The 223892-nt window shown below is 66.2% G+C and carries 207 protein-coding genes, 2 tRNA genes, 1 rRNA gene and 2 pseudogenes (1 of these 212 running past the window's edge); 119 read left to right on the top strand and 93 right to left on the bottom strand.

The window, feature by feature from the left end:
• Positions 1-168 precede the first annotated feature (168 nt).
• Positions 169-281: ribosomal RNA gene (gene rrf / locus ACYVD7_RS02585) — 5S ribosomal RNA — on the top strand.
• Between the two features lie 580 nt (positions 282-861).
• On the opposite strand, the gene ACYVD7_RS02590 is transcribed toward rrf, so the two are convergent.
• The 3 genes from ACYVD7_RS02590 to ACYVD7_RS02600 form a co-directional block, all read right to left on the bottom strand.
• Positions 862-1260 (bottom strand): MAPEG family protein, encoded by a 399-nt coding sequence (locus ACYVD7_RS02590; protein ID WP_460758762.1) that lies wholly within the window; start codon positions 1258-1260, stop codon positions 862-864.
• Between the two features lie 90 nt (positions 1261-1350).
• The gene (locus tag ACYVD7_RS02595; RefSeq protein WP_460758764.1) at positions 1351-3093 is read right to left on the bottom strand and encodes a M28 family metallopeptidase; all 1743 of its coding nucleotides are present in this window, start codon (positions 3091-3093) and stop codon (positions 1351-1353) included.
• 135 nt (positions 3094-3228) lie between these two features.
• A complete protein-coding gene (locus ACYVD7_RS02600) occupies positions 3229-3921 on the bottom strand; it encodes a DUF4097 family beta strand repeat-containing protein (protein WP_460758765.1) in 693 nt (230 codons plus the stop codon).
• Between the two features lie 171 nt (positions 3922-4092).
• Between ACYVD7_RS02600 and gpmI the strand changes: the two genes are divergently transcribed.
• From gpmI to ACYVD7_RS02615, 3 genes and pseudogenes are all read left to right on the top strand, one after another.
• Positions 4093-5646, top strand: coding sequence for a 2,3-bisphosphoglycerate-independent phosphoglycerate mutase (gpmI, locus tag ACYVD7_RS02605; protein WP_460758767.1), 1554 nt, complete (start codon positions 4093-4095; stop codon positions 5644-5646).
• A 129-nt stretch (positions 5647-5775) separates the two neighbouring features.
• The gene (locus tag ACYVD7_RS02610) at positions 5776-7134 is read left to right on the top strand and encodes a murein hydrolase activator EnvC family protein (protein ID WP_460758769.1); all 1359 of its coding nucleotides are present in this window, start codon (positions 5776-5778) and stop codon (positions 7132-7134) included.
• Between the two features lie 288 nt (positions 7135-7422).
• Positions 7423-8739 (top strand): annotated as a pseudogene (locus ACYVD7_RS02615) (S41 family peptidase); the annotation flags it as partial.
• A gap of 188 nt (positions 8740-8927) precedes the next feature.
• Here ACYVD7_RS02615 and ACYVD7_RS02620 read toward each other — a convergent pair.
• Positions 8928-9245 (bottom strand): DUF1820 family protein, encoded by a 318-nt coding sequence (locus ACYVD7_RS02620; RefSeq protein WP_460758771.1) that lies wholly within the window; start codon positions 9243-9245, stop codon positions 8928-8930.
• Positions 9246-9378: 133 nt separating this feature from the next.
• Positions 9379-10071: a rhomboid family intramembrane serine protease gene (locus ACYVD7_RS02625; protein WP_460759769.1), complete on the bottom strand. Its 693-nt coding sequence runs from the start codon at positions 10069-10071 to the stop codon at positions 9379-9381.
• 223 nt (positions 10072-10294) lie between these two features.
• Here ACYVD7_RS02625 and ACYVD7_RS02630 point away from each other — a divergent pair, with 223 nt between their 5' ends.
• A complete protein-coding gene (locus ACYVD7_RS02630; RefSeq protein WP_460758773.1) occupies positions 10295-11659 on the top strand; it encodes an OmpP1/FadL family transporter in 1365 nt (454 codons plus the stop codon).
• A 150-nt stretch (positions 11660-11809) separates the two neighbouring features.
• Here ACYVD7_RS02630 and putA read toward each other — a convergent pair whose 3' ends face one another.
• Positions 11810-15016 carry a bifunctional proline dehydrogenase/L-glutamate gamma-semialdehyde dehydrogenase PutA gene (gene putA, locus ACYVD7_RS02635; protein WP_460758775.1) on the bottom strand — a complete coding sequence of 1069 codons (3207 nt, stop codon included), beginning with the start codon at positions 15014-15016 and terminating at the stop codon, positions 11810-11812.
• A 406-nt stretch (positions 15017-15422) separates the two neighbouring features.
• On the opposite strand from putA, the gene coxB reads away from it, so the two are divergent.
• From coxB to ACYVD7_RS02660, 5 genes are read left to right on the top strand one after another with little or no spacing between them, the layout of a single operon-like run.
• The gene (gene coxB, locus ACYVD7_RS02640) at positions 15423-16406 is read left to right on the top strand and encodes a cytochrome c oxidase subunit II (RefSeq protein ID WP_460759771.1); all 984 of its coding nucleotides are present in this window, start codon (positions 15423-15425) and stop codon (positions 16404-16406) included.
• Between the two features lie 26 nt (positions 16407-16432).
• Positions 16433-18049: a cytochrome c oxidase subunit I gene (gene ctaD, locus ACYVD7_RS02645; RefSeq protein ID WP_460758776.1), complete on the top strand. Its 1617-nt coding sequence runs from the start codon at positions 16433-16435 to the stop codon at positions 18047-18049.
• Between the two features lie 28 nt (positions 18050-18077).
• The gene (locus ACYVD7_RS02650) at positions 18078-18215 is read left to right on the top strand and encodes a hypothetical protein (RefSeq protein WP_460758778.1); all 138 of its coding nucleotides are present in this window, start codon (positions 18078-18080) and stop codon (positions 18213-18215) included.
• Positions 18212-18781, top strand: a complete 570-nt coding sequence (locus ACYVD7_RS02655) for a cytochrome c oxidase assembly protein (protein ID WP_460758779.1) — start codon at positions 18212-18214, stop codon at positions 18779-18781. The genes ACYVD7_RS02650 and ACYVD7_RS02655 overlap by 4 nt, the downstream gene beginning before the upstream one ends.
• Before the next feature lie 53 nt (positions 18782-18834).
• Positions 18835-19713, top strand: a complete 879-nt coding sequence (locus ACYVD7_RS02660; RefSeq protein ID WP_460758781.1) for a cytochrome c oxidase subunit 3 — start codon at positions 18835-18837, stop codon at positions 19711-19713.
• A gap of 186 nt (positions 19714-19899) precedes the next feature.
• Here ACYVD7_RS02660 and ACYVD7_RS02665 read toward each other — a convergent pair whose 3' ends face one another.
• On the bottom strand, positions 19900-20112 hold the full coding sequence (locus ACYVD7_RS02665) for a twin transmembrane helix small protein (RefSeq protein WP_460758782.1): 213 nt from the start codon (positions 20110-20112) through the stop codon (positions 19900-19902).
• A gap of 30 nt (positions 20113-20142) precedes the next feature.
• On the opposite strand from ACYVD7_RS02665, the gene ACYVD7_RS02670 reads away from it, so the two are divergent.
• The 6 genes from ACYVD7_RS02670 (at position 20143) to ACYVD7_RS02695 (ending at position 28330) form a co-directional block, all read left to right on the top strand.
• Positions 20143-20931 (top strand): SURF1 family protein, encoded by a 789-nt coding sequence (locus tag ACYVD7_RS02670; protein ID WP_460758783.1) that lies wholly within the window; start codon positions 20143-20145, stop codon positions 20929-20931.
• The gene (locus ACYVD7_RS02675) at positions 20918-21511 is read left to right on the top strand and encodes a hypothetical protein (protein WP_460758785.1); all 594 of its coding nucleotides are present in this window, start codon (positions 20918-20920) and stop codon (positions 21509-21511) included. Before ACYVD7_RS02670 ends, ACYVD7_RS02675 begins: the two co-directional genes overlap by 14 nt.
• 12 nt (positions 21512-21523) lie before the next feature.
• On the top strand, positions 21524-22681 hold the full coding sequence (locus ACYVD7_RS02680; protein ID WP_460758787.1) for a COX15/CtaA family protein: 1158 nt from the start codon (positions 21524-21526) through the stop codon (positions 22679-22681).
• A gap of 122 nt (positions 22682-22803) precedes the next feature.
• Entirely contained in the window at positions 22804-23733 is a 930-nt protein-coding gene (cyoE, locus tag ACYVD7_RS02685; RefSeq protein ID WP_460758788.1) for a heme o synthase, read from the top strand.
• Positions 23734-23976: 243 nt separating this feature from the next.
• Positions 23977-25248 (top strand): Xaa-Pro dipeptidase, encoded by a 1272-nt coding sequence (locus ACYVD7_RS02690; protein WP_460758790.1) that lies wholly within the window; start codon positions 23977-23979, stop codon positions 25246-25248.
• 190 nt (positions 25249-25438) lie between these two features.
• Positions 25439-28330, top strand: coding sequence for an NHL domain-containing protein (locus ACYVD7_RS02695; RefSeq protein WP_460758792.1), 2892 nt, complete (start codon positions 25439-25441; stop codon positions 28328-28330).
• A gap of 246 nt (positions 28331-28576) precedes the next feature.
• On the opposite strand, the gene dnaG is transcribed toward ACYVD7_RS02695, so the two are convergent.
• From dnaG to rpsU, 6 genes are all read right to left on the bottom strand, one after another.
• Positions 28577-30349, bottom strand: coding sequence for a DNA primase (gene dnaG, locus ACYVD7_RS02700; protein ID WP_460758794.1), 1773 nt, complete (start codon positions 30347-30349; stop codon positions 28577-28579).
• A 1-nt stretch (position 30350) separates the two neighbouring features.
• Positions 30351-30500 carry a hypothetical protein gene (locus ACYVD7_RS02705; RefSeq protein ID WP_460758796.1) on the bottom strand — a complete coding sequence of 50 codons (150 nt, stop codon included), beginning with the start codon at positions 30498-30500 and terminating at the stop codon, positions 30351-30353.
• 21 nt (positions 30501-30521) lie between these two features.
• On the bottom strand, positions 30522-31040 hold the full coding sequence (locus tag ACYVD7_RS02710; protein ID WP_460758797.1) for a GNAT family N-acetyltransferase: 519 nt from the start codon (positions 31038-31040) through the stop codon (positions 30522-30524).
• A gap of 264 nt (positions 31041-31304) precedes the next feature.
• Positions 31305-31871 (bottom strand): hypothetical protein, encoded by a 567-nt coding sequence (locus tag ACYVD7_RS02715; RefSeq protein WP_460758799.1) that lies wholly within the window; start codon positions 31869-31871, stop codon positions 31305-31307.
• Between the two features lie 4 nt (positions 31872-31875).
• The gene (locus tag ACYVD7_RS02720) at positions 31876-32322 is read right to left on the bottom strand and encodes a GatB/YqeY domain-containing protein (RefSeq protein ID WP_460758801.1); all 447 of its coding nucleotides are present in this window, start codon (positions 32320-32322) and stop codon (positions 31876-31878) included.
• Positions 32323-32567: 245 nt separating this feature from the next.
• The gene (gene rpsU / locus ACYVD7_RS02725) at positions 32568-32783 is read right to left on the bottom strand and encodes a 30S ribosomal protein S21 (RefSeq protein ID WP_056134345.1); all 216 of its coding nucleotides are present in this window, start codon (positions 32781-32783) and stop codon (positions 32568-32570) included.
• 395 nt (positions 32784-33178) lie between these two features.
• On the opposite strand from rpsU, the gene tsaD reads away from it, so the two are divergent.
• A complete protein-coding gene (gene tsaD, locus ACYVD7_RS02730; protein ID WP_460758802.1) occupies positions 33179-34210 on the top strand; it encodes a tRNA (adenosine(37)-N6)-threonylcarbamoyltransferase complex transferase subunit TsaD in 1032 nt (343 codons plus the stop codon).
• A gap of 9 nt (positions 34211-34219) precedes the next feature.
• Here tsaD and ACYVD7_RS02735 read toward each other — a convergent pair whose 3' ends face one another.
• Positions 34220-34354, bottom strand: a complete 135-nt coding sequence (locus ACYVD7_RS02735) for a hypothetical protein (protein WP_460758804.1) — start codon at positions 34352-34354, stop codon at positions 34220-34222.
• Here ACYVD7_RS02735 and folB point away from each other — a divergent pair.
• Positions 34338-34685, top strand: a pseudogene (gene folB / locus ACYVD7_RS02740) (dihydroneopterin aldolase); the annotation flags it as partial. The gene ACYVD7_RS02735 and the pseudogene folB sit on opposite strands and share 17 nt — an antisense overlap.
• A 702-nt stretch (positions 34686-35387) precedes the next feature.
• Positions 35388-35861 (top strand): 2-amino-4-hydroxy-6-hydroxymethyldihydropteridine diphosphokinase, encoded by a 474-nt coding sequence (gene folK / locus ACYVD7_RS02745; RefSeq protein WP_460759774.1) that lies wholly within the window; start codon positions 35388-35390, stop codon positions 35859-35861.
• Positions 35862-36148: 287 nt separating this feature from the next.
• Here folK and ACYVD7_RS02750 read toward each other — a convergent pair whose 3' ends face one another.
• Complete coding sequence (locus ACYVD7_RS02750; RefSeq protein WP_460758805.1) at positions 36149-36898, bottom strand: pteridine reductase; 750 nt, start codon at positions 36896-36898, stop codon at positions 36149-36151.
• A 207-nt stretch (positions 36899-37105) separates the two neighbouring features.
• On the opposite strand from ACYVD7_RS02750, the gene ACYVD7_RS02755 reads away from it, so the two are divergent.
• The 3 genes from ACYVD7_RS02755 (at position 37106) to ACYVD7_RS02765 (ending at position 41464) form a co-directional block, all read left to right on the top strand.
• Positions 37106-38284 (top strand): class I SAM-dependent methyltransferase, encoded by a 1179-nt coding sequence (locus ACYVD7_RS02755; RefSeq protein ID WP_460758807.1) that lies wholly within the window; start codon positions 37106-37108, stop codon positions 38282-38284.
• Positions 38281-38685, top strand: a complete 405-nt coding sequence (locus ACYVD7_RS02760) for a VanZ family protein (protein ID WP_460758809.1) — start codon at positions 38281-38283, stop codon at positions 38683-38685. The genes ACYVD7_RS02755 and ACYVD7_RS02760 overlap by 4 nt, the downstream gene beginning before the upstream one ends.
• Positions 38686-38863: 178 nt before the next feature.
• Complete coding sequence (locus ACYVD7_RS02765; protein WP_460758810.1) at positions 38864-41464, top strand: TonB-dependent receptor plug domain-containing protein; 2601 nt, start codon at positions 38864-38866, stop codon at positions 41462-41464.
• Between the two features lie 258 nt (positions 41465-41722).
• On the opposite strand, the gene ACYVD7_RS02770 is transcribed toward ACYVD7_RS02765, so the two are convergent.
• From ACYVD7_RS02770 to ACYVD7_RS02780, 3 genes are all read right to left on the bottom strand, one after another.
• Complete coding sequence (locus ACYVD7_RS02770; protein ID WP_460758812.1) at positions 41723-42946, bottom strand: multifunctional CCA addition/repair protein; 1224 nt, start codon at positions 42944-42946, stop codon at positions 41723-41725.
• A 122-nt stretch (positions 42947-43068) separates the two neighbouring features.
• Positions 43069-43440 (bottom strand): PH domain-containing protein, encoded by a 372-nt coding sequence (locus ACYVD7_RS02775; RefSeq protein WP_460758814.1) that lies wholly within the window; start codon positions 43438-43440, stop codon positions 43069-43071.
• A 115-nt stretch (positions 43441-43555) separates the two neighbouring features.
• Positions 43556-45655, bottom strand: coding sequence for a lytic transglycosylase domain-containing protein (locus ACYVD7_RS02780; RefSeq protein WP_460758815.1), 2100 nt, complete (start codon positions 45653-45655; stop codon positions 43556-43558).
• Positions 45656-45918: 263 nt separating this feature from the next.
• On the opposite strand from ACYVD7_RS02780, the gene ACYVD7_RS02785 reads away from it, so the two are divergent.
• Together ACYVD7_RS02785 and ACYVD7_RS02790 are read left to right on the top strand one after the other, a co-directional pair.
• On the top strand, positions 45919-46743 hold the full coding sequence (locus ACYVD7_RS02785; protein WP_460758817.1) for a sulfite exporter TauE/SafE family protein: 825 nt from the start codon (positions 45919-45921) through the stop codon (positions 46741-46743).
• 174 nt (positions 46744-46917) lie between these two features.
• A complete protein-coding gene (locus tag ACYVD7_RS02790) occupies positions 46918-49782 on the top strand; it encodes a TonB-dependent receptor (RefSeq protein ID WP_460758818.1) in 2865 nt (954 codons plus the stop codon).
• A gap of 418 nt (positions 49783-50200) precedes the next feature.
• On the opposite strand, the gene ACYVD7_RS02795 is transcribed toward ACYVD7_RS02790, so the two are convergent.
• The 4 genes from ACYVD7_RS02795 to ACYVD7_RS02810 all read right to left on the bottom strand — a co-directional run bounded on the left by ACYVD7_RS02795 (position 50201) and on the right by ACYVD7_RS02810 (position 53652).
• Positions 50201-50938: an endonuclease/exonuclease/phosphatase family protein gene (locus ACYVD7_RS02795; protein ID WP_460759776.1), complete on the bottom strand. Its 738-nt coding sequence runs from the start codon at positions 50936-50938 to the stop codon at positions 50201-50203.
• A 51-nt stretch (positions 50939-50989) separates the two neighbouring features.
• A complete protein-coding gene (locus ACYVD7_RS02800; RefSeq protein WP_460758819.1) occupies positions 50990-51817 on the bottom strand; it encodes a thiol:disulfide interchange protein DsbA/DsbL in 828 nt (275 codons plus the stop codon).
• Positions 51818-52093: 276 nt separating this feature from the next.
• Positions 52094-52726: a thiol:disulfide interchange protein DsbA/DsbL gene (locus ACYVD7_RS02805; RefSeq protein WP_460758821.1), complete on the bottom strand. Its 633-nt coding sequence runs from the start codon at positions 52724-52726 to the stop codon at positions 52094-52096.
• A gap of 137 nt (positions 52727-52863) precedes the next feature.
• Positions 52864-53652 (bottom strand): c-type cytochrome, encoded by a 789-nt coding sequence (locus tag ACYVD7_RS02810; protein WP_460758822.1) that lies wholly within the window; start codon positions 53650-53652, stop codon positions 52864-52866.
• A 276-nt stretch (positions 53653-53928) separates the two neighbouring features.
• Between ACYVD7_RS02810 and yihA the strand changes: the two genes are divergently transcribed.
• The gene (yihA, locus tag ACYVD7_RS02815) at positions 53929-54546 is read left to right on the top strand and encodes a ribosome biogenesis GTP-binding protein YihA/YsxC (protein WP_460758824.1); all 618 of its coding nucleotides are present in this window, start codon (positions 53929-53931) and stop codon (positions 54544-54546) included.
• A 35-nt stretch (positions 54547-54581) separates the two neighbouring features.
• Here the strand turns inward: yihA and ACYVD7_RS02820 are convergent, their stop codons facing one another.
• A complete protein-coding gene (locus ACYVD7_RS02820; RefSeq protein WP_460758826.1) occupies positions 54582-55514 on the bottom strand; it encodes an ABC transporter permease subunit in 933 nt (310 codons plus the stop codon).
• Positions 55511-57091 carry a peptide ABC transporter substrate-binding protein gene (locus tag ACYVD7_RS02825; RefSeq protein WP_460758827.1) on the bottom strand — a complete coding sequence of 527 codons (1581 nt, stop codon included), beginning with the start codon at positions 57089-57091 and terminating at the stop codon, positions 55511-55513. The genes ACYVD7_RS02820 and ACYVD7_RS02825 overlap by 4 nt, the downstream gene beginning before the upstream one ends.
• A 182-nt stretch (positions 57092-57273) precedes the next feature.
• On the opposite strand from ACYVD7_RS02825, the gene ACYVD7_RS02830 reads away from it, so the two are divergent.
• Both ACYVD7_RS02830 and ppc read left to right on the top strand, forming a co-directional pair.
• Positions 57274-58638 carry a glutamate--cysteine ligase gene (locus tag ACYVD7_RS02830; protein ID WP_460758829.1) on the top strand — a complete coding sequence of 455 codons (1365 nt, stop codon included), beginning with the start codon at positions 57274-57276 and terminating at the stop codon, positions 58636-58638.
• Positions 58639-58914: 276 nt separating this feature from the next.
• Positions 58915-61692, top strand: coding sequence for a phosphoenolpyruvate carboxylase (gene ppc, locus ACYVD7_RS02835; protein ID WP_460758830.1), 2778 nt, complete (start codon positions 58915-58917; stop codon positions 61690-61692).
• 149 nt (positions 61693-61841) lie between these two features.
• On the opposite strand, the gene ACYVD7_RS02840 is transcribed toward ppc, so the two are convergent.
• Complete coding sequence (locus tag ACYVD7_RS02840) at positions 61842-62600, bottom strand: tetratricopeptide repeat protein (protein WP_460758832.1); 759 nt, start codon at positions 62598-62600, stop codon at positions 61842-61844.
• Between the two features lie 257 nt (positions 62601-62857).
• Between ACYVD7_RS02840 and ACYVD7_RS02845 the strand changes: the two genes are divergently transcribed.
• Positions 62858-63319 (top strand): hypothetical protein, encoded by a 462-nt coding sequence (locus tag ACYVD7_RS02845; protein WP_460758833.1) that lies wholly within the window; start codon positions 62858-62860, stop codon positions 63317-63319.
• A gap of 594 nt (positions 63320-63913) precedes the next feature.
• Positions 63914-65635, top strand: coding sequence for an NEW3 domain-containing protein (locus ACYVD7_RS02850; protein WP_460758835.1), 1722 nt, complete (start codon positions 63914-63916; stop codon positions 65633-65635).
• A 230-nt stretch (positions 65636-65865) separates the two neighbouring features.
• On the opposite strand, the gene ACYVD7_RS02855 is transcribed toward ACYVD7_RS02850, so the two are convergent.
• Positions 65866-67746: a hypothetical protein gene (locus ACYVD7_RS02855; RefSeq protein ID WP_460758837.1), complete on the bottom strand. Its 1881-nt coding sequence runs from the start codon at positions 67744-67746 to the stop codon at positions 65866-65868.
• A gap of 208 nt (positions 67747-67954) precedes the next feature.
• Between ACYVD7_RS02855 and ACYVD7_RS02860 the strand changes: the two genes are divergently transcribed.
• Positions 67955-68602 carry a LuxR C-terminal-related transcriptional regulator gene (locus tag ACYVD7_RS02860; RefSeq protein WP_460758838.1) on the top strand — a complete coding sequence of 216 codons (648 nt, stop codon included), beginning with the start codon at positions 67955-67957 and terminating at the stop codon, positions 68600-68602.
• A gap of 176 nt (positions 68603-68778) precedes the next feature.
• Here ACYVD7_RS02860 and ACYVD7_RS02865 read toward each other — a convergent pair whose 3' ends face one another.
• From ACYVD7_RS02865 to ACYVD7_RS02880, 4 genes are all read right to left on the bottom strand, one after another.
• Entirely contained in the window at positions 68779-69123 is a 345-nt protein-coding gene (locus ACYVD7_RS02865; protein ID WP_460758840.1) for a hypothetical protein, read from the bottom strand.
• Positions 69124-69261: 138 nt separating this feature from the next.
• Entirely contained in the window at positions 69262-70209 is a 948-nt protein-coding gene (locus ACYVD7_RS02870) for a DegV family protein (protein ID WP_460758842.1), read from the bottom strand.
• 82 nt (positions 70210-70291) lie between these two features.
• Entirely contained in the window at positions 70292-70909 is a 618-nt protein-coding gene (locus ACYVD7_RS02875; protein WP_460758844.1) for a DsbA family protein, read from the bottom strand.
• A gap of 16 nt (positions 70910-70925) precedes the next feature.
• The gene (locus tag ACYVD7_RS02880; RefSeq protein WP_460758845.1) at positions 70926-71318 is read right to left on the bottom strand and encodes a DUF1761 domain-containing protein; all 393 of its coding nucleotides are present in this window, start codon (positions 71316-71318) and stop codon (positions 70926-70928) included.
• Between the two features lie 103 nt (positions 71319-71421).
• Here ACYVD7_RS02880 and ACYVD7_RS02885 point away from each other — a divergent pair, with 103 nt between their 5' ends.
• Positions 71422-73110, top strand: coding sequence for a sensor domain-containing diguanylate cyclase (locus ACYVD7_RS02885; RefSeq protein WP_460758847.1), 1689 nt, complete (start codon positions 71422-71424; stop codon positions 73108-73110).
• Between the two features lie 168 nt (positions 73111-73278).
• Here ACYVD7_RS02885 and ACYVD7_RS02890 read toward each other — a convergent pair whose 3' ends face one another.
• Together ACYVD7_RS02890 and ACYVD7_RS02895 are read right to left on the bottom strand one after the other, a co-directional pair.
• Positions 73279-74616 (bottom strand): amidohydrolase family protein, encoded by a 1338-nt coding sequence (locus tag ACYVD7_RS02890; protein ID WP_460758848.1) that lies wholly within the window; start codon positions 74614-74616, stop codon positions 73279-73281.
• Positions 74613-76034 (bottom strand): amidohydrolase, encoded by a 1422-nt coding sequence (locus ACYVD7_RS02895; protein WP_460759778.1) that lies wholly within the window; start codon positions 76032-76034, stop codon positions 74613-74615. The genes ACYVD7_RS02890 and ACYVD7_RS02895 overlap by 4 nt, the downstream gene beginning before the upstream one ends.
• A gap of 270 nt (positions 76035-76304) precedes the next feature.
• On the opposite strand from ACYVD7_RS02895, the gene ACYVD7_RS02900 reads away from it, so the two are divergent.
• The 4 genes from ACYVD7_RS02900 to ACYVD7_RS02915 all read left to right on the top strand — a co-directional run bounded on the left by ACYVD7_RS02900 (position 76305) and on the right by ACYVD7_RS02915 (position 78964).
• Entirely contained in the window at positions 76305-77081 is a 777-nt protein-coding gene (locus tag ACYVD7_RS02900; RefSeq protein ID WP_460758850.1) for an AMP nucleosidase, read from the top strand.
• A 101-nt stretch (positions 77082-77182) separates the two neighbouring features.
• Complete coding sequence (locus ACYVD7_RS02905; protein ID WP_460758851.1) at positions 77183-77590, top strand: GFA family protein; 408 nt, start codon at positions 77183-77185, stop codon at positions 77588-77590.
• Positions 77591-77740: 150 nt separating this feature from the next.
• Positions 77741-78334, top strand: coding sequence for a lysozyme inhibitor LprI family protein (locus tag ACYVD7_RS02910; RefSeq protein ID WP_460758853.1), 594 nt, complete (start codon positions 77741-77743; stop codon positions 78332-78334).
• 90 nt (positions 78335-78424) lie between these two features.
• Entirely contained in the window at positions 78425-78964 is a 540-nt protein-coding gene (locus ACYVD7_RS02915; RefSeq protein WP_460758855.1) for a DUF924 family protein, read from the top strand.
• A gap of 112 nt (positions 78965-79076) precedes the next feature.
• Here the strand turns inward: ACYVD7_RS02915 and ACYVD7_RS02920 are convergent, their stop codons facing one another.
• Positions 79077-80786: an alpha/beta hydrolase family protein gene (locus ACYVD7_RS02920; protein ID WP_460758856.1), complete on the bottom strand. Its 1710-nt coding sequence runs from the start codon at positions 80784-80786 to the stop codon at positions 79077-79079.
• Between the two features lie 88 nt (positions 80787-80874).
• The gene (gene grxD, locus ACYVD7_RS02925; RefSeq protein ID WP_460758858.1) at positions 80875-81804 is read right to left on the bottom strand and encodes a Grx4 family monothiol glutaredoxin; all 930 of its coding nucleotides are present in this window, start codon (positions 81802-81804) and stop codon (positions 80875-80877) included.
• Positions 81805-81916: 112 nt separating this feature from the next.
• Between grxD and ACYVD7_RS02930 the strand changes: the two genes are divergently transcribed.
• Positions 81917-82750, top strand: coding sequence for a polysaccharide deacetylase family protein (locus ACYVD7_RS02930; protein ID WP_460758860.1), 834 nt, complete (start codon positions 81917-81919; stop codon positions 82748-82750).
• A gap of 191 nt (positions 82751-82941) precedes the next feature.
• On the opposite strand, the gene ACYVD7_RS02935 is transcribed toward ACYVD7_RS02930, so the two are convergent.
• The 4 genes from ACYVD7_RS02935 to ACYVD7_RS02950 form a co-directional block, all read right to left on the bottom strand.
• A complete protein-coding gene (locus tag ACYVD7_RS02935; RefSeq protein WP_460759781.1) occupies positions 82942-83610 on the bottom strand; it encodes a methyltransferase domain-containing protein in 669 nt (222 codons plus the stop codon).
• Between the two features lie 44 nt (positions 83611-83654).
• Positions 83655-84287, bottom strand: coding sequence for an SGNH/GDSL hydrolase family protein (locus ACYVD7_RS02940; protein WP_460758862.1), 633 nt, complete (start codon positions 84285-84287; stop codon positions 83655-83657).
• 165 nt (positions 84288-84452) lie between these two features.
• Positions 84453-84830, bottom strand: a complete 378-nt coding sequence (locus ACYVD7_RS02945; protein ID WP_460758864.1) for a VOC family protein — start codon at positions 84828-84830, stop codon at positions 84453-84455.
• A 103-nt stretch (positions 84831-84933) separates the two neighbouring features.
• The gene (locus tag ACYVD7_RS02950; protein WP_460758865.1) at positions 84934-86184 is read right to left on the bottom strand and encodes an aminotransferase class I/II-fold pyridoxal phosphate-dependent enzyme; all 1251 of its coding nucleotides are present in this window, start codon (positions 86182-86184) and stop codon (positions 84934-84936) included.
• Between the two features lie 210 nt (positions 86185-86394).
• Between ACYVD7_RS02950 and rsgA the strand changes: the two genes are divergently transcribed.
• The 9 genes from rsgA to ACYVD7_RS02995 all read left to right on the top strand — a co-directional run bounded on the left by rsgA (position 86395) and on the right by ACYVD7_RS02995 (position 96458).
• Positions 86395-87567 (top strand): ribosome small subunit-dependent GTPase A, encoded by a 1173-nt coding sequence (rsgA, locus tag ACYVD7_RS02955; RefSeq protein WP_460758866.1) that lies wholly within the window; start codon positions 86395-86397, stop codon positions 87565-87567.
• Between the two features lie 267 nt (positions 87568-87834).
• Complete coding sequence (locus ACYVD7_RS02960) at positions 87835-89097, top strand: flavohemoglobin expression-modulating QEGLA motif protein (protein WP_460758868.1); 1263 nt, start codon at positions 87835-87837, stop codon at positions 89095-89097.
• 99 nt (positions 89098-89196) lie between these two features.
• Positions 89197-89976, top strand: a complete 780-nt coding sequence (locus ACYVD7_RS02965) for a response regulator transcription factor (RefSeq protein ID WP_460758869.1) — start codon at positions 89197-89199, stop codon at positions 89974-89976.
• Positions 89973-91829 carry a sensor histidine kinase gene (locus ACYVD7_RS02970; protein ID WP_460758871.1) on the top strand — a complete coding sequence of 619 codons (1857 nt, stop codon included), beginning with the start codon at positions 89973-89975 and terminating at the stop codon, positions 91827-91829. Before ACYVD7_RS02965 ends, ACYVD7_RS02970 begins: the two co-directional genes overlap by 4 nt.
• Before the next feature lie 65 nt (positions 91830-91894).
• Positions 91895-92689, top strand: a complete 795-nt coding sequence (locus ACYVD7_RS02975; protein WP_460758872.1) for a hypothetical protein — start codon at positions 91895-91897, stop codon at positions 92687-92689.
• Positions 92686-92949, top strand: a complete 264-nt coding sequence (locus tag ACYVD7_RS02980; protein ID WP_460758873.1) for a hypothetical protein — start codon at positions 92686-92688, stop codon at positions 92947-92949. The genes ACYVD7_RS02975 and ACYVD7_RS02980 overlap by 4 nt, the downstream gene beginning before the upstream one ends.
• Before the next feature lies 1 nt (position 92950).
• Entirely contained in the window at positions 92951-93703 is a 753-nt protein-coding gene (locus ACYVD7_RS02985) for a hypothetical protein (protein ID WP_460758874.1), read from the top strand.
• A 67-nt stretch (positions 93704-93770) separates the two neighbouring features.
• Positions 93771-94040, top strand: a complete 270-nt coding sequence (locus ACYVD7_RS02990) for a hypothetical protein (protein ID WP_460758876.1) — start codon at positions 93771-93773, stop codon at positions 94038-94040.
• Positions 94041-94172: 132 nt separating this feature from the next.
• Complete coding sequence (locus ACYVD7_RS02995) at positions 94173-96458, top strand: NADP-dependent malic enzyme (protein WP_460758877.1); 2286 nt, start codon at positions 94173-94175, stop codon at positions 96456-96458.
• A 170-nt stretch (positions 96459-96628) separates the two neighbouring features.
• Here ACYVD7_RS02995 and ACYVD7_RS03000 read toward each other — a convergent pair whose 3' ends face one another.
• Both ACYVD7_RS03000 and ACYVD7_RS03005 read right to left on the bottom strand, forming a co-directional pair.
• Positions 96629-97870, bottom strand: a complete 1242-nt coding sequence (locus ACYVD7_RS03000; protein ID WP_460758878.1) for a glycosyltransferase family 4 protein — start codon at positions 97868-97870, stop codon at positions 96629-96631.
• A complete protein-coding gene (locus tag ACYVD7_RS03005) occupies positions 97867-98865 on the bottom strand; it encodes a glycosyltransferase family 2 protein (protein WP_460758880.1) in 999 nt (332 codons plus the stop codon). The genes ACYVD7_RS03000 and ACYVD7_RS03005 overlap by 4 nt, the downstream gene beginning before the upstream one ends.
• Before the next feature lie 243 nt (positions 98866-99108).
• On the opposite strand from ACYVD7_RS03005, the gene aceE reads away from it, so the two are divergent.
• The 3 genes from aceE (at position 99109) to ACYVD7_RS03020 (ending at position 104744) form a co-directional block, all read left to right on the top strand.
• Entirely contained in the window at positions 99109-101799 is a 2691-nt protein-coding gene (gene aceE / locus ACYVD7_RS03010; RefSeq protein WP_460758882.1) for a pyruvate dehydrogenase (acetyl-transferring), homodimeric type, read from the top strand.
• Between the two features lie 90 nt (positions 101800-101889).
• Positions 101890-103494: an AAA family ATPase gene (locus ACYVD7_RS03015; RefSeq protein WP_460758883.1), complete on the top strand. Its 1605-nt coding sequence runs from the start codon at positions 101890-101892 to the stop codon at positions 103492-103494.
• A 548-nt stretch (positions 103495-104042) separates the two neighbouring features.
• The gene (locus ACYVD7_RS03020) at positions 104043-104744 is read left to right on the top strand and encodes an AlbA family DNA-binding domain-containing protein (protein WP_460758885.1); all 702 of its coding nucleotides are present in this window, start codon (positions 104043-104045) and stop codon (positions 104742-104744) included.
• Between the two features lie 87 nt (positions 104745-104831).
• Here the strand turns inward: ACYVD7_RS03020 and ACYVD7_RS03025 are convergent, their stop codons facing one another.
• The 4 genes from ACYVD7_RS03025 to ACYVD7_RS03040 form a co-directional block, all read right to left on the bottom strand.
• Complete coding sequence (locus tag ACYVD7_RS03025; protein WP_460758887.1) at positions 104832-105734, bottom strand: nuclease-related domain-containing protein; 903 nt, start codon at positions 105732-105734, stop codon at positions 104832-104834.
• A 16-nt stretch (positions 105735-105750) separates the two neighbouring features.
• Complete coding sequence (locus ACYVD7_RS03030) at positions 105751-107778, bottom strand: DUF2075 domain-containing protein (protein WP_460758889.1); 2028 nt, start codon at positions 107776-107778, stop codon at positions 105751-105753.
• Between the two features lie 499 nt (positions 107779-108277).
• A complete protein-coding gene (locus ACYVD7_RS03035; RefSeq protein WP_460758891.1) occupies positions 108278-108463 on the bottom strand; it encodes a hypothetical protein in 186 nt (61 codons plus the stop codon).
• 581 nt (positions 108464-109044) lie between these two features.
• On the bottom strand, positions 109045-109509 hold the full coding sequence (locus ACYVD7_RS03040) for a hypothetical protein (RefSeq protein WP_460758893.1): 465 nt from the start codon (positions 109507-109509) through the stop codon (positions 109045-109047).
• 209 nt (positions 109510-109718) lie between these two features.
• Between ACYVD7_RS03040 and ACYVD7_RS03045 the strand changes: the two genes are divergently transcribed.
• From ACYVD7_RS03045 to ACYVD7_RS03060, 4 genes are all read left to right on the top strand, one after another.
• A complete protein-coding gene (locus ACYVD7_RS03045) occupies positions 109719-110120 on the top strand; it encodes a hypothetical protein (protein ID WP_460758895.1) in 402 nt (133 codons plus the stop codon).
• A 32-nt stretch (positions 110121-110152) separates the two neighbouring features.
• Entirely contained in the window at positions 110153-111532 is a 1380-nt protein-coding gene (locus ACYVD7_RS03050) for an XVIPCD domain-containing protein (RefSeq protein ID WP_460758896.1), read from the top strand.
• Between the two features lie 292 nt (positions 111533-111824).
• The gene (locus ACYVD7_RS03055) at positions 111825-112808 is read left to right on the top strand and encodes an N-acetylmuramoyl-L-alanine amidase (RefSeq protein ID WP_460758898.1); all 984 of its coding nucleotides are present in this window, start codon (positions 111825-111827) and stop codon (positions 112806-112808) included.
• Between the two features lie 13 nt (positions 112809-112821).
• Complete coding sequence (locus ACYVD7_RS03060; protein WP_460758899.1) at positions 112822-113175, top strand: hypothetical protein; 354 nt, start codon at positions 112822-112824, stop codon at positions 113173-113175.
• 111 nt (positions 113176-113286) lie between these two features.
• Here ACYVD7_RS03060 and ACYVD7_RS03065 read toward each other — a convergent pair whose 3' ends face one another.
• Positions 113287-113625, bottom strand: coding sequence for an RcnB family protein (locus tag ACYVD7_RS03065; RefSeq protein ID WP_460758901.1), 339 nt, complete (start codon positions 113623-113625; stop codon positions 113287-113289).
• Between the two features lie 224 nt (positions 113626-113849).
• On the opposite strand from ACYVD7_RS03065, the gene ACYVD7_RS03070 reads away from it, so the two are divergent.
• Together ACYVD7_RS03070 and ACYVD7_RS03075 are read left to right on the top strand one after the other, a co-directional pair.
• A complete protein-coding gene (locus ACYVD7_RS03070; RefSeq protein ID WP_460758902.1) occupies positions 113850-114542 on the top strand; it encodes a PIN domain-containing protein in 693 nt (230 codons plus the stop codon).
• A 319-nt stretch (positions 114543-114861) separates the two neighbouring features.
• Positions 114862-116055, top strand: coding sequence for an RCC1 domain-containing protein (locus ACYVD7_RS03075; protein ID WP_460758903.1), 1194 nt, complete (start codon positions 114862-114864; stop codon positions 116053-116055).
• Positions 116056-116184: 129 nt separating this feature from the next.
• On the opposite strand, the gene ACYVD7_RS03080 is transcribed toward ACYVD7_RS03075, so the two are convergent.
• The 3 genes from ACYVD7_RS03080 to ACYVD7_RS03090 form a co-directional block, all read right to left on the bottom strand.
• The gene (locus ACYVD7_RS03080) at positions 116185-117225 is read right to left on the bottom strand and encodes a saccharopine dehydrogenase family protein (protein WP_460758905.1); all 1041 of its coding nucleotides are present in this window, start codon (positions 117223-117225) and stop codon (positions 116185-116187) included.
• Positions 117226-117239: 14 nt separating this feature from the next.
• Positions 117240-118166 (bottom strand): NAD-dependent epimerase/dehydratase family protein, encoded by a 927-nt coding sequence (locus tag ACYVD7_RS03085; RefSeq protein WP_460758907.1) that lies wholly within the window; start codon positions 118164-118166, stop codon positions 117240-117242.
• Between the two features lie 67 nt (positions 118167-118233).
• The gene (locus ACYVD7_RS03090) at positions 118234-119067 is read right to left on the bottom strand and encodes an alpha/beta fold hydrolase (RefSeq protein ID WP_460759783.1); all 834 of its coding nucleotides are present in this window, start codon (positions 119065-119067) and stop codon (positions 118234-118236) included.
• A gap of 312 nt (positions 119068-119379) precedes the next feature.
• On the opposite strand from ACYVD7_RS03090, the gene ACYVD7_RS03095 reads away from it, so the two are divergent.
• From ACYVD7_RS03095 to ACYVD7_RS03110, 4 genes are all read left to right on the top strand, one after another.
• Complete coding sequence (locus ACYVD7_RS03095) at positions 119380-119823, top strand: MerR family transcriptional regulator (protein WP_166054639.1); 444 nt, start codon at positions 119380-119382, stop codon at positions 119821-119823.
• 56 nt (positions 119824-119879) lie between these two features.
• Positions 119880-120806, top strand: a complete 927-nt coding sequence (locus ACYVD7_RS03100; RefSeq protein WP_460758909.1) for an acetoacetate decarboxylase family protein — start codon at positions 119880-119882, stop codon at positions 120804-120806.
• 25 nt (positions 120807-120831) lie between these two features.
• Positions 120832-121515: a type 1 glutamine amidotransferase domain-containing protein gene (locus ACYVD7_RS03105; RefSeq protein WP_460758910.1), complete on the top strand. Its 684-nt coding sequence runs from the start codon at positions 120832-120834 to the stop codon at positions 121513-121515.
• Positions 121516-121590: 75 nt separating this feature from the next.
• Positions 121591-122214 (top strand): tyrosine-type recombinase/integrase, encoded by a 624-nt coding sequence (locus tag ACYVD7_RS03110; RefSeq protein ID WP_460758912.1) that lies wholly within the window; start codon positions 121591-121593, stop codon positions 122212-122214.
• A gap of 165 nt (positions 122215-122379) precedes the next feature.
• Here ACYVD7_RS03110 and ACYVD7_RS03115 read toward each other — a convergent pair whose 3' ends face one another.
• On the bottom strand, positions 122380-123285 hold the full coding sequence (locus ACYVD7_RS03115; protein ID WP_460758914.1) for an enoyl-CoA hydratase/isomerase family protein: 906 nt from the start codon (positions 123283-123285) through the stop codon (positions 122380-122382).
• 41 nt (positions 123286-123326) lie between these two features.
• A complete protein-coding gene (acuI, locus tag ACYVD7_RS03120) occupies positions 123327-124307 on the bottom strand; it encodes an acrylyl-CoA reductase (NADPH) (protein WP_460759786.1) in 981 nt (326 codons plus the stop codon).
• 97 nt (positions 124308-124404) lie between these two features.
• On the opposite strand from acuI, the gene ACYVD7_RS03125 reads away from it, so the two are divergent.
• Positions 124405-124797 carry a winged helix-turn-helix transcriptional regulator gene (locus tag ACYVD7_RS03125; protein WP_460758916.1) on the top strand — a complete coding sequence of 131 codons (393 nt, stop codon included), beginning with the start codon at positions 124405-124407 and terminating at the stop codon, positions 124795-124797.
• Positions 124798-125020: 223 nt separating this feature from the next.
• On the opposite strand, the gene ACYVD7_RS03130 is transcribed toward ACYVD7_RS03125, so the two are convergent.
• Positions 125021-126205, bottom strand: a complete 1185-nt coding sequence (locus ACYVD7_RS03130; protein WP_460758918.1) for an FAD-binding domain — start codon at positions 126203-126205, stop codon at positions 125021-125023.
• A 480-nt stretch (positions 126206-126685) separates the two neighbouring features.
• Here ACYVD7_RS03130 and ACYVD7_RS03135 point away from each other — a divergent pair, with 480 nt between their 5' ends.
• On the top strand, positions 126686-126919 hold the full coding sequence (locus tag ACYVD7_RS03135) for a hypothetical protein (RefSeq protein ID WP_460758921.1): 234 nt from the start codon (positions 126686-126688) through the stop codon (positions 126917-126919).
• A gap of 92 nt (positions 126920-127011) precedes the next feature.
• On the opposite strand, the gene ACYVD7_RS03140 is transcribed toward ACYVD7_RS03135, so the two are convergent.
• Positions 127012-127392 (bottom strand): YajD family HNH nuclease, encoded by a 381-nt coding sequence (locus ACYVD7_RS03140; RefSeq protein WP_460758924.1) that lies wholly within the window; start codon positions 127390-127392, stop codon positions 127012-127014.
• A gap of 135 nt (positions 127393-127527) precedes the next feature.
• The gene (locus ACYVD7_RS03145) at positions 127528-128664 is read right to left on the bottom strand and encodes a dipeptidase (protein WP_460758926.1); all 1137 of its coding nucleotides are present in this window, start codon (positions 128662-128664) and stop codon (positions 127528-127530) included.
• Positions 128665-129055: 391 nt separating this feature from the next.
• On the opposite strand from ACYVD7_RS03145, the gene ACYVD7_RS03150 reads away from it, so the two are divergent.
• From ACYVD7_RS03150 to ACYVD7_RS03160, 3 genes are all read left to right on the top strand, one after another.
• Complete coding sequence (locus ACYVD7_RS03150; RefSeq protein ID WP_460758929.1) at positions 129056-130039, top strand: quinone oxidoreductase family protein; 984 nt, start codon at positions 129056-129058, stop codon at positions 130037-130039.
• A gap of 151 nt (positions 130040-130190) precedes the next feature.
• Positions 130191-131387, top strand: coding sequence for a GNAT family N-acetyltransferase (locus ACYVD7_RS03155; RefSeq protein ID WP_460758932.1), 1197 nt, complete (start codon positions 130191-130193; stop codon positions 131385-131387).
• 233 nt (positions 131388-131620) lie between these two features.
• Complete coding sequence (locus tag ACYVD7_RS03160; protein ID WP_460758935.1) at positions 131621-132847, top strand: S1 family peptidase; 1227 nt, start codon at positions 131621-131623, stop codon at positions 132845-132847.
• Between the two features lie 69 nt (positions 132848-132916).
• Here the strand turns inward: ACYVD7_RS03160 and ACYVD7_RS03165 are convergent, their stop codons facing one another.
• Positions 132917-134002, bottom strand: a complete 1086-nt coding sequence (locus ACYVD7_RS03165) for a serine hydrolase domain-containing protein (RefSeq protein WP_460758938.1) — start codon at positions 134000-134002, stop codon at positions 132917-132919.
• Positions 134003-134091: 89 nt separating this feature from the next.
• Here ACYVD7_RS03165 and ACYVD7_RS03170 point away from each other — a divergent pair, with 89 nt between their 5' ends.
• The 7 genes from ACYVD7_RS03170 (at position 134092) to ACYVD7_RS03200 (ending at position 141609) form a co-directional block, all read left to right on the top strand.
• Positions 134092-134946 (top strand): glycosyltransferase family A protein, encoded by an 855-nt coding sequence (locus ACYVD7_RS03170; RefSeq protein WP_460758940.1) that lies wholly within the window; start codon positions 134092-134094, stop codon positions 134944-134946.
• Positions 134931-135908: a glycosyltransferase family 4 protein gene (locus ACYVD7_RS03175; protein ID WP_460758943.1), complete on the top strand. Its 978-nt coding sequence runs from the start codon at positions 134931-134933 to the stop codon at positions 135906-135908. Before ACYVD7_RS03170 ends, ACYVD7_RS03175 begins: the two co-directional genes overlap by 16 nt.
• 190 nt (positions 135909-136098) lie before the next feature.
• Positions 136099-137769 carry a DUF885 domain-containing protein gene (locus ACYVD7_RS03180; RefSeq protein WP_460758946.1) on the top strand — a complete coding sequence of 557 codons (1671 nt, stop codon included), beginning with the start codon at positions 136099-136101 and terminating at the stop codon, positions 137767-137769.
• 174 nt (positions 137770-137943) lie between these two features.
• Positions 137944-138966, top strand: a complete 1023-nt coding sequence (locus ACYVD7_RS03185; protein WP_460758948.1) for a methyltransferase — start codon at positions 137944-137946, stop codon at positions 138964-138966.
• A gap of 82 nt (positions 138967-139048) precedes the next feature.
• Complete coding sequence (locus ACYVD7_RS03190; RefSeq protein ID WP_460758950.1) at positions 139049-139732, top strand: hypothetical protein; 684 nt, start codon at positions 139049-139051, stop codon at positions 139730-139732.
• A gap of 27 nt (positions 139733-139759) precedes the next feature.
• Positions 139760-141091, top strand: a complete 1332-nt coding sequence (locus tag ACYVD7_RS03195) for an XVIPCD domain-containing protein (RefSeq protein WP_460758953.1) — start codon at positions 139760-139762, stop codon at positions 141089-141091.
• A gap of 227 nt (positions 141092-141318) precedes the next feature.
• Positions 141319-141609 carry a hypothetical protein gene (locus tag ACYVD7_RS03200; protein ID WP_460758955.1) on the top strand — a complete coding sequence of 97 codons (291 nt, stop codon included), beginning with the start codon at positions 141319-141321 and terminating at the stop codon, positions 141607-141609.
• Positions 141610-141660: 51 nt separating this feature from the next.
• On the opposite strand, the gene ACYVD7_RS03205 is transcribed toward ACYVD7_RS03200, so the two are convergent.
• Positions 141661-142059 carry a hypothetical protein gene (locus ACYVD7_RS03205; protein WP_460758958.1) on the bottom strand — a complete coding sequence of 133 codons (399 nt, stop codon included), beginning with the start codon at positions 142057-142059 and terminating at the stop codon, positions 141661-141663.
• Positions 142060-142152: 93 nt separating this feature from the next.
• Here ACYVD7_RS03205 and ACYVD7_RS03210 point away from each other — a divergent pair, with 93 nt between their 5' ends.
• The 9 genes from ACYVD7_RS03210 (at position 142153) to ACYVD7_RS03250 (ending at position 149940) form a co-directional block, all read left to right on the top strand.
• Positions 142153-143328, top strand: coding sequence for a hypothetical protein (locus ACYVD7_RS03210; RefSeq protein ID WP_460758960.1), 1176 nt, complete (start codon positions 142153-142155; stop codon positions 143326-143328).
• A 103-nt stretch (positions 143329-143431) separates the two neighbouring features.
• A complete protein-coding gene (locus tag ACYVD7_RS03215) occupies positions 143432-144385 on the top strand; it encodes a hypothetical protein (RefSeq protein WP_460758962.1) in 954 nt (317 codons plus the stop codon).
• Positions 144386-144631: 246 nt separating this feature from the next.
• On the top strand, positions 144632-144934 hold the full coding sequence (locus ACYVD7_RS03220) for a PilZ domain-containing protein (protein ID WP_460758964.1): 303 nt from the start codon (positions 144632-144634) through the stop codon (positions 144932-144934).
• Between the two features lie 225 nt (positions 144935-145159).
• Positions 145160-145531 carry a cupin domain-containing protein gene (locus tag ACYVD7_RS03225; RefSeq protein WP_460758967.1) on the top strand — a complete coding sequence of 124 codons (372 nt, stop codon included), beginning with the start codon at positions 145160-145162 and terminating at the stop codon, positions 145529-145531.
• A gap of 235 nt (positions 145532-145766) precedes the next feature.
• Positions 145767-146324: a YaeQ family protein gene (locus ACYVD7_RS03230; protein ID WP_460758970.1), complete on the top strand. Its 558-nt coding sequence runs from the start codon at positions 145767-145769 to the stop codon at positions 146322-146324.
• 343 nt (positions 146325-146667) lie between these two features.
• Positions 146668-147618 carry a hypothetical protein gene (locus tag ACYVD7_RS03235; protein WP_460758972.1) on the top strand — a complete coding sequence of 317 codons (951 nt, stop codon included), beginning with the start codon at positions 146668-146670 and terminating at the stop codon, positions 147616-147618.
• 172 nt (positions 147619-147790) lie between these two features.
• Positions 147791-148111 carry a YaeQ family protein gene (locus tag ACYVD7_RS03240; protein ID WP_460758975.1) on the top strand — a complete coding sequence of 107 codons (321 nt, stop codon included), beginning with the start codon at positions 147791-147793 and terminating at the stop codon, positions 148109-148111.
• 208 nt (positions 148112-148319) lie between these two features.
• On the top strand, positions 148320-149204 hold the full coding sequence (locus tag ACYVD7_RS03245) for a lysostaphin resistance A-like protein (protein WP_460758977.1): 885 nt from the start codon (positions 148320-148322) through the stop codon (positions 149202-149204).
• A 286-nt stretch (positions 149205-149490) separates the two neighbouring features.
• Positions 149491-149940 (top strand): hypothetical protein, encoded by a 450-nt coding sequence (locus ACYVD7_RS03250; protein WP_460758980.1) that lies wholly within the window; start codon positions 149491-149493, stop codon positions 149938-149940.
• A gap of 101 nt (positions 149941-150041) precedes the next feature.
• Here the strand turns inward: ACYVD7_RS03250 and ACYVD7_RS03255 are convergent, their stop codons facing one another.
• From ACYVD7_RS03255 to ACYVD7_RS03265, 3 genes are all read right to left on the bottom strand, one after another.
• The gene (locus ACYVD7_RS03255; RefSeq protein WP_460758983.1) at positions 150042-150470 is read right to left on the bottom strand and encodes a response regulator; all 429 of its coding nucleotides are present in this window, start codon (positions 150468-150470) and stop codon (positions 150042-150044) included.
• A 155-nt stretch (positions 150471-150625) separates the two neighbouring features.
• The gene (locus tag ACYVD7_RS03260; protein ID WP_460758985.1) at positions 150626-150895 is read right to left on the bottom strand and encodes a hypothetical protein; all 270 of its coding nucleotides are present in this window, start codon (positions 150893-150895) and stop codon (positions 150626-150628) included.
• A gap of 162 nt (positions 150896-151057) precedes the next feature.
• Positions 151058-151756 carry a glycosyltransferase gene (locus ACYVD7_RS03265; protein WP_460758988.1) on the bottom strand — a complete coding sequence of 233 codons (699 nt, stop codon included), beginning with the start codon at positions 151754-151756 and terminating at the stop codon, positions 151058-151060.
• A 175-nt stretch (positions 151757-151931) separates the two neighbouring features.
• On the opposite strand from ACYVD7_RS03265, the gene ACYVD7_RS03270 reads away from it, so the two are divergent.
• The 4 genes from ACYVD7_RS03270 to ACYVD7_RS03285 all read left to right on the top strand — a co-directional run bounded on the left by ACYVD7_RS03270 (position 151932) and on the right by ACYVD7_RS03285 (position 156146).
• On the top strand, positions 151932-152939 hold the full coding sequence (locus ACYVD7_RS03270) for a hypothetical protein (protein WP_460758990.1): 1008 nt from the start codon (positions 151932-151934) through the stop codon (positions 152937-152939).
• Positions 152940-153196: 257 nt separating this feature from the next.
• Positions 153197-154537 (top strand): methyltransferase domain-containing protein, encoded by a 1341-nt coding sequence (locus ACYVD7_RS03275; RefSeq protein WP_460758993.1) that lies wholly within the window; start codon positions 153197-153199, stop codon positions 154535-154537.
• Positions 154534-155448 carry a glycosyltransferase family 2 protein gene (locus ACYVD7_RS03280; protein WP_460758996.1) on the top strand — a complete coding sequence of 305 codons (915 nt, stop codon included), beginning with the start codon at positions 154534-154536 and terminating at the stop codon, positions 155446-155448. The genes ACYVD7_RS03275 and ACYVD7_RS03280 overlap by 4 nt, the downstream gene beginning before the upstream one ends.
• A gap of 29 nt (positions 155449-155477) precedes the next feature.
• Positions 155478-156146, top strand: coding sequence for a CmcI family methyltransferase (locus tag ACYVD7_RS03285; RefSeq protein WP_460758998.1), 669 nt, complete (start codon positions 155478-155480; stop codon positions 156144-156146).
• Between the two features lie 203 nt (positions 156147-156349).
• On the opposite strand, the gene ACYVD7_RS03290 is transcribed toward ACYVD7_RS03285, so the two are convergent.
• The 6 genes from ACYVD7_RS03290 to ACYVD7_RS03315 form a co-directional block, all read right to left on the bottom strand.
• Positions 156350-157282, bottom strand: a complete 933-nt coding sequence (locus ACYVD7_RS03290) for a class I SAM-dependent methyltransferase (RefSeq protein WP_460759001.1) — start codon at positions 157280-157282, stop codon at positions 156350-156352.
• Positions 157283-157599: 317 nt separating this feature from the next.
• The gene (locus ACYVD7_RS03295; protein ID WP_460759004.1) at positions 157600-158064 is read right to left on the bottom strand and encodes a hypothetical protein; all 465 of its coding nucleotides are present in this window, start codon (positions 158062-158064) and stop codon (positions 157600-157602) included.
• 133 nt (positions 158065-158197) lie between these two features.
• Positions 158198-158884, bottom strand: coding sequence for a hypothetical protein (locus tag ACYVD7_RS03300; protein WP_460759006.1), 687 nt, complete (start codon positions 158882-158884; stop codon positions 158198-158200).
• Between the two features lie 223 nt (positions 158885-159107).
• A complete protein-coding gene (locus ACYVD7_RS03305) occupies positions 159108-160379 on the bottom strand; it encodes a GGDEF domain-containing protein (protein WP_460759009.1) in 1272 nt (423 codons plus the stop codon).
• Positions 160380-160405: 26 nt separating this feature from the next.
• Positions 160406-161290: a substrate-binding periplasmic protein gene (locus tag ACYVD7_RS03310; protein ID WP_460759011.1), complete on the bottom strand. Its 885-nt coding sequence runs from the start codon at positions 161288-161290 to the stop codon at positions 160406-160408.
• Positions 161291-161443: 153 nt separating this feature from the next.
• Complete coding sequence (locus ACYVD7_RS03315; protein WP_460759014.1) at positions 161444-161983, bottom strand: DUF6630 family protein; 540 nt, start codon at positions 161981-161983, stop codon at positions 161444-161446.
• A gap of 396 nt (positions 161984-162379) precedes the next feature.
• Here ACYVD7_RS03315 and ACYVD7_RS03320 point away from each other — a divergent pair, with 396 nt between their 5' ends.
• A complete protein-coding gene (locus tag ACYVD7_RS03320; RefSeq protein ID WP_460759017.1) occupies positions 162380-163510 on the top strand; it encodes a diguanylate cyclase in 1131 nt (376 codons plus the stop codon).
• Between the two features lie 163 nt (positions 163511-163673).
• Positions 163674-164690 carry a low-specificity L-threonine aldolase gene (gene ltaE, locus ACYVD7_RS03325; RefSeq protein WP_460759020.1) on the top strand — a complete coding sequence of 339 codons (1017 nt, stop codon included), beginning with the start codon at positions 163674-163676 and terminating at the stop codon, positions 164688-164690.
• Positions 164691-164808: 118 nt separating this feature from the next.
• Here ltaE and ACYVD7_RS03330 read toward each other — a convergent pair whose 3' ends face one another.
• The 3 genes from ACYVD7_RS03330 to ACYVD7_RS03340 all read right to left on the bottom strand — a co-directional run bounded on the left by ACYVD7_RS03330 (position 164809) and on the right by ACYVD7_RS03340 (position 167934).
• Positions 164809-165279 carry a hypothetical protein gene (locus ACYVD7_RS03330; RefSeq protein ID WP_460759023.1) on the bottom strand — a complete coding sequence of 157 codons (471 nt, stop codon included), beginning with the start codon at positions 165277-165279 and terminating at the stop codon, positions 164809-164811.
• 178 nt (positions 165280-165457) lie between these two features.
• Positions 165458-166996 carry a tetratricopeptide repeat protein gene (locus ACYVD7_RS03335; protein WP_460759025.1) on the bottom strand — a complete coding sequence of 513 codons (1539 nt, stop codon included), beginning with the start codon at positions 166994-166996 and terminating at the stop codon, positions 165458-165460.
• Positions 166997-167040: 44 nt separating this feature from the next.
• Positions 167041-167934 carry a hypothetical protein gene (locus ACYVD7_RS03340; protein ID WP_460759028.1) on the bottom strand — a complete coding sequence of 298 codons (894 nt, stop codon included), beginning with the start codon at positions 167932-167934 and terminating at the stop codon, positions 167041-167043.
• Between the two features lie 215 nt (positions 167935-168149).
• Here ACYVD7_RS03340 and ACYVD7_RS03345 point away from each other — a divergent pair, with 215 nt between their 5' ends.
• The 4 genes from ACYVD7_RS03345 to ACYVD7_RS03360 all read left to right on the top strand — a co-directional run bounded on the left by ACYVD7_RS03345 (position 168150) and on the right by ACYVD7_RS03360 (position 171589).
• Complete coding sequence (locus ACYVD7_RS03345) at positions 168150-169832, top strand: M28 family metallopeptidase (protein ID WP_460759031.1); 1683 nt, start codon at positions 168150-168152, stop codon at positions 169830-169832.
• Positions 169833-170182: 350 nt separating this feature from the next.
• Entirely contained in the window at positions 170183-170392 is a 210-nt protein-coding gene (locus ACYVD7_RS03350) for a cold-shock protein (RefSeq protein ID WP_460759034.1), read from the top strand.
• 223 nt (positions 170393-170615) lie between these two features.
• Positions 170616-170996, top strand: a complete 381-nt coding sequence (locus ACYVD7_RS03355; RefSeq protein ID WP_460759037.1) for a hypothetical protein — start codon at positions 170616-170618, stop codon at positions 170994-170996.
• Positions 170997-171148: 152 nt separating this feature from the next.
• The gene (locus ACYVD7_RS03360) at positions 171149-171589 is read left to right on the top strand and encodes a hypothetical protein (protein ID WP_460759039.1); all 441 of its coding nucleotides are present in this window, start codon (positions 171149-171151) and stop codon (positions 171587-171589) included.
• A gap of 249 nt (positions 171590-171838) precedes the next feature.
• Here ACYVD7_RS03360 and ACYVD7_RS03365 read toward each other — a convergent pair whose 3' ends face one another.
• Positions 171839-172183 carry an RcnB family protein gene (locus tag ACYVD7_RS03365; protein WP_460759042.1) on the bottom strand — a complete coding sequence of 115 codons (345 nt, stop codon included), beginning with the start codon at positions 172181-172183 and terminating at the stop codon, positions 171839-171841.
• 263 nt (positions 172184-172446) lie between these two features.
• Here ACYVD7_RS03365 and ACYVD7_RS03370 point away from each other — a divergent pair, with 263 nt between their 5' ends.
• The 3 genes from ACYVD7_RS03370 to ACYVD7_RS03380 all read left to right on the top strand — a co-directional run bounded on the left by ACYVD7_RS03370 (position 172447) and on the right by ACYVD7_RS03380 (position 174511).
• Positions 172447-172713, top strand: a complete 267-nt coding sequence (locus tag ACYVD7_RS03370) for a DUF2798 domain-containing protein (protein ID WP_460759044.1) — start codon at positions 172447-172449, stop codon at positions 172711-172713.
• A 62-nt stretch (positions 172714-172775) separates the two neighbouring features.
• Positions 172776-173753, top strand: coding sequence for an ABC transporter ATP-binding protein (locus tag ACYVD7_RS03375; RefSeq protein ID WP_460759788.1), 978 nt, complete (start codon positions 172776-172778; stop codon positions 173751-173753).
• Positions 173750-174511, top strand: a complete 762-nt coding sequence (locus ACYVD7_RS03380; protein WP_460759047.1) for an ABC transporter permease — start codon at positions 173750-173752, stop codon at positions 174509-174511. The genes ACYVD7_RS03375 and ACYVD7_RS03380 overlap by 4 nt, the downstream gene beginning before the upstream one ends.
• Before the next feature lie 106 nt (positions 174512-174617).
• Here the strand turns inward: ACYVD7_RS03380 and ACYVD7_RS03385 are convergent, their stop codons facing one another.
• Positions 174618-174875 carry a DUF3297 family protein gene (locus ACYVD7_RS03385; RefSeq protein WP_460759049.1) on the bottom strand — a complete coding sequence of 86 codons (258 nt, stop codon included), beginning with the start codon at positions 174873-174875 and terminating at the stop codon, positions 174618-174620.
• A gap of 96 nt (positions 174876-174971) precedes the next feature.
• On the bottom strand, positions 174972-175256 hold the full coding sequence (locus tag ACYVD7_RS03390) for a DUF4031 domain-containing protein (RefSeq protein ID WP_460759051.1): 285 nt from the start codon (positions 175254-175256) through the stop codon (positions 174972-174974).
• A 61-nt stretch (positions 175257-175317) separates the two neighbouring features.
• On the opposite strand from ACYVD7_RS03390, the gene ACYVD7_RS03395 reads away from it, so the two are divergent.
• Positions 175318-176103 carry an NRDE family protein gene (locus tag ACYVD7_RS03395; protein WP_460759053.1) on the top strand — a complete coding sequence of 262 codons (786 nt, stop codon included), beginning with the start codon at positions 175318-175320 and terminating at the stop codon, positions 176101-176103.
• A 164-nt stretch (positions 176104-176267) separates the two neighbouring features.
• On the opposite strand, the gene ACYVD7_RS03400 is transcribed toward ACYVD7_RS03395, so the two are convergent.
• The 6 genes from ACYVD7_RS03400 to ACYVD7_RS03425 form a co-directional block, all read right to left on the bottom strand.
• The gene (locus ACYVD7_RS03400) at positions 176268-177509 is read right to left on the bottom strand and encodes an RtcB family protein (RefSeq protein ID WP_460759056.1); all 1242 of its coding nucleotides are present in this window, start codon (positions 177507-177509) and stop codon (positions 176268-176270) included.
• A 61-nt stretch (positions 177510-177570) separates the two neighbouring features.
• Positions 177571-178707 (bottom strand): slipin family protein, encoded by a 1137-nt coding sequence (locus ACYVD7_RS03405; protein WP_460759058.1) that lies wholly within the window; start codon positions 178705-178707, stop codon positions 177571-177573.
• A 466-nt stretch (positions 178708-179173) separates the two neighbouring features.
• Positions 179174-179239 (bottom strand) — tRNA-Asn (locus ACYVD7_RS03410).
• A 2-nt stretch (positions 179240-179241) separates the two neighbouring features.
• Positions 179242-179311, bottom strand: a tRNA-OTHER gene (locus ACYVD7_RS03415).
• Positions 179312-179691: 380 nt separating this feature from the next.
• Positions 179692-179886 (bottom strand): hypothetical protein, encoded by a 195-nt coding sequence (locus tag ACYVD7_RS03420; protein WP_460759061.1) that lies wholly within the window; start codon positions 179884-179886, stop codon positions 179692-179694.
• A 138-nt stretch (positions 179887-180024) separates the two neighbouring features.
• The gene (locus ACYVD7_RS03425) at positions 180025-180288 is read right to left on the bottom strand and encodes a hypothetical protein (RefSeq protein WP_460759064.1); all 264 of its coding nucleotides are present in this window, start codon (positions 180286-180288) and stop codon (positions 180025-180027) included.
• Positions 180289-180429: 141 nt separating this feature from the next.
• Here ACYVD7_RS03425 and ACYVD7_RS03430 point away from each other — a divergent pair, with 141 nt between their 5' ends.
• The 4 genes from ACYVD7_RS03430 (at position 180430) to ACYVD7_RS03445 (ending at position 184222) form a co-directional block, all read left to right on the top strand.
• On the top strand, positions 180430-181506 hold the full coding sequence (locus ACYVD7_RS03430; RefSeq protein ID WP_460759067.1) for a class I SAM-dependent methyltransferase: 1077 nt from the start codon (positions 180430-180432) through the stop codon (positions 181504-181506).
• 91 nt (positions 181507-181597) lie between these two features.
• Positions 181598-182302: a pseudouridine synthase gene (locus tag ACYVD7_RS03435; protein WP_460759069.1), complete on the top strand. Its 705-nt coding sequence runs from the start codon at positions 181598-181600 to the stop codon at positions 182300-182302.
• Between the two features lie 172 nt (positions 182303-182474).
• A complete protein-coding gene (locus ACYVD7_RS03440; protein ID WP_460759071.1) occupies positions 182475-183344 on the top strand; it encodes a hypothetical protein in 870 nt (289 codons plus the stop codon).
• 80 nt (positions 183345-183424) lie between these two features.
• Positions 183425-184222 (top strand): transporter, encoded by a 798-nt coding sequence (locus ACYVD7_RS03445; RefSeq protein WP_460759074.1) that lies wholly within the window; start codon positions 183425-183427, stop codon positions 184220-184222.
• A gap of 107 nt (positions 184223-184329) precedes the next feature.
• Here ACYVD7_RS03445 and ACYVD7_RS03450 read toward each other — a convergent pair whose 3' ends face one another.
• From ACYVD7_RS03450 to ACYVD7_RS03460, 3 genes are read right to left on the bottom strand one after another with little or no spacing between them, the layout of a single operon-like run.
• A complete protein-coding gene (locus tag ACYVD7_RS03450) occupies positions 184330-184866 on the bottom strand; it encodes a DUF1415 domain-containing protein (RefSeq protein ID WP_460759077.1) in 537 nt (178 codons plus the stop codon).
• Positions 184863-185252 (bottom strand): VOC family protein, encoded by a 390-nt coding sequence (locus ACYVD7_RS03455; protein WP_460759080.1) that lies wholly within the window; start codon positions 185250-185252, stop codon positions 184863-184865. The genes ACYVD7_RS03450 and ACYVD7_RS03455 overlap by 4 nt, the downstream gene beginning before the upstream one ends.
• A gap of 40 nt (positions 185253-185292) precedes the next feature.
• Positions 185293-185775, bottom strand: coding sequence for a YajQ family cyclic di-GMP-binding protein (locus ACYVD7_RS03460; RefSeq protein ID WP_460759082.1), 483 nt, complete (start codon positions 185773-185775; stop codon positions 185293-185295).
• Positions 185776-185868: 93 nt separating this feature from the next.
• Here ACYVD7_RS03460 and ACYVD7_RS03465 point away from each other — a divergent pair, with 93 nt between their 5' ends.
• Both ACYVD7_RS03465 and ACYVD7_RS03470 read left to right on the top strand, forming a co-directional pair.
• A complete protein-coding gene (locus ACYVD7_RS03465; protein ID WP_460759085.1) occupies positions 185869-186930 on the top strand; it encodes an NAD(P)-dependent alcohol dehydrogenase in 1062 nt (353 codons plus the stop codon).
• Between the two features lie 80 nt (positions 186931-187010).
• Positions 187011-187853 (top strand): DMT family transporter, encoded by an 843-nt coding sequence (locus ACYVD7_RS03470; protein ID WP_460759791.1) that lies wholly within the window; start codon positions 187011-187013, stop codon positions 187851-187853.
• A 137-nt stretch (positions 187854-187990) separates the two neighbouring features.
• On the opposite strand, the gene ACYVD7_RS03475 is transcribed toward ACYVD7_RS03470, so the two are convergent.
• Positions 187991-188170 carry a hypothetical protein gene (locus tag ACYVD7_RS03475; protein WP_460759088.1) on the bottom strand — a complete coding sequence of 60 codons (180 nt, stop codon included), beginning with the start codon at positions 188168-188170 and terminating at the stop codon, positions 187991-187993.
• Between the two features lie 240 nt (positions 188171-188410).
• On the opposite strand from ACYVD7_RS03475, the gene ACYVD7_RS03480 reads away from it, so the two are divergent.
• From ACYVD7_RS03480 to ACYVD7_RS03540, 13 genes are all read left to right on the top strand, one after another.
• On the top strand, positions 188411-189826 hold the full coding sequence (locus ACYVD7_RS03480) for a dihydrolipoyllysine-residue acetyltransferase (RefSeq protein WP_460759090.1): 1416 nt from the start codon (positions 188411-188413) through the stop codon (positions 189824-189826).
• Positions 189826-190527, top strand: a complete 702-nt coding sequence (locus tag ACYVD7_RS03485) for a hypothetical protein (protein WP_460759093.1) — start codon at positions 189826-189828, stop codon at positions 190525-190527. The genes ACYVD7_RS03480 and ACYVD7_RS03485 overlap by 1 nt, the downstream gene beginning before the upstream one ends.
• Positions 190528-190708: 181 nt before the next feature.
• Positions 190709-192538: a dihydrolipoyl dehydrogenase gene (lpdA, locus tag ACYVD7_RS03490; RefSeq protein ID WP_460759095.1), complete on the top strand. Its 1830-nt coding sequence runs from the start codon at positions 190709-190711 to the stop codon at positions 192536-192538.
• Between the two features lie 90 nt (positions 192539-192628).
• A complete protein-coding gene (locus ACYVD7_RS03495; RefSeq protein ID WP_460759098.1) occupies positions 192629-193342 on the top strand; it encodes an aspartate/glutamate racemase family protein in 714 nt (237 codons plus the stop codon).
• 335 nt (positions 193343-193677) lie between these two features.
• Positions 193678-194052 carry a hypothetical protein gene (locus ACYVD7_RS03500; RefSeq protein ID WP_460759100.1) on the top strand — a complete coding sequence of 125 codons (375 nt, stop codon included), beginning with the start codon at positions 193678-193680 and terminating at the stop codon, positions 194050-194052.
• Between the two features lie 33 nt (positions 194053-194085).
• A complete protein-coding gene (atpB, locus tag ACYVD7_RS03505; protein WP_460759103.1) occupies positions 194086-194913 on the top strand; it encodes a F0F1 ATP synthase subunit A in 828 nt (275 codons plus the stop codon).
• A gap of 70 nt (positions 194914-194983) precedes the next feature.
• Positions 194984-195262 carry a F0F1 ATP synthase subunit C gene (gene atpE, locus ACYVD7_RS03510; RefSeq protein WP_460759106.1) on the top strand — a complete coding sequence of 93 codons (279 nt, stop codon included), beginning with the start codon at positions 194984-194986 and terminating at the stop codon, positions 195260-195262.
• Positions 195263-195357: 95 nt separating this feature from the next.
• Entirely contained in the window at positions 195358-195828 is a 471-nt protein-coding gene (locus tag ACYVD7_RS03515; RefSeq protein ID WP_460759108.1) for a F0F1 ATP synthase subunit B, read from the top strand.
• A gap of 5 nt (positions 195829-195833) precedes the next feature.
• A complete protein-coding gene (locus tag ACYVD7_RS03520; RefSeq protein WP_460759111.1) occupies positions 195834-196373 on the top strand; it encodes a F0F1 ATP synthase subunit delta in 540 nt (179 codons plus the stop codon).
• Between the two features lie 48 nt (positions 196374-196421).
• Positions 196422-197972 (top strand): F0F1 ATP synthase subunit alpha, encoded by a 1551-nt coding sequence (gene atpA, locus ACYVD7_RS03525; protein ID WP_460759114.1) that lies wholly within the window; start codon positions 196422-196424, stop codon positions 197970-197972.
• An 81-nt stretch (positions 197973-198053) separates the two neighbouring features.
• Positions 198054-198917 carry a F0F1 ATP synthase subunit gamma gene (gene atpG, locus ACYVD7_RS03530; RefSeq protein ID WP_460759117.1) on the top strand — a complete coding sequence of 288 codons (864 nt, stop codon included), beginning with the start codon at positions 198054-198056 and terminating at the stop codon, positions 198915-198917.
• A gap of 67 nt (positions 198918-198984) precedes the next feature.
• A complete protein-coding gene (gene atpD, locus ACYVD7_RS03535) occupies positions 198985-200385 on the top strand; it encodes a F0F1 ATP synthase subunit beta (protein WP_460759120.1) in 1401 nt (466 codons plus the stop codon).
• A 92-nt stretch (positions 200386-200477) separates the two neighbouring features.
• Positions 200478-200903 carry a F0F1 ATP synthase subunit epsilon gene (locus tag ACYVD7_RS03540; RefSeq protein ID WP_460759122.1) on the top strand — a complete coding sequence of 142 codons (426 nt, stop codon included), beginning with the start codon at positions 200478-200480 and terminating at the stop codon, positions 200901-200903.
• Between the two features lie 185 nt (positions 200904-201088).
• On the opposite strand, the gene ACYVD7_RS03545 is transcribed toward ACYVD7_RS03540, so the two are convergent.
• On the bottom strand, positions 201089-201472 hold the full coding sequence (locus ACYVD7_RS03545; RefSeq protein ID WP_460759124.1) for a GtrA family protein: 384 nt from the start codon (positions 201470-201472) through the stop codon (positions 201089-201091).
• Positions 201469-203487 carry a hypothetical protein gene (locus tag ACYVD7_RS03550; protein WP_460759127.1) on the bottom strand — a complete coding sequence of 673 codons (2019 nt, stop codon included), beginning with the start codon at positions 203485-203487 and terminating at the stop codon, positions 201469-201471. The genes ACYVD7_RS03545 and ACYVD7_RS03550 overlap by 4 nt, the downstream gene beginning before the upstream one ends.
• An 88-nt stretch (positions 203488-203575) precedes the next feature.
• Here ACYVD7_RS03550 and glmU point away from each other — a divergent pair, with 88 nt between their 5' ends.
• Complete coding sequence (glmU, locus tag ACYVD7_RS03555; protein WP_460759130.1) at positions 203576-204946, top strand: bifunctional UDP-N-acetylglucosamine diphosphorylase/glucosamine-1-phosphate N-acetyltransferase GlmU; 1371 nt, start codon at positions 203576-203578, stop codon at positions 204944-204946.
• The gene (locus ACYVD7_RS03560; protein WP_460759132.1) at positions 204943-205590 is read left to right on the top strand and encodes a hypothetical protein; all 648 of its coding nucleotides are present in this window, start codon (positions 204943-204945) and stop codon (positions 205588-205590) included. The genes glmU and ACYVD7_RS03560 overlap by 4 nt, the downstream gene beginning before the upstream one ends.
• Positions 205591-205628: 38 nt before the next feature.
• Here the strand turns inward: ACYVD7_RS03560 and ACYVD7_RS03565 are convergent, their stop codons facing one another.
• The 7 genes from ACYVD7_RS03565 to ACYVD7_RS03595 all read right to left on the bottom strand — a co-directional run bounded on the left by ACYVD7_RS03565 (position 205629) and on the right by ACYVD7_RS03595 (position 213336).
• Positions 205629-206885: a sensor histidine kinase gene (locus ACYVD7_RS03565; protein ID WP_460759794.1), complete on the bottom strand. Its 1257-nt coding sequence runs from the start codon at positions 206883-206885 to the stop codon at positions 205629-205631.
• Positions 206886-207008: 123 nt separating this feature from the next.
• On the bottom strand, positions 207009-208370 hold the full coding sequence (locus tag ACYVD7_RS03570) for a sigma-54-dependent transcriptional regulator (protein ID WP_460759135.1): 1362 nt from the start codon (positions 208368-208370) through the stop codon (positions 207009-207011).
• 23 nt (positions 208371-208393) lie between these two features.
• Positions 208394-209617, bottom strand: coding sequence for an ABC transporter permease (locus ACYVD7_RS03575; protein ID WP_460759138.1), 1224 nt, complete (start codon positions 209615-209617; stop codon positions 208394-208396).
• 11 nt (positions 209618-209628) lie between these two features.
• A complete protein-coding gene (locus tag ACYVD7_RS03580; RefSeq protein ID WP_460759141.1) occupies positions 209629-210942 on the bottom strand; it encodes an ABC transporter permease in 1314 nt (437 codons plus the stop codon).
• Between the two features lie 55 nt (positions 210943-210997).
• Positions 210998-211729: an ABC transporter ATP-binding protein gene (locus ACYVD7_RS03585; RefSeq protein WP_460759144.1), complete on the bottom strand. Its 732-nt coding sequence runs from the start codon at positions 211727-211729 to the stop codon at positions 210998-211000.
• A 66-nt stretch (positions 211730-211795) separates the two neighbouring features.
• Positions 211796-212038, bottom strand: a complete 243-nt coding sequence (locus tag ACYVD7_RS03590) for a hypothetical protein (protein ID WP_460759147.1) — start codon at positions 212036-212038, stop codon at positions 211796-211798.
• Positions 212039-212040: 2 nt separating this feature from the next.
• The gene (locus ACYVD7_RS03595) at positions 212041-213336 is read right to left on the bottom strand and encodes an efflux RND transporter periplasmic adaptor subunit (protein ID WP_460759149.1); all 1296 of its coding nucleotides are present in this window, start codon (positions 213334-213336) and stop codon (positions 212041-212043) included.
• Positions 213337-213595: 259 nt separating this feature from the next.
• Between ACYVD7_RS03595 and glmS the strand changes: the two genes are divergently transcribed.
• Positions 213596-215437, top strand: coding sequence for a glutamine--fructose-6-phosphate transaminase (isomerizing) (glmS, locus tag ACYVD7_RS03600; protein ID WP_460759151.1), 1842 nt, complete (start codon positions 213596-213598; stop codon positions 215435-215437).
• 70 nt (positions 215438-215507) lie between these two features.
• On the opposite strand, the gene ACYVD7_RS03605 is transcribed toward glmS, so the two are convergent.
• Complete coding sequence (locus ACYVD7_RS03605) at positions 215508-215927, bottom strand: TfoX/Sxy family protein (RefSeq protein ID WP_460759154.1); 420 nt, start codon at positions 215925-215927, stop codon at positions 215508-215510.
• Positions 215924-216409, bottom strand: coding sequence for a GAF domain-containing protein (locus tag ACYVD7_RS03610; protein WP_460759156.1), 486 nt, complete (start codon positions 216407-216409; stop codon positions 215924-215926). The genes ACYVD7_RS03605 and ACYVD7_RS03610 overlap by 4 nt, the downstream gene beginning before the upstream one ends.
• Before the next feature lie 99 nt (positions 216410-216508).
• Between ACYVD7_RS03610 and bioD the strand changes: the two genes are divergently transcribed.
• From bioD to ACYVD7_RS03625, 3 genes are all read left to right on the top strand, one after another.
• Positions 216509-217177 carry a dethiobiotin synthase gene (gene bioD / locus ACYVD7_RS03615; RefSeq protein WP_460759159.1) on the top strand — a complete coding sequence of 223 codons (669 nt, stop codon included), beginning with the start codon at positions 216509-216511 and terminating at the stop codon, positions 217175-217177.
• A 177-nt stretch (positions 217178-217354) separates the two neighbouring features.
• Positions 217355-218521: an efflux RND transporter periplasmic adaptor subunit gene (locus tag ACYVD7_RS03620; RefSeq protein ID WP_460759162.1), complete on the top strand. Its 1167-nt coding sequence runs from the start codon at positions 217355-217357 to the stop codon at positions 218519-218521.
• Positions 218522-218679: 158 nt separating this feature from the next.
• Positions 218680-221772, top strand: a complete 3093-nt coding sequence (locus ACYVD7_RS03625) for an efflux RND transporter permease subunit (protein WP_460759165.1) — start codon at positions 218680-218682, stop codon at positions 221770-221772.
• A 136-nt stretch (positions 221773-221908) separates the two neighbouring features.
• Here the strand turns inward: ACYVD7_RS03625 and ACYVD7_RS03630 are convergent, their stop codons facing one another.
• Both ACYVD7_RS03630 and queD read right to left on the bottom strand, forming a co-directional pair.
• Positions 221909-222310: a phasin family protein gene (locus ACYVD7_RS03630; protein ID WP_460759168.1), complete on the bottom strand. Its 402-nt coding sequence runs from the start codon at positions 222308-222310 to the stop codon at positions 221909-221911.
• 595 nt (positions 222311-222905) lie between these two features.
• A complete protein-coding gene (queD, locus tag ACYVD7_RS03635; protein WP_460759171.1) occupies positions 222906-223259 on the bottom strand; it encodes a 6-carboxytetrahydropterin synthase QueD in 354 nt (117 codons plus the stop codon).
• Between the two features lie 272 nt (positions 223260-223531).
• Here queD and ACYVD7_RS03640 point away from each other — a divergent pair, with 272 nt between their 5' ends.
• On the top strand, positions 223532-223892 hold the beginning of the coding sequence (locus tag ACYVD7_RS03640) for a Tex family protein (RefSeq protein WP_460759174.1). It continues 2048 nt past the right edge of the window; only the first 361 of its 2409 coding nucleotides appear in the window; it begins with the start codon at positions 223532-223534; the stop codon falls past the right edge of the window.

The following is a 223892-nucleotide window of genomic DNA, read 5'->3' on the forward strand; positions in this document are numbered from 1 at the left end:
TGATCCGTGTGGCTTGACCATATAACCTCAAGTGGCCTTAGGCTTACGACGACGTCGTGACCTTCCAGGACCAACTTGCTACAATTCCCACATTCTTACGCCCGAACGGGAAAATCCCGATCGTGCAAAAGACGCAAGCAGGCGCGACAGCGCCGCTTCACCAGCTTGCTCAGTGACAATAGCGTTGTGGCACCACCCGTTCCCATCCCGAACACGGAAGTGAAACGCAACCGCGCCGATGGTAGTGTGCATCCGCATGCAAGAGTAGGTCATCGCTGAGCATTTACCCCGAAGCCCCGGTCCAAAAGACCGGGGCTTCTTTTTGTGCCGAAGAAAAACCCACAAACACCGCCCGCCGCCGACTGACTTAATCCTTTGTCAATCCATGACTTACTCATTGGGTCAATGCTGGCGCACGCCCGGACAAGTCATGGCAGATCGCGCTGGCGCGAGACGCATCGCCGGACGACTTACTCGCGGAATCCCCGCAGGAGCTTCACCAGCTCACGCTCTCCGGACGTCACGCGGAACCGCCATTGCGATTGCCTCTGTCTGGAAAGGTCACGTGCGAATCGGACGCAGGGCGTGAGTTCAAGCGACTCGAGAGCCAACAGTGCTCCGATGGATCCGCAGCACCAGATCCGCCCCGCGACTGCACTGGGTCAGTTGATTGGCAGATCGCACCCGCGATCCGAACGAATCCGCGTGGTCATAGCCGCTTGCGCGTTGGAAACTCCCACAAGCTCTTTGCGAGGCAAGGCAAGGCAAGGCAAGGCGAAGCGCGGCGCTGCATTGCTCGGCCGTCCATGGCTACTTCGTTGCTGCAATCAGCAATCCCGAAGCGCGACTAAGCTCCCGTGATCAGCCAACCAGCATCGCAGCCTGCGCAAACAGAACAACCACGCACGCGAACGCGCCGAACCAGACCAGGCTGCGCAGGGAATGCTGCCATCCGGCGATGTAGACCAGTCCATGGAGCACGCGGAACACAACGAACAGCACCGCCAGCAACGCGATCCGGTCTGCCGGTACGCCCGCCAGCTGGGCGAGGATCACACCCGCGGCGAACGGCGCAAACGCCTCGTAACTGTTGAGCTGTGCTGCGTTGGCGCGATGTACGCGCGGGTTGGTTTGTCGCGCTGCCCAACCGCGCGGATCACGATTGTCGTAGCGCTCGCCGCTGCCCTTGGAAACGGCGACCCAGACGTACGGCAGGAATGCTGCGATCAGCACGCACCAGTAAGCAGTAGCCAGCGTCATTTCCTTCCCCTCGGGTTGTTGGACGCTGGCAGCCTACCCCACAAGCATTGACGGCGCCCGGAGGCGCCGCCAAAGCAAACACAATCCTGGTTACTGGGCGGCCGTCGACCGCAGCTTCTGCTGCGCGGCGCGGAAGGCATTGCCCTCATACCAGGTCGGCCACTGCTGGCTGCCCGCGAGATCCTTGCCCACGGCGTAGAGCGCCTGCAGATCCTCGACCACGCCGTCGACTTTCCACGATGCGGAGTACTCATCGGCGGGCTTGTGGTAGCGGTTGTCGCGATAGTCCACCTGCGCTGCCTGGCCCGCCGCCGTGCCGCCTTCGATCAGATCGTCGCCGCCCTTCGCGTACAGCGCGGGGACGCCCGCTTTTGCGAAGTTGAAATGGTCGGAGCGGAAATAGAAACCATCCTCTGGTGTCGCTTCCGCGTGCAGCACGCGTCCCTGCTTGCCGGCTTCCACCTTGAGCAGGTCCTCGAGCTGCGAGCTGCCAAAACCAACCACCGTCATGTCCTTCGCCCGGCCGATCACCGGCATCGCATCCAGGTTCACCACTGCGACAGTCTTGTCGAGCGGAATGGCTGGATGGGCGACGTAGTACTTGGATCCCAATAGTCCGGACTCCTCCAGCGTCACCGAGAGGAAGACCAGCGAGCGCTCCGGCGCCGGCTGCTGGTGGACGAAGGCCTCGGCAATTTCGAGGATCCCTGCCACGCCGGTCGCGTTGTCGACGGCGCCGTTGTAGATCCGGTCGTCGCCATTGACGCTATCGCCGTGTCCACCGGCATCCCCGTGCGCGTCGCTGCCGTGGGCACCCAGGTGGTCCCAGTGCGCCATGTAGACGATGGCCTCGTCAGGATGCGTGGCGCCATCGAGTCGCGCGATCACGTTGCGTGAGGCCTTCTCGCTGATCGCGCTCTTCAGCGTCACCGACGCCTTCGCCTTCAGCGCGAAAGACTTGAAGCCGCGCTTCCCCGCGGCCTTGTACAAACTGTCCAGGTCCTGTCCCAGCGACGCCATCAACGATCGCGCCGCGTCCCCGCTGAGCCAGCCCTGCAGCGGCAGACGGGGGGCGGGATCGTCGGTGACGCGCAGGTCGAACTGCGCGCCGCTCCAGCTGTTGCGCACCACGTCCCAGCCGTAGGCCGCGCCTTCGGTGTCGTGGATGATCAGCGCAGCGGCGGCGCCTTGGCGCGCGGCTTCCTCGAACTTGTACATCCAGCGCCCGTAGTAGGTCATCCGCTTGCCTTCGAACAGCGACGGATCCTGCTGGTGAAAGCCCGGGTCGTTGACGAACATCACCACGGTCTTGCCCTTGACGTCGATGCCTGCGTAATCGTTCCACTGCTGCTCGGGCGCGTTGACGCCATAGCCGACGAACACCAGGTCGCTGTCCTTCAGCACCACTTCCGGCTTGCCGGTACGCGTGCCGATCACCATGTCCGTGCCGAACTTCAGGTCGCGCGGCTTGCCGTCGACATCCAGGTGCAGCGTCACGCTTTCGTCCGCGGTGGTCTCCACCATCGGCACGGTCTGGAAGTAGCTGTCGCCATTGCCCGGCTTGAGGCCCAGGCGCTTGAACTGCGACTCGATGTAGGCGACGGAGCGATCCTCGCCTACGCTGCCGGGCGCGCGGCCCTCGAATTCATCCGAAGCCAGCGTGCGGACGCGTTCGACGAAGTCATCGCCGTCGATCGCCGCCTTGAACGCGTGCGCCGTCGACGAAGCGGGTGTGGTTGGCGCGGTGGCCACCGGCGCCGAGGCGTCGCGCTGGCCGCAGGCCGACAACGCCAGCGTCGCCAGCAGTGCGCTCGAGGTGAACAACGTTTTCATGGGGCCTCCGGCCGCGATGCAGGCCCCCATTCTAGCCAGCGGCCCGTAGGCCGCCGTGCCCATCCACCTTGCCGCATCCATGCAGATTGCAGGCCAATCGTGTCGCCTCCGAAAAGGCGGCACGCGGCGCACGTGTTACTCCGCCGGCGGCGTCGGGGTCTCGAAACGGATCGCCTTGGCACCGGTGATCGCGCCAGTCTTCGCGGTGGAATGCACGTAGAGCGTCACGTTGCGCTCGAACACCAGCGGTCCGTCGACCACGGCATTGGGGCCGATCACCACGCGCGGATCCTTGCGCTTGCCGAAGCTGATCCACTGCTGCGTCGGCTTTTCGTAGTGGATGCCGCCGCGTACGTGCGAGTCGATGCCGACGGTGACATCGCCATTCACGGTCTCCAGGCCGCCGGAGACGTCGGTGTCGACCAGGCCGATCGCGCCGTTGACGGTTTCCACGTCGCCATCGACATTGCCGCCGCGCCCGACGAACACGCTGCCGTTGACCGTGCTCAGTCCGCCGCTGCTGGTGAGGTGGTCCTCGGCGCGGATGCTGCCATTGACGGTTTCCAGCGTGCCTGTATGCGCACCGGAGGCGACGTTGATGCTGCCGTTGACGGTTTCCGCGCTCTCGACCCGGGCACCGGCGCCGATGCGGATGCTGCCATTGACCGTGTCCAGGCTGCCGCGGGTCTGGTTGTCGCCGACGGAAATGCTGCCGTTGACCTTGGAAACGTCGTGGTCGTCGTCGTCTTCGTGGGCCATTGCGGCGGCGCTGGGCAGCGCCAGGGCGAGGGTCAGGGAGAGGGCGACGGCAAGGCGGGACATCTGCATGGCAAGGGTTCCTGTCGTTCCGGATGGGCGTGCCGGGTTGGATGCGCCGGCAAGCGGATGGGTTTAGTGCCTGTTACATGACCTGTCCGGATGGCGCTGACAGGTTCTGGGTAAGTCAAATACCGCGCTCCGCTACAATTTGCCCCTGCCCCAAGTCACTGGAATGCCCTCGTGTCGTCGATTTCGCGCCCCAAACCCGTCGTGTTGCTGATCCTGGACGGCTGGGGCCATCGCGATGACCCGACCGACAACGCCCTGGCCCAGGCCAAGCTGCCCAACTGGCACGCGCTGCTGGCCGCCAACCCGCACACGCTGATCCACACCGAAGGCCGTTTCGTCGGCCTGCCCGATGGCCAGATGGGCAATTCCGAAGTCGGGCACATGAACCTGGGCGCGGGCCGCATCGTCTACCAGGACCTGACCCGGATCGATGCCGCGATCGAGGACGGCAGCTTCTTCGCCAACGCCGAACTGCGCGCCGCCTGCGCCGCCGCCAATGCGAACCACAACACCCTGCACCTGCTGGGCCTGCTGTCACCCGGCGGCGTGCACAGCCACGAGAGCCACATCTTCGCGATGATCGAACTCGCGCGTCGTGAAGGCGTGGCGAAAGTTGCCGTGCATGCCTTCCTCGACGGTCGCGACATGCCGCCGCAGTCGGCGCAGCCCAGCCTTGAGAAACTTGAAGCCGTGTGCGCGCAGGCTGGAAGCGAGCCTGGTAGAAGCGTCCGCATCGCCAGCGTCAGCGGCCGCTATTACGCGATGGATCGCGACAAGCGCTGGGACCGCCAGCGCCGCGCCTGGGACGCGATCGTCGAAGCGCGTGCCGATCACGTCGCCGCGGACGCGCTCGCCGCGCTGCGCGACGCCTACGCCCGTGGCGAGAACGACGAATTCGTCGTACCCACCGTGATCGGCGACGGCGCGCGGGTAGCTGATGGCGACGCCATCGTGTTCATGAATTTCCGTGCCGACCGAGCGCGCCAGCTCACTTCGGCGTTCGTGGCGCCGGCGTTCGATGGGTTCGACCAAGGCGTGCGCCGTCCGAAACTGTCGCGCTTCGTCTGCCTCACCGAATACGACGCGAAGCTTCCGGCCCCGGTCGCCTTCGCCCCCGACGACCTGCGCAATACGCTGGGTGAAGTGCTGGCGGCAAACGGACTGACGCAACTGCGCATCGCCGAGACCGAGAAGTACGCCCACGTCACGTTCTTCTTCAGCGGCGGCCGTGAAGACCCCTATGCAGGCGAGTCGCGCGTGCTGGTGCCCAGCCCGAAGGTCGCAACCTACGACCTGCAACCGGAAATGAGCTGCCCCGAAGTCACCGAAAAGCTCACCGCGGCGATCCGCTCCGGCACCATCGACGTTGCGATCTGCAACATCGCCAACCCCGACATGGTCGGCCACAGCGGCATCCTGGCCGCGGCGATCCAGGCGACCGAAGCCGTCGACGTGGCCATCGGTGCCATCGCCAAAGCCGTGCACGACGTCGGCGGCGCGCTGCTGGTCACCGCCGACCACGGAAACGTCGAGATGATGCGCGATCCGGACACGGGTCAGCCGCACACCTCGCACACGGTTGGACCGGTGCCGTTCGTGTACATGGGGCCGAAGGCGGCGACGCTGCGCGATGGCGGTGCACTGCGCGACGTGGCGCCGACCATCCTCGACCTGCTCGGCCTGGACAAGCCTGCGGAAATGAGCGGCCAGAGCCTGCTGGCCTGAACCTGCTGGTCTGGGCATCGGCCGCCGCGCCACACGACCAGTGCACCGGTTATCTTGGGCGCGGAATTCCGTAGCAAGCCCGATCACAGCAAGCCCAGCGCAATCACGCCAGCGGAGCACGCCCGACGCATGAGTCCAGTGCCGACCCTTTCCAGCGCCGCGCGATTCGTCCGCGCGACGACAGCGAAGATGGTCCCGCCGTTGCGTCGCGATTGCGGCGGCATGCGGTTGCGATGGCATGGCATCCGAGCGGTCGCCAGCGCCTTCGTGATCGCTTTCGCGTTGGCAGCGGCGTTGCCGGTCGCCGCGCAGGACAGTCGCGACGCGCAGCGCAAGCTGGAAAGCGTCAAACGCGAGCTGCAACAGGTCGCCGCGGAGCGACGCCGGATCGAAGACCAGCGCGGTGACGCTTCGCGCAGCCTGCGTGCTGCCGACGAGAAAGTCGGCAAGTCCAATCGCGCCCTGCACGACACCGAAGCGCGACTGCTCAGCGACCGCGCCGCCCTCGTCCAGTTGCGCGCACAACGCGCGGCGATGGAGTCCACGATGGCGGCGCGGCGCGAGGAACTCGCCCGCCTGCTGCGTGCCAGCTACGCCCAGGGTGAAGCCGCGCCGCTCAAGGCACTGCTGGCGCGGGACCGCGTCGCCGACGCCACCCGCGTGCTCACCTACCAGCGCTACGTGCAGAACGACCGCGCCGCCCGCATCGCGCAGCTGCGCGCGCAACTGCAGGAACTGGACGCGGTGGAGACGTCGATCGTCGCGCGCCAGACCGATCTCGACCGTGCGCGGACAGCGCAGCGCCAGCAACTGGACCAGCTCGAGCTCGATCGCCGCAGCCGCGCCGTGCTGGTGGCGCAACTGGACGAGAGATACCAGGACCGCCGCACGCGCGAACAGGCGTTGGGGCGTGATGCCCAGGGCCTGGAAAGCCTGTTGAAGCAGCTGCGCGCCGCGGCGGCACGTGCGGAAGCGCAGCGTCGCGCGGCCGCTGCGAAGGCCGAGCGGGAGGCGCGACGTCGGGCGGCGTCGGGCACGCGCGATCCGGCACGGAATGCAGGAAACAGCACGTCGCGCACCCCGGTGATCGCAAGCGCGCCGCCACCGCAGGTCGGTGGACTGGGCTGGCCCTTGTCGGGTGCGCTGCTGGCGGGCTTCGGCGGCACCATGCCCGACGGTCGCGCCAGTTCCGGATTGCTGATCGCCGCCAACGCCGGTGCCCCGGTCAAGGCCGTTGCCGATGGCACGGTCGTCTACGCGCAGTGGATGACCGGCTATGGCCTGTTGCTGATCGTCGACCACGGCAACGGCTACATGAGCCTGTACGCACACAACGACGCGCTGCTCAGGAACGCGGGCGATGCCGTCCACCGCGGCGATGCCGTCGCCACGGTCGGTTCGTCCGGCGGCCATGGTCGCCCGGCGCTGTACTTCGAGCTGCGCCGCAACGGCCAGCCGGTGAATCCCAATACCTGGCTGCGGCGCTGAAATCACGTGATCAACCCCCGGCCCTGCGGGGGATATGGCCACGGGTGACTGGCGTGCCCGTGCTCCTGGTCGCCAGTGGATGCAGTCGGCGGAGCGGTGCGCATGGAATCAATGACGTCGAATCGATGGCATCAATCGACGCGACACCCCGCGGCCCGTATCGGCCGCCACAACGTGAACCCCAGCCGGATACCGGGCTTCCATCCGCCACGCCAGCGCCTATATTGGGGCGAACCCGCGTCGATTCGCGCGGTCCAAACGTTGTTCGTTCTCTCCGGAGTGTTCCGCATGCGTCCGCGCCACCCGCTTTCCAGCGTCCTCGCCCTCGCCCTTGCCGTCGCCATCCTGCCCGTCCACGCGCAGCAGGCGCCGCCCGCGGACGAGCCCGCATCGACTCCTGCGCCGATCGAGTCGCCCGACGCCGAGGACACCAGCGCTTCGAAAGTGCCGCTGGATGAGATCAAGCGTTACGTGCTGGTCTACAACGCCATCCGCGAGGCCTACGTCGAACCCATCGACGACAGGAAGCTGATGCAGTCGGCGATCCGTGGCCTGCTGTTCGACCTGGATCCGCACAGCACGTACATGGAAAAAGCGGTTGCCGAGGAATTCGACGAATCCTCGCGCGGCTCCTACGGCGGCATCGGCGTGGAACTGCAGCGCCAGGACGACGGCACGTTGCGCGTGATCGCGCCGATCGACGACACGCCGGCCGCACGCGCGGGCATCAAGTCGGGCGACGTGATCACCGCGATCGACGGCAAGTCGTTCAAGCCGGACGAGGGCGACAGTTCCGGCCCGCTGCGTGGCGAGCCCGGCAGCAAGGTGGTGCTGACCATCGCGCGCGAAGGCACGCCCAAGCAGTTCGACGTCACCCTGCAGCGCGAAATCATCCGCATCGCCAGCGTAAAATCGCGGATGCTCGAACCCGGTTACGGCTACCTGCGCATCGCCTCGTTCCAGGCCGATACCGCGGCCGATTTCGAACGCCAGCTCGACAAGTTGAAGGCCCAGGCCGGCGGCAAGTTCGCGGGCCTGGTGATCGACCTGCGCAGCAATCCCGGCGGCCTGCTCACCTCCGCCGTGCAGATCGCCGACAGCCTGCTCGACAAGGGCGCCATCGTCAGCACGCGCGGCCGGGTGAAGATTTCCGACGCCCAGTTCAACGCCACGCCCGGCGATCGCAGCGGCGGCGCACCGGTGGTGCTGCTGGTCGATGCGGGCTCGGCAAGCGCTTCCGAAGTACTCGCCGGTGCGCTGCACGACAACGGCCGCGCGCGCATCGTCGGCAGCCGCACGTTCGGCAAGGGTTCGGTGCAGACGGTGATGCCACTGCCCAACGGCGACTCGGTCAAGCTGACGACCGCGCGTTACTTCACCCCCAGCGGCAAGTCGATCCAGGCGCTCGGCATCGTCCCCGACGTGATCGTGCACCCGGCCAACGGCGCCAGCGGCAAGCCCGATTACACCGAGGCCAGCCTGCGCGGCCACCTGGCCAGCGAAGGCGACGAACCCGGCGACAACGCCGGCGAAGTGCTCGAAGGCGATGCGCCGATCGCAGCGGCATTGAGTGAGTTGAAGAAGCCGGTGGTGGCACGGAAGGCGGCGCCACCGAAGGGCTGATTGCGGGTCGCGGCATGCAGTGTCGCGACCACGTGACTGACCGGGCGCGGTTATCCTGGCGATGACCTGCCTGTTTGCCCGTGTTCCTTGACGTCATCCTCGATCCGAAGGCCAGGGACTTGTCTTTCATGCCGGGCCGCGAACCTCGCGTTGTCCGGCACTACACTTGATCAGCGCGGCTTTGCCGGCAGCGGGAATGGCGTGACGACCTTCTCGCCGGTCGTCGCATCGCGGATCGCCGACTGTCCTTTCTTCTCAACTTCCTCGATGCGCACGATGCTCTGCATCGGCAGGTGCAATACGCGGGTGTTGCCGAACTCGTCGCGCAGCCGTTCTTCGGTGGGATCGATCACCACGCCGTCGTGCAGGTCGAACACCAACTCGGTGATCTCGGTGAAACCCCACAGCGTGCCCGCGCTGACCTTGCGCGCGTACAGCTCGTAGATCCTGCCGGCGTTGAGGAAGGTGATCTTGTAGAGCGGTTTCATGGCGTAGGGTCTTCGGGAAGTTGGCATCGCATCAGCGTGTGCATGCAGGATGGGGCCGGGTGGCGGCTTCCCAAGTCCGGCTCTCCGATCCGTCCTGATCCCGAACCCCTCGATCGCGCCTCAGGGCCCGCCTTCAAAACCCGCGCTTGCGCCGCATCCGTCGTGCAATGCCGGCTTTCGCGATCAGCGCGAACACGCCCCCGAACGCAAACCCGGCCAGGTGCGCCGACCAGGCCACCGCGCCGAACGCCGGGCCGACGAAGGTGAACACCAGTTGCAGCAGGGCCCACACGCCGATGAGCAGCGCCGCCGGCACCTTCACGAATTGCAGGAACAGCCCCAGCGGCACGACGACGCCCAGCTTCGCGCCGGGAAACAGCGCCAGGTAGGCGCCGATCAGTGCCGACACCGCGCCACTGGCGCCGATGATCAGCCGGTCCGGGGTGCCGATGGCGATCACCGCGGCCAGGTTGGCGACCGCGCCGCCCAGCAGGAACAGCGCCAGCAACCGCCAGGGTCCCATCGCGCGCTCGGCCGACAGCCCGAAAATCAGCAGGAACACCAGGTTGCCCAGCAGGTGGGCCCAGGACACATGCAGGAACAGCGCGGTGAACAGACGCAGGATGCGACCGTCGCGCAGCGAATCCAGCCAGTCGCCGGGCGAGCCCAGTCCGCCTGAGAGCGCGCCCCAGTCGAGCAGGAGCCGCTTCTGGGCGGGGTCGGGGAGCACGGTCGAACTGAAGAAGCACAGCCACAACAGCACGAACAGGACCGGTACGGCCCAGCGCAGCGGAGCCTTCTGCCGGGAAGGGATGGAGACGAACATGCTCACGGCGCAACACCGTTTTGCTGCGTCGCAACACGTAAAAGAAAGAGGTTTCGGCAACCGGCAAGGCTTGTTAGCATCCGGTTAAGACCCACGCTATAGTGCATACGGTGTCGTACGTCGGGAGGGGTCTCGGCGCGCGTCGGGGGCGGCCTGGCCGAGCACCGCGCAGACGACCTGGGAACAAGAAAGAAAATTTCAGAGTCCATTGGAGAGTACACGCATGAACCATGCAAATCGTTACACCTTCAGCGCGCTGGCACTGGGTATCGCCGGCGTGCTGGCTTTCGGCCAGGCACAGGCCAGCGGTTTCCAGCTGCGCGAGCAGAGCGTCAGGAATCTCGGTCGCGCAAATGCCGGCAGCGCCGTGTTCAATGACGACGCCACCGTTGTTTCGCTCAACCCGGCCGCAATGTCGAGCTTCGACAAGAACGCCATGCGCGCCGACGTCACCGTGATTGACCTGACCGCCAACTTCGATGGCGGCGGCCGCGCTGCTGCTGCATTCGGTCCGGCTGCTCCGGCCCTGACGGGCGGCGACGGCGGCGACCCGGGCGACCCGACCGCGGTCCCGAACATCGCAGCGGTGTTCCCGATGCACGGCGCGCTGGAAGGCCTGACCCTCGGTGCCAGCATCGGCGCTCCGTTCGGCCTGAAGACCGAATACGACAACGGTTGGGTCGGCCGCTATGAAGCGCTGCACTCGGAAGTGAAGACCGTCGACCTGACCCTGTCGGCCTCGGTCAAGTTGCATGATCGTTTCTCCCTCGGCGTCGGCCTGATCTATGAGCGCGCCGAAGCCAAGCTGACCAAGGCGGTCGATTTCGGTACCGCCCTGTGCGCGGGCTCCGGCAATCCGCTGAACTGCCTCAACCCGGCCTTCCCGTTCCACCCGCAGGGTGCCGACGGCGTGCTGAGCGTCGATGGCGATGACACCGGTATCGGCTGGCTGTTTGGCGCGCAATGGCAGCCGACCGACAAGTGGACCATCGGCTATTCGCACCGCTCCGAGATCGACCAGGACCTGACCGGCAAGATCGACTTCACCACGCCGGCCGCGGTGTCGGCCGTCCTGGGGCCGCGCGTGGCTGACAGCGACGGCGGCGCCAAGCTGACCACCCCGAGCATCGACACCCTCAGCGTCCGCTACAACGTCACCGACGGCGCCCGCCTGCTCTTCGATTACCAGAAGACCGACTGGTCGTCGCTGCGCTCGGTGGTGGTCACCCGTGCCAATGGCACGGTGGTTGGCGCCGAAGATTTCGCCTGGAATGACACCGACTTCTACTCGGTGGGTGCAGAGTTCGACCTGAACGATGCCATCACCCTGCGCGTGGGCGTTGCCACGGACGATTCCCCGACCCACACCGACACGCGCACCCCGCGCCTGCCTGACAACGACCGCAAGCTGTTCTCGGTCGGCGCCACCTGGAACGTGTCCCAGGCCATCAGCGTCGACGCGGCGTTCCAGCGCATCAGCATCGACGACCCGAAGATCAACCACACCTCGTCCAGCGGCTCCTCGCTGCAGGGCGAGTTCACTGGTTACGCGAACCTGTTCGGCATCGCCGCTCAGTTCAAGTTCTGATCCGCACCACGGTTGCAAAGAAAAGCCCCGCTTCGGCGGGGCTTTTTCTTTGGATCGTCGATGCGAAGGTTCGCAGCCACGGCAGGGCGGGTATTGACCCGCCATCGCAGGATTTATCCCCGCGGGTCGATACCTGCCCCAAGCGCCCGATCAGTCGCCCAGCGTCAGCAGCGATGCATTGCCACCCGCTGCGGTGGTGTTGACGGTGATGGTTTTCTCGGTGGTGAAGCGCGGCAGGTAGTGCGGGCCGCCGGCCTTGGGGCCGGTGCCGGAGAGGTTCTGGCCGCCGAACGGCTGCACGCCGACCACCGCACCGATCTGGTTGCGGTTGACGTAGCAGTTGCCGACCTTCACCTTCGAGGCGATCTTCTCGATGGTCTCGTCGATGCGCGAATGGATGCCGAGCGTTAGGCCATAGCCGGTGCCGTTGATCGCATCGATCACCGCGTCGAGCTGGTCCGACTTCCAGCGCACCACGTGCAGCACCGGGCCGAAGATTTCCTTGTGCAGGATGTCGATCGACGGGATCGCGTACGCGCGCGGAGCGAAGAAGCTGCCGTGCGCCGCGTCCGCATCAAGCGCGACTTCGCCGATCTTTTTCGCTTCGGCATCCATGCGCGCGGCATGGTCCTTGAGCATCTTCAGCGCATCCTCGTCGATCACCGGGCCGACGTCGGTCGAGAGCAGGCCCGGGTTGCCCACTTTCAGCTCGTTCATCGCGCCGGCCAGCATGGTGCTGACCTTGTCGGCGATGTCGTCCTGCACGAACAGCACGCGCGCGGCCGAACAGCGCTGACCGGCGGAGGTGAACGCGGAGGAGATCGCATCCTTCACCACCTGTTCCGGCAGGGAGGACGAATCGGCGATCAGCGCGTTCTGTCCGCCGGTTTCGGCGATCAGCACACCGATCGCGGCATCGCGTGCGGCGAGCGCACGGTTGATCGCGCGCGCGGTGTCGGTCGAACCGGTGAAGGCGACGCCGGCGACGCGCGGGTCGCGGGTGAGCGCGGCACCGACGGTGGCGCCGTCGCCTGGCAGGAACTGCAGCACTGATTCCGGAACGCCGGCTTCGTGCAGCAGCTTCACTGCGTAGTAACCGATCAGGTTGGTCTGCTCGGCCGGCTTGGCGATGACGCTGTTACCGGCGGCGAGCGCGGCGGAAATCTGCCCGGCGAAGATCGCCAGCGGGAAGTTCCACGGCGAGATGCACACGAATACGCCGCGGCCGCTCATCTGCAGCGTGTTGGATTCGCCGGTCGGGCCCGGCAGCGCTTCGGGCTTGAACAGCGCGCGCGCCTGCGCGGCGTAGTAGCGCAGGAAGTCCACGGCTTCACGCACTTCGGCGACGCCATCGGGGATGGTCTTGCCCGCTTCCTTGGTGCACAGCGCGATGTACTGCGGCATGCGCTGTTCGAGCAGGTTCGCGGCGTGTTCCAGGATCGCGGCGCGCGACGCGGCGGGCGTCGTGTTCCAGGTCTCGTGCGCGGCGACGGCATTCTTCAGTGCGAGCTCGACGGTGGCGCTGTCGGCGGCCTGCCACTGGCCGACGGTTTCGCGACGGTCGGCGGGGTTGGTCACTGCAATGTCGGGTCCCGCGACCGAAGCGCCCGGCACGAGCGGAATAGCACGCCAGCTGTCCTTGGCGGCGGCATTGACCTGCTCGGCAAGCGTGCGCAGTTGATCGTCGTTGGCGAGGTTCACGCCCATGGAATTGCTCCTCTCAATGCCGTAGCTGCGATAGAGATCGACAGGCTGCGGGATGCGCGGATGCGCGATGGATTCGAATGCGGAAACGGTTTCGACCGGATCGCGGATGAGGTCGTCGATGGCGACGGTCTCGTCGGTGATGCGGTTGACGAAGCTGGAATTGGCGCCGTTTTCGAGCAGGCGACGCACCAGGTACGGCAGCAGGTCCTCGTGCGAACCGACCGGCGCGTACACGCGGCACGGCACGTCCAGGCGCTCGGCCGGAATGACTTCGGCGTAGAGGTCGTCGCCCATGCCGTGCAGCTTCTGGAACTCGAAGTGCTTGGCGCGGCCCATCGACTTCGCGCGCTGGTGGATCGTGGCGATCGTCTGCGCGTTGTGGGTGGCGAACATCGGGTAGATCGCGTCGCCCGCCTCGAGCATCCTGCGTGCGTTGGCGAGATAGCTGACGTCGGTGTTGGGCTTGCGGGTGAACACCGGATAGCCCAGCTGGCCATCGACCTGCGCGCGCTTCACTTCGCTGTCCCAGTACGCGCCTTTCACCAGGCGCACCGGAATGCGGCGGCCGTGCTTGCGGGCGAGATCGGCGATGAAGTCGATCGCCTCCGGTGCGCGCTTCTGGTACGCCTGGATGGCGAGGCCGTAACCTTCCCAGCCGTCGAGCGAAGAATCCGCGAACGCCGCGGCGATCACGTCGAGCGAGAGTTCGAGGCGATCGGATTCCTCGGCGTCGATGGTGAAACCGATGCCGTACGACTTCGCCAGCTGCGCCAGCTCCAGCACGCGCGGCACCAGCTCGGCGAACACGCGTTCGCGCTTGGCGTGCTCGTAACGCGGATGCAGCGCGGACAGCTTCACCGAGATCGACGGCACGCCGAAGACTTCGCGCTTCGTGTAGTCGCCACTCTTGCCGATCGCGTGGATCGCATCGCGATACGCCTGCAGGTAACGCAGCGCGTCCTTGGTGGTGAGCGCGCCTTCGCCGAGCATGTCGAACGAATAGCGGTAGCTGGCGTTGTCGCCCTTCTGCGAGCGTGCCAGCGCTTCAGCGATGGTGCGGCCCATGACGAACTGGTGGCCCATGATCTTCATCGCCTGGCGCACGGCGAGGCGGATGACGGGCTCGCCGACGCGGCCGAGCAGGCGGCTGAATGCGCCGTGCACGTCGCGCTTGGTGTCGTCGGCCAGGTTCACCAGGTGGCCGGTCAGCATCAAACCCCAGGTCGAGGCGTTGACCAGCACCGAGTCGGACTGGCCCATGTGCTTCTTCCAGTCCGCGTCGCCCAGCTTGTCGCGGATCAGCTTGTCGGCGGTGTCCTGGTCGGGGATGCGCAGCAGCGCTTCGGCCACGCACATCAGCAGGACGCCCTCCTCGCTGCCCAGGTCGTACTGGCGCATGAAGGCTTCGATCGCGCCCTGGTCCTTGGCGCGGGCGCGTACGCGCAGGACCAGGTCGGCCGCGGTGTCCTGCGCCTTGAGGCGGTCGTCCTCGGGCAGGCGGGCCTGCTCCAGCAGCTGGCGGACGTGGGCGGACTCGTCGCGCACCCAGCCCGCCGTGATCGCGGCGCGAGGGCCGGAGGGCGGGGGTGGGAGCTCTGGGCGGATCAGCGCGCCCGGCAGGGCCGGGGCGGGGGAGGCTTGGTCGGTCATCGGGCCCGCGTCAGGCGGTGGAAAGCCGCATAGTCTAGAGCTTCGGCCGCGCCCCGGCGGCGCCCGCGGCTGGGGGATGCTGGCCATTCCCGGGCGCACGGCGAACCGGTTTGGCGGGTCCAATCACGTCGCGCGGGTTGCCCCGAGGGGGCCCGGTCGCTACCATTTCGCGGTTATTCCGCAGCGCTCGTGGGGTTGGTGTCCGTGAAGGGCATGCCTCCGGCGTGACGGGGCCGGACCTGTGGTCATCCAGACAAGCCTGGATGGCGTACTTGGGCCGGTACCTGCCAGCCACCTCCTTCCGCGCGGCTCCCCCGCCGGAGCCGGCGTCGCCCTGCGGGGCCGCGCAGCCGAGGCAGCTGCGGTTCGACACATGAATCAACTGATCTTTTCGGGGCTCGAACTGATGAAAGCCGGTCGTAGCAAGCTTCGGACCGCGGGACGCTGGGTAATGGGCATGGCCGCGATGGCCACTCCACTGCTCGCCTTCGCGCAGGCCGCCAGCGACACGTGGACCAACGCACCGCACCGCTGGCAGCTCAACATGAGCGAAGGCGTGACGGCGCAATCTGCCAACGCGTATTCGGCACACATGCTGGCGCTGTGGATCTGCGTCGTCATCGGCGTGCTGGTGTTCGGCGCGATGTTCTACGCGATGTTCAAGTTCCGTCACTCCAAGGGCGCGGTCGCGGACAAGGACTTCACCCACAGCACCAAGCTGGAAATCATCTGGACCGTGGTCCCGGTGGCGCTGTTGGTGCTGATGGCGTTCCCCGCGACGAGCAAGCTCATCCGGATGTACGACACCCGCGAGTCGCAGATGACCGTCAAGGTCACCGGCTACCAGTGGATGTGGAAGTACGAGTACCTGGGCGAAGGCGTGAGCTTCACCAGCCGTCTCGATCGCCAGAGCGACTCGATCCGCCAGAGCCACGTCGACGCGCGCACGGCGAACCACCCGAACTACCTGCTCGACGTCGACAACGCCCTGGTGCTGCCGGCCGACACGAAGGTCCGCTTCGTGATCACCGCCGACGACGTCATCCACGCCTGGTGGGTGCCGGCGCTGGGCTGGAAGCAGGACGCGATCCCGGGCATCGTCAACGAAGCCTGGACCAGCGTGAGCAAGCCGGGCGTGTACCGCGGCCAGTGCGCCGAGCTGTGCGGCAAGGACCACGGCTTCATGCCGATCGTCGTGCGCGTGCTGCCCAAGGCCGAATACACCGCGTGGCTGGCCGAGCAGAAGGCGAAGAACACGCCGGCTCAGGCTCCGGCCGCGCCTGCTGCGGCACCTGCCGAGGCCGCGCCGGCTGGCGCAGCACCGGCCGAAGCGGCTCCCGCCGCAACCCCGAACACCGAAGCTCCGGCCGCTCCCGCGGCCGCGGCCTGATCGTCAAAGCATTCCTGAGGTAGGCCATGGCCGTTTACGCTGACCATCACCACGACGATCACGCCCACGATCACAAGCAGGGCTTCATCGAGCGTTGGTTCTTCTCGACCAACCACAAAGACATCGGCACGCTGTACCTGATCTTCAGCTTCGTCATGTTCCTCATCGGCGCAGCGATGTCTGTCGTGATTCGCGCCGAACTGATGAAGCCGGGCCTGCAGTTCGTCAATCCCGAATTCTTCAACCAGATGACCACGATGCACGCGTTGGTCATGATCTTCGGCGGCGTGATGCCGGCCTTCGTCGGCCTGGCCAACTGGATGGTGCCGCTGCAGATCGGCGCGCCGGACATGGCGCTGCCGCGCATGAACAACTGGTCGTTCTGGATCCTGCCGTTCGCCTTCTCCCTGCTGCTGCTGACCCTGTTCATTCCGGGTGGCGCGCCGGCCGGCGGCTGGACCTTGTATCCGCCGCTGTCGCTGCAGGGCGGCAACAACACCGCGTTCGCGATCTTCGCGATCCACATGATGGGTATCAGCTCGATCATGGGCGCGATCAACATCATCGCCACCATCCTCAACATGCGCGCCCCGGGCGTGGACCTGCTGAAGATGCCGATCTTCTGCTGGACCTGGCTGATCACGGCGTTCCTGCTGATCGCGGTGATGCCGGTGCTGGCGGGCGCGGTGACGATGCTGCTGACCGACAAGTTCGCGCACACCTCGTTCTTCAACGCCGCCGGCGGCGGTGACCCGGTGATGTTCCAGCACATCTTCTGGTTCTTCGGCCACCCCGAGGTCTACATCATGATCCTGCCCGCCTTCGGCGTGGCGTCCGAGATCATCCCGACCTTCAGCCGCAAGCCGCTGTTCGGTTACCAGGCGATGGTGTACGCGACCGCTTCGATCGCGTTCCTCTCGTTCATCGTGTGGGCGCACCACATGTTCACCGTCGGCATGCCGCTCGGTGGCGAGATCTACTTCATGTTCGCCACGATGCTGATCGCGGTGCCGACCGGTGTGAAGGTGTTCAACTGGGTCACGACGATGTGGCGCGGCTCGATCTCGTTCGAGACGCCGATGCTGTGGGCGATCGCCTTCGTGATCCTGTTCACCATCGGCGGCTTCTCGGGCCTGATGCTCGCGATCGTGCCGGCGGACTTCCAGTACCACGACACTTACTTCGTCGTCGCGCACTTCCACTACGTGCTCGTCACCGGCGCGCTGTTCGGCATCATCGCCGGCGTGTACTACTGGTGGCCGAAGTGGACCGGCCGCATGGTCAACGAGTCCCTGGGCAAGTTCCACTTCTGGTGGACCATGGTGTTCGTCAACCTGCTGTTCTTCCCGCAGCACTTCCTGGGCCTGGCCGGCATGCCGCGCCGCATCCCCGACTACAACGTCGTGTTCGCGGACTGGAACATGGTCAGCTCGATCGGCGCGTTCGGCATGTTCCTGACCCCGTTCATGATGGCCTTCATCCTGTGGCGCTCGAAGGTCGCCGGTGAGCTGGCCAAGCCGCGTGCGTGGGAATCGGCCCGTGGCCTGGAGTGGACCGTGCCGAGCCCGGCGCCGCACCACACGTTCACGGTGCCGCCGGTGATCCGCGACGGTGACCTGGCCCACGGCGACATCACGCACTGATCGCGCACTGACACGCCTGCATACCGCGATGAACCCGCAAGCACAGCTGCCACAGGACCAGGCCGACGCGCGCCGCAAGCGCGCGCGTCGCACCGCGCTGTGGATCGCCGTGGCCGCGGTGGTGGTCTACGTCGGTTTCATCGCGCTGGTGGGGCTGTCGAAGTGAACGCGCCGAAGCAGACCCGTGGCATCGGCCGGATGGCGCTCGTCGCCGTGGCGGCGTTTGCCTTCAGCTTCAGCCTGATCCCGCTGTACCGGGTGGCCTGCGAGAAAGTGTTCGGCATCCGCCTGGAGCGTACTGCCGCTGAAGGCAAGGCCGCGGTTGCACCGTCGACGCAGCGCGAAGTGCTGGTGCAGTTCGATGGAGGCGTCAATTCGCGCCTGCCGTGGCAATTCGCGCCACTTCAACAGTCGATGAAGGTCCGCGTGGGCGAGCCGTACGACGCCAGGTACACGGCGACCAACACCAGCGCGCGCGCCATCGTCGGCAGCGCGGCGCCATCGGTCGCACCGGCGCGCGCCTCGGGTTACTTCAGCAAGACCGAATGCTTCTGCTTCACCGCGCAGACCCTGCAGGCCGGGGAAACCCGCGAGCTGCCGCTGCGCTTCATTGTCGATCCGAACCTTCCGGCCGACGTGCAGACCATCACGCTGTCCTACACCTTCTTCAAGAACGAAGCGTTGACCGCGAAGCTGGCCGGCTCCACGCCTGCTTCGCGCGCAGCGCCCTAGTTCAGATCTGATCCAAACCTCACTTTCGCAGCACTCCAAACGGAACGACAGCCATGGGCCAAGCTCACGCCCCCGACGCCAACCACTATTACGTGCCGCATTCCAGCCGCTGGCCGTTCCTCGGCTCGATCGCGCTGTTCACCACCATGGTCGGTCTGGCCAGCTGGTTCAACGAAGTCAGCTGGGGCCACAACGTGTTCTTCGTTGGCATCGCGCTGATGGCGGCAGTGCTGTTCTGCTGGTTCGGCGACGTGATCCGCGAGTCGATCAAGGGCAACTACAACAAGCAGGTGGACACCTCGTTCCGCATGGGCATGGTGTGGTTCATCTTCTCCGAGGTGATGTTCTTCGCCGCGTTCTTCGGCGCGCTGTTCTATGCACGCCAGCTGGCGCTGCCGTGGCTGTCGGGCGAAGGCGATGGCGTGATGACCAACGCGCTGCTGTGGGACGGCTACGCTGCCGGTTGGCCGACCAACGGCCCGGCCGGTGTCGGTGGCAGCTTCCAGACCGTGCCGGCCTGGGGCCTGCCGCTGCTGAACACGCTGATCCTGCTGTCCTCGGGCGTGACCGTGACCATCGCGCATCACGCGCTCAAGGCCGGCCATCGCAAGGCGCTGCTGATCTTCCTGGGCGCAACCGTGCTGCTGGGCTGCACGTTCCTGTACTACCAGGGCAGCGAGTACATCGAAGCCTACAAGCACTTCAACCTGACCCTGGGTTCGGGCATCTACGGCTCGACCTTCTTCATGCTCACCGGCTTCCACGGCGCGCACGTGACGCTCGGCACGATCATGCTGGCGATCATCTGGTTCCGTTGCGCCAAGGGCCATTTCAGCAACGACCACCATTTCGCCTTCGAAGCGGTGGCGTGGTACTGGCATTTCGTCGACGTGGTGTGGCTGTTCCTGTTCCTGTTCGTGTACGTGCTGTAACGACGACGAGCGGACACGTGGGGCTGGGCGCTGGTGAAGCGCTCAGCCCTTCGCATTTTCGGGTTCGGGTGACGCCCCCGGTTTACGGGAGTCGGGTTCAGGGCACTAGGCCGCCGGTTCGGGCCACATCGCGGACCGAGTCATCGAATCGGTGTCCGCAGGCGAACCACCGGCGGAAGGTCGGGTTTACGGACTCCGGCCGACGCCGTGGAATTCGATCCAACCCATCTTGGCGGCAATGATGACGCCAAGGATCAGCGCGACGGACAGCGCGATGCGGCGGGTCAGCGCATTCACCGTGCGCTTGCTCTCGCCCTTGTCGACCATCATGTAGTACAGGCCGGCACCGAGGTTCCAGAGAATGAGGATCAGGACGGCGATGATCAGCAGCGTTTTCATGGCAATGCTCCCGCGCCGCCAGGCGTGTGTGTGCGTGCCGGCATTATCGCAGCCGGTCGGCGGGCGCGGGTGAGCCGGCGCGGCAACCTCGTGCTGGGCTGGACGCTGGCGGTGCTGGCGATGGCGCTGTTCGTGCGCCTGGGCATCTGGCAGGCGCATCGCGCGGTGGAAAAGCAGGCGATGCTCGATGCGGTCGCACAGGTGCTGCAGGAGCGCCGGGCCGTACCGCTGGCGAAGGCGGCAGATGCCACGCGCATGCACGCGTACGACTGGGCGGAGGGCGAGGGCACGTTCGACGCACGCGGTCCGCTGTGGCTGGACAACCAGCAGCGTGACGGTCGTGCCGGCGTGCATGCCTACCGCATCTTTGTGCCAGAGGGGGCCGGCGGGCCTGGCGCGGGTGCGCCGCTGCTGGTCGACCTAGGCTGGCTGCCACTGCCGGCCAACCGCGCGATGCCTGCGATCGCACTGCCCTCAGGTCGCGTCACCGTGCGCGGCCTGCTGGTGGCGCCGCCGTCGCCGGGATTGCGCCTGGGCAGCGGTATCGCGCGCCAGGACGACGGCTGGGTGCTGACCCGGGTGGAGCCGGCGGTGATCGCGGCCAATACCGGCCTGTCGGTACCGCTGGCGCCGCGCGTGTTGCGGCTGGATCCCGCGATGCCGCTGGGTTACGAGCGCGACCTGACGCTGCTGGCCAACACGCTGCCGCCGGAAAAACACCGCGGCTACTCGGTGCAGTGGTTCGCACTCGCCATCGCGGTGCTGGTCACCGCGTTGATCCTCACTTTCCGCAAGGCCCGCTCCAATGCAACCCGATAACGCCTCACGCAATCGCAACCGGATGATGCTGCTGGGCATCTTCGCGGTCTTCTTCGGCAGCCTGATCTTCGCCGGCGTGCTGCGCTTTTCCGGCTGGCGCCCCAGCGGCATGAAGAACAAGGGCGAGTTGCTGCAGCCGCCGGCCGACCTGCGCACGCTGACGCCGAAACTGCTCGACGGTGGCGCGTATCGCTGGGAACCAATCAACCGCACCTGGCGCATCGCGCTGGCGCCGCCGGCCGACTGCGGCGACGAATGCGCTTCGATCGCGCGCAACGTTGACACCGTGTGGAAGGTGCTGGGGCCGGAAGCCGAGCGCGTCGACATCCTGTGGCTGTGCGCGCAGCTCCCGTGCGCGCTGCCCGCGGGTGCCCCGCCGCTGCAGAACCTGCGCCTGCTGCAGCCCGACGCGCCGTTGCGGATGAAGCTGCCTCGCGTGGACATCACCACCACGCCACACGGCCGTGGCGTGCCGGTCTACGTGATCGATCCGAACGGGTTCGTGATTCTGCGCTACGCTGCCGGCTTCGATCCGGGAGACCTGCGCTCCGACCTGGCCAAGCTGCTCAAGCTGAAGTAAGGCACGCCCCGCATGAGTGTTCCGATTTCGTTCCTGAAGCCGACGCTGTACCGGCACTTCCATCGCATCGCATGGCTTGCGGTCGCGCTCGCGCTGGGCGTGATCGTGTTCGGTGCCTTCGTGCGGTTGTCCAACGCCGGGCTGAGCTGCCCCGACTGGCCCACCTGCTATGGCCGCGCCACCTGGCCCGCCGCCGCGCAGGACGTCAGCGCGCACGCCGCCAGCGCAATCCGTCCCTTCGAAACCCACAAGGCCTGGCGCGAGCAGGGCCACCGCATGATCGCCGGCGCGCTCGGCGTGCTGGTGCTGACCCTGGCGTTGCTGGCGTCGCGACGCCGCACGCGCGGCACGCTGCAGGTGGTCCTGGCGGCCGTACTGGTGGCGATCGCGATACCGCTGTACATGAAGGGCCAGCACACGGCGGCGTCGTTGCTGGCCGTGGGCGGTGAAGCGGTGCTGCTGTTCGCGGCGTGGCGCTGGAGTAATACCGACCTCTCCCGCGCGGCCGTACTGACGCTGGCTGTGATCATCTTCCAGGCCCTGCTGGGCATGTGGACGGTGACGTTGCTGCTCAAGCCCATCGTGGTGATGGGGCACCTGCTGGGCGGCCTGACCACGTTCGCACTGCTGACGTGGATGGCCTGGCAGGCGATCGACCAACCGATCCGACAGGCCGAAGCCCACCTGCTGCGGCGCTGGCTGATCGTCGGTGTGGTGCTGCTGGGCGTGCAGATCGCGCTGGGCGGCTGGACCAGCGCCAACTACGCCGCGCTCGCCTGCGGTAATGATTTCCCGCAGTGCGTGGGCCAGTGGTGGCCGGCGCACGATTTCCGCGAAGGCTTCGTGCTCTGGCGCGGCGTCGGCGTGGATTACGAAGGCGGCGTCCTCGACGGCGAATCGCGCATCGCGATCCAGCTGGCACACCGGATGATGGCGATGGTGGTGTTCGCTTACCTGATGGTCTTCGCCGGAAAGTTGCTGCGCACACCCGGCCTGCGTGGCTGGGGCGTGTTGCTGGGCCTGCTGGCGTTGGCGCAGGTCGCGCTGGGCATCGCCAACGTCAAGCTCGGCCTGCCGCTGCCGGTGGCGGTGATGCACAACGGCGGCGCGGCGCTGCTGCTGTTCGTGCTGGTGTCGCTGCTTGCGCTGCTGCGCGCGCCGGAGCACTGAAAAACAGGTGTCGCCTCAGGCGGGTCTTGACCCGCCGCCGGCTACCCTGATGCCAATACGGCGGGTCAAGACCCGCCACACCAATACCCGGCGGGTCGAGACCCGCCTACACCTGGATCCGAATGTCGTCTTCCTTCCGCCAATACTTCGACCTGACCAAGCCGCGCGTCGTCGCGCTGATCGTGTTCACCGCGCTGGTGGGCATGCTGCTCGCGATCGATGGCGTGCCGACGCTGGAGGAAACGCGACGCGGCCTGCTCGGCTTCCTCGGCATCTGGCTCGCGGCATCGAGCGCGGCGGCGATCAACCAACTGCTCGACGCGCGCATCGACGCGAAGATGACGCGTACGTCGTGGCGTCCGATCGTGGTCGGCCAGATCACCCCGCGCAAGGCGCTGGCGTTCGCGCTGGTGCTCGGTGCGGCGTCGATGCTGATCCTGGCGCTGTGGGTCAACGTCATCACCGCGTTGCTGACCTTCGCCTCGCTGATCGGTTACGCGGTGGTCTACACCGTGTTCCTCAAGCGCGCGACGCCGCAGAACATCGTCATCGGCGGTATTGCCGGCGCGGCGCCGCCGCTGCTGGGCTGGTCGTCGATCACCGGCATGCAGGGTGAATGGGACTGGGCGCACGCGCTGCTGCTGGTGCTGATCATTTTCGTGTGGACGCCGCCGCATTTCTGGGCGCTGGCGATCTTCCGCCGCGAGGACTATCGCAAGGCGATGGTGCCGATGCTGCCGGTCACCCACGGCGTGGAATACACGCGCTGGCAGATCCTGTTCTACACCGTGCTGCTGGTGGTCGTGACGGTGCTGCCGTTCGCCGCCGGCATGAGCGGCTGGTTCTATCTCGGCGGCGCGCTGGTGTTGGGCGCGATGTTCATCTGGCACGCGTGGAAGCTGATGAACCCGCCCGATGAGCTGTATGCGATGAAGGTATTCGGCTACTCCATCGTGTACCTGATGGCGCTGTTCGCATTCCTGCTGGTCGACCACTGGCTGCTGCCGTTGCTGCAGCCGGCGCCGCTGTTTGAACTGCAGCAAGTGGGCTGAGGCGGTCCGCGTTTCGCTGGAAGTCTTGCCCTTCGAAAGTCACCGAGCTTGCCGGACTTGGCCGGATTTACGGGTTGATCCCCGCATCGCGTCGCCACGCGGCGTGCTCTTCGGCGTTGCCTATACTCGATGCCTCGACATCGACCGGGCCTCCGCATGCGCAACCAATCGCCAGCCACCGCAAGTACGTCGGCCCGCCGACGTAACCGATGGAGCCTTGCCGCCGTCGTATGCCTGGCAGTGATGGCAGGCGGCGCGACTGCTGCCGGACAAACGCCCGCCGAGCCCGCATCCGTCGCACCCGACAAGGCGACGGTGATCACTGCCGCGCACCTGCTCGACGTGCGCAGCGGACGCGTGATCGACAATCCGCAGGTCGTGGTCCGCAATGGCCGCATCGCCGCAGTCGGCCATGCCGGTGATGACGCGCCTGCCGAAGCGCGTCGCATCGACCTGCCCGGCATGACCCTGCTGCCCGGCCTGATCGACATGCACGTGCACCTGGACAGCGATCCCGAGTACGGCGGCTACACCGACCTGGAGTTCAACGACCGCTTCTGGTCGGTGCTGACGGTCCCGCATGCGGAGAAGACGCTGAAAGCCGGTTTCACCACCGTGCGCAACGTGGGCTCGGATGCGTGGAACGACGTCGGCCTGCGCGAGGCGATCGACGCCGGCAAGGTTCCGGGACCGCGCGTCGTCACCGCGACCTACGCCTTCGGCGCCACCGGTGGCCACTGCGACTCCACGTTCTTCCCGCCGTCGATGGACGAGAAGAGCCCCTACAACGCCGACAGTCCGGAGGAAGGGCGCAAGGTCGTGCGCCTGCTGCGCAAGTATGGCGCGCAGGTGATCAAGATCTGCGCGACCGGCGGCGTGTTCTCGCACAACACCGAGCCCGGCCAGCAACAGCTCAGCCTCGCGGAGATGCGTGCGATCGTGGAAGAAGCGCACCAATGGGGGCTGAAGGTGGCCGCGCATGCGCACGGCGCCTCGGGCATCAAGGACGCGATCCGCGCAGGCGTCGACACCATCGAGCACGCCAGCCTGATCGACGACGAGGGCATCAAGCTGGCGAAGCAGCACGGCGCCTGGTTGTCGATGGACATCTACAACACCGAATACACGCAGGCCGTCGGCAGCAGCAACGGCACCCTGGAAGACAACCTGCGCAAGGATCGCGAGATCGCGCAGGCGCAGCGCGATGGCTTCCGCAAGGCGAATGCGGCCGGCGTGAAGATGGTCTACGGCACCGACGCCGGCATCTACCCGCACGGCGACAACGGCAAGCAGTTCCGCTGGATGGTGAAATACGGCATGACGCCGATGCAGGCGATCCAGGCGGCGACGTTCAACGCATCGCAGGCATTGGGTCGCGACGACGTCGGCGCGGTCGAAACCGGTCGCTACGCCGACATCATCGCGGTGCCGGGCGATCCGACCAGCGACGTAACGCTGCTGGAATCGGTGCCGTTCGTGATGAAGGGCGGTGAGGTGTTCAAGGACGTTCACTGACACTGCCGCGAACCAACGTCCCGAGACACCGCGGACGGGCTCATGAACCTCTAGATGGGACGACCGAAACCTGAGTGAATCAATCGGCTTGATATCATTGCGGCGCAGGGTCGCGCTGACTGCGACCCCGAATCTCAAGGGGAAATTGATGTTCCGGATGGTTGAGAAGCGGGCGAATAGCCTTCGCCCGATGCGCAGTGTCGTGGGTTTGTGCGTGAAGGCATCGTTGCTGGTGCTGCTGTCGGGATCCTGGGCCACCGCGATGGCCCAGCAGTTCAACTTCCAGACGATCGCCGGCGGCGTTGTCGGCGATGGTGGCCCGGCGACCAGTGCCAACGTGGCCAATCCCGTCGGTGTCGCCCGCGATGGCCAAGGCAACATCTACATCACGCAGTTCTACGAGAACCGCATCCGCCGGGTATCGGCAGTCAACGGGACGATCACCACCCTGGCGGGCAACGGCACGCCAGGCTTTGGCGGCGACGGTGGGGTGGCCAGCGCTGCGACCGTCAACGCCCCCGCCGGGATGGTCATCGATGGCACGGGCGCGATCTATTTCGTCGACATGGGCAACAGCCGAGTCCGCAAGATCGCGCCCAATGGCGTGATCACCACGATTGCCGGTAACGGCACCAAGGGCAACAGCGGCGATGGCGGTGCGGCCACCAGCGCCAGCCTGGGCTATCCCTATGGCCTGGCGATTGATGCGTCCGGCAACCTCTATATCTCCGACGTTGATGCCAGCGTCGTCCGCAAAGTAACGCCCGCTGGCACGATCAGTACGGTGGCGGGAAATGGCACCGCAGGCTATTCGGGTGACGGCGGTGCGGCCACGGCTGCCATCCTGAACCACCCCGAAGGCCTCGCAGTGGATGCAGCAGGCAACCTTTACATCGCCGACACCTCGAATAGCCGCATTCGCCAGGTGACGCCCGCTGGCGTGATCACTACGGTCGTTGGCACCGGCGTGGCCTCTTCCAGTGGCGACGGCGGGCCGGCGACCGAAGCCACCCTCTTCTATCCTCGCAGCGTGGCCGTCGACCCGCTGGGCAGACTCCTGGTTTCCGATGGCTACTGCTCCATCCGACGCGTGGAATTCGGGATCATCAACGTGTACGCCGGTGACAAGACCTGCAACGATCACGGCGACGGCATTCCGGCCATCTCCGCGGGATTCAGCACGCCGGAAGGAATGGCCGTGGATTCGGAAGGCGGCCTGATTTTCGCTGACCCTGATCTGGGCCGCATTCTCTACATCTCGGGACCCTATCCCGACTCGATCATCTTCACGGTCGCCGGTGCCGGCACGTTCGCCGGCGACGGCGGTCCGGCTACCGCAGCGGTGCTATCGCGACCCCAGGGAGTCGCGGTCGACACGGCGGGCAACGTGTTCGTCGCGGACACCTTCTTCAACCAGCGCGTGCGCAGGATCGCGCCCAACGGCACCATCGACACCGCGGCCGGCAACGGCGACTGGTTCGCCGGTGACGGGCCTGCTACCCAGGTCGGCATCGGTTACGTCAAGGGTCTGACCGTTGACGCGACGGGCGCCCTCTACCTGGCCGACTACGGCAACAACCGGGTGTACCAGGTTGTCGACGGTTACCTGCGTAAGTACGCGGGGACGGGAGCCAGCGCCTATGGTGGTGATGGTGGTTCTGCCGCCAACGCGGGCATGGATCCGCATGGGGTGGTGATGGATGCCGGCGGCAACCTTTACATCTCCGATGGCGGCAACCATCGCGTGCGCAAGGTGACCCCGGCTGGCCTGATCACGACCATCGCCGGCAACGGCACGGCCGGTTTCAGCGGCGATGGCGGCCCCGCCACCAGCGCATCCCTTAACAACCCGACTGCCCTTGCGCTCGATACGAAGGGCAACCTGTACATCAGCGACTACTACAACCGCCGTGTCCGCAAGGTTACGCCGGACGGCATCATCACCACGGTGGCCGGCAACGGCGAGGCGGGCGGTGGTGGCGATGGCGGCCTGGCCACCAGTGCGCAGCTCTACCGGGGCACCGGGTTGGCAGTGGATCTGGATGGAACCGTGTACATCGCGGGGGGAACGCTGCGCCGGGTGACGCCTGCCGGCATCATCGAGAGCGTGCCGGGTTGGGTCCATAGCGCAGCGGGCGTGGCACTCGATGGGTTCGGCGACATCTACGTCACGACCAACAGCGGTCGCGTGATCAAGGGCACGCGGCCGCGCCCGGTCGCGGACGATTTCGACGGCGACCGCCGTGCCGACCTGTTCTGGCGCAACGGCGCCACGGGCCAGAACGCGATCTGGCGCTCGGCTGCCTCGACCAGCCAGCAGGCGGTCACCGCACAGGGCGACGTGAACTGGAAGATTGCCGCGACGGACGACTTCAATGGCGACGGCAAGGCAGACGTGGTCTGGCGCAACGAGGCAAGCGGTGCCAATACCCTCTGGTACTCGGCCAGCGCGACGACCGTCCAGACCCTGAGCACGGTGTCCGACCTGAATTGGAAGATCGTGGGTGCAGGCGATTTTGACGGCGACGGAAAGGCCGACCTGCTGTGGCGCAACAGCACCACCGGTGCGAACTCGATCTGGAAGTCGGCCAGCTACGCCAACCGCCAGACCCTCGCAAGCGTGGCCAGCGCCGCCTGGATCGTAGCCGGCGTGGGCGACTTCAACGCGGATCGCCGGGCGGACATCGTCTGGCGCAACACGTCCACGGGGGTCAATACCGTGTGGTTCTCGGCGAACTTCGCCACCAGCCAGAACCTGACGGCCGTGACCAACCAGCAGTGGAAGATCGTCGGCGTGGGTGACTTCGATGGCGACAGGAAGTCGGACCTGCTCTGGCGCAATGGCACGACCGGCGCGAACACGATCTGGAAGTCGGCGCTCTCCACCAGGCAGCAGGCCATCACCGGCGTCACCGACCAGGCCTGGATCGTGGCGGCTACCGGGGACTACAACGGCGACGGCAATTCGGATCTCGTGTGGCGCAATGCGTCGACGGGTGGCAATGCCTTGTGGTACTCGGCGAGCACGGCGACCAAGAAGAACCTGGTGACCGTCAGTCCGGAGTGGAAGGTCGCACCCTGACGGCGTGATGGAAACGAAGGTACGTCGCTGACCTCGTGTGTTGACGAGGTCGGGCGGCGGATGGGAAAGCAATCGGCCCGCTACGTGCGGGCCGATTCATTTCTGGAGCCAGGTCGAATTCGAGCTGCGTCAGCTATTCACTCCGCTCATTCTCAGCGTAGCGAAGCGAAGTCGAAGGAACGATGCGTATCCGGCCCTTCGACTTGCGCCTGCGGCGCCAAGCTATGGGCAGAAAGCGTTGTCCTATCAGCGTCGGTTCTGCGCGCGCAATACCAGCAGCTCGCGCAGCTCCTGCCGCTCGGCTTCCACCAGCGACGACAGTCGCTCCTGTAGCCGCTCGATGCGCTGGTGGATCGCCTGCGTTTCCAGGCGCGACACCGCGTCGAGGAAGGTCTGCGTACGCTTGTCATCGTCGTCCAGTGCCTGCGAATCCATCATCGTCACCGCGGTGGACTCCACCGCGCGGGCCATCGCCAGTTTCGACAGCGCTGGGGCTTCCGGGCGATCGCCGAAGTGTTCGAGGATCAGGCCGGTGGAAATGTCCGGGCGCTCGTGCACGAGTTCGACCAGTTCCACCAGCAGGCTCACGCCGGGTTGCTCCAGCGAGGCGAAGTGCAGCGACGACGGCAATGACAGCGCCACCGAGGGCTGCTGCAGCAGCAGGGTGATCGCGCTGCGGACCAGTGAGGGTTTGTTCGCCTGCGTCGCGCCCATGCGCGCGTTGGCGCGCTGCGCGGGGACGTGCGTATCGGGCGTGCTCGCGCGCGCACCGACGCCGGTGAGTTCGGTCAGGCGTTGCTTCATCAGGTCGCCGAAGGCGCCGTCGGGAATCTGCGCCAGTAGCGGCTTGGCGCGTTCGGCCAGCCGGCCCTTGCCTTCCAGCGTAGTCAGGTTCACGTCGACGCTTAGCGAGTCGAAGAGGAATTGCGACAGCGGCGTGGCGTCGCGCAGGCGTGCCTCGAAACCTTCTCGGCCCTCGCTGCGCACCAGCGAATCCGGATCCTCGCCGTCCGGCAGGAACAGGAAGAACGCCTGGCGCCCGTCCTTCATGCGCGGCAGCACGGATTCCACCGCCTTCCATGCGGCGGCGCGACCGGCGCGGTCGCCGTCGAAGCAGAAGAACACGTCCGGCGCGTTGCGAAACAGCAGCTCGGCGTGGTCGGGCGTGGTCGCGGTGCCCAGCGTCGCCACCGCGCAGTCGACGCCGTGCTGGAACAGCGCGACGACATCCATATAGCCTTCGACGACGACCAGCTTGTCGATCTTGTTGTGCGCCTGGCGCACTTGCCACAGGCCGTAAAGCTCGCGGCCCTTGTGGAACAGCGGCGTCTCCGGCGAGTTGAGGTATTTCGGGCTGTCGTCCTTCTCGAGCACGCGCCCGCCGAACGCGATCACGCGGCCGCGACGGTCGGCGATCGGGAACATCACCCGGTCGCGGAACTTGTCGTAGACGTGGCCGCGATCGTTCTTCGAGAACAGGCCGCCGCGCTCCAGCAGTTTCATCCGGCGATCGTCGCCGCCGAGCGCATCGCGCAGCGCATTGAAGCCGTCGGGCGCGTAGCCGATCTGGAACTGCTCACGGATCGCTTCGCACACGCCACGGCCGTCGAGGTAGGCCTGCGCCTTCGCGCTGGAGCCGAGCTGCTTGCGGAAGAATTTCGCCGCGGTGTCGACGACGCCGTAGAGGTCCTGGGTGTCCGGATTGGCGTTGCGCTGCTGGGTGTCGCGCGGCACTTCCACGCCGATGCGCTTGGCCAGCTCCTCCACCGCATCGAGGAATTCGAGCCGGTCGTAGTTGATCAGGAACGACAGCGCGGTGCCGTGCGCGCCGCAACCGAAGCAGTGATAGAACTGCTTGGTCGGCGACACGGTGAACGATGGCGAGCGCTCGTCATGGAACGGGCAGCGCGCCGAGTACTCCTTCCCCTGGCGCTTGAGCGGCACGCGCGCACCGATGATCTCCACGATGTCGGATCGTGCGAGCAAGTCATCGATGAAGGCGTCAGGAATGCGGGCCATGTCATGCCACCCGGGATGTCGAGGGGCTTTCGCAATCGCGTCTGCCTTCCACGCGCAGGCACCACTGGCGCGCGGCGGCGCGGCCGGCAGCGTCGCAAGCGAGTGTCATCGCTGCGCGGTCATCGATGAAGGCGTCGGGGATGCGGGCCATGGGTGCAGCGATGCTACGCGATCAGTCGCGCGGCGCAGCGTCGAAACCCGCCGCCAGCGCATGCAACGAATCGCCGGTGAGGCGCTGCACGGTCCATTCGTCCATGCCGACGGCGCCCAGGTGGCGATAGAAGTCGATCGCCGGCGTGTTCCAGTCCAGCACCGACCATTCGAAGCGGCCGCAACCGCGCTCGACCGCGAGCTTCGCCAGGTAGGCCATCAGCACCTGGCCGACGCCGCGGCCACGGAATGCCGGGCGCACGAACAGGTCCTCCAGGTACAGGCCGCGTCGGCCCAGCCAGGTCGAGAAATTGTGGAAGAACAGGGCGAAGCCGGCGGGCTGTCCGTCGACATCCGCGATCACGACTTCCGCGCCGGGTCGTTCTCCGAACAGGTTGGCGATGAGCAGCGCTTCGTCGGCGAGGACGGCATCGGGTTCGCGCTCGTACAGCGCGAGTTCGCGGATCAGCGACAGGATCAGGCCAACGTCATCGCGCGTGGCGGGTCGCAGGGTCACTCCGGGGCGGGGCGTCGGGATCATGGCGGTGCGAATGGATGCCTGTGGAAACGATGGAAGCCACTGTAGTCGCGTGGCGCCGTGATCGCTCGGGTCCGGGCCGCTGGGCGCGTGATGCGCGGCTTCGGCTTCGGCGCGGCCGCTGCGTCACCGGCAGGGCGCTACAAGCGTCGACGAACTTCTTGATGTGTCATCCCGAGCGCAGCGAGGGATCTTTCTTTCCGGCGAAACAGCAGATCCCTCGCTGCGCTGGGGACGACATCTGACTTGTTCGGACGTAGCGAGGCTCTAGGGCTGCTGTGCTTTCACTATCGCCCGCGACAACGAGGCATGGGTGATCGGGGTGTCCGGTGTCAGGCCCAGGCGTTGCAGCAGCGGCTTGAGCTTCAACGCGTGCTGGGCGAGCAGGGTGTCGTCCAGCGCGTGGTGGAATACCACCCGTTGCGGCGACCACGGCGTGAGCAGGTCGAGCAGACGCTGGTCATCGCTGCGGCGCAGCGCGCGGCCACGTACGTGCACCTGCAGCGGCGCACGCGACGGTGCCGCGCTTTTGGAAGCGAGCGGACGCAGGCTGTCGACCGTGGTGATGCCCAGCGCCGCGCGTCCCGCCAGCTGGCCGTACAGATCGTCGGCGGCGAAGCGGTCGCTGGCCAGCCGCGGCGCATGGGCGGACAGGTCGTGGGCGAAGTTGCCGGCGTCGCTGCCGAGCTGGGTCAGCAGCAGGACGGCGTCGCCAAAGCGCAGCGCGCGTTCGACATCGCCGCGCAGCCCGTTGAGGCAGGCGTTGGCGTCCAGCCAGACCCGGTCCTCGACCGGCAGTCCCGGTTTGAACCGGCCGGTGAGCCAGCCGAACACGGGTTCAACCCGCGAGGCGCTGCTTCAGCAGGGTCGACACCAGGCCCATGTCGGCCTGGCCGGCCAGCTTCGGCTTGAGCACGCCCATCACCTTGCCCATGTCAGCCGGACCGGCGGCGCCGGACTGCACGACGGCTTCATCGATGGCGGCGCGGATCTCGGCTTCGCCCATCTTGGCGGGCAGGTAGCGCTCGATCACGGTCATCTCGGCGCGCTCGATCGCGGCCAGGTCCTCGCGGCTGGCGGCTTCGAACTGGGCGATGGAGTCCCTGCGCTGCTTGACCCCCTTTTCCAGCACGGCGATGACGGCGGCGTCATCGAGCTCGATGCGCTCGTCGACTTCGCGCTGCTTGATCGCGGCGTTGATCAGGCGGATCACGCCGAGGGTGTCCTTGTCGCCGGACTTCATGGCGGCCTTCATGTCTTCGGTGAGGCGTTGCTTGAGGGACATGGTCGCTTCCTGGGTGTTGGGGTGGGTGCGTGCTGGGGAGGGCTGTCATTCCGGGCGCAGCGAAGGAACTGCGGCTGGGTGCGGCTTCTTGCTGCTCGCCATCATCGGCTGCGGCCGCGGTATCCGCTCTGCTAGCGCCTTCGGGAGTGCTGGGGCGACATTTCAGAAACGCAAAAAGCCGGCAGCGCAATGGCGCGGCCGGCTTCTGCCATGACAGCGTGGGGCGGGCTGGGCCCGCCGCGCGATCAGTACAGGCGCTGACGCTTGGTGACGTCGCGCGAGCTGCGGCGCGCCTGACGCTTCACCGCGGCGGCAGCCTTGCGCTTGCGTTCCTGCGTCGGCTTCTCATAGAACTCGCGCTTGCGGGTCTCGGCGAGGACACCGGCCTTTTCGCAGGTGCGCTTGAAGCGGCGGAGCGCAAACTCGAAGGGCTCGTTTTCGCGGACTTTGACGCTGGGCATACGTAATCTCGTTAATGGGCCGACCCGGTCCGACCGGGGGAGCCGCGTATGATAGCGACCACCCCCCGCATCGTGCAACCCGGGTGCGGGCGGGGCCCGGGCAGCGGATCCCGCGGCCGGGCAATCCGGAATCCGGACTTCCGCCAGCCGAGGCGGCCGGGCCCGCGACAACCGGGCCAACGTTGATGCTGTTCCGGGGCTTTGGCGGTGACCGAATAGTTGCCGTCACCCCCGCGAAGGCGGGAAGCGCTTCACAACGGCGAAGCCGGTCATCCAGCGACTTAAGACCATTGAAACAAGGCACTGGGTTTCAGGCCGGCCGTGCCAGGCGGAATCCGCTCGCGGGTTCCGCCCTACGTTTTTACTCCACAGCTTTTCACCCCCATATTGCGTGCATGAAAGTCCTCGGCATCGAAACCAGCTGCGACGAAACCGGTGTCGCCGTGTACGACACGGCAACCGGCCTGCGTGCGCACGCCCTCTACAGCCAGATCGCGCTGCACGCCGAATACGGCGGCGTGGTGCCGGAGCTGGCCAGTCGCGACCACGTCCGCAAGCTGCTGCCGCTGATCCGCCAGACCCTGGCCGAGGCGGGCATGACCGTGGCGGAGATCGACGGCGTCGCTTACACCGCAGGCCCAGGGCTGGTCGGCGCGCTATTGGTCGGCGCCGGCGTGGCGCGGTCGCTGGCGTGGGCGCTGGATGTCCCGGCGATCGACGTCCACCACATGGAAGGCCACCTGCTCGCTCCGCTGATGGAAGACGCCACCACCCGGCCGCCGTTCGTGGCCCTGCTGGTGTCGGGTGGCCACACCCAGCTGGTGGCCGTGGATGCCATCGGCCGCTATCGCCTGCTCGGCGAAACGCTGGATGACGCCGCGGGTGAAGCCTTCGACAAGACCGCCAAATTGATGGACCTGCCGTACCCCGGCGGCCCGCAGCTCGCGGCGCTGGCCGAGCAGGGCACGCCGGGCATATTCAAGTTCGCCCGGCCGATGACCGACCGGCCCGGTCTCGACTTCAGTTTCAGCGGCCTCAAGACCCAGGTGCTGCTGGCGTGGCGCAACAGTGATCGCAGCGCACAGACCAAGGCGGACATCGCCCGCGCCTTCGAGGACGCCGTCGTCGACACGCTGGCGATCAAGTGCGAACGCGCATTGGAAGCGGCCGGCTGCGACACCCTGGTGGTGGCAGGCGGCGTCGGCGCCAACCAGCGCCTGCGCGCGAAGCTGCATGCCCTGGCCCAGCGCCGCGGCGGCCGCGTGAGCTTCCCGCGTCCGGCGTTCTGCACGGACAACGGCGCGATGATCGCCTTCGCCGGGGCCCTGCGCCTGCAGGCCGGGCAACACGCCGATGCCTCCGTGCGGGTCACTCCGCGCTGGGACATGGCCAGTCTGGTGGCAGTGGAGACGCAAACCGCCGACTGACGCGGAGCGTCACTTTGCCGGCGCCGTGGAAAAAATCCGGCCGCGCATCGCGCCAAAAACTGTTGCGAAGGCGCCGCGCATGGGCACAATCGCCTTCCTCCCCGTCGCGCCGGATTGCTTTCCGATCATGGACAAAGTCTTCATCGAAGCCCTCCAGATCGACGCCCTGATCGGCATCTACGATTGGGAACGGCGCGTGCGCCAGCCGCTGGTGTTCGACATCGAGATGAGTTTCGACAACCGCGTGCCCGCGGCGTCGGACCTGATCAAGGACACGCTGGACTACAAGGCGGTCAGCAAGCGCGTCATCGATTTCGTGTCGCAGTCGGGTTATGGCCTGGTGGAAACGCTGGCCGAGCGCGTCGCCGAAGTGATCCTCGACGAATTCGGCGTGCAGGACGTGCGGCTCAAGTTGAGCAAGCCCGGCGCGGTGCGCGGCGCGCGTGCGGTCGGCGTGATGATTGAACGCAGTCGCCAGGCGCGCGAACTCGTCGTGCAGTCGCAACCGGAGCAATCGCACCGCACCAGCACTCGCGCGCTGCAGGAACTGGAAGAAGCCGAAGATGCCGCGCTCGCCGTCGCGACCGCGCAATGGCCGGATGAAGAATCGCTGGCGCCGGCGCACTGGTTCGCGAAGGCAGCCGATCGCCTCGCCATGGCCAAGACTGCCGTCGCGCCGACGGCGCGCGAGGGTGGTGCCGAAGCCAGTGCACCCGAGGTGCGGGAAAACCAGTCGGCGGTGATCGGGCAAGACAGCAAAGTCGAGATGCCGGTTGCACCGGCAGTTGCGATGGATCAGCCGCCCGCAACCGACACGCCCGCTGCCGATACCTCACGTCGCGCAGTCTTCGTGTTGCCGGACGATCCGATCCCGGCACCGGCGGTGCAGGCGGTCGAAGCCGTGGACCTCGCGCTGGCGCCGGAGATCGCGCCGGTGGTGCAGACAGTGACGTCGACCGATCCGGTCCCCGTGGCTGTCTTCGCGCAGGACCTTTCCGCGCAGGAGCCCGTCGAGGAACCTGCTGCCGAAGATCTCGTCACCGCCGAAACCCGATCCGCGACGGCCAGCATTCTTGCCGACGCCGCGATGCAGGCGTCCCGCGGCAACGCCGTGCCGTGGCCCGATCCGCCGCGCCCGCGCAATCCTGCCGTCGACCTCGGTCGCGCGACCACGCCGGTGTACCTGAGCCTGGGCAGCAACGTCGATCCGGAGCAGAACCTGCGCTCCTCGCTGCGGGCATTGCGCGCGCGCTTTGGCGAGGTGATCGTCTCGCCGGTGTACCGGATGCCGGCGGTCGGGTTCGATGGTCCCGATTTCTTCAATGCCGCGGCGATCATCGACAGCGATCTCGATCCGTTCGCATTGACCAAGTGGCTGCACGGCATCGAGAACGCGCACGGCCGCATGCGCAAGTTCGTGAAGTTCTCCAGCCGCACGCTGGACATGGACATCATCTACTTCGACGACCTGATCCTCGAAGTGCCCGGCGTGCTGAACCTCCCGCGCCCGGAGCTGCGCCACGCCTTCGTGCTCAAGCCGCTGGCCGACATCGCGCCGGGCTTCGTCGATCCCGTGCGCGGGCAGCCGCTGGGCGAGCTGTGGGAAGCGCATCCGGAGTACGGCGTGAAGTTCGAGGTGGTCACGCTGTAGAACGGAGTTCTGCTCCGCTGCTTTCAGCTTCGCGACATCGGGTGGCGAAACGCTGCTTCGTTCCGTTGCATCCTGGGCCGGTCAAGGCAGCGGGGCAGGGCTCAGGTCCGGGAGTGCAGCAGAACAACTCGCATGTCGCCCCGAGCGTAGCGAGGGACCTGTTGTTCTGCAGCGGAAAAACAGATCCCTCGCCACGCTCGGGATGACAGGACTGGGGTTGTCCAAACCCACTGCGAGGGCGCCTCGAAAACCATGCATTCGTCCTCGACGCACGAGTTCCTGCAGACTCACTCCTGCAGCAGGCGCCCACCATCCAGCCGCAGCACCTGTCCCGTGGTGTAGCTGGCATCGCGCAGCAACCACAGTGCGGCCCCGGCGATTTCCTCAGGCGTGCCGGTGCGCGCCAGCGGCGTGCGTTGCAGCATCGCCGCCTGCACGGCGGGATCGCTGGCACCAACGCCGTCTTCCGGCCACAGGATCGCGCCCGGCGCGAGCGCATTGACGCGTACGTCGGGACCCAGTTCCAGGGCGAGTGCGCGCGTCATCATTACCAGTGCCGCCTTGGCCATGCTGTACACCGCGTGGCCACGCAATGGACGTTCGGCGTACACGTCGGCGAGGTTGACGATGGCGCCGCGCGTAGCCGCCAGGTGCGGCGCCGCCGCCTGAGCCAGGAAGAACGGCGCGCGCGCGTTGCTGGCGAACAGGTCATCCCATTGTTGCGGCGTGGTAGTGCCGAACGCAGTGGCTTCGAAGCTGGACGCGTTGTTGACCAGCGCGTCCAGCCGACCGAAGCGACCGATGGTGTGCGCGACGAGTTCCGGCAGTCGATCGAACTCCGCCAGGTCCGCCTGCTGCACGAAGGCGCTGTCCGCGCGGATCGCGTTGAGTTCCGCCGCGAGCGCATCGGCCTGCGCGCGCGAGTGGCGGCAGTGCAGGGCGATGTCGTAGCCGGCCGCATGCAGGGTGCGGGCGATCGCAGCGCCGATGCGTCGGGCGCTGCCGGTGACGAGGACGACGGGATTGGCTGGGGTCATCGAGCGTCTGCCGGGGTTGTTGCGCGTGGCGGCGAATGTCGCACACCGGAAGTGAAACAGCATCCGCGAAGCTATCGCGTGGCCATGCGGTCGCGACCGCGGCGACGATTCGCGGCGACTGCTGGCCGGGCACGATTCGCGATGGTGGCCGCCGCGGGCGGGCGACATCCGCAGTTGCCCCCGCTCCGTCGGGCCGGATAATGCCGCATGTCCTCGTTCCCCACTCCCGATGCCGACGCGCTCGCGCACAGCGCGCGCCTGTCCGCGCTGATCCGCCAGGAAATCGCCGCCAACGACGGCGCGATCCCGTTCTCCCGCTTCATGGAGCTGGCGTTGTACGCGCCGGGCCTGGGCTACTACAGCGCCGGCGCGCACAAGTTCGGCGAAGGCGGCGATTTCGTCACCGCGCCGGAGCTGGGCCCTATCTTCGCCGCGTGCATCGCCGAAAGCGTCGCGCCGGTGCTGCAGCAGATCGGCCCGACCGCGATGTTCCTGGAGCTGGGCGGCGGCAGCGGCGCCTTCGCGCGGACCGCGCTCAAGCGCCTGCTGGAACTGGACGCGTTGCCCGATCGCTACCTGATCCTGGAACCCAGTGCCGACCTGCGCCAGCGCCAGCGCGAGCACCTGCGCGAGCACCTGCCGCCGCCGCTGTTCGAGCTGGTGGAATGGCCCGATGGCCCGGTGCCGGAGGAATGGGATGGCGTGCTGTTCGCCAACGAAGTGATCGATGCGTTGCCGACGCCGCGTTTCGGCATCGTCGATGGCGAGGTGTTCGAGGAGCATGTCGTCGTCGAAGGCGATGGCTTCGCGCGCACGCTGCGTCCGGCCGATGGTTTCCTCGGCAACGCCGTGCGCCAGCTGGAAAGCGCGCTCGATCGCCGCTTCGAGGACGGCTACCGCTCCGAAGTGCTGCCGCAGCTGCCGTACTGGATCCAGGCCGTGTCCGGCGGCATGCGGCGCGGCGCGATGCTGTTCGTCGACTACGGCCATCCGCGCGGCGAGTTCTACCTGCCCGACCGCAACGACGGCACGCTCCGTGCTTACCACCGCCATCGCGGCCACGGCGACGTGCTGCTGTGGCCGGGACTGCAGGACCTGACGGCGTCGGTGGATTTCACCGCGTTGGCGCAGGCCGGGCTCGCCGCGGGTTTCGACTTCGCCGGCTACTGTTCGCAGGCCAGCTTCCTGCTTGGCAACGGCATGGGTGGCGCGCTGCAGCGGATCGAGCGCATGCATGACCCGGTCGAGCAGCAGCGTCGTCGCAACGAGGTGAAGAAGCTCACGTTGCCCAGCGAGATGGGCGAGCGTTTCCAGGTGATGGGCTTCGAGAAGGACGTGGAATTCGGCGTCGCCTTCATGGTCGGAGACCTGAGCTTCCGCCTGTGAGTGCCCGGCGCTTGCGGCCGCTGCGCGGGTTCAAGCGGCCCTGGCTGTGGCTGGGGATCTGGGGGCTGGCGATCACCGCGGTGGTCGCGGCCTCGCTGATGCCGCCGCCGACGATGGCGGTGCCGCGCAATTTCGACAAGGTCGAGCACCTGCTGGGCTATGCCGGGTTGTCGGCCTTCGCCGTGCTGCTGTTCGTGCGGCGCAGCACGCAGCTGCGCGCCGCGGCCGGGCTGGTGCTGCTCGGCGTCGCGCTGGAGTTCGCGCAGGCGCTGTTGACCACCACGCGCATGGCCGACCCGGCCGACGCGCTCGCCAACACCCTGGGCGTGGCGCTGGGATTCGCCCTGTCGTACACCGGCGCCGCCCGGTGGCTGGAGCGGTTCGACCGGCGGTTGCCCTAGGCAGCCCCTTGCGGCGGCCGCACGAAGGCCCCGTCGGCCACCATCCGGGCGAAATCCCATGATTCGGCAAAGCCAACCACCGGCTTGCGCAAAGGTTAAAAATTCCTGAAGCTCGGCCCCAGGGCTCAGGGGAGCCCTTCCCGCCATCCGCATCCGAATCCGCAGAGGAAGTCCGAGCATGCCCGTTATCCACCGCAATCGCCTGGCGCTGGCCGTAATCGCCACGCTTGCCGCAGGCACCGCAGTGCCTGCGTTCGCCCAGGAAAGCCCGCAACCCGCCCCCGAACCCCAGGCCGCCGCGCAGAAGGGGCCGACGACGCTGGAAACCGTGTCGGTGCTGGGTAGCCGCACCAAGCCGCGCACCGAGGCCACCTCCGCGGTGCCGATCGACATCCTCGGCGGCGAGGAATTCCACAACCAGCCGGCGGTCGACGTGCTCGACAAGATGCGCACGCTGATCCCGTCGTTCAACGTCAGCACCATTCCGATCGACGACGCCGCCACCCTGGTGCGCCCCGCCAACCTGCGCGGCCTGCCGCCGGACAACACCCTGGTCCTGGTGAACGGCAAGCGTCGCCACCGCGCCGCGGTCATCACCTTCCTCGGCCACGGCCTGTCGGACGGTGCGCAGGGCCCGGACATCTCGGTGTTCCCGTCGATGGCGCTGGAGCAGGTGGAAGTGCTGCGTGACGGCGCTGCCGCCCAGTACGGCTCCGACGCCATCGCCGGCGTGATCAACTTCGGCCTGAAGCGGCTGGACCACGGCGGCGCCGTGGAAGCCTTCGCCGGCCAGTACTACGAAGGCGACGGTTTCACCCAGCAGTACGGCGCCCAGCTCGGCCTGCCGCTGACCTCGAACGGCTTCGCCACCCTCACCGCCGAATGGCGCAGCGCCGACCCGACCTCGCGCAGCGTGCAGCGCGACGATGCCGCCGCCGATGCCGCCGCCGGTTACCCGAGCGTGCGCGATCCGGCGCAGATCTGGGGTTCGCCCGAGGTCCACGAGGACATGAAGTTCGTCGCCAACTTCGGCATCTCCGGTGAGAGCGTCGACTTCTATGGCTTCGGCAACTACGCCAAGCGCGACGTCGAAGGCGGCTTCTACTGGCGCGATCCGACCGCGCGTGGCGGCGTGTTTTCGAACGACGGTGGCAACACCCTGTTGATCGGCGACCTCAACACCAGCAACGCCGTGACCTGCCCGACCATCGCGCTGCGCGACGGCAGCGGCAACCTGCTGCCGTACGCGGGCGTTGCCGCCGCGGTCGCCGCCCTCCCGGCGGAGTGCTTCACCTTCCTGTCGCAGTACCCGGGCGGCTTCACCCCGCACTTCGGCGGCCGGATGGAAGACAGCGCGCTGACGCTCGGCGTCAAGGGCGTGTGGGGCGATGCCTGGCACTGGGACCTGAGCGGCAGCTACGGCAAGAACGAGATCTCGTTCTACATGCTCAACACGATCAATTCCTCGATGGGACCTGTCCAGCCCAGCGGGAATGAATTCGCTCCCGGCGGCAACACGCAGACCGAGACCAACTTCAACTTCGACGTGGCCCGGGACTTCGACACCAGCTTCACCAGCGGTGCGCTGAGCGTGGCGATGGGCGCCGAGTGGCGCAAGGAAGAGTTCGAGATCAAGGCCGGCGACTACTCGTCGTACGCGATCGGCCCGCTGACCCAGCAGGGCTTCAGCATCGGCTCCAACGGCTTCCCGGGCTTCAACCCGACCACCGCCGGCTCGCACAGCCGCGACAACTGGGCGTTGTACGTCGACGTCGAAGCGCCGCTCACCGAGAAGTTCCGGCTGGCCGCGGCCGTCCGCCACGAGGACTACGAGGACTTCGGCGGCACCACCAACTGGAAGCTGACCGGCCGCTACGACTTCACCGAGGCCTTCGCCGTGCGCGGTGCGATCAGCACCGGCTTCCGCGCGCCGACCCCGGGCCAGTCCAACGTCAGCCAGGTGACCACCGCCTTCATCGACGGCGAGCTGCGTGACACCGCGACCCTGCCGCCGGCGCTGCTTGTCGGCCTGTTCCCGGGCGCCGAGCCGCTGAAGCCGGAGGAATCGAAGAACGCCTCGCTGGGCCTGGTCTGGAACAGCGGCAGCTGGCTGGTCACGGCCGACTGGTACCACATCGAAGTGTCGGACCGCATCGCCCGCAGCACCGACTTCGACGTGACCCAGGCGCAGCGCGACGAGCTGGCCGCCCGTGGCCATCCCGAACTGGCGTCGCTGAGCCGGGTGGGCTTCTTCGTCAACGACTTCGACACCACCACCAACGGCCTGGACGTGGTCGCCAGCTACGACACCGACCACTTCGGCGGCAAGACCACCTACTCGCTGGCGGCCAACTGGAACAAGACCGAGGTGGACGATTACACCCCGGGCATCATTTCCGAGGCGCGCATCAAGAAGCTGCAAGAGTCACTGCCGCGCACCAAGGGCTACTTCAGCGTCAACCACCAGCGCGAGGTGTTCCACGCGAATGCGCGGGTGAACTACTACGGCTCGTTCTACGAGGACCACCTCGACAGCGACGTGGTGTTGGCCGCGGACGGCGGCCTTCCGATCCACGGCGGCAGCGCGGTGACGGTGGACGCCGAGCTCGGCTGGAAGTTCGCCTCGGGCCTGTACTTCAACCTCGGCGCGCAGAACCTGTTCGACAAGGTGCCCGACGAGAACCCGTGGGGTGGCGTCGCCGGTGCGAAGTACCCGGTACACGCGCCGTACGGCTTCAACGGCGGCTTCTACTACGCGCGCATCGGCTTCAAGTTCTGAGGCACGACGGGCGCGGAGCGGACTCCGCTTCGCGCCCCGGCTGCCAGGCGGTACCCGAATGCCGGACGGTCATCGACCGTCCGGCTTCTTTTTGGGCGGCGCGCGATGTTGCGACTGCCGGGTAGGGCGGGTCTCGACCCGCCGCTCGCACTCGTGGAATGCCAGACGCCTCTGCTACAGGGTGGCGGAGCGCTGGCGCTTGGGCCCGCGCTGTGGCGCTGCCGTGGCGGCGCGGACGATGGCGGGTCGAGACCCGCCCTACGGTCGTCCCGTTACCGCTGCGATCGCGGCGATGCGCGCACGCCGCAATGCTTCGCCCAGCTCCGGGCCCTGCAGGTCACTGCCGAGGTCGCTGGCCTTCACCGCCATCGCCGCCGCATGCGCGGCCAGCAACGTGCGACCTTGCGGATAGTCGGCGTCAGCGAAGCCGGTGCGGCCGCGCTTGTCGGCCTCGCACGCGAGTGCGATCTGCGCGATGCGTTGTGGTCTGCGGAAGCCGTCGCAGCGTGAAGTCAGTTCGAACAGCGTCGTCGCTCGCAGTTCGTCGATGCGGTGCACGTTGAGGTGTTCGCGGCACACGCACTGCGCCAGCTGCTGGTGGTCCGCCGGGACTTTCAGGCGTTCGCACAGCGCGCGCAGCGGTACGAGCCCGGCGCCCTCGTGGCCGATGTGTCGCGGCAGCACGTCGGCGGGCGTAAGCGCCTTGCCCAGGTCGTGGGTGAGCGCGGCGAACGCGATCAGCTCGTCGCCGGGCGCCAGCTGCGCGGCCATGTCGCATACCAGTTCGATGTGGATGCCGGTGTCGACTTCGGGATGAAACTCCGCGCGCTGTGGCACGCCATACAGCGCATCGACTTCCGGCAGCACGACGCGCAGCGCGCCGCAGTCGTGCAGGGTGCGCAGGAATGCGGACGGCGTCGTGCTCACCAGCGCGCGCCGCAATTCCTGCCAGACGCGTTCGGAGGTGAGGTCGGCCAGCTCGCCTGCTTCGACCATCTGCCGCATCAGCGCCCGGGTTTCCGGCGCGACGGTGAACCCGAGCGCGGCAAAGCGCGCCATGAAGCGCGCCGCACGCAACACCCGCAACGGGTCCTCGGCGAAGGCCGGGCCGACATGGCGCAGCACGCGCGCGGCGAGATCGCGCGCGCCGTCGTAAGGATCGACCAGGTTGCCGGCGTCGTCCTGCGCGATGGCATTGACGGTGAAGTCGCGGCGCTGCAGGTCCTCTTCCAGCGTCACCACCGGATCGGCGTCGACCACGAAGCCGCGGTAACCGCGCCCGGATTTGCGTTCGGTACGCGCCAGCGCATATTCCTCGCCGGTCTGCGGATGCAGGAATACCGGGAAGTCGCGACCCACGGCCTTGAAGCCCGCCGCCTCCATCGACGCCTGCGTTTCGCCGACGACGACGAAGTCGCGATCGCCCGGCTCAAGGCCGAGCAGGCGATCGCGGACGGCGCCACCGACGAGATAGGTCTTCATGCAGGAAGTCTAAGCGATGCGGTGTCGGGCGCTGCCCGCGGCGAGTCTGTCGATTTATGCGAAAGGCCCGGGCGTTGCTTTCATCGGCCGCGCGCGCGGCCTCATTCGTTCTGGTTGCGGGCTTACCCGCGGGCGGCCAGCAGCGCGACGATTTCCTCCGCGCCGGCGTTGCGTCCCAGTGTGCGGATGATCGGCGCCGGCTGGCCGGAAATCCAGATGCGCAGCTCGGCTTCCAGGTCGAAATGCCCGGCGGTCTCGATCGAGAACATCACGATGCTGCGATAGGGAATGCTGAGGTATTCCACCTTGCTGCCGGTGACACCCTGCTTGTTGACCAGCACCAGGCGGCGATCGGTGAAGACGATGAGGTCGCGGATCAGCCCGAACGCGCGCTGCAGCGTTTCGCCCGGTGCGAGCAGAGGCGCGAAGTCTTCGGCGACCTTGTCGAGGTTCTTCTCGTCGGCGTGGCCCAGGAGGGTGTCGATGATGCCCATGGAACATTTCTCCGCAGGGTGGTGCGTCGACATGGAACGAGCACGCTGTCTGCGTTCCGTCGGCACGGGACGAAGTCGCACCGCAGCCGTTGCCAGCGCGGTGCGGCGGTCCCGTTCAATGTCGGCGCTTTTTCTTTTCCGGTTTCGTCGGTGGGGTCGGGGCTGCCGGCGCGGCCACAGGCGATTGCGCCAGCGGACACACGAACTTCTTGCGCGCGCCATCCAGCCGGCCACGCAGGCGTTCGCTCAGCGCCAGCGCGTCCCCATTGAGGCGCCAGTCGTAGAGCACGCTGAAGGCGAGCACGCGGGCGACGTAATCGCGCGTTTCCTTGTAACTGATCGTCTCGATCCAGAAATCCGGGTCCATCCCCGGCCGCTGCGACTGCCAGCGCGCCAACGGCGCAGGACCGGCGTTGTAACCGGCGATGGCGAAGTAGGGCTGTCCGCCGTACTTGTCCAGAAGTTCGCGCAGGTAGGCGCTGCCCAGGACGATGTTGGTGTCGGGTTCGTACAGCGACTCCGCTCCGCCCCACGGCAGGCCCAGTCGCGCGGCGACGCCGGCGCCGGTGCCCGGCAGCAGCTGCATCAGCCCCATCGCGTTGGCCTGCGAACGCACGCGCGGGTCGAACACGCTCTCGGCACGGATTTCCCCGGCGATCCACGCGGGATCGAGGCGGTTGGTCGCGGCCTCGCGGCGGATGGTGGCGTCGTGGTGCAGCGGGAAGCGCAGCGTGTACAGGCGCAGTTCCTCGGGCTTGGGCGTGCCCTGCGGGTCCTTGCCCAAGGAGAACACGGCGCGGTCGAACCAGCCGTTGTCCTGCGCGACTTCCACCGCCATGCGACGCTGGTCATCGTTGAAGCGCGACAGTGCGTCATCCCATTCGCGGATCGCCCAGCCCTTGCGGTCGACCTTGTACAGCGCCATCGCGCGGACGATGGCCGGGTCGCGCGCGATCGCGGCCTTGTCGGCATCGGTATCGGTCGTCACCCACGGGCACAGCGTGTAGGGCGCATCGATCCGGTCGGCGGCGAGGAAGCCATGGAAGTCGGCCTTCTTCGCCGCTTCCGCGAACAGGCGCTGCGCGGCGGCCTTGTCGCCGGTGCGTTCGGCAAGTCGCGCCTCGAAGTATTGCCAGTGCGAGTCGTTGCGCTGCGTGTCGCCCATCTTGCGGATCGCGGCGAGGGCCGCGGGCCAGTCGGAGCGCGACATCGCTTCGCGCACGCGCCACTCGTGCAGCTTCTCGTCGTAGCTGGCGTCTGGGACGTCGTTGAGGCGCTGCGCGGATTCGGGTTCGTAGGAGGCCACCGTCCACAGGGCGGCCTGGTACAACACGCGGCCGCGGTCCTCGCTGGTGAAGCCAAGCGCGTCGGCGTACTTCGCCAGTTGCGCCTGCGCGGACATCGGCACGGATTTGGCGAATCGCGCCAGTCCATACGAGGCGATGCGGCGGCTGCGTTCGGTCTTGGGCCAGTCGAGCGCGCGCGGGTGCACGGCTTCGACGAACGCGGCGTAGTCGTTGCCCAGTGCCGCATCGGCCGCAGGCAGACCCCGCGCGGCGTAGCGCATCACCGCGGGCTGCCATTCCGCCGCGGCCTTGTCGATGCGTTCCCAGCGCAACTCCGGCGTCAGTCCGCCACGCGTGGCCAGTGCGTCGAATACGGCGTCGCATGAAGATGGCAGCGACTTGCCGGTACTGCGCCACAGCGCCTGCGCGTCGCTCGTCCACTGCGCGTCGGCGCGGCCCAGTTGCAGGCGCGCGTTGAGCTCGCCGCAGCGCAGCTCGCTGCTGCGCGATAGCGTGGGCCTCCATGCGGCCAGCACGGCGTTCCAGTCGTTGCGGCGCGCCGCTTCTGCCACCCAGAGCTCGCGCAGCGTTTCGCCTACGGCCTGGCCGCCGTACCGGGCAAGGAAGCTGGTGGCCTGCGTGTCCGACACCGAAGCCATGTCACGACGCAGGCCCGCGTATTCGATCCAGCCGTACAACGGATGGCGGACGAGGTCGGTGTACTGGGCGGCGTCGAGGTCGCCGCGTTCGGCGGCTTCGATCGCGCTGCGCACGCGGACGAGTTGGGGGTCGGCGTTGGCGACGGTCGTCGCGGCGACCTGTTGCGCAGGCGCGGCCGCCCAGCGCAGCGAGGACATGCCGGTGGCCGAAGGCGTGATGCCGGCGGCGAGCGACGCGACGGCAGTGAAGAAGATGCGGGGGGACATCATGCGGTGACTATAACGAAACACGATGAACGGAAAGATCGCGCGGAGGTTGCGCATGCCGACAGCGCGCTGCGCATTGCGCGGGCAATCGTGCGCGTGAAGCATGGATGCACTGTTGCGTGCATCGACAGATGAGGGCGACGTCGACGTCGCGTGATTGCGTGGTCCATGCGCAAGTCAACGTAGAACGGCCGCGGAAAGCGCCAACCCGCGCAAAGGCCGGGGCAATGCGCCATGTGCGACCATCGCGCCTCCTTGCACTGGCCATGAGGCTCGCCTTGCAGATCGCGCTTCCGCTTTCGCTGCTGGTCTTCCTTGCCCTGGGCGTGGTCGCGGGCATCCTCGCGGGCCTGCTTGGCGTCGGCGGTGGCCTGGTCCTGGTCGCTGCGCTGTCGTGGCTGTTGCCGCTGATGGGCATCCCGCATGAGGCGGCCATGCATGCGGCGTTGGCCAGTTCGCTCGCCAGCATCGTGATGACGGCAGCGGCGTCCGCGCGCGCGCACAACCGGCGCGGCGGCGTGATGTGGCCAACGGTCGCATGGATGGTGCCCGGCCTGCTGCTGGGCGGCTGGCTGGGCAGCGGCGTGGCGGTGCGCATCGATGGCGACATGCTGCGCTGGATCGTTGCTGGCTACTGCCTGCTCGCGGCGGCGCAGCTGACCCTCAGCAAGCCACGCCATCTGGATTCGCTGGCTGTTCCCGCGCCGCGTGGCCCACTGATGAGCGTGGCCGGCGGCGGCATCGGTGCGCTGTCGGCGGTCGTGGGCATCGGCGGCGGCAGCATGACCGTGCCGTTGCTGGTGTGGCGCGGCGTGGCGCCGGTGCGGGCGGTGGGGACGTCGTCGGCGTGTGGCGTCGCCATCGGCCTGGCCAGCGCGGCCGGCTATGCCCTGCATGCGCCCGATGGTGCGCTGCCGCAATACGCAGCCGGCTATCTGTATTTTCCTGCCGCGATAGGCGTGGCCGCCGCATCGGTCTTCGCGGCGCCCTACGGCACTGCACTGGCGCACCGGTTGGACGGCAGGACCCTCAAGCGCGTGTTTTCCGCGTTCCTGGTCGCGGTGGCAGCCAGCCTGATGCTCTCGAACTGAGACGCGCCTGCACTTGCCGGGGGCGGCCACGACCTTTGCGTCTTGTGGCCGATTCACTAATTGTTTACAAACCAGCAGGCGCCTGACATTCCAGGCGCCGACTCACCCCTGCGTCCCGGGTTCCGCATCGCGTTCCGCCTAGCCGTTCATAAGAATTCCAAGGAGAGAGAGTCAATGAAGTCGCTGCGCCGCCAGACTCTGGCGAAAGCCATCCAGCTGTCGCTGTTGATCACCCTGCCCGCCGTTGCCGCGGCGCAGGACGCCCCGGCCGCCAAGGCCACCACCCTCGATACCGTTACCGTCACCGGTTCGCGCATCAAGAAGGCGGACATGGAGACGCAGGTCCCGGTCCAGACCCTGACCCGCGAGGACATCGAACGCACCGGCCAGTCCTCTCTGGGCGACCTGATCCAGGAGCTCACCGGTTCGGGTTCCGCGCTGAACACCAAGGTCAACTCGTCGGGTAACTCCGGCTTCCCGGCCAACGGCGACGGCGTCGGCGCCGGCTCCGCGCAGGTCGACCTCCGCCACCTGGGCGCCAAGCGCGTGCTGGTGCTGGTCGACGGCATGCGTTGGGTCAATGAGTCCTCCGCATCCGGCGTGGGCGCTGCGACCGACCTCAACACCATCCCGCTGGCAATCGTCGAGCGCATCGAAGTGCTGCAGGACGGCGCCTCCTCGCTGTACGGCTCCGACGCCATCGCGGGCGTGGTCAACGTGATCACCCGTCGCAACTTCGAAGGCGGCCAGGTTTCGCTGAACTACGGCGAATACAGCGAAGGCGACGGTGCGCTGAAGGGCATCGATCTTGCCTGGGGCCACACCACCGATCGCACCAGCCTGTTCCTGGGCCTGAGCCACACCGACCAGGATCCGGTCCGCTCGGCCGACCGCGACATCTCGGCGACCCCGATCCAGGGCGGCAGCTCGCGCGTGCCCGGCGGCCGTTTCATCGTCACCGACCCGTCCAACGGCGTCACCTACGACCTGACCACCAATGCCGGCCTGAACAACCCGACCTACACCGCGGGCCTGCCCGATTGCGATTCGGGCGTGGCGCGCACCGACGGCTTCCATTGCTTCAGCTTCGGCAACGACGCATTCAACTACGCGCCGTACAACCTGGTCGTCACGCCGTCCAAGCGCACCGGCCTGTTCGGCCAGTTCCGCTTTGACATCAGCGACAACATGTCGTGGTACGTGAAGGCGCTGGTCAACCGTCGCGAATCCACCAACCAGGCTGCACCGGAGCCGATCGACCTGGGTCCGGGTTCGGGCAACGTGTGGAACGACAACGTCGTCATCGCCGCGAACAATCCGTTCAATCCGTTCGGTTTCCAGCTCGACGCCAGCAACATCGGCACGATCCGCCGTCGTCCGCTCGAAGGCGGTCCGCGCGTGTTCAACCAGGAGGTCAACACGAGCTACCTCGCCACCGGCGTGGAAGGCGTGTTCAGTGCCGGCGAGCGTAATTTCGCGTGGGACGTCAATCTCTCCTACAGCCGCAACAAGGCCGAGCAGGAAAATCGCGGCAGCTACAACGCCCGCCACATCGTCGAGGCCCTGGGCCCGAACTGCGGCACCATCGCCGGCTGCGTACCGCTGGACATCTTCGGCTTCGGCACCATCACCCCGGCAATGCTGGCTTGGATCAGCCCGGTGCTGCATGACCGCAGCGAGCAGAAGCTGAGCCAGTTCACCGCGAACATCAGCGGCGACCTGTTCAACCTGCCGGCGGGCGCGGTCTCGTTCGCGACCGGCCTGGAGTACCGCAAGTACCAGGGTTCCTACGATCCCGATCCGATCACCGTCGCCGGCGAATACAACGGCGTGCCGTCGTCGCCGACGTCGGGCCAGTACCACGTCAACGAAGCGTACGTCGAGTTGAACGTGCCGCTGCTGCGCGACAGCTCCTTCGGCAAGCGCCTCGACCTGAGCCTGGCCGGCCGTTACTCGGACTACTCGACCTTCGGTGGCGAGTTCACGCCGAAGTACGGCCTGCGTTGGCAGCTGACCGACGACTTCATGATGCGCGCCACCTACTCCAAGGGCTTCCGCGCGCCGTCGATCGGTGAGCTGTTCGGCCTGCAGAGCCGCTTCGACCAGCAGCTGCGCGACCCGTGCCTGATCAGCCCGGCCGGTGACCCGGCAACTGGCAGCGCGGCCAACTGCACGGCGCTGGGTGTTCCGGCCGGCACGGTCCAGATCGATCCGCAGATCTCGGTCAACACCGGCGGCAACCCGAACCTCGATCCCGAGCGTTCCCAGAGCTTCACCACCGGCGTGGTCTGGAGCCCGTGGTTCGGCAATGGCGCGAAGTGGTCGGAGAAGTTCGACATCGAGGCGACGTTCTATCGCCACACCGTCGAAGGCGCGATCCAGGCGATCTCCGCGCAGACCCAGCTCGACCTGTGCGTGGACACGCTGGATCCGCTGTACTGCAGCGGCATCACCCGCACGGCGGCCGGCCAGATCAACTCGTTCAGCAACTTCCTGACCAACCTGGGTTCGATCAAGACCGACGGCTGGGACGTGAACGTGTTCTGGCAGCTGCCGGAAACCTCGGTGGGCCGCTTCAAGTTCAGCTGGTTGAACACCTTCGTCACCCGTTACGAAGCCGTCGGTGCCGCGGGCCAGCGCCAGCCGCAGGAACCGGGTGCCGCGCAGGGCGATCCGGTGGTGTCGATCCCCGAGTGGACCTCCAATGCGTCGCTTGACTGGCGCAAGGACCGCTGGAGCGCTTCGTGGACGGTTCGCCACATCTCCGCGATGACCGAAACCTGCCTTGCCGCTGATCCGGGCCTGTACTGCAACGCCGATGGCGTGACCAACGACCTGGAAGCGGTGACCTACAACGACGCGCAGGTTGGCTACAAGTTCAACTGGATGAAGGGCCTGCAACTGACCGCCGGCGTCAACAACCTGTTCGACAAGGATCCGCCGGTGTGCACCTCGTGCGCGCTCAACGGCTTCGATCCGTCCACCTACGACATCCCGGGTGGTCGCTTCTGGTACGTCCGCGCCGACCTGCGCTTCTGATCGCGTAGCAGGCGACTGTCGAAGGGACGTGCAGCGCGCGTCCCCGAGACGGGAAAACGAACAACGGCCGGTGGAATCCACCGGCCGTTTTCTTTTGGCGTTGCCGGGCATGGGAGACGCTGAGGAAGTGGCCCGATGCATGCCGACCTCGATCGGCACCAGCCCAAAGCGCCCGCATTCCGCAATGCGCCCGCAACAGGAAGTCGCGCCGGGCAAGCACTACGGGTCACGCCTGATGGTGCTGGCCGTCGGGTTTGCAGAGCGGAGCCTGCTGCTCTTTGCTCGATCGGGCATCGACGGCAAGAACGGAGATCCGCTCTACCGCAGACAGGTGTCAGCGATCCGCGCAGCGGGCTTGCCGACACCCGTCGTGTCACGACCCCGCGATCACAAGCGCCTGCTCGCTGCGCCCGCGACCTCAGCCCAGCGCCCGCTCCGGCACGTCCAGCTCGAGCGACAACGCCAGGTGGTCCGACTGCGCTGCGGGCAGCGCGCGCGCGTGGCGATGCTGCAAACCATCACCCAGCAGGATGTGGTCGATCGCACGCTGCGGGCGCCAGCTCGGGAATGTCGCCACTGCGTCGGTCGGTGGCTGCAGTCGCGTACGCTGGAACAGCGCGCGCATCTCGGGTCGGTCGATGTCGCAGTTGAAGTCACCCATCAGCACGGCATGCGGATGGTCGTGCAGCAGCTCGGCGATGAAAGCCAGTTGCGACGCTCTCGATTGCGCGCCCAGCGAGAGGTGCGCGACCGCCACCAGCAACGATTCCGCGTGCCCACCAAAGCGCGCCAGCAGCACGCCGCGGCCGGCGATGCGGCCCGGGAGTGGATGGTCGATGACTTCGACCGGTTCCAGCTTGCTCAACAGGCCGTTGGCGCTGGATGCCACGCCGCCGACACGGCGGTTGGGCTGGTGGCTCCAGTAATGGAAGCCGCCGCGCTGGGCGAGGTAGTGGGTCTGGTTGGTGAAGCCCGAGCGCAGGCTGCCCGGGTCGCTTTCATTGAGGCCGACGATGTCGTGTTCGCCGGCCAGTTGCGCGATGGCATCCAGGCTCATCCGCTTGTTGCCGATCGGCAACACGTGCGACCAGCTGCGGGTCGCGTAGTCGCTGTAACGCCGGGTGCTCGAGCCCGCCTGGATGTTGGCGCTGAGCAGCCGGAGTCGACGGTGGCCGGGCGCGAGCGGCATGGCCACCGTCGTGGATGCTCAGCCGCCGGCGGCCGGAGCGGCACCGCCCTGGGCGGCGCGCTCCTTCGCGATCAGGTGCGTGGCGATGCGCAGCGTGTCTTCCATGGTCTTGCCGGTGACGCGGTACTTGCCGTTGATCACCAGCGACGGCGTGCCTTCGACGCCGGCGGCCTGGATGTACTGGATCGCGCGCTTGGCCTTGGCGTCGACCGCGAAGCTGGTCATGGTGCTCAGGAAGACCTTCGGGTCCGCGCCGAACTTGCCGTAGAACGCGGCGACCTTCTCGTTGTCCGCACCCATCGCGTTGAGGCTATGGTCGATGTGGATCGCACGGAACAGCGCCTCATGCGTCTTCGCCAGCAGGCCCAGCGACTGTGCGGCGTAGAACGCCTTCACGAACGGCTCCGGGTTGCCGCCGAAGGGACCGGCGACCGGGGTGAACTTGACGTCCGCGGTCTGCCTGCCGCGCCAGGCGAGCAGCATCGGCTCGAATTCGGCGCAGTGCGGGCAGGTGTAGCTGAAGACTTCGACGACTTCGATCTTGTCCGCGGTCGGCTCGAACTGCTGGCCGCCGGCGATGTCGGCGTAGTCGATGCCGGCCACCGGAGCCGGGCCAACCGGGACTTCGGCCGTGGCGGCAGGTGTCGGTTCCGGGGTGGCTTCGGGCATTGGGGTTTCCGCTGCCGGGCTGCTCGGGTTCTCCGGGTTGGCCGGCGTGGTTGTGTCTGCCGCGGTGGTCGTGGCATCGGCAGCGGGCGCGCTGGTGTTGTCGGCCTTGTTGCAGGCGGCCAACGACAGCATCAGCGAAAGGGGCAGGGCGAGCAGCAGGGCCGGGCGCAGGGACATCAGGGAATCTCCGGAGTGGCGGGTTGGGCGGCAGGGCCGCCCTGAAGAGGTGGTGCAGCGGCAGGGCCGCCCTGAAGAGGTGGTGCAGCGGCAGGGCCGCCCTGAAGAGGTGGTGCAGCGGCAGGGCCGCCCTGAAGAGGTGGTGCAGCGGCAGGGCCGCCTTGAAGAGGTAGTGCAGCGGCAGGGCCGCCTTGAAGAGGTAGTGCAGCGGCAGGGCCGCCTTGAAGAGGTAGTGCAGCGGTCAAGGATACGAGGCCGGCGCGTCGCGCGCGCCGATCAGCGGCGACGCGCAGCGCGTTCGCGCGCGATCAGGTAGTCGGCGATGCGCAGCATGTCGGCGAACTGCCGGCCGGCGACGCGATATTTGCCATTGACGATCAGGGTCGGGGTGCCTTCGACGCCGGCGTGAATGGCGAAATCCCATGCCGGCTTGAGCTGGGCGGTAATCGACGGACTGTTCATCAGGCTGGCAGTGCGCTCGGCGTTCATGCCCAGCGTGCCGTAGAAGGTCGCCAGTTCATCGACGCTCGGGTTGCGCGGCAGGGTGCGGTCGTCGTGGATCGCGCGAAAGACGGCCTCGTGCACCGACTTCAGCGTGCCGGCGGCCTGGGTGGCGAAGAAGCCACGCGAAAGCGCGTCGTCATCGCCGTTGGGCAGCGGCAGGTAGGACAGGCGCACGTCCTTGCCGAGCTTGCCTTCCCACGCAGTCACCAGCGGCTGGAAATCGGCGCAGTGTGGGCACCAGTAGCCGAACACTTCCACCACCTCGATCTTGCCGGCCAACGGCGCCAGTGGCTTGCCGTTCTCGATGACCTGGTAGTCCTCGCCTTCAACGGGCGTCGGCGCAGGCGCGGCGAAGCCGGCGATGGGCATCAGCAGGGCCAACAACAGGGCGAAGCGCTTGTTCATCGGATATCCGGAGGCTGGGACCGCAGCAGGCGGTGTCAGTGGGTGGTGTCAGTAAAAACAAAAACGCCGACCGTGGAGCACGGTCGGCGTATTGAACAACAAGGAGGCAGCCTGTGACCGCTACCTGTGGCGCAAGTTCAGCCGCCGCTCGGGCCCGGCTTGGCCGATCCCACGGCGATGTCGTCCGCGGTCGGGTGCAGGCCTTGCAGGTAGCTGGACAGCGCGCCGATTTCCTCGTCGGTCAGCTTGTTGGCGATGGTCGCCATCACGTTGAACAGGTGCGGGTCCTGCTGCGTGGTGGTGCCGGCGCGGTATTCCTCGAGGCGACGCTTCACGTAGGCCGCCTGCTGGCCGGCGACGGCCGGGTAGGCCGGGCCCGGGTTGCCGGCGCCGACCGGGCCGTGGCACGCCATGCAGGCCGGGATACCGCGGTCCTTGTCGCCGCTGCGGAACAGCTGCTGACCGACTTCGAAGAACTTCTTGTCCTTGTTGGGGCCGGCGACGATCAGGGTGTCGTCGGCGACGCCGGCGGCGGCCTTCTGGGTAGCGAAGTAGGCGCCCAGGTCGCGGGCATCCTGCGCGCTCAGCGCGTCGGCGTAGGGCTTCATCACCGCGGCCATGCCGGTGTTGCGCTCGCCGCTCTTGATCAGCGCGATCTGGTGGGCGATGTAGCGCTCCGGCATGCCGGCCAGGCGCGGGTACTGCGGATCGGTCGGGTTGCCGTCCAGGCCGTGGCAGGCGGCGCAGGTGCCGGCCTTGGTCGCGCCGACCTTCACGTCACCCCAGGTGGCGGGCTTTTCGACCAGCGGCGCGGTCTGCACGGGTGCGTTGTCCGGCACCGGAGTGACCGTGGCTTGGGCGAAGGCAACGGCGGCGGCTGCGAGGGCAGACAGACCGACGAGACCGATGACGCGGGCGTGGCGCATGAGCAGGGCTCCGGAATTGCACTTGGGGGCGCCGCAGCAGGTCCGCTGGCGCCGAAACCGCGAAATTATCGCGGCCGGCCGCGGAGCGGTCAAACCGGCCCACGACCATCCCGGAAAAGCAGGAGTATCGAGGCCGCGCCGGCGGCCTGATCCGCGAGGACACAGCAGCCTGACGTCCGAAGCCCCACCAGACCCCCGGCTGGCCGCAAAGCCCCCGGATGACCGAAGTGCGCCCTCCCCGAGGCCGCGGGCACGGGCTCATGCGATCCTGTAGCCATGGCCACCCCCCCCAACCCCTTCGCCCGCGCCCGCTACATGCTGTCGGCGCACAATCCCCGGCAGCTGCCGCCCGACGGCAGCCTGGAAGTCGCCTTCGCCGGCCGTTCCAACGCCGGCAAGTCCAGCGCGCTCAACGCGATCTGCCAGCAGAACGCGCTGGCGCGGGTCTCCAAGACCCCCGGCCGCACCCAGCAGCTGGTGTTCTTCGACATGCCCACGCACCCGGAAAAATACCTGGTCGACCTGCCCGGCTACGGCTACGCCAAGGTCCCGCAGGAACTGCAGGCGCACTGGCAGGCGTTCATCGCCAGCTACTTCGGCACCCGCCAGGCGCTGCGCGGACTGGTGGTGGTGATGGACATCCGCCATCCGCTCCGGGACTACGACCGGCAGATGCTCGGTTACGCCGTGCAGCGCGAGCTGCCTTCGCACGTCCTGCTGACCAAGGCGGACAAGCTCGGCCGCGGCGCGGCCGGCAACACGCTGCAGGCGGTGCGCATGGAGCTGTCGCGTGCGTTCGGCGACACCGTGAGCGTGCAGACGTTCTCCGGTGAATCGAAGCAGGGCGTGGACGAAGCGCGCGAAGTCGTTGGTCGCTGGCTGGAGCTGCGGTAACCCGTCGCTGCTTCTATTTCGACTTGGCGCCCACGCTACGCGGACGCATCCCGCAACCGCGGATCCATCCACCCGCGCAACGCATCCACCAGGGTGTTGATCGCAACGATCAGTGCGCCCACCACCAGCACCACCCCCAACACCAGTGTGTAATCGCGGTTGAGCGCGCCCTGCACGAAATAGCGGCCCATGCCGGGAATTCCGAACACCTGTTCGACCACCGCCGAGCCGGTGACCACGTTGATGAGCGCCGGCGACAACCACGCCACGACCGGCAGCAGCGTCGGCCTGAGCGCGTGGGCGAACAACAGCCGCGCCTCCGACAGTCCGCGTGCGCGCGCCGCCTGCAGGTACTCGGCGGACAGCGTCTCCAGCATCGAAGCGCGCGTCAGCCGCGCGCAGTAGGCGAGGTTGGGCAACGACAACGCGACCACCGGCAACACGATGTTCTTCCACTCGCCCCAGCCGCCGGCGGGAAGCCAGTGCAGCGTCACCGCGAACAGCAGCACCAGCAGCGGCGCGACGACGAATTTAGGTACGGCCAGGCCGAGGCCGGCGACGAACATCAAGCCACGATCGACCCAGCTGCCGGCACGCAACGCCGACCACACACCCAGCGGAATGCCCACAGCCAGGGCCAGCAACAGCGCGAGCCCGCCATTGAGCGCAGAGACCGGCAACGCGCTCGCCACCAGCTGGTTCACGCTGTAATCGGGGTACTGGAACGACGGCCCCAGATCGCCGCGCACGACGTCGCCCAGCCACGCGCCGTACTGCGCGATCAGTGGACGATCCAGCCGGTACTGCGCCGCCAGCGCTGCCTGCACTTCCGGCGGCGCAGCCTTTTCCGCATCGAACGGACCGCCCGGCGCGGCGCGCAGCAGCACGAAGCACAGCGTCGCCAGCAACCACAGCGTGAGCACCGCCTCGAACAGGCGCGACGTGGCGTACTTCGCCGTGCGCATCATCGCGCCGGCTCCAGCGACAGCCAGCGGCTGGCGTGTCGATCCAGCGCGTTCGCGTCAAAGCCGCGCACCCGCGCGTCGACCAGGTGCTTGGACGTGTAGAAGTACAGCGGGACTACGGCGTCCATGTTCAACAGCCGCTGCTCGGCCGCGTGCAGCCAGGCATTGCGGGCGGCTTCGGTCTTCGCGGCATCCGCGTGCTGTAGTCGTTCGCGGAAGCCGGCGTCGTCGTAGCCGGTCCAGTTCAACGGTCCATCGTTGCCGAATGCGGCGAGGAAGTTGCGCGCGTCCGGCACGTCGGCGATCCAGCCACCGCGGAACACCTGGGTGATCACGCGCTGCTTGCGGTTGCCGACGAACACCTTCCATTCCTCGTTGCGCAACCGCACCTGCGCGCCGAGCACTTCGCGCCACATCGCCGCGACCGCGAGCGCCATGCGCCGGTGCGGCGTGGAGGTGTTGTAGCGCAGTTCGATCACAAGCGGATGTTTCGTCGAATAGCCCGCGGCCCGGTACAGCGCACGCGCCTGCGCTTCGCGCTGTTGCTGGCTGAGCGATGCCCATGTCGTGGCCGCGGGCGTGTATCCGGCGATGCCGGGCGGCACGATCCCGTAAGCCGGCTGCTCACCGAAGCCGGTGATGAAACGGGTGAGCTTGTAACGATCCACGGCCAGCGACAACGCGCGCCGCAGCGCCGGGTCGTCGCGCAGCGGCGGTCGGGTCACGTTGATACCGAGCCAGAACGCGCCCAGGTACGGCGAGATGCGCAGCTGCGATCCGAACCGCGTGCGCAATGCCTCCAGTGGCTGCGGCGGCACGACTTCGGTGAGGTGCAGGTCACCGGCGGCGAAGCGCTGCAGCTCGGCGGCAGCGTCCTCGGTGACGTGGAAGCGGACGCGTTCGATCGCCACGTCACGCACCGCGTGGAAGCGCGCGTTGCGTTCGACGACGAGGTTCGCCTGCGGCGTCCAAGCGGCCAGCCGGTACGCACCGTTCGACACCAGGTGTCCCGGGCGCGTGTGCTGCGCGCCGAACGTCGCGACCGCCGGCAGGTACACCGGGAACGCGATCGGCAGGGTCAGCAGCGCCGGCAGCGGTGCGCTGCGGTCCAGCGTGAACACCACCGTGCGTGCATCCGGTGCCGCGACGCCGAGCGCTTCCGGTGCCACCTTGCCCGCCTGCACTGCCTGCGCGTTGTGCAGGGCGTCGAACAGCTCGCCGAACGGTGCCGCCGTCGCCGGTGCGAACGCGCGGCGGAAGCTCGCCACGACTTGCGGCGCGTCCAGCGCGTCGCCATTGCTCCAGTGCAGGTCGTCGCGCAGGGTAAAAGTCCACGTGCGGCCATCGCGCGACACGGTCCAGCTGCGCGCCATGCCCGGTACGAGGCGGCCGCGCGCGTCCTCGGTCACCAGGCCCTCGTACAGGTCGCGCAGCACGTTGCCGCAGGCGACTTCCTGGCAGCGGTGCGCGTCGAGGGTCGAAGGTTCCGGGCCGTTGCCGCGTTCCAGTGTGGTTGCTGCCACGTCCATCGACATCGTGACCAGCAGCAGGCCCACACCACACTGTTGCAGGAGGGACATTGTCGAAGGCAAGTCGAGGTCTACACTGCGGCGATTGCCGATTGTAGGGCGGGTCTCGACCCGCCGTGGCCTCGGCCGTGGTTGCCTTACTGCCTTGATGGCGGGTCGAGACCCGCCCTACGCCGATTGCGATGCTGGGCCACCGGCCCCATATCGCCCATGCCTTCAACGAGCAATCCCCCATGTCGAGCCCGAGCAACGTCGCCGAATCACCGATCACCGATCGCCGCGAACTGGTGGAGTACATCGCCAGTGGCAACAAGCCGCGCGCGGATTGGCGCATCGGCACCGAGCACGAGAAGTTCGGTTTCCGCATCGACGACCTGCGTGCGCCGACGTTCGACGGCGAGCGCGGTATCGAAGCGCTGCTCACCGGGCTCACCCGCTTCGGTTGGGAGCCTGTCCAGGAGCATGGCCGCACCATCGCCCTGGTCCGCGACGGCGCATCGGTCACGCTGGAACCGGCAGGCCAGCTCGAACTCTCGGGCGCGCCGCTGGAAAACATCCACGAGACCTGTCGCGAAACCAATGCGCACCTGGCCGAGGTCAAGACCGTCGCGGAGGAACTGCAGCTGGGTTTCCTGGGCATGGGCTTCCAGCCCAAGTGGCGACGCGACGAGATGCCGTGGATGCCCAAGGGCCGCTACAAGATCATGCGCGAGTACATGCCCAAGCGTGGCGACCTCGGCCTGGACATGATGACGCGCACCTGCACCGTGCAGGTCAACCTCGACTTCAGCAGCGAAGCCGACATGGTGAAGAAGTTCCGCGTGTCGCTGGCGCTGCAGCCGATCGCCACCGCGCTGTTCGCCGATTCGCCGTTCACCGAAGGCAAGCCCAACGGCTACCTCTCGTACCGTTCGCACATCTGGACCGATACCGACCCCGATCGCACCGGCATGCTCGACTTCGTGTTCGAGGACGGGTTCGGCTTCGAGCGTTACGTCGACTACCTGCTCGACGTGCCGATGTATTTCTCCTATCGCGACGGCGAATACATCGACGCCAGCGGCAAGTCGTTCCGCAAGTTCCTCAAGGGCGAGCTCGATGTATTGCCCGGCGTGCTGCCGACGCTGCGCGACTGGTCCGACCACATGACCACCGCGTTCCCGGAAGTGCGACTGAAGAAGTACCTGGAGATGCGCGGCGCCGATGGCGGGCCGTGGAATCGCCTGTGCGCGCTGCCGGCGTTCTGGGTCGGCCTGCTGTACGACGATGCCGCACTCGATGCCGCGTGGGACCTGGTGAAGGACTTCACCATGGCTGAACGCAACGCACTGCGTGATGGCGTGCCAAGGCACGCCCTGAAGCTGCCGTTCCGTAACGGCAGCCTGCGCGACCTCGCGCTGGAAGCGGTGAAGATCTCCGCTGCCGGCCTGCAGCGTCGCGCGCGCCGCAACGCCAATGGCACCGACGAAAGTCGCTTCCTGGAGCCGCTGATCGAATTCGCCGAAGCCAACGAAACCCCGGCCGAGCGGAAGCTGGCGCTGTTCCACGGCGAGTGGGGCGGCAATATCGACCACGTGTTCCGCGAGTTCGCGTACTGATTGACCTTTGGGAACCGGGCGCGGATCGAGCTCCTCTTCCCCGCTTGCGCCAGAAGGGACAGCGCGTTTGAAGAACACCTGAGCAGCGCGACTCCTGCCGTCATCCCCGCGAAGGCGGGGGCGACTTCCAGCCCTGCGTTCAAAGACGCTGGATCCCCGCCTTCGCGGGGATGACGGCAAACACTCGGACCTCATGCCGTTCGAAATGAGCCGGGCAGAAAGTTGCAACTGTAATCATGCTGCCACGCAGCATGATTCCTCCCTAGACTTCGCCGCATGACCGTCCTGTCTGCCGCGATGAACGCCGAACCCCTGCGCACCGTCGAATTCGCACCCACCGACGCCCTGCTGCGCGAGGACGTCAACATGCTCGGCGCGCTGGTGGGGGAGATCCTCGCCGAGCAGCGATCGCCGGAATTCCTCGCCGACGTCGAGCGGCTGCGCCGCGCCGCGATCCGCCGTCGCGAGACGGGCGCACCGGTGTCGGAACTGGCGCAGGCGCTGGCGGACGTCGGCCTCGACCACGCCAACGACCTGGTCCGCGCGTTCGGCACCTATTTCCAGGCGGTGAACCTGGCCGAGCGCGTGCACCGCATCCGCCGTCGCCGGGACTACGAGCGCCAGGGCGCGACGCCGCCGCCGGGCGGACTGCGCGACGTGCTGGCGACGCTGGTGCGCGAAGGTGTCGGGCGCGACGAACTGCTCGCGCTGCTGTCGCGCCTGCGCGTCGAGCCGGTGTTCACCGCGCATCCCACCGAGGCCGTGCGCCGCGCGTTGCTGAAGAAGGAGCGCGAGATCGTCGCCTGCCTGATCGGTGACATCGACCGCACCCGCACGCCCAGTGAGCGCCGCAACGATCGCGAACGCATCCGCCTGGCCCTGACCGCGGGCTGGCAGACCGCGGAAACCGCCGCGGCCAAGCCGAGCGTTGCCGACGAGTTCCGCCACGTCGGTTTCTATCTGTCCGACGTGCTCTACCGCGTGCTGCCGGTGTTCTACGAGGTGTTCGAGGACGCGCTGCGCGACAACGGCTTCGACGCCGGGGTGCCCGACGTGATCGGCTTCGGCAGCTGGGTCGGCGGCGACATGGACGGCAATCCGAATGTCGGCGCGGACACCATCGCGGCCACGCTCGCCGGGCAGCGCGCACTGGTGCTGGCGGCGTACCAGCGCGACCTGACCGCGCTGGGCGCGGCATTGAGCCAGTCGCTGGGTTGCGTCGGCGTGTCCCCGGCACTGCTGGCACGCATCGACGACTACTGCCAACGCATGCCGCGCGATGCCGCCAAGCTGCGCCCGCGCCACGCCGACATGCCGTACCGCAACCTGCTCACGCTGATGTACCAGCGCCTGTGGGCGACGGCGCACGACGAGCCGGAAGGCTACGTCGATGCAGCCGAATTCCAGGCCGACATCGCGCTGATCCAGGACAGCCTGCTGGCCAATCGCGGCCAGCACGCCGGCGGGTTCGCGGTGCGGCGCCTGCAACGCCGCGTGGCGTGCTTCGGTTTCCACCTCGCCAGCCTGGACCTGCGCCAGGATTCGGCCACGCACGATGCCGCGCTGGCGGCACTGCTCGATGACCCGACGTGGGGCGAACGCAGCGTCGTCGAGCGTTGCGCACAGCTGCATCGCCTGCTGCGTGGCGAAATCGAAGCCAGTGGTGGCGGCAACGAGACCTCGCGAAGCACGCTGGACGTGTTCCGCGCGATCGCCACGTTGCGTCCGCGCTTCGGTGAGCGTGCATTCGGCCCGTACATCATCAGCATGAGCCGCAGCGCCGCCGACGCGCTGGCTGTGCTGGCCCTGGCCCGCATCGGCGGCTGCGTGGTTCGCGATGGAAACGCGGGCGACAGCGTGCCGCTCGACATCGCGCCGCTGTTCGAAACCGTCGATGACCTCGACGCGGCCGCCGACACCCTCCACGACCTGTTCGCCGATCCGCTGTACCGCGCGCACCTGGCCAGTCGCGGCAACCGCCAGGTGGTGATGCTCGGTTATTCCGACAGCGCCAAGGACGGCGGGCTGCTGGCATCACGCTGGGCCCTGCAGCGCACACAGGTGGCGTTGACCGCGCTGGCGGCCGAAAGCGGCGTGCACATCGCCTTCTTCCACGGTCGCGGCGGTTCGATCAGCCGCGGTGGCGGCAAGACCGAGCGTGCGGTGAACGCCGCGCCGCGCGGCTCCGTCGACGGCACCCTGCGCCTGACCGAACAGGGTGAGGTGATCCACCGCAAGTACGGCATCCGCGCGATCGCGTTGCGCAACCTGGAGCAGGCCATCGGTGCGGTGATGCGCGCGACCCTGCGCCCGCGCGTGGCCGAGCCGCGCGAAGACGCGTGGCGCGAGTTGGCATCGCAACTGTCCGCCGATTCCCGTGCGCACTACCGCACGCTGGTACACGAGGACCCCGACTTTCCCGCGTACTTCCGCGCGGCCACGCCGATCGACGTGATCGAGCGCCTGCGCATCGGCTCGCGCCCGAGCAAGCGCGCCGGTGGCGAGGGCGTGAAGCGCGAACCCGGCATCGCGTCGCTGCGCGCGATCCCGTGGGTGTTCGCGTGGGCGCAGAACCGCTCCGGACTCACCGCGTGGTACGGCGTCGGCACCGCATTGCAGCGCGCGCTGCAGCAACACGGGCAGGAATCACTGGCGGAGATGGCGCGCGACTGGCCGTTCTTCAACACGCTGGTGGACGACGTCGAGATGGTGCTGGCCAAGTCGGACCTGGCGATCTTCGAGCGCTACTCGCTGCTGGCGCGCGATACGGCACACGGCGATCTGCACGCGAAGTTCCACGCCGGGATGGTGGCCGAGTTCGAGCGCACCCGCGATGCGGTGTTCGCGATCAAGGGCCAACGCGAGCTGCTGGCCGACGACCATCGCCTGCGCCAGTCGATCCGCCTGCGCAATCCCTATGTCGACCCGATCAGCCTGCTGCAGGTGGACCTGCTCGCCCGCTGGCGCGCCGCCGGGCGCGAGGACGAAGTGTTGCTGCAGTCGCTGATCGCAACGGTCAACGGGATTGCCGCAGGCATCCAGAACACCGGGTAGGGCGGGTCTTGACCCGCCATCGACGCCGGGCGTGTCGCCTCCATTCCGGTCGATCAACGTCGCGGGTTTACCGCGAGATGTGAGGTTCGCAAGTTGCGCGAGATGAAGGTGGCGGGTCAAGACCCGCCCTACCTTGGCTGTTTGCAGCGTTACGAAACCCGCGCCAACCGCGTCGACAACTGCTTCAGGCGATCCAGTTCCGGCTTGTTGAGGCGGCGCGCGTAACCCGGCATGCGCTTGGCGCGCGACAGCGCCTGTTCGCACACACCGCGGGCCTTGTCGTGTTCGCCCCAGCCGTCCAGCGTCTCGGCATAGCGGGCGTGGGCGTCGAAGCCGCTGGCGTAGCCGAGCAACGTCTCGAATTCCTCGCGCGCCTTCGCGCGGTTGCCTTCGGCGGCGACGGCGCGCGCATAGGTGACGTGGCCGTCCTGCGAACGGAAATCCGGACGCTTGCGGATCAGCTCGTCCAGCAGTTCGCGCGAATGGGTGGCGTGGCCGGACTCCAGCAGCGCGCGGGCGAGGCGCACCTGGATGTCGGGGTCGTCCTTGTGGATGCCGCTGAGCGCGGCCTGGTACTGCGGCACGGCCTCGGACGCGCGACCGCAGCCGAGCAGGGCGTCGGCCAGGCGCAGGCGGTTGTCGGTGGTGGCGGTGAGTTCGAAGGCATCCTGCGCGGCGCGCAGTTCGCGGGTGGGGTCGAGCACCTGCTTCACGCCGCGCACCAGCGCGTGGCCATGACGGCTGTAGCGCATCTCCGGCAGCCACACCATCAGTGCGTACACCAGGCTGCCCACGCCGGGAAAGGCGAACAGGATGAACAGCCAGTAGCGATCCTGCCCGCTGCGGATCGCATGCATGGCGAAGAAGATCGCGATGACCATGTGCAGACCCAGGCCCAGGAACGGCATTTGCAAAACTCCCCTTGCAGAACAGATGGCGGCGAAACGCGCCGGGAAGTTTAGGGCCTGCCAACGCCATCCGGGCAGTCGCGTCGCTCCTCGCTCGTCGCCGGGTGATGTTGCGTGCCGCGGGCCTCCGCGCGCCCGATGGCGTTGCCAGGCCCGGGCCAGCAACCAGCGCCGCTGCCACCGGCTGGACGCGGGTAGTGGGAGCGGCGTTATGCTCGGCGCGCTGCCGCCGCGGGGCGGCTTTCCGGGGAATCGCGATGCATGCCAGCTTCAAGAACGCCCGTTCCATGGAAGTGACCTGGCGTCGCGCGGTCGGTGCCTTGGCGCTGTCGGTGTTGCTGGCCACGCCGGTGCTCGCGCAGAACCTCCAGGCCGTACGGCCGATGGTCGCGCCGACGCCGCAGGTCAACACCGTTCAGATCGATTACAAGCAGCAGTTCGAGAAGTCGCAGTTACGGAACAAGCAACTGCGCCTGGAAAATGAAGACCTTCGCGCGAAGCTGGCGCAATGGACAAGCAAGGGCGGAAGCCTGGTCCACGCCTATTGCGAGACACCGACGCTGAGCCGCAACAGCGCCGGCGCCGACAGCAACTGCGCCACGAATGGCTACACGTGCGAACCGGTCAGCGGCCTGTGCCGGACGATGGTGCGCAGTTCCGCCGAGTGCGCGCCCGGGTTCCTGATGGACATCGATCACTGCGTGCCGCAGCCGCGCTAGGCGGCTGGGCACATCCCACCGCGCTCGTGCAGCGGGCGTACTTCGACTTCGCGCCTGCGGCGCTACGCTCAGGATGAGCGTTAGCGCATCTGCGCGACCTTCACCCCGCTCGTCCTGAGCGAAGCGAAGCGAAGTCGAAGGACAGGCCCTCCGTAAGGATGAGAGGTAGAATTTCCTTGCCTGTTTCGGATTGAGCTTCCCCTCATCCAGGGCATACGAAGCGACACCGAAGCACGTCGCAACTGCGGATTTTCCCTGTTCACAAACACGGCGTCAGGCAGTGTCGCCTGACCTGAACGGGGCTTCACGTCCTCGTGACCGCATTCGACTGTTTCGCGGCGCCACGAGAAAAGCGACCCGAGTCTCCGATTGGCGAATTTTTCATCAACCGGGCCGGCGAACTGTGTCCCGGGTATCGGTTTGGCCGGGGGTGGGTAACGACCATGCCTCCCGCCGCTGGCGCCCCCGGGGGGAGGCGACGGTGGTGATCGACACAGGGACAGGTCGGTCACGTCATCAGGGCAGTCGCGGGCGTCATCGACGTCCGGCACCGGTGGAACCGGTTCGGCAGCCGCTTTAGAGGTCGTTACTCCGATGAACTTCCCCACGACGGCGCTCCGCGCCGGGTTCGCCCTGCTGTTGCCGCTCGTTTCCCTGTTCGCCGCCTCGCCGGCGCATGCCGCCACCACCGGTGAACAGAAGACCGCTGTCATCCTGGTCAATTTCCAGGACCTGGCCACGCAACCCATCACGCCCGCCGCCGCCAACACGCTCGTGTTCGGCACGGTCAGCGATTACTACTGGGAAGCGTCGTACCAGAAGACCTTCCTGAGCGGCGCTACCTACGGTTGGGTCACCATCCCGGTCAGCGAAGCGCAGTGCAACAACACGCTGTTCGCGCAGGAAGCCGACAAGAAGCTCATCGCTGCCGGCGTCAACCTGGCGCAGTACGAACGCCTGATCTACCTGATGCCCGGCAAGGCCTGCATGGACGGCGGCACCAATTCCGGCACTGCGTTGCCCGCACGCGTGTTCGCCACATCCAACGATCCCAACGCGCAGTTGGTCATCCATGAGCTGGCGCACACCTTCGGCCTGATGCACTCGGGCACGCAGGAATGCGGCAGTGCCGTGATCGGCACCAGTTGCACCGACAACAGCTATGGCGACCTGGCCGACACGATGGGCGGCGGCTATGCCTCGCACTTCAACACCGTGCACAAGGAGCGCCTGGGTTGGCTGGGCGCCGTCGGCACCCCGGCGATCACCACGGTCAGCGCCAGCGGTACCTACGCGCTGTCGCCGTTCGAAACCATGGCCACCGGTGCGAAGGCGCTGAAGATCGCGCGCGGCATCGATCTGGCCACCGGCAAGATGAGCTACTACTACGTCGAATACCGCCAGGCGGTGGGTTTCGATGCGGGTCTGGGCGCGATCGGCACCCTGACCAAGGGCGTGCTGGTCCACCTGGATGGCGTCAACAGCAACCTGCTGGACATGACACCGAACAGCGATCCGTCGTCCAACTACATGGATACCAAGGACGCCGCGCTCGCCGTCGGCCGCAGCTATACCGACAGCACCGCTGGCGTGACCATCACCCTGCAGTCGATGGACGCGAACGGTGCAGTGGTCCAGGTGACTGTCGGCGGTGGTTCGCCGCCCCCGACCTGCACCCGCGCCACGCCGACCGTCAGCGTGACCGGTCCGACCTCGGCCGTCGCCGCCGGCTCGTCGCTGAGCTACACCGTGAACGTCACCAACCGTGACAGCAGCGCCTGTGCCGCCACCACCTTCGCCCTGGCGCGCTCCGTTCCGGCTGGCTGGACCGGCACCCTGGGCAGCAGCAGCGTGACCCTGAGCCCGGGCGCCAGCACCACCACGACACTGAGCGTCGCTTCGGCCACCACGGCAGCAGCGGGCAGCTACGGCATCGGCGTGGGCAGCAGCAGCGCCGTGGGCAGCGCGCACACGGCCAACGCATCGATCACCTACTCGGTCGCTGCAGCATCGGGCGTGCTGAGCGAGTCCGTCGGCACCGACAAGAGCAGCTACCTGCGCGGCGAAACCGTCGCCATGAGCGCACGCGTGCTGAGCAGCGGTGCTGCCGCATCGGGCGTCCCCGTGCGCTTCACCGTCACCCTGCCGGGCGGCGCGGCCACGGTGATCAATGCGACCACGGGGAGTGATGGTTTTGCACGCGCCACGTTGAAGCTGGGCAAGACGAAGTCGGCGATCGGCACCTACGCCGTGCGCGCCGACGCCACCAGCGGCAGCCAGAGCGTGACCGCCAGCGCGGGCTTCAGCGCGAAGTAACAGGGGGAAGTCCGCTGCCGTCGACGCGGCCGCAGACGACAAAGCCCGGATGAAATCCTCATCCGGGCTTTGTTTTTTCAGATGTCCGGAAAAAGCACGGGGCGATGTGATCCGTCACATCGCCCCGGGCCATCATCGTTGCAGCGGATCAGGGGGAGGTTGCTGCAACGAATGACGGGCCACTCCGCCATCGCCCGAAGGCGATGGCGAGACTCAACGCCCCTGCGCGATCAGCCTGGCGGGCAGCTCGGGCAAGTGGGGCACAGCTTGCAGGTTGCGGTCTTCGGCGTTGCCGTTGCCGGTATCGGCTGGGTCTTGCCGTGACCGGTGGCACTCACCGTGTCGCTGTAGGCGGCCAGGCCAGGATTGGTCTGGTTGCCGTCCGGCGCGGTCGGGTTGTAGCACTTGGACACGTAGTAGGTGTCGCCTGCCGTTCCCTGCGGCGCGAGCGTCAGACCAGCCGCCGGGAGCAGGTTGCCCACGTCGGTGTCGCTGAACGTGTCGATGACCATGCGCTGGCTGGACGTGAGGTTGGACAGGGCGATGTCCACGCACACCTGCGGCGCGTAGCCGTTGTTCGGGTTCAGGAAAACCGATATGTCACCGGCCTGGTACTGGGTGTTGGGCTCTTCATTGGTGCCCGGATCACCCTGGCAGAACTTCGTCAGCTTGAGGCCGGCGCCCAGGGTCAGGGTGCACCCTGGCAGGCCGTCGTTGCCCGCCAGTTCCGGGTCGTAGTCGGTGACGTCCTGGGTGCCGCCCGGACTGGCCGATGCCGATGCCGTCGCGCTGTTGGCGAACGGGTTGGCGTCGGTGACGCACACCAGGCCGACCGTGATCGACTGGCCTCCAGCCAGTCCACCGGCGATGAGCTGCGGCGTGCTGTTGTTGGCGAACAGGATGCCGCCCGCCGGAACCGTCGTCGGGTTGGTGCCGCCGCTGATCGAGGCGATCGAGCAGACCCGCGTCGCCGTGACCGCGTTGTCCGTCAGCTTGACGTCGTAGATCGGACCGAAGCCGTCATTGGTGATCGTGACCGTATGCCGCGTGGTGTAGGTCTCGGCGACCGGGTCGAACTTCGGACTGGTCGTGCCGTTGTCGGAGAAGCACACCTTCTCGACGTCGACCGAGCACAGGTCGAAATCACCCAGTGCAAAGTCTTTCAGCTCCGCGGTTTCCGAGTGCGACGAACGGGTCTCGGCCATGAAGCTGGAGAAGCAGACCTGCCCCACCAGCGCGGTGACGTCGACGCCGCCTTCAAAGAACGACTCGGACGGGAAGGTGCCGGCGGCGCCTGCCTTCGGCGTGTAGGCCCACGGCGAAGCAGCCGCGGCATTGTTGGTGATCACGCAGGCGCGGTCGTCGGCGGTGCACACGGCGGTGCCGTTGGAACCGGTTTCCGGAACGATCTCCTGCAGGGTGCCGCTGATGTTGCCGCCACTGCCGACCCACTTGAAGATCTGCACCTGGCTGTTGCTGCCGCCCGATACGAAGTCAGCCTGCACTAGCAGGTCGCCGACCTGGTGTTCGCCCGCGAACTTGCCATTGGGCCCGAGCCCGACGTCGCCCTTGAAGAACCAGAACCCCAGTGCCGCGTCGCCGTTGTTGGCAAAGCGATCCGCGCCGAAGTAGATGATCAGGTGCGAGTGCGTGCCGGCCGGATGGCCCGGATAGTCACCGCCAGGGAAGCCAGGAACCGAATAGGCCTTGGCGTACGCGTTGGTGATGTTGTCCTTGTCCGGGGTGACCTTGGACGCGGCGTATTCCCAGGTATTGATGGTGTCGATGTCCTTGTTGCTGCCGGACCACGCGGCCGATTCCTTGCCGCCGGGCAGGTTGGGGCCGTCGACCACGAAGGTCTCGCCGCTGCCCGTTTCCGGTACTTCGCGCGGGTTGGCATACGGCGGAGCGTTGATGTCGAAGACGTTGTTCCAGTCGTCGTCGGCGGTGGTCTGGGTGGGATTGCCGTCGACCTCGAACGGATCTGCCGCGGCGTGGACCGCCAGTGCCGAGGACATCAGGCCGGTGGCGCCAAGAACCACGCCAACGGTGAGGCCCACGGTTACCGCGGGAAGTTTGGTTCGCGAAAAGAAGGCTTTGATGGTGGCCATGGGGGTGGCACTCCTTCGCTGGGGGATGTGCGCGCATGCGAGCGGGGCGGCCACAGCCTGCGGCCCGGAAACTTTCGTCCCGCGACGCGACCGCGGGAATCGCCCGCTCAGGTGAGGAAGTCGCGATGGCCGCCCCCGCCGCTGCCACGCGTTGTGGCTGATATGGGTGCGTCCCGGGCCAAGCCCCGGCGACGTGGGAGGCTAGTAAATGACGGGATTGCCGGTTCTGGCGTTCGGTGCCGATCGACGCTGGCATGCGCATCTGCAGCGCGTGCTGGCAACGCGTGGCGAATGGGCGTGGTGCGGTGCCTTTTCTGCCCAGTCGCTGCGCTCGGCGCCCAATTCGGAACGTGCGATCTGGCTGCTGGACGGCGACGATCCCCAGACCGAACGGCTGGTGGAGATCTCGGGCGCACGCATGCCGCGCCTGTTCTTCTACCGCCACCCCGACGTCGCCACGCTTCGCCAATGTGCCCGAATGGGTGGCAACGGTTGCCTGGAGAAAGTGGTGTCGCCGGAGGTGCTGCTGCGCAGCCTGCGTGCGGTGGAGACCGGATTGTTCGCCGTGGATGCCGTGCTGCTGTCGCGCGCACTGGCCGCCGAACGCCGCGCGCCCGCGCCGGTGGATCGCATGCCACAGCTGACCGATCGCCAGCGCGAGATCGTCCACTGGGCCGCGTTGGGCATGAGCAACAAGCAGATTGCCCGGCGCCTGGGCATCAGCCCGGAGACCGTGAAGAGCCACCTGCACCACGTCTTCGAGCGCGAAGGGATCAGCGGCCGCGTGGCGTTGCTGGCGATGCACCGCCCCGACGATGCGTCCGAAGTGGTGTCGGCGGAATCGTCCGTCGGGTAGGCGGATTGGGCGGCCCGGACCGGGTAGGGCGGGTTTTAACCCGCCATCAGGGTTCGCGAGGCAGGTTGGGAAGCTTCGCTGCTATTCGCTGAAGACCAGCGCCGCCACGGCCGTCGTCGTTTCCTTGTCGCCATGCCTTGCAGCGCCTGGCGGCCAGCGGCGGGTCGAGACCCGCCCTACGCGGCGGTCACGTCACGCAGCTCCCAGCCACCGCCTGCCAGCAGGCGCAGGCGATGCTTGAGCACGTTGCCGGGGATCGAACTGGTCACCACCAGGTCGACGTGCAGGTCGTCCTGCGCGCCATGCACGGTGGTTGCAGGGTCGGTGGCACCGAAGGATGGATCGACGCCATCGGGGTCTTCCTGCAAGGCACGCCAGCGCTCGAACAGCGACGTGGTGCGCAACGCTTCCTGCAGTTGTGCGGCGAACTCCTCCGCGCCGTTGGCGTTGAACGCGAGTGCTGCATCGCTGCCGCGTGCGCGCGCAGGATCGGGCAGGCTGATGTAGTAGCGGGTCGCCATCGCGTGCCTCCTCGTCGTGGATCCAGCCGCAGCTTAGGCGCGACTTTATTGCCCGGGTGTGAATGCGCCGTGCACTGCAGAGTGCATCGCGCTGGTGGATTGCGCCGCCGCGCAGGCACCTGCGCCGCGTGAACGAAGCTACAGCTCGATCTTGTCGGTCGATGCCGCGTAGCCCAACGCCAGTCCGCCCTTGCCGATGTTGACCATGCTGGTCAGCGCCATCATCGACTCGATCATTTCGACGTGGTTCACCGCGCAGGCCTGGCGCAACGTGGAATAGCCGGGCAACGCGCGCAGTTCCTCCAGTTCGCCACCGAAGCTGACGCCCAGGGTCGGCGTGGCCAGGTCGCCGCGTTCGATCCGGCGCGTGGCGTGCTCGAACAGCTTCTGCGCAGCATGGTCGAAATTCTTGACCTTGCCGACCGGGCCGGTCTCGCCGCGGCTGCAGTGCAGGATCGGCTTGATGTCGAACGCGGTGCCGATTTTCGCGGCGAGGAAGCTCACGCTGCGGTCGCCGCGGATGCGCGTGCGTTCGCGCATGTAGTTGAGGTCGCGCGGAATCAGGAAGCCCTGGGTCAGCTGCGCCAGGTTTTCCAGCCGGGCGCGGATCTTCGGCGCGTTTTCGCCGGCGGCGCGCAGGCGTACGGCTTCCACCGGCAGGATGGTCTGCGCGGCGAACAGGTTCTGCGTATCGATCACGCGCAGCGCGAACGGCGTGTTGTTTCCGGCGTTGGCGCGGATCGGCTTGTATTCGTTGAGGATCGCGAAGCTCGCCTGCTGCGCGTTGTCGAAGATCAGGCTGCGCGTCTTGGTGATCGTCAGGCAGAAGACGAAGTCGTAGTCGATGACGAGCTTGGTCAGGAACAGGTCGCGGATCTGATCCACCGAGAACGGGCTGCTCTCCGCTTCCCAGCCGCGTTCGGCCAGGTGGGTGTGCAGGAACTGCAGGGTCGCTTCCGGATTACGGTAGTCGGCGATCGACGCCGCGCCCATGCGGACCGTGGTGGGAAGGATCGGGATGTTGTTTGCCTGCAGGTACTGCTCGGGCAGATCGCAGGGTGAGTCAACGACAATGCCGATGCGCATGAAAGGCCCCCCGTCCTAGTGCTCGGTCATAAGGTTGTAACGGCCCCAGCATACGCCCCTGCACGGTTTTCGCACCCAAGGCTCAACCCCGCGCCACCCCGACCGGCAGGCCGCCTACCCGCTGCATCTGCGTCTCTTCCAGCACGGAGGGATCGGCAAGCACCGCCAGGGCGAAGTCATGGGCGTCGTTACCCCAGAACAACCGGCCATCAATGGACAAGGTCGGCACACCGTAGACGCCGGCGTCGAGGGCGTCCTGGGTGTTCGCGCGCAACCGGGCCTTGGTGGCCTCGGCGTTGATGGCATCGGCTGGCACGCCCAGCGCCGCCGCCACCGGGGCGAGGGCGTCGATGCTGTCGCCCGCCTGCCCGCGTTGCCAGATCCAGTCGAAGATCGCATCGACGGCGCGCGCGTCGGCGCCCGCGGCAATGCACAACCGCAGCGCGGCCAGCGGGTTGAACGGATGCGCCGGCGGGAACTGCAGCGCCACGCCTCCGCGCCGCGCCTGCCACAGCACGTGGCGATAGGTGAATTCACGTTTGCCGGGGATCTCCGCGGGCCCCTTCTGGCCGACCGCGGAGAGCACGGCGCCGAACACGATCGGCACCGGCGTCACCGCGTGCCCTGGCGCCATTGCCTTCACCTTCTGCCATTGCAGGTAGGAGAACGGCGAAATGAAATCGAAGTACCAGGCGATCAAGGCGACGGTCCCCGGCTCAGTGCCACAGGCCCAGCACCAGCGCGTACAGGGTGAACTGCAGCAGGTGGTAGCCGCCGTCGATCAGCCACAGCTTGAGGCTGCGCTGGGCGAAGGCGTAGTTGATGCCGAAGCTGGTGGCGACGAAGGCGAAGCCCACCAGCACGCCATGGTGCAGCGCCAGGTGCAGGTCCGGTGCGGGGCCCAGCAGCCACGCGAACGCGATCGCGGCGACCAGCGCCAGCACGAACGCGCTGCCGAAGACCCGCGCGGGGTGGCGTGGCGCAGCGTTCGGGTCGATGCCGGCTTCGCGGCACCAGGCGTGCTTGAACAGCGGGCCGTACCAGATGCCGCCAAGGAGGAAAGCGGACAGTGCGGCAGCTACCACGGCGAACCAGTTGAGGTCGGACATCGGATTTTCCCCTGAAAGTCGGGGGAGCATACGACCCGGCGGGCTTGCGGTGTCACGTGCCGCAACCGACACTGGGGCGGTCATGCCCGGCAGGGGAGGGGTGATGCAGGCGAGGTGGCTGGCCGCGGTAGTGATGGTGTGCATCGGCGTGGCCGTGGTTGGGCCGGCCCGGGCCGACCATGTCCCGACGGACCCCGGCAACGGCGTCGCCCGCATCGAGCGCCTGCGCGACGACGTCGCGTCGATCGCCCCCGCCGCCATGACCCGGCAACCCGAGACCGCCTGGGCCACCACCGCCGAACCGCACCAGCTGTCCGGCGCGCAGAAGGGCCGCGGCTGGTGGCGCCTGACCCCGACCGCGGCCACGTCCGAGCGCCTGCTGCTGGTCTACCACCCGTACAGCGCACGCCTGACCGTGCTGATTCCGCCCGACTACCGCGTGCGCCACGCCTCGGTATTCGACCGCGACCTCGACGACGGCCATTCGCGACGCGCGCTGTACTTCGCGCTGCCCGCCACCACCCAGCCCATCTACGTCGGCGTGGAGGACGCGCGCTATCCGCTGCAGGTCGCCCTGCGCAGTCCGCACGCATTCGCCGTGGAGGACCACGGCCACGTCCGCGTGCTGTGGCTCAGCCTGGGCATCCTGGTCGGCGTATCGCTGGTCGCGCTGCTGTTCTGGACGCTGCTGCGCGAACGCGTGTACCTGCTGTTCGCTGCAACGATGCTGCTGCAGATGCTGTACGTGCTGATGGCCTACGGCGATGCCTATGCGCTGGACGTGTTCGCGTGGATGGCGCGCTTCGGGGTGGCGGGCGTATGGTTCGTCGCCACCAGCCTGACCATCGTCACCGTGTGCTTCCTGCTGGAATTCGCCGAACTGCGGCCGCGTGCGCCTTGGCTCAGTCGCGCGTTGTGGGTGGTCGGTGCGCTGTTGCCATCGCTGCTGCTGGTCGCGCTGGTGTCGCCGTGGCCGCAGGAAAAGGGCTGGTTCCCGCCGATCGGCAATTCGCTGCTGCTGCTTGCCAATCTGCTCGCGATCGCCACGCTGGTGACGGTGTGGCTGCGCGGCGGGCGCCACGCCGGCTTCGTGCTGATCGCCTGGGTGCCGCTGGTGACGGTGTCGACTGCGCGCGCGCTGCAGCTGTCGGCCGGCAAACCGCTGAGTCCGTGGCTGGAATACGGCCTGCCGCTGATGGAGGCGTTCACCGCCGTGGTGCTGGTGCTGGGCCTGGCCTACCGCATGCTCACCTTCAAGCGCGAGCGCGATGCCGCGCAGCAGGACGCCGAGCACGACGGCCTCACCGGCGTGCTCAACCGCGCCGGGATGATGCGCCGGCTCGATGGCGCCATCGCCGAAAGCCGCCGCCGCCACCTGCCGCTGTCGGTGCTGTTCCTCGACCTGGACCATTTCAAGCGCATCAACGACACCCACGGCCACGCCATCGGCGACGATTGCCTGTGCGCGGTGACCCAGGTCATCCGTTCGGAGATGCAGCCGGAACAACTGCTCGGCCGCCAGGGCGGCGAGGAATTCCTGCTGCTGTTGCCGGGCTCCGCGCGCCGCCACGCGCGCGACATGGCCGAGCGCATCCGCACCCAGGTGGAAGCGCGCTGTGCCCGCGTCAACCGCGCCCCGGTGGCGTTGACGTTGAGCATCGGCGTGGTGGAATGCAGCGATAGCGACGGTGCCGCGTCGCTGGTGCAGCGCGCCGACGAGGCGATGTACCAGGCCAAGCACGAAGGTCGCAATCGCGTGGTCGTGCTGGACCACGCCGGAGTACGGCCGTAGGCGGACGACACGGGACAGCGAGCAGTCCCGCGAATCGCGCACGAATTGTCAAACTCCCGGCAAACGCATTCGCAATTGCAGCTGCTGCGTCCGCTTCGACTGGCGCCATGAAGTCGCCACCATGAAAAAGCCCGCCAGAAGGCGGGCTTTTTCACTACCAGCAGCAGGTCAGTTCCCGCCGGCGGAATACGCCCGTGGCAGGCCGCCTGCTTCCGCCGGCGTTGCCGTGCGCATGTAGCGATCACGCAGCTCGGTCTGGCGGCTGCGCATGGTGATCGCGCGGCCGTCCATCCACACCTGCAGCGCGACGCTGTTCACTTCCAGCGGATCGCCGCTCCACAGCACCAGGTCGGCGCGTTTACCCACTGCAATCGTGCCCATGCGGTCGCCCACGCCAAGCGCCTGCGCCGGCACGCGGGTGAGGCCTGCCAGGCCGTCTTCCCACGGCAAGCCGTTGGCGACGGCATTGCCCGCCAGTTGTCGCACCTTGCGTGCGTTGTGGCTGGAGGTATCGAAGAAGGCGAAGCTCACCTCGACGCCGGCAGCGCGCAGGCGTGCGGCGTTCTCCATGGTCGCGTTGATCTGGTCGAAATCAGCCGGCAGGTCCGCCAGCGGATCGACGAACACCGGTACCTTCGCCGCGGCGATCTGCGGCGCGAGCTTCCACGCTTCCACGCCGCCCACGATCGCCACGCGCACGTTCTGGCGCGCCGACCAGCGCAGCAGCTGGCGGATGTCGGCAGCACGGTTCACCGCCACCATCACCCGGCCGCCACCGCCGACGTACTTCGCCAGCGTCGCGCGACCGGCCGGCGTCAGCAGCGCCATGTCCGATCCCGCACCGATGCGTCCACGCACTTCGTCGACCAGCTGGTCCAGCAGCATCCACTGCGCGGCGCGCGAACTGCCGGTCAGTTCCGCCGCGCCACCGCCGCCCAGGTCGACGAACAGCACGCGCGCGCCGACGGGATCGGGACTGCCGTCCAGTCGCACCACGCCACCCTGGCCGCCGATGATCGAGCCGCCTTCGGTCGTGCTCGCCGCGAGCAGCGTCCAGCCAATGCCCTCGATGCGTTCGACCGGCAGCAGCACCGAATCCGGGTTGTAGGCCAGGGTCACGTCGAATTCCGGACGCACCGTCATCTCGTGGCTTTCCGCGCCCAGGCCGAGCGCGTTGTCGACGGTGGTCTTCTCGCCGGAGACTTCCTCCAGGCCGATTTCGGTGATGCCGCCGAACAGCGTCGGCGTCAGCGACCGGCCCTGCGCATCGACCACCTGCGCGTTCGGCGTCGCCAGCAGACCCTTGCCGATCGCACGCACCACGCCGTTGCTCACCAGCACGTCGCTGTTCTGCAACGTGCCCTGCGCGGAGGCGGTGTGGACGGTGGCGTTCTTGATGAGGACGTCCTGCGCGTTGGCGGACACGCCCGCCGACAGCAGTAGGGAAGCGGCGAGCGCCTTCGCGAAGCGGCTCTTGGAGAAGCGGCTGTTAGAAAAGCAGTTCATCGCACACCTCCCATTGCAGCATCCTGTCCCAGCATGAAATCCGACTTCGGCTGGCGCGTCGGATCGTTGCGATCGAACACGCGAGCACCGTCGACGTACACCTGCTCGGCCTTCGCATACACGCTGAAGGGATTCCCGTTCCACAGCACCACGTCGGCCATCTTGCCGTTCTCCAGCGTGCCGGTCCGGTCAAGGACGCCCAGCGCCTTGGCCGGGTTGGCGGTCAGCCAGCGGATCGCGCGCTCGGGTGGAATGTCCATCCCGGCGAGCTTCGCGTGCGCCATGACCTTGGCTGCTTCCTGGTTGAGGCGCTGGATGCCTTCCTCCGAATCCGAATGCACGATCGCGCAGCTGTTGGCGGGACGATCCACCAGTGCGATGTTTTCCTGGATGCCGTCGAAGGCTTCCATCTTGAAGCCCCACCAGTCGGCCCACATCGCGCCGCACACGCCTTCCTGCGCCAGGCGGTCGGAAATCTTGTACGCCTCCACTGCGTGGTGGAACGCGGCGACCTTGAAGCCGAATTCCTTCGCCAGGTCCAGCATCGTCGCCATTTCGTCGGCGCGGTAGCAGTGGATGTGCACCTGGATGTCGCCGTTGATCGCACCGGCCAGGGTGTCGAGTTTCAGGTCGCGCTTGCCGCCGGTGTCCTTCTCGCTGTCGGCGCCGTTGCTGGAGCTGCTCCACCAATGCTTCTTCGCCGGCGCGCTCTTCTTCGGTGCGTTCTTTCGCAGGTATTCGCTGGCATCGATGAACGCGGCGCGGTAGCCGGCGACGTTGGCCATGCGCGTGGACGGACCACCCTTCTGGCCGTAGACGCGCTTGGGATTCTCGCCGCAGGCCATCTTCAGGCCCCACGGCGCGCCGGGGAACTTCATGCCCTGGTAGGTCGTGGACGGCACGTTCTTCAACGTCACGCCGCGTCCGCCGATCAGGTTGGCGCTGCCCGGCAGCACCTGCAGCGAGGTGATGCCGCCCGCGAGCGCGGTTTCGAAGCCCGGGTCCTGCGGCCAGATCGAATGCTCCGCCCAGACGTTCGGCGTCACCGGCGATGTCGCCTCGTTGCCGTCGCTATGCGCGCTGACGCCGGGGCTGGGATACACGCCCAGGTGCGAATGCACGTCGATGATGCCCGGCGTCACCCACTTGCCGGTGCCGTCGACGCGGATCGCGTCGGCGGGTGCATCCAGTGCGGTGCCGATCGCGACGATCTTGCCGTCGCGCATCAGCACGTCGGCGTCGTCCAGTCGCGTGCCGGTGCCGGTAAGCACGGTCGCGTGCTGGATCAGCACGGGTGCCGAGGCAATCGCGTGGTAGGTACTCGGGTACGGATCCTGCGTGAAACGGGATGCGGCGCTGGCCGGCGTTGTCGCCTGTGCCAGGCCCACCAGCAGCGTCACTGCGCCGCTGGCCCACATGGGTCGTAAGGACATTGGAGTTTCCCCTGGGAATGAAACCGCTCGTCCTGAGCCGGAAAGTCCGCACCGTAGCCTCCCCGGCAGGCGACCGCCAGCCTGACGTTGGTCATGGATGCAGCGCAGGACAGGATCGGCAAAGCCGGCACTTCGACCCGGGCACTTCGAGCCAAAGCCTGCCCGCGCGGAGTGACCGGCCGCCGGCATCCGCGCAACAATGCGAAAAGCCGCGTGTCCTGAACGCGCCGCCGGACAGAAGAGAAGGAGCATCGCGTGAAAGACAAAGAACAGATCGTCGGGAACTGGCTGCCGCGCTACACCGGCGTGCCGCTCGACCAGTTTGGCGAACACATCCTGCTGACCAACTTCAGCGGCTACCTGCACACCTTCGCCCGCCTCGCCGGCGCGACCGTGGTCGGCCTGGACCGCCCGATGCCCAGTGCGACCGCGGACGGCATCACCATGATCAACTTCGGCATGGGCAGTCCCAACGCCGCGACGATGATGGACCTGCTCACCGCGATCTCGCCCAAGGCGGTGCTGTTCCTGGGCAAGTGCGGCGGGCTGAAGCGCAAGAACGAACTGGGCGACCTGGTCCTGCCGATCGCGGCGATCCGCGGCGAAGGCACTTCCAACGACTACCTGCCGGCCGAAGTCCCCGCGCTGCCCGCGTTCGCCATGCAGCGCGCGGTGTCGACGATGATCCGCGACCTCGGCCACGACTACTGGACCGGCACCGTCTACACCACCAACCGCCGCGTCTGGGAACACGACGAAGCGTTCAAGGACTACCTGCGCAAGCTGCGCTGCATGGCGATCGACATGGAGACCGCGACGATCTTCGCCGCCGGTTTCGCCAACCACATCCCCTGCGGCGCGCTGCTGCTGGTGTCGGACCAGCCGATGATTCCGGAAGGCGTCAAGACTGAGGCCTCCGATGCGAAGGTCAGTGCCGAATTCGTCGACAACCACATCCAGGTCGGCATCGAGGCATTGCGGCTGATCCGGCGCAATGGGAAGTCGGTGCGGCACCTGCGGTTTGATGAGTAGACGAGGAGCGCGCCGCTTAATCGCCGGTCCTGTCGATGCCTGACGGGCCGCTCACGGTTGGGCCGATATCCTTGAATTCCAGCAACGCACAGGAGTGCCCCATGTCCATGAAGACCTACACCGGCAGCTGCCACTGCGGCGCCATCCGCTTCGAGGTCGACCTCGATCTCAGCGAAGGCACGGGCAGGTGCAACTGTTCGATCTGCACCAAGACGCGCAACTGGAGCGCGATGACCAAGCCGGAGTCGTTCCGCCTGCTGACGGACGAAGCCGCTATCGCCGACTACACCTTCGGCTCGAACAGTGCGCATTGGCACTTCTGCCGTACCTGCGGGGTGCGTCCGTTCGGGCGTGGTTACATCCCCGAGGTGGGCGGCCATTACGTCTCGGTCCAGGTCACGTGCCTGGACGATGCAACGCCGGAAGAACTGCTGGCGGGTCCCGTGAACTACTGCGACGGCCGCAACAACAACTGGACGGAACAGCCGGCCGAAATCCGGCATCTGTAGGGCGGGTTTCAACCCGCCGCCGTTTCGACCCACGGCGATCCATCCCTTCGATGGCGGGTTAAAACCCGCCCTGCAGCGGGGATTTTTGGCGGCCAATCGCAGTCCCTGCGACCCCCTGCAGGCACACTGTTTCCCCATCAGGGAGCTGCCATGGAAAAAATCTTCTACCTGCTTGCCGGCGCCGTGATCACATGGGGCCTGTACTTCATCCAGCGCCGGCTGGAGCGGCGGAAAACCAGTGAAATCATCGACCGCAACCAGAAGCTGCTCGCTCTCAAACAGGGGCTGGAAGCGAGCAGCACCACGTTGGAGGAACTGCGGCAGTTCGAAGGCCGGCTGATCGGGAAGGCGCAGGCCGCGGTGGAGATCGCCGGGCACTACGTCAGCCAGGCCGGTGAAGTCGCGCGGCAGGGCGAACGTTCCACGCTGACGCAGCGCGAAATGAACGACCAGGCCATGGCCGGATTCCACGCGACCGACCACGCGCTTGAGCGGTCGGTGGCGCACCTGCGCAGCCAGCTGTCCGGCGACGACCTGGGCGCGTTCGAACAGGTGCACCAGGCCTGGCTCGCGTACCGCGATCGCTATGCCCGCTTCATCGCGCAGTCGTATTCGGGTGGCTCGATCCAACCGTTGATCCATGCGGTGACGTTGGAGAGCATCACCGCGGCGTGGAAGCTCGAACTGGAAACCCAGCTCGGCGATGACGACGCCGACATCGAGCTGGTCCCCGACGGTGCGTGAGCGCCGCTGTCATCAGTGCCGCTGTCATCAGCGCTGCCGTCATCAGCGCTGCCGTCACCAGAGGTGTTGTCATCGCAAGGAGATGCAGGCATGACCGACATCGCAGCCGAAGTCGTCGCGTTCTGGCGCGGCGCCGGACCGGATCGATGGTTTGCCGGCGGCGAGGCTTTCGACGCCGACTGCCGCAACCGCTTCCTGCATGCACACATGCTGGCGGCGGCGCGCGAGTTCGAGCATTGGCTGGGCAGCGCCGATGACGCGCTGGCGCTGGTGCTGCTGCTGGACCAGATCCCGCGCAACGTGTTCCGCCGCAGCGCGCATGCGTATGCGACCGACGGCCTGGCGCGCGAGTACACCGGACGTGCGCTGACGCTGGGGTTCGATGCGCAGGTCGAGCCATCGGTGCGGATGTTCCTCTACCTGCCGTTGCAGCACTCGGAGGCGTTGTCCGACCAGGAGCGCTCGCTGGAACTGTTCGCGCGTCTTTCCGGCGGCGACGATCGCTGGGCGCGCCTGCACTACGACATCATCCGGCGCTTCGGTCGTTTCCCGCATCGCAATGCCGCAATGGGTCGCGAAAGTACGCGCGAGGAACGCGAGTTCCTCGCGCAGGGCGGGTTTTCGGGTTAGCCCGGATAGGGCGGGTCTTGCCCCGCAGCATGCAGGTGAGGATGGCGGGTCGAGACTCGCAGCATGCAGGTGAGTAGGGCGGGTCGAGACCCGCCCTACGTTCAACGCGGCGTTACGGCGCAAGCGATTGCTTGCGCAGCCAGCCCAGCAACTGCGGCCAATAGTCCGGATGGAAGCCGGGCGAGCGCATCGCTTCGTTGCTGCTGTCGCGATCGCCCACCCACAGTCCGTGCACGGCGCGTGGCAGCAGCACGAAGTGCGCGTCGGTGCCGGCCAATGCCTGGCGCAGGATCGGCAGGCTGGCATCGACCGGAACGTAGCCGTCGCGATCGCCGTGGATCACCAGCGTGGGCACGCGCACCTTTGTCAGGTCGGGCACCGGATCGAACCACCAGAACGACTGGCTGCGCGCGCTGGGCTTCGCCGGCAGGTCGTCGCGCAGTTCGACGAATCGCGCCCAGCGTGCCGACGCGTTGGCTTTCGCCAGCGCGTGGATGTCGTCGCGGCCGGCGCCGGTGCGGACCCAGTCCATCAGGCGTCGTTCGTAGTCGATGGCGGCGTTGACTTCGTCGACGTCGAGTCCGGCGTCACGCGCGTTGTGTTCGACGCGGAACAGCTCCTGCTTCGCCGGCGCAACGCCCGAGGCCGATTGCGCGATCACGAAGGCGACCTGCGGCGAACGGGCCGCCGCGAGCGGCGCGATCCAGCCACCCTGGCTGTGACCCCAGGTGCCGATGCGCGCGGGATCGATTTGCGGCAGCGTGGCCAGCACCTGCGCGGCGGCGACCCCGTCGTCGGCGAGGCGATGCATGCCGGCGCTGGCTTCGTCGCCGCTGGATTCGCCGCTGCCACGACGGTCGTAGATCAGCGTGGCGATGCCGTGTGCGGCGAAGAAGTAAGCGAACTGGCGATACCCTTCGCGCGTTCCGGGCGATGACATGTGAGTGAGGATCACCGCTGGTATGCGATCGCCATCTTTCGGTGTGGCGTGCTTCGATGCCACGTGCTTCGATGCCACGTGGGATGCGGCTTGCACCGACGCTACCCGCTTCTTGCTGGCACGTGCGCCTTGCCCCTGCTCCGGCAGGATCAACGTGCCCTTGATCGTGGCTTCGCCCGTGGTCCATTGAAGCGGCTGTTCGCGCAGTGCGATGCGTAGCAGGCGGGTGCCGCCGCGCCTCGTGCCGGCTGGGCGCAGCCACAACGCCTCACCGTCCGGGACCAGCGCGTACTGTTCCGGCCACGGCGTGGCCGCCGAAGGTCCCATGTGCAGTGCGCCGTCGCGTTCGACGAGTCCGCGCCAGGCACCACTTTGGTAGTCGATCCACATCGACGCCGGTGAATCGCCCGAGCGCGCGATGGCGTAGATGTTTCCCTGTGCGTCGCGCCATGCGCCACCCAGTTGCCGCGCCAACGGGCCATCGTCCGCGCTGACCAGTTCCAGTCGGCAGCCCGCCGCGCCGGTCGGGGCGACGATGGCCACGTCGTCGACCACGCCGGTGCAGCGCATCGGTCCGTTGGGGCCGGGCAGTTCCAGGGTGAGTTGCACGCCGGCGAAGGCGACGCTCGCAGGCAGTACTTCGCCATGCCCGGCGATCTGCACCTGCGCGCGCCACGCCTCGCCCACGGGTTCGAAACTGACGCGGGCCTGGCTGAGTTCACCTGCGGCGTCGATCAGCCCTTCGTAGGACTTGCCGCGAAATCCGGCCGGTGTTGCCGCCAGTGCGCTGAACGCCGAAACACCGGCCAGTGCCAGTACGAGCAGGCGGCCGGCGCGACGGAAGGAGAGGCGATGGGACGAAAAGCGGTGGTGCGGACTCATGCTGGATCCTCCGGTGCTGGAGGTCGGATGCGGCCGCGCCGTGCCAGGTTTAAGCGGGGCGCACGCTACGGTGCGCCCCGGCCCGTCCTCAGTAGCGCGCTACGTGCGGATCGGCGTCGATCGCCCAGGCTTCGATGCCGCCTTCGACGTTGTACACCTCGCGGAAACCCAGGCCGCGGAAATGTTCGGCTGCCTGCGCGCTGCGACCGCCGTGGTGGCACAGGAACGCCAGCGGTGTGTCCTTCGACAATGCTTCCAGATGCGACAGCGCGGCGCCGTCGAACACCGAGAACGGCACGTTCACCGATGCGATCGCGCGCTCGTCCGGCGGACGCACGTCGACCAGCGTGAGCGAGCCGGCGACAACGCGCGCGTTGGCTTCCACCGTCGTCAGCGACTTCACCTTCGGCGGCGCGTTGGGGTTGTCGATCACCAGGCCGCGACCGCGTTCGTCGTCGACCCAGTCGATCGCCATGCCCTGCGCGCGGCGTGCGCTGGCCGGATCGAACTGCACGCGCAGGCCTTCGGCTTCCGTGGCGATGGCGTTGGCGGCGACCGCGCCGAGCTGCAGCTTGGCGTTGTAACGCGCGTCGATCTCCACCTGCAGCGCATAGCCGTCGCCGGCATCGTCCAGCGCACTGCGCAGCATCTGCGCGGCGGCCGGCGTGATGGTGATGTGCGGCGGGGTACGGTCGGGCGCGGCGACGCCGACCAGTGCGTGCAGTTCGCCGGAATGGGCCATCTGCTCGATGATGTCGCTGCCGCCGACGAGTTCCCCGCCGACGTAGAGCTGCGGGATCGTCGGCCAATCGCCGTACTGCTTGATGCCTTCGCGGATTTCCGGATCGGCCAGCACGTTGACGTGGGCGTAGTCGACATCCAGCGAGGACAACGCCGCCACTGCCTTGGCCGAGAACCCGCACTGCGGCGCACTTGGCTCGCCCTTCATGAACAGGACGACGCGGTTGGACTGCAGCAGGGATTCGATGCGCGAGCGCAGGGCGGGGTCGAGGGACATGAGCGGGTTCCGTCAGGGAGACGGCGATTTTACGCCTCGCGCGCGGGCGCTGTCGGCGCGAACCCCGCGATTTCCCGCCGGGACGCTGGAAGGCGCATGGCATCATGCTCGGATGCAAGAACCGTCCGTTTCCCGTCCGCCGATCCATCGTCCGCCACGCCGCCCGCACGTCTGGGCCATCTGCCTGGCGGCGTCGCAACTGCTGGTTGTTCTGGCGTGGTGGCGCTGGGGCTGGCGCGTAGGTCTGCCGGCGATGGTCGCGTCGCATGCGCCGTTCTGGTGGGCGACGATGAAGGCGGATTCGCGCCTGTTCAGCCCGGTGCTGCGGCGGTTGCCCACGCGCGAGCACTGCATCTGGCTGACCATCGACGACGGCCCCTCCGACGACACGTTGGCGATGCTCGACCTGCTGGATCGCCATCGCGCCCGCGCTACGTTCTTCGTCGTCGGCGAACGGGCCGCGCAGCGACCGGACCTGCTGCGCGAGATCGCGCGCCGCGGTCATTCGATCGGCAACCACAGCCATACCCATCCGCAGGCATGGTTCTGGGCGCTCGGGCCGCGGCAGATGCGCGCGCAGATCGCGCAGAACCAGGCCACCATCGCCGCGATCACCGGCAATGCGCCGCGCTGGTTCCGCGCGGTGGTGGGCATGGCCAATCCGTTTGTTTCGGCGCCGTTGCGCGATCTCGCGCTGGCGCGTGTGGCGTGGACGGCGCGCGGCTACGACGCATTCGCCGGCGATCCGCAGGTTGTCGTGACGCGGATCGAGCGCGACCTGGTGCCGGGCGCGATCGTGCTGTTGCACGAAGGCGCGGGGCATGGCCGGAACGTGGAGATCCTTGCGGCGCTGCTGCAGCGGTTGGAGGTGCTGGGCTATCGGGCCATGTTGCCGGAAGACCTGGAGTCGACGCCGGTGCCGGCGAGGGCGCTTGAAGTCGGATAGTGGCGTGGTCGCGGAACGTGCGCGGAATTCGCCATCCCGGCGCGCGGAAATCCGGAGACGTGGATTTCCGGAGGCGTGGATTTGAGGCGTGGATCTCTTCAGGTGATTGCGATGCTTGATGGCAGCGGCGTAGGGCGGGCCTTGGCCCGCCATCCGATCTGCCGATCGACCGCGGCGGGCCGAGGCCCGCCCTACATCGTCGCGACGATGCGCCAGTTGTTGAACGGCGTATTGCCGAACAGCGGCGTGAATTCGGATTTCAATCCCGCCGCGTCGAATCGAGCGCGCAGCTCGTCGGCGTCGGGGTAGCGCGACGGTCCGGCATTCATCCAGCCCAGTGCGCGTGAGAACACATCGACCGCGCGGGTGATGCGCGCACGCCGGCCGCCGTCGTCCAGCCCGGTGCGGATCACCAGTTTCGCGCCGGGAATGAGCATCGCGATGGCCGCATCCAGCGCGCGCGACTGCGCGTCCGGCGGGATGAACTGCAGCACGTCCAGCAGCGCGACGCTGCCACGATGTTCCGGATACTCGCGGGCGAGGTCGACGGTCGTAAACGCGGTTTCACGCAACCCCGCGCGCTGCGCCGCACGCTGGGCGCGATCGATCTTGCCGGCATCGTTGTCCACGCCGCGATACGGCAGCGCGATCCCCTGCGCCCGCAACGCATGCGCCAGCAGGCCCAGCCCGCAACCCAGATCCAGCAAGGGCGCATCGGTGCCGCGCAGGGCATCGCACACGCCCGGATACAGCGGATCGCTGCCGAGCTTGGCGCGGACGTAATAGTGGTCCCAGCGGTTGCCCAGTACGTGCGCGGGCAAGAATGCCTGCGCGATCGCATGCACGTGCTCGCGCGGCAGCGGGCGCGTGGGCGACACGCGCTTGGATGAAACGATGGTGTCGTTCATTGCGCCAGCAGCGCGCGTGCGACCGGCAATGCCGCCTGTGTCCACAACGTGTACATCGCCGCGGACGGATGCAGGCCGTCGCTGGCGATCATCTCGGCGGCGGCGCCGTGTTCGCGCGAGGCCGGGGTGATGTCGACGAACGCCACGCCTTCCTTCGTGCATACCTGCCGTGCAGCGGCGTTGAAGGCATCGATCTCCGCGCCGATCGACTCCGGTCCGCGCGGCTCATTGCGTGCGAACGGGGTCACGCCCCAGTCGGGAATCGACAGCACCAGCACGCAATCGGCACGGCCGCGGGCGAGGCGGATTGCTCGCTGCAGCAGCGTGTGGAACTCGCTGCCATAGGCGACGGCACTGCGGTTGCGGTACTGGTTGTTGACGCCGATCAGCAGCGAGACGAAGTCGAACGTGCCCAGCGGCTCGGCCGAATCCATGCCCCATTCCAGCTCGTCGGTGGTCCAGCCGGTAGTGGCGACGATGCGCGGATCGTCCAGCATGATGCCTTCCTCGCGCAGGGCGCGAGCCAGCTGCACCGGCCAGCGACCGGCTTCGGCGACGCTTTCACCGATGGTGTAGCTGTCGCCGAGGGCGAGGTAGGTCAGCGAGTTGCCGTTGTTGGCCGCATCCATGCCGGCATTCTACGGCGTGGACTGGAGGCCGGCGTAAAAGCCGGAAGTCAGGACGGGTTTGGGGCGGACGCATCGTCCCGAGCGAGGCGAGGGGCCCTCCATGCCGATCGCGAAAGAACCGACGCGTCGGGCGTAGTCGGCCTGATATGAATTGCCAGGCCTTGCTCAACGCGATTGACTGATACGGAAGACGTGGCCGTCTGGATGGCGGACATGCATCTCGCGGACACCCCACGGCTCATCCGTTGGCGGCAAAGTCACCTCAAGTCCATTCTCCCGGCAGGTCTGGTGGATGGTGTCCACATCGTCTACCCAGATGGACATCCAGACCCCGGCAGTCCCAGCGCAGGAATCCGACGGATCTTGCCGGTGTCCCTGGCCATTGAGGCACAGGAATATCTCGCACTCACCCGAGCCGACTGAGCCAAACGTGGGCGGACTGCCCCAGTCCCAGCACTTGCCCCAGCCCAATGCCTGGAACCAGGCAAAGCTTCGCTCCATGTCCGAGACGTTGAGAATGGGTGTGATGTGCTTGGCGTACATGGAGCCCTCCTGCGCAGAACCGCAGGGCGGGTTTTAACCCGCCGCTTTGGTCGCGCGATCGCGGGTTAGAACCCGCCTTACAGCACCGCCTTACACCACCGCCCTACGCCACTGCCGAGCGCTTGGCCTGCGCCTGCTCGGCGTAGCGGTCCAGCACGATTTCGATGCGGCGGAACACCTCGCGCAGCACGTCCGGCTCCGGCAGCAGGGTCACGCGGAAGTGGTTGCGGTAGGGCACGTTGAAGCTCGATCCCGGCACCACCAGCACGTCCTGCGTTTCCAGCAGTTCCAGTGCGAAACGGTGGTCGTCGAAACCGATCGCCGCATCGCCCACCACCGCCGGGAATCCGTACAGCGCGCCGGCTGGCGCCACCAGGTCCAGGTGCCGGCTCGCGGCCACGCACTCCACCAGCGCGCGACGGGTTTCGTACAGGCGGCCGCCGGGCGAGGTCAGGGCGCTGATCGTGTCCTCGCCATGCAGTGCGGCTTCGATGGCGAACTGGCCCGGCACGTTGGCGCACAGGCGCAGCGCGCCGAGCAGGTCCATCGCGTGGTGCAGGTCGCCGCTGGCCAGCGGATCGCCGCTGAGCACCGCCCAGCCCACGCGCCAGCCGCAGGCGCGATGCACCTTCGACAGGCCGCCGAAGGTCAGGCACGGCAGGTCGCCGGCAAGCGGCGCGACCGGCACGAAGGTCGCGTCGTCGTACAGGATGTTGTCGTAGATCTCGTCCGCCATCAGCAGCAGCTTGTGGCGCGCGGCGACGGCGACGATCTTCTCCAGCACCTCGCGCGGATAGGAGGCGCCGGTGGGATTGTTCGGGTTGATCAGCACGATTGCGCGGGTGCGCGAGGACACCAGCGATTCGATTTCCTCCGGGCTCGGCAGGAAGCCGTCCTCCGGCTTGCACTGGTAGTACACCGGGCGGCCGTCGTTGAGGATGGTCGCCGCGCTCCACAGCGGATAATCCGGCGACGGCAGCAGCACCTCGTCGCCCGGGTTCAGCAGGGCGCGCAGCGACAGGTCGATCAGCTCGCTGACGCCGTTGCCGACGAACACGCGCTCCGGCGACGCATTGGGCGTGCCGCGCTGGCGATGGAAAGCGGCGATGGCCTCGCGCGCGGCCGGCAGGCCCTGCTGGTGGGTATAGGGATCGGTCTGCTCGATGCGTTCGGCGATCGCGCGCTGCAGGTGTTCCGGCGCACGGAACCCGAACGCGCCGGGATTGCCGATATTGAGCTTGATCTGCTTGCGGCCCTGGGCTTCCAGCTCCCGGGCTCGACGGGCCAGCTCTCCGCGGATTTCGTAACGGACTTCGGACAGGCGTTCGCGGGTCTTGACGGGAGGCTGGGACATCGGGGTAGCAGGTCGGTGGGCGGGCCAGACTAGCGGAAAAATCCCGTCGAATCAGCGCATCCGGCCACTTTCCTGGCCTCCCGCATGGGGGAGTGAAGTGAAGTGACCCCGCCGCGCCGGCCTTCCAGAGGGCCCCCGCGCAGCGAGAGGCGCGCCGGCAGCGCGGGCACCCCGCTAGAATCCGGGCATGCACGCCTTCCGCGCCCCAGTTTGAGCCAGCATCCGAACGAGCATCCGAATCGGGATCCGAGCCCCGATCCGTCCGCCCTGCAGGCGATCGGCTGGCCGCTGGCCGACGATGGCCTGCCCGGCGAAGCCGCCTGGCGCGAAGCCCTGGTCCTGCGGCCCCACGCCCGCCCCGCCCGCGTGGTCGAGCAGCACCGCAGCGGCTACATCGTCGCCGACGGCCCGGACCACAGCTTCACGGTCGAGTCCCTGCCCGAATGGCAGCGCCCGGCGACGTATCGCAAGGGCGGCAGCGCGCCCGAGGAACGCCCGGCGGTGGGCGACTGGGTGCTGATCGAAGGTGCGCCGCCCAAGCACGCGAAAATCGTCGAACTGCTCCCGCGCCGCACCGCGATCAAGCGCGCCGCCGCCGGCGAGCACTACAAGCAGCAGCTGATCGCCGCCAACGTCGACACGGTGTTCGTCGTCTGCGGCCTCGACGCCGACTTCAATCCGCGTCGCATCGAGCGTTACCTGCTGCTGGTGCGCAGCGGCGGCGCCGAACCGGTGGTGGTGCTGACCAAGTCCGACATCGCCCAGGCCGACAGCGCCGAGGCGGTGGCCGAGCTCGCACTGGCCGCGCCCGACGTCACCATCCTCGCCGTGAACGCCAAGGACGCCGCCAGCGTCGCCGGCTTGAACGCGTGGCTGCAGCCGGGCTGCACCGCGGTGCTGGTCGGCTCCTCCGGCGCGGGCAAGTCGACGCTGACCAACACGCTGCTCGGCGTCGAGAAAATGAAGACGAATACGGTGCGCGAAAACGATTCGCGCGGCCGCCACACCACCACTTACCGCGCGCTGATCCCGCTGCCGACCGGCGGCTGCCTGATCGACACGCCCGGCATGCGCGAGCTCAAGCCCACCGGCGAGGAAGACGTCGCCGAGAACTTCAGCGACGTCGAAGCGCTCGCCGAGCAGTGCCGCTTCCGCGACTGCAAGCACCAGCGCGAACCCGGCTGCGCGGTGCGCGCCGCGATCGAGGCCGGCACGCTCGACGCACAGCGCTTCGCCAATTTCCTCAAGCTGTCCGACGAAGTCGCCGCCGCCGCGAACAAGGCCGCGGGCCGGCATGCGGAAAAAGCGGGCGAGAAGACGCACAGCAAGGCGCCGAACAAGACGCCGAACAAGCGTCCGGATGAAAAGCATGGGCGGCGTTAGGAGCGCCCCGGCCTCGTGTTGTCATCCCGAGCGCAGCGAGGGATCTGCTGGTTTGCCGGGAAAAAGAAAAAGCAGGTCCCTCGCTGCGCTCGGGATGACAGTAGCAATGTCCCCCTCCCTTTCGCGAAGCGAAGGGGAGGGTTGGGGAGGGGTGTCTTTGACCCTTCGCCCGTACTCAACCGAGGTAGCTGTCAAGGCGCCGCGCGCTGCGCGCACGGCACCCCTCCCCAGCCCTCCCCTGCTACGCAAGGGAGGGAGTAAACAGCCATGACCGACCTCGCGCCCGACATCGCCCACCATTCCGCGCTCGATGCGCGCATGGTCAAGGCCGTGCGCGGAATCCGGCTGCTGAACATGGTCAGTTGGCCTGCCAGCGTGCAACGCGATTTCCTCGGCGAAGCCGCGCAGGGTCGCTACGCGCTGCCGAAGGTCGAGTACGCGAAGAACGACTTCAGCGAAGCGCGCCGGGAACTCGACGCGATCATCGCCGCCGCCGATGCACAGCATCCGATGGGCCGCTACATCGTCGAGTCGGCGACGAGCTGGTCGATCGCCGCCGAACTGCTCGAATGCCTGGGCACGCCCGCCGTCACCACGCACTCGGTGCGCCTGTTCGGTCGTCCCGACGAACCGCTGCCGGGCAACGGCCCCAGCACGCGCGAAGCCGCCCGGCACTTCATCGAGATCGCCAACGAACTCGACCGCGAACTGCTCTCGCCCGCCGAGCACGTGCCGATTTCCGCCACCGCGTTGCAGTTGCAGTTGCAGGCGGCGCTGGACGACTTCTTCGACCGGCGCGTGATTGAAGTCGTCCTCGATCCCGACCTGATCGCCAAGGCGGCGGCCGGCGCGACCCGCATCCGCCTGCGCCACGGCGCGGCGTTCAGCGACTACGACCGCCACCAGCTGATCGAGCACGAGGCCTTCGTGCATTCGCTCACCGCGCTCAACGGCCGCGAGCAGCCGCACCTGCCCAGCCTGGCGTTGTCGTCGCCGCGCACCACCGCCACGCAGGAAGGCTTGGCGACCTTCGCCGAACAGATCACCGGTGCGATCGACATCGAACGCATGAAGCGCATCAGCCTGCGCATCGAGGCCGTCGCGATGGCGCTCGACGGCGCCGATTTCCTCGAGGTCTACCGCTACTTCGTCGCCGAGGGGCAAACGCCCGAGGACAGCTTCACCTCGGCGCAGCGCGTGTTCCGCGGCGTGTCGCCCACCGGCGGCGCGGCGTTCACCAAGGACACCGTCTACCTGCGCGGCCTGATCAGCGTGCATACGTTCTTCCGCTGGGCGTTGCGGCAGCGCAAGTTGCTGCTGTGCCGACGCCTGTTCGCCGGCAAGATGACCCTGGCCGACGTGCAGCGCTTCGAGCCGTTGTTCGATGCGGGTGTGGTGATACCACCGCGCTGGATGCCCGAGTGGGTGGTGCGCGCCAACGGATTGGCGGGAATGCTGGCGTTCTCGCTGTTCGCCAACCGGATCCGGCTGGATGCGGTGTCGCAGAGCGCGGACTTCATTGACATCTGAGCGATGCCAATTACCGGCGTCTGCCGGTGGTTCGCCACGCAAGCCCGGATGACTCTGGCGGGCGGCTATCATGGCCGCCCACAGGGGAGGGTGCGGACCATGCAATCTGTCGGGCTCAGTCCGGCCCTGGTCGTCGAAGACGACCTGCCGACGCAACGCCGACTCCGCCGCATCCTGGTGGAGGTCAGTGCCAGCGAGGACGTGGCGGTGGCCGGCTCGATCGCGCAGGCCCGCGCCATGCTGGAAGAGAAGGACTTCCGCCTGGCCATCATCGACATCGGCCTGCCCGACGGCAGCGGCGTCGACCTGATCGCATGGCTGCACGAACATCAGCCGACAGTGACGACGCTGGTGGTGTCGGCGTGGGGGCACGAACAGGTCGTGATCGCAGCGCTGTGTGCTGGCGCCAGCGGCTACCTGCTCAAGGAACGCGACGATGTCGAACTGCGCGCGTGGATGCAGACCGTCGCCCGCGGTGGCGCGCCGATCGATCCCGCCGTCGCGCGCTGCATCCTGAGCCGCCTGCCGACTGCGCCGAACACGCCGCCCGCGCCGGAATTGACGACCACTACTGCTGCTGTTGCGACTGTCGCCCGCGAAGCCACGACCCACGAGATCGCGTCGAACGCACCCGCCGCGAACGAGGAATTCCCGCCCCACGACCTCGCGCTGGTGTCCGGAAGCATCGCGCTGTCGCATCGCGAAGGCGAGATCCTCGACCTGGTCTCGCGGGGCTACAGCAACCGCGAGATCGCGGGACTGATGGCGATCTCGCGCTACACCGTCGAGGACTACACCAAGAGCATCTACCGCAAGTTGTGCGTGAACTCGCGCACCGCGGCGGTGTTCGAAGCCAAGGCGCTGGGACTGCTGCATTGAACGCCTGGCGCATCGTCCTCATTGCCGTGCTGCTGGCGCTGTCGCCCTCGTCCGCGCGTGCGCAGGCTCCTTCTTCCGACGCATCCGGCGTACAGACGTTCGCGCAAGCCCAAGCCGTCCGCGGCACATGGGATTCGTACACGCCGCCGGCAACCGGTTGGGAGCCGGTCAAGCTGATGGACGTATGGACTACGCGTTGGCCGAAGCACGACGGCGTGGTCTGGTACCGCGTGCGCTGGAACCAGGCCGACGCAGCGCAACCGACGGCGGTGCTGCTGGACTACGCCTGCCTGGCGCGCGCGGTCTACGTCAACGGCAGCCTGGTCGTACGCGATCCCAGCCTGGTCGAACCGTTGTCGCGCAGCTGGGTGAAGCCGACCTACCTGCTGCTGAGTCCACCGCTGTTGCGCAACGGCGAGAACACGCTGCTGGTGCGCGTGTCCGGACTGGCCGCCTACCAGCCGGGATTGGGTCCGGTGAAAGTGGGCGATCCGGCGCGCCTGGACGCGGCGTACCGCGAAGGCGTGTTCGTCCGCCGCGACGTGTACCTGGCCCAGATCGCGATCAGCCTCGCACTGGGCAGCCTGTTCCTGATGTTGTGGCTGCTGCGGCGCAAGGACACCACCTACGGCTGGTACGCGGTGAATGCGCTCGCGTGGATGCTGTACCGATGGAACTTCGTCGCCGAGGACATCCGTCCGTTTGCCAGCACCGACGCCTGGCAGGCGTTCGTCGCCGCGATGTTCCTGGCCTCGAGTAGTGCCTTCACCGTGTTCCTGCTGCGTTACATGGACCTGCGCTGGCCGCGTCGCGAACGCGCGCTGCTGCTGGTAAACCTCGCAGCGATCGCGATGGCCGTGTTCGCGCCATCGTCGATGGGGCCCGGGCGCGATCCCTGGATCATGCTGGCGGCGGCCATCTACTACGGCACCTCGGTGTGGTTCCTGTGGGCCGCCGCGCGCAGCGGTCGCCGCGACTGCCAGGTCATGGCCGCGTGCCTGCTGATCCCCATGCTCACGTCGATACATGACCTGCTGGTCTTCTTCGACGTCGTGCGTTCCAGCCGCTTCCTGATGGTGTTCTCGGTGCCGTTGTCGCTGCTGAGCATGGGCTTCGTGCTGGCCTACCGCTTCGCCGCGGCGATGCGACGCGTGGAGGGCTTCAACCAGGAGCTGAAGGCCGAAGTCGAAAGCGCCACCGCCCAGCTCAAGCAGACGCTCGTCCGCGAACACCAGCTCGACCTGAGCAACACCCGTAACGAGGAGCGCCTGAACATGGTGCGCGACCTCCACGACGGCTTCGGCGGCAGCCTGCTGGCGACGATATCGGCGCTTGACAACGCCGCGGCCGACGAAACTTCCAAGGCCCCCAGCGCGCGCGACGTGTCCACCCGGCTGAAGGAACTGCGCGACGACCTGCGCCTGGTGATCGACACGACCACGCATGACCAGGACATGGACCTGGCGGACATGCTGGCGATGCTGCGGCATCGCTGGAATTCGCGCCTGGACGCGTCGGGCATCGACGGCTACTGGCACCTGCTCGGGCTCGACGGCCTGCGTTTCGGCCCGGCCCGCAGCCTGGAAGTGCTGCGCCTGCTGCAGGAAGCGCTGACCAACGTGCTCAAGCACAGCGGTGCCAGCCGCGTGGACGTGACGATCGAAGCGATCGACGACCAGTTGCGCATCGAGGTGCGCGACGACGGCCGTGGCTTCGACCCACAGACCGCGCACCGGACCATGACGGGTGCGGGCATGGGCAGCCTGCATGCACGCGCGCTGCGGCTGGGCGGGCGGTTGTCGATCCACAGCACGCCCGGCCAGGGCACATCGCTTCAGTTGGTTCCCGCGTAAAGGAAGCGATGGGTGCTGGAAACCCCTGATTCCGGGGATTGCCGCGCGACATCCGCTCCACAACGATGGACCCATCACAGGAAGTGGTGGAGAACGACATGGAAACCGTCAGCGATGCTTTCAACGAAGCGCATCCGCCCTTCGTTGCTTCGGTCGACCAGATGCCGCCGCCGCGCACGCAGGCCGGGGTCATGGGCTCGTCGACCATCGGCAAGGACAACTTCGACAACGTCCGCGATCCGGCCTACCTCTGGCAGGACATGCCCGAAGTCACGCCGACCGAACGCAAGCGGCGCGACGACACCCGCAAGGCCAAGCTCGAACAGGTCGAGGGCTACCACCTGCGCCGCGAGCGCTACTGGGAACTGGTGCGCCGCATGCAGTTCGCCGAGGACGTCGAGTACGAAGTCACCCTCACGCGCGGCATCGAGACGACCCACCAGGTCACCGAATCCAAGACGTCCACCGAGAACATCGGACTGACCCTCGGGCTGCAGCTGTCGGGCGACCTGTTCAAACCCGGTGCGGCGAAGAAAGCCGCCGCGTTCCGCGATGCAAGCCGGGCCGCCAACGTCGAAGCGGAAACCAGCCTGGAATTCACCTACCAGCTGACCAACGAACTGCGCTTCGAACGCGTGGACTCGCAGACCTATCGCGAAGAGACCAGCCTCACCACGCGCACGACGTACCGGGGCGGCAACGTCTATTACGTCTGGCAGCTGTCGGAAGCGCTGGTGATGTCGCGCAAGCGCCCGGGCAAGGAGCTGGTCGAACCCATGAACGACATGGTGGCCTCGACCGGCGTCAACTGGACGGATCGCTACACCTATGCACCCAACGACCAGGGAGAGGACGAATGAGCGGACATCACAAACTCGAACCGGGCGGCGTCGCCACGTTCTCGACGCGACCGGTGGGACTGTCCACCAAGCTGTTCATCGAAGGCGGCGACCACGACTCCGAAGCGGTCTGGCACATCGAACTGTGCTGCAAGCCGGACAACACGCTGGTCGTCGATCCCAAGAGCCAGACGACCATCGATGTATCCGCCGCCGCGGGTGCGCTGGTGTCCGTGCGCAACGACGGCTGGGCGTCCTTCACCACGTGGACGGACTACTGACATGGACATCAAGCGCAAGCGCGACGCCGCCGATGCGACGCCCCTCCATGCCGCCTTCGCCGATCCGGCCGGGCGCGAACTGCTGGGGCGCATCAACAATCGGCTCATCCCCGACATGACCGGCGTCAACGCCGGGCGCCGACGCGCGATCCGCTCCGCGCAGCTGATCGCCGGCAACCGCGCGGTCAGCGCGCCCGACGCGGCGCTGGTCAGCGCCACGATCACCGACTGGGGCCGCGCCCTGGATGTCGTCCGCGCGTTTGCCGAACGCCTCACGCCCGACGCCATCCGCCAGGTCGATGCGCTGGTCGCCCAGGTCAACGACCCGACCCGGATGGCGGGCGAGCTGCTGCAACTGATGGTCACCACGGGCATGGGCTTCTCGCCTGCGGAATACAAATGGATGCTCAACGAATTGCAGCTGGCGTCGTTCGAGCCGCTGCAACTCATCTGCGATGGCGACCCGCGTGTCCTGCAGGCCATTTGCCGCACCGCGTTTGCCGGCGACAACGGCCTGCTCCAGGTCGGCTTCGTCGATCTCGGCGACGACGCGGAAGTTAACGAACGCGTACGCGGCGCATTTGTCCGGGCGCGTCGCGCCGGGCTCACCCTCTCGGTGTTCCACCTGCTGCCCGCGATGCTGCTGGCCGCGGCGGAGCTGGGCCTGGCCGCGGATGGCCATGTCAGCCGGGCAGTGCGGGCGCTTTCGCCGCGCTACGAGCTGTTCCGAGAACAGGCCGGCACCGCCGGCTGAAATCACGCCCTCGCCCGAGCGCAGCCGACTCACGGCGCTCCGGCCCCTACGAAAAAGGAGAACGACGATGTCCGAAGTCGACGACACCACCCAGGCCGAGCTGGCCTATCGCGATTGGGAACCGGGCGAGAAGGCAAGTTCGCCCAGGAGCACGCGGAACACCTTCAAGGTGCGCAACCCCACCGGCGAGGCCGGGAAGTACTCGCTGAAGATCGGCGCCCATTCCACCCAGCACTTCCGCATCGGGGCCCACAAGACCGAGTCCCACGACTGCACGGGCCAGACCGTCGTCGGCACCAATGACGGCAAGACGGCGCTGGAGTGGCAGCGGACCTGAGCCTGCGCTCCGGGGCCGGGTGAGCAGCCTCGCCCGGCTCCGTCCCGATGGCGTCACGGTTTTGGCCCGGCCGGGCGGGCCCGGCCATGGTTGGGGGCTAGAATCGGGGGCCCCGTCTTCACACGTCACCCGATGTCCAACCACGACGAAGAATTCAAGCAGGCCGCGCTCGAGTACCACCGCCTCGAGCCCAAGGGCAAGATCAAGGTCACCGCGACCAAGCCCATGGTCACCCAGCGCGACCTCGCCCTGGCCTACTCGCCCGGCGTCGCCTACGCCTGCGAGGAAATTGCCCGCGACCCGAAGTTCGCCAGCGAGTACACCGCGCGCGGCAACCTCGTCGCGGTGATCTCCAACGGCACCGCGGTGCTCGGCCTGGGCGACATCGGCCCGCTCGCCGGCAAGCCCGTGATGGAAGGCAAGGGCGTGCTGTTCCAGAAGTTCGCCGGCATCGACGTCTTCGACATCGAAGTCGACGAGAAAGACCCGGACAAGCTGGTCGACATCATCGCCTCGCTGGAGCCGACCTTCGGCGGCATCAACCTCGAGGACATCAAGGCGCCGGAATGCTTCATCGTCGAGCGCAAGCTGCGCGAGCGGATGAACATCCCGGTGTTCCACGACGACCAGCACGGCACCGCGATCATTGTGGGTGCCGCCGTGCTCAACGCGCTGGAAGTCGTCGGCAAGAAGATCGGCGACGTGAAGCTCGCCACCGCCGGCGCCGGCGCCGCGGGCATCGCCTGCCTGGATATGCTCGTCGCGCTGGGCATGAACCCGCAGAACATCCTCGCTTTCGATCGCGAAGGCGTGCTCTACACCGGTCGCGGCCACATGGACCCGGACAAGCAGCGCTACGCGCGCGACACCGACAAGCGCACGCTGGCTGACATCGTCAACGGCGCCGACATCTTCCTCGGCCTGTCCGCCGGCGGCGTGCTGAAGGCGGAAATGGTCGCGACGATGGCCGACAAGCCGGTCATCCTCGCGCTGGCCAATCCGTACCCCGAAATCCTGCCGGAGGACGCGAAGAAGGTCCGCCCCGACTGCATCATCGCCACTGGCCGTTCGGACTACCCGAACCAGGTCAACAACGCGCTGTGCTTCCCGTACATCTTCCGCGGCGCGCTCGATGTGGGCGCCACGGAAATCAACGAAGCGATGAAGCTCGCCTGCGTGCGTTCGATCGCGCAGCTCGCGCGCATGGAAGCCAGCGACCTTGCCGCTGCCTACGGCGGTGAAGTGCCCAAGTTCGGCCCCGAGTACCTGATCCCGCGCCCGTTCGACCCGCGCCTGCTGGTGATGCTGGCGCCGGCCGTCGCGCGCGCCGCGATGGATTCGGGCATGGCCACGCGTCCGATCCTGGACATGAAGGCCTACGAAGAGAAGCTCGGCCAGTTCATCTACCGCACCGGCCTGCTGATGAAGCCGATCTACGACCGCGCGCGCAGTGATCGCAAGCGCGTCGTCTATGCCGAAGGCGAAGAGGAAACCGTGCTGCGCGCCGTGCAGACGGTGATCGACGAGGAACTGGCGCACCCGATCGTGATCGGCCGGCCGGACGTGATCGAGTCGCGGATCAAGCGACTGGGCCTGCGCATGAAGCCGGGCGTCGACTTCGAGCTCACCAACATCAACTCCGATCCGCGCTTCGACGATTACTGGCAGCAGTACCACGCCAGTACCGAGCGTCGCGGCGTCACCCCGGCCGCGGCGAAGAACCTGTTGAGGTCCCGCCCGACGCTGATCGCCGCGATGATGGTCGAACGCGGCGAAGCCGACGCGATGATCTGCGGCCTGGTCGGGCGCTTCCACAAGAAGCTCGGCTACCTGCGCAGCATCTTCGACTTCGAGAAGGGCGTGCAGGGCACTGCCGCGATGACCGGCGTGATCAACGACCAGGGCGTGTGGTTCTTCCTCGACACCCACGTGCAGGTGGACCCAAGCGCCGAACAGATCGCCGAAGCCACCATGCAGGCGACGTTCCGCCTCAAGCTGTTCGGCATCGAGCCCAAGGTCGCGCTGCTCTCGCACTCCAACTTCGGCAGCCACGACAACCCGTCCGCCGCGAAGATGCGCAAGGCCTACCAGCTGATCCGCGAACGCGTGCCCAAGCTCGAGATCGATGGCGAGATGATGGCCGACACCGCGTGGGACGAGGAACTGCGCACGCGCATCTTCCCCAACACCACGCTCAAGGGCCGTGCCAACCTGTTCGTGATGCCGAACCTGGACGCCGCCAACATCACCTACAACATGGTGCGGGTGATGACCGACGGCGTCGCGATCGGCCCGATCCTGATGGGGCTGGACAAGCCCGCGCACATCCTGACCCCGGCATCGACGCCGCGCCGCGTCGTCAACATGACCGCCATTGCAGCGGTCGACGCGCAGATCCGCGCCGCGCGCAAGGCTTGATTTAGTGCCGATGCTCCCTCTCCCGCTCGCGGGGGAGGGAGGCGAGGGCCACGGAACCTCGAACCAAGCCTTACCCTGTCATCCCGAGCGCAGCGAGGGATCTGTTTTTCACGACGAAACAGCAGATCCCTCGCTGCGCGCGGGATGACAGAGCAAGGCCTGCCGAGCCCCTAGCCGCCCCGCATCCGCCGCGCCGGAGCCCGCTGCGTCAGGGCCTCACCCAGCGCCCCGGTATCCAGCTGCCCGGTCACCCGCGGCCGACCCGGCGCAGCCATCGCACCCAGCTGCTGCGGCTGATGCAGCAAGCGTCGATACACCGCCTCGGTGCGTTGCGCGAAACGCGCGACACCAAACTCCGCCACCGCCTTCGAACGCGCTGCCGCACCCATCGCCGGCAGTTGCGCGCGCTGCCCCAGCAGGCGCGACACCGCCACCGCAATCGCGGCCGGGTCGCGTACCGGCACCAGCCAGCCCTCGCGGCCGGGCGTGATGTTCTCCGGCAAGCCCGCATAGCTCGTCAGCAGCACCGGCTTGCCCATCGCCATCATTTCGCGGCAGGCGAACGAGATCGTCTCCACGTCGAACGACAGTACGAAGCCCACGTCCACCGCCGCCATCGCCGGCCTGACGTCGTCCAGCAATCCGGTGAACACGACATGCCGATCCAGACCCAGCGCCGCGATGCGTTCGCGCTGCCTTGAGGTCGGCGGCTTGCCCGCCAGCAGCACGCGGACCTGGTCGCGCTGTACCGCCGGCAGCAATGCCAGCGCCTCCACCAGGTCCATCCAGCCCTTGTAGTCCGCCGTGCCCGCATTGCTGCCGAGTACGAGCGCAGGTGCTGCGCCCGCAAACCAGCGCGCGCGCTCCGCATTCGCAACCGTTGTCGAAGCCGGCGCGTAACGGTCGATGTCCACGCCGTTATGCACCGTATCCAACCCGCAACGCCGATACACCGATTGCTGCAGGTCGCGCAGCGTGTAATCGCACACCGCGATCACCTGGTCCGTGCCGTTGCGCGCGCGCCACCAGTGACCCAGCCCGCGCACCGGCTTGGAGTTGTGCTTGGTCAGCACGATGCGCGGTCGCGCCTGCAATCCCCGCAGCGCCGACAGCACCAGCCGGTGATCCGCCGATCCGTTGACATGGACCACGTCGAAGGCTTCCTCGTGCAGCAGGCGTGCCAGCGCACGTCGCGCCTGCGCGCGTTCGCGCCAGCGACCCAGCCCGTTCGGAAATGCCTGCGCCACCGCCCGCACGCCCGGCAACGCCTGCGCTTCGTGCAGCAGGCGGCTGCCTTCGGGCGCGGCGACGACAACTTCGTGTCGCGTCGCCAGCGAACGCGCCAGCGCCACCAGGTAAGTCGTATGCCCGCCGCCTTCGCCGGCGTGGAAGTTGGTGTAGAGCAGCTTCATGCGCGCGAATCCTGCGTGCTGTGATCAGGCGTGCCGCGATCAGCCGCCACGTCCGTCGCGCTCTCCGCGCCGGCCGCTACCGGCGCCTTGTGCTGCTTGCGATGCAGCAGCACGCTCAACGCGCGCTCATACCGACGCCACCACGGCGCGCCGCCGCGCATGCACAGTCCGGCGTAGCGCCGCGTTTCCTTCCATGACGGATCCGGCTTGGTCTTGAACTCTAGCCGCGCCAGTTCCAGGCAGGAATCGTCGATCCCCACCATCCGCGCGTAATGCGCGATCAGCGCACGCGAACGCATCCGGTTGAGGTAACCCTGCGACGCATCCTGGTTCGACCACCAGCCGTTGCTGTCGTGGATGCGGTAATCCACCTGCCCGGTGGGCAGGTACAACTTGCGCGCACCCAGGATGCTCGCGCCGTACACCAGCGCGTTGTCGGCCGACAGCTTCCAGGTGCGGATGATCTCGTCGGGCAGCTGCAGCGACAGCCGCGCCCATTCGCTGCGCATCGACAACGCCGACGTCGGCGCGCCGTACCACGCGGTCGCGGCGTACGTGCTGATCGCGGTGTAGCCCAGGTCGATGGGCGCATCGCCCAGCCCGACCACGCGCTCGCGCTGGCCGAACCAGCGCATGTCGCTGTAGATGAAACCGACCTCCGGCCGGCGGTCGTACACCGCGCCGACCCGCGCCAGGTAATCCGGCTGCCAGCGGTCGTCCGAATCGAGGAAACAGATCACGTCCACGTCCGGGGACACCAGCGCGATCCCGCGCTGGAACGCCGCCAGCTGCCCGCCATTGGGCGCGCACAGCAGCGTCACCAGCGGGTGGTGGCCGTAGCGCTCGCGCAGGAGTTCGGCGGAACCATCGGTGGAACCGTCATCGACGACCACGATCTGGGCCGCCGGCCGGCCCTGGGCCAGGGCGCTGTCGATCGCTTCGGTGACGTACTGGCGGTAGTTGTAGCTGGTGACGACAACGGCAATGCGGGTCATGCAAGGCTCGGGGGCGCCTGGCAGGCGGGGCCACCCATGGTCGCCGGCCAACGCGGACAGGGACGTGAATGCCACGAGGCAATTGCGGAACGGGTTCGCAGATCCGGCAAACCACCGCGATCGGTTCAGTCGCGGTGCGGGCTGGAGCCCCCGCCGGAGCGGTGTTGTTAGTGGTCTTGTTAGAATCCCGACTCTATTTCCGACCCCCACAGCGCCGGCCAGCGGGCCGCGCGGAGCCCCCACATGAATTGGCTGAACGAGCTGCTGCAGAACGACCCGGACCCCACCGAAACCCGCGAATGGGTCGAATCCATGCAGGCCGTGATCGCGCGCGAAGGTGCCCCGCGCGCGCACCAGCTGCTGGAAGGCATGGTCGAAGTCGCCCGCCGCTCCGGCGCCCACCTGCCGTTCTCGCCGACCACCGACTACATCAACACCATTCCGACGCACCTGGAGGCCAAGTCCCCCGGTGACGCCGCGATGGAATGGCGCATCCGCTCGCTGATCCGCTGGAACGCGATGGCGATGGTCGTCCGCGCCAACCGCAAGCCCGGCGACCTGGGCGGCCACATCGCCAGCTTCGCCTCCGCCGCCACGCTCTATGACGTCGGCTTCAACCACTTCTGGCGCGGCCCCGAAGGCGACCACCCCGGCGACGTCATCGGTGTCCAGGGCCACAGCTCGCCCGGCATCTACGCGCGCAGCTTCCTGGAAGGCCGCCTCACCGAAGACCAGCTCGACAACTTCCGCATGGAAGTCGACGGCCGCGGCGTCAGCTCCTACCCGCACCCGTGGCTGATGCCGGACTACTGGCAGGTGCCGACGGTGTCGATGGGCCTGGGCCCGATCGCCGCCATCTACCAGGCCCGCAACTGGAAGTACCTCGAAGGCCGCGGCCTGCTGCCCAAGTCCGACCGCAAGGTCTGGGCGTTCCTCGGCGACGGCGAAACCGACGAGCCCGAATCCCTCGGCGCCATCTCCGTCGCTGGCCGCGAAGGCCTCGACAACCTCGTCTTCGTCGTCAACTGCAACCTGCAGCGCCTCGACGGCCCGGTGCGCGGCAACGGCAAGATCATCCAGGAACTCGAAGGCCAGTTCCGCGGCGCCGGCTGGAACGTCATCAAGACCATCTGGGGCAGCTACTGGGATCCGCTCCTCGCGCGCGACACCACCGGCACGCTGCGCAAGCTGATGATGGAAACCGTCGACGGCGAATACCAGAACTGCAAGGCCTTCGGCGGCAAGTACACGCGCGACAACTTCTTCGGCAAGTACCCGGAGACCGCCGCACTCGTCGCCAACATGTCCGACGACGACATCTGGCGCCTCAACCGCGGCGGCCACGACCCGCACAAGGTCTACGCCGCCTACGAAGCCGCGCGCAACACCACCGGCATGCCGACCGTGATCCTCGCCAAGACGGTGAAGGGCTACGGCATGGGCGCCTCGGGCGAATCGCTCAACCCGACCCACGGCACCAAGAAGATGGACGACGAGTCGGTCAAGCTGTTCCGCGACCGCTTCAACATCCCCGTGACCGACGCCCAGCTCGCCGACCACCAGGTGCCGTTCTACCACCCCGGCGCGAACTCGCCGGAAGTCGAATACCTGATGGAGCGTCGCCGCGCGCTGGGCGGCTTCCTGCCGCAGCGCCGCCGCAAGTCCACCGAATCGCTCGAAGTCCCGGCGCTTGAGACCTACGAGCGCCTGCTCAAGTCCACCGGCGATCGCGAGATCAGCACGACCATGGCGTTCGTGCAGATGCTCAACATCACCCTGCGCGACAAGGCCGTCGGCCCGCGCTGCGTGCCGATCGTCGCCGACGAAGCGCGCACCTTCGGCATGGAAGGCCTGTTCCGCCAACTCGGCATCTACGCCCCGCAGGGCCAGAAGTACAAGCCGGTCGACCGCGACCAGCTGATGTACTACCGCGAGGATTCCGCGGGCCAGGTGCTGGAAGAAGGCATCACCGAAGCCGGTGCGTTCTCCTCGTGGCTCGCCTGCGCGACCAGCTACAGCACCAACAACCTGCAGATGCTGCCGTTCTACATCTACTACTCGATGTTCGGCTTCCAGCGCATCGGCGACAGCGCCTGGCAGGCGGCGGACATGCGCGCGCGCGGCTTCCTGCTCGGCGCCACCGCGGGCCGCACCACGCTCAACGGCGAAGGCCTGCAGCACGAAGACGGCCACGGCATGGTCCAGGCCGGCCTGATCCCCAACTGCCGCAGCTACGACCCGACCTTCAGCTTCGAGGTCGTCACGATCATGCAGCACGGCATGCAGCGCATGCTTACCGAGCAGCGCGACGAGTACTACTACGTCACCCTGATGAACGAGAACTACACCCACCCGGACATGCCCGAAGGCAGCGCCGAGGGGATCATCAAGGGCATGTACCTGCTGCAGGACGCCGGCAAGCCCAAGAAGGGCGAACTGCGCGTGCAGCTGCTCGGCTCCGGCACCATCCTGCGCGAAGCCATCGCCGCGGCCGAACTGCTCGACAAGGATTTCGGCGTCAGCGCCGACATCTGGTCCTGCCCCAGCTTCAACGAGCTCGCGCGCGACGGCCACGACGCTACCCGCACCAACCGCCTGAACCCAGAAGCCAAGACCCCGGCCAAGCCCTACGTCACCCAGCTGCTCGAAGGCCGCCAGGGCCCGGCCATCGCCGCCACCGACTACATCCGCATCTACGCCGACCAGATCCGTGAGTTCGTGCCGATGCGCTACACGGTGCTGGGCACAGATGGCTTCGGCCGCTCGGACACGCGCGCCAACCTGCGCAGGCACTTCGAGGTGGATCGCTTCCACATCGCGCATGCGGCGATCGCGGCGCTGGCGGCGGAAGGCAAGATGACGGCGAAGGATGTGGCCAGGGCTATCAAGCAGTACAAGATTGATAGTGAGAAGCCGAATCCGATTGGGGTTTGATGTCGGTGGAAAGTAGGGCGACCATTGGTCGCCCTACTTTTTTTGAGCTCAATTCCTAGCTATTGGTAACTAAGTAGGGAGTGTGGATATATGCCTTTTAGTTTCTCGGTTCCCACTGCGGCTGGAATAAAGGAAATAACTGTCGAGAACGGGGCGTCCGTTGTGTTTGTTGGTGCAAATGGTTGCGGCAAGACACGTCTTGCGGTTCGCATCGAGAGCACCCTCAATCTAAACGCACATCGAATCTCAGCCCATCGCGCGCTCACGCTCAATCCAGCCGTTCCAAAAATAAGTGAGAGGGAGGCGCTAACGGGACTTCGGACCGGATATGCGCAAGGTGGAGAAGCTCACCGACCCGGCCATCGCTGGCAGGGTAACGCCGCAGGAGCATTGCTAAACGATTTTGACTTCCTTGTGCAGGCCTTGTTTGCCGACCAAGCACGAAAGTCGTTAGAGACCCATCGAAGGGTTCGGGCCGGCGATCAGGGGCCAGCTGACCCTACAAAATTTGAAGTACTAGGTGAGATCTGGCAGCGACTGTTGCCCAACCGGCAACTTCATATCTCGGGGGACGACATTGAGGTCGTGAACCCAGGCACTGGCTCTAGGTACCCTGCATCAGCAATGAGCGATGGAGAGCGTGCAATCTTCTACATGATTGGCCAGGCGCTGTCGGCCGCTAACGATTCGCTTCTAATTTTTGACGAGCCAGAACTCCATGTTCATCGCTCAATAATGGCAAAGCTTTGGGACGAGCTGGAGGCGGCTCGATCTGATTGTGCGTTCGTATTCATTACGCATGATCTAGAGTTTGCCGCTACCCGCGTGGCTAAGAAATTCATAATTAGCGAATACGACCCGGCTCCCACTTGGGATATTGACGAAGTGCCTGAAAACACCGGGTTTAGCGAGGAAGTGACAACGCTAATCCTTGGCAGTCGGAGGCCGATACTTTTCGTAGAGGGCGACGAGAACAGTCTTGATGCCGCAATCTATCGATGCTGCTATCCGGAGTGGACAGTTATCGCACGCGGGTCATGTGAGGAGGTCATTCATTCTGTTGTAACGATGAGGCGCAATCAGGCGCTAACTCGAGTCACTTGCTCTGGCATCGTCGATGCTGATGCTTACCAAGCAAGTGACATTGAGTACCTTGCTCTTCTAAGCGTCGCGGTCTTGCCGGTTTCAGAAATTGAGAATGTCATCCTGCTGCCCGAAGTCAGTAGGAAAATCGCCGAAACCGAGGGATACGAGGCGGAGGAGCTCGATGTACGTCTGGCTGCCTTGAGGGCAGCGATCTATCAGTCGCTAAACTCGGAAGAGGCGATCAGTGAGGTGGTGGCGCGATACTGCCGCCGCCGTATCGATCGCCAATTGAAGAAGGTGGATCTAAGTGCTGCGCGTACTGTTGCCGAGGTGGCGGAAGAATACCGCAGGCAAACGAGTGCGTTGGACATAGATCAAATTGCTGCAGAGGTTAGGGAGCGTATTGTTGCTGCGGTTCAGAACGATGATCTGCCTCTTCTGCTGGCGAACTACGACAATAAAGGGCTCCTGGCATGCGCAGCTACCCATCTCAAGAGGACTAGGCTAGTCGACTTCGAGGGGTGGCTTACCAGGGTCTTGAGGAACAACAAGGCTCCGGCGTTGGTCGCGACAATCAAGGAGGGGCTTCCGCAGGTCAGGCCAGCGTAATACGTGGGCAGGGCAAGCAAAGAGCGGTCTTAGAACTCGTCGTAGGGCTGATTTAACCCCGCCACTCTTGCGAATTAAGTGGGCAGGTTTATTTGCGGGATGCGGTAAAAATGAACCTGCCGCCCTTGCTTGGCATCCGGTACCTTGGAAGCCTTACGTGGATGTCTAGTGCGACTAGTCTCTCAATATCGAGTCGGGCAGCGCGAACAAGTGAAACAGGGGTCAGAGTCGACTTTCCGAAAAGTGCACTCCACCCCCTGTCTCCACTGCCGCCACCGACTACATCCGCATCTAAGCTGACCAGATCCGCGAGTTCGTGCCGATGCGCTATACGGTGCTAGGCACCGACGGCTTTGGTCGTTCGGATACGCGCGCCAACCTGCGCCGGCGTTTCGAAGATCGATAGTGAGAAGCCGAATCCGATTGGGGTTTGAGTCAAGATAAGAAGGCGGCCTGGCCGCCTTTTTTCTGGGTCGCATCTGCGTGGAAACGCGGACGTTCAAGCGCTTAGAGTGCGAGTATTTAGCGTACATACAAAGGGCCATCACATGGAATCCAGCTACAGCCCCTTCTCCAAGCAACTCGAAGACGTCTTGGTCGATGATCTTGTCGCACTAAGAACTGTCCACGAGGGATGGTATGTCGAATACAAGGAGGCCGTGCCGAACCCGCCGGCAATCGCCAAGTCCGTGTCTGCCTTCGCCAATACGTATGGCGGGTTCCTCTTTTACGGAGTTAAAGAGAAGTCAAAGGACAACAACGTCGCAGATGAGTTTCTGGGAATTGCTTCTTGTGACGTTGAGTCTATGCGCGAACGGATTCGCCAGGCGATTTGCGCACATTCGGCACCTGAACCCCACTTCGACATCAAGGTCTGGTCTGGCCCGAGTGACGCGCTGGAGCTGGCTGAAGGCCGATCCATCATATGCATTCGTGTTCCGAGAAGTAGCAGGGCGCCACACATTCATAAGAGTGGCGTCATCTACCGTCGGGTTGCGGACTCCTCGGAGCCAACGCCGGAAAACGATCGACACGCGTTAGGCGAACTGTTCAAGCGCTCAGACAAGCTGCTAGAGAAGTACAGATCGTGGTACGGGGCAGATCCTGACTTCCACTACGAGGCCGAGAAGACCCATCCGTACCTACGCATACTGATAGCGTTTGACCCTTGGCGAGAAAGACGGCCGTGGCTCCAGCTCACTACCCCGGAAATACGCAAGCTCTTTAACCCGGACGATAAGCCCGCGTAGGGCGCAATAAGCGGAGCGCATTGCGCCGCATGTTCCGGAGTCCTTGCATCCGGCGCATTACGCCTCCGGCTAATGCGCCCTACGAAGTCATTTATTCGCGGCGCCTTCCGCGGGATACCGCATCACAAGCGCTTGGGTGATGAGGCCAGTCGTTCCTGCGTCGAGCAGGCGTCCGGCGCGATCCGCCATGAACTGTGCTCCTCGTCCTGCGGGGTTGAAGACGCGAACTTCTGGGGCCGATGCCTGGCCGGATTCGATCCACCAGCCGGGTAAGGCAAGTGCGGGAATGACCGGCACCGATTGACCAGTTGCTTGCCGTAGGTAAGCCGACAGCCACTCGGCTTGGCGCTTGGTCTGATGCAGCTTCTTGGTGTTGGTGAAGTCCGGGAAGCGCAGTGACTGTCCGTCATAGACCACCTTGAAGTGGTCCTTCGTGTCGGTGGCGCGTGGCTTGCGCACCGACTTGGTCTCGATGGCATAGACCGCTCGTGGCCCGATCACAACATGATCGATATTGAACTTCTCGCCGGGCACGTCGTGCAGCACGGTGCAGCCAAGCGCCATCAACCGATTTAGCTCCTGTGCCGTGTAGAGCTCTGCTTGGAGACCGGCATTGGCCGCGCGGCGCAGTTTGCCGTTGACAAAGATGCGCCAAATGGCTGCGCCTGCCATGAGTACAAACATGGCCGCAAGAAACCAGTCCCAGAAATTGAGCCGGATGCGCGACCAGTCGATACGCTGCATCGCCCAGAAGGCGAGAAAGAATGGGCCGAGAAAATACAGCATCGTCAGGCCGATCATCATCTCGTCGGTGTGCGCTTCCACGCGCTTGCGCAGTTGTTCGCCCGCCCCGTAGATCGGTCGGCTCTCGATCGGAGAACGTCGGCCATCGCGATCCTGCCATTTTCGGTATCCAAGGAAGAGTCCGACTGCGACCAACGTAGGGATAACGATCGAGCTAAGTACGATCAGGGCATTAATCCAGCTCATGGCCCTGCGTCCGTGTTTAGGCCTCAAGCTCGGAAAGACCGAGCGACATGAGGTAGTTGTAGGTTGGGTCGTAGAAGTTGGCCGACCGCGTTGGATCGGAGCCGCTGCCGTCAGGAACAACCAGCACCATTCCCTGGCGAGCGCGGGTCAGCAGTACTCGGTACGCGTTCTTCAGATAGATTTTCCGCTCGAGCTTGTTGACTCGGTTCCAGCGAGTGCCCTTGAACTCGTGATGCGACCAGCCTTCGCCGTTGAAGCGCAGGTCGCCATCCCACACAACGCACGCCCAATCCAGTTCCAGCCCCTGCACTTGGAACTCGGTGGCCGCGTCTTCGAGGTAGTAGGAGGACCGCGTGTCTTCCTTGCCGTCGAGGAACCACTTCACCGGGTCGGTTTTCACGCGAACGTCGATGGCATGTGGCTTGAGTCGTTGCGCCTGCGAGGACACCACAATGCCGTAGCGCTCGGAGCCACGGGCTTGATCGCGCAGCCAGCGCTTGGCCAAGTCCAGCCTGCGCGTGATCTTGATGGGATAGCGCGCTGCCAGCTCAGCGAGTGTTTGCTTGGCGGCGGCTTCCTCAACGTCCAGCACTTCACGGACGAACTTGCTTAGCGACTCGGCGCGGAAGGAGCGCATCGAGGTCGCCAGATGGAGGTCGGGGTTGCTGCGCGTATTGGGGAGCGCGATAACCTTCTTGAGTGCCCTGTCGCTGCGGTACTCCGATTCGGTCAGGTTGGGCGACAGATGCACCTCCCAATCTTGGAAGCGCTTCAGTACGGCATCCAGCCACTCGCTAATGCCCGCCTCACCGGTGTTGATCTCCTGCCCGCCGCCGACGAGGCAAACAACAACGGCCCAATCCTTGTGCCGGTCTGCGCAGGAGATCAGGAATTCCGGCTCAGATTGATCGAAGCCAGGAATGCCCTTCTTCCGCGCCATGAAGGAGGTCGTCTGTTCCAGCGTCCACGCGCGCTGGGCTTCGTCAAATAGAACGACGTGCTCTGGTGGCGCTCCGGCATCTGCAAGGCAGTCGTCACGGAAGTGGTGGACGTTCTGAATGAAGGTGGAGACCTTCTGACGAGCTTCGCCCTTCTTGATGGACATGTTCTGGCTGGCGGCGCGCGCCACGGTGTCACGTGCCAACGCTTCCCTCAGTACGGCTACTAGCGGCCCATTGCCGGAAAGAAAGACGCTATAGGTCGCGCTGTCCTTGTCGAGATGCCGATTGGCCACATCAAGACCGACGAGCGTCTTTCCGGCGCCCGGCACACCCGTAACGAAGCAGATGGCCTTCTTTCCGGCGACCCTAGCTTCCTCAATGATCTGATCGACAGCCTTGGACGTGATTGCAAGGTTCTGGGCACCGGCTCCATGGCGCGATATCGATTCGACCGAATGCCCGGCATACAGCGCCCGCGCTGCCTCGATGATCGTCGGCGTCGGCAGATAACGGCCGCTTTCCCACTTCGCAACATCGATGCGAGGAGCCGTCAGGAATGCGAGCGACTTGGCGATGACTTCCTGCAAGTCGGTGGCACTGGCGCGAATAGGGCGCACCAAACCGTCGTCATGCAAGGTGTGCTGAAGCTCTACGGCCTGCGGCACGGCTTTGGTCGCCACCAACACCGGTGCAATGCAGATGTCATGACTGGCGTCGTGGAAGTTCTTCAGGTCGAGTGCGTAATCCCACACCTGATCCAGCGCGGCCACATGGAACTGCGATTCGCCCGCCTTGAACTCCAGAATGAAGAGCACATGGCCAACAAGCAGGATGACGTCAGCACGCTTGCCCAGGCGAGGGATCGTGTATTCAAAGTAAATCTTGGCGGACGAGCGCTCCACCTCGGGGAGCTGCAGTCCCTTGAGGATTTCAATCTCCTCCTGCCAAGCGTTGTTCTGGGTGAGCTCCAGATCACCGCCGGCCCGCTGAGCCAGCTCTCCGAGGATTTCGGTAGCGCTCTGTTGAACAAAGTCATCGAATTGGGCGCCGTATAGCCAACGACGCACGGGCGCGGCGATCTGGGTAACTTGATTGCCTTCCATTCGCAGTGCCCTTGCGTCCCCTGGCGTCGCCCCAGGGTACCAACAGTTCTGGATGCCTGCCTTTGCCACATTTGTGTGTGCCGCGGACCGGACTTGGGGCCAACAACTATGGACTCGGAGTATCGGGAACCCACCCATCTTCGAGCTCAATCCAGCCGAAATCTTCATCGTCTTCGACGAAGAACTGAAAGCCGCAATGGCAGGTATGAAGTTGTGGGCTCTCGCCAACCCATGTTGTGCGCCGGCCACACCTCGGACACGTCGTCGGTTGATCGTGCATGAGGTAAATCGGTAGCTCGGTCATGTCCTGCAGCCTTGCTGATGGGCAGGTCATGAGAGTCCAACCGACGCTCACGCCCTGAGATCGGGTGCAAAGTGTGTCGTACGAAACAACTCCTTTTCCGTTCCGGGAAAAGAAACGGCCGGGTTCCCCCGGCCGTTTCCATGTTGCATGTGCCGCCTGCGCATCAGGCATGACGGCAATGAAGCTCGCCAGCCCTCAGCGGCACCGTCCCCTATGGTCGCCATGGCCGAGATGGGCGCTGACCGCTTCACGCGGCAGCTCCAGCGTCTTCTTGCCTTTGTGGCAGACCAGCTCCTTGCCGGCCGGGCCTCCCAGTTGCACCGGCAACAGTTCGCAGCCGGACAGCGACAGGACGAGCAGCAAGGCGAGCAGGCATTTCATTCGGGAATCTCGTGACGGGATGATGCGACAGGGTAGTGGCGCGCTCTGCGGCGGAGCCGTGACACAGGTCGTGGCTCGGCGCGGAAAACAGGGGCCGGAGCACATTTTTCAGGGGCTCAGCCCCCGAGGCGGGACCATCGGAGTCCCCGAACCCACTGGCGGCCGCACGCTGCCTTGGTGCTCCTGCGGTGCTTGCACCCTGAAAGGTCCAGCCTTCGACCTCCAAGCGCGGAGCTTCCACCCCAAGGGGGCCGGCCTTCGAGCTTCGAGCTCGGAACGTCGACCCTGGAAGGTCGAACCTTGGACCCTGAAGGCCCGGAGCTTCGACCTTGGAGGTCCGGGCTCCGAGCTTGAAGCCCGGGGCTTCGACCCCGACAGCTCGAAGGTTCGACCTCCAAGCGCGGAGCCCGGACCCCGAAAGGTCGGAGCTTGGACCCCGTAGGGTTCAGGTGCGGACCCTTCGGGGTTCAACGCCCGAACGTCGCCCATGAAAAAGCCCGGCAGACCGGGCTTGCCACCCCATCTGCCGGGCCATTGCCCGTGCCGCCACTAGGCGGCTCGGGCGGGCAGGGTCGGCCGGGTCAGGCCGGCTCGGCCTCGGTCGCGCGCCGCTTACGTGCGAAGCGCGCCGACAGCTCGCGCCGCGCGCTCTTGAGCGCTTCGCCCTTGCCGGACACTTCCAGCAGGCGATAGCCCTCCAGTGCGATCGACATCATGTCGCTGCCCAGGGCCATCTCGGTGTCGTCGGCCTTCTCCACCAGCTGGCGCAGCTGCTGCAGGCGCGGACGCAGCTGTTCCAGCGCAGTGCGGTCGGCTAGCGCTTCGGCCAAGCCCAGGCTCGGCGGCACGATCTGCGGGTTGTTCTCGAGCAGCGTCAGCGCCTGCTCGCAGAACTCGCGCGACTTGGGCCCCATCTTCTTCATCTCGATGCGGTCGTCGGGCTGCAGCGCCACGAAGGGCGTGAACACGCGGCGCACGGTGGCGAGCGCGCCGTCGAGGTCGGCGAGGTCCTGCGTGGAAAGCGTCAACGAAATCAGGTTCTGCATGGGCAAGCTCCGTTTGCTGGATGAGTGACGCCCGCCATTTGCGGGCGATGCAGCGTGGCGGAGATCGCCGCGGTGGTCAGTCGGGGAATGCCGCGGGGTCGGGTAGGAGTTTTCCTACAGGGCGGGTTTCCGCACTGGTGTCGTGCCTGGTTGACGGGTGAACGTCCGCGGGACGTATCCTAGGCACACCACAACGCAAGGATTGCCACATGGAACCATGGATAGGGCGTGCGCTGACGATTGCGCTATCAGGGATGCTCTGCATGAGCTGCGCTTCCGCAGGGGAACGGCAGGGTAGTTCCCGTTATCCGGCGGTGTTGCATGGTGTGTGGCAGGGGAGCTTTCAGAACTGCCAGTCGCCCGACGGCCTCGATAGCGATACGCGGATCGAGATCTCTGCGAACAAGCTGCTTGATTACGAGCAATGGAATGATCCTGTCAGCATCGTCCAGATCTCGAAGAAGCCGCTGGCGTGGAAAGTTGTGTCGATGCTGCAGATAGATGGGTACGCAACCCGGCAGGAAGAGGTCTTCGTGCTCAGTGGCCAGAACAACGGCATGCTGACCATCGCCGACGAGAATCGGTCGGCAATCTACGCTCGCTGTGATTGAGCCTTACCGGCGCAACGAAAGGAATCGAATGCATGTCCAACGATCTGACCCCGGAGGCTCAGGTTGCCCCTGAGCCGTTGCCGCGATATCGGCTCATTCAGAAGGGACACATTGTCAATATTCCGGTCACGGACTTTGACAGCCTCGTCACACATCATCCTGATGACAACATCCGCGCGAGCGTGGTCAACGGCGTAGTGATTTCTGGGGAGAGAGGCCGCCGCCACGCCGTAATCGGCGGCGAAATCCAGGAAATCGAAGTCCGCACCGCGCAGCGCACCTACGGCCTCACCCCAGACCAGGTACTCCTGAAGAAGGACTTCATGCTGGAGGACTCCCGCATTGCGAGCGGCGCCGCTGGCGTGCGCAACGTGGACGTGCCCGCACCGCTGGCTGGCTACATCGGTGATCGCAACGATGCGGAAGGTCGCGTCGACATCTACGACCGCGAAGGGGGTGAGGTCATCGCCCGCGTCCGCCACATGCGCGACATCGCGGTCAATGTAGGCGACACCATCCAGTACGGGCAGTCGCTTGGCACGCAGGGCAGCCGGCAGACGCCGAAGATCCACGTCCACATGGAAGTCGACACCCGCTACTACCAGCAATACGAAAACTACCTGCAGGACCTTGTGGACGGCCGGCTCTCGATCGATCCGGCGCGACGCACGGCAGGCATCGAAGCGCGCGAAGTCGTTGACGACGGCATCATCCGGATCGGCGAGTCCTCCGACATGGTCCGCCGGGTGCAGCAGCGCCTGAATGCCGAGGGGTTCCGCGGGATGGACGGCCGCGTGCTGCAGGAGGACGGCGTCTACCGCTTGTCCATGCAGGCCGCGGTCATCAACTATCAGGCGGCGCGGGGACTGCCGCAGACCGGCGACATCGATCCGGGCACGCTTCGGCAGATCGCTCCCCGCATGGTGCCGCCGGAGGTCAATCCGGAAGGCCGTGGAAACGATGCGCGCCCGCCGTGGCCGCCGCAGCCGCGCGGCTTCGGTGACCAGGCCGACAGCAACGCGCCCCGCGATCACGCCCATCCGCTCTTCGCGCAGGCCGAAAGCGCCATGCGTCGGCTGGACGGCAGCCTGGGCAAGGACTACGACGGTGTCAGCGCATGCATGGCCGCGAGCGCCGCGTGCCTGGCGAGGACGGAGGGACTGTCCCGTATCGATCACATCGTGTTGAGCGTGGACAGCGGCGCGGTGCGACGCGGTGAGAATCTGTTCGTCGTGCAGGGCGACCTGGGTGACCCTAGGTCTCTCGTCGCGCAGATGAAGACCCGCGACGCACAGATCGTGCCGCTCGAACAATCCCTGACGCGGCTCCAGGCGCCCGGTGCACCTGTGGTGAAGGCGGAGCACATGGACACGCCATCGATGACGCGGATGCAGCCGTTCCGGACGGCGTAGCCGGGCAGGTTCGTGCAGAAGCAAGGTCAGAGCGCACTCCATTTCGAACGCCCCCTGGCCCGATCCGCAGAATTTCCACAGGTTAGGTTCGTTCGCCGACCCGCGCCAAAACCGAGGTCGGAGTGCATTTTTCCTGCTCGTGTCGCCGGGCCGGTGCCATGTTTGAAACGATCAATTTCTCGAAGGCCTGGAAGCAGGGCAGGATTGGGCGAGGGTTGCTATTGACGGTTGGTGTGAGCGCCTTATGTAATGCCGCTCACTACAGGACGTTCAATTCGACAAGGAGTCGAGCATGCCCGGCGAAAACCCGCCTGCACCCGCGACATCAAGTCCCGGACCGATCCTCCCCGACAATTCCACCCATCCCGACCACGCGCGATATCAGCAAGTGGCTGCGGGCGTTGAGCGGTTGGCGTGCTGGCCGCCGGATCAGGCGCGGAACATGGCAATGGCGTTGTACGCGGAAGTTTCGCGCGACGCTTGCATGAAACGGGTGGATGGCGTGGTCCTCGGGAGTCCCCTCGCCAACCCGCAACAAGTGTTTGCCTTGTATCGACCCTTCGGAAACCAGGAACCATCCTTCCTGGCCAGTGCGCCTGTCTCAGCGGCGCAGACCCCGATTGCAGCGGGGGTGTTGTCATCGACGCAGGTAGACAAGGAGGGGTACCTCGTTGATCCGGGCATCGTCAGGCACGGCATCGGTGCGCTGGAGCACGGGAAGCTGCAAGGCCCGCACGCGATCGTCATGCATCGAACGGGTGGCGCGAATGCAGCCAGTGCGCTCGCATCGTTTGCCACCGGTACCGGCACCCACTTCATGGTCGACAAGGACGGGACGATCTATCAGACCGCCAGCCTGGAACAGAAGACCCACCACGTTGGAAAGATCAGATCGCGTTGTTTCGAGGAAGGTACCTGTGAACCGGCTGAACAGCAGGCATTGAAGGCGCTGGGTTTTGCACCCAAGGCAATCCACGACCGCGAGCAGGTGAAACCGTACCCGCAACGCTACCCGGTGAACGAAGACAGCATCGGGATCGAAGTCGTCGCGCGGCATACGGCAACTGGTTGGGAGTCGCCTACTCCGCAACAGCGGGCTTCGATCGATCGTCTGGTAGGAATTCTTCAACAGCACTATGGATTAGGAGATCGCGATGTCTATCAGCACGATGTTGTTTCCTACAAGACGCAAGGCGAGGGCGCTGGCCTGTACCAGCACGGCAATACTGGGACTGTTGAGCCTCCTGTCGTGCAGCCGCGCGGCCTCGCGCGCTGAATCGCATGGGCTGTTGGTTGTCCAGGACGTGCAGCCAGCCGTTCTTGCATCGCAGCCGGGCGCAGGCGACGAGCAACTGCCCAAGGCCTGCAGCGCCTGGCGCCTGAGCAAGGCGCAGGTCGAACGGTTCTTCGCATCGAGCAGCGAATATCCGCAAGCCAAGCCCCACGAGTTCTACGACTTGCCATGCACGATCAGCGGCACGCTGACGGCGGAGGGCCGGCGATGGGACTTCACCATCAACGCAGCGGCCACCGCCGTATGGCGCAGTGGCAGCGACGAGCGTTACTGGGGGTGCCGGGCAAAAGCCTGCGAATCGATGGTGTTGCTGATGCCGGACGACCTTGATCCGGGCAAGGGCGAGTAACGGGCGCCCTCCGGTGCTCCGGAATCTCAGCGGTGGTCTGGACCCAGTGGAGCAGGGGCCAGCGCGAAACAAGGGCACAGCTATGGTGCCCCCGTTCCGCAGGCGCAGCGATCAGTAACCCAGCGCCTGCGCGATCAGCCCGGTCGCTACTTCAACCAGCAGGTAGCGATCGTCCATCGGTTGCACCCAGCGGTAGCCTTCCGGCGGTGGGCTCAGGCGGTAGGCGCGGTAATCGTCGACGTAGTAGCGCGGTTCGATGTCGACCCACACGACGCGGTCGCCACGCTTCCACTGCTGTTTGTACCAGCCCAGGTGTCGGCCCTGGTCGTGGTGGCCGTAGGCCTTGTGTGACTTCTCGTGCCCGCCCTTGTGGTGCTTGTCGGCCAGCGCCGGGGAGGCACTGAACACGAACGCAGTCAGCGCGGCGGCAATCAGGGTGTGCTTGTTCATGACGCGCTCCTTCGTGCAACGGTGCGTGCACCTTGGGCGGGCACGGGTGAAGGCTGGGGCAGATTGCGATGAACCTGCGGCAACGGTTCAGATGACGCGATCGCCGCGTGCCACGGCGAGGTGAAGCCGGCCCATTCGTTCCCAAGGGGGCGATGTTCGCCAGCCGTCCTTGCAGCCCGCCCATGGCGTCCTACACTCCGCCCACTGCAATCGGAGTACCGGACATGGCGACGCCGTTCTTCCTTATCGACTTCGAGAACGTCCAGCCCAAGGCGCTCGACCGGCTCAAGCCGGGCGCGGCCCGGATCAAGGTGTTCCTGGGCGAGCAGCAATCCAAGCTGATGCTGGATGTGGTGCAGGCGCTCCAGCCATTTGGCAGCGACGCCCAGTACATACAGATCCACGGGAGCGGTCCGGACGCGGTCGACTTCCACATCGCGTACTACATCGGACGCATCGCCGCGGAGGAGCCCGGCGTGGCGTTCAACATCATCTCGAAGGACAAGGGATTCGATCCGCTCGTCCGCCACCTGGAAAAGCAGGGCATCGCCTGCCGCAGGCTCACGGAAATTCCCGGTGGACCGGCGACGGCGGGTGCGGCCAAGAAGGCGACGAAGGCCGTAGCCAAGAAAGTTGCCAAGAAGGCAGCGACGAAAGTCACCGTCACTGTGCTTCCCGAGGCAAATGGCGCCGCGCCGGCGGCGAAGGGTGCCACCACGAGCGCACGGGTGCCGGAGGTAATCGCCCTGCTCAGGAAGTCCACCAAACCCACCAAGCTGTCGGGGCTCAAGGCGTCGATCAAGTCGTGGTTCAAGCCCGCGCTCGACGACAAGGCCGTCGACGCCATCGTGCAGAGCCTGCAAAGCAGCAAGAAGATCACGGTCAGCGGGACGAAGGTCGTCTACTCGCTCGGCTGAGGGCTTTTGCGAGCTGTTTTCAATCTCGAGAAGCAAGGGCCAGAGCGCACTCCATTTCGAACGCCCCCTGGCCCGATCCGCAGAATTTCCACAGGCCAGGTTCGTTCGCCGACCTGCGCAACCGATGACACGTCGCATTGCGCCCGGTATCCCGGCCATTCAGCAATTCCAACGTCATCGCCGTGTCCGGTGCCACCGGAGTCCTACGTAATTTCCAACATCGCCCTCGCGTAATCGCGAGCGATCAGGCAGCGGATCGACAGCATCCGGAGCAGGAAATGCCGGGAACGGGCCACGCACCAACCCACCGGAGGACGCCATGTCGACGCACGCCACTTCATCGATCGCAATCGCCGGCCGCGTCCGGCCACGCCGCGCGCTCGCGCGCGGGTGGTGCGCATGGTTGGCGGTCTGCGTGCTGCTGTGTTCTTCCACGGCCTTCGCGGCGCCTCGCACGCGCGTGGTTGCCTGGGGCGGCGAAGTCGACGACACGATGCTCTTCATTCCCTATTCCCTGGACGACGCGGTCGCCGTCGCGGTGCCGTACGTCCTGCGCGCCAATGGCGACGTGCTCCAGATCGGCACCATGCCGCCGGTGGTGCGGGCGAGCAATGCCAAGGCGATTGCCGCCGCGTGGGGCTGCCTGGTGGTCCTGAGCCGCGCCGGCACGGTGGCGGTGCTGGGCGATGCGTCCTGCCCGACCGCGGTGCCCGCGGGTCTTTCCGGCGTGATGGCGATCGACACGAACGGCAGTTTTGTCATGGCGCTCACGAGCGCCGGGCGCGTGGTGGCCTGGGGCGACAACCGGACCGGCCAGACCGACGTGCCACCGGGATTGCGCAACGTCACGGCGATCGCGGCCGGCCGCAGTCATGCCCTCGCGCTGCGCTCCGACGGACAGGTGGTGGCGTGGGGCGCCGGCACCGATGGCGAGCTTGACCTTCCCGCCGGGTTGACGAATGTCGTGGCCATCGATGCCGGCGGTGTCTACAACCAGGCGCTGAAGTCCGATGGCTCGGTGGTGGCGTGGGGCGACATCTACGAATCCCCGCGGCCGGCGCCGCTGGGCCTGCCGCGCGCGGCTGCGCTGGGTGCGGGCGAGTGGCGCCGGGCCGCCGTGGTGCTGCGCGACGGCACCATCCGCGAATGGGGCTTCCTGGAAGGCAAGGCCTTGCCGTCCGGTCTGGATCGGGTGAAGAAGCTGTCGATGGGCTATGTCGTCAACTACGCGCTGGTGGCGGCCCCGATCAGCCCGGCGGAAGCGATTGCCGACATGCGCGTCGACTTCAACTGGCTGGTGGCGATCGAGGACGCGGACCGCAGCGCACTGAATTCCTACCTGGATACCGCTGCCTGGGCCGTGGCAGCCCATCGCATCCCGCTGGCGTGCGATGCGATGCGCTTGTTCTCCGCGCGCGCCGCTGCGCCCGACGTCTTTTTCTACTATCCGGGCCGGGTGACGTACTTCGTCGCGCAGGCCGATGACGTCCTGCGCCTGATGCGTTGCAGGTGATGGATAGCAGCTCGTAGGGCGGGTTTTAACCCGCCGCCTTTTACTTCGAAGCGGCGGGTTAAAACCCGCCCTATGCACTGTTTCCGATACCGATGTCGCCTTGCGGCCAACATCGGACATTCGTTGCGACTAATTGATTTCGAGTTTCCCCGACCCTGGCAGATGACTGACCAGCGCCGGTCCAAGTAGCTTGGATGGGGTATACGCACCCGGTTCTGGCGAATTGACCAGTAAGTGATCGACGACGTGTAGCGATCCGTCGATAGTCAGGCTGTAACCGTTGGCCGTGCGAATGCGCGCCGTCCGACGTTCACCTCGTGCGTTGGATACTTCCCCCCAGACAAAGGTCGGAATGGCATCGCGTTGGGCTTCGCTCGGACCCTTCACCGATTTCGCGATGCGTGCCTGGGCGAGCTTCTGGAGCCACTTCATCGCAAGCAGTGGCCGGATCCAGTTGGCGCGTCGCGCGTGCGCAATCAGGCGAGGCGAGGCGGGGACAAACACCTCTATGTTGGGGATCCCGGTTGTAAGGAAGGCGGTCGATACGTCGCCCCAGGGAATCGTCATCGCCAGCTTTTCACCATCACCGAAGTCGATGCGGCGAACCTCCCATGCAAGGGGAACAGTCAGGATCTTGCCGTCGCGACGAACCTTGCCGCCGGCTGCCATGCCTTCGATAGAGGTCTTGGCGGTGCCTGGCGACAGACCTGAGCGCGAGTCGAACCCCAAGGACATGTGCGTGGCATCCGGGAGAGACGCCTTGAGCGCCGCTGCCACGCAGTCTGTCGGGATGACGTCAAAACCCACGCCGGGGCACAGGACAACCCCCACCGCTTTCGCGCGATCGCCCAGGGTCTGCGCCTGCTCGAGCACGGCGATTTCGCCGGTGATATCGAGGTAGTGCGTACCGGTCGCAAGGCAGGCTTCCATCATCGGCGTTGCCGTCGCGGAAAAAGGCCCGGCGCAATTCAACACCAGCGCGTGGCCCCGGATCTGCGCGACGAGTGCTGGCGAATCGTCGAGACCGAAGATCCGCGCCTCCAGCTTCAACTCGCTGGCCAACGCTTCAACGGCATCGCGGTTCCGTCCGGCCAGCACTGGCGTGAGGCCGCGCCGTGCCGCCTCACGCGCGATGAGCTCGCCCGTGTAGCCATTGGCGCCATAGATCATCCATGGGCCCGCCTTCATTGGGCCTCGCGAATGACCTGTACCCCGGTCGGGTACTTGGTCACCTCGAACTCAGGGAACCTGCGCTTGAACTTGCCGGAATCGAACAAATTGTCCTGCCCATAACGCGGCAGCAACTCGCGGATCTCGCGCACTTGCGGCGAAAACAAGCCAGCGAATGCGAATGCCCATTTGCCCAGAACCTTGTACGACACAGGCCGGCCGAAGGCCTCGCAGGCCATGGTCACGAATTGGCGGTACGTGGGACGGTCGTCGTCACAGGGCAGATGCCACGTCTGTCCGTAAGCATCTGGGGTGTTGCCCAGCAACGCCAGGGAGCGGCTGGCATCCGGCGTCCAGATTAACGTACGCCGCGTGTCGTCGCGGATCGGCACGCGTGGCTGCTTGCCGGCCTTCAGCTTGTCGGTGACCAGCGCGTTGGTGAAGCTCTGTGTCTTGCCAGGGCCATAGAACTCCGGGGCACGCCCGATCAAGACAGGGATGTCGCCACGTGCCATCTCTTCCAACACCATCGTGGCCATCGCTGCGCGCACGCGACCCTTCGGCCCGTTCGGCGCGAACGGCGCCTCCTCGGTCAGCACGCGCGCATCCTGCGGGTACATGTACGTGTTGTCGAAATAGGCAAACTTCGCGCCAGCGGCGCGGCTCGCATCCAGGGCATTCCGCAGCATGGTCGGGAACTGTCGCTCCCACAGGGCGGTATCCGGCGGCAGCCCGGCGGTGAAGTAGACGATTTCGCTGCCTTCCACTGCCCGCGCCGTCTGGCTTGCATCCATCAGATCGGCGGATGCGAGCGTGTCGTCATGATTGACCTTGCGTGGATTGCGGCTGACCAGCCTCAAGTCACGGGTGAATTCGCGCCGCAACACACGCGCCAGCTCAGTGGCGATCTGGCCGTTGGCGCCCAATATCGATTGCATCATGATCCCTTAGCGTTTCATCACACGCCCCGCATCTCGTACGGGGCGTGTCCATTCGTATCGACTTCGATCAGCCCTGCTGCAGGAAGGCCAGCAAATCGGCATTGACCTGGTCGGCATGCGTGGTCGGGATGCCGTGCGGCGCCCCCTTGTAGGTCAGCAGCTTGCCGTTCTTGACCAGCTTGGCCGACAGCACGCCTGAATCCTCGTACGGCACGACCTGATCGTCATCGCCGTGGATGACCAGTACCGGGATGGTGATTCCCTTCAGGTCCTCGGTGAAATCGGTCTGCGAGAAGGCGACGATGCCGTCGTAATGCGCCTTGGCGCTGCCCATCATGCCCTGCCTCCACCAGTTCCAGATCACCCCTTCCGATGCCTTGGCGCCGGGACGGTTATAGCCGTAGAAGGGGCCGGCGGGAACGTCGTAGTAGAACTGCGCGCGGTTGGCGGCGACCTGCGCTTGGAAGTTGTCGAAGACCTCCTTCGGCGTGCCGCCCGGGTTGCTCGCGGTCTTGACCATCAGGGGCGGCACGGCGCTGATGAGCACGGCCTTGGACACCTTGTCTTCGCCATGACGCGCGATGTAGCGCACCACCTGACCACCGCCCGTGGAATGTCCAACGTGCATGGCGCCCTGGGTGCCCAGCTTCTCGACCACCGCGGCCGTGTCGTCGGCGTAGTGATCCATGTCGTGGCCGTCCCAAACCTGGCTGGAGCGGCCGTGGCCGCGGCGATCATGCGCGACGACGCGGAAGCCCTTGTTCACGAAGAACATCATCTGGGCATCCCAGTCGTCGGAACTGAGGGGCCAACCGTGATGGAAATGGATGACCTTGGCGTCGCGCGGGCCCCAATCCTTGTAGAAGATCTCAACGCCGTCTTTGGTAGTAACCGTAGCCATATGCTGGTCTCCTTGTGTGTTGGTACGAGATGAGGAACTGCGATCGGCTGCCGACGCCCACGCGGGGAGCACCAAGCTCCCAGCCATGGCAGCACCACCGATCAACAGTCGACGGCGAAGTTCATTCACGTCGGTACCGTCTTGACGAATCAGATCGGAAATATGTTTCACCGCTGGCCTCCTGATGAGTTCAACCTAGAGGACGTTGTATTCCGGTGATTGCGGGTGAGGCTTCATGGCCATCCTGCTTGACCGGCCCGCCACCGTAAGCTTAAAGTTAACTTCAATGTCAACGTGCTTCCGATGTGCGGTATGAAAATTGGTGAATTGTCGAAACTCACGGGCCTGACAGCGTCCCGCATCCGCTTCTACGAGAGCGCCGGCCTGCTCCTTGCGGTGGCGCGCCAGGCCAACGGTTATCGCGATTACGCTCCCGAGACGGCCTCGATGCTGGAGATCATCGACAGCGCCCAACGCGCAGGTTTCTCACTGGAGCAGATCCGTCATCTGCTTCCCCTTGGCGATGGCAGCTGGAACCACGAGGAGTTGCTGGTGGCGCTCAAGGCCAAGGTCGCCGAGATCGAGGTATTGCAGAAGCGCCTGAAACAGAACAAGGCGCAGTTGCTGGTCGCCATCGACAGTATCGAGAACCGACCGGACGGCATCGAGTGCGCGGACAATCGGATGCGGGTGCTGAACCGGCTGCGTGGCAAGGGCGTGGTGGCCTCGCGCCGCAAACCGGCTCGCGATGCCTGAGACAGCGTCCACGGACTTGACCTTCAACTGTGGTTGAACCCTAGCGTGCGAGTCGGGTGATCGACGAGGCGCCGACGGTGGAACAGGGATTTACAGAAGTCGAGTTCGGTGGGCACAAGGTGCTCGTGCCGTCGGGTGGGTATTACGACCGGTTCCGCATGAATCCGGACCTGGATGAGGTGGCCCGAGACCCGGCCGCAGGCAATATCGACTTCTTCCGCCGCATCCCGAAGTCGTTGGTGGCGACTCGCGTTGGCCCTGCCTGGTCACCCAACTTCTACTACCGAACCAGCAGCGTCCAGTTGCTGTTCCTGGCGCCGCTTGCATGCTTGCGCGCAGCCCTGCCCATGCCCTTGGAACCACTGCGGCCATTACCCGGCCACGGGCTGGTGGCGCTGACGTTCTTCTCCTACCGCGTGTGCGACAACGACCCCTACAACGAGGTCTCCATCGCCGTGGTCATCAGGCGGCCCGGGACCCGCGGTTCCCACGCCTTAGAACTTGCGCGGACACTGCGGCGGCGCGCCTATGTCGCGCATGTGCTCGCACTGCCCGTCGATACCGAGATCGCACGCGTGCGCGGCGTGCATGGATACCAGTTGCCCAAGTGGCTGGCCGACATCGAACTGGAGATCGGGTCGAAGGTGCGAGCGCAGATCCGCTCTCGCGGCGGTGCACCGGACCTGTCGCTGGAGGCGACGCCGCCCAAAGTGTGCACGGTGGCGCCGCAATCGCGTTTAGGCGCAACCACAATGGTCCACCTGATCGACGGCACATGGCACCAGACCACCGTGCAATCGAATACGCTGGCGTTCGCCCAGCAGATGCTGCCGAAGGACGTGATCCTATCGCGCCATGGCGGTCCGATGAGCCAATTGCTGGACGGCTTGGGCGCATCCACCCTGGTGCGCATGGACGTAGTAAAGGACGCGCAACTGGTATTGAACATGCCGCGCCCACTGAAAGCACTCGATCGCGCCTGATGCCCATAAAGAGGAACCAACGCACATGACCCGACGCATCCTCCATGTCGTCAGCAACGTCGCCCACTACGATGACCCGTCCCACCCAACGGGTCTATGGCTGTCGGAACTGACTCATGCCTACGACCTCTTCGAGGAGAAGGGGTATGAGCAGCGCATCGTGAGCCCGAAGGGCGGCGTATCGCCGCTCGAACCCCGCGCCCTCAAGTGGCCTTTGCTGGATGCTTCCGCCAAGGCATGGCTCAACGACCCGAATCGGATGGCGTTGCTCTCCGATACCGCGCGCCCCGATGAAATCGATCCGGCGGACTTCGACGTGATCTATTTCACCGGTGGGCACGCCGTGATGTGGGATTTCCCGGACAGCGCCGGACTTCAACGTATCACTCGGGACATCTACGAACGCGGCGGGATCGTTTCTGCGGTGTGCCATGGATACTGCGGCCTGCTGAACACGACGTTGTCCGATGGCTCGCTCTTGGTCGCCGGGCGCAAAGTCACCGGCTTCTCCTGGTGTGAGGAGGTGCTTGCGGGCGTGGCGAAGGACATGCCATATAACGCCGAGGAAGAGATGAAAAAACGCGACGCACGGTACGAGAAGGCATTCCTGCCTTTCGTCCCGAATGCGGTCGTCGATGGCCGACTGGTAACCGGCCAGAATCCGGCATCGGCGAAGGTAACGGCAAGACAGGTGGCCGATCTGCTGTGACCGCTCTGGGTCGCATCACGCCTTGTTTCTAAGTGCAGGAGAAGCCTGCCCCCCCCCTCTCAACAGGAGTTGGTCATGGCCATTCTTCGCGCATATCAGCGCCACGAGCCCTGGAACAAGGGAAAACTGATCGGCCAGAAGGCCCCGCTCAAGCTGAAAGATATCTGGGCTATCCGGATCAGGCTGCAGTTGGGTCATAAGGTCCGAGACCTTGCGTTGTTCAATCTGGCGATCGATTCCAAGCTCCGCGCCTGCGACTTGGTGAAACTGCGGGTATCGGATGTCTCCCATGGTGGCCAGATGGCATCCCGCGCCATGGTGATGCAGCAGAAGACCGGACGACCGGTCCAGTTCGAGATCACCCAGTCAACTCGCGAGGCCGTGCAGGCTTGGATTATCCATGCAGATCTGAAGTCCTCGGACTTCCTTTTCACCAGCCGAGTGTCGGACTCACCTCACCTTTCGATGAGGCAGTACGCCCGCATCGTCCATCGTTGGGTGGAAGAAGCTGGCCTAGAGTCGGGCTCCTACGGCACACACACGATGCGCAGGACCAAAGCTTCGTTGATCTACCGCCGGACGCGAAATCTCAGGGCGGTCCAACTATTGCTTGGGCATACGAAGCTAGAGAGCACCGTTCGCTACCTGGGCATCGAGGTAGATGACGCCCTAGAGATAGCCGAGCAGACGGATGTCTGAATCCATACAGCCCGCCCCTCGACCCGCTGAGGTCGAGGAGCGGCCAGAAGTGGTCGTTCGATGACGTCGTCCAGATCGAGTTCTTCAATCCCTAAACAAGAAAGGCCGACGCAGATGGGTCGACCCTTCTATTGATAGTCGCTGAGACTGCTCAGCCCTTGGTCGCTACTCGCCGAACGCCACAGGAAGTTTTCCGGCAACTAGCGCCTTCTCGTAAACGCTTGGGACATACAGAGGCAGGTCCCCCAAGGCAGCGGTACCAGCCTGATAAGCAAGCATCAGTTCCTGCCCTTCCTTGGACACATCCAGTCCCAAGAACTCCTTGGCTTCCAGCTTGATGCCGTCGGGTAAGGGCAGCGAGCCCCCAAAGTAGATCGAACGCTTGATCGCACCGACACTCGCCTTGGGCCGCTTGCCGAAGTGATCCGCCAGTTCAATGGCTTTCCCAATGACGTTCTCCTTCGCGACGACGGCATCCACGGCGCCGTACTCGAGCGCCTGTGCCGGCGTCAAAGGCTTGCCCTCCAGGATCGCGACCAGCGATCGATGCGTTCCTACCAGGCGCGTCAGGCGCTGGCTGCCCGCGCCGCCGGGCATGATGCCCAACAGAACTTCGGGCTGCCCGATGAAGGCGTCGGCATCCGCCATCACCCTGAGGTCGCAAGCCCACGCGAACTCCGCGCCCAGGCCAAGCGCCGATCCCTCCAATGCCGCCACGAACACCACGCCGCTACCGTTCATGCGTAGGAAGATGCCGTGCAAGCGGTCGATACCCACGTAGTCGGGAGCGAGCGGCGGCGCATCGGCGCCGGCTTGCTGCCGTGCAACGAACTGGACGCCACCTTCCTGCAGCCACTTCACGTCCGCATGGCTGATGAAACGCTGCGGATGGGCACTCGTGAACACCACTGCGTGGATGTCCGGGTCCTTGTCGGCGCGGTCCACCAACGCTTCCAGCTGGCGCGCCATTTCCGCACCGAACAATTGGTAGCGACCACCGTCCAGGCGGACGACGAGCGTGCCACCGCGTGATTCGATCTCCAGGCGGCCAGGAACTTGTTCTTCTGTCATTTGAAACTCCTCAACGTCGATAGGACGCAAACGTGGATCTGTCAGGCCGCAATGCGGACGACAACGCGCCCCTTGCCTTTGCCTTGCAACATTTGCGTGGTCACGGTGGGCACTTCATCAAGTGCGATCTCACGTGTAGCGGCCAACAGCTTGGCCGGATCCAGATCCACAGCCAGGCGCGCCCATGCCTGTTCGCGGACAGCCTTCGGTGTATTCACCGAATCGATACCGAGCAAGCTGACGTTGCGCAGGATGAAGGGCGCCATCGAGCCCGGAAGATCCATGCCTTGGGCGAGGCCGCAGGCCGCGACAGCGCCGCGATAGCGAGTCTGCGCCAGCACGTTCGCCAAGGTGTGGCTACCGACCGAGTCGACCGCGCCCGCCCAGCGCTCCTTGCCGATCGGGCGTCCCGGTGCCGACAACTCGTTGCGATCGATTAGCTCCGCCGCCCCAAGTGAATGCAGGTAGTCAGCCTCTTCCGGACGTCCCGTCGAAGCGACCACGCGATAGCCGAGCTTGGACAGCAAGGAAATGGCGATCGAACCGACGCCTCCGTTGGCACCGGTCACCAGGACATCGCCACTTGCAGGGGTGACACCCGCGTTCTCGAGGGCCATCACGCACATCATCGCGGTGTAGCCGGCCGTGCCGATGGCCATCGCCTCGCGCGTGGAGAAGGCATCCGGCACCGGGATCAGCCACTCCGCCGGTAGGCGCGCCTTCTCGGCGTACCCACCGTTGTGGGTCTGGCTCAAGCCCCAGCCATTGACCAGCACGCGGTCTCCAGGCGTGTAGGCGGCGTTGTCCGAACGCTCGACCGTGCCGGCAAGATCGATGCCGCCCACCAGCGGGAACACTTTCATGATGTCGCCGCGCCCGCTGACGGCCAACGCATCCTTGTAGTTGACCGTCGACCATTCGATACGAACGGTGACTTCGCCCTCGCCGAGTTGGTCGTCCGCCACGTCGCGAATCGTCGTGACCAGACCAGCGTCGGCTTTCTCGGTAAGTAATGCGCGCATGACGCCTCCATCAATCGATGGAGCACAGTTTGGGCTGTACCTCCGAAATCGCAAGAAGGTACAATAATGAAAGGTACTATCAATAATGTAAGTACACATGGCCACGAGACGACACAACCCCAAGAGCGGCTGCGGTGTGGAGGCCACGCTTTCGGTGATCGGTGGCTTGTGGAAGCCACTGATCATCCTTCACCTGATGTCCGGGAAGCTGCGCTTCATGGAGTTGTCGCGCCGCATCCCGAATGCCACGCAACGGATGCTGACGCTGCAATTACGCGAGCTTGAAGAAGACGGTGTGTTGCTACGCCATGTGCATCCGCAGGTGCCACCCAAGGTCGAGTACGAACTCACCGAGTTCGGGCGCTCGCTATTGCCCGTCCTCAAGACGCTCTGGGAATGGGGAGGTGTTTACCTGCGCAGCCGTGGCGTTGAGCCGAATCCGCTGCCGATCGCAAACAAGAAGGCGAGCAAGGTTCCAGCGGCTGCTTAGGGTCGGGAGCGGACACCGAGCCCGTAGGGCGGGTTTTAACCCGCCGCCTTTTCACTTCGAAGCGGCGGGTTAAAACCCGCCCTACGAGTTCTGATCTCCCGGACCGAGTGCGACCAGCAAAACCAATGCCGATGAATGCATCACCCGATGTCGGCTTGAGCGAATGGTGCCAGGTTCACCACAGGTCATGAAAATCAACCCGGAACCCTTTCTGCATCAGGCATCAGATCCCGTACTCCGGCAACGCCATCTCATCTTTGAAGTAGCGCCCCATCAGGATTTTCGGGAAGACCGGGAGGCGCATCAGGAGCGTGGCGTAGTCGCGAACGCGCACCCCTAGTGCCGTTCTTGGAACAAATGAGGCTGCCAGGCTTTCCGCGTGCTTCTGCTTGCGAGCGACGATCGCCTTCAGGTGCGCCTGGTACCGGGCGATTGCCGCTGCGGTATCGCCACCATGGCGATGCAATTCGCCTGCAAGCACGTAGGCCTGCGCCAGCGCGAAGCCCGCTCCCTCCCCCGCGATGAGGGAAGGGCAGGCCGCGGCGTCGCCGATCAACGCAACCTTGCCCTTCGACCATGCATCCATGCGGATCTGACTGATGCTGTCGAAGTAGATGTCGTCTACCTGCCCGACTGCCGACACGATGGCCGCGGATTCCCAGCCGATGTCGGCGAGCGCATCGCTCAACGCCGCCTTGCGCTCGGCGTGGCTGGTGGGAACCCGCCCCTTGAGGTACTCGTCCCGTAGCAACACGAAGAAAAGCATCCGATCGTCGCGCATCGGGAAGCGGGCCACATACCGCCCAGGCGCGGTGTGCGCCACGTAGGCATTGCCGTTGCGAGGACGATAGCCGGGGACCTCGAACGAAGCGACGTGGCATCCCATCGGATACTCGAAACTGGCGTCAGGCCCGAAGACCAGCTGGCGAACACGCGAGTGCAGGCCATCGGCGCCAATCACCAGGTCGAATTCCCGCGGCAGCGCATGCTCGAACGCGACCCGCACCCGCGCGCCGTCATCGTCAATGGCCGTAATGCTGTCGCCGAACAACGTTTCCACCCGGCCATCCAACGCACCGTAGATGGCCGCTGCGATATCGGATCGCGCCAGCGTGGCCATGCGTCCTTTGGCGAGCTTCAACAGCACGCTGGAGGGGTATCCGCCACGGGTTCGCCCCGACCGGTCCACCATGCGCAGCTCATCGGAGTGGTGCTGCAGTTGCAGCAGCGTTGGCAGCAGGCCCATCCTTTCCAGCGCGTCGTAGCCGATGCCCCAGAGGTTGAGCACGAATCCGCCGGTGCGCAATTGCGATGCGCGCTCCACCAGCAACACCTCGTGGCCCAGCTTGCTCAACCAGTAGGCGAGCGCCGTACCGGCAATGCCGGCTCCGTTGATGGCTACCTTCATTGACGCCCCTTGTGTCTGCCAGTGAGACGCTGGCGCCGACTATTTTCGCAGCGTTGACACTCGCAGATAACAGATAAGGGGTCTGCCAGATAAGGGGTCAGGTTCATCTATCTGGAGAAAACGGAACTGGGGTCGCGCCCCCCAGGGTTTCGTGACCCTGCTTTTGCGCGGATCGGTTGGAACAGCGAAAATTGGCTAAAGGTTCTGGCTAAAGGTTCCAGGTTCATTTTCATTGCGCAGGGTGGGCTTCAGCCCACCGCATGAGGCAAATCGTGGTGGGCCAAGGCCTACCCTGCGTGCAATGCCGACTTGTCGGCATCGCCGCCGACCAGAAGCGGGCCCGCCGCGTTTCATCGCCGTATTCATGGCTTGGTCGGGTCCCCGGGCGGGTTCGTCGCAAGCCGATTGCCCGGGGTCTCCAAAGATCGCACCGTGGGCCGGTCCAGTCCCATGCGGCTCGCCCAGCCGTGGAGAACCCTGATGAAGACGCTGATTACGATCGTTGCCTGGTGCCTTCTCTTCGTCCTGTGCTGGCCGCTCGCGTTGTTGGCCCTGGTGCTGTGGCCCGTGATATGGCTGCTCGCCCTGCCGTTTCGCCTGGTCGGCATCACGTTCTCGGCGCTGTTCGCGCTCCTGCAGGCGATGCTGTTGCTTCCTGCCCGCCTTCTCGGCGGGCGTTCCGGACCGCGGTACGCGAATCGCGCGGCGGCCTGACTCGCACCCGCGACGCCCATTTCCTGCTCCTTCAGGAAAAAGCGGCCAGGTTCATTTATCGGATCGAATAAACCTGACTCCCTGCGCTCTCGTCATTCCCCGCGCTTCAGCAACGCCTTGAGGTTGGCGAACGGCGTTCCGGTGGCAGCCGTGGTCCCGTCCTCCGCAGCCGCCGCGCTGACGCCGGTATGGTCGATGTAGCGAGAGTGCTCGTTGTCATGGCAGTACACGCACAGCAATTCCCAGTTGCTGCCATCGGCCGGGTTGTCGTCGTGATCGTGGTTGCGGTGGTGCACCGTCAACTCCTGCAGGTTCGTCCGGGTGAACTCGCGCGCGCAGCGTCCGCAGACCCATGGATACATTTTCAACGCTTGCTCGCGGTACCCCTTCGCGCGCTGCTCGGTACTGCGTCGCGCTTCGGCGACGATGCGGTCGAGCTTGGCGCCATCGGGTGGTGGCTTGTGCGTCGACATCGGACACTCCTTCGCTGGGCTAACTCCAGCCTGGGTCATTTTTGCGTCGTGCAACAGGGGTCCGTGCAACAGGGGTCAGAGTACAAATTGCGAGCCGTCCAAAACGTACCCTGCCCTGTTTTCGCTTACCGCATCCTACGTGCTGGAGGCGTTCGTCCAGGTATCGGCGAATACCCGTTGGAAGTTGAGGCCGAGCACTTTCTCGACGGTCCGTGTCTTGTAGCCGCGGCGCGCCAGCGCATCGGCGATGAGCAAGCTGCGGTCGGGACGGTTGAGTCCGACCACGAACGGCGGTGGGCCTTCGCCCGGTGCCGAAACGCCGCTGGCTTTGCGCGCCGCAATGGCCTTGTCCCACTGGGCCATGCTCTCGGGTGACGTGTCGAACGTCATCAGCAGCGCGTCGCTGCCGATCCCCACGTGGTCTTCGCCACAGGTGTTCAAGGCATGGCGCATGTGGCGCAGATAGTCATCGAGCGTCGGTTGCCGCGGGGCGCGGGTCAGGAATGCCAGGTTGTAGATGCCGACCACACCGCCCTTGTCCGCCACGGCGCGCAACACGGCGTCGCTCTTGTTGCGCGGATGTGCATGCACCGCAGCGCAACCGGCATGCGTGATCAATGCGGGTTTGCTGGACACGGCGAGCGCCGCCAGCGTCGAAGCCTCATCGCAGTGGCTGAGGTCGACGGTTACGCCCGCAGCGTTCATTCGCTGCACGGCCTCGCGTCCGAGCGGCGTCAGCCCCGAGGCCGGCTGGGGGCTCAACACCCCGGATGCGAACGCAGACGATCGGTTGTACGACAGCTGCATCACGCGTACGCCACGCGCGCGGAAGTGATCGATGCGTTCGAGCTTCGCCTCCAGCATCTCGACGCCTTCAAACGAGAAGATGATGCCTACCTTGCCGTCGCGCTTGGCGCGCAGAAGGTCCGACACCTGGTCGATCCTGACATACACGTCGGGATTGAGGCGGATGCCGGCGGCGTAAGCATCGATCTCGGCACTCGCCTGGGCGAAGTCGCCATTGCTGCCGCCCAGCGTTGCCTTCAGTGCGGTCAGCCCCGACGACTTCACCGCGAGCGCCGTGGCGCGATCGAGGGGGCCGGCGTCGTCGAGCGGAGGCACCAGGTTGCCGTCGATGAGGATGGCGTCGCGGTAACGAATCGACGGTTCGGCACCTCTCGAGGCCGCTCCTGCGATAGGCGCCAGGACGAAGCCGACCGCGAGCGCGGCCGAGGTTTTCAGGAAGTCACGTCTGTCTGTTCTCTTGTCCATGTGTTGCTCCGAATCCGCGCCGTCGATCGAGACGCATCGCGTAACGCGTGAGCAAGCATCGTGCCATCCGCCATTTCCGCGCCGTAGCAGGCTCGCGCGGTGAAGCGGTTCGTCCAGCGAAGGGCATCGGACGTCCGCGCGGACACATGGCGGACAAGCAAGGAACACGCCGCCATAAAGCTAAAGTAAGGCTAAAAGAGTCAGGTTCATTTGCTCGATCTGATAAATGAACCTTTTGCGCGAGATGGCCCACGGACGCAGCGCGGTCTGCGCACTGGCATTTGATGTGCCGCGGCCGCACCTGATTTGCGCGGAACGGGGTCATGGACCGTTGTTCGGACGCAACGGTCTGCGACCCTGTTAGCGAGGTTCATTCGAGGAAAATGTCGCCATGCATGCACTCACCTTCTCCCGTTTCGGCGGCCCCGAGGTCCTGGAATGGACCGCCGTGCCCGATCCCGTCGCCGCACCGGGTATCGCCGTGGTACGCACGCAGGCGATCGGACTCAACTTCGCTGACGTGTACCGGCGCCAGGGCCGCTATCACCTGGCGGGTTCGCCGCCGTGGATCGCGGGCTACGAGGGCGCGGGCGACATCGTCGCCCTGCATCCGGATGATGCGGACGGCGCGAACGACAGACGGCGGTTCCGAGTCGGCCAGCGCGTGGCGTTCGCCGACAGCGCATTTGCGAATGCCGAGCGCGTGGCGGTGCCGCTGGACAAGTTGATCGCGCTGCCCGATGACATCGGTTGCGACATCGCGGCCGCATTGTTGCTGCAGGGGCTGACGGCGCAGTTCCTGCTCGAGGACAGCCACGCGGTGCGCGCCGGCGAGACGTTGCTGGTGCACGCCGCCGGCGGCGGCGTGGGCCAGCTGCTGGTGCAACTGGCGCGCGCCAGGGGTGCGCAGGTGATCGCGCTGGCGTCGAGTGAAGACAAGCGCCAGGCCGCGCTTGCTGCCGGCGGCGCGCACGCGGTGGACAGCGGCCCCGGCTGGGTGGAGCGCGTGCGTGCGCTCGTGCCCAACGGCGCTGATGTCGTCTACGACTCGGTGGGACGCACGTTGGGCGACAGCCTCGCGCTCGCGCGCATCGGCGGCACCGTGGTGTTCTACGGCATGGCCGCAGGCGATCCCGATCCGGTCGATCCGCGCGTGCTCATGGACCGCTCGCTCACGTTGGTGGGCGGAGACTTGTGGAACGTGCTGACCAGCGCCGCAGCGCGCCAGCAGCGCGCCGACCGGTTGTTCGCCGCGGTGAGCGCCGGGCATCTGAAGGTCGCGATCGCCGCGCGCTTCCCCCTGCGCGAAGGCGCGCAGGCGCACGCGTTGCTGGAAGGGCGTGGCAGCGTGGGCAAGGTGCTGCTACTGCCGTAGTCAGGGCGCCAGGCGAGCTTGCGCGCGGAAGCAGGTCTGTGAACGCAGCGGATCAGGTTGCGTGGCCGCCGCAATGACCGCGGCGCGTTGCCTCGGGTATGGGCCGGCGCTTGGGATGGCGCGGCGCGGGGGCAGGGGGCATTGGGACAGCATGTCGATCACGATCCGGTGGCTCGGGATGGACGAGCTGGATACGCGTACCTATGACGCCTGGACCGGGCTGGCCGCGCGCGCCTGCGAGCCGAACCCGTTCCTGATGCCGCAGTTCGTCCTGCCGGCCGCCCGTTGGCTGTCGCCACGCCCGCCGCTGCTGGCGTTGTTCGAGCGCGGTGCCGCGCATGAGCTGGTCGGCGTGGGCTGCTTCAGTGCCGAGCGCGCCAACCCGTTTGCGCCGGTGCCCCATTTGCGCGCCTTCTGCACGCTGCACTCGTTCCGCACCGGGCTGCTGGTCGCATCGGGAGAGGCCGCGGCCGTGGCGCATGCGCTGCTGGCCGCGATGCGCGAACGCAAGGGCGCGATGCGCCATCGCGCCATCGCCCTGCGAGCCGTACCCGCCGGCGACGAAGGCTACATCGCGCTGCGCGCGGTCGCCGCCGAGGCCGGTGGCGGTTGGCGCGAGCTGTCGCGCTTCGCCCGGCCGGTGCTGCGGCTGGCCCCGGGCCTGGCCGTGTTGGCCGCGCTGCCGGGTCATATGCTGAAGGATCTGCGCCGCCGCCGACGGCGCCTGCATGAAGCGGGACCGTGTTCGGTGCGTCTTGTTCAGGCGGCCCGCCTGCTGCCGGAGGCCTGTGAGCGCCATCTCGCGCTGGAGCATGGCGGATGGAAAGGCGCACACGGCAGCTCACTGCTCAGTTCAGTGGCCGGCGTCGGTTTCTTCCGCGAGGTGGTCGAGCGCTTCGGCGCGATTGGTGCCGTCGTTTTCACCGAACTCCTGTCAGGCGACCGGGTGATCGGCTCCAGCAGCAACTTCCTGGTCGGGCGCACGCTGAGCGCGTTCAAGATCGGTTGGCATTCCGGCTTCGCACGCTACAGCCCGGGCCGACTCACCGAGTTGGCGCTGCTGGAATCGATACCGGCGACCTGGCCGCACGTGGACAAGTTCGACAGCAACTCCGGGCAGGATTCATTCCTGTCACGGATGCTCCCGCACGCGGAACCGATCGTGTCGGGATTTGTCGCGACCGACCCGCGCGGCCTGCAGGCACTGCACCTGGGCCGGCTCATGCATCCCTTTGCCCGGGCGCTGGGCCTCCAGCCGTGGCAGGTGGACGCAGGTGCCAGCACAGTTCCAGCGGATGCGGGGCTCACGATGCTGCTGCGGAAAGTAGGGCTAAGAGCGCATTCCTGAAACTTGGGAATAAGGGCTCGACCGAACGCTTGGCTCGCCGGCCCAAACAACAGCGGCCCGAGTGATAAATCAGGTCGGCACCGCTTCTGCCGTCCGACGCGCTCCGGTTTTCACGTTCCCTCCATAGCGGTGCGACAAACATCCGCCGGCTGGACCCACTTCGCGAGCTGCGCCCCCACCGCACGGACGGCAGGTCCTGCAACTCGACTCTCACTCCGACTGGAGATCTGCAGATGCGCAAGTTCGCTTCCCGGGCCAAACGCGGCCTGTTCGTGCTCTCGCCCCTCTCGCTCGTCGTCGCCATGGCCGCTTCCGCGGCGGGCCCTTCCGACAACCTGCCGGCTTCGGTCCGCGCGGCCATGCAGCGCGACCTCGGCCTGACCTCGGCCCAGCTGTCCCAGTACCTCAAGATCGAACACCTCGCGACGCTACAGGAGAAGCAGCTGGCCAAGGCGCAGGGGCGCGCGTTCGCCGGTAGCTGGATCGAGCGCCAGTCCAATGGCAGCTTCCGGCTGGTCGTCGCGACCACCACCATCGGCCCGCAGAAAGGCGCCGCCGGTGTCGAGATCCGCAGCGCCCGCCGCAGCCTGACCGAGCTCAATGCGTCCAAGTCGCGGCTCGATGCCGTGCTGGCGAGCGGAAGCACGGTGCCCAAGGGCGTGTACGGCTGGTACGTCCATATGCCCAGCAACAGCGTCGTGATCAGCGTCGGCAAGGGTGCGCAGCAGGCTGGCATCGACTTCGCCGCCGCCAGTGGCATTGATGTCCAGAGCGTGCGCCTGGTGACCGAGGACGAACAGCCGAGCCTGCGCAGCACTCTGCGCGGCGGGCTGGGCTACCTGCGCAATCCCGGCGACGGCTACCTCTACGCCTGCTCGATCGGCTTCACGGTCACCCAGGGCAACACCACCCCGGGCTACGTCAGCGCCGGCCACTGCGGTGATGCCGGCGAGCCGGTGTACCTGGAGCTCTCGCCGCAGTGGACGCTGGGGCCGAAGATCGGCACGTTCGCCGCGTCCAAATTCCCCAATCCTGGCCAGACCGGCAATGACTACTCGTGGGTGAAGGTCGATGCGGGCAACACGCTGTCGCCGACCGTCTACGGCTGGGGCAAGGGCGACGTCACCGTCCATGGCAGCACCGAAGCCGCCGTCGGCGCCGCGATCTGCCGCTCCGGTCGTACCTCGGGCTGGCGCTGCGGCACGATCGAGGCCAAGGGCCAGACCGTCAGCTACAGCACCGGCGAAACGATCCTCAACCTGACCCGCACCACCGCCTGTTCCGAAGGCGGCGACTCGGGTGGCTCGTTCATTACCGGCCCCGGCCAGGCCCAGGGCGTGCTGTCGGGCGGCAGCGGCAGCTGCAAGGGCAAGCAGCCGAACAATCGCACCCGGAGCTTCTTCCAGCCGCTCCTGCCGATCCTGCAGGCCTACAACCTGGGTCTGCTCACCAGTCCGTGATTCCAGTCGGTGCTGCAATCACAAACGCCCCGGTTTGCCGGGGCGTTTTTTTGCGTCTGCCGGACGCGCCTACCGTTTCGGCAGCCTGGCGCCATGCACCAGGCGGATGACCTGATACAAGTCGCCGTCGTTGAAGCGGGAGCCCTTCCCGGTGTCGACGCGGTGAACCATGACAAGGCCGTGCTTGGGGTAGACCGCCAACATGTGGATGCCGACGCCAGTGTGGAAGAACGAGGGCGTCTCGTCGGGCGTATCGGGTACCAGGACATCCCAGAGCATGCCGTAGGCCAGGCCATACTGCGGTTCGACGATGGAGTAGGGGCGCGTGCTGAGCGTGATCCATTCGGCCGGGATGAGTTGCTTGCCGTGCCAGCGTCCGCGGTCGAGAAAGAGTTGACCGTAAAGCGCCAGGTCGTGCGCCGACATGCGGAAGTGATAGGCGGGATAGCGTGATCGGTCCGGTTCGTACTGGTAGAAGCCGTCGACATCCGGGCCGGTGGGAATGGCGCCAGCCGGTGCCACCACGATGTGGTTGCGATAGTCGATCATGCCCAGCGGCTGCGCGATCTCGTCGAAGAACGCGTCATAGATGCGTCGACCGATACGCCGTTCGAGAATGCGGCCGGCGACGTTGAAGTCCCAGTTGTTGTAGTAGAAGAACTCGCCGGGAGCATGGCTTCCGCGCGACGGCCTGACTTGCGACATGCCGTCGGATTCGGCAGCAGCCGCGTGGTACACGCCGGAACGCGACTTCAATACATCGATGAGGCGGGCGGACTTTTCCTTGTTGGTCAACGCGGGCGGAAGGTCGTCGACGTCCAGTTCGGCCAGCGTCTTGTCGAGGTCCATGTCGCCACGTCCCTGGTGGATGCCATACAGGGAACTGAGCAATGCCTTGCGCATCGAATGCACGAGCAACTTCTTGTGTATGTCACCCCATTCGAAAAAGACCTTGCCTTCATGCAACAGCATCAGGCTGTCGGAGCCTGACTTTTCGAGGAAGGCCCTCAGCTCCTCCAGGCGCTCGGGCGAGTAGCCCGCTTCCCGCGGCGTGATGCGCTCGAACGCGTCCGACGGCGGCGCTGCGCTGGATGGGCAGCCGGCGATCGAAAGGAGGGCGAGCAAGCACCAGGCGAAGGGCTTCATGGATTGCATCAGGGTCTGTGCGGCGTGCCTTATCATGTCATCGCGGGATCGTGGTGCCGACTGGACCCCACGCCGATCAGATCAACCTCCCTGAAGCCATGAGTGAAGTCCAATCCCCGGGGGCGCCGCTTCTCCCGCGATATCCACGCGTCGTCGCGGTGCTCGCGACGCGGAACGAGGAACGCTTCATCGCCGCCTGCCTGGAAAACCTCTTCCGGCAAGGCGTGGAGGTGTACCTGTGTGACAACGGCTCCACCGACCGGACCCTCGAGATCGCGACGGCCCACCTCGGTGCCGGGCTGATCGGCATCGAGCACATCCCGTACGACGGCACGTACCGCTGGGAGAGCATCCTGCGTCGGAAGGAGGCGCTGTTCCGCGAACTCGACGCCGACTGGTTCATGCACGTCGATGCCGACGAGATCCACCTTCCGCCGCCCGGCCACGCGTCGATAGCAGCAGCCATCGCCGTGGCCGACGCGCGCGGCTACGACGCGGTCGAGTTCGCCGAGTTCACGTTCGTGCCGACGCGCGAGGCGCCCGACCACGATCACGCCGATTTCGCCAGGACGCTGCGCACGTACTATCCGTTCCGCCCGCGTTCGCCGCACTGCGTGCGTGCCTACCGCAAGCAGGACGTGCCCATGGAGATCGCCTGGTCCGGCGGGCACCTCGTGCGGTTCCCGCACCCGCCGCGGATGTACCCGGAGCCGTTCCGGATGAAGCACTACCTCTTCCTCAGCAAGGCGCATGCGGCCCGCAAGTATCCCGGGCGGAAGTACGACGATGACGAGGTCAACCACCGGGGCTGGCACGGCTGGCGTCCGCGGTTGCGTTCGGATCACATCGTGCTGCCGAGCCTGGCGCACGTGCGCACGATGTCGAGCGACGACGATCTCGACCCGAGCAGTCCCTGGACACAGCACTGGCTCGATCAATGCGCGGCCTCGTGAGCGACAGCGCGCTGCCGCGGATCCTTGCGATCGCCGACCGGCCGGGCTGGGCGATCGAAAGCAAGGCGCGCAACCTCGCGCGCGACCTCGCGGACCGATACGAGGTAGTCGTGCGCTTCCAGCACGAGGTAACCGGGCACGACCTCGAATCGGCGGACCTCGTGGTGATTTTCTACTGGCTCGAGATCCGGAAGATGCCGCTTCCGGAGTCGGCGCTCGCGCGTTGCGCGGACCGGTTACTCATCGGTATCTGCAGCCACTTCGAGCTACAGGGCGGACTGCGCGAGCAGGGACTGGCAACCCTTAACCGTCTTGCGCGCTGCGTCTTCGCGAACAACGCGGCGCTGCAGCGCGAGTTCGCGCCGTTGATCGACGTGCCGGTGCACTACACGCCCAACGGCGTCGACACGACGTTCTTCCGGCCCGGCGATGCGCCGCGGGTGCGCGTTCCGGGCGAGCTTCGCGTCGGTTGGGCTGGTAGCCTCACCAACCAGGGCGCGGAGCACCGCGGCTTCCCTAACGTCATCGAGCCCGCAGTGGCCGCGGTGCCAGGGGTCACGCTCGTGACCGCGATCCGCGAGCAGCATTGGCGCAATCGTGACGAGATGCTTGCCTTCTACCGCGACATCGACGTCTACGTCTGCGCCAGTCGCAGCGAAGGCACGCCCAATCCCTGCCTCGAGGCAGCGGCTTGCGGGGTTCCGGTCGTCACCACGAAGGTCGGCAACATGCCTGAGCTGATCGTCGACGGCGAGAATGGCTGCTTCTTCGATGGCACGGCGCACGGGCTCGCAGAAAAGCTCGCGCTGCTGCGGGACTCGCCCGCGCTTGCGTCGCAGTGGGGGACGCGCATCCGCGCGTCGATCGAAGCGTGGGACTGGCGCCACCAGTCGGAGAATTACGCGCGCATGTTCGACGCGATGCTCGCGACGCGCGATCCGGGGTCGGCGTTTCCGACCTGACTGCGAAACGCCAGGCAACTTTGCGCGTGAGCTTTCTCGTGCAGTCGGATGTGACTGGGGCTATAAAGCAGTGCAAGCCAATCTTGGCGATCCCTGCTGAGGACCTACCGTGCGCTCAATCCTGCTTCCGGCCTCACTCGTAATCACTCTGCTCGCGGCCTGCGAGCGTGCCCCGCAAACCAACGCACCTGTGCCTGCGACCACCGCGCAGGCGCAAGTGCAACTGCAACCGGCGATCGATGCTTTCATCGATGGCTATTTCCATCACTTCCCCACCGACGCCGCCAATGCCGGAAAGCATGAGTTCGACGGCAAACTGCCGGACTATTCGCCCGACGGGCTGAAGGCAACGGTGCAATGGTTGCACCAGCAGCGCGACCGCATCGCCGCCTACCCCGATGCGCAACTCGAAGCGATCGATCGCTTCCACCGCGATTACGCACTTTCGGAAATCGATCGCCGGCTGTTCTGGTACGAGGAAGCCGGTTTCCCGTACAGGAACCCCGCGTTCTACGTCGATCCGCTGTCGCCCAGCATGTACCTCACGCGTCCGTATGCGCCGCTAGCGCAGCGCATGGCTGCGTTCGTGACTTATCAGGAAGCTCTGCCGAAGGCGGTGGAGCAGATCAAGGCGAACCTGAAGACACCATTGCCCGCGAGCTACATCGAATACGGCAGCGGCGTGTTCGGCGGGCTCGCGGATTTCTTCAGGAACGATGTGCCCAAGGCGTTCGCGTCCGTCGATGACAAGGCATTGCAGGATCGCTTCAAGGCCTCCAACGCCAAAGCGACAGAAGCCGTCGGCAGCCTGGCTGCATGGTTGAAGGCGCAGCAGCCGCACGCGACGCAGGACTTCGCACTCGGTGCGGACAAGTACGCCCATATGCTGCAAGCGACCGAATGGGTGGATATGCCGATCGAACAGATCAAGGTCGCTGGGGAAGCGGATCTGGCACGCAACACCAAGGCGCTGGAAGCCGCATGCGCGCAATTTGCACCGGGCAAGTCGCTGCGCGACTGCATGGACAAGGTAAACGGCGACAAGCCGCAAGGCGGCGCGGTCGAGGGTGCCCGCGCGCAACTCGCGGGACTGCGCCAGTTCATCGTCGATAACGACCTGGTCACGATCCCCGGCACCGAACTGGCGAAGGTCGACGAGGCGCCGCCATTCAACCGCTTCAACTTCGCCTACATCGAAATCCCCGGCCCGTACGAGAAGAACCTGCCGTCGGTGTACTACATCGCGCCGCCCGATCCGACCTGGCCTAAAGCCGACCAGCTCGCCTACGTGCCGGGCAAGGACGTGCTGTTGTTCACTTCGGCGCACGAAGTGTGGCCTGGTCACTTCCTGCAGTTCCTGCACGCCAATCGCGCGAAATGGCCGTTCGGCCAGTTGTTCGTTGGCTATGCATACGCCGAGGGTTGGGCGCACTACTGCGAAGAGATGATGTACGACGCGGGCCTTGGTGATCACGCGCCCGAAGCGCACATCGGCCAGCTCAGTGAAGCCCTGTTGCGCGACGTGCGGTTGCTGTCGTCGATCGGCATGCACACCGGCAGCATGACGGTCGCGCAATCGGAGCAGATGTTCCGCGACAAGGCGGTCCAGGATCCAGGCAACGCGCACCAGCAGGCGTTGCGTGGCACCTACGACCCCGCGTACCTCAACTACACGCTCGGCAAACTGATGATCATGCAGCTGCGCGAGGATTGGACGAAGGATCGCGGTGGACGCAAGGCGTGGAAGGAATTCCACGACCAGTTCCTCAGCTACGGTGGCCCGCCGATCCCGCTGGTGCGCGCGCAGATGCTGGGTGGAAAGCCAGAGGCCAAGCTCTGGCAGGCGCCCGCAACGCCGTAGTTGCCTTGCCACGCGGCGCGTCGGGAAGCGGGTCCGGGCGCACCATCAAAGGGGGCGGAAGTAGTCGAAGGCCGTAATTACCTCCGCCCCCTTTATCCGATTGGCCGCACGTCTCGAGCAGGGACGTTATCTGTTTGCCGGTTCGACTTCCGGGCCGCCTTCAGGAGTGCTGCCATGAACGATCTGTCTCCCGCGCGGATCACCGAGGTCGGGATGGGCTTCTGGCCTGCGAAGACGTTGCTGTCCGCAGTGGAGTTGGGACTGTTCACCCGGTTGGGCTCCGGCGCGCAGGCGGCCGATGAACTCCAGGCGGCGCTGGGGTTGCATGCGCGTGCCAATCCCGACTTCTTCGACACGCTCGTCGCGCTGGGGTTCCTGGAGCGCGACGGTGACGGGCCGGGCGCCCGCTATCGCAATACGGCCGAGACGGCGGCATTCCTCGATCGCGCCAGTCCGGGGTATATCGGCGGCTTCCTGGAGATGGCCAATGCCCGCCTGTATCCGTTCTGGGGCGAGCTGACCGAAGCGCTGCGCACCGGGCAACCGCAGAACGAGATCAAGCGCACCGGATCGTCGATGTTCGCCGAGCTCTATCGGGATCCCGAACGCCTCGCGCAGTTCATGCGCGCCATGAGCGGCATTTCCGCCGGCAACTTCCAGTCCTTCGCCGACAAGTTCGACTTCTCGCGTTACACAACGATGTGCGACGCGGGCGGGGCAACGGGACAACTGTCGATGTTCGTCGCCCGGCGGCACCCACACATGCGTTGCATCAGCGCGGACCTGCCCGAAGTCGTAGCGATCGCCCAGCGCGAGATCGCCGCGGCGGGATTGTCGGACCGGATCACGGCGCAGCCGATCGACTTCCTCAGCGAGCCATTGCCGCACGCAGACGTGGTGACGATGGGATTGATCCTGCACGACTGGAACCTGCAGACGAAGCGACAACTCATCCGCGCGGCCTTTGAAGCCCTGCCGCCAGGCGGCGCGTTCGTGGTCATCGAGAACCTGATCGACGACGCCCGTCGCGAGAATGCCTTCGGCTTGATGATGTCACTCAACATGCTCATCGAATTCGGCGACGCATTCGATTTCACCGGCAGCGATTTTTCCGCGTGGTGTCGCGACGCCGGGTTCAGTCGTACAGAAATCATTCCGCTGGGTGGTCCGGCCAGTGCGGGGGTGGCGTACAAGTAGGGATGGGTTGTCCATCGATGGCGCAGGATCGTGCGTCGAACAAGTGCTATCTTTCCGCCGCTGATACGCAAAGGAGTGTTTGATGAGACATCTGGATGTCCCACGCCGTTCGGGTGACGGCGGTTGGTCCGACGTGCCGGTGGCCGGCAATCTCTTGTACCGGAGCGCGCTGGCCTCGCTCCTGATGGCCTGCATGCTGGGCTGCACTCCGGCGATAAGAGGCGGCACCGGGTTGGTCAGGAACCCGCCCGAAAAGACTGTCGACGCGGCGAGCGATGAGCTCTCCGCATTCACTGGCGATGACTTTGACGTGCGCATGTGGCGCAGCGCTGACCTGGATGGTGACGGCGATGCCGATGTCATTGCCGTCCTGTCGGAACGGGGAGCAGCAGGATCAGGCGGAGCGCGAACGCTGCTGTTGCTCCGGCGTTCTCCGGACGGACACCTGGAGCGCGTAGTCGAGAATCGCGATGCCATCCTGCCGGAGTCGAGAGGGGGCATGCTGGGTGATCCTCTGCGCGATCTCATTGCCGACAAGAACGGTTTCGTGCTCGTCTTCGAGGGAGGTTCGCGCGAGATGTGGTCCCGTCGCTATTCGTTCGACTACGTTCCCTCGGCGAACACATGGATGCTGAGGGAGTTCAACAGCAGCGTGCTCGATCGACAGGAGGGCACGACCGAGCAGAAGCGGTTCGATGCCCGGGATTTCGGTGAGATATCCATCTCGCAGTTCGCCCCGGATTCCCTGCCCGTCGAAGGATTCTGATCCGGCACCGTGTCCAGGAGCGACTGTATGCCAACTGCAAACGAGCTATCCGTACTCGCCGCCGCCCGGACTACGGGAATCGAGTCACGGGAAGAGCTGTCGAATTTCATGGCGCAGATGGGCCATGAGTCGCTCGGATTCACCCGGCTCCAGGAGGGCTTCCGCTACACCCGGGGAATCGACGCCATACCGGTAGACGCCGCCTTTCGTGAAGGGCGTGAGGTACTCGAAGCGGCTCGGCAGCAGGCAATGGACGGGCAGCCCACTGAATTGGCGCGCCTCATGTATGGAGGTCGCATGGGCAATGACGACGCGGGCGACGGATACCGTTACCGCGGACGTGGCTACGTGATGTTGACTGGCGAGGCCAACTATCGCGATGCAGGGCAGGGCGTGGGCCTCGAGCTTGTCGCCAACCCCGACCTCGCAGCCGAACCGGAGAATGCAGCGCGCATAGCAGCGTGGTACTGGCAACGCCGCGTCCCCGCCGATGATCGGGATGATGTATCTGCGGCAACCATCGCCATCAATGGTGGCGAAATCGGGTTGCCTGATCGGCACAACCGCTTTGATGCCTGGCACGCGTTGCTGACTCCAGAGTTCGTCGCCGATCTGGATGCGGGTCGCATCCAGGCCGGCGAACCAGTGGCTCCCAGAGTGGGTTGGGCCGCGATGGCGGAAGGCGCATTGCGTCGAGGTGAGACCGGCGCCGACGTTGGGCAGTTGCAGGAGAATCTGCGCGAGCTGGATGTGCACGATGCGCGAGGCCGCGAACCGAGCGTGAGTCGAAGTTTTGGTGCATCCACCGAGCAGGCGGTGAGGACGTTTCAGCGCCAACATGCGCTCCCGGTTACCGGCCGAGCGGATGCCATCACGCTGGACTCCGTTGACAATGCGATCCAGGCAAGTCGCATGCGACCAGTCGCACCGCAGCCTCCCTCGGGAGCGTCCCACACCGGGACGGAAGCCACGCCGCCAATGCGTACACAACTGCACGAGCAGGCAGAAGCAGCGGTGCGTCATCTGGACGCGTCGATGGGCAGGACTTACGACAGCACCAGCGAGCGCATGACAGCTAGCCTCGCTTACCTCGCCAGGCAAAACGGCCTCGAACGCATCGATAGGGTACTGCTCAGCGTTCACGGTGTTCACACGCGCGCCGGCGAGAACGTCTTCGTCGTGCAAGGTGGGCCCAGCGACCCGGCCAGTCGCCTCGCATACATGAAGACACAGGATGCGGTGGATATGCCGATCGAACGGTCGCTCGCCCGGTTCCATGCCCACTCGCCGGCTGCACCCGCTGTCGCAATGGCCACCATGCAAACGCCTGAAATTGCCGGTCCGCGGCCGAGGGTTTGAATGTATTACTGCGCACTCATCGACAAGGAAGTCGAAATTACCAGTGATACCTCACCGAACGTTCTGGCAAAGCGTGCCCACTTTGCGCCAGCACGGCGACTCTAGGGCCCCTGTTACTGATGTCCTGCAGCCGCGCGGCCCCTCGCGCTGAATCCCTCGGGCTACTGGCGATCGAGGACGTACAGCCGGCTGTCCTGGCATCGGAGGCGAGCACAGGCGACAGGCAGTTGCCCAAGGCCTGCAGCGCATGGCGCTTTAGCAAGGCGCAGGTTGAGCGGTTCTTCGCGTCGAGTCGCGAAGAACCGGAGGGCAAGGCCCACGAGTTCTACGACTTGCCATGCACGATCAGCGGCACGCTGACGGCGGAGGGCCGGCGATGGGATTTCACCATCAATGCCGCGTCCACTGCCCTCTGGCGCAATGGCGGCGACGAGCGTTACTGGGGTTGCCGGGCAAAAGCCTGCGAATCAATGGTGCTGTTGATGCCGGACGATCTTGATCCCGGCAAAGGCGAGTAACGGGTCGCAACCGTGGACGGACGGTGCAAGGCCGTCAGTCGCCCCCAGCGATCAATCGCCCACCTTGCGCAGATGATGCTGCGGCTGCGAGCACACCACCACGGTGTCCGGTGCCGTGACCGTACCGGCGACCTGCACGCGGTCATGCGGCTTGAGTGCCTGCACGTCGCCGGGCGGCGCGGCTTTGCACAGGTTCCAGCGCGCGGGCAGCTGCACTTGCACCGTGGCGGCGGACGGCGTGGTCACGGTGACCGACGCGTTGCCGTCGTAGGCCCAGGGGGCGGTGTCGACGCCAACCACTTCCCCTTCGAACATCGTTTCCTGGCCGACTACGAGTGCTGCCGTCGTGGCCTGCGTCGTCGCGCAGCCGGCGAGTGCGGCGATAGTGAGGGTGATCGCGAGGGCGAGCACGGCGGACCGGGCAGCGGTGGGCGGGACGTGATGGGTCATCAGGCGGGCTCGGCTGGAAGTCGCCCCATTTGTGCGCAGACGCGGGCTTTTGGCAATCATTACACTCGACCTTCCTTCGGACCGAGTTCAGCCATGACGCTACGCGCGCGCCTGTTGCCTGTTGTGTTGCTGGTCGGCCTGACCGCCTGCGCATCGTCGATGCGTGATGCGCCCACGTCGTCACTGCCTGAGCCGGCCGCGGCGGCGATGGCTGCGCCCATGAGCAAGACCGGCAACGTGGACAGCGGCGTGCTGCAAGGCGCGCCGTATCGCATCGACGTGCCCGCGGACTGGAATGGCGAGCTGGTGATGTTCCTGCACGGCTATGAGCCGGTGGGTGTGCCGCGCCCCGATCCGTGGCCGCGCGATGCGTTCGCCGAGCAGATGCTGGCGAAGGGCTACGCCGTTGCGGGCAGTGGCTACGCAACGCAGGGCTGGGCGGTGGCCGAAGCCGTGGCCGACAACCAGCGGCTGCGTGAGCATTTCATCGCCGGGCACGGTGAGCCGCGGCGCAGCTGGCTGGTCGGCATCTCGATGGGCGGGCAGATCGTGCTCGCCAGTGCCGAGGCCTATCCGGACGAGTACGCCGGCGCGTTGTCGATGTGCGGCGTCAATGCGCCAGCGTACGAGCTGTTCACACAGGGGGCGTTGGCGCCGCTGGTCGCGTTCGAGGTGCTGTTTCCGCGCGTGTTGCCGCAGGCCCCGGGCGGTCTGGCCGATCCGTCGCTGCCGCCGATGGTCGATCCGGCGGTGATCGAGGCCGCGCTGCACGGCAACGAGGCCAAGGCGAAGCTGTTGGCGCAACGCTTCGACATCCTGCGCGAGGACCTGGCCGGAGCGTTGATGCTGCAATACGTCGCGCTGCGTGAAGTGGCGACGCGTGCGGGCGGTTTCCCGGTCGACAATCGCGATTACGTCTACACCGGCTTCGGCGACGACGCGGCGTTCAATGCGGCCGCGCGTCGCTACACCGGGGACGCGAAGGCGATGGATTACCTGCAGCGCAATGCACCGCTCACCGGCCGCGTCGCCACCCCGGTGGTGCTGCTCTCCAACCGCGATGATCCGACCGTTCCCGCGCGCTTCGGTGCCCGATACACGCAACGCGTGCGCGAGGCCGGTGCCGAGCGCCTGCTCACGGTGCTGCCGCGCGTGGGCAAGGGCCATTGCGCGTTGACGCCGCAGGATGTGGACGGCGCGTTCGCGACGATGCTGTCGGTGGGCAAGTCGCCGGACAAGGGCGGACCAGCCGAGCGCAGGGGCCAGTAGCCGGAACGGCGCGCTATCGCGAAGCACACCGCAGCCCCGTATCGCGTGTTCGACCGTTATCCACGTCGAAGGCGATCGGGCACCGGTCGTCGCGGAGGACGTCATGGACAAGCGGCGTGTGAAGGCAGCGCATGTGGTGGTGCACACCATCGTTCTGGCAGGGCTGTGCACGATCGGGCTGCTGGCACCGCTCGCGAAGTCCCCGGCGTCCAGTCGGGACGCCGCCGCGCAGGAGGATGAGGAGTCCAATGGACTGCCGCAGGCGATACGCGAACGACAGCAGGCCATCGCGGCCGAGCTGGAACAGCTTCGCGGACATCCCTGGGCTGGCGAGTATTTCCAGGGCGATGGCCTGGGCGCGAACATCACGGTGATGATCGCCCCCCAGGCTGGCGTGGCGGCTACGTGGTTCGGCTGCATGGGACTGTACGGTGCCAACGAGGGGCGCATCCGGGAGCAGCCGGACGGCCGCCTGTCGTTCCAGTTCACCCAGGTCAATCCGGGTGGCTTCGGCGGATTCGCGGACGAAGTCGTGCCGGTGCGATGGGGTGCGCGGCGCTACCTCATCCCGAACTCGCGCATGTTCGACTTCGTCAATGCGATACATCGCGGCTTCGAGCCGCGACCGCGGATGCATGGCATGTTCCTGCTTGCCCGTGGGGACGAGACGAAACCGGTGACCGGGTTGCCGGCGTTGCCGGAAAAGTTCCGCCAGGCCATCCGCAGCAGGGCGCTCGACGTGGGCGTGGTCAAGGTCGAGTCCCGACCGGATTTCCGCAGCGGGGGTTACTGCGAGAAGCGCTATCGCGTAACGGTGGACCATGGCGATGCCGATGGCCTGGTGCCCGGCACCACGCTGAACGTGAAGTCGCCGGTGAACGTCTTCGCCGATCTGCGCATCGATGCCGCGCAAGCAGGTACGGCCACCGGAGAGATCGCCATCTTCGAAAGCGACTGCCGTCGACCGGAGAATATTCCCGACAGGCACTGGACGTTTACCACTGGCGCGTACGCGCCGACGGCAGGCGAGTCGATCCGGGTAGTACCCGTCAGGTAGCCTCGAAACGTGGACGCGGCGGGATCCTTGACCACCGCCCGGCCGGGTTGGGCGCGGTGACGGCCATAGCCGACCCATCCCGTCGTCGATGGGCGGTATGCCGGAAGCAAATCGTCTGGAGGGCCGGAGAACAATCATTGAGGCGCGTTCATCCAGCAGGGGTGGTGGGTTTGCCGCGGCGTGCGCGGCCGCTCCTGCCTGCGGCCGTCGTTGGAAGGAGATGAATCCCCCGCGGGTAGCAAGCACATGGACACTGAACAGCGTCGGGCGCCACGCAAACAACTCGCCGGCGCGGTCATGATCGTGCCCAATGGCCATGGGCATGACGCGCAGATCTTCGATATCTCGGCAGGCGGGGCGCGTTTCGGGTTGTCCAACGACTGGGCACCTACGGATGGCGCTTCGCTGCGGGTGTTCTTTCTGTCCGACACCGACCACCCGATCATGCTGCACGGGCACGTGACACGGGTTGCGGTCGATCACCTCGGCTTTGCGTTCGAGCCTGCGCAGGACGAGAGCATTTCCGAGTTGATGCAGCTGCTGCGCTGATCGCTGGATCGAGAACGAGCCGGATCTGCTCCCGGGCAGTACGAAACACCCGGCACCGATGACCACAGAACAGCCCGCACTGCCGCGGAGAGGGCGGTGTGTTCCGGCGCCGTCGCCAGCCATGCCGCAGTGCCCCAGATGGGGGATGGCTGACCCCGTACCGCCATGCTCGGATAGCGGGCCGCGCTCGCCGCGGCATCACATTTCCATTGCCCGGAGACGTCCATGGACCGTTCCGCCCTCGTCGCGTACCTGTTCGCCGCGACCGCCATGCTGCCCCTGTGTGCCAGCGCACAGGACATGGCAGTGACCGCAGGCAAGCACGTCAAAGTGCTGCTCGATAACGAGAAAGTACGCGTGATGGAGCTCAGCTTTGCGCCCGGCGAGAGCACGGGCATGCATTCGCACGGTGACAACATCGTCTACTACATCACCGGCGGCAAGGCGAAGCAGACGATGGGCGACGGCTCGACCAAGGAGCGCGTCACCCAGCCCGGCGAAGCGCTGTGGAGCGGACCGGTGACGCACGACACCGTGAACACCGGAAAGTCCGACGTGAAGGTGCTGATCATCGAGTTGAAGGCGCCCGCGAAGTAGGCACTCGAACGCGGTCAATCGGGGCGGAGGAATGTGCCCCAAGACTCTGCCCCGATCACAACACACTCCAGGGCCGACCTGAAGCTGCCCTCCACGCGCGGCTGTCAGCGGTGAGAAGGTCAGAGCACCGTTTCGCCTCGCGAAGAGAATTCCCTGGCAGCGGGGCCAGACGTGCGCCTGCCGGCGGCCCTAGAATGGCTGCCCTTTCCGCCCGGCCTACCAGCCAGAGCAACCCATGGCACCCAAGGCCACCGTCGTCAAAGCCGAGTTGCAGGTCAGCGACATGGACCGGCACTACTACGCGTCGCACAACCTCACCCTGGCGCAGCACCCCTCGGAGACGCAGGAGCGGCTGATGGTGCGCCTGCTGGCGTTCGCGCTGCATGCGGACGAGCGGCTGGAGTTTGGTCGCGGCCTCAGCGACGAGGAAGAACCGGCGCTGTGGCGTCGGGACTACACCGGCGAGATCGAGCAATGGATCGAACTGGGCCAGCCGGACGAGTCGCGCATCCGCAAGGCCTGCGGCCGCTCGCAACAGGTGGTCGTGGTGAACTACGGCGGCCGCGCCGCCGATGTGTGGTGGAGCAAGAACGCAGTGACGCTGGACCGGCTGAAGAACCTGACCGTCATCGATATCGATGCCGACAGCGTCGATGCGATCGCGACGCTGTTCGAGCGCGGCATGCGACTGACAGCGATGATCCAGGACGGCGAATTGCAGCTGATGGATACCACGCGCACCATCGCGGTTCGTCCGACGGTGCGGATGGGCGGGGCAGTCAACGCAACGTAACAACGGTCGTCGAAGCAGGTCGGGTCGGCTGCACGTGCAAATCGTTGGTCTCGCATGTCCGTCGGCCTGATCGACGGAACAGATCGCGCGCGGTCTGTTGAATCGCATCGTCCGCGAATCCGCTGACCCCAGCGTATTGAACAGCTCACCGCAATTCCGCAGGGCGAAGGTGAGTGCGTTGCGACGTGTCATGACCTCGTTCGGGGGTCCCCATGGCCTGAACCGGCGCTCCATGCCGTTCTCCCTGGGTGACCGATGACGGCTCGTCAGCCGCAAGTACCCGAGGGGAAAAATGAAATCTTCAACTGCAAAGGCAGCCCTTGCGGCGGCCCTGGTCTCGTCCATGTCGATCGCCGCCGCCGTTCAACCGGGGCCGTCGACCCAGGCCAGGCAAGCCGGAACCAGCGCCACGCGCTGGACCTTGGCTCACCAGCTGCTCCTGAAGTGGGCGCCGTACGTCCAGGAAGCCTACGGGGCCAACCCGAAGAAGTGGGCGCTCGACATGGCCCCGGTGCTGGGCCGGGCCGAGATCGTCCGCCTGGAGACCGCCCTGCAGGCGCGGACCTTCGATGGCATGAACCAGGCGCTGGTGCAGCCGAGCATGGGGACCAAGGCGCTGGGTGATGCCGGTACGGACCTGACGTTCGTATCCGTCCCGCCCTGCCGCCTCTTCGATACGCGCATTGCCGGCGGCGAGATCGCCAACGGCACGACCCGCAGCTTCGACGTCACTGCTGTCTCCGATTACAGCTTCCAGGGTGGCAGCGCCTCCGACTGCGGGGGCACCGGCGCTGCGGGTTCCTTCGCCGCCGCCGCCATCAATTTCACCGTGATCAATTCCACCGGCAGCACGGGCTACATCACGGCCTTTCCGTTCGGGACGACGCAGCCGGTGGCTGCCACCATCGCCTTCAAGGGCGGCGCCCTGACGTCGAGCATGACGGTCGTACGCCTCGATCAGGGGGTATCGGCCAATGAAATGACGATCTATTCGCAGCCCGGTACGCATGTCGTCGGCGACATCGTGGGCTACTTCATCAATCCCGAAGCGACCGCGCTGCAGTGCGTCGAGGTCGACGGCACGCCGCTCAATCTGGCGGCGGGGGCGGCCGGAAATGCGTTCGCGGGTGCGTGCCCCGCGGGCTACACGGCAGTCGAAACGCAGTGCCGTCCTTCCATCTTCGGCATGCGGGTCGCGGGCAGTTGGTCGTCGCATTGCAATATGGTGAACGACAGCGCTTCGGCGGGAACAGTGACCGCGACCGCCCGCTGCTGCCGCGTGCCGGGGCGGTGATAAGACATGCACTACCGCCAAGCGCCGCGCCGGTAAGCATCGACATACATCGTTCCATCCCGAAGGCCCGCCCAGTCAGTCTGTGTCAAAACCTGCAAAGACTGGTCATGCAAACGCCCCGAGAGGGGCGCTTTGCTTTTTTTGCCGCTCAGCTTGGCGTGAGAAGGTGCGCTTGGTCGCGTTCGCGCTGCACGCGGACGAGCGGCTGGAGTTCGGGCGCGGCCTGAGCGACGAAGAGGATCCGGCGCTGTGGCGTCGCGACTACATCGGCGAGATCGAGCAATGGATCGAACTGGGTCAGCCGGACGAGGCGCGCATCCGCAAGGCCTGTGGCCGCGCACAGCAGGTCGTCGTGGTGAATTACGGCGGCCGCGCCGCGCAGGTGTGGTGGGACAAGAACGCGGCGACGCTCGCGCGGCTGAATAACCATACCGGCATCGACATCGATGCCGACAGCGTCGATGCCGTCACCTCGGGCGCGGCATGCGCCTGACCGCGATGATCCAGGGCGGGGAGCTGCAGCTGATGGACACCACGCGCACCGTCGCGCTGCGCCCCATGGTGCGGATGCCATCGGCGACGCTGGCGGCCGTCTGAGCCGGCAACCGCCGTGGCCTGTGGTCACGGTGACCTTCTGCACATTCCTTCGATTTGGCGCGCCCGCCGACAATGGGGCCGACGAACCACGAAGGAATTCCCCGTTGAAGCAGCTCTTCTTCGATCGCGATCACCGCCTGCGCAATGGCTGGTGGATGCTGATATTCATCGGCATCGTCTTCGCCAGCCGCTTCGTCCACGCCCCGCTGTCGCACGCGTTGAAGGCGATGGGTATCGCCAAGTTCTGGCTCGAGCCGCTCGCGTTCGTCTTCATCCTGCTCTCGACGTGGGCCTGCACGCTGTTGCGCCGGGAGCCGCTGGCAAGCGTCGGCCTGCGCCTGGACCGGCGCTGGGCGAAGGAAGCCGCATGGGGAACGCTGCTGGGCATGGGTTCGATGATCGTCGTGGTCGCGCTGATGTGGGCGACGGGCGCGGTGCGTTTTGAACTCGACCCCGCGCACAGCATCGGAGCGCTCTGCGCGGGGCTGTATACGTTCGTGTTCGTGGCGCTGTTCGAGGAACTGTTGTTCCGCGGATTCCTGTTCCAGCGGCTGGTCGACGGCGCGGGTGTGTGGGTCGCGCAGTTCGCGCTCGCGCTGCTGTTTGCGCTCGCACACTGGGGCAACCCGGACATGCACGGTGCGATCAAGGTCTGGGCCACGATAGATATCGCGCTCGCGGCACTGATGCTCGGGATGGCCTACCTGCGCACGCGCAGCCTGGCCCTGCCGATTGGTTTGCACCTGGGCTGGAACTGGATGCAGGGCCACGTGCTTGGCTTCGACGTCAGCGGCGTCGACCTGCCCGGCTGGGTCCTGCCGCGACTGCAGGACCGGCCCGACTGGATGACCGGCGGCGCCTTCGGTCCGGAGTCGACGGTGTTCGCCGTGGTGATCGACTTCGCCGTGCTGGTGCTGCTGTGGAAGTGGAAAGGCACCGCGCCTGCGGGCAGGACTGCGCCTGTGTTGAGGGTTGCCCCGGCGGTATAGGGCGGCGGCAAATGCATCCAACTGGCGCCCGGGCCGCGGCTCCGCAACGTCGGATGTCGGGCGACGCGGGCCCGACGACCACCTGCCCATAGGAGCTTCCCGCGTCGTCCATCGCTGACTCGCTCGTGCAGGTCGTTGGAGCGTCGATACTCCGCCGTGCATCACGGATGCGGCGATTGCCGACGGCGACTGCGCACACCGGGCTTGCCACCCGACGCGCTTTGACGCACAAAGGCGCCAGAGCGCTCGGTAGCGGCGCCAGGTGCCGAACAGGCGGGACAGGATGATGCTGGACAGGTTTGGAATTCCGGGATGGGTGGTCGCGGTGGCGTGCGTCGTCGCGCTGGCGGTTGCGGTGTCCATCCAGAACATGAAGCCCCGCACGAACGCCGGCTCGACGCCGGCACCGGCGACCACGGCGACACCGAAGATCGATGAACCCGCATTGCCGCCCGCCGCGACGTCGAAGGTCGATGCGCCGGCGATGGCACCCGCACCGTCGCCCGCGCCGCCCGCAGCCCCCATCGACCAGGCGGCCCGCGACGCCGAGGCGCAGGCCCGAGAAGCTTCCTGGCGCGAGACGCGCGAGGCCGCGCAGCGCATCCAGCAACGCCTGCGTGCGCAGGAGCAGGCGCGCAAATCCGCGCAGCAGGAACAGGCGAAGACCACGCGTTGCATCGATGGCCGGCGCATGAAGCGCGTCGACAATGGCTGGGTGCAGGCGGGCGATTGCTGATCGGGCATCCGGTCGCGGAACTACCCGTAGGCCAACGCGGCGATCACTCGGTCCGCTGAATCGTGGTGCGGCGATGCCGTCGTGGCACGGCTTCGTTCGAATCAGGCACTTACAGCGACCGGCGAGCGTTCCTTGTACAGCAGGCGCACTTCGATCATGTTGCGCACCCGCAGCAGCAGTTCGTCGACGTCGACGGGTTTGCGCAGGAAATCCCTCGCGCCCAGCTTGAGCGCGCGCATGCGATGGCCCGGTTCGCCCGTGAGCACGAGCACCGGCAGGTAGCCCTCGCGCTCGAATTCCTTGAGGCCTTCCATCACTTCGAAGCCATCCATGCCCGGCATCTGCACGTCGAGCACGATCAGGTCGTAGTCGTTGTCGCGATGCAGCGCGCACACCGCGGCGGGGTCGGTGGTGGTGGAGACGCGCCCGTAGCCGTTGTTGACCAGCGCCTGGGCCAGGCCCTGCACCGTCGCGGCGTCGTCATCGACGATGAGGATCCGCGCGGCGAGGATGTCGGTGATGTCGATCATGGGCGGGACGACCGGCTGGGCATGCCGCACCATCCGGCCGCTGCGGTGAAAGCCGCATGAAAGGGGCCGGAGCGGCCCGGCCAGGTCATCGCGCCGTCCTCGGGCGCTGGACCGGGGGAACGGCAGCCGCTCGGCTGCCGCGAGGACGCCGAGCGCTAGGAGCCCGAAACGCCCAGCGTTCCACTGCCCTCGTTGACATCGACCAGCGCGCCGAGCCGGTGCTGCTTGCGTGCGCGCTCCAGCGCTTCATCGATCTGCGCATGGTGCGGGTTGGCCTCCCAATGCTCGACCTTGAACACGTCGGCGCGCGGGTTCTGGCGCAGGACGTCGGCATCCTCGAGCCACTTCCAGTCACCCGGCATGAAGTCGTGGTGCAGCGCGAACGCGCGGGCGCTGTGGCGGCTGTGCGAATAGATGAGATTCATGGCATGCCTCGCTGGGGCGTGATCGGATCGCGCCCGGCCGCTGACCGGATGGGCGCGTTGTTGCGGTCCATTGCGGGAGAACCGCCGCGTGTTGTCACTCCCCCGGTTGGGGGATCGCGGGAGCGAATTCCGTCATCGAGGCACGGATCCTTGGGGCGCGGCTCAATGCCGACGCTTCGCGTACCAGAGCCCCAATCGATCGCGCGAACGAAGGGTCGAACGGCCGTGGCGCAGCAGGTGCCAGAACAGCAGCAGGTGCTCGCGGACGCTGTAGGTCTGCAGCTTGCGGTTGGACGTGGTCACCGTTTCACGCAGGAGCACGAAGCGGCCGACGCGCGCTAGGGCGCGGCTCATCACCGCGTCTTCCGCGGCGAACCAGTGCTCGTCGTAGCCACCGGTGGCCTCGAAGGCCGTGCGGGTGCAGAACTGGAAGCAGCCTGGGGCGACGCGGACGATCCGAAGCAGCTGCAGGGCGACGCCTATCACGATGCGCTGGGATCGGTCGAGCGTGCTGGGGAACCGCAGTGCGCAGCCGCCGCCGACCGCGCCGGCATCCAACGCCTGCAACGCGGCGCGGACGACGTCGGGATTGACCAGCGTGTCCGCGTCGACGAAGAAGAGGACCTCGCCCTGCGCGGTTCGCGCGCCGGCGTTGCGGGTGGCGGCGATGTGGCGATGTTCGACCCGCAGCACGCGCGCACCCGCGGTGTGGGCAATGGCGCCGGTGTCGTCGCTGGACGCGTCGTCGACGACGACGACTTCGCAATGGAGGGACAACGCGTCTGCCGTGGCCCGGATCGATGCGAGCGTGTCGCCGATCAGGCGGGCCTCGTCGTGGGCCGGGATGATGAAGGAAATCACGAAATGATCATGGCAGACGCCCGGATCGCGGGGCGGCGTGCCTGCCGGGCCTTCGCGGATCCCGGTGCGGTCGTGGCCAAGGCGACTGGATCGATTTTTCGCCCCGGATGTCCTGGTGCCGGGGGGTTTGCCGTTAAATGGCTGACCGGCGTCCGCCGGCCGATTGGGGGAAACAATGAAAGTCATCAAAGGAAAGGCGGGCGCCATGCTGGCGGCTGCGACAATCCTCGCTGCCTCGCTTGCGGCCGGGGCACAAGCGGCCGAGCGGGCGCAGCCGCATTCCGAGCGCTGGAACAAGGTCTATCAGCTGGTGCTGAAGTGGTCGCCGTTCGTCGAGGGAGCCTACCGGATCAGCCCGAGGCAATGGGCGATCGAAATGGCGCCGCTGCTGGGCCGTGTCGACACGAATACGCTGGACCGCGCCACGGCTGCCCGTACGTTCGACGGCATGAACAACGTCCTGTTGAGTAAGCCGGGCGCCGGCACGCAGGCGACGAACCTGCCCACCAAGAGCCTGGGCGACATCGCAGCCGACCTGACCTATGTTCCGGTTTCGCCCTGCCGCATCGCCGACACGCGCTTGGCAGGCGGAGCGCTTGCTGCAGGTGAAACCCGCGGCTTCGACGTAACCGCCGCCGCCGATTACAGCTTCCAGGGGGGCGACGCCAGCAATTGCGGTGTAGGCGCGGCGGGCTCATTCGCCGCCGCCGCCCTCAACATCACCGTGGTCAATCCCGCCGCGCAGGGCTACATCACCGCTTTCCCCTACCTGACTACCAAACCGCTTGCCGCCACCATGGCCTTCAAGGCTGGTGCGCTGGTCAGCAGCATGACGGTCATCAAGCTCGACCAGAGCCCATCGTCACTTGAGATGTCGGTCTACGCTTCGCCCAGTACGCATGTGGTGATCGACATCATCGGCTACTTCATCAATCCGCAGGCCACCGCGCTGGAATGCGAAGAGACGGCGACGACTATCGTGGCTGTCGCGGCCGGGGGATCAAGCAACGCCGTTGCCCCAGCCTGCTCTACCGGCTATACCCAGACCGCCACCAATTGCGCGGCGAACTGGGACATGCCTTTGGCATATGCCAGGAATGGCACCTGCTCGGCGAAAAACAATTCAGGTGTTTCCCAGAACCTCAGTGCCTCACGCACCTGCTGTCGCGTGCCGGGACGTTGATCGCGAACGCCTGATTGCTGGAGGGAAAGGCCCGCAGATGCGGGCCTTTCTTTTTGCGCGAGTGCTTCCTGCGTCTCCCGGGCAACACGCCATGGCAATTCGCGCGCACCCCGAATTCCGCCGCCTGTCGATCGGTCTTCGTCGCGCTCCTGGACATTTTCCTTAGAATGGCCCGCTTCCAACCGGAACGTCGGGCTGGTTGCCTCGCTTGCGGGCACTCGCCCGGCTCCCCGTACCCGCTACCACGGACGACATCGATGCACGCTTCCTCGCTGGAGAACATGTACCGGTGCTATGCGCGCTACCTGACGGCGGATGCGCTGCAGGGACGCACGGAGGTCATGGTCGTCGACGTGGGCGGCGCCGATGTCAACGGCGGTTATCGCGAAGTCTTCGCCGATCCGCGCTTCCGCTACCTCACCGTCGACCTCGCGGAAGGCACCGGCGTCGACATCGTGCTCGACGATCCCTACCGGCTTCCCTTCGAGGACGGTTCGGTGGACGTCATCCTCTCGGGCCAGATGCTCGAGCACTGCGAATTCTTCTGGCTGACGTTCGCCGAGATGATGCGCGTGCTCAAGCCGGATGGTTTCCTGTTCCTGATCGCGCCCTCGGCCGGTCCGATCCACAACTATCCGGTCGATTGCTACCGCTTCTATCCGGACGCCTACCGGGCGCTGGCGAAATACTGCGGTTGCCACCTCGTCGAAGTCTGGCTGGACGAACGCGGCCCCTGGCGCGACCTGGTGGGCGTGTTTGCCAAGCGCGAAGTGCCGGTGGCGCCCAAGGCGACTCCGCCGGTGCGCGCCACGGCCGTCGTCAACATGCCGCCGGGAAGCGCGGCAGAAGAGGCCACCAGCGGGCAGGCTCCCTACCTGGAAACGCTGGCCCGCGTGCACGAAGTGCTGCAGCCCGCGCTGTACCTGGAGATCGGGGTCCGGCACGGCCGCAGCCTGGCGCTGGCGCGCGGCACCGCGGTCGGCGTGGATCCCGAGCCGGCGCTCGAGGCGGCGCTGCCTGCGACCACGCGACTGCTCACGATGGCCAGCGACGATTTCTTCCACGATGTTGCCGCCGAGGAACTGGCATCGCCGCCGGACCTGGCCTTCATCGACGGCATGCACCTGTTCGAGTACGCGCTGCGCGATTTCATGCACATCGAGCGGCTTGCCAAGCCGGGAACGCTGGTCGTCATCGACGACATCCATCCCTCGCATCCGGCGCAGGCCGAACGCAATCGCCGCACGCGGGTGTGGACGGGCGACGTATGGAAGCTGCACAAGTGCCTGGCCGAAGTGCGTCCGGACCTGATCCTGATCCCGATCGACACGGCCCCGACCGGGCTGTTGCTGGTGGCCGGACTCGATCCGGCCAATCGCGTGCTGTGGAACCAGTACAACCCGATCGTGCGCAAGTACAGCGCGGACATGGCGCCGCCGGCGACGGTGTTGCGACGGGAGGGCGCGCTGGCGCCGTCGGATCCGCGCATCGGCAACACGCTGGCCGCGCTCAAGCGGTGCCGGGAGAATGGCGCGCCGCGCGGGGCGGTCATCGCCGCGCTTCGCGATGCGATCGCCGGGGGCACCGCCGGACGATGAGCACGCCGAAACTGTCGGTCGTCGTCATCGCCTACAACATGCGGCGCGAGCTGCCGCGCACGCTGCGCACGTTGTCGCCTGCCTGCCAGCGCGACATCGATGCCGACGATTACGAAGTGATCGTCGTCGACAACGGATCGGCCGATCCGCTCGATGAGGCCGCCTGCCGGGAACTGTGTCCGAATGCGCGCCTGCACGTCGTCACGGCAGCGACGCCTTCGCCAGTGGCGGCGATCAACCAGGGCCTGGCGATGGCGCGCGGGGCACTGGTCGGCGTCTGCATCGACGGTGCGCGGATGGCCTCGCCGCGCCTGCTGGCGACCGCGCTGGAAGCGGCGCAACTGCACCCGCGGCCGGTGATCGGCACGATTGCGTTCCACCTTGGGCCCGACGTGCAGATGCGCAGCGTCGCCAACGGTTACAACCAGCAGGTGGAGGATGCCCTGTTGGCATCCATCGACTGGGAAAGCGACGGGTACCAGTTGTTCTCGATCTCGGTCCTGGCCGGATCGTCGGCTGCTGGCTGGTTCGAGATTCCCGCCGAGACCAACGCGTTGTTCCTGACGCGCGAGCAGTGGCAGGATCTGGGCGGCTACGACCCGGCCTTCGTTGCGCCGGGGGGCGGGCTGGTCAACCTCGACACGTGGGCGCGGGCGTGTGCGGATCCGCGTGGCCAGGTCATCATGCTGCTGGGCGAAGCCACGTTCCACCAGGTCCACGGTGGCATCGCGACCAACTCCGCGGTGTCGAAATGGAAGCTGTTCCATGACGAGTACGTGCAGGTTCGCGGCGTCGACTACACGCGGCCCACCGGCCGGCCACTGCTGGTAGGACGATTCCCTGCCGCTGCGCTGCCAACCCTGCGGCAATCGCTTCAGCAGCCGCACGACACCAGGAAGGAAAGGGCATGAACATCCCAGGGCCAACGTCGTCATCAGGAATGGACGGAGTCGATGCTGTCGCCGGACGGCCCTTTGCTTCCTCCATCGGCGCCGACGTCTTCGATCGCATCCAGCTCGGCACCATGCGCACCGTTTATCGCAACGTGCCGTTCTTCAAGAGCCCGTTCGACATCTCCCTGTACCTGCAACTGCTCGCCCGGCTGGCCCCGGCAACGGTGATCGAAGTCGGCACGAAGTTCGGCGGCAGTGCGCTGTGGTTCGCGGACATGCTGACGGCGCAGGGCGTGGCTGGCGCGCGGGTGGTGTCGGTGGACATCGATCCGCAGGCGCGCTTCACCGATCCGCGGATCACCTTCCTGCAGGGCGATGCGAAAGATCTCGGCTCGGTGCTGACGCCAGCGCTGTTGCGCGACTGCGTCCGGCCGTTCCTCGTCATCGAGGACAGCAGCCACTTCTACGCCGAGAGCACGGCCACGCTGGATTTCTTCCACGAGCACCTGCAGGCGGGGGATTACATCGTGGTCGAGGACGGCATCGTGTCGCAGCTGACCGGCAACCACTATCGCCAGTACGAGCACGGTCCGAACCGGGCGGTCGCCGATTTTCTTGAACGACACCCCGGGGCCTACGCCATCGACACCGCGCTGTGCGACCAGTTCGGCCATAACGCCACGTACAACCCGAACGGCTGGCTGCGCCGGTTGTAGCGTTCCCATCAATCGGAACGCTCGCGATGGACGGGCTGCAAGCGCGGGATTCCGTGAGTCGGCCCAGGCCCGTTGAAGTCGTGCCATGCGGCATTGTCGCGACGCGTTCCAGTGGGGCGCGCGTCACCGACGCGGAGGCCGCAACGGGAAAGGCCTTGGTTGTCCCGACGGCCTGCCCCGACGCGGTGCAGCGGCCCCTTCGCTCAGCCCTTGCGCCTGCGCAGCAGATAGCGGCCTTCGAGCGGCTTGAGAAGGCCGCTGTCGAGCAGGGTCTGGTCCAACAGCTGGATCATCTTGAACAGGGCGCGCGAATTTTCGTCCTGCAGGTAGGCGCAGCGCGTTCCCGAGGGGATCACCCGATCGATGATGGTCATGGATTCGTGCTGCATGATCACGTCGAACCGCGACTTGAGCATCTCGCTGATTTCACCGGAACGGATCGCCTCGAACGGAGAGGCGAGCTTGCCGGGTTCCGGGCGGCGCACCTGGTTGACGGTGTGGCCGGTCATGCGGTTGATGCGCATCTCCTGCGGCAGCGCCGCGAGCGCGGCGTTGTACCAGTACAGGCGCTCATCGGAAAACTGGAACTGGGTTTCGCCGATGTAATCGTGGACATAGAAAACGCCATCGGGGGTGAGCGCCTTCTCGACTTCATCCATCAGGTGTTCGAGATTGAGCACGTGGTGCAGGATCGTCTGGCAGACGATCAGGTCGTAACCCGGATCCGGGTTGAGTGAGACGTCGTTGAGGTCCTGCTGTTCGTAAGAGATATTCAGGCCTTCACGGGCGGCGTCCTCGCGCGCCTGCTTGACGGCGTCCTCGGCCACGTCGATGCCGGTGAACGAAGTGCAGATGCCCTGCTTCAGCATGGTGCGCTCGGCGCGCCCGGAGCCGCAGCCGAGCGATAGTCCGCGAGTGGGGCGCAGCGAATTCTTGCGCAGCATCTGCAGCAGGCCGGGCCGGCCGGTGTTCAGTCCAAGCGACTCAGCCGCTTTCTGGTCCTCGGCACGAGCGGCCAGGAATGCCGGGTCCGAAAAATACTTGCCCCAGACCACGCCTTCCCGGTTGGCTGCTTCCTGGTAGGACGCAGGGTCGCCACGAAGGCGTCGGATGATGTCTTCTGCACTCTGCGTCATCGTGGGGGCATCCTGTCCATCCGCCTGATCCTAGCACCCAGGTTGGTACGACCTTTTTCACGCAGATCGCTCCGATCTGCGTGCGCGAGGTTTGCCACGCCCGATATCCGCGCCAGACACAACGTCGTGCTCGCGGTGACCTGTACAAATTGGACACTCATCTGCCGTGACATGCGCGGATGTTGCGTGGCTGGCAGCCACGTGCTGGCGTTGTGGCTGTTCGTGCAACTGGCGTTGCAGCGGTTGCGCCACTCATTTCGAGCGCAGTCGTCGCGCTGTGATGATGAGGTCGCCTTTCGCCATCCACGGCCCTGTACTCAGGACGAGGGCGCCGTCCGGTAGCCACCCACCAGCGACAGCAACAACCCGACGACGCTGACCACGGCGATCACCGTGTGCATCGTGCTCGCACCGGATACGCCGGCGAGGGCGAGTGGCTTCATCGCCTTGACTTCGTAGCTGCCCAGCGCGTGCACGACCGCGACCAGGTACATCAGAGGCACCAGCGCGCGATAGCGCAGCAGCACCACGAGAAACACGCCGCCGAGCAGTGCCTGCTCCAGTCCCATCCGTGCCATCAACGCGATGATGTTCTGCGCCGCACCCGCGGAATACGTGTCGAGCGGCATCGTCGACACCGACTGCGCGCCCCCGTCGGCGCGCAGGATGTGCACCATCCCGAGCATCACCTTCATCAGCGCAAGCGGCACGAACAGCCACAGCGCGAGCACATGGCCGCGGAACCGGTTGTCGACGATGGCAGGGAACAGCCGGCTCAGCATGGGATTCTCCTGAAGCAGGCGGCGGATGCCGGCCACGCAGCGTTGACACTACAGCATGTCACCCACCATGGCCGCCTGCATGCGCCGGCGAGCGGGCGCGTCGACAACGAAGCCAGCGCCGCGCGGGCGCGCTTCACGGAATCACGAAGCTGCCCTCGGTGATGGTCTGGTTGCCGCTCGCGTCGATCGCCAGCACTTCGAACGGATGCGCGCCTTTTGCGAGCGACGCGACGAATTCGCGTGGCAGCGTCACCTGCGTCGCGGTGTCAGGCAACGTCACCTGGAAGGGGTCGACGATCACCTGGTAGCCGCTGATGTCGATCGGGCGCGCCGGGAAACCGGGTGGGGTGGTCGTGACCGGGCGCCAGGCGATGGTGATGCGCAGGCCATCCACGGTGGCCGCCACCCTGGGTGCAGCAGGGATCGCATGCGAGAGCACGCCGTTGCGCTGGATCGGCGCGTCGTCGACGGTGGTGCCGCGGAAGCGGTAGGTGCCCTCCGGGAACTTTCCGAGCAGCGTGCGCAGCGGCACGTCGGTGAGGGTGGGTTCGGCGCCTTCGAAGAACAGCTCGGTCATGCCCAGTTCGGCGTACGGGCCGCTGCCTTCGACGGCGAAGATCGCCACGCCGCGCGGATTGACGATGACCAGGTCTTTCCAGTCCTCGCCATCCAGCGACACGTGGAAACCGAGGTCGTTGGCCGAGGCGTTGTATTCGATGTAGATCCGTGCGAATTCGAACCTGGCGGCGTGGATGGGCGAGGGCGCAAGCGCCGTCAGCGCAAGCACCAGGGCGGAAGCGGAAAGTTTCAGTCGCAGCATGGCGATGGCTCCTGTGGGTGGGGCAACCAGGAGCGGCAGGTGGCGCGCGGCGACGCAGTTCGATGGAGCAGGTTCAATGAGGCGGCTTCATGAAGCGTGTCCGACACGCCATCGTTGTGCGGCCATCGCTCCGCGGCCATCGCGCCAGTGCCGTTGCGCATTGCAGGAGTGCGCGCCGTGGTGATACGCCGGCGCGTGATATGCCAGCGTGAATCCGGCGCCGCTAGTCTTCCGATGCCACCACGACACGGTTGCGCCCCTCGTGCTTGGCCCGGTACAGCGCGGCGTCGCACCGCTTGAGCAGCGCGTCCAGGTTGGCGTCGAGGTCGTTCATCAGGGCCGCGCCGATCGAAACGGTGAAGTCGACTTCCCGGCCGTCGCCTGCGCGAATGCGGGTGGCGACGATCGCTTCACGCAGGTGTTCCGCGATGCGTTGCGCGTCTTGGAGCGTGGCGCCGGGGAGCAGCAGCGCGAACTCCTCCCCGCCCAGGCGTCCGAAGCACTCGGACGCGCGCAGGCGCGACTGGCAGGCGTGGGCGAAGGCCTGCAGTACGACGTCGCCGACGGCATGGCCCCAGGTGTCGTTGATGCGCTTGAAGTGGTCGATGTCGAGCATCAGCAGCGACAGCGGGATGTGGTCGCGATGGGCCCGGGCGACCTCGAGTTCGGCGTTGTCGTAGAAATGTCGTCGGCTGAAGACGCCGGTGAGGTGGTCGGTGTTGGCAAGCCGCTGCACCGCGTCGCGTTGCGCTTCCAGCGCCTGCGTGCGCACGGCCACCAGTTCCTCCAGGCGCTCGCGGTGGGCGCGCAGTTCGGATTCGTGGACGCGGCGCATCTGCAGTTCGGCGTTGATCGTCTCGCGCATGCGGTTGATGGAGGCCGCGACTTCGTCTATCTCGTCCGGCACCGGGCCTTCCTGCTTGTCCAGCGCCAGCGGCGTGTCCAGCGCGTCCAGGCGCAGTTCGCGCGTGTAGCGCGCCATCGCCGCGAGGTGGCGCGTGACCCAGCGGCCGAACAGGAGTAGCAGCAGGAGCGAGCCGGCGGAGAGCGTGGTGATGATGAGCAGGCCGCGCGACAGTGCGCGCGAGAACACTTCGGCGCGGATGCGGCTGTCGTCCATGACCACTTCGAGCGTGCCCAGCTCGAAGCGGCGGTGTTCCCGGTGCACCAGCGCGAAGGTACGGCTGGCCACCGGCTTCGCGGGTCGTCGACCGCGCTCGATGACATTCCCGCCATCGTCCTGCAGTCGCAGGTAGGCGACGCCTTCGTTGTGCTGGAGGCCGTCGAGTAGCAGGTCGACGCGGTCGGGATCGACCTGCCACACGCTGTCGGCGACGCTGGGCACGATGTTCTGGCCGATCTCGTCGAGGCGCTCGCGAAGGCCGGCGACGCCCGACAGGTAGGTCGATCGCAACTGGAAGACGGTCATCACCAGCGCGAGCGCCAGCGTCACCAGCAAGGTGACGAGGCTGAGCCGGCGGCGGAGCGAAGCCATGGGTCGACGTCCGGTCCGCGCGCCGGTCATGGATTGGCTCCAAGCGCACGCCACAGGGCGGGTCGCGCCAATGGGGTTTCGCGCGGCAGCAACGGGTTATCGAGCGCCAGGATGTGGCGACTGCGCAGGTTCAGCGCTGCCAGCTGCGCGCCATACGTCTGCTGGAACAGGCGCTCGAGGCTGCCGTCGCGCTGGCTGCGTTCCAGCCCGGCTTCCAGCGCCTGGGCAAGCGCGGTGTTGTCCGGGTGCACGAAGAAGTACAGCGCGGAGGGGTAGTGCAGCAGCAGGGTGGGTTCGATTTCCAAAGGAAGCTCGCGGTGGGCGGCAACTTCATCGCCGACCTCAGCCACCGAGCGCGGGAAATAGTCGATGTGGTCGCGCGCGAGCATCCCGAACAGGCCCTCGTAGGTCGTGCCTGCGGCCACCGCCAGGCCGTTGCGGCGCAGGATCTCCAGGTCGGGCCAGTCGTGGCCCTGTGCGCCGAGCTTCGCGGCGAGATCAGGCACGCCACGGACCGCCGCGAAGGCGGCCGTGTTGCCGCGCCGGACGAGGAGCACCCGCCAGCCGACCAGGCCGCGATCGATCGGGAAGCGCACCGCGCGCAGCTTGTCTTCGCGGGCCTGCGTGGTCACCGACCAGGCGAGATCGAGGGTGCCCTTCGCCACCAGGTCCAGCGCGCGCGATTGCGAGGTGTGCAGCGTCGCCGGCTGCAGGTCGTAGCGCTGGCCGCTGTGCGCCAGCGCCAGCTTGAGCACCGCCAGTGGATAGGCGGGGCGCGCGTCGCGCAAGGACTCCTGGGCGGGATAGCGCACCCGCAGCGGGGGCTCGCCAGCGCGTGCGACAGCCACCCACTGGAGGCAGAGCAGCACGGCAGCCAGCCAGGTGGCAACGCGGGATCGGCTGGTTGGCATTCCCCCCACGGCGTGCTCCCTGGGCGTGCTCCATGGAATTGGCTCGGCTCGTGCGCCTCGGCCGCCGTATTCGCGCACTTGCGGTCGTGTTTATCGCCTTGGCGGCGCCATGGCAATGCGCCGTGCAGCATCGGGGCCCGCGCGCAGCCGCATTCAGCCAGCGCCGGCGCGTACGTGGAAGCCCAGCACGCCAGCCACCATCGGCACGGCTTCGTCGTCGCGCTGCTGCGCGATCCAGCCGGCGTGGTGGTCGGCGCCGGCCTCGTAGGTCCACACCGTGTAGTGGTGTTCGCGCAGCCGGTCGAAGGCGGTGGCGATCAGCGTCGGTACTTCCACGTCGTCGAGGAAGTCCTCGTCGCCGGGGTCGTCGACGCCCCAGTCGATGCGCAGGTTGAAGCGTGATGCGAGTTCGTCGAGCACTTCGATCAGCCCGGCGGGATCGTCGCCGGCGATGTGGAAGCCGGACTTCCAGTCGATCGCATCGCGCAGGGCGTCCACCGGATCGACGCCTTCGTCGAGCGCGTCGCGGCAGGCGGCGAACTGCTGCATCGCGGCGTCCTCGTCGCCGGGGTTGATCAACAGCAGCAGCTGCCATGCGAGGGCTTCGATCTCGGCGTCCTCGTCGACGGCCGAATCCGGGTCGAAGGAGCGGGCGAAGTTGTCGTCGGGGTCGTATTCGCTGTGGCTGCCCATTGGCGTGCACCCGATGCGGCTGGGAGCACAGCTTAGGCCCTGTTAACGCTACCGGGGTAGGCCGCGTTGCTCCTCGCAGGCCGCCAGGTGGTGTTGCGCGCCGCAGTGGCTTGCTGATTGCAAGCTCAAGGCGCGCGGCGGCGCCTGGCGGCCTGCGAGGAGCAACCCGAAGGGCCGGGCATGGAGGCGCGCGATGCGGCGTCATCGCTCGGTTGCGTATTGACATACGCGCCCTCGCTCTTCCTTGCCTCGCACGCCTCCATGCCCGGCGCGGCCTATCCCGGTAGCGTTAACAGGGCCTAGCCCGTTGCGGGCGGATCGCCCGGAAAAAGCGCCTGCCGGCGACAGTTGCCGCCCCGAAGTGCGGCGTAGACTGCCAGCGAGGGAGGGCTGGGGATGTCCGGTACGCGGGCCGACAATCTGGAACTCGATGTCGACGGCCCGCCGTGGTCGGAGCTCGACGCGCATGGGCACCAGGCCATGCTGGCCGGGATCCTGGCGCAGGTGTCGCGCGAGGCGCTGCTGGGCGAGGACCTGGATGCGGTGCTGCGGCGCATCGTCGAATGCCTAGCCGACCGGCTTCCGGTCGCGATCGCCAGCATCATCCTGCTCAACGACGCCTGCACCAGTTTCGTGCACGAGGTGTGGGCGGGATCGCTGGACCTGTATCCGCCGGCGCTGGCCAACGACTGGCCGGTGACCATGGGCGCCGCCGGACGTTGCGCGCGCACCGGACAGACCCAACTGATCACCGATGTCGACAGCGATCCGGATTACGTCCCCGGCAACAGTGCGGTGCGTGCCGAATACCTGGTGCCGATCCGCCATCGCGAACGCATGCATGGCGTGCTCAACCTGGAGAGCACGCGCGCGGACTTCTTCACCGTCGAGGCGCGCGCCGTGTTCGATGCCATCGCCGCGCAGATCGCCGGGGCGATCCACCTGGCGCGCGTGGTCGCCGAACTGGAAGCGGCCAACCGCAAGCTGCATGCGCTGTCGATGATCGATGGACTGACCGGGATCGCGAATCGCCGGCACTTCGACGAGCGCCTTGCCGCCGACTGGACGCGCATGGGGCAGGAAGGGCGACCGCTTGCGCTGGTGCTGGCGGATGCAGACTGTTTCAAGCGGTTGAACGATGCCAGCGGCCACCTGCATGGCGACGAGTGCCTGCGCGAACTGGCTCGCCTGAGCGCCGAACTGGCGACCAACGATGACGACCTGGTGGCGCGGTTTGGCGGCGAGGAATTCGTCTTGCTGCTCCCCGGGCGAGACTTGGAGGCGGCGGTCGCGCTTGGCGAGGCGTTGCGGCAGCGCGTGGTGGCGCGGGCGATGGCGCATCCGGATTCGTCGGTCGCCAACCACGTCACGGTGAGCGTGGGCGTGGGCGCGATGCAGCCCGATGCCGATGCTGGCGCCGAGAAACTGCTCGCCGCCGCCGATCGCGCGCTGTACCTGGCCAAGGCCCGCGGGCGCAACTGCGTGGTCGGCACTGACGACGCCGAGACCGGAGCGTCCGGCGGGTAGACGCATCCATGCGGATGCTGCGCGCGGCGCAGCGGGCAGCATCGCGACCATAGTTGGGTTTTTCGATCGGAGCATCTTCGACTGGAGTGCTCCGCCGCGACGGCTTCCCCTATTCTTCGCCCACGCCACCCGGCCCGGACTTTCGACTGGAATCACACTGGACATGCACTGGATCGACCTGCGCAGCGACACCGTGACCCGCCCCACCACCGCGATGCGCGAGGCGATGCTGCGCGCGGACGTTGGCGACGACGTCTACGGCGAAGATCCCACGGTCAACGCGTTGCAGCAACGGCTCGCTGACGACCTGGGCTTCGAGGCGGGACTCTTCGCGCCCAGTGGCACCCAGGCCAACCTGCTGGCGCTGCTGTCGCATTGCCAGCGCGGCGATGAATACCTCGTCGGCATGGACGCGCACACCTACAAGTACGAAGGCGGCGGCGCGGCGGTGTTCGGTTCGATCCAGCCGCAGCCGATCGTGCATGCGACGGACGGCACGTTGCCCCTGGAAGCGGTCGAGCGTGCGGTCAAGCCGCGCGACCCGCATTTCGCCCGCACACGCCTGCTGTGCCTGGAGAACACCTGGTACGGTCGTGCGCTGCCGCGCGACTACCTGCGCGAAGCGCGCGTGCTGTGCGAACGCCACGGGCTGGCGCTGCACCTGGACGGTGCGCGGCTGTTCAACGCGGCAGTGGCGCAGGGCGTGCCGGCGCGCGAGATCTCCCGCCACTTCGACAGCGTGTCGGTGTGCCTGTCGAAGGGACTGGGTGCGCCGGTGGGTTCGGTGCTGTTGGGTTCGCGCACGCTGATCGATGACGCACGCCGCTGGCGCAAGGTTGCCGGCGGGGGCATGCGCCAGGCGGGCATGTTGGCGGCCGCGTGCCTGCATGCGCTGGATCACCACGTCGCACGCTTGGCCGACGACCATCGCCGCGCCGCGATGCTGGCCGAAGGCTTGCGCGGCCTGACCGATGTGACCGTGACTGCGCAGCACACCAACATGGTGTTCATCGACGTGCCGCAGCCGCGCCTGGCCGAACTGAAGCAGCAGATGGACGCCGCGCAGGTCAGGCTGTCGATCGGCTACCTGCCGCAGGTCCGGCTGGTGACGCACCTGGACGTGGATGACGACGGCGTTGCGCGCGCGATCGCCGCGTTGCGTGCGTTCGCTGCCGGCTGATCAGAAAAAACGCGGCCCGCTCAGGTGCGGGCCGCGTCGGTGCTGCGTTGTGTTGCCGGTGCCGCTGCGCGCGATTGGATGGCTTCGGTCACCAACGACATCGTGCGGTGCCAGCGTGTCAGCGCATCGGTTTGATCTTGAACGAGCCGATGTCGACGCCGATGTTCACGCCTTCGCCGGCGCCGGCAAGCGCAAGCGTCACGGTGCCCTTGCTCAGGACCTGTGCTTCACCCGACTTGATCACGCCGGCGTTGGCACTGGCCTGCGCATAGCGACCGAGAACCTCGTGGATGTCGTGCACGTCGGTGAAACGGCCATTGCCGTTGTCGATCTGCCACTTGCCTGCGGTCAGGCCCACAGCCTTGGCGGTGATGCGCACCGGCATCGACTGTCCGTTGTCGCAGGTGACGCGGCCAGTGCCGGTGGTGTGCTTGTAGATCAGCGACCAGCCGTCGAGGCGATAGTCCAGCTTGCAGTCAGTGTCACGTGCCTGCGCCTGCGGTGCAGCGAGCGCCAGGCCCAGCGCGCAGGCGAGCGTGGCCAGCATGGCGGTCTGCTTGCGCGGGGTGCGGGTCATGGAATTGCGCATGGTCTTCTCCTTCGATGGACCATGAGCGAGTCTGCACAGCGCGCCTGAACACAGCGGGCATGTGGGCGGTTCGGCGCGATTGGCGTTAGTGCACGTTGGGCTATGTGGACTGTGCGTGAAGTTGCGCGGCACGCAGGCGGCGCGCGCGACCTTGATGGGGCGTCGAAGACGAGGCGCGCTACTCCAGATCGAAGATGTCGTAACGCTGCACCCGCCCGACGCGCGACAGGGCCGCCTTGACGTCATCGCGTGCGAGCAGGACGGATTGCCCAGCGCGCTCCCTGTCTGCCGGCAACGGATGTCCGGACGGGCGGAAATCCTGCAGCCAGTACAGGGCGTCGCCACGCTCCTTGGGCGAGGCAAGCCACTGGTTCAGCACGCCGGCGGCTTCGTCCCAGCGTTCGGCGTAGATGAGCTCGGTGAGCAGGATGGAGCTCGAATCGTCGTGGTGCTCGCGCAGGTAGGCCAGTGCCTTGTCGGCCGCCGCCGCGTCGTGCTGCAGCAACGCGGCGCGATGCTGTACCGACGCAAGCACCATGCGCCCGTAGCCGCTCATGTTTTCGCCGACGCTGGCCACTGCCGCCAGCGCATCGGCGCCGCGACCCAGTTTGCAGTACAGGTCGCCAAGGTTCAGGGCTTGGCTGACGTTCATGCCGCCCATCTCTGTGAATTCGCGCGCGCGACGCAGCTCGGCCACCGCGTCGTCAAAACGGCCAAGGCGACGCAAGGCGACGGCGCGGCTGTTCATGATCCAGACCTGCCGTTCCAGTTCGGCGTAGTCGGTGTTGCCCGCCGGCGCGTCGGCAATGGCGGCCAGCGTCTTGTCGGCCAGTGCCAAGGTTTCCTCGTGCTTGCCGACGGTGAGCATGGCAAACGTCAGGTCGGCTTGCGCGTCGATGTTGGTCGGTTCCAGTGCGGCGCGCGTCTGTTGCGCCTCCAGGCGTCGTTGCGCCGCCTGTTCCACGTTAAAGCGCCACGTTGTCGGATCGACGATCGCATCGAAGCGCTTGTCGCTGCGCAGCTTGATCAGTTCACGCGGTGCGGTGATGCGGCTGGCGATGACGCGTGCAGCATCGATCTCGCCACGTTCCAGGTGCACCAGTGCAAGCTGGTACCAGCTCGCGCTGGCGTCGCCCTTCTCACCTTTCCAATGCGCATCGAACAGGGCTTGCAGCAGTTGCAGGCGCTCGGGCGAGTCGTGGCTCAGCCGTCCGATCAGCTGGAAGATCGGCGGGTAGTCCACCTTGTCCAGGAGTTCCGGCCAGCCCTGTGCGAGCCGCACCAGTGCGCCAGACGCAGCGGTGTCCTGGCCCTGGTCCAGCCCGATCAGGTACAGGCGATACCAGTCCTCGGGATCGCTGTCGTCCAGCGCAGTCGCGCGTTGGTACAGGGCCAGGGCGGCAGCCAGGTCGTCGCGCTTGATCGCGGTCCAGGCCGCTGCCGAGAGCGTGCTGTGCCGGTCGGCGACGGGGAGGGTGGCAAACAGTGGATCGCCGAGCACCGCGTCCAGAGCGGGACCGGCAAAGGCGTAATTCTCCTCGTGCACCAATGCGTGGGCGGCGGCGAGCCGTTGCCGGTACTGGCGCATCCGGGCATCCGACGTGGCGTCGGCGTCGTGCCTGGTCGCGGCAGCGTCACGGGGTGCGGCCCCGGCCGCCGTACCGCTGGCCAGTGCGAGTCCGGTGGCGACCAGTAACGCCGAAATACAATCCCGCATGTGCAGTCGTCCGTGTGAGTGGATTCGCGGCTTTATAGCGAAGGTCATCGTTCGTCGCCAGCCGCAGCCGCAGCCTGGATCCGCTGCAACAGGTAGGCGTGCCATTGCGCCTGCACTACCGGTACCGGTCCGACCAGTCGCTCGAAGTCTGCAAGTGATCCGCCCTTGCGGATCAACGCGCGATAGCCATCAGCGTAGCGACCCTGCTGGTAGTGGAAAAGGAAGTGCGACAGGCTCCAGTACTCCACGTAGTACAGGTTCACGTGGCGACCGATGTCCGGTCCGGTGTTGTTGATCAGCGCAGCCAACGGAATGAACCGGCCTTCGTCGATGTCCCGTTGCACGTCATCGCCCAAAGGCGTGCGCGAAAGCCACCAGATCGGATACGTGCCGGGATCGATCGTGCCGGGGTGGAGTTCGCCGTCCACGATGCGGCTCGCACCGAAATAGCTCGCAAGTCCTTCGTTGACCCACTTCGCTGGCTTGAGGCGGGCGACTTCGTGGTTCAGCTGGTGCGTGGCCTCGTGGACCATCCAGTGGTAGGGGTTGGCATCGCCGGCGGCGTAGTACGCGTGGCAGCTGTCGGGGATGTAGAAGGCTTCCGCCCAGGGTTGGTAGCGGTTATGGGCCTTGAACTCCGCGCGATCGCGGTACAGCACCAGGCGCAGCTTGCGTGTTGGCGCTGGGGCTTGGGGTGTTGCGAAGAATCCCGTGTATGCGACGTACAGGCTTTCCACCGCTGCAGCCACGTCGCGCGCCTGCTCCGGCGCGGCGGTTGAAACGATCGTGTAGTGCGTGGTTTCCAGCAGGCTCGCGCCGGGCGGCGTGGAAGGATCGCGTGTGGCAGTGGTGTTCGCCGACGCGCGGTAGGCCCGGTGGCCCAGCGCGCCCAGCAGCACCAGCACGATGACGGACGCGACGACGTTCCTTGTCCTCACCAGTTTGCCCTCATCGACTTTGTCCTCGCCGCGCGCCATTGGATCAGCCGCCACGATACGTCAACAGCCAGGCGGCGCCACGGCGTGCGCGCGGTCACGCAATGACGGCGACTTTGCCTGATCGGGCCATTGCGGCATGGCTTCCGTCATGGGGTCCGTGCACGGGCGCGCTGCTAGGATCGGCATCCGCCTATCGCCTTTCGCACAGGTTTCGCATGAACAAGCCATTTGCTGTTTCCCTGCTTTCGGTATCCGTCGCCCTGGCCTTGCAGCCGGCGCTCGCGGCCAAGGCCCCCAAGTTCGACGCCAAGCGCCTATCCGAAGAGGTCAAGGTGCTGGGGTCGGACGAATTCGAAGGTCGCGGCCCGGCCACCGCCGGCGAGACGAAGACCGTCGAGTACGTCATCGCGCAGATGAAGGACGCCGGCCTGCAGCCCGGCGGCGACCTGCAGGACGGCAAGCGCGCCTGGACGCAGGCGGTGCCGCTGCTGCGCGCGGAAATCACCGGAACGCCGACGCTGTCGGTCAATCGCGACGGTGCATCGCAGGCGTTGACGCAGGGCGAGCAGATCGCCGTGCGCGCCGCGCTGGATGGCGAGAAGCACATCACCCTCAAGGATGCGCCACTGGTGTTCGTCGGCTACGGCGTGAAGGCGCCGGAGCGCAACTGGGACGACTTCAAGGGCATCGATCTGAAGGGCAAGGTCGCGGTGGTGCTGATCAACGATCCGGACTTCGATCGCGATGACGTCAAGCTCGGCGAAGGCGACTTCGGCGGCAAGGCGATGACCTACTACGGCCGCTGGACCTACAAGTTCGAGGAAGCCGCGCGCCAGGGCGCCGCCGGCCTGCTGATCGTGCACGAGACCGCGCCGGCGTCGTACGGCTGGGCGACGGTGAAGAACTCCAACACCAACACCATGTTCGACGTCGTGCGCGACGATCCGACCGCGTCGCATCCGCCGCTGGAAGGCTGGATCCAGCGCGATTTCGCCGATGCATTGTTCAAGCAGGCGGGGCTGGATTTCGCCGCGTTGAAGCAGCAGGCGATGACGCGCGACTTCCAGCCGGTCGAGCTCAAGGGCACGACGTTCAGCGCCGACTACGACGTGGATTCGAAGGTGATCACCTCGCAGAACATTGTCGGTCGTCTCGACGGCAGCAAGCGTCCGGATGAGACAGTGATCTACAGCGCGCACTGGGACCACCTGGGCGTGGGTCAGCCCGATGCGAAGGGTGACCGCATCTACAACGGCGCCGTCGACAACGCGACCGGCACGGCGGCGCTGATCGAACTGGCGCGCGCGTTCGCCCATGCCAAGCACCGCCCGGAGCGCTCGGTGGTGTTCCTCAACGTCACCGCCGAGGAGAAGGGCCTGCTGGGTTCGGAGTACTACGCGTCCAAGCCGGTGTATCCGCTGGCCACGACGGTGGGCGTGATCAACATGGACGGTTTCGATCCGCATGGACTGGCGCGCAACTTCAACATCTCCGGCAGCGCCAAGCTCGACCTGCTCGACGAGCTGATTGCGACCGCGGCGAAGTGGAACCTGGCGTATTCGCCCGATCCCAAGCCGGAGGCCGGCCACTTCTTCCGCTCCGACCACTTCCCGTTCGCCAAGCGCGGCGTTCCGGCGATCTCCTACGGGTCCGGCAACGACATGGTCGAAGGCGGGCTGGAAGCGGGCAAGAAGTGGGAAGACCTCTACGTCGCCGAGCGCTACCACCAGCCGGCCGACGAATGGGAGGCCAGCTGGAGCTTCGCCGGCGTCGCGCGCGATCTTGAGATCCTGTACACGCTGGGTAGCGACCTCGCCAATTCCGGCCAGTGGCCGAACTGGGCGGAGGATTCCGAGTTCCGTGCCGCCCGCGATGCGACGGCGGAGCAGCGCAAGTAACAGCCGGTGGCGCGATAAACCGCATGAAAAGCGCCGGGGCCAGCCCCGGCGCTTGGCCTCCGGTAGTCGTTCAGGGTTGGCCCAGAGGTCCGCTCCCACGGCTCCGGGAAGGGCCCGGCAGTCTGTTCAGACAGGCTGCCCGCCACGAACCTGAACAACCGGGCCGCAGCGGGATTTGCGTCCGGGGCCCGGAGCGGCTAACGTTCGCCCCGCTGAGTTCGTAAGGGTCACTGAACCGTGGCCTGATGCTGTAGATCCAAGTTGCGCTACAACGTTGTACCCCGCTTCTCCTTGCAACCAGCTTCTCGCCGCCCCAAGGCGGCTTCACTTCGTTACAAGGAAAAGCAAACATGTCCGACCGTGAAACCGGTACCGTCAAGTGGTTCAACGATGCCAAGGGCTTTGGCTTCATCAGCCGTGAGAACGGCGAAGACGTCTTCGTCCACTTCCGCGCCATCCAGTCCCAGGGCTTCAAGAGCCTGCAGGAAGGCCAGAAGGTCAGCTTCACCGTGACCAAGGGCCAGAAGGGCCTGCAGGCCGACGCCGTCCAGGCTGTCTAAGTCTGCGGCGACTGCGCTGCAGTCACCACAATAAAAAAGCCCGGCGCAAGCCGGGCTTTTTTTGTGCCCGGGGTTTTCGCAGACGCGGGCCTTGCGGTGCGGTCGCGCGATGCTTCCAGTCGATGAAGCCAGGGTGGCGAAGTGGCTGTCGAAATCCGCCTGCGGCGTGTGCTATCAATCCCGCGCGCACTGCGCACCACGACAACGACGCAACGGAGGCGGAATGGATCGGTTCAAGGGAATGATGGGGCTGGTTGTGCTGGCAATGGCGGGGGCGGCAATGCCGCACGCGAGCGCGGCAGGACGGCTCGATCCGGGTAGCGCGAACCCGGCAGGCACGACGCAGGAAATGAGCGACCACGACCAGTGGGCCTGCACGGTCGCGATGTGCATGGCGGCCCCGGGCGGTCCGCAATCAGTTTCGGAGTGCAATCCGCCGATGGAGCGCCTGCGCCGGCACCTGGCCAAGGGCAAGCCGTTCCCGGTGTGCCGTTTCCTGGGTGGCGGAGGCGGCAATGATCGCGGTCAACGCGACGACACGGGTGGATCACGGCGCGGCGGCGGTTCCCGCGACAACGAGCACGATCCGTTGCAGGCGCTGTAAGGCCTCGGTACCTGGTGTTTCAATCCGCGTGTTGATGAAGGGCGGCTTCGGCCGCCCTATGTTTTTGGCGATCCCTTCGCGCGTCGTCGTGGTTTCCCGGCGCGTGCGGGGTTCGCATCGGTGTCGTTGCGGATGGTTTCCGTGGATTTGCCATGCGTCGTCGCAGCGTCGATGATCGGCGCCAGCCACGACAGACGGGGACGAAGATGCGCGGAGCAGGCGGCACGGAAGGCGGGATCGGTTTGTTCTTCATGGGTTTTGCCTGCGCCGTGGCGGGGGCGTGGCTGCTGATGAACCAGGTCACCGTGAGTGGCGGCTCGTGGCTGCTGTGGGGCTACAACAGCTTCGGCCTGTCGCTGGTGCCGTTCCTGCTGGGCGTGGGCCTGCTGTTCTTCAACGGCCGCTCGGCGTTCGGTTGGCTGCTATTGCTCGCGTCGCTGGTGATCATCCTGGCCGGGGTGCTGATCAACCTGCACATCTATTTCCAGTCGACCAGCCTGTTCAACACGCTGATGATGCTGGCGCTGCTCGCGGGCGGCATCGGCATGCTGGCGCGCTCGTTGAGTGCCATGCGGGTGCGCGACGCGGCGTGATCTGGAATGGCGTGCTTGAAGTGGCGCGCTTGAAGTGGCGAGTTGCAAAGGCGTGCTGAAAGAGTGCGATTGCAACGACGTGACTGCAGCGGCGTGACTGCAGCGACGTGACTGCCACGCCGAGGTTGCCGCACGGCTGCGCTCATCCCGCCCCCAGCGCGTGCAAGCCGCAAACGAAACAGCCCCGCGCGAGGCGGGGCTGTTCTTCGCACATCGGGCAGGCTCGAAGCGCTCGCCCGTTGGACACACTCAGTGGTTGAGCAGGATGTCCGCGATGATGCCGGTCGCCACGGCGACCAGGATGTAACGGCCGTCCGGATAACGGATCCAGCGATGGCCCGGCGGCGGCGGTGCGAGGTGGTACACGCGGTAATCCTCGACGTAGTAGCGCGGGGTCAGGTACACGACCTCGATGCGTTCGCCGCGGCGGTAGTCCTTGTGCCAGCCCTTGTGCTTGCCGGGCGGATGCCAGTCTTCGCCCTGGTCATTGTCGTTGCCATGACCGCGGCCATGGCCGCCGTGGTGGCCCGCCAGCGCGGGGGTGGTAGCGATCAGCAGGGTCGCGAACGATGCGACCAGCAACAGGCGTTTCATGCGGTGTCCCCTTGGTGTGATCCCGAGTGCGCCGATCCTAGGCGGGTAGGAGGCCTCCGCGACGCTTCGCCTGCCGGCACGTCATCGAACCTTGATGCGCGTCGCCGTTTCCGCCGCGCCGTGTTGTTCCGTGTTCAGCCGGACCCCGCGAAACGCCGCAGGGCATTGCCCCGTCGACGGGACAGTTCATCCCTTCCATTCCGGCTAGTCGCGCGGTGCTGGGGTTGGGAACCTATGGCGCCCCAGGAACCAGAGGCTCCGCCATGCTCACGCCCCGCCAGGCCCAGCTCGCATTTGTCCCGTTGATGGTGACGGTGATGTCGGCGGTCATGAGCTTCGTCATCACCCTGGTGCGCTTTGGCGCGCGTCCCGGGCTGTTGGAAGCATGGCTGTCCAACTGGGCGCTCGCCTTCGTCGTCGCCCTGCCGGTGGCTTGGGTGGTGGTGCCGACGGTGCGCGCGCTGCTGGCGCGACTCACGACGCGGACGGAGCCGGTCGCCCCGGCGCGCAGCCTCGGCGAGATGGGCTGAGTCACGTGACGGAGCATCACGGCATGGCACATGGTCCTGTCCGCCACCTCGCTTACGATGCGATGGTCGTTCCGACCCAGGCATCGCACGTGGCTCCAATCGCCTCCGACCCGATCGTTTCCGTTCGCAATGTGAGCAAGACCTATGCCTCGGGCCAGGTCGCCTTGAAGCAGGTCGACCTCGATATCCGACGCGGCGAGATCTTCGCCCTGCTCGGGCCCAACGGCGCGGGCAAGACCACGCTGATCAGCATCATCTGCGGGATCGTTAACGCCAGTACCGGTTCGGTGCTGGCCGATGGCCACGACATCGTCGGCGAATACCGCGCCGCGCGGCAGAAGATCGGGCTGGTGCCGCAGGAGCTGTCCACAGACGCCTTCGAGACGGTGTGGGCGACGGTGAGCTTCAGCCGTGGCCTGTTCGGCAAGGCGCCGAACCCGGCGCACCTGGAGAAGGTGCTGCGCGACCTGTCGCTGTGGGACAAGAAGGACAGCAAGATCATGACGCTGTCGGGCGGCATGAAGCGGCGCGTACTGATCGCCAAGGCGCTGGCGCACGAGCCGCGGATCCTGTTCCTGGACGAACCCACCGCCGGCGTCGACGTCGAGCTGCGCCGCGACATGTGGCAGCTGGTGCGCGCCCTGCGCGACGACGGCGTCACGATCATCCTGACCACGCACTACATCGAAGAGGCCGAGGAAATGGCCGACCGGATCGGCGTGATCAGCAACGGTGCACTGATCGTGGTCGAGGACAAGGCCACGCTGATGCGCAAGCTGGGCAAGAAGCAGCTCACGTTGCAGCTGCAGGAATCACTTGATGCCGTGCCGGCGGGCTTGGCCGGCTTCGCGCTGGAACTGGCCGACGAAGGCCGCGCGCTGGTCTACACCTTCGATACGCAGCGCGAGGACACCGGCATCGCCACGCTGCTGCGTGGGCTGCACGATCACGGCATCGACTTCAAGGACCTGCATTCCAGCGAAAGTTCGCTCGAGGAGATCTTCGTGAGCCTGGTGCACGGCAATGGAGGGCGCGCATGAACATGCATGCCATCCGCGCCATCTACCGTTTCGAAATGGCGCGTACCTTCCGCACGCTGCTGGAATCCATCCTGTCGCCGGTGCTGTCGACGTCGCTGTATTTCATCGTCTTCGGCGCGGCGATCGGTTCGCGCATGGGCGACGTGGATGGCGTCACTTATGGCGCCTTCATCATCCCCGGCCTGGTCATGCTGTCGCTGTTGAACGAGAGCGTGTCGAACGCGTCGTTCGGCATCTACCTGCCGAAGTGGTCCGGGACGATCTACGAACTGCTGTCTGCGCCGGTGTCCACCACCGAAATCCTGCTGGGCTACGTCGGCGCCGCGGCGACAAAGTCGCTGATGCTGGGCACGCTGATCCTCATCACCGCGCGCTTCTTCGTGCCGTACGAGATCGCGCATCCGTTCTGGATGGGTTGCTTCCTGGTGCTGACGGCGCTGAGCTTCAGCCTGTTCGGCTTCATCGTCGGCGTGTGGGCGGACAGCTTCCAGAAGCTGCAGGTGATCCCGCTGCTGATACTGACGCCGCTGACCTTCCTGGGCGGTGCGTTCTACTCGATCAGCATGCTGCCGCCGCTGTGGCAGAAGGTCGCGTTGTTCAATCCCGTGGTCTACCTGATCAGCGGGATGCGCTGGAGCTTCTACGGCGTGTCGGATGTGAACGTGGTGCTCAGCACCGCCGCCATCCTGGTATTCCTGGCGGCGTGCATCACGACTGTGGCGTGGATCTTCCGCACCGGGTATCGCCTCAAGGCGTAGGGCGGGTCTTGACCCGCCATCAGGTTCGCCAGGTATTCGACGGCGGATATCTGGCCCGCCATCGGGTTCATCAGTTACTTCGACGGCGGGTCGAGACCCGCCCTACTCATTCCTTCGCTTCGGGTGCCGGCGAGAGGAACCAGGCTTCGACCGAGCCCTTCATCTTCATCGTCATCGGCTGGCCGCGGCGATCCAGCGCCTTGCCGACCGGCAAGCGTACCCAGCCTTCGCTGATGCAGTATTCCTCGACGTTGTGCCGTTCGACCCCGTTGAAGCGGATGCCGATGCCGCGTTCGAGCACGGTTTCGTCGTAGAACTTGCTGCGCGGGTCGTTGGAGAGGTGGTCGGGGGGCGTGTCGGACATGGGTGACGCTCTGGGGTGGCTGAGGCCGCCATTGTAGGCGGCCGGCGCGCGATCCCAAGACCCCGCCCTGCCCATGCATTGCCCTGATGGACGCGCCTACGGCGCTTCGCCACGTCCCTGTGCCCTGGCGCGGGCGATGACGGCTTTCACCACGTCGCGCTCGCGATGGCGCGAGATGGCGACGGCGCCCAGTGCGATCGCACGCTCGCGGAGCTCGCTGGTGACGTCGTAGTGCGCGCCGCTGGTCTTGTCCTGGAACGCGCGGCGCGGGATGCCCAGGTGATCGGCCATGGCGTGCAGCTCCACGAGGGTGTCGGCCATCAGGTGGGCCCAGCGATGGCCACGCCACGGGTGGACGGCGTCGTCGACATACACGGTCATGGCCACAGTGTGTCCCATCCTGGGCGATGGTGCAGCGTCGCGCGGGCCTATCATGCGGTGCATGTGCCTGATCGCCGCCGCCTGGAAAAGCCATCCCCGTTTCGAACTGGCGTTGATTGCCAACCGCGACGAATTGCACGCGCGTCCTGCGGCGGCCGCTGCCGCCGATGCGGATGATCCGGCCGTCTACGGTGGTCGTGACCTGCAGGCCGGCGGTGCGTGGTTGCTCGCCACCGAGCGCGGCCGGCTCGCGGCGGTAACCAACGTACGCGTCGGCCGCAATCCGGAAACCGCGCCGCGTTCGCGTGGTGCGCTGGTGCGGGGTTTCGTTGCGGGCAATGCCGCGGCGATGGATTTTGCCGATGCACTCGCGCCGACGGCACCGGAGTATGGGCGTTACAACCTGCTGCTTTGGGACGGCGTGATGCTGGCGCATGCCAGCAACCATCCGCGAGCGCTGTCGCATCCGGTGGCGGCGGGCGTGCACGCGATGTCCAATGGCGCCTTCGATGCGCCTTGGCCCAAGGGCGGGCACGCGACGCGCGCGCTGCAGGCGTGGCTGGATTCGCCGGCGTCGCTGCAGGACATCGATGCCGCGGCGCTGCAGCCGTTGTTCGCGGCATTGGCCGACACCACGCCGGCGCCCGATGCCGCGTTGCCGGACACGGGCGTCGGGATCGAACTGGAACGACTGCTGTCACCGCCGTTCGTTCTTGGGTCTACCTATGGCACGCGCTGCAGCACGGTGGTGCTCGTGGGTGCGGAATCGATCGTGTTCGCCGAACGGCGCTTCGGGCCGGATGCCGCGTCGCTGGGCGAGAGTTTCGTGGTGTTGCCGAGAGACTAGCCTTTGTCTCCCTCCCTTTCGTCGCAGACGAAGGGGAGGGCTGGGGAGGGGTGCTTTTGCTGTTGCCGTTGCTGCTCGCAGGCCAAACAACAACAGCAAAAGCACCCCCTCCCAACCTCCCCCTGCGCGATGCACAAGGGGAGGGGAAAAAGCGCCATGACCGATCAGCCCTTGATGCACACGACCTGACGCAAGGTGTGCACGACTTCGACCAGGTCGCTCTGCGCCGCCATCACCGCATCGATGTCCTTGTAGGCGGCCGGTGACTCGTCGATCACCCCCGCGTCCTTGCGGCATTCGACGTGGGCGGTGGCCTCGCGATGCTGCTTCAGCGTGATCTGCGCACGCGCCGCGGTGCGGCTCATTACGCGGCCGGCACCGTGGCTGCAGCTGTGGAAGCTGTCCGCGTTGCCCTTGCCGCGTACGATGTAGCTGCGTGCGCCCATGCTGCCCGGAATGATCCCGAGCTCGCCCTCGCGCGCGCTCACCGCACCCTTGCGCGTCACCAGCAGCGACTCGCCGAAGTGGTCCTCGCGCTGGACGTAGTTGTGGTGGCAGTTCACCGCTTCCTTGTCCAGCTGGAACTTCGGCAGGCGATGGCGCATCTCGTGCAGCACCCGCGCCATCATCGCCTCGCGGTTGGCGCGGGCGTAGTCCTGCGCCCACGACACCGCCTCGATGTATTCCGCGAACAGCGGTTCGCCGTCGAGGAAGAACGCGAGGTCGCGGTCCGGCACGTGGAAGCCGAGCACGCGCTTCTCCAGTTGGCGACGCGCCAGCTCGATGAAGTAGGTGCCGATCATGTTGCCGGTTCCGCGTGAGCCGGAGTGCAGCATCACCCACACGTTGTCGGCCTCGTCGAGGCAGATCTCGATGAAATGGTTGCCGCCGCCGAGCGTGCCGATCTGCTTGTCGACCTTGTCCGGGCGGATCTTCGGGTGCTTGTCGCGGATCACGGCGAGTCGCGCAATCAGCTCCGACTGCGCCAGCTTGGTCTCGACGCTGTCCGGGATGCGACGGTGGTCGCCGCCCGGGCCGTTGCCGACCGGGATGCTGCGTTCGATCGAGTTGCGCAGCTGTGCGAGATCGTCGGGCAGGTCGCTCGCGCGCAGCGTGGTGCGCACCGCGGCCATACCGCAGCCGATGTCGACACCGACCGCGGCAGGAATGATTGCGCCCTTCGTGGGCACGACCGAACCGACCGTGGCACCGATGCCCAGGTGCACGTCCGGCATCACAGCGACCCACGGGCCGACGAATGGCAACGTAGTGATGTTGCGCAGCTGCTGCCGCGCCTTGTCCTCGACCGGAACGCCGTGGACCCAGCCCTTGATCGGGGTCGTGACGCCCTCTGCGTGCAGGAGTTCGTATTGGGCGTGCTGCCCGCTGTTGTGTTGGATGTTCATGTGGAATCCCTTCTTTGAAAAAGACTCCGCGCGGCGAATCCGTTCGCCACGCGAAGATTACCTAGCTTTTGCCAGGAACGTTCAGGCTGACCAGCTGCTTCATGACGCCGTCCAGGCCGCCGAACACGGTGAGCTTGTCGATCTTCTCGGTGACCTTCTCCAGAGCCTCCAGCTCCTTCAGACGCATGAGAACCGGGCTCTCCTCGATCAGCTTCGCGGTGTTGAGCAGGGAACGCGTGGCGTTCGCCTCCTCGCGACGACGGATGACGTTGGCCTGGGCCGCCTTTTCCGCCTGCACGACGCTGTTGAGGATGTCCTTCATCTCGCCGGGCAGGATCACGTCCTTGACGCCCACGCCGAGCACCTCGACGCCCAGCTCGGTCACCCGGCCGCGCACGTAGCCGAAGATGTCGGCGTCGAGCGAGGCCTTGTCGCCGAGCAGCTCGTCCAGCGACTTGGCGGCGATTGCCTTTCGCAGGCCAAACTGCAGCTCGCGGTACACGTAGTCACCGTACTTGGCGACCTTGGTGCGCGCGGCCACCGGGTCGGTCACGCGGATGCTCGCGGCCAGGTTCACGCGCAGGCTGACCTTGTCACGGGTCAACAGCTCCTGGCCCGAAACCTCCAGCGACTGCACGCGCAGTTCGATCATCTCCACGCCGACGTTCTTCTGGAAGTTCCAGAAAGCGTAGGCGCCCGCTGCCAGCGTGCGCACCAGCTTGCCGTCGACGAACAACATGCCGGCGGTCTCTTCCGGCACGATCGCCGACACGGTGATGCGCTCCAGAACGCCGAGTTGGCGCAGACGCTTGATTACGCCGGCCTCCACGTCCAGACCGTTCGCGAGCGACACGGGCTGCACTTCGACGGCGACGATGCCCTTCCAGTAAAGCTTGCGCGTACCAGGCGGCAGGATGTCCTCGAGCTTGCCGTTCTTCAGCACCAGGCCGACTTCGTTCACGCCCAGATTGGCGAGCGTGAACGACTCGTCGAGCCCGCTGCCCAGCGCGGCCACGAGCACGTCGGCGTCATTGCCGCTGTATTCGGGCTTGGCGATGTTGTGCACGTTGACTTCGATGCGCTTGAGCGGATCGAGCCAGCGATACACGCCCGGCTTCAAAACGCCTGCGAATTGACGGTTGCGATACACCAGGCCGCGCTCGCCGTCACCGATCACGACCCTCTTGGTCCAGAACATTGGAGGTTCTCCCTTGGTTGGCTCTGGTGGTCCGATCCGCTGAGTGATGCGCGCGATGGATCGGTTGTCGCGCTTTTGCTTTGCCCCTCCCCTTGCGCAGCGCAGGGGGAGGCTGGGAGGGGCTGCTTCTGCTTCGCTGTTTGCTTGCGTGAATCAGCCCCAACCCTCCCTCGGCCTTCGGCCAAAGGGGGAAGAAAAAGTGGAAACGCCCCTGACGTCGATGCCGCGGAGCCGGCGCGCTGTCCGCGTGGCGATCGTTGTCTTCGCGCGTCCGCGACGGTGGGTTGTCGTGCGACGCGGTGCCAACATCGACCGGCACGCCTCAATGACGCGGGCCCGGTGACATCACCGCTGCGGTGCTTTGTTACGCGCTCCGCGAAACAGTGCGGAGCGTTTGGCGAAACGCCGCACGGGGCGTTTCCTGGGTGGGCTTTCGCCCGTGCAACGACGTGACAGGTCGTTTTTTTGGAGCGGGACTCGAACCCGCGACAGCCGAATTAATAATTCGGAGCTCTAACCGACTGAGCTATCCAGTGGTGGACGAGCCGGATTCGAACCGGCGGCCAACGGCTTGCACCGCTGCTCTACCTCTGAGCTTCCGTCCGCTCGCGAAACACCCTCTTGCGATCCCCGGCATACGCCACGGCAGCGCCGCGCGCACCGGGCGGGTCTTGTGAACCCGCGCCGCTGTGGATCGTTCGAACGATGTTCCGCATTGACGTCTCGTCAAAGACGCCAATTCGTGTGCGATCGCATCCGCTGCCGCCCGCGCCGAAGCATCCAGGCACAGCGCAATCGATGCGCTTTCGCGACTTTCCCTGCTTCGGGCCAGCATTGCCCGGATGCTTCGGGAGCGCGATGCAATCGCGATATTTCCGAGGAAATCCCCTTGCGAACGACAAAAACAAAACGCCCCCGGGTGGTGAACCCGAGGGCGTTCGCGTTCCTCGGGAGGTCGGGGTGACCGACCTCCGCGAGCGGGGATCAGTCGTGTGGGATGAAGTCCTGCGTTCCGCATTCGCGGTTCGACAGGCGCAGCGCCACCGGGCCGTGGCCGTTTGGCCGCAGCGCGTAGCTCTTTGCGATGTCGAAGGAAAGTTTCATGGGAATGCAGAATTCTTTTGTGGTCGCCACATGGCGAAGGTCGCGCACCTTACGCGCATGTTTTTTCAGTTGCAAGGCGTGAGCCGACGAACGGTCGAAAAACAATTGTGTGCGTATCGCGATGCGCGCAACGCGCGAATCGCATTTGTTCGGTCACGCTTGATTGAATGCTGCTGAAAACAGCGGCGCGTACTGCCGCTGGCCCCGGGGGGATCAGCGCCCCATCAGCGCAGGCGTTGCGGCAAAGCGTCGCGGATAGTTGCGTTGATCGCTGACGCTGGTGACGACCTCGTCCGCCAGATCCGGCGCCGCGTAGACGGCATACGCGACTTCGCCGGCGTCGCGCACGCCGACGTGGTGCAGGCGGTAGCGCGCATGGCCGGCCCCGGTGTTTTCCGGGTAATGCAGGGGCGGGCGATCGGTGTCCAGGTCCAGCTCGCTGTTGTCCACGTTGCCGCCGACGAAGAGGGCTCGCATCGCACGTCTCCTGTGGGAATTGAGGGGATCTTGCATGCGCCAGCGTTGGCCGGGCGTTAACGCGCCAGGCCGGGTCGGTGCCGGCGCCCCGTACAATCCGCGCTATCTGGAAGAACGCTCGTTGGAAGGATGAACAGGCCAGTGTCACTAGAAGGCGCCGACATCGCATTGGAAACCCTGCTGTTGCCCGTGATCGACGGCCCACTGTCGTGGCCGGGCGAGGGCGGTGCGCTGTTCCTGCGCGCGCGCGACGGCTGGCCACTGCATCAGCGTGCGTTCCCCGGGCTGCTCTGCGAGCAGGGATTCAAGCCCCAGGCCGATGCACTGCAGCACTCCGGGATTGCGCTTGTCGACCCGTCGCTGGTGGATCACGCGGATGACATCACCCAAGGAGGGGAGGGCGTGCGCTACCCGCTGGTGCTCGTGTTGCCCACGCGCCAGCGCGACGAAGCGCGTGCGCTGTTCGCGCGTGCGATCGCGCACGCGCAGCCGGGTGGCCGCGTGCTCGCGTGCGTACGCAACGACGAAGGTGCGAAATCGGGCGAGGCCGATCTTGCGCGCCTCGCCGGCCCGCTGGCCAGCCTGACCAAGAACAAGTGCCGCGCGTTCTGGACGGCGCCCCTGCAGGGTGCTGCGGACGCGGCGCTGTTCGACGAATGGTTGCGGCTGGACGCGCCGCGTCCGATCGCAGGCGGTCGCTTCGTCAGTCGCCCTGGCGTCTTTGCCTGGGATCGCATCGATCCGGCATCGGCCCTGCTTGCGGAGAACCTGCCCGCCGACCTGCGCGGCGAAGCGGCGGACCTCGGCGCCGGCTATGGCTACCTGTCGAGTGAATTGCTGGCGCGTTGCCCGGGCATCACCTCGGTCGATCTGTACGAAGCCGAGCATCGTGCGTTGGACCTGGCGCGAATCAACCTGACGCCGCTGCAGTCGCGGGCGAAACTCGTGTTCCACTGGCACGACGTGACAGTGGGGCTGCAACGACAGTTCGACGTGGTGATCAGCAACCCGCCGTTCCACGCGCAGGGACGAGCGGATCGGCCGGACATCGGTCGACGCTTCATCGCCGTGGCCGCAGAGGCGCTGCGGCGCGGCGGGCGACTATGGCTGGTGGCGAACCGGCACCTGCCCTATGAATCCGAACTGGCCCAGCGATTCACGTCCGTGCGCACCGTCGCGCAGCGCAGCGGGTTCAAGGTGGTCGAGGCGGTGAAGTGAGTGGCGACGAGCGCCATCCTTCCTCGGATGGCAGCGCTCGCCCTCGCAGCCCGCATCTGACAACGACAACCGACTACGGAACAACCGGCCCATGAAACTCGTAAAACTCATCGCCAACCTTGGCTACGGCAGTCGCAAGGACGTCACCGCGATGTTCCGCGCGGGACGAATCACCGATGCCAACGATGAAGTCCTGTATGCGGATGACCAGGTCGCGTTCGACACGATCCGCGTCGATGGCGAGCCACTCGATCCGCCTGCTGGGCTGCTGGTGATGCTGCACAAACCGATCGGTTACACGTGTTCGACCAAGGATCCGGGGCGCATCGTGTACGACCTGCTGCCGCCGCGCTTCCGCCTGCGTTCGCCATTGCTGTCGCCAGTGGGGCGGTTGGATCGCGATACCAGCGGACTGCTGCTGATGACCGACGACGGCGCGTTGCTGCACCGTATCGTCTCGCCGAAATCGCACCTCGCCAAAGTCTACGAGGCCACGCTCGCGCACGATGTGCGCGGCGACGAAGCTGAAATCTTCGCCAGCGGCACGTTGCTGCTGGAATCGGAAAAGACACCGCTGGCGCCGGCGCGACTGGAAATGCTGGAACCTCGCCGTGCACGCCTGACCCTCACCGAAGGGCGCTACCACCAGGTGCGACGGATGTTCGCAGCGGTGGGCAACCACGTCGACGCGCTGCATCGCAGCAGGATCGGTGGGCTGGGGCTGGGTGACCTGCCGGCCGGCCAGTGGCGCGCACTGCACGTGCCCGAGGTCACACAATTGTTTTCGCCTGAATGAACAGAAATTCAGGCTTTTCGGCCTGAATTGAGCCCCCCGTCACGCGCTGGCGTGTATTCCTGAAATCCGTGCTGAACGAAAGCCGATGTGGCGTTGCCGAACTGGCTTCGCCGCCTAGCATCTGGCCGCCAGCCGTAATTCCGGCACACAGCTCAACGACGAGGATTCGCAGATGACCGCAAAGAAGACCTTGCTGCACCTGGCACTGATGGCGACCCTGTTCGCCGCCGTTCCTGCTTTCGCGCAGGACGCACCGCCGCCGCCGGAGACCGAAGACGCTGGCAGCAGCGTTCCGCAGGATCGCCTGGTCAACGAGTACAGCGACGGCCTGTTTGCCGGCGATGATGTCGCCGCCAGCGACGCCGTTACCGCGCTGCGCACCGGTGGCGACTTCACCGTCGTCACCACGACAACGCAGCAAGCCGTCAACCCCGATGGCACGCCGGCCACCAATCCCGACGGCACGCCGCGCATGGAAACGGTGACGGTGGAAACGGCTGTTGCGAACCCAAACGGCCCGATGGGCTGGGGTGAAGTCGATCATTCGCTCGGACTGGCGCAGGCGCTGGTCGACAACGGCAGCGCGGCGAACGTGAACGACGCGCTGCTCGGCGTCGCCACCACCACCACTGTCACCAATCCCGACGGCACCACGACCACGACCACCACCTACGCCGGCGGCCTGCTGCAGATGCGTGCCGACGGCATGGGCTGGGGCCAGATCGCCAAGGATCTCGGCTTCAAGAGCCTCGGCGAGATCAAGGGCAACGGCAAGGGCCATGACGCCGCGGACGGCGACGCCGTCGCCAGCGCCGACGCCAAGTCGGGCAAGGGCCGCGACACCGCGAAGACCGCGGGCGGCAAGGGCCACGACAAGGCGGTTGCCGGCAAGGACCACAAGCCCGATCACGTCGCCAAGGTCGACCGCGAGCACGGCAAGCCGGACCGCATCGCCAAGGTCGATCGTCCCAGCCGTCCGGATCGCGTCGAACGCCCGCAGAAGCCGGAGCGTCCCGACAAGCCCGAGCGCGGCCGCCCGTAACCTGACACACCTGCATTAACCGACGGGCGCCCGAGCGGCGCCCGTCGTGTTTGACCACTCAATCGAACTGGGGAGTTTTGATGAAGCGTTCCATGTTTTTCGTCGCCGCACTGCTCGTCGCCGGCATCGCACATGCCGAAGATGGCATGAGCCTGGGCGTCGGCGTCGACTACAGCTCCGGCGACTACGGCAGCGACACCACCACCAAGATCCTGTCTGTCCCGTTCACTGCGAAGTACACGAGCGGCGACTGGAGCTTCAAGGCCAGTCTGCCGTGGATGCGCGTGGACGGCGACGCCAACGTCGTGCCGGGCCTGGGCGAAGTGATCAACATCAATCCGCACGGTCGCGGCCGTGGCAACAACATCCCGCCGGATCCGACTGCGCCAACCACCGGCACCACCTCGGGCATCGGCGACCTGCGCCTGTCGGCGACGTACTCGATCCCGACCGGCAACAGCTGGGGCGTGGACCTGACCGGCAACGTGAAGGTCGCCACGGCCGACGAGGACAAGGGCCTGGGCACCGGCGCCAACGACTACGGCGCGGCGGTGGACGTGTACCGCGATTTCAACGGCACCACGTTGTTCGGCGGCGTGAGCTACACCGTGATGGGCGATTCGGACTTCATCGACGTGGACAGCGTCGCCGGTGCCAACTTCGGTGCCAGCTGGAAGGTCGGCGGCAACCACAGCCTTGGCCTGATGTACGACTGGCGCCAGGCGGCGTCGGATGGTTCCGATGATCGCAGCGAGATCACCGGTTTCTATTCGCTGCCTACCAGTGAAGCCAGCAAGCTGCAGGTCTACGCGACCAAGGGCCTGAGCGATGGCAGCCCGGATTGGGGCGGTGGTGTGAACTTCACCGCCGGTTTCTGATCGGCGAAGCGGCGTCAGGCAGTTCTGGAAACGGCGGCTACGGCCGCCGTTTTCTTTTGACGCCCATTGATGGCTTCGATGCAGCGTTTCACTGCTACGTCGCGCGTTTACGACTTCAGCAGCTTCCGCCAGCCCTCGCTGCCCAGTTCTTCCAGCGTGGCGATATTGCGCTCGACGATGACGTCCGGATCGGGGAATGCCGCCACCGCACGTTCCACGCTCGCTTCGCGCAGCAGATGCAGCGTCGGGAACGGCGAACGATTCGTGCAGTTGCCAACATCGTCCGGCGCGGTGCCGGCGAACTGGTAATCCGGGTGGAAGCTGGCGATCTGGATCTCGCCTTCCAGATCCAGCTGCGCGAGCAGGCCGTCGGCCCGATCGAGGAAGTCGTTGTAGGCGAGGAAATCCGTCAGCACGAGCGGATGCACGATCAGTGTCGTGTCGACCTGTTGCGCGTCGGCATCGTGCAGAAGCAGCAGCTCGTCGCGCAGTTGCTGCAGCAGCGCATCCTCGTCGCACGCGTCGCTCAGCACGAAGCGCACCTGTTGCTTCACGTACACCGCCTTGGCGAACGGGCACAGGTTCAACCCGATCACCGCACGTTCGAGCCAGCGGCGGGTGAGGGCGATGGGGTCGCTGTTCATGCCGGCCGACGCGCGTAACTGACGGTCAACAATTCCCACACGTGCCCGTCGGGCTGATCCCAATAGACGATGCGGCCGCCGTTGTGCGTGTTCACCCGGCCATCCATCGGGCCGTGCGGCTGGCTGCGATGGGCGATGCCGGCCGCGCGGATGCGCGCGAGGATCGCGTCGAAGTCGTCCTCGGACACGCGGAAGCAGTAGTGCTGCACCGGGAAGCTGCCCGTCGCCTGGTCGAAGTCGAGCGTCAGCCCGTCGTTGACGTAGACCGGGCAGAACGGGCCCACGCCGGTTTCCGACCACGGCACGCCGAGCAGGTCCGCGAGCAGTCTTGCCGCGGCGAAGCGATCACGCGAAGGCACCAGCAGGTGGTCGAGTTCGATTGCCATGGGTGGCCTCCTCGTGACATGCGCCGCTGTGGTCGCGCGATCAGTCGCGGAAATTCTCGAACTGCAGCGGTCGCTCGTAGTTGCCTGCGCGCAGCAGTGCCATCGCCGCCTGCAGGTCGTCGCGCTTCTTGCCGGTGACGCGCAGCTTGTCGCCATTGATCTGGCTGTCGACCTTGAGCTTGGCGTCCTTGATCGCGCCTTGGATCTTCTTCGCCAGCTCGCGCTCGATGCCCTGCTTCACGGTGACCTTCTGGCGCGCGCCGGCGAGGTTGGTCTCGACATCGCCAAACTCGAGGCAGCGCACATCGATACTGCGGGCGATCAACCGGGCACGAAGGATGTCTTCCATCTGCTTGAGCTGGAAGTCGCTCGGCGCCGACTGGCTGATTACCTGCTCCTCGAGCACGAACTTGGCGTCGACGCCCTTGAAATCGAAGCGGGTGGTCAACTCCCGGTTGGCCTGGTCGACCGCGTTGGTCAGTTCGTGCGGATTGACTTCGGACACCACGTCGAAAGACGGCATGGAACACCACGTTGCTGTGCGAGGGGGCGAAAGGGTAACCCAAGCCCCGTCGCGGCTGGATAGACTGGCCGTTCACAGCGCCAGGAAGCTGCCATGCACCGTACACCCGCCTACGCCGCGCTATCGGCGACCTCGCCCCTGGCCCCGCACACGATCGAGCGCCGCGACCCCGGTCCGCGCGAGGTCCTGATCGACATCGCCTATTGCGGCGTCTGCCATTCCGACATCCACCAGGCGCGCGACGAATGGGGCGCCGGCCTGTTCCCGATGGTGCCCGGGCACGAGATCGTCGGCCATGTGGCGAAGGTCGGCGCGGGTGTCACTCGTTACCGCGTCGGCGATGCGGTCGGCGTGGGCTGCTTCGTCGATTCGTGCCGGACCTGCGGCCCGTGCCAGGCAGGCGAGGAGCAGTACTGCGACCAGGGCATGACCGCGACCTACAACGGCCGCGAACGCGGCACCCGCGCGCCGACCTACGGTGGCTATTCGACCCGGATCACCGTGAACGAGGACTACGTCCTGCGCATTCCCGACGGCCTGGCGCTGGATCGCGCTGCGCCGCTGCTGTGCGCGGGCATCACCACGTATTCGCCGATGCGGCAGTTCGGCGTGAAGGAAGGCAGCGACGTCGCGGTGGTCGGCCTGGGCGGGCTGGGGCACATGGCGGTGAAGATCGCCCGCGCGCTGGGTGCGCGCGTCACCGTGCTCAGCCACTCGCCGTCCAAGCGAGACGACGCGCTGGCGCTGGGTGCGCACGAATTCGCCGCGACGCGCGATCCGGAGGTGTTCAAGGCGCAGGCGGGTCGTTTCGATTTCATCATCGACACCGTGTCGGCGAAGCACGACTACAACGACTACCTGTCGCTGCTGCGCCTGGACGGCACGATGGTGCTGCTGGGTATCCCGGAGGTGCCCGCGCCGGTGTCGGCGTTCGCGCTGGTCGGCAAGCGCCGGCGCCTGGTCGGATCGCTGATCGGCGGTATCCGCGAAACCCAGGAAATGCTGGATTTCTGCGCTGCAAACGACATCGCCTCGGACATCGAACTGATCGCCATCGACCGCATCAACGAGGCCTACGAGCGCATGTTGAAGGCGGACGTGCGTTACCGGTTCGTCATCGACATCGCCAGCCTGCGCGAAGGAAGCGGCGCTTGAGCGACATCGACGCCGGTCGGGACGCTGCGCGGACGGACGCCGCGGCCACGCGCAAGCGCCAGGGACGCGCGGCGATACTGATGCTCGCCGCGGTGCTGATGTTCTGCCTGATGGACACGGGACTGAAGCTGCTCACCGCGCATTACCCCTCGTTCCAGGTGGCGGCGATCCGGGGCGCGTCGTCGCTGCCGCTGGTGCTGGCGTGGGCGGTATGGACCGGCGGGGTGAAGCCGTTGTTCCGCGTGCGCTGGTCGCTGCACCTGCTGCGCGGCGTGCTGGGCATCGCGATGATGGCCGGCTTCGTCTATGCGTTGCGCACGCTGCCGCTGTCCACGGCGTATTCGATCTTCTTCGTCGCGCCGTTGATGATCACCGCGTTGTCGGTGCCGTTCCTCGGCGAGAAGGTCGGGCCGCGGCGCTGGACCGCGATCGCGATCGGACTGATCGGCGTGCTGGTCGTGCTGCGGCCCACGGGGCAGGGTGTACTGAGCCTGGCCGGACTGGCGGTGCTGCTGTCGGCGTTCGGCTATGCGGTGGGCGCGATCACCGTGCGGATCATCGCCCGCACCGACACCACGCAGGCGCTGATGGTGTGGCTGCTGGCGTTCATGGCGCTGGGGTCGTGGCTGCTGGCCGGCTCGAACTGGGTGCCGGTGCGGCTGGAACACGCCGGGCTGATTGCCGGTGTCGGCATCGCGGGTGCGCTGGGCCAGTACACGATCACCGAGGCCTTCCGCCTCGGCGAGGCCTCCCTGATCGCGCCGCTGGAATACACCGCGCTGGTATGGGGCGTGCTGGTGGACGCCACACTGTGGGGCGTCCTGCCCGATGCGGTGACCTGGGTAGGCGCGGGGATCATCATGGCCAGCGGTCTGTACCTGCTGCGCCGCGAGCGGGTGCACATCGAGGCGGAGCACCCGTAGGTTGGCTACGGGGCCGTTGGAGGAACCCGGCCCCACGGGCTGACGCCCGTGACGCTTGGATGAGCGCAGTCCAACCCGGACACCCGCTCATCCTGAGCGTAGGCGCAAAGCGCCGAAGTCGAAGGAAGCCGCGAGAATCAGCCGCCGTTGCCGCTGTCCCGCGCCTCACCACCCAGCAGTTCCTTCCAGCGGAACTCGCGGCCGTTGCGGCGTCCCTTCTCCACCAACTTGAGGCCTTCGCCGTCGATGGTGAGGGTGTAGGCCTTTTCGTCGATTTCGATCTCGCGGCGGATCGGCTTGTCGAGCTTGGTGGTCATACGGTCGCTCCAGGTCCAGGCGAGGCAGGCTAGCCCGCTGGAGGAAAAAGTTTGTGAAAACCCCGTTCACCGTCCTGACCGGGGCAAGCGGCGCGTCCCGGATCGAAACCGCCATGGTGTCCGGACCGCCGGCCCGTCGCGGCCGCCGCGTTGTGACGATTCGCCATGAACCGGACCCACGATTGGCGCCCCCGCGGCCCAGCGGCCACAATAGGCGCTTTCGCGCATTGCGGAGCCCCCATGGCTGAGCTGAAGGAAGCACGCGTCCCCGACATCGGTGATTACGATGGCGTGCCGGTGATTGAACTGCTGGTGGCCGTGGGTGACACGGTGAGCCAGGACCAGGGCCTGGTCACGCTGGAATCCGACAAGGCGACGATGGAGGTCCCCGCGCCTTTCGCCGGCGTCGTACGCGAGCTGAAGGTCAAGGTCGGCGACAAGATTGCCGAAGGCAGCGTCGTAGCCCTGATCGAGCCTGCAGGCGCTGCGCCGGCCCAGGCCGAGCCCGCCAAGCCTGAGGCACCCAAGGTCGAGGCCGCCAAAGCCGAGGCCCCGAAGCCCGCTCCCGAACCCGTCCGCCCCAGCGCCGCATCCGCTGCGCCCGCCGTCGTCCTCGACAGCAAGCCCGGCATCGACCCGGAAGCCGCGCCGCCGAAGCTGTCGTCGCCTACGTCCCCGCCGGTCGCCTTCACCGCCGACGAGCTGATGCCCGACAAGGTGCCGTACGCCAGCCCGGCCGTGCGCCTGTACGCACGTGAGCTCGGCGTCGACCTGTCGCGCGTGCAGGGCAGCGAACGCGGTGGCCGCATCAGCCGCGAGGACGTGGCGAAATTCGTCAAATCGGTGCTGCAGGGCGGCGCCGTGGCCGGTGCACCTGCGGCCGCGGGTGGTGGCGGTGGTGGTCCCGCTCTTGGAGGGCTTGCTCTGCTGCCGTGGCCGAAGGTCGACTTCAGCAAGTTCGGTGAAATCGAAACGCGCGAACTCTCGCGCATCCAGAAGATCTCCGGTGCCAACCTCGCCCGCAACTGGGCGATGATCCCGCACGTCACCCAGCACGACGATGCCGACATCACCGATCTGGAAGAGCTGCGCGTCGCACTCAACAAGGAAAATGAGAAGGCCGGCATCAAGCTGACCATGCTCGCCTTCCTGATGAAGGCCTCGGCCGCTGCGCTGCAGAAGTACCCGACGTTCAATTCCTCGCTCGATGCCTCGGGCGAGAACCTCACGCTGAAGAAGTACTGCCACGTCGGCTTCGCCGCGGACACGCCGAACGGCCTCGTTGTCCCGGTAGTCCGCGACGTCGACAAGAAGGGCGTGCTGCAGATCGCGAAGGAAACCGGCGAACTCGCCGCAAAGGCGCGCGACGGCAAGCTGGGTCCCGCCGACATGAGCGGTGGCTGCTTCTCGATCAGCTCGCTGGGCGGCATCGGCGGCACCAAGTTCACGCCGATCGTGAATGCGCCGGAAGTGGCGATCCTCGGCGTGTCCAAGTCCGCGATCCGACCGGTGTGGGACGGCAAGCAGTTCGCGCCGCGCCTGGTCCTGCCGCTGTCGCTGAGTTACGACCATCGCGTGATCGACGGCGCCGCCGCAGCACGCTTTACCGCTTACCTGGCCCAGCTGCTGGCCGACATGAGGAGAGTGCTGCTGTGATGCGTTCGCTGTTGCTGTTGGGGGCGCTGGTTGTGGCGCCCATCGCCCATGCCAAGGACGACGCCTGCAGGATCGACCTGGGCCGCGGCTGGCCACCGGCGACGGAGAACTATGGCGTCGCGGTGGAAAAGCTGTTCAAGGGCGAAAGCCAGCCGGTGTGGTCCTTTACCCTGCTGCCCAAGACGGGCGCGGAAAGCGGATTGATGCTGATTCCGGGCGTCGATGGCGGCGACTGGACCCTGCGCCACGCCGAAGCCGACGAGCGCGTCCATCATTGGGGTGCATCGCAACTCGAGCTGCGCACGCAACAGGCACCGGACCTGCTGGAAGTGCCGATCCCGGCGGCGGTCGCCACCCGCGTGATCGACACCTGGCAACGCGCGTTGGCTGCCGCGGCACCGTCCGGCCAGCAGGCGCCTTTCAGCGAAACCGACACATGGCTGTTCGTCGCCGGCGACCTGCGCGTGAGCGGGCTGCGCCCGGATTGCGAGCTGGGTGAGCTGATGCGCGAGCAGATCGACCTGCTGACCGAAGCCAGCGACGAAGGCGCGGAAAAGCGCGAGCGTCGCTGGGTGCAGCTGGGCCAGTCGCTGGATCGCATGCAGCAGGCGGCCGACACGCTCGCGGCCCGGACCCAACCCATGATCGATGGCGGCGCCGGGCAGGCCGCATCGGATCAGGCATTGGATCAGGTGCACTGAGCTGGCGGTCGCGCTGCGATGGGCAGGTCGATGGCTGCCGTCGATGAGCCATCGTCGATGAGCATCGACCTTCACCGACCGCGCACGGTAGCACCGGAAACACGATGGGCAGCGGGACGCAATGCGGGCTGGCTGCACCTTGCAGTGAATGGACAAGAACAACGGGACGAACTGATCCGCCATGGCCAACACCATCGAAGTAAAGGTTCCCGATATCGGCGGCTACGACGACGTGCCGGTGATCGAGTTGCTGGTCGCCGTCGGCGATACCGTCAAGCAGGACCAGGGGCTGGTCACGCTGGAGTCCGACAAGGCGACGATGGAGGTGCCATCGTCCGCCGCGGGCCGGATCGTCGAATTGAAGGTGAAGGTCGGCGACAAGCTGTCGGAAGGCAGCGTGGTTGCGATTCTTGAAGTTGAAGGTGCCGCGTCCGCGCAGACTCCTGCCGCCGCGTCTGCTTCCGCAACTTCGCCCCCACCGGCTCCCGCATCGGCGCCAGCGCCCGCAGCAGCGCCTGCAACACCCGCCATGCCTGCGCCACAGGCTGCCGCCGCGTCGGGCCGCAAGGCCGATGTCGAATGCCGCATGCTCGTGCTCGGCGCGGGACCGGGCGGCTACACCGCTGCGTTCCGTTCCGCCGACCTGGGCATGGACACGGTGCTGGTCGAGCGCTACGCGTCGCTGGGCGGCGTCTGCCTCAATGTCGGCTGCATTCCGTCGAAGGCGCTCCTGCACGCCGCCGCCGTAATTGACGAAGCCGCGCATGCCAGCGACTACGGTATCGACTTCGGCAAGCCGAAGATCACGCTCGACAAGCTGCGCGATTACAAGGGCAAGGTCGTCGGCCAGCTCACCAAAGGCCTGGCCGGCATGGCCAAGCAGCGCAAGGTGCGCGTGGTCGAAGGCACGGGCAAGTTCGTGTCGCCGAATGAGCTTGAAGTGAGCGGCCCCAACGGCACGCAGCTGATCCGATTCGAGCAATGCATCATTGCCGCCGGTTCGCAGGCGGTGAAGCTGCCGGGTTTCCCGTGGGACGAGAAGGATGCGCTCGGCAAGCGCGTCATGGATTCCACCGACGCGCTCGACCTCGCCGACGTGCCCGCGAAGCTGCTCGTCGTCGGCGGCGGCATCATCGGCCTGGAAATGGCGACGGTGTATCGCGCGCTGGGGTCGCAGGTCACCGTGGTCGAATTCATGGACCAGCTGATGCCGGGCGCCGACCTCGACCTGGTCAAGCCGCTCGCCGACCGCCTGAAGAAGCAGGGCGTCGCCGTGCACCTCAAGACCAAAGCCGCGGGCACGCAGGTGCAGAAGGGCGGCATCAAGGTGTCGTTCGAAAACGCCGAAGCCGGCAAGCCCGCATCGATCGACGCGCAGGTGTTCGATCGCGTGCTGGTGGCCGTGGGCCGTTCGCCAAATGGCGGCAAGCTCGATGCCGGCAAGGCCGGCGTCAACGTCACCGATCGCGGCTTCATTTCTGTCGATCGGCAGATGCGCACCAACGTGCCGCACATCTTCGCCATCGGCGACATCGTCGGTAATCCGATGCTCGCGCACAAGGCGACGCACGAAGGCAAGCTCGCTGCGGAAGTCGCGTTCGGCGAGAAGAAGGAGTGGGTCGCGCGGGTGATTCCGTCGGTGGCCTACACCGACCCGGAAATCGCCTGGGTGGGTGTCACCGAAACCGAGGCGAAGGCCAAGGGCCTCAAGGTCGGCGTCGGCAAATTCCCGTGGGCGGCGTCGGGCCGCGCGATCGGCATCGGTCGCACCGAAGGCTTCACCAAGCTCGTTTTCGACGAAGCCAGCCATCGCATCATCGGTGGCGGCATCGTCGGCGTACACGCTGGCGACCTGATCAGCGAAATTGGTCTTGCGATCGAAATGGGCTGCGAGGTCCACGACATCGGCGCCACCATCCATCCGCACCCCACGCTGAGCGAGTCGGTGGGCATGGCGGCCGAGGTGTACGACGGCACGATCACCGACCTCTACATCCCGAAGAAGAAGTAGTCGTAGCCCGCGGCACGGCGCAACGCTGTGTCGCGGATGAAGGCGCAGGGAGCGGGTGCCTGCGCCTTATCCTGAACTTCGTCCGTCACGATGGAGTCACCCATGCGCACCCTCGGCCTGCTCGGCGGCATGAGCTGGGAATCGACGCTGCCGTATTACCGGCTGATCAACGAACGCGTGCGCGAGCGCCTCGGCGGGCTGCATTCGGCGAAGCTGCTGCTGTACAGCGTGGATTTCGCGGAAATCGAGGCGTTGCAGCATCGTGGCGAATGGGACGCGGCCGGCGCGGTGCTGGCCGATGCGGCGGTGCGCCTGCAGCAGGCCGGCGCGGACGCGCTGCTGATCTGCACCAACACCATGCACAAGGTCGCCCCGCAGGTTGAAGCAGCGACGGACATCCCGTTGTTGCATATCGCCGACGCCGCTGCGCGTCGCATCCACGCCGCAGGCATCGCGCGCGTCGCCCTGCTCGGCACCCGCTTCACGATGGAGCAGGCGTTCTACCGCGAGCGCCTGGAGAGCAGTGGACTGCAGGTGCTCGTGCCTGACGCAGCGGCGCGCGAGCGCATCCACGCGATCATCTACGACGAGCTGTGCCGAGGCCGCATCCTCGAAGACTCGCGCGCGTTCTACCGGCAGGTCATCGCCGACCTGGTGGCGCACGGCGCGCAGGGCATCGTCCTGGGCTGCACCGAAATCGGCTTGCTGGTCGGAGACGCGGATGCGCCGGTGCCGTTGTTCGACACCGCCCGGATCCACGCAGAGGATGCGGCCGATTGGGCGCTGGACGGCTCGTCCGGCTGATCGGGCGAAGGCCCCGCGTCTGTTCCGGGATCGGAAAAGACGAAGCCCCGGCCTCGGAACCAGGGCTTCGCAGGCCTGCGACGATCGACGAGGAAGGGAGGCAGGCCTTGTGAGGTCTGACAGGGCGCTTCGGCAAAGGTTCCGTGACCCGCAGCGGGCAGGGCGGGAGCGCCTGGCTGTCCCAAGTCATTGATTTGGTGTCCTGTAGGAGGCCCGCGCCGCTTGGCTGCGGACTTTTTCCGGTTGCCCCGGAAAAAGCCCCCCTGCTATACTTTTGCGGCTTCGCGGGGCGGTTTTCATTCGGCCCCTGCCATTCCCATCCCCGGAACTCGCGCGTGCTCAACTCCGTCGCTGCGGGCCGGCGGCTGGCGCAGCGTTCGGCGGCCCTCCAGGCCGCGGTAACGCTGGCGGCGGCCCTGGTCTCCTTGCTGTCCGGTCGAGAGGCTGCGCTGGGAGTCCTGGCAGGTGGGCTGGTAATAACCCTGGGCGGCCTGCTGGCAGCTTGGAAAGGACTCTCGGGGGGCGTGGCGACGGCGGGTGTGGCGCTCTGGCGCCTGCTGGTCGGCCTCGCGCTGAAGTGGATCGTGGTCGCTGGGGGGTTATTCCTCGCGATCGCAGTATGGCGGCTGCCGGCCCTGCCGGTACTCGCCGGTGCGGCCCTGGCCGTGGTGGCTTTCCTGGCAAGCATGAATTGGTTGGCTCGCGAATGATCGCGGCGAAACAGTGGACCTGAGGACGATTGCGTGAGTGCTGAAACAAGTTCCGGCGGCCTGACCGAATACATCGTTCATCACCTCACCCACAACACCGTGCAGGTGGGTGGTGGCGGTTTCCACATCGACTCGTGGCTGGTCGCGCTGGTCGTCGGCCTGCTGGGCTGTTTCCTGCTGTGGAGCCAGGCGCGCAAGGCGACCTCAGGCGTTCCCTCCAAGCCGCAGGCGTTCGTCGAAATGGTGGTCGAGTTCGTTGACACCCAGGTCAAGGACACTTTCCACGGCGACCGTCGCTTCATCGCGCCGCTGGCGCTGACCATCTTCGTCTGGGTGTTCTTCATGAACGCCATGGACCTGTTGCCGCTGGACCTGCCGAGCGCCGCGATCAAGGCGGTTGCCGGTGAGGAAGCTGCGCACCACACCTTCCTGCGCATGGTGCCGACCGCCGACGTCAACACCACGTTCGCGATGTCGATCACCGTGTTCTTCCTGATCATCTTCTACTCGATCAAGGCCAAGGGCGGCTGGGGCTTCACCAAGGAGCTGTTCACCGCGCCGTTCCACGCGCACAGCACTGGGTGGAAGATCGTGCTCGCGATCCCGAACCTGTTCCTCAACCTGGTCGAATACCTGTCCAAGCCGGTCAGCCTGGGCATGCGACTGTTCGGCAACATGTACGCGGGCGAGCTTGTGTTCATGCTGATCGCCGGGCTGTTCGCCTCGTGGATCACCTTCATTCCCGGCGTGATCTTCAATTCGGTGTGGGCGATCTTCCACATCCTGATCATCCTGCTGCAGGCCTTCATCTTCATGGTGCTGACCGTCGTGTACCTCGCGATGGCGCACGAGCACCACTGATCCATTTCGCTTCAGATCTTCGCTTCACCTTCCTACCTTTCCACGCACTGTTCTAACCCGGAGATACACCATGGAATTCATCGCCAACATCCAGGGCTTCACCGCCGTCGCCATCGGCATCATCGTCGGCCTGGGTGCGCTCGGCGCCGCCCTCGGCATCGGCATCATGGGCTCGAAGTTCCTCGAGTCGGCCGCCCGCCAGCCGGAACTGGTTCCGATGCTGCAGGGCCGCATGTTCCTGCTCGCCGGCCTGATCGACGCGGCGTTCCTGATCGGCGTCGGCGTGGCGATGATGTTCGCGTTCGCCAACCCGCTGCTGGCCGCGCTCAAGACCGCCGCTGGCGCCTGATCGCTGAAAGCATCAGATAACGCGGGCGTTCGCGCCCGCGCCGTTGCAGATGTCGCGGCATGCGCCGCGACATGGTCCGAATCGCAGGGCAAGACATGAATCCGAATATCACCTTGCTGGGCCAGATGATCTCGTTCGCGATCCTCATCTGGTTCACCGTCAAGTTCATCTGGCCGCCGCTGATCAAGGCGATCGAGGAGCGTCAGCAGAAGATCGCTGAAGGCCTCGCCGCTGCCGACAACGCGCAGAAGAACCTGGCGCAGGCGCAGGACAAGGTCAACGAAGAGCTCAAGCTCGCCCGTACCAAGGCGAACGAGATCATCGACCAGGCCCATCAGCGCGCCAACCAGATCATCGACCAGGCCAAGAACGACGCCATCGCCGAAGCCAACCGCCAGAAGGCCGTGGCTGAAGCCGAGATCGTCGCCGCCGCCAACCGTGCCAAGGAAGACCTGCGCAAGCACGTGTCGTCCCTGGCCGTGTCGGGCGCCGAGAAGCTGCTGCGCCGCGAAGTCGACGCCAACGCCCACAAGGCGCTGCTCGACGAACTCGCTGCCGAGATCTGAGACCGATGAGCCAGGCCCTCACCCTCGCCCGTCCCTACGCACGCGCCGCCTTCGGGCTGGCGCGTGACGCAGGCGCCGCCAACGGCGGTTATGCGCCGTGGTCCAACGCGCTGGCCTTCGCCGCGCGCGTGGCCGCCGATCCGCAGGTCGCCGCAGTGCTGGGCAGCCCCAAGCTGACCAACGCCGATGCCGTCTCGCTGCTCGCGATCGACGGTGCCGGCGACAACGTGCGCAACTTCCTCGCCCTGCTGGCGGACAACCGCCGTCTCGCGCTGCTGCCGGAAATCGCCGGCCTGTTCGAGGAGCTGCGCGCGGAAGCCGAGCGCGTGGTCAAGGCGCGGATCACCTCCGCCAGCGCGCTGGGCGGTGCCGAGCTCGACAACATCAAGGTCGCGCTGAAGAAGCGCTTCGGCCGCGACGTCGAACTCGAGACCGCGATCGACGAATCGCTGATCGGCGGTGCGGTGATCGATACCGGCGACGTGGTGATCGATGGCTCGCTCAAGGGCAAGCTCGGTCGCCTCCAGGCCGCACTGGCCAACTAAACGCATTCATTTACAACCGGCGGCAACGTCGGCTCAAGGGAACCACCCATGGCTACCACGCAGCTCAACCCGTCCGAAATCAGCGAACTGATCAAGACCCGCATCGAGAAGGTCAAGCTGGCCGCCGAAGCGCGCAACGAAGGCACGGTCACCTCGGTGTCCGACGGCATCGTGCGCATCCACGGCCTCGCCGACGTGATGCAGGGCGAAATGATCGAGCTGCCGAACAACACCTTCGCGCTCGCGCTGAACCTGGAGCGCGACTCGGTCGGCGCCGTGGTCCTGGGCGACTACGAGCACCTGCGCGAAGGCGACGTCGCCAAGACCACCGCGCGCATCCTCGAAGTGCCGGTCGGTCCGCAGCTGCTCGGCCGCGTCGTGAACGCGCTGGGTGAGCCGATCGACGGCAAGGGCCCGATCGCTTCGACCATGACCGCTCCGGTGGAGCGCGTTGCTCCGGGCGTGATCTGGCGCAAGTCGGTCGACCAGCCGGTGCAGACCGGTTACAAGACCGTCGACGCGATGATCCCGATCGGCCGTGGCCAGCGCGAGCTGATCATCGGCGACCGTCAGACCGGCAAGACCGCGCTGGCGATCGACGCGATCATCAACCAGAAGGGCACGGGCATTAAGTGCGTGTACGTGGCGATCGGCCAGAAGGCCTCGTCCGTCGCCAACGTCGTGCGCAAGCTGGAAGAGAACGGAGCCCTGGCGCACACGATCGTCGTGGCCGCCACCGCGTCGGAATCGGCCGCGATGCAGTACATCAGCGCCTACTCCGGCTGCACCATGGGCGAGTACTTCCTCGACCGCGGCGAAGACGCGCTGATCGTGTACGACGATCTGTCCAAGCAGGCCGTGGCCTACCGCCAGATCTCCCTGCTGCTCAAGCGCCCGCCGGGTCGCGAAGCCTACCCGGGCGACGTGTTCTACCTGCACTCCCGCCTGCTCGAGCGCGCCTCGCGCGTGTCCGAGGAGTACGTCGAGAAGTTCACCAACGGTGCGGTGAAGGGCAAGACCGGTTCGCTGACCGCGCTGCCGATCATCGAAACCCAGGCTGGCGACGTGTCGGCGTTCGTGCCGACCAACGTGATCTCGATCACCGACGGCCAGATCTTCCTGGAAACCGACCTGTTCAACGCCGGCATCCGCCCGGCCGTGAACGCCGGTATCTCGGTGTCGCGCGTCGGTGGTGCGGCCCAGACCAAGATCATCAAGAAGCTGTCGGGCGGCATCCGCATCTCGCTCGCCCAGTACCGTGAGCTGGCTGCGTTCGCGCAGTTCGCCTCGGACCTGGACGAAGCCACCCGCAAGCAGCTCGAGCGCGGCCAGCGCGTCACCGAGCTGATGAAGCAGAAGCAGTACGCGCCGATGTCGATCGCGCTGCAGGCCCTGTCGATCTACGCCGTCAACGAGGGTTACCTCGACGACGTGCCGGTCGCCAAGATCGGTGCGTTCGAAGACGCGCTGCACGCGCACTTCGCCAACACCGCCGGCGACCTGATCAACACGATCAACAGCACCGGCAACTGGAACGACGACATCGAAGGTGCCTTCAAGAAGGGCATCGCCGATTTCAAGGCGACCGGTACCTGGTAATTGCGTAGGGCGGGTCTTTGACCCGCCGTAGCGGACAACCGATCGAATGGCGGGTCAAGACCCGCCCTACCGAGAAGAGAAATGGCAGGCGGACGCGAAATCAAAACCAAGATCAAGAGCGTGCAGAACACCCGCAAGGTGACGCGCGCGCTCGAAATGGTCTCGGCCTCCAAGATCCGCAAGGCGCAGGATCGGATGAAGCAGTCGCGCCCCTACGCGCGCGCGATGAAGCAGGTGATCGGACATCTGGCCCAGGCCAATTCCGAGTTCCAGCATCCGTACCTGGTCGAGCGCAAGGAAGTGAAGCGCGTCGGCTACGTCATCGTTTCGTCCGACCGCGGCCTGGCCGGCGGCCTCAACAACAACATGTTCCGCAAGCTGCTCGGCGAGATCCGCAAGTGGGGCGAACAGGGCGTTGAGGTCGACGTCGTCACCATCGGCCAGAAGGCCTCGGTGTTCTTCCGTCGCATCAAGGTCAACATGCTGGCCTCGGTCACCCACCTGGGCGACAAGCCGCACCTGGAACAGCTGGTGGGCGTGATCAAGGTAATGCTGGACGCGTACAGCGCCGGCAAGGTCGACAAGGTCTTCCTGAGCTACAACGACTTCGTCAACACGATGACCCAGCGCGCGACGTTCGATCAGCTGCTGCCGCTGCCGGCCGCCGAGACGCAGGTCGCGCACCACGACTGGGATTACATCTACGAACCCGATGCGCAGAGCGTGCTCGAGCACGTGCTGACGCGCTACGTCGAGTCGCTGGTGTACCAGGCGGTGCTCGAGAACGTCGCTTCCGAACATGCCGCGCGCATGGTCGCGATGAAGTCGGCCTCGGACAACGCCACCAAGCTGATCGGCACGCTGCAACTGGTCTACAACAAGGCCCGTCAGGCAGCGATCACCCAGGAAATTTCCGAAATCGTGGGCGGCGCGGCCGCGGTCTGATCATTCCGATCAGGGCCGGTACGCACCACCACACCAAGTAATCAAGAGTTATCAAGAGGCTATGGCAATGAACCAGGGCAAGATCGTTCAGATCATCGGCGCGGTCGTCGACGTCGAGTTCCCGCGCGAGAGCGTGCCGAAGGTGTACGACGCACTGAAGGTGCAGAACACCGAGATCACGCTGGAAGTGCAGCAGCAGCTCGGCGACGGCGTCGTGCGCACGATCGCCCTCGGTTCCACCGACGGCCTGAAGCGCAACCTGATCGCTGACAACACCGGCCACGGCATCTCGGTGCCGGTTGGCGTTGGTACGTTGGGCCGCATCATGGACGTGCTCGGTCGTCCGATCGACGAAGCCGGCCCGGTTGCCGCTTCGGCGCATTGGGAAATCCATCGCGCGGCACCGTCGTACGAGGAGCAGTCCTCGGCCAACGACCTGCTGGAAACCGGCATCAAGGTCATCGACCTGATGTGCCCGTTCGCCAAGGGCGGCAAGGTCGGCCTGTTCGGCGGCGCCGGCGTGGGCAAGACCGTCAACATGATGGAACTCATCAACAACATCGCCAAGGCGCACTCGGGTCTGTCCGTGTTCGCCGGCGTGGGCGAGCGTACCCGCGAGGGCAACGACTTCTACCACGAGATGAAGGACTCCAACGTCCTCGACAAGGTGGCGATGGTGTACGGCCAGATGAACGAGCCGCCGGGCAACCGTCTGCGCGTCGCACTGACCGGCCTGACCATGGCCGAATACTTCCGCGACGAGAAGGACGCGTCGGGCAAGGGTAAGGACGTGCTGCTGTTCGTCGACAACATCTACCGCTACACGCTGGCCGGTACCGAAGTGTCGGCGCTGCTCGGCCGTATGCCGTCGGCGGTGGGTTACCAGCCGACCCTGGCCGAGGAAATGGGCGTCCTGCAGGAACGCATCACCTCGACCAAGACCGGTTCGATCACCTCGATCCAGGCCGTGTACGTGCCCGCGGACGACCTGACCGACCCGTCGCCGGCAACCACCTTCGCCCACTTGGATGCGACCGTGGTGCTGAGCCGTAACATCGCCTCGCTCGGTATCTACCCGGCGGTCGACCCGCTCGACTCGACCTCGCGTCAGCTCGACCCGAACGTGATCGGTCACGAGCACTACGACACCGCGCGTCGCGTGCAGTCGACGCTGCAGAAGTACAAGGAACTGAAGGACATCATCGCGATCCTGGGCATGGACGAGCTGTCGGAAGAAGACAAGCAGGCCGTGTCGCGCGCGCGCAAGATCGAGCGCTTCTTCTCGCAGCCGTTCCACGTGGCCGAAGTGTTCACCGGTTCGCCGGGCAAGTACGTGTCGCTGAAGGACACGATCCGCGGCTTCAAGGGCATCGTCGACGGCGAATACGACCACCTGCCGGAGCAGGCGTTCTACATGGTCGGCGGCATCGAGGAAGCGGTCGAGAAGGCCAAGAAGATCGCTGCCTAAGCGGTGCAGGGCGGGCCTTGGCCCGCCGTCGCGAACCAGCATCACCAGAGAGGCGGGCTTAAGCCCGCCCTTACGCGGAAACGAGAGAAACCATGGCATCCACCATCCGTTGCGACATCGTCAGCGCCGAAGCCGAGATCTTCCACGGCGACGCCGAGCTGGTCGTTGTCACCGGTGAGCAGGGCGAGCTGGGCATTGCGCCCAAGCACGCGCCGCTGATCACCCGTCTCAAGCCGGGCAAGGTCGTCGTCACCCTGCCGGGCGGCGAGAAGCTGGATTTTGCCGTCTCCGGCGGCATCCTCGAAGTGCAGCCGCAGGTCGTCACCGTGCTGGCCGACACCGCGATCCGCGCGCAGGACATCGACGAAGCCGCCGTCCGTGCGGCCAAGGAAGAGGCCGAACGCGTGCTGGCGCAGAAGGACCCGAAGATGAGCGCGGCCGAAGCCGAGCAGCAGCTGGCGATGAGCCTGGTGCAGCTGCAGGCGCTGGAGCGTCTGCGCAAGAACATGAAGCACTGAGCCAGCGGCTCGTTGGCTTCAGCAGAACGCCGGCCTTGTGCCGGCGTTTTTGTTTTTGTGGTGTCGCGCGGTACACCGTGACTGGCTCGCGAGCTTCGTTGACGAAGAGCACAAGCGGCGCATCCGCCGGTGCGATCACGGCACTCAGCGCCTCAGCCGCGAATGGAGTGGGCCCGAGCGTGCGGCTAGGCCCGGTACACCCACTGTCGCGACAGCACGAAACTCACCCCGGCCAGCAGCACTTCGATCACCGGTTTGGCGACCCACGCCCATTTCAGCCCCGCCGCATTTTCGACGCCGCCGATCGCAAGCGTGCTGAGTGCCGTCATCAACAGCCACATCAGCACGAAGCGCCCGAGCTGACGGCGGCCCACCCGGGTGTCGTCGCTGGCGAAGGTGATGCGCCCGTTGAGCCAGAACCCCAGCGTCGCGCCGCTCACGCGTCCTGCGACGTTGGCGAGCTCCACCGCCAGGCCGAAATGGCTCAATGCGATCGTCATCGAGCAATCGACGACGTACTGCAGCACGCCGATCAGGAAGTAGTGGCGCCCCTGTCGCAGCAGGCTCATGGCGGCGTACCGGGTGGAATCCGCCACCACTCCGCCTCGTCGACGACGCGTTCGCGCACCGCGCCTGCCCGCGCGAGTCCCGCCCGCTGCGCGGTAGTCAGCGAGGCCGGACGCAGCATGACGTCGGTGATGCTTTCGCGCCGCAGCAGGAGCGCCCACGCCTGACCGGAGGGATCTCGTTCCGCGATGCGTCCGGCCGACTCGAAGGACGGCGAATACCACGCCAGCGTACGACCGTCGCCGGCGAACTCCGCGTGCGTCGCGCCATGCAGGTCGAGCACGCGATGCGCACCGCCTTGTGCGCGAAGGGCGGCGGCGATCGCACGTTCGGGCGCATAGCGCTCGAAAAGCACGACGTCATTTCCGAGCGAAGCCAGGCTGCGCTTGATCCCGGCGGCGTGCAGGATCCACTGCGAATTCGCCTGAAACGCGAAGTTCAACACCACGATGGCCGCGATCAATCGCAGGGCAGCCCGCTGCGAAACCGACTGCTGCAATGCCAGCACCATCGGCGCGATCAGCAGCACGACCCCCGGATGCGTATAGCGCGCGTACTGCATCACCAGCAGCGGCATTGCGATTGCCAGCGTCGCGCACAGCGCCAGCGCCCGGCTCGATCTTGTGTGCAGCGCGATCAGCCACGCGCCCATCAGTGCCACCAGTACGAAGCCGAAGCCGCCGTTCCAGCCCTCCAGGTAGCGCGCGGTTGCGAACGTCATGTCCCACGGCAGTGCCAGGTCGAAACCCTGCTGCCAGCGCGAATCCACGTAATTGTGCGAAGCAAAGTAAGGCGACCGGAAATAGCCGTTGAGCACCGGCAGCAACGGATTGCCAGTGATCTTCCACGCATAGAGATAGCTGGAACCGGCAATGAGCGCCGCGGATGCGCCACCTGCCGCCGCGATCGCGAAGGCACGCGTGCCCAGCGAACTGCGCCAGCGCGCTGCGGCCCAGACCAGCAGCGGAAGCGCCGCGAGGGCGTGGATCGGCTTGAGCGCAACCAGCAGCGCCATCAGCGCTGCGCCGGCAACAAGCGGGCGCTGCACTCTTGATGGCTCAAAAATCAGCGCCGCGAGGGCGACCATTACCGCAGTTGCCGCCGTTTCGGTCTGCATGCCGCCCAGCAGTCCGGCGACCAGCGGCAGCGACGCAAACAGCGCCAGCATCGCCCAGCGCATCGCCGCCGTTAGCGAAAGCGACAGGCCGATACACCACAGCCCGACCAGCGACGCCACATACCAGACAATGTTGAGCGCGCTACGCGATTCCTCGCGCGCCATCACCTGCGCCACACCCTGCAGGACATCGCCCGCCCACGGTGCCAGTGCCCAGACCTGATGGGTCGGGTCCAGCGCGTAACGACCGTGCTGCAGCAGCTGCCACGGCAGGCCGAGGTGGTAGGCGAGGTCGTCGTACTGCATGGTCGGGACCCATGCGCCAGCCGACGCCAGTCCTATGGCCATCACGCTCCATTTGGCGACGCCGGGCGATGCCTCCACGGCTTCACGCCAGCCATGAGAAGCGGCGACGCCCAGATCGCGCAACGCCAGATGGCCGAGCGCGGCGACGATCGCCAACAGCGGCACGTACGCCCAGGTGAAATGCACGTGCACTGGCAACAGCCAGCCCACCACGCCCGCGATCAGCGCGAGTCCCACTGGCAGCGCGATCCAGGAATTGCCCCGACCGACCAGCGCGCCACCGACGGCCACGCCCGCGGCGACCAGCAGCGACACTGCCAGCGCAGGCAGCACGCCGGTCAGCAACACGAGTGCGAGCGACCATACGGCGGCCAGCGCGCTGGCCCACTGCCAACGTGCGAACCGGCGCAACGGCCAGGCCAGCAGCATCGACAGACCACCCAACGCCAGAGACTCGCCAAAGCGGCCGAGTGGCAGCGACAGCCACATCGCATTGACGAGAAGGCCCACCGCGCACGCGGCGACACCGGCCCAGATCAGCAAACGAGGCCAGACGTTGGGGGCAGGGGAGGATTCAAGGGCGGCGAACGGCACCGCGGCATGCTAGCAGGCGACCGCAGCTAGAATCATGTGGTTCCGGCCGCAGGGCCGGAGTCCACTGCATCCTGGTCTTGGAGTCCGCATGAGCGCACCGCTGCACGTCATCATCCTCGCCGCCGGCGAGGGCAAGCGCATGAAGTCGAGCCTGCCCAAGGTGCTGCAGAAGATCGCCGGCCAGCCGATGCTCGCCCACGTCATCGCCAGCGCGCGCGCATTGGGTCCGGCTGGCATCCACGTCGTCTACGGCCATCGTGGCGACGCCGTGCGCGCGGCCTTCGTGGGTCAGGACGACCTGCAGTGGGCCGAACAGGCGGAGCAGCTTGGCACCGGCCACGCCGTGCAGCAGGCCATGCCCAACGTGCCGCAGGACGCGCGCGTGCTGGTGCTCTACGGCGACGTGCCGCTGATCGAACCGACGACGCTGCAGCGCCTGCTCGACGCGCCCGGCCGGCTCGCCGTACTCGTTGCCGACCTCGATGATCCCACCGGTTATGGCCGCATCGTGCGCGATGCCGAAGGCCGCGTCGCGCGCATCGTCGAGCACAAGGATGCCGACGATGAACAGCGCGAGATCCGTACCATCAACACCGGGATCATCCGCGCCGATGGCGAACCGCTGCGGCGCTGGCTGGAGCACCTGCGCAACGACAATGCGCAGGGCGAGTACTACCTCACCGACGTGTTCGCTGCGGCGGCTACCGAATTCAGTCCCGCGGAAATGGTCCACGTCGCCGAAGCGATCGAAACCGAAGGCGCCAATGATCCCTGGCAGCTCGCGCAGCTCGAACGCGCGTTCCAGAAGCGTGCCGCCCGCGCGTTGTGCCTGCAGGGTGCGCGCGTGGCCGATCCGGCGCGCATCGACATCCGCGGAAACGTCAGCGTCGGAATGGACGTGGAAATCGACGTCGACGTCGTGCTCGAAGGCGAGGTGAAGCTCGCCGACGGCGTGCGCATCGGCCCGTTCTGCCGCCTGAAGGACGTGACCCTTGGCCCCGGCACCGAAGTGCGCGCGCATTGCGACTTCGACGGTGTCGTGGTCGAAGGCGCGGCGCAGATCGGCCCGTTCGCGCGGCTACGTCCGGGCACGGTGCTGGCCGATGGCGTGCACATCGGCAATTTCGTCGAAACCAAGAACGCCAAGCTCGGCGTCAGCAGCAAGGCCAACCACCTGGCCTATCTCGGCGATGCGGTGATCGGCAGCGGCGTGAATGTCGGGGCCGGCACGATCACCTGCAACTACGACGGCGCGAACAAGTCGACGACGACCATCGAGGACGGCGCGTTCATCGGCTCCAACGCGTCCCTGGTGGCGCCCGTGACCATCGGCAGGAACGCGACGATCGGCGCGGGTTCAGTGATCACCAAGGACGCGCCTGCGGAAAAGCTCAGCGTCGCGCGCGGCAGGCAACAGGCCATCGATGGCTGGCAGCGGCCGGTGAAGAAGCCGAAATGACCTCGCCGGATGCGGTTGGCATGCCATCGGGCCTGCAAGAAGAACTGGCCGCGTTCTACGCCAGGCATGGCTTTGGTGCGGTCGTTGGTTCGCGTCCGCTCACCGTGCCCGTCTACACAGGTTGCCTGCTCGTGCCGCTACCGAACATCGAGACCCGGCACCGTTACCTGAAGTACCACGACCTCCACCACCTGATCACCGGATACAGCGTCGGCCGGATCGGGGAAGGCGAGGTGAGCGCGTGGGAGCTGGGCACAGGCTCGGCGCTCGCGTCGCCACTGCTCGCTGTGATGAACCTGGTCGCGCTTTCAACGGGGCTTGTGCTCGAGCCGCGTCGCATGTGGCGGGCTTTCATACGTGGTGCGCGCAGTCGGAATCTCTATTCGAAGGAAGCCCGCATGGGTGTCGACGCCGGGGAATGGCGTGACGTTTCCCAATTGCGCGATTCGGTGCTGGAGGTGAGGCCGAATGCGCCGCTGCCGGCGATCAGGCGCGTCGAGTTTCTCGGCTATTGCGCCGCCGCGATGGTCGTCCATGCCTGCATCGCGATTCCCGCACTGGTCGCACGCTTCGTTACCGACATCACGCTCGGGAACAGCTTTTTCCAGGCGGTGAAGCCGAAGCAGCGGACTGACCTCTACTGACTGTCGTCCGCCATCTGCCACGCAGGCAGGGCTTGCGATCAGGCGGGCAGCACCAGTGACACGCACAACCCGCCGCCGTCGCGATTGACCAGCGCGATGCGGCCGCCGTGTGCCTCGGCGATCTCGCGTGCGAGGGCGAGACCCAGGCCGGTGCCGTGGCGCTTGGTCGAATAGAACGGCAGCAGTGCGTTGGCAAGGACGGCATCGTTCATGCCGGTGCCTCTGTCGAGCACGTCGATACGCCAGGCATCGGGCAGGCGTCGCAGCGCCAACCCGACGCCGTCCGGTGCGGATCCCGATTCGTGCGCGTTCTTCAGCAGGTTGATGAGCGCCTGCTCCATCTGCGCGACATCGATGCGGGCGATGGTGTCGGGCGAATCGGGCCCGTCGTAGGTGAAATCCACCTGCGAGCGCAGCTGCGCGACGAAACGTGGCCACGGTACGGCTTCGAGTCGCGGCGCCGGCAGCTTGGCGAAGCGCGCGTAGTCGCGGATGAAGCCTTCCAGGTGCCGCGCACGATCCTCGATCGTGGACAACGCCGTCGGCAGGCGTTCCAGCTGCCCGCGACGCAGCAGCTCCGCGCCGGAATGCGCGAGCGAGGCGATCGGCGCGAGCGAGTTGTTCAGTTCGTGGCTGATCACGCGGATCACCTTCTTCCACGTCTGCACTTCCTGCCGCCGCAGTTCCGCGGTGAGCTGGCGCAGCAGGATGAGCTCGTGGCGGCGTCCATTGAGGCGGAAATTCCGGCGCGCGAGATGGTAGATGTCCTCATTGTCCACGTCGCCGACGGTGAACATGCCGTCGCCGCCGCGTTCGAACGCATCACGAAGGGCGTCGGGCGCGTTCGCCATCAACTCGTCGAACGACTGGCCTTCCAGGCGCTTGCCTTCGCCGAGCAGCTTGCGCGCCGCGATATTGCCCAGGACGATGCGGCGCGCCGGATCCACCAGCAGCATCGCCACCGGCGTGTTCTGCACCATCGTGTCCAGCAGCAGTTCGCGCTGCACCAGCGACAGGCGCTGCTCGCGCAGGGCGTCGCCAAGCGCGTTGTGGCTCGCGACGAGTTCGCCAAGGTCGCCACCGCCGTGCCACGACAGGCCGAAGGCGAAGTCGCCATCGCGGTAGCTGGCCACAGTGCCCGAGAGCGCGCGGAACAATGAGTTCATCGGCGCGAAAGCGCGGCGCACGTGATAGACCAACAACGGCAGCAACGCGACAACCACTATCCCGCCTGCCAGCCATGGGTTCGCGAGCCAGCGCGACAGGAACAGCGTGATTGCGACGGCTGCAGCCATGTAGACCAGCGCGATCGCGCCGAACTGCAGGCTCAGTGGCACACGCTGGCGCAGGCTACGCACGTGCCGCTCCGTTGGCGTCGTGTCGACGCCTCGACCTTCCGTGCGTGCGCAGAGGCAGGCTCATGGCCGACCGATCCCCAGGCGTTCCATGCGCCGGTACAACGCCTGCCGCGACAGGCCCAGGTCGCCGGCGGCCTGCGCGACCACGCCACCCGCGCGCGCCAGCGCTGTTTCTATCGTGGCCCGATCCGGCTCGTCGCCGCCGTTGCCCGCGGCCACCGCGCGTACCGGCATCGCCGGCAGTCCCAGGTCGGCAGCGCCGATCTTCTCGCCACGCGCCAGTAGCGACGCGCGCTGGATGGTGTTGCGCAGCTCGCGCACATTGCCCGGCCAGCCGTGCGCCAGCAGCGCGCGTTCGGCATCGCCGTCGAGCTGCTTGCCCGGAGAAAGGAAATGCCGTGCCAGCGGCAGGATGTCGTCGGGACGCTGCGCCAGTGGCGGCAGGCGCACTTCGATCGCATTGAGCCGGTAGTACAGGTCTTCGCGGAACTGCCCGGCGGCGATCAACGCAGGCAGATCGGCATTGGTCGCGCTGATCACGCGGACTTTCACGGTACGTTCGCGGTTGCCGCCCAGGCGCTCGAAGCGCCCGGTTTCCAGCACGCGCAGCAGCTTCACCTGGCCGGCGAGGGGCAACGTGCCGATCTCGTCGAGGAACAGCGTGCCACCGTCGGCCGCTTCGAACTTTCCTTCGCGCGAACGGTTGGCGCCGGTGTACGCGCCTGCTTCGGCGCCGAACAACTCGGCCTCGATCAGCTCGCCCGGCAACGCGCCGCAATTGAGTGCGACGAACGGCCCGCTCTTGACCGATGAATTGGCGTGGATGATCTCCGCGTACTTTTCCTTACCCACGCCGTTGGGGCCTGTGACCAGCACGGGTAGCTCCGAACGCGCGACCTGGCAGGCCAGCGCAAGCGCGGCTTCGCTCGATGCGTCGGCATAGACCAGCCCGCGCAGGTCGAACTCGCGCTCCAGCGCATCGCGCCGACGCCGTTCGCCGCTGCGGTGGCGGGCCAGCTCCTGCCGTGCCTGCGACAGCTCCAGCAGGTTGTTCACCGTCGCCAGCAGCTTGCGGTCGTCCCACGGCTTGGCCAGGTAGTCGGCCGCGCCGGCCTTGACCAGGTCCACCGCCGATTCCAGATGCGTCCACGCGGTCAGCAGGATTACCGGCAAGTCGGGATGCGCGGCGCGGATCTGCGCGAACAGGGCGACGCCTTCCTCACCCGAGGTCGTGTCGGCATGGAAGTTCATGTCCTGCACCACCAGGTCGATGGGCTCGCGGGAGAGAAGCGCGAGCCCATCGGCCGGTGACGTCACTGCACGCGTGTCGAGGTCATGCAGTGAGAACAGGGTTTCCAGTGCCGTGGCGACGGCGGGGTTATCGTCGATGACGAGGATCTTCGGTGCGGGACTCGTTGGCATCGCCACAGATTACCCGTTGTTGCCTACACGCTGCGCGTGGCGACGGCCGGGGGCACCGATGCGGCGCGCCGCGCCGGACCGAACACCGACAACTGCCCCAGTGTCCACAGCACCACCGCGCCGACGGGCAGGTACACAGCCGGCAGGCGCGGAAGTTCGTACGCACCCATCAACAGCTGGTTGATGCCATACGCGCCGATCATGCCTATCACGATGCCGAGCGTGGCGAGCAGGAAATTCTCGGTCTGGAAGTAGCGCAGGATCTGGCCCTTGGTTGCGCCCAACGCGCGGCGAACGCCAATCTGCTTGGTGCGTTGCTGCACCCAGAAGCTGGCAAGGCCGACGATGCCCAGCGCGGTCACCACCAGCAGCGCGATGCACACCGCCACCAGCAGCCACACCATCGAACTATCCTGCTGGAAGAACTCGTCGCGGATCTGCTGCTGCGTCTTCTGCGAAAGGATGATCCGGTTGGGACTGTTCTTCTCCAGTGCCTTCACCGCGTCCTTGAGCACGCGATCGCGCTGCTCGGGCTTGGTCCGCAGCACGTAGTAGCCGCCGGTGTCGTAGGGCAGGCGGACCGGCAGCAGCATCGAGTATTCCGGCGGCATGTCCTTCGGGCCGAAATAGGGACGGACCAGCGCGTCGACCACGCCGATCACGGTGATCGGCTTGCCGTCGCCGAAGTAAATCACTTCGCCGACGCCATTCTTGCCGGGGAACAGCTTCTGCGCCATGGCGCGGGTGATGATCGCCACGTTGACGTGCAGGCTGCTGAAGCCGGCTTCAGCGTTGTAGTTGATGATCTCGTCGGCGCTGAAGTCGCGCCCGCCGGTGAGCTTGAGTCCGAAGGTTTCCAGTAGTTCGCCACTGTCCATGTAGGTGGTGGCGTTGAGCGAGGATTCCTTCTGGTCCGGCGTCACCGATACGCCATTGTTCCACGACGAGTTGCCGAACGGCACCTCGTTGGTGGATACGGCCGCGGACACGCCGGGAATGGCGTGCAGCGCGGCGAGATCCTCACGGGTCAGGCTGGACGCGTTCTGATCAGTGCCGATGCCGGTGAGAGTGACCACGACCTGTTCCTTCTCGGCCACGCCGCTGGGCATGTCGATGCGGGCCAGGCGTTCGCGGATCAGGAAAACCGCGTTGCAGATGATCGCGCAGCTCAGCGCGATCTCCATGACGATCAACGCGGCTGCGGTCTTGTGCCGACGCAGGGTGGAGAGAATGGGGCGGATGTCCATGGCGAGCCTCTTCAATGGGTCTTGAGCTGGATGGCCGGCGTGACCTGGCACGCACGCCATGCGGGCAACGCGCCGGCGAACAGGCTGGCGACAAGCGCGATTGCAAACGTCGCCAGCAACATCGCCGGATCGAGGTGGGCGAGCGCGGCGTGTTCAACAGGCTGCTGGCGCACGGCCCACAGGCCGAGGAATGCCAGACCCAATCCGAGTACGCCGCCGACAAGGCCGACCGACACCGCTTCGATCAGGCACTGCGCGAAGATCGCACCGCGCGAGGCGCCCAGCGCGCGCCGGACGCCGATCTCCGCCGAGCGCCGCATGAACTTCGCCAGCAGCAGGCCGACGGTGTTGAGCAGGCACACCAGCAGGAAGCCGAATGCCAGCCACATCTGCAGGTTGACGTCATCGGGCACGACGCGGTTGAACTTGAGGTAGCCCATCAGGTCGCGCATCTGGACATTGTTGGGACGCTGGAATCGACCGGCCGCGCGCTGCTGGTCGGAGTAGTTTTCCAGGAACGCGCGGTAGTCCTTCGCCTTCCGCGCCGAATCGAGCTGCACCCAGAACTGCATCCACACGCAGGGTGCGCCGACATCGGTATCGCGCACGCCATCGGGACGCTCGTCGAAGCAGTTCATGTTGCCGTTACGGCCGAGCTTGAGGTCGCGCGAAGTGGAGAACGGCAGGTACACCTGCTCGGCCTCGCCATAGCCATGCCGACTGGTGAACATGTCGTAGAACTTCGGCACCGGCCGCCACGCATCCAGCACACCGATCACGCGGAAGTCGTTGCCATCCAGGCGCAGCGTCTTGCCGACGCTGTTGCCGCCACCGAAGACCTTCTCGTTCAGCGCCTTCGCGATCACCACGTCGCGCGCGTGGGCGTCGTCGGCCGCGGCGTCCCAGCCGCTGCCGTACAGGAACGGCACCTCGAACATGGGGAAGAAGTCCGCGCTGGTGTAGCGCGCATCGGCGGAGAACGGCAGCACGCCAGCGCGTTGCGGCTGCACGGCGACGCCGCCGCCAGTCATCAGCGCCTGGCGGTCGGCACGCCTGGCCTTGAGCAGGTTCTCGGCGTCCAGGCGCGTGACCTGGTCCGGCGGTTCGTCACCCTTGTGGTAGTCCTCGGCGCGGCCGGGGTCGATCTGCGGATAGAACAGGGTCTGGCTCTTGCCCGGCAGCGGGTCGCCGGACAGCACGTGGTAGACCGTGAGCGTCGTCATCGATGCACCGATGCCCAGCGCGATCGCCAGCACCATTAGTGCGGTGAGCACCTTGTTGCGCCTGAAGCTGCGCAGGGCGAGATTGAAGTAGTAGGCAAGCATTCCTGGCTCCGTAGGGCGGGTCTTGACCCGCCGTCATGCAGTTGAGTTGTTCGAGTCAGGCAACTGGATTCGATTCCGCCGCAGCCGCGAGGTCGCGAGCGCGCAGGAGGCTCGACTCGACCGAGATGTCGGTTGCCATGCCATCGACGATGTGCACGTTGCGCTGTGCGCGCGCGGCCAGTTCCGGGTCGTGGGTCACCATCACTATCGTGGTGCCGGCCGCGTTGATCTCCTCGAGCAGCTCCATCACACCACGCGCCATCTGCGAATCCAGGTTGCCGGTGGGTTCGTCCGCGAGCAGCAGGCGCGGCGTGCCGGCGAGCGCGCGTGCGATCGCGGCGCGCTGCTGCTGGCCACCGGAGAGTTCAGCGGGGTAGTGCTTCATGCGCGAACCCAGGCCCACCTGGCTGAGCGCCTTCTCGATGCGCTGCCTGCGGTCGGCGGCACTGAAGCCGCGATAGCGCAGCGGCACGTCGACGTTGTCGAACAGGTTCAGGTCGGGAATCAGGTTGAAGCTCTGGAAGATGAAACCGATCTTCTGGTTGCGCAGCTTGCTGCGGGCGTCATCGGACAGGCCGCTGACATCCTGGCCATCCAGCGTGTACGTGCCGCCGGTGAATTCCTCAAGCAGGCCGGCGATGTTGAGGAACGTGGTCTTGCCCGAGCCGGAGGGGCCGGTGACGGCGACGAACTCGCCATCGCGCACGTGCAGGTCGAGCGAACGCAGGGCGTGGGTTTCGACGAGTTCGGTCCGATAGACCTTGGTGACGGCTTGCATGTGCAGCATGGCGGGGGTCCTTGGCGTTGTACGGGTTGAGTGGTTTGGATGCGGGAAAGTGCGGGCGCGTTGCCGTCAGCGCACCTGGAAGCCGTGCAGGTCGCTGCCGCGCAGGTAGTCGCGACGACGCCAGTCGAAGGCCCATGCCGACAACGCAACGCTGTTGGCGGCTTCGACATCGCGGTCGAAATCCATCAGCTCGGGCGTCATCAGTTCGGACACGCGGCGCGGCACGGCGTCGACCAGGTCCTGCGCGGTCCAGTTGCTGGGGAAGAGGGGAGTTCGGGGGGAGGTGCGATCAGTGTTCATGGTGTTCATGTTCATTCTCCGGTGATGCGGACTTTTTCGGATTCGCCGAAACCGTCGGCGCCGGATACCACGATGCGATCCCCCTCTTTCACACCGTCGAGGATTTCGACCGCACCCAAGCTGCTCGCGCCGGTGCGCAGACTGCGCTTCACCGCGCTGCTGCCATCCATCACGTAGCCGCTGTTGCCGCCGCCCTGTTCCAGGAATGGGCCGCGTTCGACCATCAACACGTTGCGACGCGTATCCAGCAGGATGCGCACGCTCAGGCGCTGGCTCTGGCGCAGGCCCGGCGGCTGCTTGTCCTTGAAGCGAAGGCGGCCGGTGACTTCGCCGTTCACGACTTCCGGCGACACGGCGGACACTTCGGCGTCGAAGGTTCCCGTCGGCGCGGTGAGTTGCGCGGGCATGCCGATCGCCAGGTCGCGCGCGAAGCTTTCGGGCACCTTGATCTCGACTTCGAACGCAGTCAGGTCGACCACGCTCAGCACCGGTGCGTTGACGGCGACGTTCGTGCGCTGCGCCGCCATCACCTGGCCCACCTGGCCATCGAACGGGGCGCGCAGGGTCAGCGCGTCGACCTGGCGCTGCAATTCGGTAACGACCGCGCGCTGGCGATCGGCGAGCAGGCGCTTGTTGCGCATGTCCAGCCCGGCGCCCTGGCCGAGCAGGCCGAATTCGTTGCGCGCGCTGGCCAGGCCCAGGTCCGCTTTCTTCAGCGTGTCCTGCGCGCGGGCGACGTCGATCTGCGCAACGGCACCGCCTTCGAACGCGCGCTGGTTGCGTTCCAGGTCGCGCTCCGCGGCGACGCGGTCGATCTGCGCCTGGTCGAGCAGCTTGCGCGCGTTGGCGCGGGTCATCTGCGCATCCAGCCCGGCGCGGCTGGCCTCGGCTTCAACGCCGGCGAGGGTGGCCTGTTCCTGGGCGAGGCGGCTGCGCAGTTCCGGGCTGTCGATCTGCGCGAGCGGCTGGTCCTTCTTCACCGCGTCGCCGGCGACGACCTGCAGCGTGACCGCGCCGCCGGCGATGGCGTACAGCGTGGGGCTGTTGGCGGCGATCACGCGGCCTTCGGCGGAGATGTCGCGGACCAGGTCGCCGCGGGTGACGGTGGCGATGCGCAGGCGGGAGGCATCGAAGGAGCGAGCCCCCGCGGACCAGCCCGACAGCAGCCAGCCGATTGCGACTACCAGTGCGGTCGCGCCTGCGCCGGCATACAGCCAAGGACGGCGGCGCGCGGATGGCGAGGCGACATGGCTGCTGGCGTTGCCGTGGACGGGGCGGTCCTGGGCGGAGGTGTCGCGGATGCTCATGGGGTGGGTCGGGTCGGGGTGGAGATATGTTGTTCAAAGCACAACCCGTGCCAACTTCAAGCAATTGATTTCAAAGGTTATTTATTTCGTATCAGCGCGTCCGGGCGGACATCCGGGCGTCCGGACGGACAGTCGGACGGCCTCTAAACGGGGTGGCGACGGTTCCATCCGCGCGGCGGCTGCGATGCGGAATCGACGCGCTGGCCCATCACGACAGCGCGCTAAACTGACGCGTCTTTCCAGCGCGAAAACCCCCTCCATGTGCGGCATCGTTGGCGCGATCGCGGATCGCGATGTGGTTCCTGTCCTGATCGAAGGCCTCAAGCGCCTCGAATACCGCGGCTACGACTCCGCCGGTATCGCCGTGATCACCGGCGACATCGGCCACACCGACGTGCACCGCGTGCGCCGCACCGGTCGTGTCGCCGAGATGGAGAGCGCCGCGCAGGCCGAGCATTTCAGTGCCCACCTCGGCATCGGCCACACGCGCTGGGCCACGCACGGTGGCGTCACCGAAGCCAATGCGCACCCGCACATCAGCCACGGCGTGGCGCTGGTCCACAACGGCATCATCGAGAACCACGAGGAGCAGCGCGAGCGCCTGCGCCAGCTGGGTTACGTCTTCGAATCGCAGACCGATACCGAAGTCATCGCCCACCTGATCCATCACCACCTGAAGGACGGCGACGACCTGCTGGCCGCGCTGCAACGCACCGTGCGCGAACTGCACGGCGCCTACGCGCTGGCCGTGGTGAGCCGGCAGGAGCCGGGGCGCCTGGTCGCCGCGCGCATGGGCTGCCCGCTGCTGGTGGGCCTGGGCGAAGGCGAGAACTTCGTCGCCAGCGACGTGTCCGCGATCGTCCAGGCGACGCGCCGGGTGATCTTCCTCGAGGAAGGCGATACCGCCGAAGTCCGTCGCGACGGCGTGCGCGTGTTCGACGGCGAAGGCAATGCCATCGAGCGCGACGTGCACGTGTCCGATGTGTCGCTGGCGTCGCTGGAACTCGGCCCGTACCGCCACTTCATGCAGAAGGAAATCCACGAACAGCCGCGTGCCATCGCCGACACCATCGAGGCGGTGATCGACAACGGCGCGTTCTCCGCAGAACTGTTCGGCCGCGATGCCGAGTCGGTTCTGGCGGACATCGAAGGCGTGCAGATCCTCGCCTGCGGTACCAGCTACTACGCCGGCCTGACCGCGCGGTACTGGATCGAAGCCATCACCGGCCTGCCGTGCGCGGTCGATATCGCCAGCGAGTACCGCTACCGCACCGTCGTGGCGAACCCGAAGCAGCTGGTGGTCACCATTTCACAGTCGGGCGAGACGCTCGACACGATGGAGGCGCTCAAGTACGCCAAGTCACTCGGCCACGACAAGACGCTGTCGATCTGCAACGTGCCCGAGAGCGCGATCCCGCGCGCCAGCCGCCTCGTGTATTACACCCGCGCCGGTGCCGAGATCGGCGTGGCCTCGACCAAGGCGTTCACGACGCAATTGGTTGCGCTGTTCACCCTGACCTGCGCGCTGGCCAAGCTGCGCGGCAAGCTGGATGCGGCGCAGGAAGCGGAGTACGTCGAAGCCCTGCGCCAGCTGCCCGGCAGCGTGCAGCACGCGCTGAACCTGGAGCCGCAGATCGTGGCCTGGTCGGATCGCTTCGCACCGAAGCAGCACGCATTGTTCCTGGGTCGCGGCATGCACTACCCCATTGCCCTGGAAGGCGCATTGAAGCTCAAGGAAATCTCCTACATCCACGCAGAGGCCTATCCCGCCGGCGAACTCAAGCACGGCCCGCTCGCGCTGGTCGACAGCGAAATGCCGGTGGTGGTGATCGCGCCGAACGACAACCTGCTGGAGAAGGTGAAGTCGAACATCCAGGAAGTCCGCGCGCGCGGTGGCGAGATGTTCGTCTTCGCCGATGCCGACAGCCACTTCGGCGAATCCGAGCAGGTGCACGTGATCCGCACACCCCGCCACGTCGGCGTGCTCTCGCCGATCGTGCACGCGATCCCGGTGCAGCTGCTGGCCTACCACGCCGCACTGGCGCGCGGCACCGACGTGGACAAGCCGCGCAACCTGGCGAAATCGGTCACGGTGGAGTGACTGCGGCAGCCAGCGCTGGAAAAAAGAAAAAGCCCGGGATTCCCGGGCTTTTTTCTGCAGCCGCCGGGCCTCAGTCCTCGGCGGCTGTGTCGCTTTCCTCGTCGACGCTGTCGAACGAAGCGTCGAGCGCGACCGCTTCGCTTTCGTGCGAAGCGTTCTCGTGCGAGGCGCCCTCGTACGAGGTAATCGTGGTCGTCACCGGTCCCGCGGCCGGCCGGTTGCGGGGCGGCGGAAGCAGGGCTGTGGCGGCTTCTGCGGCGGCGATCAATTCGTGGCGTCGCGCTTCAGGCACTTCCTGCCAGTGGCAATCCAGCAGCGCGCCTTCGATGGCGTACAGCAGGTTGAGTCCCGGCTTGAAGCCCGCGCGCTTGACGCGCATGTAGGCCTCGACCGTACCGATCGCGGTGAGTTCTTCCAGCGTGCGTAGCCCCACCTGGCGCAACCAAGCGGCGCTCTTCGGGCCGATGTTCCGCATCTTCACCGCGCTCATTGCAGCGACTCCACCAGAACCTGCGCGATGGCCTCCAGGCCACGCTGGTCGTCTTCGTCGAAGCGATCGGGTTCCGGGCTGTCCAGGTCGAAAACACCGATCAACTCATCGCCGCGCACCAGCGGCACCACCAGTTCCGAACGCGAGGCCGCATCGCAGGCGATGTGTCCCGGGAACGCATGCACGTCAGCCACGCGCTGCGTCTGCCGCGTGCGTGCCGCCGCACCGCACACGCCCTTGTCGAGCGGGATGCGCACGCAGGCCGGCAGGCCCTGGAACGGGCCGACGACCAGTTCGGTGCCATCAAAGAAGTAGAAGCCGACCCAGTTGAGCGACGGCAGTGCGTGGTACACCAGCGCGGAGAGGTTGGCGGCGTTGGCGACGCGGTCGTGCTCGCCGGCCGCCAGGCCGCGGGCCTGGTCCAGCAGCTGCGCGTAGCGTTCGGCCTTGGTGCCGGTCAGCGGAATCGCGGAAAACGTCATCGGGCGAGTGTAGCAGCCGGCTCCGGGGCGTCGTGCCGTCGGCGGGAGGCGGCGGCGGTCCTGTTTCGGCGCGAGGCGGCGCCCCGTAGGATGCGCGCCATGAATGCGTTCTACGTCACCGGGACCGATACCGGAGTTGGCAAGTCGGTGGCGAGTGCTGCGCTGTTGCACGCTTTGCGCGCGCGCGGCATGCACGCGGTCGGGATGAAGCCGGTCGCAAGCGGGTGTGAGCGCACACCGCAGGGCTGGCGCAACGAGGATGCGCTGGCCTTGCTGGAAGCCAGCGATCCGCAACCCGCCTACGACGACATCAACCCCTATGCCTTGCCGCAACCGCTGGCTCCGGAACTGGCAGCGGCCGATGCGGGCGTGGTGATCGAATTGTCCAGGATAGTGGAGGCACATCGGCGCCTCGCCGCGCTCGCCGACGCGGTGGTGGTTGAAGGCGTGGGCGGGTGGGCCGCGCCCCTGTCGGCATCGCTGGAGCAGGTCGACCTCGTGCGCGCGCTGCGATTGCCGGTGGTGCTCGTGGTGGGACTGCGGCTGGGCTGCATCAGCCATGCACGACTGACGGCGCGTGCGATCGCCGCCGATGGCGTGTCGCTGGCGGGGTGGATCGCGAATGACATCGACCCTGCGATGGCGCGTCGCGACGACAATTTCGCGATCCTGCAGCGCGTGTTGCCCGCGCCGTGCTGGGGTCGATTGCCGTTCGCCGAGGTCCCCGACGCCCGCGCGCTGGCGAGTGAATTGCGTCCCACCCTGTAGAGCAGGCCAACTTCGGCCAAGTGCAACCCTGCCAGGACCTGCCTTGTGCGCGCTGCTCGCAGCCTGACTTCCGGCACGGTTATCTCTTCACGGTGGCGAGGCTAAACTCGCCAGTTCAAGAAATGGACTGACGAGGCTGCGATGGGCACGCTGCGGATATCGGGAGTCGCCATCGCCATGGCCACGTTGCTGGCGGCGTGTGGCAAGGGCGATGCCAATGCTCCCGGCGGTGGTCCGGGCGGCCCGCCTGGTGGCGGCATGCCGCCGTTGCCGGTGGAAGCGGTCACGCTCAAGGCGCAGCAACTGAATGCCGGATTGCAGACCGTGGGCAGCCTGCGCGCCGATGAGTCGGTGGTGGTGCGGCCGGAAGTCGCTGGACGTGTCGCTCGCATCGCCTTCACCGAAGGCGCCGCGGTGCGCGCGGGGCAGCCATTGTTCATTCTTGATGGCGGCACCCAGCAGGCCGCGCTCAACGAAGCCGCCGCCAATCTCGAGAACAGCCGCCGTGCCGCCGAGCGCGCCGGCGAACTGGTCAAGCAGAAGCTCATCGCGCAGTCGGATTACGACCGTGCACGTGCCGCCTATGGCGTCGACCAGGCCCGCGTGGCTTCGGCCCGCACCGCATTGACGAAGATGACATTGAGCGCGCCGTTCTCCGGACAGGTCGGGCTGCGCAATGTCAGTGTTGGTGCGTTCGTCACGGTGGGCCAGGATCTGGTCACGCTGGTACGACTTGATCCGATCGAAGTCGATTTCAGCGTGCCCGAAACCGCGCTGTCGCAACTGAAGAATGGCCAGGCGATCAGCATCACGGTCGACGCCTTTCCCGACGACCAGTTTGGTGGCACGGTCACCGCGATCGACCCGGTGATCGATCCCAACAGCCGCAGCGCCAAGCTGCGCGCGCAGATCGCCAATCCCGACGGCCGCCTGCGCCCAGGTCAGTTCGCCAAGCTGCAACTCGACACCGGCGCAAACACCACCCAGGCGGTACTGGTGCCCGAGCAGGCGTTGATGCTGGACGGCAGCCAGCGTTACGTGTGGACCATCGTCGATGGCAAGGCCAAGAAGGTCATCATCAAGACCGGCGTGCGCGTGCCCGGGGCTTTCCAGGTACTCGAAGGCCTCAAGGCGGGCGACCAGGTGATCACCGCGGGCCAGACCAAGCCGATGATGAACGACGGTCTGCCGGTGAAGCCGATGCCGGCAGATGGCGCGCCCGCTGCAGCAGCGCCGCAGGATGCGTCTGCGCAGCCTGCGGGACAAGCCGAACCAAAGCAGGCCGAACCAAAGCAGGCCGCGCCTGAAACGGCCGAACCGAAGCAGGCAGAAAAGGCGCAGTGACGTCGCAGCGCTTCCTCAAGGGGGCGCTGCCCATCTTCGCCGTGATCCGCGCCTAGCCACCGCCCTCATCCGGCGCTGCACGCCACCTTCCTCCCGCTGGCGGGGGAAGGAAAACCGCTTCTCCCGCCGGAGAAGCAAAGAACTCAAGCGAGGCGTCCATGGTTCTTTCCGACATCTCCATCCGCCGCCCGGTTTTCGCCACCGTGATCAACCTGGTGGTGCTGCTCGTGGGCATCATCGCCTACGACCGGCTTGCGGTGCGCTTGATCCCCAACGTCGACGTGCCGGTGGTGACGGTCAGCACGACCTATCCCGGTGCCAGCGCGCAGGTGATCGAATCGCAGGTGACGCAGCCGATCGAGGATGCGTTGTCCGGCGTGGAAGGCATCGAATACATGCAGTCGGTCAGCCGCGAGCAGTCCAGCCAGGTGACCATCCGTTTCCGCCTGAACCGCGACCCCGATGGCGCCGCATCGGATGTGCGCGATCGCGTCGCGCAGGCGCGCGCGCTGCTGCCGCAGGAAGTCGACGAACCGATCGTGCAGAAGCAGGAAGCCGACGCGCAGCCGATCATCTATCTCGCGTTCTCTTCCGATCACCATTCACAGGTCGAGATCGCCGACTACGCCGAGCGCCTGGTCAAGGACCGCGTGCAGACCATTCCCGGCGTGGCGCAGGCGCAGGTGTTCGCCAGCACTTATGCGATGCGCGTGTGGTTGCAGCCGCAGCGCCTGGCCGGCTTCGGGCTGACGCCGGCCGACGTCGAGGACGCGTTGCGCAAACAGAATGTCGAAATCCCGGCCGGCCGCGTCGAGAGCAGCGCGCGGGAATTCACCGTGCTGTCCGAGACCGACCTGAAGACGCCGGAAGAGTTCGGCAACATCATCCTGGGTGACGTCAAAGGCACGCTGGTGCGCCTGCGCGATGTCGCCAAGGTTGAACTGGGCCAGCAGGAAAGGCGCTTTACCTCGCGCTACAACGGCAAGAACGCGGTGCCGCTGGGCATCGTCAAGCAGGCGGTGGCCAACCCGCTGGATATCTCCGAAGCCCTGCAGGTGATGCTGCCGCAGATCACCCGGCAGCTGCCGGCAGGAATGAAGGTGGAGATCGCCTACGACACCACCACGTTCATCAAGGAGTCGATCGACGAGGTGTTCCACACCGTGCTGATCGCGATTGCGCTGGTGATCGCGGTGATCTTCCTGTTCCTGCGCAGCTGGCGCGCCACGCTCATCCCGCTTGTGACGATCCCGGTGTCGCTGATCGGCGCCTTCGCATTGATGTATGCCTTCGGCTTCACCATCAACACGCTTACCCTGCTGGCGATGGTGCTGGCCATCGGCCTGGTGGTCGACGACGCCATCGTGATGCTCGAGAACATCGTGCGCCACATCGAAGAAGGCATGCCGCCGTTCCAGGCCGCGCTCAAGGGCAGCAAGGAAATTGGCTTTGCCATCATCGCGATGACGCTGACCCTGGCCGCGGTCTACATACCGCTGGCATTCTCCACCGGCCGCACTGGCAAGCTGTTCGTCGAATTCGCGCTGACGTTGGCGGGCGCGGTGTTGGTGTCGGGTTTCACCGCACTGACCTTGTCGCCCATGATGTCGTCCAAGCTGTTGCGCGGCGACAACCGCCACGGCCGTTTCTACCAGGCCGGCGAACGCGTGCTGAAGTGGATCGACAACCACTACCGCACCGCGCTGGGCACCGCGCTGGCCTGGCGCAAGGCGGTGATTGGTTTCGCGCTGCTGATCTTCGTCGCGGCAGGTAGCCTGTTCATGCTGCTGCCGCGCGAACTGGCGCCCGCCGAGGACCAGGGCTTCATCATGGGCATCGGCATCGCGCCGGAAGGTTCCACCGTCGAGTACACCGACAAGTACGCGCAACAGATGCAGGGCATGTTGCTCGGCCTGCCTGACCAGCAGCGCGTGTTCCAGATCGTCGGCTATCCGGACGTGACCCAGACGATCGGCTTCACCATGCTCAAGGACTGGGGTGAGCGAAAGGGCGGTTCGGCACAGCAGATTGCCGGCAGTCCGTTCCCGCCCAGCGGTCTGGCGGCGCAGATGTTCTTCGGCATTCCCGGGGTCATGGCGTTCACCATGACGCCGCCACCGCTGGGTCAGGACTTCCTGTCGCAGCCGGTCAGTTTCGTGGTGCAGAGCACTGGCACCTGGGATGAACTGGGCGGCACGGTGCAGCGACTGATGACGAAGATGCAGGAAAACCCGCGTCTGACCAATCCCGATACCGACCTCAAGCTCAACAAGCCACAGCTCAAGATCGATGTCGATCGCGACAAGGTCGCCGCCGTGGGCAGCGATGTCGCCACCGTCGGCCATACCCTGGAAACCCTGCTGGGCGGGCGCAACGTGACCCGTTTCAAGCGCGGTTCGGAGCAGTACGACGTGATCGTGCAGGTCGAGGACGCCGCGCGGCGCACCCCGGGCGATGTCTCCAACGTATTCGTGCGCAATACCAGCGGTCAGATGGTGCAGCTTTCCAACCTGGTCAGCATCAACGAAACGATCGCAGCGAAGGAACTCAACCACTTCAACAAATTGCGCTCAGCGACGATCACCGCTGGCCTGGCGCCGGGTTATTCCGCGGGCGAGGCGCTGGAGTGGATGGAGAACGCCCTGCACGACGTCGCACCGGAGGCCAGCTACGACCTCTCGGGACCAAGCCGCGAACTGCGTGAATCGTCGAACGAGTTCACGATGATCCTCGTGCTCGCGTTGGGCTTCATTTTCCTGGTGCTCGCCGCGCAGTTCGAGAGCTGGGTCGATCCGTTCGTGATCCTGCTGGGCTCGGTGCCGCTGGCGATGTTCGGCGCGTTCCTCGCGCTCAAGCTCACCGGCGGCAGCTGGAACATCTATTCGCAGATCGGCATCGTCACCCTGGTCGGCCTGATCTCCAAGCACGGCATCCTGATCGTTGAGTTCTCCAATCAGCTGCAGGAGCAGGGCCGTAGCAAGCTCGAGGCCGTGGTGGACGCGGCGGCGCTGCGCCTGCGCCCGATCCTGATGACCACCGGCGCGATGGTGCTGGGTTCATTGCCGCTGGCCATCGCGACCGGCGCCGGCGCCGAAGCGCGCAACCAGATCGGTTGGGTGGTCGTGGGTGGCATGGCGATCGGCACCGTCTTCACCCTGTTCGTGGTGCCGGTGGTCTACCTGCTGGTGGGCCGCGATCACGCCAAGGCCATGGCGAAACTCAAGACGCTTGAAGCACAGCATGCGCATTGACAGCCCGCGCATTGACTGAGCGGGCTTCGCAATTCACTCCCGCAACAGGGGGAGAAATGCGAGGCAACAAAAAACCCGGCAGCTGGTGGGCTGCCGGGTTCGTTGTTCCGCGGGGGAGCGGAGAGAGAGGCTTTGCTTACTTCGCCTTCGCGGCCTTGGCGACCTTTTCAGCGGCTTCTTCAACCGAAGCCTGGGTCTTGGCGGCGACGGTTTCGATCTGGGTCTTGGCGATCTGGCCGATGGCTTCGTTGGCCTTCACGGTGCGACCGAAAACTTCCTGGCCGGTGGCGACGGCGCGCTCGACGTTCTCGCGGGCAACCTGCACGCCCTTCGGGAACAGGGTCTTGAGGGCTTCGATGTCACGGGCCTGGCTGGCTTCGCCGAAGAAGGCGAAGGTGGCGCTGGCGCGCTCTTCGATGGCGGCGAGCTGCAGGCCAAACACGGCCTGGGTGCTTTCCAGGGCGATCTTGTTGATCTGGGCAGCCGTGTCCGCGAACTGGCGCGAGGCGGCGGCAAACTGTTCGTTGAACTGGTACATGGCGGCTCCGGGTTATCTGGGGAAAGCAATCAGGCGAGGGTTCGACTGATTGTGCGGCGCAGCATAGCCGGTGTTTTGTTGCAGTGCAACAACAGCGGTGTGACGCGTATTGGCCCGGCGAAACCGTTTTGTCATCGGGGACATGGTTTGGAGGCGTTTCGGACGCCTGAACGGGCGTTTGGCGAGGTTGCGGGCTCGAATCGCCAGGCAACCGTTCGTCGGAAACCGCAAAAAGGCGGGACTCCACGCCCAGGTCAGTCGACAAAAAGTCCCGTCGGAGCACCGGAAAATCTCGCCGGAGCACCGAAAAGTCCTGACTGAGGGCCGGGAAGTCGTTCCCGAGGGACAGGTACGTCCCGGCCGAGGGGGCCAGAGCCTCTCCCGAGCGACTTTTTGTCCCGCCGACTCCCTGCAAAGTCCCGATCGAGGGATGAGGGCGCCGCTCACGAGGGGCAAAACGTCCCGGCCGAGGGGCAATGCACCGACTCAGGGCTCGCCGAGCCGTCGTAGAAGCGGGTCTTCAACCGTCATCCCACAGCGCGGAGATGGTCGATCAAGGGGACCGAGCTTGCCCGGATGCGGGTCGAGACCCGCCCTACCCGCGGTAGCGGCAGCCGGATGTGCAGGTCTCGTGCACCACTACTTCGTCCAGCAGCGGTAGCGCCGGCTTCAGCCGATCCCAGATCCACACCGCCAGCCGCTCGCTGGTCGGGTTCTCAAGGCCGGGGATGTCGTTGAGGTAGTGGTGGTCCAACTGGTCGTACAGTGGCTGGAACGCCGTCTTCACGTCGGCGAAGTCCATCACCCAGCCGGTATCCGTGCCGATCTCACCGCGCACGCGGATCTCGATCCGGAACGAATGCCCGTGCAGCCGTGCGCACTTGTGCCCCGGCGGCACGTTGGGGAGCCGGTGCGCGGCTTCGAGGGTGAAGACCTTGAAGATATCCATGGCACGCATTGTAGGGCGGGTCTCGACCCGCCGCCGGGCCGGCGCCAGCGTCATCAACGCTTTCGGCCGGTGCCAGCGCCACCGTCCGGCCGCCAGCGGCCTCGGGCACATGCCTCGTGGCGCTGCGCTTCGAGCCGACGGAGGGAGGCGGTCCCTGTGCGGCGGGTCGAGACCCGCCCTACCGAACGCACCCTGTCAACGGCTTACGCCGCGCCGGATCGGTTGCCACAATCGGACCCGCATTCCCGCAACAGTTGAATCGAACCCACGCAATGCCCGAGATTTCCCCGCAGCTCGCCCGCCAGATCGCTTCCACCATCGCCGCCGAGATCGGCGCGCAATCCGCCCAGGCCCAGGCCGCCATCGCCCTGCTGGATGAAGGCGCCACCGTCCCCTTCATCGCGCGCTACCGCAAGGAAGTGACGGGCGGCCTCGACGACACCCAGCTGCGCAACCTCGAAGCGCGCCTGACCTACCTGCGCGAGCTGGAAGACCGCCGCGCCGCCGTGCTGGCGTCGATCGACGAGCAGGGCAAGCTCACTGACGAACTGCGCGCCGACATCCTGGGCGCCGACAGCAAGTCGCGCCTGGAAGACCTGTACCTGCCGTACAAGCAAAAGCGCCGTACCAAGG

This window comes from Lysobacter fragariae, assembly GCF_054779775.1.

What these genes read in the sequence shown, in the direction of transcription:
- ACYVD7_RS02790 (WP_460758818.1), top strand. Translation starts at nt 46,918, where the DNA reads ATGAAGTCGCTGCGCCGCCAGACTCTGGCGAAAGCCATCCAGCTGTCG.
- ACYVD7_RS02890 (WP_460758848.1), bottom strand. Translation starts at nt 74,616, where the DNA reads ATGAACTGCTTTTCTAACAGCCGCTTCTCCAAGAGCCGCTTCGCGAAG.
- ACYVD7_RS02785 (WP_460758817.1), top strand. Translation starts at nt 45,919, where the DNA reads ATGAGGCTCGCCTTGCAGATCGCGCTTCCGCTTTCGCTGCTGGTCTTC.
- ACYVD7_RS03355 (WP_460759037.1), top strand. Translation starts at nt 170,616, where the DNA reads ATGGATCGGTTCAAGGGAATGATGGGGCTGGTTGTGCTGGCAATGGCG.
- ACYVD7_RS03350 (WP_460759034.1), top strand. Translation starts at nt 170,183, where the DNA reads ATGTCCGACCGTGAAACCGGTACCGTCAAGTGGTTCAACGATGCCAAG.
- ACYVD7_RS03590 (WP_460759147.1), bottom strand. Translation starts at nt 212,038, where the DNA reads ATGAACACCATGAACACTGATCGCACCTCCCCCCGAACTCCCCTCTTC.
- ACYVD7_RS02945 (WP_460758864.1), bottom strand. Translation starts at nt 84,830, where the DNA reads ATGTACGCCAAGCACATCACACCCATTCTCAACGTCTCGGACATGGAG.
- ACYVD7_RS02620 (WP_460758771.1), bottom strand. Translation starts at nt 9,245, where the DNA reads ATGAAACCGCTCTACAAGATCACCTTCCTCAACGCCGGCAGGATCTAC.
- ACYVD7_RS02965 (WP_460758869.1), top strand. Translation starts at nt 89,197, where the DNA reads ATGCAATCTGTCGGGCTCAGTCCGGCCCTGGTCGTCGAAGACGACCTG.
- ACYVD7_RS02710 (WP_460758797.1), bottom strand. Translation starts at nt 31,040, where the DNA reads ATGATCCCGACGCCCCGCCCCGGAGTGACCCTGCGACCCGCCACGCGC.
- ACYVD7_RS02765 (WP_460758810.1), top strand. Translation starts at nt 38,864, where the DNA reads ATGCCCGTTATCCACCGCAATCGCCTGGCGCTGGCCGTAATCGCCACG.
- ACYVD7_RS03145 (WP_460758926.1), bottom strand. Translation starts at nt 128,664, where the DNA reads ATGGACAAGAGAACAGACAGACGTGACTTCCTGAAAACCTCGGCCGCG.
- ACYVD7_RS02820 (WP_460758826.1), bottom strand. Translation starts at nt 55,514, where the DNA reads ATGATGCGCACGGCGAAGTACGCCACGTCGCGCCTGTTCGAGGCGGTG.
- bioD (WP_460759159.1), top strand. Translation starts at nt 216,509, where the DNA reads ATGAATGCGTTCTACGTCACCGGGACCGATACCGGAGTTGGCAAGTCG.
- ACYVD7_RS03055 (WP_460758898.1), top strand. Translation starts at nt 111,825, where the DNA reads ATGCCCGGCGAAAACCCGCCTGCACCCGCGACATCAAGTCCCGGACCG.
- ACYVD7_RS02845 (WP_460758833.1), top strand. Translation starts at nt 62,858, where the DNA reads ATGCATGCCAGCTTCAAGAACGCCCGTTCCATGGAAGTGACCTGGCGT.
- ACYVD7_RS02600 (WP_460758765.1), bottom strand. Translation starts at nt 3,921, where the DNA reads ATGCAGATGTCCCGCCTTGCCGTCGCCCTCTCCCTGACCCTCGCCCTG.
- ACYVD7_RS03295 (WP_460759004.1), bottom strand. Translation starts at nt 158,064, where the DNA reads ATGCTGAGCCGGCTGTTCCCTGCCATCGTCGACAACCGGTTCCGCGGC.
- ACYVD7_RS02915 (WP_460758855.1), top strand. Translation starts at nt 78,425, where the DNA reads ATGACCGACATCGCAGCCGAAGTCGTCGCGTTCTGGCGCGGCGCCGGA.
- ACYVD7_RS03480 (WP_460759090.1), top strand. Translation starts at nt 188,411, where the DNA reads ATGGCTGAGCTGAAGGAAGCACGCGTCCCCGACATCGGTGATTACGAT.
- ACYVD7_RS03230 (WP_460758970.1), top strand. Translation starts at nt 145,767, where the DNA reads ATGGCACCCAAGGCCACCGTCGTCAAAGCCGAGTTGCAGGTCAGCGAC.
- ACYVD7_RS03030 (WP_460758889.1), bottom strand. Translation starts at nt 107,778, where the DNA reads ATGGAAGGCAATCAAGTTACCCAGATCGCCGCGCCCGTGCGTCGTTGG.
- ACYVD7_RS03135 (WP_460758921.1), top strand. Translation starts at nt 126,686, where the DNA reads ATGAAGACGCTGATTACGATCGTTGCCTGGTGCCTTCTCTTCGTCCTG.
- ACYVD7_RS03260 (WP_460758985.1), bottom strand. Translation starts at nt 150,895, where the DNA reads ATGAATCTCATCTATTCGCACAGCCGCCACAGCGCCCGCGCGTTCGCG.
- ACYVD7_RS03345 (WP_460759031.1), top strand. Translation starts at nt 168,150, where the DNA reads ATGAACAAGCCATTTGCTGTTTCCCTGCTTTCGGTATCCGTCGCCCTG.
- ACYVD7_RS03370 (WP_460759044.1), top strand. Translation starts at nt 172,447, where the DNA reads ATGCTCACGCCCCGCCAGGCCCAGCTCGCATTTGTCCCGTTGATGGTG.
- ACYVD7_RS03580 (WP_460759141.1), bottom strand. Translation starts at nt 210,942, where the DNA reads ATGCTTGCCTACTACTTCAATCTCGCCCTGCGCAGCTTCAGGCGCAAC.
- ACYVD7_RS03235 (WP_460758972.1), top strand. Translation starts at nt 146,668, where the DNA reads ATGTCGATCGCCGCCGCCGTTCAACCGGGGCCGTCGACCCAGGCCAGG.
- ACYVD7_RS03175 (WP_460758943.1), top strand. Translation starts at nt 134,931, where the DNA reads ATGCGCGGCCTCGTGAGCGACAGCGCGCTGCCGCGGATCCTTGCGATC.
- putA (WP_460758775.1), bottom strand. Translation starts at nt 15,016, where the DNA reads ATGACCGACCAAGCCTCCCCCGCCCCGGCCCTGCCGGGCGCGCTGATC.
- ACYVD7_RS02930 (WP_460758860.1), top strand. Translation starts at nt 81,917, where the DNA reads ATGCAAGAACCGTCCGTTTCCCGTCCGCCGATCCATCGTCCGCCACGC.
- ACYVD7_RS03625 (WP_460759165.1), top strand. Translation starts at nt 218,680, where the DNA reads ATGGTTCTTTCCGACATCTCCATCCGCCGCCCGGTTTTCGCCACCGTG.
- ACYVD7_RS02695 (WP_460758792.1), top strand. Translation starts at nt 25,439, where the DNA reads ATGCGCAGTGTCGTGGGTTTGTGCGTGAAGGCATCGTTGCTGGTGCTG.
- ACYVD7_RS03435 (WP_460759069.1), top strand. Translation starts at nt 181,598, where the DNA reads ATGAAACTCGTAAAACTCATCGCCAACCTTGGCTACGGCAGTCGCAAG.
- ppc (WP_460758830.1), top strand. Translation starts at nt 58,915, where the DNA reads ATGACCGTCCTGTCTGCCGCGATGAACGCCGAACCCCTGCGCACCGTC.
- ACYVD7_RS03125 (WP_460758916.1), top strand. Translation starts at nt 124,405, where the DNA reads ATGGCCACGAGACGACACAACCCCAAGAGCGGCTGCGGTGTGGAGGCC.
- ACYVD7_RS02610 (WP_460758769.1), top strand. Translation starts at nt 5,776, where the DNA reads ATGAGTCCAGTGCCGACCCTTTCCAGCGCCGCGCGATTCGTCCGCGCG.
- ACYVD7_RS03040 (WP_460758893.1), bottom strand. Translation starts at nt 109,509, where the DNA reads ATGCAGAACCTGATTTCGTTGACGCTTTCCACGCAGGACCTCGCCGAC.
- glmS (WP_460759151.1), top strand. Translation starts at nt 213,596, where the DNA reads ATGTGCGGCATCGTTGGCGCGATCGCGGATCGCGATGTGGTTCCTGTC.
- ACYVD7_RS03165 (WP_460758938.1), bottom strand. Translation starts at nt 134,002, where the DNA reads ATGCAATCCATGAAGCCCTTCGCCTGGTGCTTGCTCGCCCTCCTTTCG.
- ACYVD7_RS02980 (WP_460758873.1), top strand. Translation starts at nt 92,686, where the DNA reads ATGAGCGGACATCACAAACTCGAACCGGGCGGCGTCGCCACGTTCTCG.
- ACYVD7_RS02850 (WP_460758835.1), top strand. Translation starts at nt 63,914, where the DNA reads ATGAACTTCCCCACGACGGCGCTCCGCGCCGGGTTCGCCCTGCTGTTG.
- dnaG (WP_460758794.1), bottom strand. Translation starts at nt 30,349, where the DNA reads ATGGCCCGCATTCCTGACGCCTTCATCGATGACTTGCTCGCACGATCC.
- ACYVD7_RS03160 (WP_460758935.1), top strand. Translation starts at nt 131,621, where the DNA reads ATGCGCAAGTTCGCTTCCCGGGCCAAACGCGGCCTGTTCGTGCTCTCG.
- ACYVD7_RS02770 (WP_460758812.1), bottom strand. Translation starts at nt 42,946, where the DNA reads ATGAAGACCTATCTCGTCGGTGGCGCCGTCCGCGATCGCCTGCTCGGC.
- acuI (WP_460759786.1), bottom strand. Translation starts at nt 124,307, where the DNA reads ATGCGCGCATTACTTACCGAGAAAGCCGACGCTGGTCTGGTCACGACG.
- ACYVD7_RS02830 (WP_460758829.1), top strand. Translation starts at nt 57,274, where the DNA reads ATGTCGAGCCCGAGCAACGTCGCCGAATCACCGATCACCGATCGCCGC.
- ACYVD7_RS03085 (WP_460758907.1), bottom strand. Translation starts at nt 118,166, where the DNA reads ATGATGCAATCGATATTGGGCGCCAACGGCCAGATCGCCACTGAGCTG.
- ACYVD7_RS03520 (WP_460759111.1), top strand. Translation starts at nt 195,834, where the DNA reads ATGAGCCAGGCCCTCACCCTCGCCCGTCCCTACGCACGCGCCGCCTTC.
- ACYVD7_RS03495 (WP_460759098.1), top strand. Translation starts at nt 192,629, where the DNA reads ATGGAGTCACCCATGCGCACCCTCGGCCTGCTCGGCGGCATGAGCTGG.
- ACYVD7_RS03290 (WP_460759001.1), bottom strand. Translation starts at nt 157,282, where the DNA reads ATGACGCAGAGTGCAGAAGACATCATCCGACGCCTTCGTGGCGACCCT.
- ACYVD7_RS03475 (WP_460759088.1), bottom strand. Translation starts at nt 188,170, where the DNA reads ATGACCACCAAGCTCGACAAGCCGATCCGCCGCGAGATCGAAATCGAC.
- ACYVD7_RS03570 (WP_460759135.1), bottom strand. Translation starts at nt 208,370, where the DNA reads ATGCCAACGAGTCCCGCACCGAAGATCCTCGTCATCGACGATAACCCC.
- ACYVD7_RS03385 (WP_460759049.1), bottom strand. Translation starts at nt 174,875, where the DNA reads ATGTCCGACACGCCCCCCGACCACCTCTCCAACGACCCGCGCAGCAAG.
- ACYVD7_RS03115 (WP_460758914.1), bottom strand. Translation starts at nt 123,285, where the DNA reads ATGACAGAAGAACAAGTTCCTGGCCGCCTGGAGATCGAATCACGCGGT.
- ACYVD7_RS02865 (WP_460758840.1), bottom strand. Translation starts at nt 69,123, where the DNA reads ATGGCGACCCGCTACTACATCAGCCTGCCCGATCCTGCGCGCGCACGC.
- ACYVD7_RS03250 (WP_460758980.1), top strand. Translation starts at nt 149,491, where the DNA reads ATGCTGGACAGGTTTGGAATTCCGGGATGGGTGGTCGCGGTGGCGTGC.
- ACYVD7_RS03320 (WP_460759017.1), top strand. Translation starts at nt 162,380, where the DNA reads ATGTCCGGTACGCGGGCCGACAATCTGGAACTCGATGTCGACGGCCCG.
- ACYVD7_RS03315 (WP_460759014.1), bottom strand. Translation starts at nt 161,983, where the DNA reads ATGGGCAGCCACAGCGAATACGACCCCGACGACAACTTCGCCCGCTCC.
- ACYVD7_RS03390 (WP_460759051.1), bottom strand. Translation starts at nt 175,256, where the DNA reads ATGACCGTGTATGTCGACGACGCCGTCCACCCGTGGCGTGGCCATCGC.
- ACYVD7_RS02985 (WP_460758874.1), top strand. Translation starts at nt 92,951, where the DNA reads ATGGACATCAAGCGCAAGCGCGACGCCGCCGATGCGACGCCCCTCCAT.
- ACYVD7_RS03025 (WP_460758887.1), bottom strand. Translation starts at nt 105,734, where the DNA reads ATGAGCTGGATTAATGCCCTGATCGTACTTAGCTCGATCGTTATCCCT.
- ACYVD7_RS03545 (WP_460759124.1), bottom strand. Translation starts at nt 201,472, where the DNA reads ATGAGCCTGCTGCGACAGGGGCGCCACTACTTCCTGATCGGCGTGCTG.
- ACYVD7_RS03280 (WP_460758996.1), top strand. Translation starts at nt 154,534, where the DNA reads ATGAGCACGCCGAAACTGTCGGTCGTCGTCATCGCCTACAACATGCGG.
- ACYVD7_RS03150 (WP_460758929.1), top strand. Translation starts at nt 129,056, where the DNA reads ATGCATGCACTCACCTTCTCCCGTTTCGGCGGCCCCGAGGTCCTGGAA.
- ACYVD7_RS02825 (WP_460758827.1), bottom strand. Translation starts at nt 57,091, where the DNA reads ATGTCCCTCCTGCAACAGTGTGGTGTGGGCCTGCTGCTGGTCACGATG.
- ACYVD7_RS03515 (WP_460759108.1), top strand. Translation starts at nt 195,358, where the DNA reads ATGAATCCGAATATCACCTTGCTGGGCCAGATGATCTCGTTCGCGATC.
- ACYVD7_RS02880 (WP_460758845.1), bottom strand. Translation starts at nt 71,318, where the DNA reads ATGTCCGACCTCAACTGGTTCGCCGTGGTAGCTGCCGCACTGTCCGCT.
- ACYVD7_RS03195 (WP_460758953.1), top strand. Translation starts at nt 139,760, where the DNA reads ATGCCAACTGCAAACGAGCTATCCGTACTCGCCGCCGCCCGGACTACG.
- ACYVD7_RS03220 (WP_460758964.1), top strand. Translation starts at nt 144,632, where the DNA reads ATGGACACTGAACAGCGTCGGGCGCCACGCAAACAACTCGCCGGCGCG.
- ACYVD7_RS03470 (WP_460759791.1), top strand. Translation starts at nt 187,011, where the DNA reads ATGCTCGCCGCGGTGCTGATGTTCTGCCTGATGGACACGGGACTGAAG.
- ACYVD7_RS02590 (WP_460758762.1), bottom strand. Translation starts at nt 1,260, where the DNA reads ATGACGCTGGCTACTGCTTACTGGTGCGTGCTGATCGCAGCATTCCTG.
- ACYVD7_RS03595 (WP_460759149.1), bottom strand. Translation starts at nt 213,336, where the DNA reads ATGAGCATCCGCGACACCTCCGCCCAGGACCGCCCCGTCCACGGCAAC.
- ACYVD7_RS03310 (WP_460759011.1), bottom strand. Translation starts at nt 161,290, where the DNA reads ATGCCAACCAGCCGATCCCGCGTTGCCACCTGGCTGGCTGCCGTGCTG.
- atpA (WP_460759114.1), top strand. Translation starts at nt 196,422, where the DNA reads ATGGCTACCACGCAGCTCAACCCGTCCGAAATCAGCGAACTGATCAAG.
- ACYVD7_RS02775 (WP_460758814.1), bottom strand. Translation starts at nt 43,440, where the DNA reads ATGGGCATCATCGACACCCTCCTGGGCCACGCCGACGAGAAGAACCTC.
- ACYVD7_RS03210 (WP_460758960.1), top strand. Translation starts at nt 142,153, where the DNA reads ATGACGCTACGCGCGCGCCTGTTGCCTGTTGTGTTGCTGGTCGGCCTG.
- ACYVD7_RS03105 (WP_460758910.1), top strand. Translation starts at nt 120,832, where the DNA reads ATGACCCGACGCATCCTCCATGTCGTCAGCAACGTCGCCCACTACGAT.
- ACYVD7_RS03080 (WP_460758905.1), bottom strand. Translation starts at nt 117,225, where the DNA reads ATGATCTATGGCGCCAATGGCTACACGGGCGAGCTCATCGCGCGTGAG.
- ACYVD7_RS03585 (WP_460759144.1), bottom strand. Translation starts at nt 211,729, where the DNA reads ATGCTGCACATGCAAGCCGTCACCAAGGTCTATCGGACCGAACTCGTC.
- ACYVD7_RS03425 (WP_460759064.1), bottom strand. Translation starts at nt 180,288, where the DNA reads ATGCGAGCCCTCTTCGTCGGCGGCAACGTGGACAACAGCGAGCTGGAC.
- ACYVD7_RS03190 (WP_460758950.1), top strand. Translation starts at nt 139,049, where the DNA reads ATGAGACATCTGGATGTCCCACGCCGTTCGGGTGACGGCGGTTGGTCC.
- ACYVD7_RS02810 (WP_460758822.1), bottom strand. Translation starts at nt 53,652, where the DNA reads ATGCGCCACGCCCGCGTCATCGGTCTCGTCGGTCTGTCTGCCCTCGCA.
- ACYVD7_RS02625 (WP_460759769.1), bottom strand. Translation starts at nt 10,071, where the DNA reads ATGTTCGTCTCCATCCCTTCCCGGCAGAAGGCTCCGCTGCGCTGGGCC.
- ctaD (WP_460758776.1), top strand. Translation starts at nt 16,433, where the DNA reads ATGGCCGTTTACGCTGACCATCACCACGACGATCACGCCCACGATCAC.
- ACYVD7_RS02910 (WP_460758853.1), top strand. Translation starts at nt 77,741, where the DNA reads ATGGAAAAAATCTTCTACCTGCTTGCCGGCGCCGTGATCACATGGGGC.
- ACYVD7_RS03440 (WP_460759071.1), top strand. Translation starts at nt 182,475, where the DNA reads ATGACCGCAAAGAAGACCTTGCTGCACCTGGCACTGATGGCGACCCTG.
- ACYVD7_RS02805 (WP_460758821.1), bottom strand. Translation starts at nt 52,726, where the DNA reads ATGAACAAGCGCTTCGCCCTGTTGTTGGCCCTGCTGATGCCCATCGCC.
- ACYVD7_RS03610 (WP_460759156.1), bottom strand. Translation starts at nt 216,409, where the DNA reads ATGACGTTTTCCGCGATTCCGCTGACCGGCACCAAGGCCGAACGCTAC.
- ACYVD7_RS03620 (WP_460759162.1), top strand. Translation starts at nt 217,355, where the DNA reads ATGGCCACGTTGCTGGCGGCGTGTGGCAAGGGCGATGCCAATGCTCCC.
- ACYVD7_RS02840 (WP_460758832.1), bottom strand. Translation starts at nt 62,600, where the DNA reads ATGCCGTTCCTGGGCCTGGGTCTGCACATGGTCATCGCGATCTTCTTC.
- ACYVD7_RS03065 (WP_460758901.1), bottom strand. Translation starts at nt 113,625, where the DNA reads ATGAACAAGCACACCCTGATTGCCGCCGCGCTGACTGCGTTCGTGTTC.
- lpdA (WP_460759095.1), top strand. Translation starts at nt 190,709, where the DNA reads ATGGCCAACACCATCGAAGTAAAGGTTCCCGATATCGGCGGCTACGAC.
- yihA (WP_460758824.1), top strand. Translation starts at nt 53,929, where the DNA reads ATGGCCACCCCCCCCAACCCCTTCGCCCGCGCCCGCTACATGCTGTCG.
- ACYVD7_RS03560 (WP_460759132.1), top strand. Translation starts at nt 204,943, where the DNA reads ATGACCTCGCCGGATGCGGTTGGCATGCCATCGGGCCTGCAAGAAGAA.
- ACYVD7_RS03275 (WP_460758993.1), top strand. Translation starts at nt 153,197, where the DNA reads ATGCACGCTTCCTCGCTGGAGAACATGTACCGGTGCTATGCGCGCTAC.
- ACYVD7_RS02990 (WP_460758876.1), top strand. Translation starts at nt 93,771, where the DNA reads ATGTCCGAAGTCGACGACACCACCCAGGCCGAGCTGGCCTATCGCGAT.
- ACYVD7_RS03110 (WP_460758912.1), top strand. Translation starts at nt 121,591, where the DNA reads ATGGCCATTCTTCGCGCATATCAGCGCCACGAGCCCTGGAACAAGGGA.
- ACYVD7_RS03450 (WP_460759077.1), bottom strand. Translation starts at nt 184,866, where the DNA reads ATGAACAGCGACCCCATCGCCCTCACCCGCCGCTGGCTCGAACGTGCG.
- atpG (WP_460759117.1), top strand. Translation starts at nt 198,054, where the DNA reads ATGGCAGGCGGACGCGAAATCAAAACCAAGATCAAGAGCGTGCAGAAC.
- ACYVD7_RS03070 (WP_460758902.1), top strand. Translation starts at nt 113,850, where the DNA reads ATGGCGACGCCGTTCTTCCTTATCGACTTCGAGAACGTCCAGCCCAAG.
- ACYVD7_RS02905 (WP_460758851.1), top strand. Translation starts at nt 77,183, where the DNA reads ATGTCCATGAAGACCTACACCGGCAGCTGCCACTGCGGCGCCATCCGC.
- glmU (WP_460759130.1), top strand. Translation starts at nt 203,576, where the DNA reads ATGAGCGCACCGCTGCACGTCATCATCCTCGCCGCCGGCGAGGGCAAG.
- ACYVD7_RS03395 (WP_460759053.1), top strand. Translation starts at nt 175,318, where the DNA reads ATGTGCCTGATCGCCGCCGCCTGGAAAAGCCATCCCCGTTTCGAACTG.
- aceE (WP_460758882.1), top strand. Translation starts at nt 99,109, where the DNA reads ATGAATTGGCTGAACGAGCTGCTGCAGAACGACCCGGACCCCACCGAA.
- ACYVD7_RS03005 (WP_460758880.1), bottom strand. Translation starts at nt 98,865, where the DNA reads ATGACCCGCATTGCCGTTGTCGTCACCAGCTACAACTACCGCCAGTAC.
- ACYVD7_RS02595 (WP_460758764.1), bottom strand. Translation starts at nt 3,093, where the DNA reads ATGAAAACGTTGTTCACCTCGAGCGCACTGCTGGCGACGCTGGCGTTG.
- ACYVD7_RS03330 (WP_460759023.1), bottom strand. Translation starts at nt 165,279, where the DNA reads ATGCGCAATTCCATGACCCGCACCCCGCGCAAGCAGACCGCCATGCTG.
- grxD (WP_460758858.1), bottom strand. Translation starts at nt 81,804, where the DNA reads ATGTCCCTCGACCCCGCCCTGCGCTCGCGCATCGAATCCCTGCTGCAG.
- queD (WP_460759171.1), bottom strand. Translation starts at nt 223,259, where the DNA reads ATGGATATCTTCAAGGTCTTCACCCTCGAAGCCGCGCACCGGCTCCCC.
- ACYVD7_RS03380 (WP_460759047.1), top strand. Translation starts at nt 173,750, where the DNA reads ATGAACATGCATGCCATCCGCGCCATCTACCGTTTCGAAATGGCGCGT.
- ACYVD7_RS03575 (WP_460759138.1), bottom strand. Translation starts at nt 209,617, where the DNA reads ATGGACATCCGCCCCATTCTCTCCACCCTGCGTCGGCACAAGACCGCA.
- ACYVD7_RS03485 (WP_460759093.1), top strand. Translation starts at nt 189,826, where the DNA reads ATGCGTTCGCTGTTGCTGTTGGGGGCGCTGGTTGTGGCGCCCATCGCC.
- coxB (WP_460759771.1), top strand. Translation starts at nt 15,423, where the DNA reads ATGAAAGCCGGTCGTAGCAAGCTTCGGACCGCGGGACGCTGGGTAATG.
- ACYVD7_RS03050 (WP_460758896.1), top strand. Translation starts at nt 110,153, where the DNA reads ATGTCCAACGATCTGACCCCGGAGGCTCAGGTTGCCCCTGAGCCGTTG.
- ACYVD7_RS03300 (WP_460759006.1), bottom strand. Translation starts at nt 158,884, where the DNA reads ATGCTGCGACTGAAACTTTCCGCTTCCGCCCTGGTGCTTGCGCTGACG.
- ACYVD7_RS02755 (WP_460758807.1), top strand. Translation starts at nt 37,106, where the DNA reads ATGTCCTCGTTCCCCACTCCCGATGCCGACGCGCTCGCGCACAGCGCG.
- ACYVD7_RS03405 (WP_460759058.1), bottom strand. Translation starts at nt 178,707, where the DNA reads ATGTTCTGGACCAAGAGGGTCGTGATCGGTGACGGCGAGCGCGGCCTG.
- ACYVD7_RS02975 (WP_460758872.1), top strand. Translation starts at nt 91,895, where the DNA reads ATGGACCCATCACAGGAAGTGGTGGAGAACGACATGGAAACCGTCAGC.
- ACYVD7_RS03285 (WP_460758998.1), top strand. Translation starts at nt 155,478, where the DNA reads ATGGACGGAGTCGATGCTGTCGCCGGACGGCCCTTTGCTTCCTCCATC.
- ACYVD7_RS02860 (WP_460758838.1), top strand. Translation starts at nt 67,955, where the DNA reads ATGACGGGATTGCCGGTTCTGGCGTTCGGTGCCGATCGACGCTGGCAT.
- ACYVD7_RS03455 (WP_460759080.1), bottom strand. Translation starts at nt 185,252, where the DNA reads ATGGCAATCGAACTCGACCACCTGCTGGTGCCTTCGCGTGATCGCTTC.
- ACYVD7_RS02690 (WP_460758790.1), top strand. Translation starts at nt 23,977, where the DNA reads ATGGCAGGCGGCGCGACTGCTGCCGGACAAACGCCCGCCGAGCCCGCA.
- ACYVD7_RS02750 (WP_460758805.1), bottom strand. Translation starts at nt 36,898, where the DNA reads ATGACCCCAGCCAATCCCGTCGTCCTCGTCACCGGCAGCGCCCGACGC.
- tsaD (WP_460758802.1), top strand. Translation starts at nt 33,179, where the DNA reads ATGAAAGTCCTCGGCATCGAAACCAGCTGCGACGAAACCGGTGTCGCC.
- ACYVD7_RS02675 (WP_460758785.1), top strand. Translation starts at nt 20,918, where the DNA reads ATGCAACCCGATAACGCCTCACGCAATCGCAACCGGATGATGCTGCTG.
- ACYVD7_RS02665 (WP_460758782.1), bottom strand. Translation starts at nt 20,112, where the DNA reads ATGAAAACGCTGCTGATCATCGCCGTCCTGATCCTCATTCTCTGGAAC.
- ACYVD7_RS02630 (WP_460758773.1), top strand. Translation starts at nt 10,295, where the DNA reads ATGAACCATGCAAATCGTTACACCTTCAGCGCGCTGGCACTGGGTATC.
- ACYVD7_RS02800 (WP_460758819.1), bottom strand. Translation starts at nt 51,817, where the DNA reads ATGTCCCTGCGCCCGGCCCTGCTGCTCGCCCTGCCCCTTTCGCTGATG.
- ACYVD7_RS02895 (WP_460759778.1), bottom strand. Translation starts at nt 76,034, where the DNA reads ATGTGGGCCAGCGGCGCAGTGACGCTGCTGGTGGGCCTGGCACAGGCG.
- ACYVD7_RS03205 (WP_460758958.1), bottom strand. Translation starts at nt 142,059, where the DNA reads ATGACCCATCACGTCCCGCCCACCGCTGCCCGGTCCGCCGTGCTCGCC.
- ACYVD7_RS03155 (WP_460758932.1), top strand. Translation starts at nt 130,191, where the DNA reads ATGTCGATCACGATCCGGTGGCTCGGGATGGACGAGCTGGATACGCGT.
- ACYVD7_RS03565 (WP_460759794.1), bottom strand. Translation starts at nt 206,885, where the DNA reads ATGGCTGCAGCCGTCGCAATCACGCTGTTCCTGTCGCGCTGGCTCGCG.
- ACYVD7_RS03170 (WP_460758940.1), top strand. Translation starts at nt 134,092, where the DNA reads ATGAGTGAAGTCCAATCCCCGGGGGCGCCGCTTCTCCCGCGATATCCA.
- ACYVD7_RS03045 (WP_460758895.1), top strand. Translation starts at nt 109,719, where the DNA reads ATGGAACCATGGATAGGGCGTGCGCTGACGATTGCGCTATCAGGGATG.
- rpsU (WP_056134345.1), bottom strand. Translation starts at nt 32,783, where the DNA reads ATGCCCAGCGTCAAAGTCCGCGAAAACGAGCCCTTCGAGTTTGCGCTC.
- ACYVD7_RS02650 (WP_460758778.1), top strand. Translation starts at nt 18,078, where the DNA reads ATGAACCCGCAAGCACAGCTGCCACAGGACCAGGCCGACGCGCGCCGC.
- ACYVD7_RS03365 (WP_460759042.1), bottom strand. Translation starts at nt 172,183, where the DNA reads ATGAAACGCCTGTTGCTGGTCGCATCGTTCGCGACCCTGCTGATCGCT.
- ACYVD7_RS02920 (WP_460758856.1), bottom strand. Translation starts at nt 80,786, where the DNA reads ATGAGTCCGCACCACCGCTTTTCGTCCCATCGCCTCTCCTTCCGTCGC.
- ACYVD7_RS03360 (WP_460759039.1), top strand. Translation starts at nt 171,149, where the DNA reads ATGCGTCGTCGCAGCGTCGATGATCGGCGCCAGCCACGACAGACGGGG.
- ACYVD7_RS03130 (WP_460758918.1), bottom strand. Translation starts at nt 126,205, where the DNA reads ATGAAGGTAGCCATCAACGGAGCCGGCATTGCCGGTACGGCGCTCGCC.
- ACYVD7_RS03015 (WP_460758883.1), top strand. Translation starts at nt 101,890, where the DNA reads ATGCCTTTTAGTTTCTCGGTTCCCACTGCGGCTGGAATAAAGGAAATA.
- ACYVD7_RS03445 (WP_460759074.1), top strand. Translation starts at nt 183,425, where the DNA reads ATGAAGCGTTCCATGTTTTTCGTCGCCGCACTGCTCGTCGCCGGCATC.
- ACYVD7_RS03305 (WP_460759009.1), bottom strand. Translation starts at nt 160,379, where the DNA reads ATGGCTTCGCTCCGCCGCCGGCTCAGCCTCGTCACCTTGCTGGTGACG.
- ACYVD7_RS03400 (WP_460759056.1), bottom strand. Translation starts at nt 177,509, where the DNA reads ATGAACATCCAACACAACAGCGGGCAGCACGCCCAATACGAACTCCTG.
- ACYVD7_RS03255 (WP_460758983.1), bottom strand. Translation starts at nt 150,470, where the DNA reads ATGATCGACATCACCGACATCCTCGCCGCGCGGATCCTCATCGTCGAT.
- ACYVD7_RS02885 (WP_460758847.1), top strand. Translation starts at nt 71,422, where the DNA reads ATGCAGGCGAGGTGGCTGGCCGCGGTAGTGATGGTGTGCATCGGCGTG.
- ACYVD7_RS03270 (WP_460758990.1), top strand. Translation starts at nt 151,932, where the DNA reads ATGAAAGTCATCAAAGGAAAGGCGGGCGCCATGCTGGCGGCTGCGACA.
- ACYVD7_RS02995 (WP_460758877.1), top strand. Translation starts at nt 94,173, where the DNA reads ATGTCCAACCACGACGAAGAATTCAAGCAGGCCGCGCTCGAGTACCAC.
- ACYVD7_RS02705 (WP_460758796.1), bottom strand. Translation starts at nt 30,500, where the DNA reads ATGGCCCGCATCCCCGACGCCTTCATCGATGACCGCGCAGCGATGACA.
- ACYVD7_RS03225 (WP_460758967.1), top strand. Translation starts at nt 145,160, where the DNA reads ATGGACCGTTCCGCCCTCGTCGCGTACCTGTTCGCCGCGACCGCCATG.
- ACYVD7_RS03000 (WP_460758878.1), bottom strand. Translation starts at nt 97,870, where the DNA reads ATGAAGCTGCTCTACACCAACTTCCACGCCGGCGAAGGCGGCGGGCAT.
- ltaE (WP_460759020.1), top strand. Translation starts at nt 163,674, where the DNA reads ATGCACTGGATCGACCTGCGCAGCGACACCGTGACCCGCCCCACCACC.
- ACYVD7_RS03035 (WP_460758891.1), bottom strand. Translation starts at nt 108,463, where the DNA reads ATGAAATGCCTGCTCGCCTTGCTGCTCGTCCTGTCGCTGTCCGGCTGC.
- ACYVD7_RS03630 (WP_460759168.1), bottom strand. Translation starts at nt 222,310, where the DNA reads ATGTACCAGTTCAACGAACAGTTTGCCGCCGCCTCGCGCCAGTTCGCG.
- ACYVD7_RS02960 (WP_460758868.1), top strand. Translation starts at nt 87,835, where the DNA reads ATGACCGACCTCGCGCCCGACATCGCCCACCATTCCGCGCTCGATGCG.
- ACYVD7_RS03215 (WP_460758962.1), top strand. Translation starts at nt 143,432, where the DNA reads ATGGACAAGCGGCGTGTGAAGGCAGCGCATGTGGTGGTGCACACCATC.
- ACYVD7_RS02870 (WP_460758842.1), bottom strand. Translation starts at nt 70,209, where the DNA reads ATGCGCATCGGCATTGTCGTTGACTCACCCTGCGATCTGCCCGAGCAG.
- ACYVD7_RS02940 (WP_460758862.1), bottom strand. Translation starts at nt 84,287, where the DNA reads ATGGATGCGGCCAACAACGGCAACTCGCTGACCTACCTCGCCCTCGGC.
- ACYVD7_RS02950 (WP_460758865.1), bottom strand. Translation starts at nt 86,184, where the DNA reads ATGTCCCAGCCTCCCGTCAAGACCCGCGAACGCCTGTCCGAAGTCCGT.
- ACYVD7_RS03540 (WP_460759122.1), top strand. Translation starts at nt 200,478, where the DNA reads ATGGCATCCACCATCCGTTGCGACATCGTCAGCGCCGAAGCCGAGATC.
- ACYVD7_RS02735 (WP_460758804.1), bottom strand. Translation starts at nt 34,354, where the DNA reads ATGAAGACTTTGTCCATGATCGGAAAGCAATCCGGCGCGACGGGGAGG.
- ACYVD7_RS03090 (WP_460759783.1), bottom strand. Translation starts at nt 119,067, where the DNA reads ATGGCTACGGTTACTACCAAAGACGGCGTTGAGATCTTCTACAAGGAT.
- ACYVD7_RS03335 (WP_460759025.1), bottom strand. Translation starts at nt 166,996, where the DNA reads ATGCGGGATTGTATTTCGGCGTTACTGGTCGCCACCGGACTCGCACTG.
- ACYVD7_RS02780 (WP_460758815.1), bottom strand. Translation starts at nt 45,655, where the DNA reads ATGATGTCCCCCCGCATCTTCTTCACTGCCGTCGCGTCGCTCGCCGCC.
- atpD (WP_460759120.1), top strand. Translation starts at nt 198,985, where the DNA reads ATGAACCAGGGCAAGATCGTTCAGATCATCGGCGCGGTCGTCGACGTC.
- cyoE (WP_460758788.1), top strand. Translation starts at nt 22,804, where the DNA reads ATGTCGTCTTCCTTCCGCCAATACTTCGACCTGACCAAGCCGCGCGTC.
- atpE (WP_460759106.1), top strand. Translation starts at nt 194,984, where the DNA reads ATGGAATTCATCGCCAACATCCAGGGCTTCACCGCCGTCGCCATCGGC.
- ACYVD7_RS02855 (WP_460758837.1), bottom strand. Translation starts at nt 67,746, where the DNA reads ATGGCCACCATCAAAGCCTTCTTTTCGCGAACCAAACTTCCCGCGGTA.
- ACYVD7_RS03140 (WP_460758924.1), bottom strand. Translation starts at nt 127,392, where the DNA reads ATGTCGACGCACAAGCCACCACCCGATGGCGCCAAGCTCGACCGCATC.
- ACYVD7_RS03185 (WP_460758948.1), top strand. Translation starts at nt 137,944, where the DNA reads ATGAACGATCTGTCTCCCGCGCGGATCACCGAGGTCGGGATGGGCTTC.
- ACYVD7_RS02680 (WP_460758787.1), top strand. Translation starts at nt 21,524, where the DNA reads ATGAGTGTTCCGATTTCGTTCCTGAAGCCGACGCTGTACCGGCACTTC.
- ACYVD7_RS03465 (WP_460759085.1), top strand. Translation starts at nt 185,869, where the DNA reads ATGCACCGTACACCCGCCTACGCCGCGCTATCGGCGACCTCGCCCCTG.
- ACYVD7_RS02720 (WP_460758801.1), bottom strand. Translation starts at nt 32,322, where the DNA reads ATGTCCCTCAAGCAACGCCTCACCGAAGACATGAAGGCCGCCATGAAG.
- ACYVD7_RS03095 (WP_166054639.1), top strand. Translation starts at nt 119,380, where the DNA reads ATGAAAATTGGTGAATTGTCGAAACTCACGGGCCTGACAGCGTCCCGC.
- ACYVD7_RS03605 (WP_460759154.1), bottom strand. Translation starts at nt 215,927, where the DNA reads ATGAGCGCGGTGAAGATGCGGAACATCGGCCCGAAGAGCGCCGCTTGG.
- ACYVD7_RS03460 (WP_460759082.1), bottom strand. Translation starts at nt 185,775, where the DNA reads ATGCCGTCTTTCGACGTGGTGTCCGAAGTCAATCCGCACGAACTGACC.
- ACYVD7_RS03375 (WP_460759788.1), top strand. Translation starts at nt 172,776, where the DNA reads ATGGTCGTTCCGACCCAGGCATCGCACGTGGCTCCAATCGCCTCCGAC.
- ACYVD7_RS03020 (WP_460758885.1), top strand. Translation starts at nt 104,043, where the DNA reads ATGGAATCCAGCTACAGCCCCTTCTCCAAGCAACTCGAAGACGTCTTG.
- ACYVD7_RS03075 (WP_460758903.1), top strand. Translation starts at nt 114,862, where the DNA reads ATGTCGACGCACGCCACTTCATCGATCGCAATCGCCGGCCGCGTCCGG.
- ACYVD7_RS02660 (WP_460758781.1), top strand. Translation starts at nt 18,835, where the DNA reads ATGGGCCAAGCTCACGCCCCCGACGCCAACCACTATTACGTGCCGCAT.